Here is a 201,460-nt window from a genome sequence, read left to right as displayed (position 1 = left end):
TGCTGTTCGTGAGGTTGTTGTCGCTCGAAGAAGACAGGTAGATGCCGAAGTTGTTCGAGTTAGCGGTGTTGCTCATGAGGTTGTTGTCGCTCGAAGCAGACAGGGAGATGCCCCAGTCGCTGTTGTTACTGGCGGTGTTGTTCGTGAGCGTGTTGTCGCTCGAAGACTCCAGGTCGATGCCGTCGTCGTTGTTCGAGTCAGCGGTGTTGTTCGTGAGCGTGTTGTTGCTCGAAGAAGACAGCCGGATGCCGTAGTTGTTGTTACTGGCGGTATTGCTCGTGAGGTTGTTGTTGCTCGAAGAAGACAGGGAGATGCCGTCGTAGTTATTTGATACACTTACATTTTGTATATTTGAATCAGTAGTGTTCCACAAGAATATTCCATAATAATTTGTTGTTAAGTTAAGATCCGTTAGAGTGATATTTACTCCATTTATAATGTAAAATGTTCCTGCGTTTATCGAAGAGTTATAACTTTCATTTGAGGGATTTGTTACGTAATAGATTGGTTTCCCATCAACTAAATTAGTTGTATCTATTTGATTATCAAAATTAGACTCAGAACTACCCTCTAGCCTAAAATTATACGTATTCTCATTCATTGTGTTATTTGTAAGTATGCTGTAGCTCGAAAAATCCAGATAGATGCCGTATTGGCTGTTCGAATTAGCGGTGTTGTTCGTGAGTGTGTTGTCGATCGAAGAATCCAGCCAGATGCCGTAGTTGTTGTTCGAGTCAGCGGTGTTGTTCGTGAGGTTGTTGTTGTTGCACAAATAAAACAGGTAGATGCCGTAGGTGTTGTTCGATGCGATGTTGCTCGTGAGGTTGTTGTCGCTCGAAGAAGACAGGTAGATGCCGTAGCCGTTGTTGATGGCGGTGTTGTTCGTGAGGTTGTTGTTGTCGCTCGAAGAATACAGGCGGATGCCGCAGGTGTTGTTCGATGCAGTGTTGCTCGTGAGTGTATTGTCGCTCGACAAATACAGGCCGATGCCGTAGTTGTTGTTCGAGTCAGCGGTGTTGTTCGTGAGGTTGTTGTTGCTCGAAGACCACAGGTAGATGCCGTAGCCGTTGTTGATGGCGGTGTTGCTCGTGAGGTTGTTGTTGCTCGAAGACCATAGCCGGATGCCGTAGGTGTTGTCCGATGCGGTGTTGCTCGTGAGGTTGTTGTCGCTCGACAAATACAGGTAGATGCCTAAGTTGTTCGAGTCAGCGGTGTTGTTCGTGAGCGTGTTGTTGCTCGAAGACAACAGGTGGATGCCGTAGGCATTGTTCGATGCGGTGTTGTTCGTGAGCGTGTTGTTACTTGAAGAATCCAGGGAGATGCCGTAATCGTTATTTGTGACATCATTGTTGGATATGTTGCAGTAATTTGATGTTACGTAAATACCTGCCATAGCAGACCCCGTCGCCCCACTTACATTAAATCCTGAAATCTTTACATTATCCACACTCACATTAAATACATGATCATCGGGCGAATTCGCAATCATATTTACCACATCCGACCCTTCACCTTGTAGTGTGAGCTGTTCGTTCACGTCCACGTTGTCGTTGTAGGTGCCGTTGTAGACATATATTGTATCGCCAGCATTCGCGTTATTGATTGCTGCCTGTATCGGCACACCACTTTCATTAAATGCACCGCTGGCGTTCCACCAGCCTGTTGTATTAACGTAGATGTCGGGGGTGGCAGCTGATGCGGCAATTGGTGCGATTGCCAATGTCATTACAAGAAAAAGTATTATCGTGGTCAAGGTTGACAGGGTTTGTTGTTTGGTTGTAAGTGATTTCATATTAGACACTACCTATTTGAGAACTGACTATTAGATCATTTTTACAGTAATGTCATAATTGCTGTTGCAGATAATCAGTCACAATAAATTTTATTTATGGCATGACCATACTATGTATGCGTTAATTAAAATATACTTTATTGATGTATATAAAGTTATAGTATTTATTTTAAAAGTGCAATCTGGCATTTGAATTACAAATATATTACAGCGATAAATGCAAAATACAATGTGATTTCTGCCTGAGTGGTTGCTACACCCGCAAGACGTGCAGGGTACAGAAACCACAGAGGAAAAGCTGCTACAATCTCTGTGACCTGCATGCCTTGCGGGCATAGCAGGCACTCAACTCCGTAGGAGGTGAGTGTACTCTGTGGCCGGAAAGTTACAAAAAGCTGACTCGGTTTAGTATAAATAAGTAATACGCCCCACCGTCAACCGGCTGGCCGAAATCGGCGATGCGCAAACACCGGGATTTGTCCCGCAAGTTTCCCTGGAGGAGGGGCTGGCGGAGTTTGCGGGGGAGTGAGGCTAAAAAGGGAGTCTTCTTTCTTTTGGGAAGTGATTGACGGCATACATATATATCAAAATGGCTATATATCATGGCAATGACTTCTGCTTCCCAACCAGGTCCCATATTATTCAATGAAATAGAATGGGATAATCACAAATTCAAACTATCCGGGCCGCTTGAAATGGATATCAATTTTGTTGATGAGTTATGGGAAGGGGAAAACAGAGATCTGGATATATTCCTTGTAGCATCTGATATGGACGAGCTATTAGCCTCCTTCCGGGAAGAATTTTTTGTTCTATGGGAAGTCTATTCCAGAGAGCCGGATTCCAATCTTACCACAAAAGCACAGCAGATAAAAGAAAATCTTCTCAAACTTGTAACTGAAGTAGAGGTTGATGGTGTTACAGGTGGCTGTTTTTAAACCCCGGGATATTGAAAAGGCTCTTTTAGCAAAAGGATTTAAGGTTGAACAGACCCACCACGAATATTTCTGGTTCTATTATAATGGAAAAAGGACTCATATAAAGACCCGTATCAGCCACGGGAAAAAAGAATATGGACCAAACCTGATATCTGCCATTAAAAAGCAACTCAAATTACAATCAAAACAACAAATTGAAGATTTGCTCAATTGTCCAATGTCCGAAGAAGATTATATCGAGTTGTTACGGTCAAACGGTGAAGTGGATTAATATGCCCTCCAATGATAGGATAACGATCAGTCACGAAATTTGCGCAGGCAAACCTGTAATCAAAGGGACCAGGATATCGGTTGATTTTGTCATTGAACTTCTGGGAAATAACTGGACATACGATGATATTCTGGAAAATTATCCCCAACTTGATAAAGAAGATATCCTATCAAAGAGTTGATCGCCTGTCGATGAGAATGGGTACACTTTCATACATGTCCTCAGAAAAAGTGTATTGTTAAATCGTAATTGGCTTTAAGAGATCTTCTACGTCTATATGGGTCAACTCTTTTTTTAATTCATTTTGTTGTGAAGCCCGGTTTTTCAATCTCTGTTTGAAGTTTTGAATAAGGCGCTGTTTTTCTTGTGGTGTGGGATAATTACTCATTAAATATACCTCCTCTCATGAATCATAATAAATTTATGGGACCACAAGTCAATAATCCAATATTGAAATGGTTCTTATATATATTTTGAAAGGAAAACCACTCCGTCTGCAATGGATTCCATCAATAGAAATTTGTACCCAATGTGATTGAAGACATCATTATTACATCGATGAGCGGGAATCATCTCCTATATCCCCGGAAAAACCGGATTTACACACCCCTCTAATAATCGGACATGCCTGCACATACATAAATCCTCATCACCGGGGCTGGGTCAGGTCGGCTCATATCGTGGCCGACATCAGTGCTGCGAAAGCGCTGGGATTTGTCCCGCAAGTTTCCCTGGAGGAGGGGCTGGGGTGAGTTTGCGGGGGAGTGAGAGAGGTCATTTTGTCATATCATTATATAATCTTTCAAGCCCGGCTTTAAGGGCGGGCAATTCGTTTTCGAGCGTATCCCATACCAATTTATGCATCCAGTTCTTCCAGCAAACTTCGGATCACGGGCTTTGCTTGTGGAATATCTTCTTTCACACTGAGCCAGACAACCTCCAGATTAACTCCAAAATAAGCATGTATCAATTTGTCCCGGATTCCTGTCAGGTCTTTCCAGGGGATTGAGGGATACTTTTGTCTGACATCATCAGGGACATTCTTTGTTGCTTCACCAATTATCTCCAGGGCTCTGATAACGGCATATTGGGTCTTTCTGTCTTCGAGAAAATCTTCATATGTACAATCACTGACAAAATTCTCTGCCGCCTCCATGGCAGCATAGATGTCATTGACATAATCCCTGATGTCTCGAGTCATATATCACACTGCCCTGACTTCGTTAAGTATGTATTTTCCAATATTGGGTTTCAGTGAATCCTTCATGACCAGATCCACCTTGATTCCCAGGGTATCTGAGAGATAATTCTCCAGGTTAATGAATTGTAAAAGGGTGGGAGTCTTGCTGAATTCCACCAGGATATCGAGATCACTTTCCGCAGTTTGCTCTCCTCTTACATAGGAGCCAAACAGTCCAATATACTTGACGTTATATCGATCTTCCAGCTGCGGCAACATCTCCCGGAGTTTTTTTCGGTATATTTCAAGGTCTGGGTTGTATGACATAGCCTCTAAGAAAATTCCTCCAGGTTAATGTTGTTTGCAGGGTATAATTATTTTGTGTACAGCTGTAAAGCCAGGGCCTCTATTTTCCGCCTTCCTCGTCAATACACCTGCACCTCATCACGGGAAAGTTAACTCCTTCTCCCGGACAAATGCTTAATTAACATTCAAGCCCCTTGCAGTCAGGGGGGGGGGTAGTTGACAGCACCTTAGAATCGCCAATTTGAAATCACCGATTGTGCCTGATCCAACTGTGTTTTAAGACTCTCAATACCCTTCAACAGCCCCCACCATTCAAAATAGTCCTGAGAATCCCCGAGGTCCCCGTTTTCAAATTCTATATATAATCGGGACGACGGCATGTTGTACCTGTCTTCAAAAACAGCAATTTCTTTTTCTGCCAGGCGTATTTTTGCCCGCAGCAGAAGAATCTCCTTTTCCAGTGATTCTTTCACAACAGGTAATGCATCATCTGAGATTGCGACTTCCATAATAGGAAATATACGTACTCAAATTAAAGGTTTTGTGGCAGACAAGTAATACTGAAAACCAGGATAGTTTTTAATGAGGTTGCAAAAAATTGCAATCCTCTTTCCTTCAATTTTTTTGTGATAAAAACGCTGAATCAGTCTAATTTTTGAAAAAGAGCAATCACACTGGAATGTATCTCATCCCTTAATCATATCTGCCAGACCAATCAGAATCACTTTCTCTTCCTCTGCAATCTGCCGCATCCCGGGAGTAAAAACGGCCTGATTTATCTAATTGGGAAACTGAGACTATCACTGATAGGTTTATATAGGTATCACAATATAGTGATAGGTACAGATGAGTGCAGAAACTCCTGATTGGAACAACGTGCAGTCTCATATCCGCAAAGATCTGGATATTTCGCCACAATCCCTCCATACCGACATCACTACTTTAAGTGAAAATATTGCAGTGGATCTTCCCATCTATCCTGATCTAATTGTAGAAGAAAATGATGCTATCTATTTCATTGGAATAAAATCGAAAGCCACTGTAGACATTATTGCAAAATTGAATCTTCTTCGGGATTTCTGTCTCAAAAACACATTCCCAAAAGAAATACAATTGGTTATTGCCGCCAAATCCTTTCCTGAACGAGAAAAACTGCTCATGGACCAACTGGACATCACCATGGTAAAACTTCCCTGGTCCATTAAACTCACCACTGAAAAACATTCCAAACCCAGCAACCATCGAATAACTTCGGCCAAATCATGGAAAATAGTATCCCGCCTTTTGAAAGAAAAGAAAACCTCAATCCGGCAGCTGGCAATTCTTGAAGATATATCGTACGGCTGGGCACACAAAACAATCCAGGCACTTATTCAGCAGAATATTGTGAAAAAGGAAAACAACCGTGTAAGCATTTCTAATGTTGATAAACTGCTAAATGGTATTGCGTGGGAACGTCCTCTAAATAAACTTAAACGTTGCGAGATCCAGATCCCCTTCAGTGAATCGATGGATGCAGCAAGGGAAATTACCCGGGCTTTTTCGATGCAGCATAACATACCAGTTGGATTTACTTCATACACGGCAGCGGCTTTGTATACCGGTTATGGGGTACGCAATGATGCAGTTTACTTATACCTGAATGATGAGCATATAGATTATTTTAAAGAATTATTCGAATCCTCTTCGGCAAATAGTATAAAGGCGATAATCTATAGGCCTGACAGAGAAGTTTTCCAGAACACTCTGGAAAAAGAGGGTATCCGGATCGTATCTGCTTCCCGGACACTTCTGGACCTGGCAGGCATGGGATATTCTGCAATGGATATTACAAAAGCAATGGTTGCAAAATATGACCTCTTATGAAAGAATGAGTGGAATAATTAATTTTTCACTGGATGAATTACGTGTAATTACTAGATATCTACATGAAAGAGAGGATACCGATAACCCTACAACCGTGCTAATTGGCGGATGGGCAGTTGATTCATATAATCCCTGGTATGGCTCAGTAGATATCGATCTCATTACCAATAACAGTACACGAAATAGCCTAAATTACTATCTGCGAAAAGAGCGTGATTTTGTACCATACAGACTGCCCGGACAACCCCGGAGTGTAAAAAAAGTAACCAAAGCAGGGTCTGTAATTATTGATTTTGCAACAAGAGAAAAACCATTTCCTTTTGAAGGGAATGATGAGTATTTAGATTTCAGTATTCTTGACGGAAACACTGAAACCAGGGCAATTCGGGGTAACATCGAAATGGCAGTGCCCAACAGAGCAACGTTGATTGTTCTGAAATTAAAAGCTGTATGGGATCGAAATACTCGAATATCCCAAAGAAAAAGTTATGATGTCGAATGGGAATCCGGAAAACTTGCCAAAGACTATGCAGATATTCTTGCATTAATTGACCCCAACAATGGTGGGAATGATGTGGAAATCTCCGTCTTAGGTAAACTAATGAACACATATCCATTTCTAAAAGAATCTCTTGCATCAGTAGGTGAATCAGATGATGGAATCGAAAAATATGGCAGAATGCCAGAAAGCACCGCTAAAATGATTATTGGACAGATACTTTCTTTGATTTGATTAAGGTCATTTAATGGCTAAAATCACACTGGGATTTCCTTTTATGAAAAAATGTATCAGTGAAAGTTAGAGGAATCTGCAGAGCCCTTATCGCAGTATCTTTTCTGCCCATCCTTCTTAAAATAATAGTTGCCCCGGAAGATTGTAGAAGACAAATTCGCCATTCTACAACTCCCGGACTTTTGTTTTTGTGGCAGTTCTGATCACTTGCACAACAAATTCACTGTACAATATATGTAACCCGGACTGACATTGAAACCCTGGACTCTCCCGGCTCAATTGGTGTTGCCGGTTTTTCAGCAGCATCCATTGCCACACTCTCTTCATAATATGTTCTTGGCTGTGTACCATCGGATATCGATGATGATTTTACGCCTACGATCTCCACACCCAGATTATCAGCCAGTACTTCGGCTTTTGATGATGCATCGGCCACAGCTTCGGTGATCAGGTCCTCATGCAACTCTTTCTGTTTTTCATCAGATACACTAAAAGAAACTCCGCCGATCTGATTTGCTCCTGCAGAGGCCGACCTGTCAATCATCTCCCCGAGGATATCGAGGTTTGTGGTGGTAATCTGCACACTATTGGAAGCCGAATATCCTTCAATTGTCCGTGTCCCTTCTCCATAATTGTATTGAGGCCTCACAGAAACACGTGATGTCCGGATATCTTCCTCCTCCAGGCCGAGACCTTTAAGTTCCTCGATAACCGCATTCATGATAACTGCATTCTCCTGACTCGCTTCTTCTGCAGTGGGAGCCATGACCTCTGCACCAATGTTCAGGGTTGCAGTGTCAGGCACAACCATCATCTCCGCATTTCCATTCATCTGCAGAGTATTTTCTGAATCACTGTCAGATCCGCCGACCGATCCTGCATACAACGTCGCTGCCATTAGCACCAGAACTACTGAAAGTGCAATTATGATGTAATATGACTTTTCTTTATTATTTTCCTGGGACATTTAATCCTCTCCTTTGTTCATATACTAGATGTACCGCTAGGTATTAAAAAATTGGCTAAGGTTCGAATTCGTTCGAAGTTACATCAGAAGAGACAGGCAGAGAAAAGCCCTTCTCTGCTTAGGTATTTCAACTTTTAGAACAGGATTTTCATGTCTAGTTGACATTAACCGGCTTGTACATGAAAACAGGCACACTTATATAACAGAACTAATATTTTTGTGTCATCATTGGGTGAACGGGACCGGTCTAAAAACATTATGTACCCCAATACACCACAATCCCCTCTATCTTCTCCGGTCCCTTTCACAAGCTTATACCGCTCTTCTCCCAGTCCCATATCCTCTCTAATATCAGGTGTATGTTTATTACTGTGGTAGGTTTTCTACAGAGCGATTATGTCTGTGTCATATCTGCCAAACCAATCAGAATCACTCCTTCTTCCTCTGCAATCTCCCGCATCCGGGGAGTAAAACCTGCCCGGTTTATCAGGGCGAAATGTTCCTGGCCTTCTGGATACCAGTCCACAAAGCATCCCTTTCTTTCACATCTTAAGCGAGAAGTCCCCCTCCTCAAGCAGCCAACGGCTGCTAGGTGGGGGATGAAAGCGTTCCATATCGTATAAAAACGATAACGGATATTAACATTTTAATAGTTTTAATATATTTATAAGTTAGGGAATATTATATGCAATTAACGTTACCAATCCATATTAGACCCACTCCCGAGCAGGAATCTGTCCTGTGGGATATTTCTGAAAAATGTAGGCTTGTATATAATTTTGGATTGAGTGAACGTCGTGATGCATATAAAAACAAAATCAGAATCAGTTACGTTAAACAACAAAATGGATTGCCCGATCTCAAACAAAAATTTCCTGATTATAACTGGGTATATTCCAAAGTATTACAGGGAACTTTGAAGTGTCTTGATAGTGATTATAAGTCTTTCTTCACTCGCAGGAAGTCCCTTCCTCAAATTAACATGTCTTTGACACGTTAATTAGGGAGGGGTAGTTCACTAGATGTAAAAAGTGTGACTGTCAGCAAAAAAGGGCAAATTACCATTCCCAGCGCATACAGAAATTCCGGTATGAAGATAGGCGACAAAGCAGCTGTTTTTGTTTATGATGACCACATTGAGATTCGACCTTTGTCTTTCATCGAAGAAGGATTAAGTTGTGCTATCGCTTCCCAGGAATCCCTTTCAAAAGAATGGGACACTCCTGAAGAAGATGCTGCCTGGGATCATATGAAAGACTACCTGGGGAAGTAATCGATGATTTAGAAAGCAAATCTCAGTTATCATTCCCTTCCCCTTTACTGACAACAACAATACCAAACTCAGACCGGCGATCGCTGTTTCTGATCAGATGAGACGGGACATAATACTGTGCCAGATTACATCCAGAAAACCTGCAGACAATTGTGCTGTCTATGTTTCAGATAGCGATCTATCTGAAGGCTCACTTCGCCAGGGTAGCTGGGTTCGGGTGAACAAAATATTCACAATGGACTCCAGCAATGTCCTTAAAATAATTGGAAATGTTCATTTGTACAAACAAAAAGAAATTCAGAATAATTTATTGAAACTTTTCCTGTAAGTCTTTATCTTCCAGACCAATCAGAATCACTCCTTCTTCCTCTGTGACTTCCCGCATCCGGGGAGTAAAAACGGCCCAATCAACAAATTTACGGAACATGTTTATTATGATTGTGTTTCGTATTTTGATAATGGTACTGATGGTGAACCCCCCCCTTATGCAAAATGCTTCCTGTATCATCTCTTTTCCTAACGGACACAAGTCCACAGGCATTCGGATTAACTGCCATATTTGCTGTAGCACTGACCGCGGGTGCAGCGCTCATTATAAAAGGGAACGAGTGAAGTGTTCCAAATGCGGAAACACTTACACATCTTTAGCAATAATTTTATCAGCATACTCGCAAGCCACAGGTAGTCTTACTAAATTCCCGGTATAGGTCATGTACATCAGATAACCCCACAATACTATACTGACCAAACCTATCAGGGAAGATATCACTCCTCCTAGAACCGGGAGCATTGACACTATGGTGTTCAGTATGGAAAGACCCCCAAATACAACGATCGATTGTGCTGCATTGAATCTCACGGATTTGTTCTCTTTCTCGATTAAAAGAAAAATTATGCCGGTAATAAAACCCAGGAGATAGGTCAATACACCAGCTATATTTTCCTCAAGCCCGATACTTGTTTCACTCATTTTAACTCATCCTCTTTTATATTTTGAAAGAGTGGTCTAAAGAAAAAATAGTAAACCACCCTCAATTAAATATATGTGAATAGATTTCCCTTTAATTTTTTGGGTTTTGGGTGTAAATGTTGTGGAAATAATAGGGGGCTGAGGTGCAATAAATATTGAACACAAAACACGGGATTTCAGGTATATCCTGGAATATCAGAGGTGCTTGTCAGCCACCCAGACGAATGCTTAATTGACATTCAAGTCCCTTGCCACGAGGGAGGGGTGGTTGACATTTCGTCAACTGAGACAAATTGATCCTTTTCTTCCAGACGCTTGTACATCCGGTCCATGAATTCCTCCCTATCAATCAAATCCATCATGCGTGTAAGAATATCACTATAGGTCTCTCCTTTATGACCATAATTTTTCAGTCTGTCTCTTATTGCCTTTGTTGTGGGGATAGTCGTCGCTTGGTGAATGTGTTTGCTCATGTGTCCTAACTCCTATTATTCTATCCATATTTGTTTACGCCCGTTGTACTATTTATGGCTAGAGTACAAGTAGTATAAGTAAATTTTAGTGTTTATATTTAATTAATTATGCCTTATAATTGCACATAATATATGATGTATTCTTATTCTATCGATTATTAAGAAATGGATTCTCCATGTGATTTTGGATAGAAAAATACAACTTTTATTATGCCAATCAAGATACCCTTCTTTTTCAGTCCAGCGCCTCGCCACTTCTAAGCAGTAGGAAATTGATCTCTGAGCGGGACATTCCTTTTCTTTTGGCTTTCCTTTTTATGGATTTGACATATCTCTCTTCATCTTCAGGCTCAAGCATTCTCAAGAAATAACAGATCCATTTCAGATAGGCTCTCTTGCCAGGCAGCCAGGACCTGTTCTCTACACTTTTTATCACATAATCCAGCACAAATTCAAATTCACTGAATGTGAGGGGTCTCTTTTTGAATACTTCCGTCATAGTCGCGATAATCGATAACTCAAGGGGATGGGAGAAATAACTGATTTTATTCTCCAAGTGAAACATTATGTTGAACAATCTCATTTCAACGTCATTATCGGTCAGATCCTGGTCCTGCTTATAATAGTACTGAGCGATGGTATGTTCGAGTTTGCCAATGTGGAAAGTATATTCATCCGGCCTTTGTTTCGGGCCCATACTTTCTTTGATCTCTGCAGTATCCTCATCAAGCAAATCGGCCAATGAATTGTCTTTATCTATATTTTCATTCATGTTTTGTCCCCTTTAGCCATAATTTTAGACAAATAATGGATGAAAATTTAGTTGTAAAAAGCAATTCACATCTGGTGGTGCAATAACATTGAACACAAAACACGGTATTTCAGGTATATCGTGGAGTATCAGAGGTGCTTGTCAGCCACCCGGATGAATGCTTAATTGACATCCAAGCCCTTGTCGTAAGGATGTAGTTGACTCTTTGTGAGATATCACAGCAGTAACTTATCATGGTACAAAAATATCCACACATCTGAACTGATTTCAGGTAGCAACAGCCATCGTACCAGAACTTGTAGATGGCAACTTCATCTCATTTGCCCCGGTAATCGATAATTTTAATGGCAATTCACGATTTCGTTTAGAAACTTCCAATAATAGTTTAATATTGATAGATTCTTCTGAAACCTTGATATCTGCCTTGATATGTTTAAGATTCTTCATGTCATATTTGGAAATTCCAAATCTTTTGGCTGCATCAAGTATTTCAATCCCGACAATCGAATTGTCCATTCCAACATCCAGTAAAACACCATCAATTTCTATAGAGGACTTGTATTGGACTCCTTTTGAAAATGCAAAAAAACTATCGTTGAGTGAGTCATAATCCCAGTAGTCGCTCTTACTATTGATATTAATCACTTTTTTCATCTTCTCTCACTCTTCTGTTTGCACGCTGTTTGTATGAAGTAACCAATGAAATCTCAAATGGGTTTAATCGTTTAATGGATAAAACAATGATTAAGTCGTATACAATATCTATCGTATAATGTACTTTAAATTTTCCCTCATCTTGGATTAAGATGCCTACCGGTGTCTGATTTGCTATAACATCATATATATCGTCAATTTCACTAAAATAATAACTTAATCGTGCTTCCCACCGTTTAATGAAATGAGCAGTATAATGCAGTTGGGATTTGTCAATGTTTGCTAAACATTCTATGAAAGTATAGAGGTCCATTTGTGGCACGTATATCCTCGCAATTATTTTCTGCTTCCACACAATACAGATGCTGTTTGTCCGGACAGTACATATTCAGATAGCTTTTCATTCTCTGTACGATATCACAGCAATACTGGATTGTAAAACAAACGTTCTCTTCAATTCAGTTAAATTAAGCATTATGGGTATATTTGTTCACACGTTATTTATATTGCGTGAATGAAAATGGACATGATATCTATCTATATCTTGTCAGTATAATGATAATCGCCGCTTACCTACTATAAGCAATCCGATCCAGTTTCCTGGAAACCTCCGGCGTATAATAAACCTCCCCGCAGGTATCACACACATAGGCAGGTACTCTCAAAGAAACACTTTCGCTATCTGCTTTTTTGACTTCCACCTCGGTGTTTTTCTAAACCAATCTACCCTGGCAGAAGCTGCAACTGTCCGGTAACATATTGATTCATATCTTCTGGATTGCCCAAATAGTCTTTGTCTGGAAGGAAATTTCTGGCTAATATGCTAAAAGGATTGATTTTATATATTATTGTCTGCACAATAATTGTTGTGGCAATAAAAAGTGAGTTCATCAACAGGCAGGCAGAACTGGAGTACCTGGAAGCCGAATATGCAAAGGCAGATTTTCGCTTCATTTCAATAATAGGGCGCAGAAGACTTGGTAAAACCCGTCTGATTCGAGAATTCTTGGAAAACAAGCCTAATTCCAGTTTCCTGCTTATTCCCGAATTGAACGACTCACAGGCCCGGCTTGAAATCGCAATGAACCTGCATCAAAATTTCGGGCTCAGTTTTTTTGGAACACCCCACTGGGAAGATATTTTTGAACAATTGTTCCAGTATTCCCGCCAACACAGGATAATACTGGTGTTTGATGAATTCCAGCGTTTTCTGGGTATTAACAAGGACATCTTCTCTAAAATGCAAAGATACATCGATGAATACGGGTCGGATTCACAAATGTTCCTGCTGGTCTGCGGCTCATCCATAGGTATGATGCACAGCATCTTCGATCATGCCTCCCCCCTTTATGGACGCAGGACCGGTCAATTGATGTTTGAGGCACTGGATTTCTTTGCTCTTGACGAATGGTTTCCAGATTTTGATATCGAATCCAGAGTCAACATATATGCAATCTATGGAGGCACTCCCAAATATCTGGAAGAGGTGGAGTCTGGAGATATTGTTCAGGACATCAACCGCATACTGGACAAGACGAGTATTCTGTACAATGAGCCGGAAATTCTGTTGAAAACCGAAATCTCAGATAGCAATACCTATTTTTCCATACTGAAAAACATTGCACAGGGAATGACAAAGTCGTCTGAGATTGCCAGTAGTTCGGGGATTAAAAACACTTCTATCGATTATTATCTCAGTGTTTTGATCAATGACCTGGATCTTGTCAAAAAGGAAATACCTGTAACTGAATCCCGCAAATCCAAAAAGACCCTGTATCGGATGAAAGACAACTTTTTCCGGTTCTGGTTCAGGTTTGTCTATCCCAACCTCTCTGAAATTGAAATCGGCAATACGTCCGCTGTTGCAGACCATATTCTCTCTGAACTCAACAGGTTTGCTGGACATACTTTCGAGGACATAACCAAACAATTCCTGATCAAATTGAATAAACAGGACAAACTCAACTTCAAATTCAGTAAGATTGGCAAACAGTGGGGACGTTACCAGAAATCCAGAGGCAAAAACACCTATGAGATAGATCTTGTGGCTTTGAATGAGAACACCCGGCAAATTCTGTTCTGCGAATGTAAATGGCAAAACCGGCTGGTAGATGCCGGTGTCCTGCAATCCCTGATCGACAAATCCTGGCTTGTCGACTGGTATAACAGGGAGAGATCGGAATACTTCATGGTTGTTTCCAAATCCGGATTCACAGAACAGGGCCGGAAGTTTGCAGAAGAACACGATTTTATGCTTATTACACTGGAAGACATGCAGATCTGATTTAGCCCATTATAAACATGTTCTGGAAATTTATCGTTTATATACGACAAATTCCTCTAAATTTGTCGAATACAGTCGACAAAATTATAATATATGCAGGTCAATTCACATATAATGGATACACGGGTCAAACTCAAAAAGGCAATTGTCGAATGGCAGGAAAGCGAGCTTCCGCCGTTGCAGCAGAGAGGATGCAAAACTAACATAGATGCACCCCATATCAATGATATTATAGGTGTTCGCCGCTGCGGCAAGACCTACTATATGTACCAGTTAATCTCCGAATTGCTTGGACGAGGGGTACCCAAAACCAGTATTCTCTATTTCAACCTTGATGATGACAGACTCCAGCCTCTTAAAGGAGACGAGTTGGCATTATTGATAGACACTTTCAGGGAACTTTTCCCGGCTTCTGAAGAAGATGTATTGTACCTGTTTCTTGATGAGGTCCAGAACTTTCCGGGATGGGTTAGATGGATGAAGGGAGTTTATGATAGGCAGCAAAATGTCAAACTCATAATAAGTGCCTCCAGTGCATCCCTGCTTGCAAAGGATGTCTCATTTCGCCTGACAGGCAGACATCTGACCACCCGGATGTTTCCCTTCAGTTTCGCTGAATATCTTCGCAGCCAGAAAATAGATTTTGATATCGAGACATTGCCGTTCTCAAAAAAGAAAATCGAAATAAAAACTAAATTTAATGAATATGTAAATAAAGGCGGTTTTCCGGAAGTTATATTCTATCCCTCAATCGACCATAAAGAATTGTTACAATCCTATTTTGACGATATCATCTACCGGGATATCATTGGCAGACACAGGATTCGTAATACCCGCATATTCAACGAACTTGCACTTTTTTGCATATCAAATATCGCCAAACCCCATACCTATAACTCGCTGCGTAAATTGTTTGCCAGTTATACCTCCCTGAGTACCGATGCCCTGATCACCTACATCTCCTATCTTGAGGACGCTTTCCTGTTGTTTACTATCAATCATTATGACGCATCCCTCAAAAAGCAGATAAACAAGCCTAAGAAAATATACTGCATAGATCCGGGCTTGCTAAATGCAGTTTCATTCCGATTCTCCGATGATCTTGGCAGGCTGTATGAAAATATAGTTTTCATTCAACTTTTGAGAAGTGGCGAGGACATCTATTATTGGCAGGATCAAAAAGGATTGGAAGTAGATTTTATCACAAAACGGGGGTTACACCCCACAAGTTTGATCCAGGTAAGTATCGACATTTCTGATTCTGATACAAAGCAGAGGGAAATTCAGGGATTACTTTCGGCAATGGACCATTTTGGTTTTCAGGAAGGAACTATAATAACGGCTGATCTTTTTGATAGTGAAGATGTAAATGGCAAAATAATTAATTATGTCCCTCTGTGGTACTGGTTACTTGAAATGGATTCTTCTAAACACATTTGACCTTCAATGCCAAATCCTATTTGCCCTGTACCATCGCACAGCACCCACCATACATATCATGATCCCGAAAATTTCCGATACAAAAACCATCGATATGGCCGGGTCATAGCAATTGGAGAACACATGTAGCAGGTAATCCAGAAAACCGCCTGCCATCTCATCAGCCTGGAAACTCCAACCCAGAAACGGCCAGAACAACACTTCGGGAGTCTGCCACATCGAATCTTCCAGTAAATGTAAAACTGCTGCACCGGGCAGTATCAATAAGAAATCTGCTCGCCATTTCTGCCATATCAAAACAATGATGAGGCCAACCAGTATCCAGAAGATCAGGGTATGGGCAAAAATCCTGCCGCTTGCCAGGCTATCCGCCAGTAAAAACCGGCCCAGCGGCTTGTCGATTAGGTCTGGCAGCAGTGCTCCGATCGCCACAAATCCATAATTGACTTTGCCCTGCAACCTGGGCAACCATCGCTCTGCCAGATAGAAGGCAAGTATAGTTAATCCCACATGGCCAAACACAAACATTGGTTGCGGAATGATCAATAGATGTGTTAAAGATTACGGTTATTGTCTGATTTTCAATTTGTAATTTTATAGGACTTGTATCCCTCTCTCACTGTATTGAAAATTCGTTTCCCGGGTACAATGTTAATTATATATCTGCTGACCGAATAATATTTAAGCATTGTAACATTTGATTCTGCAATCAATTTGAGGGTACATATTGGCGGATATAAGAAAAATACCTGTTGACATACAAATTGTCGTAGGCCTGGTGCTCCTGACGGCAGTATTTATTCTCATTCCCCAACTCAGTGATTCGGCCATACGTACCGTTTTGGGCCTGCCCATGGTATTGTTCCTGCCGGGTTATGCTCTGATTGCCGCCCTGTTTCCCAAAAACGATGACCTGGATGGCATTGAACGTGTGGCTTTGAGTTTTGGTCTGAGTATTGCAGTGGTGCCTCTGATTGGCCTGGGATTGAACTACACACCCTGGGGTATCCGTCTGTTGCCTATACTGATCTCATTATCCATCTTCACAATCGGTATGTGTATCATAGCCGTGGTACGCCGATCCAATCTTTCTGAAGAAGAAGCATTTCATGTCCCCTTCAGGCAAACCTACGACTCCCTGCAGGACGAATTTCACTCCGAATCCCAGTCCAGGCTGGATAAGGCACTAACAATAATTCTGGTAATTTCGATTCTGGCCTCGGTAGTGACCCTGATCTATGTGGTAGTGACTCCGAAACAGGGCGAACAGTTCACCGAATTCTATATCCTGGGCTCAGGAGGAATGGCGGATGATTACCCGGTCAACTATACTCTCGGAGACAGTGGAAAGGTAATTCTCGGTGTGGTAAATCATGAATATGAGGATGTCAATTATACTATTGACATACAATTGGAGAATCAATCCCTGCAAACCATAAATGAAGTAAATCTTGAGCATAACCAGACCTGGGAGCAACCTGTCACGGTAGCGCCGCCGTTTAACGGCACGGACATGAAATTGCAGTTTTTGCTCTACAAGAATGGTAATTACACAGAATCCTACAGGGACCTGCATCTCTGGATCAATGTATCGGAGGATGTAAATGATTGAATCTCACCCTTTTAAAAATGGGGCTTTCCCGGACCTTTCAGATGTACAGTTTAACCGCAACTCAGCTGTAATACTGGTACCTGTACTGCTCATAATGCTGGCAGAACTGTTACTTTTTGCCGAAATGGATTATCTTTCCATCTGTATCCATGTGGCTTTACTTCTCGGCCTGCCCCTGGCATCCATCTATTTTAGCAAAAAAGAGATCACGATGGCTTTCCAGGCCCTGATGTTGCTGCCTCTGTTGCGCCTGGTAAATATCTCCATGCCAATCTTTTTCGATACGACCCTGTACGTCTTTGTATTCATTTATGCCCCGCTTATAATTCCTGTTTATCTGGTTGCAAAAGAACAGGATATCACGCTTTCTTTAAGAGGTTTTAAGGATGTAAACAGGATGTGGCTGGTTTATATCTTTCTGGCAATTCTTGTGGCGATTCTGATTGCCCAGGGAGAGTATGCAATCCTGGCGAGTAATTACCTGATCCCGGATCTGTCATTTATCAGTTTGCTCAAGATTTCCCTGGTAATGGTGTTTTTTGTGGGTTTTGTTGAGGAGTTGATTTTCAGGTACATCCTCCAGACCAGGCTTGCAGATACCTTTGGCGTCTGGCCGGGGCTAATTATGGCCAGTCTTTTGTTCGGTGTTATGCACTCGGGCTATGGTGCCCCTTTAGAAGTGCTTATGACGGCATTTGCAGGACTGATTCTGGGTTATATGTTCCTCAGAACGAAAAGTATCTCTTTTGTTTCTTTAACCCACGGATTTGTTAATGTATTCCTTTTTGGGGTATTCCCTCACCTGGGTCCCGGATTGGGTCTATTCTGATAGCTAACGATCAGCTGTTTATGGGATAAACTGCATTTTAAATCCAGCTCAGAATAATTCAAAATAAGTAAAAAATATGTGGAAAAAAGAATTGTAAAGGAAATTCACACAATCTCTGCTACCTTGAACACAACTATGGCGACAAAGGCAACGAGTAGAGGCATTATTCCCATATTGAGGGACGTGTTGAGTGTCCTGTTCCATTTACTGGACGCAGAAAGTATCTCTTTGGCTGACAATAATAGAATAAGGCCGATTACAGCCAGTACGCCGTATTCCGGCAATCCGATGCCCGTGGTCATTGAAATGGCACCTGCTGCGGAAGATATTGCACTGGTTGTTGAAATTACACTTGTAAGCATGATTATCCTCTGAATGTTCCTGCAATTAGATTATAATGTTACTATTAAAAGGTTTTGGATTTTTCCGGAAAGAATATGCAGGTAAAAAACCTGCATATCAATTCGTTTACAGTTTCCTCCTTCTCAAAAGGCCTGCTACTGCCAGCAATCCTGCAATGGCAAAGATTGCCTCAAATCCAGGTATTCCTTTATCTTCTTCCTGTGCAGTTACTGTGATCAGGTCTGTCTTCTCCACAACATCGACTCCACCTTCGCCCTCAACTGTCAGTACTACAGTGTAGGTGCCGGGTTCTTCATAGGTGTGGGTTGGGTTCTGTTCTGTTGATGTGCTGCCGTCACCGAATTCCCATTGCCAGGAGTCAGCATTATCTGCCTCTGCTGTAAAGGTGACTTCCAGGGGACTCTGTCCTTCTACAGGAGTTGCTGAAAATTCGGCTTCTATGTCTGCTGGTTCGGTAACCGGTTCAGCATCGGTATCTGCAACAATTGCGAAACTGGAAAAGCCAGGTGTTTGTGCAGTATAGTACACCCTGTCTTCATCTTCTCCTGTCATTGTGGTTGAAAGAGGTGTCCATTCTGTGGTGTACCTCAACAACCTGATGTTTGCGGCGTCCACATCATTTTCATCCAGCCAGTTTTTGTCCACACTGAAGGAAATTGTTACATTATCGATTACATCCTCATTAAGTCTTGAACCTATCCAGATGTTAATATTGCTGTACAGCAGACCTGAAGGCTTTGTATCAACCAGAGTGGATGTATCTTTGAGTACTTCGACCATGACACTGGTATAACCTGCATTGATCTGCGGTGTGAAGGTAATGTTTTCCACTGGTCCGCTGCCTTCAGCGAAACTGTAAGCTGCCTTTACATTCCTGCCAATGTACTTGCTGTCCACGCCTTTGGATTCAACATTTTCATAGGGTTCTGCACTTATAGCAGCTCCACTGCCACCATCAGCACTGGTCTTGGACTCTTCTTCTGTTGAGGTGTCCTCTGTGGGTGTTCCCATTGAATATGTCGAGAAGTGAGTTACTTTGGCCCAGACATAGTTCTCATCAGTATTTACACCTGTATCCAGGCAGAATTCTGGATTTCCAGGTTGCAAGATAACCCATTTATCGTTATCTTCATCGTACCAGTAGGGCTGGAGATCATTTTCTTCGATATCTCCAATTTCGTCTTCCTTATAACTCATGTTGATGAAAACATATTCCATGGAATCATTGACGTTTTCACTTTCATCGAATTTGAGGAATGATCCCGAAGACTGGAAATCAGGTTGTCCTACTCCTTTTGAAGGTGTTTTGGTCTTTTGAACCTTTATTGAACCTCCGACAATACTCTTGTTGTTTCCGATTGTTAGTTTGACTCCGGAGTTCTTGGCTTCGACTGAAGTTTCCTCGCCTCCAACTCCTGATATACTGCTATCCAGATCATCGGTACCTTCCACAAGGTCATCAGGAGTTATACCTTCAGGTTCATTTACCTCGTATTCGGTATCATCGACAATGATGGTTCCGTTGTAGATCAGGTTCGCCTTTATATATCCATCATTAATTTCCAGATTTTTGAGTTCGGAATCAATGACTGTGCTTTTGTTCACCACAGAATCCTTGATCTCGGAATTGGTGACATTAGAATCCACGATTAAGGAATTCTTGATCTCGGAGTTGGTGACATTAGAAATTTTTACAGTTGACTCATCGTCAATTTCACTGTTGCTTAGTTCATTTCCTTCAACTTCCACAACCCGTGTGATCAGTTTTACCGTATCAGTAGCGTTTGTGGATTCAACAGTTACATAGATTTTATGTTCACCTGGGGCTGTTGGCCAGTGGTCAAGAGTTACAACTTCCTTACTGTCAGCAGTTCCACTTGCATTCAGTTCCAGTGACTCGACAAGACTTACATTTTCACCTGTGGTTGTCAGATTGAACGTATCATTGGTATTACCGAGGTTGCTGACCGTGAGGAAGTAGGTAGCATTCTTTCCGGATTTTATGGCCTGCTTGTCCTCATCGGCTTCTATGGATACTCCATAAACATCTTCTGCCAGATAAAGAGCACTTGCAACAGACGTTTCATTCTTGTAAGTTTCACCCTTTACACTTACCAGAAGTGTGGCTTCAATAAGCCTGTCTGCACTACCTGTATTGTTGAAGGTGAAATCCACTTTTTCGGATTCTCCCACAGCCAGATCCGGAATTGTCGCCCTGTTCAGCACTGCGGTTGTGTTGGATGAATTCTCAGACACTTCCAGGTTGTAGGTGTGTGTCTGTGCACCGGTATTGATAATTTTTACCACATACTCTGCAGGTTCACCGTATGTCACTGTCTGGGTGGCAGGGGTTACTTTCATTGAAACGGCTTCTACAACTTCTATAAAGGCTGTCTTTTGAGCATCGGCATTTTCATCTGTATCTGAAACAACACTGACCGGTATGGTGTATGTGCCGGTTTCATTGATCCCTTCCACAGTCATCTGGGTATAGCCGACTTCTCCGGCAGCCAGGGTTATGGTTTCTGAATCAAGAGTGGCGTAGTCTGAAGTTGTTGAAAGGATGAAGGTATCTTCCACGTTACCTGTATTCCTGATCTTGAGAGTGTAGGATTTTGTATCCTTAATCTCCATTGTATTGGATACAGGGTCGATTGAAAGAGCCACTCCATAGCGATCTGTTTCTTCAACAACAAGATCAAGTTCGAGAGATGTGTTTTCATTGTTATCTCCTTCGGAACTGGCCTTAATTGTTGCAGTTACATTTGTCGAATTGGAAAGGGCCACTTCAAAAGTTGCTGTGTCCCCGGCTGCCAGATTGTTGATTGCATCACGCATTATCAGGTTATCATCATTGGTGGGATTGCTGAGTGTGAAGTTATCCTCTACATTACCCGTGTTCTTGAGGGTTAAGGTGTAGTTGACGGGTTCACCCGGTTTTGCTGTTGCACTGTAGGAATCAGCAGAGAGTGTCAATCCGTAATTATTGACCTTTGTGGTGGTTATGACACTGTCATATTCGGCAGACTCCTGGGATTGTGCCACCACCTTTACGTCGTAGGTTCCACCGTCTTTAGAGGATACATTCAAGAGTCTTGTTTCCGATTCACCGGAATCCAGAGGAACAGATGATGTGTTAAAGGATGCGTAATCTGCCTGTTGGTTCACTACACTGATGTCATAGGTATCATCTGTGTTACCATTGTTGGTGATGGTAATGGCATAGGTGGCATTCGTTCCTGCATCTACTGATTGATCGGTGGTATTGGAATTAACTGAGACTGCATAGATTGGCTTTGTATTTACCGTTGTAGCAAGACTCAGGGTTTCTGTAATGTATGGATTTTTAGAATCCTCCACCACGATATTGTGTACATATGTGTCATTATCATTACTGCTCACATTATATGTGATATGTGTGGATCCTCCTGGACTGAGGGTTACAGAATCATCCAGTAGATAATCTGTTACATCACCGCCAGCTTCTTTAGTTGCGGTCAAATTGTATGTATGCTGCTTATTACCGTTATTCTCAACAGTAATTATATAACTGGCATTCTGGCCGGTAACAACTGCTTTACTTGTGGAATCAACGCTGACATCCAGAGCATCGATTACTGTGGTCTTGGTGTTTATACTCTCAGTGTATTCAGAACCTTCTGCCATGACATTAATTGAATGTTCACCAATATCGGCACTGCTGACATTCATTTTAATGTGAGCACTTTCTCCCGCAGCCAGAGTAACTGAAGTTTCATTTAACTCTGCCTTGCTGCTGGATGTGCTGAGATTTATTGTATCCTCTATATTTCCGGTATTTGTCAGATTAACCAGATAACTTGCATTCTCATTCTGCTCTACGGTTTGGGATGTGGTATTAACCGTCATTTCAAAATCGTAGTTTGTCAGATTAACTTCTGATTGATCAAATGCAAGCAGATCGCTTCCGGATCTGGCAGTCGTAAACAGAATATAGTTGCCTGCAGACAAACCGGTGGTAGGTATATTCAGGGTTGTGGCATTGGAAACAGAAGTATTCTCTACCGCTGCGATATTTTCAATACCACTCATGTTTTTCAGGTCAGAACTGGTTGGGTTTGAAATGTCCAGGCCCACAAGGGATAATCCATCTACAAGAGGATTGCCGTTTAAAGATGCATTGAGCCCGTCTGAAGTTTCGTTGTATTGCATGAATACGTCTGCTTTGTATTCACTTTCCTTGACCAGGATTGCATCGTAGGTATATTGGGATTCATGTGCATTCAGGAGATTGAAATCAACGGCCACGTTGTCTTCATTGGCAGATACTGAAGTGGTTGAATCGTAATCCAGGACTGTGAAGGCAGTGGTGGAGAGGATCGTATTTTCATCAGCCAACTTGATAATTAATACATAATCTCCAGCAGAAAGAGAATCATAGTTTCCGCCGTCAATATTGCCAGAACTGTCAAGTGTATAAGGAACGGCTCCGGATTTCATTCTGTTAATTAAATCTGTAAAGCTGTTTGTATCTCCATTTTTGATATCGCTAAATATACCGGACAATTCTGAAATGTTTGTCTTCACAAGAGAGACTTCCACATCCTCGGTGCCAAAAGCAGTTAAACCATCAAAAGAGAATGATACATCATTTTTCCCTGTAGTGTTGACATACATTGGATGTGTTTCATATGGATAACTAATGGTGTGGTTGGTATAATTATCCAATTTCAATTCTACGGCTACATTATAACCTTCGACTGAAAAGTCAGATTTGTTGACACCATTGTAGGTAAAAGAAACTGGATTAGGCAATCTAAAATCTTCCCCGCCATTTAATTCTATCCAGTTTCCATTAGTAGTGGATGATGTATGATTTGCAAAAGTCAAATCCAAATTATAATTGCCACTTACTGTCACATTCATAATATACCCATCATTCGATTCCGCGCCTGCAACTCCGGAACCCAGCATTGCAGTTGAAGCCAATAATAAAAACAGTATCATTAGCCCGTTCTTTAACATTCTCATCAGCAGTTGCTCCTTTTATGTATAATTAGGTCTTAGGTTATGATTTGTAATACGTATCATTTCAATAGTTTTCAATTACTTGATTGTATATTAACAAATTTTAAAGTGATAAACCTTATCCTTGCGTTATTATATAATTATAGTATTGCAATTTTAAAAAGTGGCTGAAAAACCTGCACGGTACTGAAATTGCTTGGTTTTTCAATTTCAGGACTTTCTCATTTTCAGTATTATTATACCAACAATTCCTGTAATTATCAGAGCAAAAATCCATGCATTTGTGTAAATAGATTGATTGTCTGTTTCACCAGTTGGATTATTATCCGTAATATCGGAATTATTTATAGTTGAATTCTGGCTTTCGTTGGTGGAGTTTGTGTCATTAGTGGTATTATCGATAGTTTCCTGGTCAATTTTCCCGATAATTGCAAATGGAGAAAAATGAGGTGTAGAAGCCCTGTAATTTGTATACTCTTCATTCTTTGAAACTTGCTCTGTAGGCAATTTTGTCCATTCTTCTGCCTCTTCTTCATAATGCATCAGGACAATTGTGTCAGGATCAATATCATTGTTATGTATCCAGTCATTGTCTACCCTGAAATGAATGGTTGCAGAATTAATATTCTCCGGTACTGCAAAGCCGGTACTGCCGACCCAGATATTGAGATGTTTGTAGATTTTTCCAGAGGGCTCCTTCTTTACCATTACGGAAGTATCATCCAGAACTTCAACATTGACGGGTATATCCATTGCAGTTATTCGGGATGTGATGTTTACTGACCTGACCGGCATAGATGAATGAGAGAACTGATATTCCACCGGCATATCGCTGAATACTCTTTTTGTGATGGATTCTGATGCGTCCACATTTCCGTTTGCAACATCGGGTGTTGTGCCTCCTCCGCCTCCTGTATTACTGCTACTCTCGCTACTTCCACTGGAACTGCCGGAACCAATTGAACTTAAAGTTATAGTTTTGGTTTCCCCACCCACGGTAACACTGAAATCCCCTGCAGGAATACTGCTTGTGGAATAAGTTTCTTCAAACTGGCCATTTGTTATGTCCATTGTCTGGGTTGCATTAATTGTCAGGTCCACATTTGATTGGCCACTTGCAGCATTACCATCGATTTTGATATTGTAATTTCCGGAGGGTACGTTGGATTGGGATACTGTTGCCACACCTCCGGAAGCATCTGCACTCTTGGTAATCCAGAACAATATCTTTACCTGGACATTCAGATCCTGCACACCTTCAGCCTGTACTTTGAAACGATTATCTCCGCTTGGAATCTCCACTCCATTTATAGTATATTCATATTCTCCATTTGCTACATCTACGCTTTCGGTAAAAGCCACAGATGCATCTACAGAATCTCCAGAAGCCGTTCCACTAATTGTGATCTCATCTCCCACGGTCGGATTTGCAGGGGACACTTCAAAAGCAGAGGCTGTGGAGACTCCCAGTACCAGGGCGATAAACAGTAATAATATACACTTATGTAATCGTTTCAATGGTGACACCTTTTATTGATATACTATACTCTCTTTTTCTACTAACAGTTTATATTTGTGATGTACAAAAAACTATCGAATTTTTGTAATTCACAGACCAAACCCTAATATCAATTGGATGCATCAAACATAACAGAAAATGCTACCAGAGGATGCTGAAATGGATGTAAAAAAGGCCGTAATACCGGTGGCGGGGCTGGGGACCCGTTTCCTGCCGGTCACAAAATCAATGCCCAAAGAGATGCTGCCGATTATTGATACTCCTGTTATCCATTATGTGGTACAGGAAGCCATTGAATCCGGGATAGATGATATCATATTTGTAACCGGGCGTAACAAGCGGGCAATCGAGGATTATTTTGACGGCTGTCCTGAACTGGAGATGCATCTGCAGAATCGGGGCAAGTATGACATGCTGGAAATGGTGCAGGAGATTTCTTCAATGGTGGATATCCACTACATCCGCCAGAAGGAACCCAACGGGCTGGGGGATGCCATAATGACTGCTCGCAAACATGTCAGTGGCGACCCCTTTGCAGTGCTGCTGGGGGATGATATCATTGTCAATGAGAAACCCTGTACACGTCAGCTGATCGATGTCTTCCGCAAATACGGCCGCTCCACGATCGCGGTGGAGGAAGTGCCACAGGATAAGGTCAGCAGTTACGGGATAATAAGCGGCAGTCCTGTGGATGAATATCTCTACGCCCTGGATGACATCGTGGAAAAACCCTCTGTGGAGGAGGCTCCCTCCAATATCGGTGCCATCGGGCGTTACGTTTTCACTCCGGAGATCTTCGATTGCATAAAGCAGACCTCCAAAGGCGTGGGTGGCGAGATCCAGCTGACCGACGGGATCCGGTTGCTCAATGATTCACAGAAGGTGTATGCGCACCAGTTCACAGGCCAGCGTTATGATTCCGGCAACAAGGTGGAGTATGTGAAGGCTGTGCTGGATTTTGCCCTGAAGGATGAAGGGATGAGGGACGAGATCCTGGGGCATATGGAGAAGCTGGGCTGAAGGGGTTACTGATTTTATGGGGGTGTATTCCCCTGCAGCAAATCAGGATTGTTTTGCTAAAAGCCTCATATCCCCATTCCTCTTTTTTGAAATCAAAAGATAGGCTTCGCCAAGAAGTAGCAATCCAATGCACGCAGTTGTGATATTGATAATTACAGGATACTGCCCTCCAAATCCCTCAGTTGAGGTGTGCCTGGACAATATTCCCACTAAGCCCACACAATAACAAGGCCGTAGGCAACATCCCTGTTTTTCAGCATTGTCACGGCTCCTATAGGAAAGCCAAGAATGATTACAATAGATGCCCATGTGGGTTCAGGTAAACCAAAACCCTGCCAGTTCAGGCTGACAAGAAGAACAGTAGCGTTGGCAATGGTTGCCACAGTGATCCAGCCGAAGTATACGCTAAATGGCAATCCGATAAACAGTTTCTCTTTTGCAGAAAGTTGTTCTTTGTTAATCTTTTGATTTATCAGGATCAAACATACAAGGATTACGACATCAGCAGCAGAGATAATGGTATGATCTGATAGTGCCAGGCAAAAATCCAGGCGGCGTTGGCAATGGAGGAAATTGAGAAAAGAATTCCTATTTTACTTAACAGTCCATTTCTGACAGAATTTTCATTATCCTGAAAAACCCCAAGCTGGTATAGTGTATATCCAGCCAGCAGCAGATAGATGAGTCCCCAGATTGCAAAGGTCCAGCCTGTCGGGGCAAAGGGATTGGGATAGAAATCCGATATCTGGCCGGTAGTGAGCCCATTGATCGGGAGAGCATTGGCCAGTGCATTGGCAATGACCATTGCTGAGAAAGTTACCGTGGTGATTATTTTGATCATCAATGTTGGCTGATTTCGTTCCATCTTATTTTTCCTTTGCAAATGTTCCTGCAAATTAATTGATGTAAACCAGGAGGGATATTTGTATCGCTGTTTACACTTTCTTCCTTTCAATTGCCTGCCAGACATGTACTCCCCTGGACATGTAGACCAGACTTACCAGCAAGTAGATCTGGTGCCAGATAAAGGATGATATGAGATTGGATTTCCATTGCCCTGAAAGCAGTGCCAGGCCAAACAATATCCATACACCGATGCCCCAGAATAGATTAATTCCACCCAGCACAACCGACCAGAGTATCACTGCCAGGAAGAATGAAGCGGGGGCTATGAAGAACATAGTAAAGCGTAAAGGCAGCACAAACATCCCGAATTTTCCGTATTTTGGTGAGATCAGCCCGATATTGTGCATGGTGGCTTCCTGCAAGCGGGCCGAGCGTCTGAGTTTCTGGCGGCGCTGCTGACCCATGTCACTGGTGATATACTCAGAGAACCGGGCAGAGGATTCGTAGAGGCAGCGGTAACCATTGCGGATGATACGCAGCGCCATGCCAGCATCGGATGCTCCTTTTGTTTCGGGAATCGGAGAAAATGCTTTTTTCCTCAGCACAATGAGGGGCCCGTTGAAACAGTAGGTGGAATGCAGGCCACTTTCCCAGGAACACATCCTGCCGTAGACATCCCTGTAGGCTTTCTCGGAATGGGTGGTAAAGGAATCCCTGCGAGCGATGGGTTCCAGTTCCCCGCATACCGCTCCAATTTTCTCATCGCTGAGCAGCCGGCCCAGGGCGTGGTTTACCGCATCAGGCTCAAAGGTGACATCTGCATCCGTGGTCACCACAAAATCGGTAGTTGCCTCTCCTACTCCCATGTTCACCGAAGCATTGGTACCGCTACGTTTTTCCTTCACGATCACTTCGCCGGATAGGTCATACTTTTTAAAAGCCTCTGCCGCCAGCCCTACCGTATTGTCTGTGGACTGGTCATCCACTACAATCACATGGATGTTTTCTGCAGGATAATCCATTTCAACAATATTTTTGATACGATGCTCGATGACCTCACTTTCGTTGTAGGTGGGAATTACCACTGTGATCGGAGGTTGGGAATCAGGTGTGTGGATTTTTGAGTTTTGGGATCTAAGGATTGCCAGGATGTAAATAAGATATGTAATAACCGGGATGGCGGTGAATATTATTGCTGCGATGAGTAAGGAATTCATTGGTCTGGGTAGGGTGTGAATGGGATATAATTGTTTGGGATGTTAGTATATATTCAACTTTTAGAGCAGGAGTTTCCTTCCGTAATGTGTGTGGACATAGCGTGATCTTTGCAGGCCACAGGCAGTATTATTCTCTGGATCCCGGGCAGTTGCAGAAGTTGTCCGGACAGACACATCCTGTTATCGTGGATGGCAGGAATGTGGTGGAGTCAGATGCTTTCATTGATGCAGGGTTTGTGTATAAGGGGATTGGCAGAGGGGATAAGAACGGGCATAAGATGTTTGAGTAAATACAGATCGATATATATCTATTCTTTATAGGGACAACTATAATTATGAATAGATAAAGAATAATCTATGATAAAAGAACAGAGGAAGAAAAATGAGTGCATTTGCATTGAATATACCTGATGATGTTGTAGATGCGATTCATTTCCCCCCCGGGGATTTGGATCGGGAACTGCACAAAGAACTTTCTTTGGCATTGTATCAACGTGGTATACTTTCATCCGGTAAAGCCTGTGCTCTTGCCGGGATGACCCGATGGGAGTTCGAGGAAATTTTGGGGCGACATGGAATTTCCCGTCACTATACTGAACAAAATTTGGATGAAGATCTTGATTATGTCCGAAGCCATCAGTGATTCCTCCACTTTGATTCATTCTACAGGGATTGGTCGCCTGGAGTTATTGAAAGAATTTTATGACAGGATTCTCATTACGCCTGGTGTGTGGAAGGAGGTTGTTGAGGAGGGCCATGGCAGATCCGGTGCTCTTGAGGTGAGGAAAGCCCACAGTTTGGGTTGGGTGAAGATTATGGCACCTGCAAACGAGCCTGTGGTTCGATTGCTTTAGCGGGAATTACATGCCGGAGAGGCTGAAACTATTGCGCTGGCTATTGAGCAGCAACCTGATGTAGTTTTTCTGGATGAGTCCGAGGCAAGAAGAGTAGCGAACCTGTATGGATTGCGGATAACCGGAATTATTGGTATTTTGATGCGTGCGAAGTCTGAAGGCAGAATTATGTCTCTTCAGGATGAATTAGATAAACTTCGTAACGAGACAGGATTCTGGATTGACGATAAATTGTATAATCGGGTTTTACAATATACAGAGGAATAACATTATTAATGCAGCCATACCGGATCGGCTTTTCCTCAATGATTCAGATGACGCCCGGAATACGCCGGCTGAGTGCTGGACGGTGTGGATGCTGTGGTGATCTTTGCAGGCCACAGGCAGTATTATTCTCTGGAGCCCCGGCAGTTGCAGGAGTTGTCCGGACAGACACATCCTGTTATCGTGGATGGCAGGAATGTGGTGGAGCCGGATGCTTTTATCGATGCAGGGTTTGTGTAAGGGGATTGGTAGGGGAGATAAGAACGGGCATGAAGTGAAATGAAGTTATCTAAAGGATGGTATGAAAAATATTCCATCCTCTACCTTTCATTCCAATGAAACTTCATTCTCTGTACACAACACCACAGATACTCCTGATTCTGTAGCAATATTGCACAAACCCTCTATAATCCTGGAATATTCATCGGTATCGACCGCAATTCCCCTGCAAAGGCCTTTTTGGAGAATTTCGTCATCCACATAGATGCACTGGGTGCCCTGCATGGAAAGACGGTCATAATCCGATTTTGCCTTTTCCTTTTTGTCTCCGGGATATCTGATAACTTTGGATTTTACAGATTCACATGCCTTATCTGGAGAGACCTGCTTGTATTTGGATATCATGCCGGCGGCAACTGTCTGGTTGGTATGTGGATCGATAACAATGAACGAACCTGTAAGTCGGTTTTTGGAATAAAGATCTGCGTAAAGGGGCTTTTTAAGTTCAATCTTCACCTTCCCGATATCATTTACGCTCAGGAATTCGGCAGGTATTCTATGGATCTTTTCGAGATCGAATTTATAGCGTACTTCTGAAAAACTGCCCTTTACGGTTTTGGTGGTATGCTTGATTAAATAATCTTTGCCGGTTTGCATGGATTCTGTATCCATCCATACAACATTCGCTTCGATATTTCCCGTGATGGCAGGCAGGTTATTTTCCCTTGAAATCAGGTCTCCACGACTGATGTCTATGTCATCCTCAATACAGAGGGTTACTGCCATGGGGGCAAAGGCATAATCCAGGTCTCCGTCATAGGTAACAATTCTTGATATTTTACTGGTTCTTCCGGAGGGCAGGGCGATTACACGTTCGCCTTTACGAATTACTCCGGATGATATTGTGCCGCAATATCCCCTGAATTCGTTTCCACTCCAGTTGACATACTGGACCGGGAACCTGAAATCGATCAAGTTACGTCCGCCGGCTACATTCACATTTTCCAGATAATCAAGAAGAGGGGATCCCTGATACCAGGGCATATTGGTGCTACGTTCAATGACATTGTCACCTTTCAGGGCACTGAGGGGAATAAAAGAGATAGATTCGACAGACAGTTTTTCAGCGAATGCTTTATATTCTTCAACTATTTGTTCGAAAACCTCTTCTGAATAATCAACAAGATCCATTTTATTAATGGCTACCACAAAATGGCGGATACCCAGCAGGGAAGAAATAAATGTGTGTCTTCTGGTCTGTGTCACAATGCCCTTTTTGGCATCAATAAGAATCAGGGCAAGGGAGGCATTTGATGCTCCGGTGGCCATGTTTCTTGTATATTGCTCATGCCCCGGCGTATCTGCTATTATAAAACGTCTCTTGGGAGTTGAGTAGAAGCGATAGGCAACATCAATTGTAATTCCCTGCTCTCTCTCGGATTTCAGGCCATCGGTGATCAGTGAATAATCGATTTCCTGATTACGGTTGGTCTTTGAGTAATCCCTGATCGAACTTAACTGGTCCTCAAATATTGATTTTGAATCATACAGCAGGCGTCCGATAAGAGTGGATTTTCCATCATCCACGCTTCCTGCAGTGGTAATTCGTAACAGTTCGATATTTTGACTGTCTTCGATCAAGGCTTCAGGAGTCTTCAGAAATACCCCTCCATTTTTTTCTGCTCCATTGAACTGTCCTGATCATGATCAATGACCCGTGTTATCCGCTCGGAATGGCGTGCAACCATCATTTCTTCAATAATTTTTGGCATGGTGTCTGCCTCAGATCTTACCGCACCTGTGCAGTAATGGCATCCAAGGGTCCTGAAGCGACACATTACTTCCTTTGTCTCTTCCGGATTTTCATCCGTATAAACCGGGATGAGCTGGTCGTTCTTCTCGATAACCGGTCTCTTTTTTGCAAAGTAAAGGGGTACGACCTCGATATTTTCATGGTATATGTATGTCCAGATATCCAGTTCGGTCCAGTTTGAAAGGGGGAATACCCTTATGGATTCACCCGGATCGATCCTTGAATTAAAAATATTCCATAACTCCGGTTTCTGATTCTTTGGGTCCCATTGGCCATGTTTGTCACGGAATGAAAAAACCCTCTCTTTTGCCCGGGATTTTTCTTCATCCCTTCTGGCCCCCCCGAATGCAGCATCATAGCCGCCTTCTTTCAATGCATCCAGCAGGGCCTTTGTTTTCAGTTCGGCGCAACATTTGACTGTTCCCGCAGAAAGAGGATTTATCCCTTTTGACAGAGCTTCTTCATTCCTGTGGACTTTCAGGTCCAGGTCATGCTTTTTTGTGTAATAGTCCCTGAATTCATACATTTCCGGGAATTTGTAGCTGGTATCAATATGTAGCAAAGGGAAAGGTACTTTTTCCGGATAAAAAGCCTTGATTGCCAGATGAGCCATCACCGATGAATCTTTGCCAACAGAATATAGCATCACCGGATTTTCAAATTCTGCAGCAACTTCCCTGATTATTCCTATACTTTCGGCTTCAAGTGTCTTCAAGTTTGAGAGGTGGTAGGATTCTTCCTTTTCTTCCATGAGATGTCCTCAGATATGCCCTTTTTCTTCCAGATATTCAATAACTTTCCCTACAGATTCAGAGATATCCTCTTCTGCCGTATTGAGGACGATCTCCGGATTTTCAGGCTCTTCGTAGGGGTCAGTGATGCCAGTGAATTCCTTGATTTCGCCTTCAATTGCCTGTTTATAAAGACCTTTGACATCCCGGTTGATCAGGGTGTCCCTGTCACATTTAACGTAAACTTCAATGAAATTGTGGCATTTATGTCTTGCACGTTCTCGTAGAGATATATAGGGGGAAATGAATGATACAAGAGTTGCGACACCATTTTTTGACAGCAATTCAGCAACAAATGTCGCCCTTTTGATATTTTCATTCCTGTCTTCTTTTGAAAAACCCAGATCACTGCAAAGATCACTTCGGATAATGTCCCCATCAAGTCTCTGTACGGGCCCGATATTCCTTTTATTCAACTCTTCTTCAAGGGCAATCGCAATCGTAGTTTTACCTGCGCCCGACCATCCCGTAAACCATACTGTAAATCCTTCCTCTGGCATAGGTATCCTCCTTATATTTCAGGTATCTTTATTGAAGAAATATCTAACCCTTTGGCAAGTACTATAAAATAATTATTTAGTAATGATTCCTTGTTGTATTCAGGCTCTTCCATAGTTTTAAGGTCTACTAATCTGCATCCGGCTTCCTTTGCAACAATATGGCCCGCGGCGATATCCCATTCCATTGAACCCTGGAATCTTGGATATAAGTGAGCATGTCCCATGGCCACTTTGCAGAACTTAAGCGAAGATCCTGCAGGAACCGTTTCCCGGATATTGTTCATCCGGGCAAACTCTGCATCAAGACCTGTACTATGCTTTCTGCTGCCGGTAGCCGAAGTTCTCCTTTAGGTAGTTCATTTAAGGGTAGTTTCTTTGTTCCATTCCTGTCTTCCACATAGGAGCCGAAGTTTTCGGCTGCAAAAAATGTAGTTCCGGATGCCGGCACATAGATGACTCCCATTACAGGTCTTTTGTTTTTCACGTATGCAATATTTACTGTGAATTCGCCGTTGCGCTCGATAAATTCCTTTGTTCCATCCAGGGGGTCAACAAGGAAAAACTCAGAATAATCCTTTCTTATATCATATGCATCATAACATTCTTCTGAGATTATAGGGATGTTATACAATTCCTTGAGTTTTCCACAGATATATTCATTGGATTCTGTATCTGCCTTTGTGAGGGGTGATTCATCTTCCTTTATCTGGATGGATTGTTCCGGGTTATCATAGTAGTTCAAAATGATGTTACCGGCATCCCTGGATATTTCAATTAATTCTTCCAGCATTTTGGGAATAGTTTCTTTATTCATTGTTAAATAATCCTGAAGCAGTCGTTCTGTAATGAATTGATTAAATATGAATGAACACTTATTTTAAATATTATAAAATTATCCTTTGTGACATTGCAATCCAATTTACTGCTAATTTGATTAAATTGAAGAAATTAAGTAAACCAGAGGTACAAAATCAATGGGAAATGGTGGCACCAATCATGCGGTAGTATTATTCAGTTTGATCGTGCTGATTGGCATATTCCTGTTACCCTCTCCTGATGGTCTATCCCCGGAGGCAAAGAATGCGCTGGGTATCTTTCTTCTTGCCATAATTCTCTGGACTACCAATGCCCTCCCTCTGTCTGTGACCGGTCTTTTTGTAATCGTCCTCCTGCCCCTTCTGAATGTGATGAGCAGTAAGGCTGCCTTTGCCCTGTTCGGCAACAAGGCAGTCTTTTTTATTCTGGGTGCCTTTATACTGGCAGCGGCCATGATGAAGACCGGTCTGAGTAAAAGGGTAGCTCTTTTGATGCTTGGCAGGTTCGACAGGACTCCGCGCAGGCTGCTCTGCAGCATCATGTGTACATCCGCCCTTCTTTCCTTCATCATGCCGGAACACGCGGTGGCTGCGATCATGTTTCCTGTGGTAGGGTCCATTGCAGACAGTCTGGAGCTGGAACCCTTAAACAGTGAATACGGTATCCTGCTTTTCCTGTCGATGGCCTGGGGTACGATCATAGGCGGTGTGGGAACGCTGCTTGGAGGGGCACGCAACCCTCTTGCTATCGGGCTGCTGGAAGAAAGTGCCGGGATGAGCATTTCTTTTTTTGAATGGTGTGTGGCAGCAATTCCCATTGTTTTTGTGATGCTGGCAGCAGGTTTTGTGGTTCTGAACCTTTTTTTCCGTGTGGATGTGAAGGATGTGAAGGCTGCAAAGGATGTGCTTGGCAGGGAACTTGATAATATAGGCCAGATGAGTATCATAGAGAAGAGGACAGCTCTCATTATTACTCTGACAATTCTTGCCTGGATCTTTTTCGGTACAGATATGGGGCTGGCTGTAATAGCTATACTGGCTGCAGTTGCCCTTTTCTTGCTGGACATCCTGTCCTGGGATGATGTGGAATCCAATGTGAACTGGGGAATAATCCTGATGTATGGCGGGGCCATTGCAATGGGCTCAGCCCTGGCAAAAACAGGGGCTGCACTCTGGATCTCCAATCTGGTGCTGGCTAATGGTTACATGACACCCCTGCTTTTGTTGATTATTGTCAGTCTGGTATCAATCTTCCTGACAGAAGGAATAAGTAATTCGGCTGCAGTTGCAATTCTGCTGCCCATCGGTTTCAGTATAGGCGATGTACTGGGCATCAATCCCATCGCCATGGTCTACATGATAGCAATCCCCGCAGGCCTGGCTTTCATCCTGCCCATGGGAACACCTCCCAATGCCATTGCGTATTCGTCCGGCTATTATGAGATAAAGGAAGTAATCCTGCCCGGCCTGATCCTCAATTTCACTGCCTGGATAGTTTTCATAATAATGGCGCTTGTCTACTGGCCATTGGTAGGAATTAATATAACATGATTTCTTTATAGGATGAATGATATGGCAGAGATCAATACAGTGCTTGTGGCCTTTTCGGCAACCTCGATCCACCGCAATCTGGCAAAAGCAGCCCTTGACATGGCAGAAGAGCAGAATGCCAGACTTATCATACTGAATGTGCGCGACAAGAATATGGCTGAAAAGGTTGCCAGAGTTACAAAGGACCAGGGTTTCATGGGCAGGGCTGTGGTGGAGAAACTGGCGGCTGATATCAAGAGAGACAGGGATGAATTGATTGCCCAGAGGCTTAGCAGGGTGGAAGAAGAGGCTGGAAAGCGTGGGATTGAGTTTGAGACGGTGAAGGTGAAGGGTGATTTTGTGGAGCAGGTGATTGAGGCTGCGGGGATGTATGGTGCTGATGTTGTGATGGTTGCTTCCAGTTCCATTGTGAATGATATCGAAAAGAAAATAGACGCAGAAGTTTATTCATTTGAGTGACATTTTGCCGAACAATTCTATTTTTTAATAACTTGAAACCACAAAGTTTTTACTTTAATATTTCAATTCCCTTTAAATCCTGAGTCTCTATTATTCTGTCTAAGTGTTATTCTAATTAATTTGGTCCAACAATGAAAGAATACAAACTTTTTGCCCAGAGGATGGGATTGGTAGGGTTGACAAAATTTGTAAATCGATTCCAGGGAGTTATACTGCTGCCAATCCTTACAAAGAATATGTCTGTTGGAGATTACGGTATATGGGCACAGATCATGGTTACTATAGGAATAATTCCTGCTCTTATGAGCCTTGGTTTGTCCGAATCTATGGTGAGGTTCATGCCTTCTGTTAAAGGCAGAGATAAGTTACAGGACATGTTTTATTCTTTCTTATCCATCATAACTTTAACAGGGTTGTTTGCTTCCCTTATGATATACATTATGTCCGAGCAGGTCGCAGGTCTGCTCTTTGGTGGTAATGTAATGATTGTTGAGATACTTTCTCTGGTTGTGTTCTTTAAGACTTTACAGAAGTTTCTTTTAAATTATTTCAGGGCCACCCAGCAGATTAAGAAGCATTCCATGCTGACTGCAACCACGAATATTCTCCTTGTGTTGCTAGTTGCCTTTTTTGTATTGCAGGGTGAGGGAATAATGGGAGCAGCTAAAGGGTTGCTTTTGAACTCTGCTATCATGGTATTAATCACTCTGCTTCTCATAATGCCTAACCTTGGGTTGAAACTGCCTGAATTCAAAGGCCTTAAAGAGCACCTATCTTACGGCATACCTACAGAATCCAGCACCATGTCAAGATGGATTTTAAACTCCAGTGACCGTTATGTGATAAGTGGTTTTCTGGGTACTTCGGCCGTTGGTTACTATTCGCCGGGTTACACTTTGGGTAGTATCCTGCAAATGTTTGTGGCACCTCTCAATTTCATGTTGCCGATGATCCTTTCAAAACATTACGATGGGAATAATCTGGAGGAGGTCAAAAGGTATCTGAGTTATTCACTGAAATATTTCCTGGCCATTGCCATCCCTGCAGCATTCGGATTATCCCTTCTTTCAAGACAATTGCTGGAGATCCTCTCAACACCAGAAATAGCGGAGCAGGGTTATATTATCACGCCTTTTGTGGCACTGGGCGCACTGCTTTTCGGTATATTTTCTGTCTTTGAAAAGGTCGCTATGCTTGTGAAGAAGACAAAGGTTATTGGTACGATCTGGGTAATTGCAGCAGCACTGAACCTGGGTTTGAACATACTACTAATTCCTTATATTGGAATCATTGCAGCTGCAATGACAACTCTCCTGTCCTTCGCAATTGCTCTGGGATTCATAGTTCAATATTCTCTGAGATATTTGCAATTTGAGATAGACTTCTTTTTTATATTGAAAAGTGTATTTGCTTCTGTCTTGATGTCAGGGATCATTTTACTATGGAACCCTGATGGTGTAGTTATTACCCTTCTGTCAATAGGTGTTTGTGTAGTGTTCTACTTTGTGACTTTGATATTATTGAAAGGATTTAGCAGGAAAGAAATCGATTTTTTCAAAACATTCGTGTACTGAAATTAACAGATTGTTGGAAATAGTGAAGAAATTATCGTTTTCAAAATTAGCGATTCTTTTATATAATCATATTATTGTTTTTTAACGGAACATCTACTACAGTGATAAAATGCTCTATATTAGGTTAAGTTTGGGAGAAATAGGAGTTGTATGTAATGGATCAAAAAAACAAATTTAAAGTTCAAGATAATCAATATACATTTCCATATCATCATATATCTGCTTTAGATGAAAATTGTTACCCTCTCAGACATCGATTAGATTCACCAGCTTTTGGATATCTTTGTTATATATATCACATAAAAGAAATGGTTGAAAAATCAAATCCCACTTCTGTTTTGGATGTAGGATGTGGTGATGGAAGATTTATAAGCGAATTAAGTGATGATATTGAAAAGGTAGGTTGTGATCTCTCCTACAGAGCAATACAATTTGCAAAAGGATTCAACCCCCAATTTACATATTATAACGAAGATGTTAATAATTTAAATTCTGTGTTTGATGTAGTTACTTGTATTGAAACATTAGAACACGTGCCAGATTGTGATGTTGATAGTTTTATAAATGATTTAGCTAACAAAACAAAAAAATCAGGGAAAGTTATAATTTCCGTACCCACAACCGTCGTTCCTCTAAAAAATAAACACTATCGCCATTATAACATAGGTACTTTCAATAATGAACTTGAATCATCAAAAGCTCCGTTACAAATAAAAAAAATATCAATATATATCTAAAGACAGTCTACTTCATAAAATGGTAGATAAAATAATAGCATCTCCCCATGTTAACAAAAAATATATTAAAATTATGAAGAGGTTGGACGTTACTTATAATAAAAATGGAAAGGATGCTATCTTTTTCTGGATACCAAAAACTGCTGGCACCAGTATATATGATGTTCTTTCAAATCATGGATGTCACAAAATCAAAAAATCACAACATTTCCATAAATTTGATAATGGTGGTATAGTAACCTTTGGTCATGTGAATGTATTAACTCTTTTGGAAAACCACATCATATCTCCAGATTTTTTTTTCAAAATCATTCAAATTCGCTTTTGTTAGAAATCCTTGGGATCGGTTGGTTTCTTTGTACTTTTACTTCCTAAAAACAGGAAAACTGAGTAAAAAAATATTCATTTACAAAATTTGTGGAATATATATATCTAAATGGCATAGACCCAATTGGAATATATAATGTTAAGGATTTAGTCAGTGTCAGCCTCAAGTAGAGTGGATTACCAATGATAAAGATGAAATCATTGTTGATTTTGTAGGCAAATTTGAAAATCTAGATGAGGATTTTGATAAAATAAAACATTATCTTGGGGTTAAGGGTGAATTACCTGTAAAAAATAGAACTTCACACAAACATTATAGGAAATATTATAATAATGAAACAAAAAAAATTGTGGAATTAATTTATAAAAAAGACATAGAATATTTCAACTACCATTTTTAATATATTGATGATCATGAAGATATTAGTAACAGGTAATGCTGGATTCATAGGCTTTCATCTTGTAAAAAAATTAGTTAATTCTGGTCATGAAATCGTTGGACTTGACAACATCAACAATTATTATGATATAGATTTGAAATTTGGGCGACTTGAACAGACAGGAATAGATTCTAAAAACCTAGGATACAATAGGTTTGTCCAGAGCAACGAATATATGGATTACAGGTTTATAAAATTAAATATTGAAGACAGGGGTAACATAGAAAATCTTTTTGAAACGGAAGGATTTGATGTTGTGTGCCATCTTGCAGCACAGGCAGGAGTTAGATACAGCTTAAAAGATCCTCATACCTACATCCAAAGTAATATCGTTGGATTCATGAATATTCTTGAAGGATGTAGGCATAACAATATCAAACATCTGGTATATGCTAGCAGTTCAAGTGTCTATGGTCTCAACACAAAAATGCCATTTTCTACACAGGATAATGTGGATCACCCTGTAAGTTTATATGCTGCAAGCAAAAAATCTAATGAATTGATGGCACACACATACAGCCACTTATATGGAATACCCACTACAGGGCTTCGTTTTTTCACAGTATATGGTCCATGGGGACGCCCGGATATGGCTTATTTCAAATTTACAAAGGCCATAATTGAAGACAGGTCAATTGATGTGTACAACTATGGCAATATGGAAAGGGATTTTACCTATGTAGATGATGTTGTGGCTGGCATTATTAAAATTATAGGTAGTGAACCACCAGAAGGAAATAATGAATGGTACTCTGAAGAGCCGGTGCCATCCATTTCAAAGGCTCCATATAGAATCTATAACATTGGGAACAACCGTCCTGTAAACCTGATGGATTTTATAGGAGCAGTAGAAAAAGCTACAGGAAAAGAAGTAAAAAAAGAACTACAAGCCTATGCAACCAGGTGATGTTGTTTCTACCTGGGCAGATGTGGATGATTTGATGAAAGATTTTAACTATAGGCCAGATACTCCCATTGATGACGGGATTAAGAGGTTCGTGGATTGGTATAAGTTGCATTATAGGGTATAATTTATATCATATACTCAGAGAATAGTAATAATTTGTCAGTAGTCCTTTAGTGAGATCGATTAATATGATTATTAGCCATAAACATAAATTTATATTTATCAAAACAAAAAAAACAGCAGGTACAAGTATTGAAATTGCTCTGTCTAAATATTGTGGGCCTGATGATATAATAACTCCAATATCTCCAGAAGATGAGAAAATTCGACTTGAGTTAGGTTATCGTGGCCCTCAGAACTATATCATAAAAAACAAATTATATTATATGTGTGATGAAATTTCAGTGCTTAATAATCAATTAAAACCTTATTATAAATATTACAATCATGTTCCTGCAAGTTATATTAAAAACCATGTTTCGGAGGATGTCTGGAAAAATTATTTCAAATTTTGCTTTGAACGTAATCCATATGATAAAGCAATTAGTAGATATCATTGGAGTACTAGAAAAAAGAATATAAGTCCGGATATATCCGAATTTTTGTACCGCCTGCCTCCACTTGATAATTTTTCATACACCAAAACATTCAAAAATTATTGCTGGAGCAAAAAGCATCTTGCCGAAACACCTACACTTTTTGAATACTTGAAAAATCAACCAACTGGATTAATTTCGAATTGGTATATTTATACCATAAATGATGAAATAGCAGTTGATTTTGTAGGTAGATATGAGAATATGTCAGAATGCCTGCATTTTATTAAAGATAAAATTAGGATTTGTGATGAAATAAAGTTGCCTTTATCAAAGCATAAGTATCGGAAAAATAAATCACATTATTCCGAAATTCTAGACAAGCACTCACGTGCTAAAATTGAAAAAATATGTGCAAATGAAATATCTGTTCTATCTTATAATTGGAATAATTAATCAAGATTTATATCGATTGTCTGGTTATATAGTTCTATTATATTTTTTATCTCATCGCGCACTAATAATGATACTGTATTAATTTTAATAATAAGGTGAATTCATGGTTATGATTGAACGGCAAAAGATAAAAGTAATTTATGTAATGGGGGCTGGGCATAGTGGGTCCACTCTTTTGGATATTATTTTGGGGAATCATCCCGAAATCCAAAGTTGTGGTGAATTGAAATATAACAATTTTCTTAATAAATATCAGGAAAATTGTCTATGTACATGTGGTCAAAAAAGTCAAACCTGTCAGTTTTGTAACCAAGTAATTGATACCTGGAAATATAGGACTGGTATCAAAAATATAAAATCATATCAACGCCTTCAAAAAAAATATGAAGACACGAAAATCCCTTTCAACTTAAATTGGAGTAAAAGTGAAGATTTTAATCAATATTTATTTTATACTCTCGAATTTCTAAAATCACTAAGTTCATCGAGTGGGAAAAATATTATTGTTGATTCATCTAAAAATCCAACTCGTGCTTTTTATCTTTCTTTGATACCCGAAATTGAACTAATTTTAATTCATCTGATTAGAGATGGAAGAGGGGTAAGTTATTCTATCATGAAAAAAAATCCTGATGAGAAAAAAAGAATAAAAAGGTTGGTTTTTAACAAATCTACAAAGTGAACTTGTAAGCCATAGAATTAATGCTAAAAAAAATTAGGGTCCGATATGAAGATTTAATTTCCACTCCTGATATAGTCCTATCTAAAATTGGAAGAATGCTAAACCTTAACTTTTCAGACATATCTGATAAATTAATTAATGGTTCAGGGATACCAGTAAAAGGTCACATTTTGGCTGGAAACAGAATGAGATTTTCATCAGACAATGTTGTATTAAAACAGTCATTTGAATGGAAAGAACACCTTTCATATAAAGACCTTTTTTATTATTGGATTATCTCGTGGCCTCTAGCATTAAAATATAGGTATTACTAATAGACGTTTATATAAGTAGAAGTACTTGGGTAACATATGTAATTCAGCATGTGATTTTTGAGAAGTATACTTAAAAATGGAAAGGAATAATGTACAAACATGAATACAAGTCATAAAATAGCTCTCGTCTTACCATATTTAAAATCAAGAGGAACTGAACGTCAAGGATTAGCTATAGCTGAAAATTTGAGGGCAAAAGGCTGGTCAGTATCTATCATAGTAATAGAAGAAAAAGGAGACTATTTTGAAGTATTGAAACAAAATAATTTTGAATATTATATTGTGAACCCTAAAACACGTCAAAAATCAATTTACCTTTGGCGCAAAATATGGAACACTATAACATTTAAAACAATAAGAAAAGTGGTTCGCTACATAAAGCAAAATGAGATAGATTTAATTTATAGTAGGGCTTTTTTGGGAAATAAAATAACTATTCTATCAGCGTTTTTTTCTGGAATTCCAAGTGTAATTTTTATTAGTGGTCAAATTTTACCGGAACCCCAGATTCAACGCAATCCTTTCAATTATTGTTATAAAAAAATCAAAGCAAAATTTAATTTTGGATCTGCACCCTGGTTGATTTGCATATTGAGACTCAAGTCCAAAATTGTTTGTGTATCACATACAGGAGGTGAGCGTCTTAAAAAGAAACTCCCTTTATGTGATTCTAAAATAAAAATTGTTCAAAATGGTGTAAATATTGAAAAATTACAATCGTTGTCTACAAAACCAATTGATCTAAAAGGAATAAATTCAAATTCATTTAATATTTTATATTGTGGCAGTTTAGATGAATACCGAAAAGGGCTCGACATATTGTTGCTTGCTTATTCGAATTTCTTAAAAGAACCTAGAGATATTAGTAGTCAATTAATTATTGTAGGAACGGGGAAAGATGAAAATAAATTGAAAGAAAAAGTATTATCTCTTGGAATATCTGATTATGTCAATTTTGTTGGTGAACAGCATAATCCATATCCCTTTTTTAAAGTATCTTCAGTTTTTATACTTCCATCAAGACGTGAAGGTTTTCCCAATGTGCTTTTAGAAGCAATGGCTTTAAAACTTTCCTGCATATCTACCAATTGTGATACAGGTCCCTCTGAATTAATTTCAAATAAAGAAAATGGCATTCTCGTTCCTGTAGAAGATAGTGATAGTATAACAGAAGCATTGCATGAATTATATCTAAATTCGAATTTAAGGATATCTTTGGGAGAAAAGGCCTATCAAACAGTTTTAAATGATTTTCGCTTTGAGGATAAAGCTAAAAAAATAGAAGAAATATTCCAAAATTCAATTGAATACAAGAATATATAATTAGTAATATTTCACCCATCATTAATGTGTTAAAGTTGAAACGGAGCAAATAAATGCTGAGTGATGTCATAATCGCTGTATCTGACAGGATTTGCCACCTGCAGAATCCTGATGGTTCATTTCCGGCCGGCCACAATGGTCCCTATCATGACCCGGAAACACCAGTTCGAACCTCCGGGCACTGGTTAATGATCTTTGCGAAATGCTATGAGCTGACAGGAAATGCAATATATAGGGATAAGGTCTGCGAGATTGCAGGTTACCTGTCTTCCAAAAAGGCAAGACCACATGGTTTTTCGTTCCATCACCGCACCAAAAAAAGGTAAGGACAGCTGCAATGGGCTGATGGGACAGGCCTGGACCATTGAAGCCCTTGTCACAGCTGCAGAGGTTTTCGGTGATGAAAAATATAGGTCAGTTGCAGCAGATGTGTTCACTAAGCACCAGTTCAACCACAAATACGGTTTGTGGAACCGTCTTGAGATTGATGGTCGGGTTCTATCAATGGATGAGACATTCAATCACCAGTTGTGGTTTGCAGCCTGCGGCTCCCTGATAGGTGACGACCATCCTGAGGTCATGGATAGGGTGGGGCGTTTTATTGAATGCCTGCCGCAAAATCTCACAATCCTGGATGATGGGCTCATTCATCATCATATTGAGAGGTTAAGGGAAAACATCTCTATTGATGATTTACATGCAGGCCTTTTGTCCACCTTCCAGAAATTCAGGTATAGAAGTTTGATCAAAAAGGTTCCTCTCATCGGGATGGATCTGGATGACAGGATCAGGAAACAGAAGCACAAGTCCATAGGTTATCATTCATTCAATATGTATGCATTTGCCCTTTTGAAGAAGAACATGCCTTCCGGTGAATTCTGGGAGACTGAAAATTTCAGAAAGGCTGTTGATTATATGTTAAAAGATGAATATGTCTATGCATTGGAATCCAATAAATACGGATATCCCTATAATCCACCTGGATTTGAGGTCCCTTATTCGCTGTATATGTTAAAGCATATGGATGAGAATGATCTGGTGGACATTACCGACAGGTGGGTCAACAGACAGTTTAGGAAATGCTACAACCATGAAACCGGTATGCTGGATCGAAATACAGAAGACCCTGTCACCCATACCTCACGTATCTATGAATTGACCCGAATGCCCTCTGCTATATTACACAGAGTACAACTAAAGGATTGAAAATGCCACACTCTCCCCAAAAAAACGAGAATTCATTTATCTCCGTGATCATTCCGGTGTACAATGATCCATCAGGCCTAGAGGATACGCTGCAATCCCTGGTGGCACAGGAGTATCCGGGAAAATTTGAAATCATAGTTGCGGATAATGGTTCCACGGATAATACCCCGGACATTGCAGAAAAGTATTGTAACTATTCAGTAAAACTTGTTGTAGAGGATACTATCCAGAGTTCCTATGCTGCCCGCAACAGGGGACTTGAGATTGCTAAAGGCTCGATTATTGCCTTTATCGATTCCGATATGACAGTGGAAAAGGACTGGCTGCAAAACATAAGCCAATCCATGGCCGAACACAATGCGGATTACCTGGGTTGCAGGGTGGAGATCTATTCTGAAAGTAATTCCCTGTCAGCCCTGCACAATAAGCTGTCAGGGTTTCCCATGGATGAATATGTGTATAAAAGATATTTTGCACCTACATGTTGTCTTGTAGTCCGCAAAGAGATTTTTGAACATGTGGGTGTCTTTGACCCAAATTTGATATCCAGCGGGGATTATGAGTTCGGCAACCGTGTTTTTGATGCGGGCTACAACTTATATTATGATCCTGATATTGTCATGTATCACCCGGCAAGGACATCGCTGAAAATTTTGCTCAAAAAATCATTCCGGATTGGCCGGGGTTTCTATCAGTTATCTCACCGGTATCCCCAGATGTCCAGAAAAATGAACAAAAATGCAGCATCCTCTCTTTCCGGTTCAGATGATAATTCCTGGAGCCTGTTTACTTTCAGGAAAGATTCGTCTCTGTGGAATGCTTTGCCTGTTTGGAAAAAGGCGGGCATTTATCTCGTTGACATCTTGAATAAAGGCATGAAACCTTTTGGTTATGTCTATGAGAAATTCTTTTCCTGATTTCAGTCATCGGCTATCTTTCATCTTCTCAAAACTTTTAAATTGGATTGAACAATACAATTGCATCAATCATCTTATCAATCATTTCAAGAAGTGTGGGCTATGAGTATAGATTATCATGAAAAATTAAAATCTTCCATTTTACCCTTTACAGGAATTCTACTGTTTTTCCTGTTGGCACTGTACATAAGAACAATCCCTGCAGAAGGCGTATTCATATCTGAAAACTTCGTGCGTTTCGGGGGGAATGATCCCTGGTACCATCTGAGAAATGTGGAAAATATTCTGCATAATTTCCCCTCTATGCTCTGGTTTGATGCCTATACGCAATATCCTCATGGAACCGATCAGGTTTTTGCCCCTCTCTTTGACATGTTCCTTGCCAGTATTATATGGATAATTGGCATGGGAAATCCTTCCACTGAACTCACACATACAATCTGTGCTTATTACCCGGCCCTGCTTGGCTCCCTTGTTGTCATTCCCACATACTTTGTCGGCAAATGGGCCTTCAATGATCGTCGCATTGGGTTGCTCGCAGCCTTGCTTATTGCACTGGCTCCGGGGCAGTTCCTGTCACGTGCTATAATTGGTTTTAACGATCATCACATTGCAGAAGCCCTGCTCAGCACGGTTGTGGCAATGTTCTTAATTGGAGGACTAAGACGCAGTGAATCCAGTGATTTTACACTATCCCATCTCAGGGAGAAAGGCTTCTCACAAATCCGCCCATTTCTTCCCTATTTCCTGCTTACAGGGTTTTTCCTGGGTGCCTACACCCTTGCATGGAAAGGAGCCCTGTTCTTCAGTTTCATAATCGGCGTCTACATCACAGCCCAGCACATCATTGACCACATGCATGGCCGCTCCACGGAGTATCTGGCCATCGGTGGGATGGCAATCTTTGCGGTGGCACTTGTAATGGTACTGCTGGCTCCTGAAATAGGAAACACCAAATTCCGACAAATATTCGGGCTGACAGCAGGCCTTGTGGCATTTCCCCTTCTCTCTGTGATATCGTACTACATGAGGGAAAAACAACTCAACCGCTATTACTATCCACTCTCTGTAGCAGCTCTTTTCGGCGGAGGTATTCTGCTGGCCCGTGTAGTCTCCGAATCGGCCTATGCTCTGGTAACAAGCGTTTTCGGTTATTTCATGCGTACAGGCGGCGGCCTCACCATCGCCGAAGCCTCCCCTCTGATGGGAGGACAGTTCACCCTGCAACCCCTCTGGTATAATTTCGCTCTGGCAGGTATTCTCTCCTTCTTCGCCCTGGCAATCCTGGCCTACATTGCCATCTATCGCCGCAACAACCGGGAGCAGACCTTCCTGATCGTCTGGTCGGTAATGATCATCTGGGCCATGCTGCAGCAGAACCGCTTTGCCTACTACTACTCGGTCAATGCAGCCATCCTATCGGCTTATCTGGGAATCAAAGTGCTGGACCTGGCAGGCTGGAAAAATATCAAGAGTCCTTTTGCCGAAGCGACATCCAGTATAAGCGACTGGCTCAAACAGATCAAACCGGTACATGCAGTTGCTCTTGTACTGGTGGTGCTTGTACTGGCCTATCCGTCCTATGACCTTTCCATGCAGCAGAACCAGGGCACAGGTGGACCCAATGGCTACTGGATCGAGGCAACACAATGGATGAAATACAATACACCGGATCCCGGTCTGGATTACTATGAGAGTTATGAACAACCGCCTGAAGGTGAACTCTATCCCTATCCCGATGAAGCCTATGGAGTAATGTCCTGGTGGGATTACGGCCACTGGCTTGAAGTCATCGGCCACAGGATTCCCAACGCCAATCCCTTCCAGCAGGGTATAGGCGGCCGGCGGGGAAGTATGGAAGATGAGAATAAACCCGGTGCATCCACTTTCTTCACGGCCTCCTCTGAAGCAGAGGCTACAGCAGTACTGGAAGCCATCCATCCCGACCCCCACAAGGCAGGGGCACGTTACGTGGTCTCCGATGTGGAAATGGCCACCGGTAAATTCTATGCCATGGCTGCCTGGACTCTGGATACCGATAATTACTATGTGCAGGCCCAGACTGCCCAGGGTACCCAGACTGTACCCGGAGAGCGATATTTCAATACAATGGAAGCCCGGCTGCACATCTTTGATGGTGATGGTCTTGAGCAGTACCGTATGGTGCACGAAACCCCTGCTGCCAATACTGCAGAGACTGGCTACAAGCAGGTCTACAATGCCCTCTTTGGCGGCAATATTGAAGTGGTGAATACCGGTTATGTGAAGATCTTCGAGTATGTGGACGGTGCCACCATCACAGGACAGGCACCTGAAGGTGAAGAAGTAACCATCACAAATACCATCCGCACTACTACCGGCCGAACCTTTGAGTATTCCCAGTCCACCACAGCCACGGATGGTACCTATGAATTCGTGGTGCCCTACTCGACTGAAGGACCAATGACAGGCCAGACACAGTTCGATACCGCACCCACAGGTTCCTACAAGGTTTCCTTCGGGGATACCACCGAATCCGTGCGGGTAAGCGAATCGGCTGTTTTGAATGGTGGGGAAATAGAGGTCTGAGGCCTCTATTCTCCATTTCTCTACTTTTCCTGAATTCCTTTTTTTTGTTGGCGATATCAATTAATATAATAAAAACAAAACAATCAGATGCCTATGGCTTCACAAAACAATGTAATTGATACTTACAGGCACCAGCTTCACAAGATGTTGCCGGAGTTAAAGGAAAAATATAAGATCGCCTCTCTTGCTGTATTTGGTTCTTATGTCAGGGGAGAACAAACGAGTAGTAGTGACCTTGATATACTGGTGGAATTCAGTGAAACCCCGGGATTGCTTGAGTTCATCGAGCTTGAAAACTATCTTTCTGATACTTTGGGAATAAAAGTTGATCTTGTGCACAAAAAGGCTTTGAAGCCAAATATCGGGAAAAATATACTGAATGAGGCCATACCGGTATGAAGAATGAAAGTCAAGTCTGCCAGATTCTCCACTACATACAATAATATAGCAATATTCTGAATCAAATCTCCTATTGTAACTCTTTTCCATCAATAAACACCCTTATATGCCTACAAAGGCACCTTCAGACCATGAATGCAGGCACTAACAGAACGAATATCAAACTAGGGTTAAACGTAGGAATTGTTCTAAAACAGGACCAGAAGAGCGGCAAGATAACCAAAGGTATTGTGAAAAGAATTCTCACCAAATCCTCATCTCATCCCCACGGAATAAAAGTACAACTGGACGATGGTAGTGTCGGTAGGGTGAAGGAAATTTATTGATACTGGGTCATTTGTTGTATTTTTGATCTAATACAACAAAGCCAGGAATTCTTTTATTAATTTTGACTGTCAACGTTGGATTAAAGCAGCAAAAGTGCTATATAGTTATGGTTGCGTAGTTATTAATTATCAATTGATATCAATTGGGTATTGAATAATAAGAAGGGGGAGATTACTTATGAACACGACAGCACCGTTAAATAAACAAAGCCGTTCACCGACTTTGAATACCATCAAAATGGTAGAAGCAACCCTCCGGAATATGGATGAAAGCATAATATCTGTTGCCGAATTGAAAAGGAAATTGCCCAAACAGGTCAATCATAATACACTCACGACCATTCTGGAATATCTGGAAGAAAGCGATAAGATTGCAGTAAGTGTCAAAGGTATTACCTGGATACACAATGATCACCCCGGGCTCAACAAAGCGATATCTCGAGGCATTGAGCTATGAAAAAGGTTCGGATCGTCCTGATCGACAACGCAGCTGATAGTTATCATTGGTTGCAAGAGAAGGCATCCGACTCCAAAGTTGAAATGGCCATTGTGGAAGCAATCCGAAACAAAACCGATATTCTCAAGAGGGATGTACATTATGGATGACCTATAAGTAAAAAACTGATTCCGGGGACATATCTCAAAAATTATGGCATAACGAATCTATTCCGGCTGGAATTGCCTCATTTTTGGAGGTTGCTCTATACACTAAAAAAAGATCCAGACAGCAGTAATTCTATTCTTGTGATGATTGTAGACATTGTTGATCATGCCACCTATGACAAATTGTTTGGCTATCAGAAGAAATAAGGCGCACTTTGCATACAACTACAATTACGCATAATTCGCTATCTACATATAATAGATAAGAGGTATCCCTAAGCAGGTGAGAGGATTGGACAAAGTGATTAAAGGTAAAGCATGGATCTTCGGTGACGATGTGGACACCGATGTAATCATCCCGGGTAAATACCTGCGCACCACCGATATGCAGGTCTTTGCCGATCATGCCATGGAAGGCATCGACCCCGATTTTTCAAACAAAGTATCTCCCGGTGACATCATTGTCGGTGGCAACAATTTTGGCTGTGGCTCCTCCAGAGAACAGGCTCCCCTGGCGCTCAAACATGCAGGTGTGGGTTGTGTGGTTGCTAAATCCTTCGGACGTATCTTTTTCCGCAATTCCATTAATGTGGGCCTGCCTTTGATTGAGGCGGAAGTGGAATGTGAGGAGGGTGATGAGGTCGAAGTCAACCTCTCCGAAGGCACTGTGAAAGTGGCAGACAGGACTTACAGGGGCCAGCAGATCCCCGATTTCCTGCTGGAAATACTGAGTGACGGCGGGCTTGTGGAACACCGGAAAAAACAGCAGCAGGGCTAAATCCATGATATTCCCTCAAGAATACAAGCATGTGGGTGTAACCCATATTCATCCAGACGAGGATTCAAAAGAACCTATCTATTTTCTGACCCATTACATGCTTGTGGAGAAGTGCAATGGAAACAAATGGCTCTATCAGGTGGAACATAGTGGTGAAGGCCTGTTGCGTAAAGCCGAATCCGTGGAACTGCTGGCAAAACCTGCAAACATTGTCAGTTTCCAGGAGAAACTCAATATCAAGGATCGCTCTCTCCTGATTCAAAAGGCTGTAGAATTGTGTAAAAACAGTATAACCACGGTCATCTTTACGGGAATCGACAAACATGTGACCTTTGTCCATGAACCCGACCCCTCAGCAATACTGGAACTTGAAATCCTGGATATCGCTCCCCCCTATCCTTCCTGGCTGACCGATGTGATGCGCCGCCTAGAAACTTCGGGTATATTCGGCGATCTCACAATCACGTTCAAAGAAAACACGATTGATCTGACCCAATACAGTGGTCCTGATACGGTTTTCCCCTGCTCTTCCTCGGGTCTTGAAGGCAAATGCCTTGACACCGATGTGATCGAAAAACCCGGCTCTTTACTTGTGGGTTGTGAAATTTCCCGCTCTCTTTTCGAATCCCGTTTCCCGGGGCTGGAATATGAGTTTATCAGTCTCTGTCCCTTCACCAGTGATATAGTCAGACCCACAGGGCCCTTCATCGCTCGCTGTTGCCGGGCTGAGAATGCGGGCAGGTTACCATCAATGGTTTTCCTGGCGCAACCGTGCACTGGGGTGCCTCCGAATTTGATGTGGCAAATATGATCAGGGATCTTGTGGACAGGATAAGGACGGATAATGCATGAAACTGGCTGTAATTGAAGGGGATGGTGTGGGCAGGGAGGTAATTCCTGCGGCATTGCAGGTACTGGATTGCTTCGATCTGCAACTGGAAAAAATCTCTCTGGAACTGGGTTACGGTAAATGGGAAAAGGCCGGTAAGGCAATCACGGATGCAGATCTCGAAATCCTGAAAAACTGTGACTGCATCCTGTTCGGAGCGGTTACAACTCCGTCAGATCCCGACTATAAGAGTGTGCTGCTGACCATCCGCCGGGAACTGGACCTCTATGCCAATATTCGGCCTTTAAAACCCATAAAGGGAATAATAGGTGCCACAGACAGCACTGATTTTGATATCCTGGTGGTGCGGGAAAACACTGAAGGCTTGTATTCGTCAATTGAGGAAGTGGGCGAGAATGAAGCCTGGAGCAAGCGTATAATCACTCGCCGGGCTTGCGAGCGTATTGCACAAGTAGCCTGTGAATATGCCGCCAAACGAGACAATCATCTGACAATTGTCCACAAATCCAATGTGATCAAGGCGGATTCCCTGTTCCTGAATACCTGCAGGGACGTTGCCCAATCCTACGACGTAACTCATGACGCTATGCTGGTAGACGCCATGGCGTATGATATGGTGCGCTCTCCCGTAAAATATGATGTAGTGGTGGCTCCCAACCTCTACGGGGATATCCTGAGTGACCTCGGCGGGGCGCTTGTGGGAAGTCTGGGCTTGCTGGCCAGTGTCAATATTGGAAAAAAACAGGCTTTTTTTGAACCGGTACACGGCAGTGCTCCCGATATTGCAGGCAAGGGCATAGCCAATCCGATTGCAGCCGTGCTTTCAGTGGCCATGCTGCTTGACTGGCTGGATAGATCTCAAGAGGCCCAAATTGTCAGGGAAGCGGTGGAGGCTTCTGTTAATGCAAATATAAAGACTGCTGATCTGGGTGGCAACTCCACAACGGCAGAAGTAACAGAGTTTCTGGTACACTACGTACAATCCCATTCCTGATTTTCAGGTCACGCCCAGCAGGGAGGCAATTCCCTTCTCTGTTACCACGGCGCTTCCTCCGCCAATCCACATCATAATCACAAAATCAGTAGCTCCGACCAGAGGATGTCCTCCGTCTACAACCCGGATCATCAGAGCGGATATAATGGCATGGACCGCTATGATCAGAAGGACCAGGAGGGAAAGGGTCTCCAGGCTTCCCACATCCGTATGCAGGATCATCCCTATGCCGGTATCAACACCATCGGGTGATTGCATGGATGAAGTGAACATATCCTGCATAAGTTGACTTGAGGGTAGAGAATAGGTTTCTACAGAGCCCATAAAATACTATTATTTACAAATAATCCGCAATTGTGGCTGATCAGCTCTTAATCCGTGTACCCACACGTTCTCCTTCGACAGGCTCACTCTTTATTTTTTCCTGCATTACGACTTTGTAAATATCCCCTTCACTGGAACCATCCATAACGATTGTTTCAATATTGCATCTCTCGATTATTTTTGCAGCCAGGGGGTCGACAGGGGATTTTGAACCGGCTTTCATTTCGGTGGACATTACCACATCAAGCAGTTCTTTGGGACTCATCACATCAAATTTTATAGCATCAGGGGATGTTGTCGGGTCTTTTGAATATACGCCGTCCACAGAAGTTGCAATCACCATTAACTCAGCTCCCAGATACTCGGCAAGTACAGCGGACACCGTATCTGTGGTCTGTCCCGGGATAACCCCTCCCATTACAATGATCTTGCCGGAGGACAGTGCAAGTTCTGCATCCCTGTAACTCTGAGGTGGTTCTGGATAGGCATTTTTACCCAGGGCAGATATTAGAAGCTGGGCATTGAGGCGGGTAACATCGATCCCTATAAAATCACAGGTGACCTCATTAGCTCCGACCTGCCTGGCAGTTTCTATGTACTGGCGGGCGGCAACACCTCCGCCGGTCACTACTACCACGGAATGTTCTTTCGAAAGTTCTTCCAGCATGTCGGCGTATTTTGCGAACCTCTCTGGATCTAGGTCCCTGGCAAGAATGGATCCGCCTATTGATATTACTACTAGCATGAATGGTCCTCCGGATATTGTTCAAAAATATTATGTAAATATATTATATGTAAAATGAGGATGATGGAAGAATACAGCCTGTTTGTAAAAAAGATTTGTTGAGGCTGCATTTTCCTACCTTCATAAAAGGTATGCCTGATACAATCGCACTCTGTCCAAACCCGTGGCACCTGAAGAATAGGAAGTAGTTCTGTAATTTCTGATTACGTAATAGATTCCCTCTTCAGACATAGGATTGACCCGGCAAATTTGTTCAAAAAAGTAAAGAGAAAATGGAATAATTATTCCATTGTTATTGCTTCGGTTGGACAGACGTCCACACATACACCACAGTCTACACACTCTTCAGCGTCTACGACTGCAATGTTTTCATCGTTCATTGAGATTGCTTCAGAGGGACATTCGTCCACACATGCTCCGCAACCTACACATTCGTCAACATTGATTACTGCTACCATATCTATCGACTCTCCTGTTAATTTTTGATGTCTTAATAGACTTCATCCTATCATTAAATAACTAAAATAAAAAGTTATCGATTAGGATTTATGGCATCTGTTTTCACCCTTACTTCGAATGAGTACGGAACGATTGCAGAATCTTTTTAACTTAACAGACATATTTATTTTGGTGTAATATAATGATATTGTAAACACACTCTCAATTTGGATATATGATACAATGAAAGATGAAAAAGCAATTTCTCCTGTTGTCGGCATCATGTTAATGATTGCCATAACCATTGTTCTTGGAGTCACTCTGATCTTCTTTGCCACAGCCTTTGAAATGCAGGAGCCTGCACCATTTGTGGCACATTCAAGCGGGGAACTGGTGCGTGATGTGGACGGAGGTGATGACCAGAAAGTCTATCTCTATCATGAAGGGGGCGATTGTATTAATTTATCTGATATTGAAATTGTGGTGGATGCTACTGAAGTTTGTGGGGAACGTGTTAAATTAGTCAATCTTCCGGCGGAGCATGTGCCTTATGTTGGTGTGGCTCTTTCCTCCGAAAATATAGAAGGGAATGAAGATATATTCGACAAAAGTTCTGATGGAATTGCCGGAGCAATCAAAGAAATCGAATTTTCTACAGGCGAATTGCTTATGTTCCGTATTAACAGTGGGGAGAACGCATGTCCCCTGAAAAAAGGTGACCAGATAACTGTAAAAATCATACATACGCCTACCAACACAGTAATCATAGAAGAAACTCTGACCGCTTCCTGACACGCATAAAATTCCCATCCAATATCTTTTTAATAGGAGGAGCTTTAGGGAAAGCCATGAGCACCCCTGACAATTATATCCAGTACTTCCCCCTGGAGCAATGTTATCCCAACCAGAAGGACGCAATGGAGAAGATTCACCGCTCCCTGCTGGAAGAAAATCTGGTGCTTTTTGAAGGAGCCTGTGGGACCGGGAAGACCCTGAGTGCTCTGGTTCCTTCGCTGCATGTGGGAAAACAATTGGGCAAAACTGTGTTCATTGCCACGAATGTCCATCAACAGATGTTACAGTTCATAGATGAAGCCCGCCAGATTAAACGTACCCATGACATCAAGGTCCTGGTTTTCAAGGGTAAGATGGGCATGTGTCCCCTGAAACAGGGGTATGATGAATGCGAGGCCAAACGGGATAATACCTATGATCTCATGGAGATCGAAAAGGAAATCATTCTCAAAAAACAGGAATCAAAGGCTGCCTGGGACGAGTACAAATCCTCGGGAGAAGCAGCTCATGCTTCTCTGAGGGATGCTGTCGAGGAGGAGCGGGAAAAACTCGAGGAAAAAGCAAGTTCCCTGAGGAAACGTTCATGTGATCCTCTGTATGAGGTTTTAAGGGCAGAGGATGACAAATTCCAGAAGTGGCTGTTCCAGGATGTACGCGATCCCGAAGAGGTCAGTGATTACGCCGCTGAGAACGGCATGTGTGGATATGAACTTCTCAAGCGGGAATTGAAAAATGCCGACCTTGTCATAGCCAATTTTCATCATATCCTCAATGATATGATATTTTCCACAATGCTGCGCTGGATGGATAAAGAACCCGAAGATATCATTGCAATATTTGATGAAGCCCATAATATAGAAAATGCTGCCAGATCCCATTCATCCATTACTTTGACCGAACATACCATTGAAAGTGCCCTGGCTGAACTTAATGCCAATGAAAAAAGTGATCTTTTCACCTCCATGCCGGTAGAAGATGTGGAAGCCGTGCTCTCCATTCTCCTGGAAGTGGTCAGGGATACCTATGATAACCGTTTCAAGTTCGGGGAACGCCAGCGTGTGGGGCGCAACTGGTATGATATACGCATAAGTGACCCCTATGAAAGAAATGATGTGGTCCACGCCCGTTTCATGAGGCGGATGAAAGAAACCGGTTATGGGGAGGAAAAACAGGTACAGGAATTGCTCGGGATTGCTGCTGAAGTGGGGGGTTTACTGGATAATGCCTATCATGAACAGTACAAACAGGGCCAGACGCCTATCCTGAAAAGATCCCACCTAAACCCCACAGCAGAATTCTTCTCCCAGTATCTCAAACTCTGCAACAACGAGAATTATTATCCGGTACTCAATGTCCGCCGGGATCAGGGCGGGGAGATCTATGGCAGGCTGGAACTATTCACCTGTATCCCGAAAAACGTTACAGGTCCGCTGCTGGATTCGATCTACTCAGCAATCCTGATGTCTGCAACTCTGCGTCCCTTTGATATGATCAAAAGCACACTGGGTATCACACGGCAGACATGCGATTTAGCATACGGTCTGACTTTTCCTGAAGAACGCAGATTGACAATCGCAGTATCCGTGCCTCCCCAGTATTCAAGAATACGGGACGATCCCCAGAACCTGCAGATATTAGAACAGGTGCTACAGGACACCATTGAAAATGCCGGGGGCAATGTGATAATCTTTTTCCCGAATGCCTTTGAGGCAAAACGTTATTTCCGCAAATTCGATGGTGTGGTTGATGTCGAACTGTTCCTTGATGAAACCGGGGTATCTGCTCAGGATATACGCAAGCAATTCTTCCAGACCGGAGAGCAGGGAGGCAAAGCCGTCCTTTTCACCTATCTCTGGGGTACCCTCAGTGAAGGAGTGGATTACCGCAATGGCCGGGGTCGGGTTGTTGTGGTGGTCGGTGTAGGCTATTCAGCCCTGAATGACAGGATGCATGCGGTGGAATCTGCCTATGATCATGAATTCGGTTATGGTGCCGGCTGGGAATATGCGGTACAGGTTCCCACGATACGTAAGATCAGACAGGCCATGGGCAGAGTGGTACGTTCACCAACCGATTACGGTGTCAGGATACTGCTGGATGGCAGGTTCATGACGGATTCGGTTAAAAGACTGGGAAAATATTCGGTATACCCTTCATTTCCAGAAGATGAGAGAGCAGAATTCCTTGATGTGGAAGCCGGGAAAGTGAAATATTCCCTGCTCAATTTCTTTTCGGACATGGAAGAGCTGTCCTGACACATATATATATGATTGTGAATTAGTTCCAAGGTACTATGATCGAGATTACATCCCCTTCAAGGCTGCACCTCTCTCTGATTGACCTTAATGCTTCCCTGGGCCGGGTTGATGGGGGAGTGGGGGTTAGTCTGCAGTATCCCCACATACATCTTACTGCTGAAAAAAGTGATCATGTGGAGATTACCGGCAGTTCATTGCTGTACGACAAAGTGCAATCTGCAGTTTTTGCCCTGCTGCCTGAAGGAGAAGGGATCAGTATCTATCTTGATGAGGACATGCCTGCCCATGTAGGTCTGGGCTCGGGTACACAGGTGGCTTTGTGTACTGCGGCTGCGATCAACGAGCTTTTCGAACTGGGATTTTCTGTCAGACAGATGGCCCAAAAAGTGGGCCGGGGTGGTACTTCCGGCATTGGTGTGGCGGCTTTTGAGGAAGGAGGTTTCCTTGTGGATTGCGGACATAGTTTTTCTGATAAAGGCGCTTTTTCTCCCTCCTCTGCCAGTCCGGCCCCTCCCGCTCCTATAGTTTTCAGGCATGATTTTCCTGACTGGCCCATAGTGTTGGCCCTTCCTGACAGGCAGGGAGCACATGATGCACAGGAAGTCGATATTTTCAGGCAGGTCTGTCCTGTACCCCTGGAGGATGTACAGGCGATCTCCCACATTGTTCTGATGCAGATGATTCCGGCAGTTATTGAAAAAGATATTGAGAACTTCGCCAGTGCACTTGACAGCCTGCAGACACTGGGCTTCAAAAAGCAAGAGATATCCCTGCAGAGCCAGCAGGTGCAAGACGTAATTGAACAGATGAGACTGGCCGACACCCATGGTGTCGGGATGAGTTCCTTTGGGCCTGCAATATGTGGTTTTGTTGAAAATGAGACTCAGGGGAAACGTATTGTCCGACAAATGCAAAAATTCCTGGATGAGAATATAGGAGGCAAGGTTTTGCTTACAACTCCCAATAACACCGGTGCGGATATAAGGATGGATTAACCTTGAATGTGAAAACCTGGTTTGCAGATATTGAAATCAATGAAGATGGAAGTGTGGCTGACTGCAGTCCCTGTACTCAGGATGTGCAGCAGCTGGCAGAAAGATTGCTTGTCTTTCAGGCAGATCCCAAACAAATCCCGCCGGCAGGGTTTGATCCTGTTCAAAACGCTATTGAGTGTGGTTTCGTAGCAGGGGAAACTGAATATTATTCCCTGTTGCAGCAAGTATGTATTGCAGCCACACGGCTTAAGATAAAGAACTCTTATTCTCCGGATTTGCGAATTATCCATGCCGTGGAAGCGCTGGATGATATTGATGAGGCGGCCAACCTGCTGGCTGAGAGATTGGGTATATGGTACGGTGAACATTTCCCCGAAGCAGGCATGCTTACCGAAAACCTGGCTAAATTCGTAGCCGAAAACGGGCTCAGGCAGGATTTACAGCAGGATTCGCAGTTCCATGAGGCTGCCCGCTCGTCGGTGGGTATGGAAATGGATGCAGAGGACGGAGCTATCATAAAGGCTTTTGCAGCGGACCTCACTTCCCTGTATGAGAGGCGTCATGTGATAGAAGCCTATATTCACAAAAACATGGAACAACTCGCTCCCAATCTGGATGAGGTTGCAGGAGCCAATCTGGGTGCTCGATTGATCAGTATGGCCGGCGGATTGCAATCTCTCTCCCGCATGCCGTCAAGTACCATTCAGGTAATGGGTGCAAACCAGGCCTTATTCAAACATCTCAGAGGCAAGGCTACTTCTCCCAAACACGGTATTATTTTCAATCATCCTTTAATCAAGAATTCCCATCCCAAAATCCGGGGCAAAATGGCCCGCGCTCTTGCTTCAAGCCTGAGTATCGCAAGCAGGGTGGATGCTTTTTCCGGTCAGCTGAATCCTGCAATTAAAGAAAAACTGGATCGTAAGGTCCAATCCATCAAGGAGGGGAGCAAATGAAGGTCAAAACCTTCCATGAAAACATTTTCACGCTACAGCAGGGCAAGAAAAGGTTCCTTGCAACCAGAAATCTTTCTCCCGGATTTGAAGTGTACGGGGAACGCCTGGTGCAGGTTGAACAGGCGGAGTACCGTATCTGGGAGCCCAAAAGGAGTAAACTTGCGGCAATGCTGCTCAAAAAACTTCCCTCGCCCTTTACAAACACGTCGAAGGTGCTTTACCTGGGCTCGGCTACAGGTACCACTGTCAGTCATGTTTCGGATATTGTGCAGCAGGGAGTGGTCTATGCAGTGGAATTCTCCCCCCGTACAATGCGGGACATGTTGCCTATCTGCGAAGAAAGGCCAAATATAATCCCTCTGCTTGCCGATGCTTCCAAACCGCAGTCCTATGCAAATGTTGTGGAGCCTGTTGATGTTATATTTCAGGATGTGGCCCAGCCGGACCAGGCATCCATTGCCCTGTCCAATGTGCAGCACTTCCTCAAACCCGGCGGTTACCTGTTGATGAGCATCAAGGCCCGGAGTGTGGATTCAACTGCAAAACCCGATACGGTTTTTAAGCAGCAGCTCAAAACATTACTGGAGCAAGATAATTCAAAATTGGAACTTGTCAAGAAACAGAAACTTGCACCGTTCCATATCGATCATCTCGGGGTAGTTGTAAAAAAGACTGAATGAGGTTTGCAGATGGCAGATCAGGAGGAATTGAGACAGGGTCTGGGCAAATATTTCGGTGTCTGCCCATCGTATCATCATTCCAGGGCCTGCTTGTGTAAGAAATGTCCATCCTATCCGGGTGAAGGTTATATGTTTTGTGCGCGGGGTCCTGTATCCGGTGAGGCCAGGCAGGGATGTATGTGTAAGGACTGTTATGTCTATCATCAGTTTGCTCTTGAAGGGGATTATTTTTGCAGGCTGGAATGAATTGTGAGCAAAAATACAATTATGGTAACGCCCATCTGGAGGATTCCTACCTGATTCCTGTTTCTGAACTGGAATCCCGCTTGGATGAGGTACCTTCGGAGACTGCGATTCTTGTCTACTGTCGCAGTGGCAGACGCAGTGTGACCGCCTCGAATATTCTTCTGGATGCGGGTTACTGTGATGTTTATAATATGGAAGCCGGTTTTAATGAATGGCGCTCTGGTGGCTATCCTTACGAGGAATAAAACCCAATCTTTTTTACTCCTTCTCTCCTTTTCACATACATGTTGTATGATGAAATTGATTGGGGCAGCGTCTGGATCGAGCAGATGAAATTGCATAACGAGGCAGATGAACAGGTTCAACAGCCGGATCGTTGGGGTACCTATGAAAACGCCAAACGCTTCTGGCAATCCTCCCGCAAAAGTGGTAAACGGCTGGAAAAAACCCTTAAGGACATCAAGCACGACAGCGATTCCCGGATACTGGATATAGGTGCCGGTCCCGGTTCAATGGCAATTCCCCTGGCGCAAAGGGGGTCCCATGTAACTGCAGTGGAGCCTGCTGACGGGATGACAGAAGTCCTGAAGGAAAATATCGCTGATAACAATCTCGGCAATGTCACATGTATCCAGAAGAACTGGGAGGATGTGTCCCTGGAGGAACTGGGTTCTCCTTATGATGTGATTGTAGCGTCCTATTCCCTGCATGTGCCCGATATCAGGAAGGCTATTGAAAAGATCCAGCAGGTAAGCAGTGGCAAAGTTTACATCTACTGGTTTGCAGGTCCGACTTCCTGGGATAAGAATTATTCACGTATCTGGCCGCAGTTGCATGGCAGACAATATTATCCCTCTCCCAAATGTGATGTCCTCTACAATGTGCTCTATAGCATGGGGATCTATCCGGATATGGAAAATTTTGAGTTGACACATGATACCCGCTTTTCTTCCCTGGATGAGGCGGTACAGCACTACAAACCCCATTACAAGATTGCCACTAATGAGCAGGAACAGATACTGCGCTCCCATCTGGAAGAAATACTGGAAAAAGAAGGGGACGAGCTGGTTCAGGTAGGTCGCTCGTCAAGGGTAAAAATATCGTGGGATAATTCCCACTGATTTTTTCAATGCAAAAGTGCCTCATTCCGGTAAATACGAGGGAAACACCCAGCCGGTTGGCGGTGTCTATAACTTCATTGTCCCGGATGGAGCCACCAGGGGAGACAATATATTTGATATTGTTCTCGGCGGCATGGATGATGCTGTCATCGAAGGGGAAGAAGGCATCAGAGGCCAGGACAGATTCTGCGAAAATACTTTTGCAGTATTCCTCAAAGTCCATTTCGGGCTGTCCCCTGTCATAGATCTCTTTCAGGTTTTCCCTTGCCTTGGTTGCACATAATTTGCGGATGGAATCCACCCGGTTGGGCTGACCGGCACCCATTGCCAGCATCATGTAGCATCCATCCTCATATTCCCATGAAAGGTTTACTGCATTGGATTTGGTGCATTTGCAGGCTGCAATACAGAATTCGGACAGGCCCTTTTTCTCCTCGGGATAATCTGTGTTGGTGACGCATTCCCATTTCTCGTACAATCCGATATTGCGGGACTGTTTGAGCATTCCGCCTGCAATATACTTGTAGGTAAATTCCGCGTCAAAGGATTCATTGAGTGAAGGTAGTTCCAGCAGGCGCAGGTTTTTGCTCTTGTTCTTCAAAAAGTCCAGTGCATCGTGTTTGAATTCCGGAGCAATTATGATTTCCACGAACTTGCCCTTGAGGAATTTGGCGGATTCGAGATCCATCGGGACATTGGTGCATATGATACTTCCAAAGGCGGATATCGGATCACCGTCCCAGGCAGCCTGCAGGGCCTGCAGGAGTGTGTTGCCGGTTGCCAAACCACAGGGATTATTGTGTTTGACGATACATACTGCAGGTTTTTCGTGCCCCAATTCCTTGACAGTCTGGAGGGCGTTGTCCCCATCCACATAATTGTTGTAAGATAGTTCCTTGCCGTGCAGCTGGCGACAGTTTGCAAGGGCAGGGCCCTCTATTTCTGGCTGGGAGAAAAATAATGCTTCCTGATGCCAGTTCTCTCCATAACGCAGTTCTCTGCCGCCTGTGAAATTAAGCCGCAGGGTATCTTCTCCCAATAAGGTGCGGCTTAAGTATGTATCAATTGTACTGTCATAGTTTGCAGTATGGCGGAATGCCTTGACTGCCATTTTTTCCCGGCTTTCCTGTGAAACTACTCCGTTTGAGCGCAGTTCCTTGAGAATGTGTCCGTAATCTTTGGGGTCACTCAGCACTGTAACAGATTTGTAGTTCTTGGCAGCCGACCTGAGCATGGAGGGCCCGCCGATATCAATGTTCTCGATGGCTTCTTCCAGATTAACTCCTTCCCTGGATATGGTTATCTCGAAGGGATAGAGGTTTACGACCACCATGTCGATAAGTTCGATAGAAAGGTCTTCAGCGTCGCTGACGTGTTCCGGATTTTCCCGCAGGCAAAGCAGGCCACCATGTATCTTTGGGTGAAGTGTCTTAACCCTGCCTCCCATCATCTCGGGAAATCCGGTGATCTCTGATACGTCAATTGTTTCTATTCCTGCATCCCGGAGCATACGTGCCGTGCCTCCGGTTGAAATGATTTCTACATCAAGTTGTTTGAGCCCGCGTGCAAAATCCACGATTCCCGTTTTGTCGGAAACGCTCAGCAATGCCCTTTTTACCAAAAAATCACCAAGTCAGGTTGTAAGATATTACTAATAAAGGTTCTGGTCTCTTCTGGTTGTAGTAAATATTGGTGGCCATTACATCCAGATATGCATTTAAGAATTGGCCGGTTCTCAACAATTATTTTCTCTGCAGGTATCAATCTGAACCTCTTTGACCTACGTTCCGCGACTTTTTTAGAATTTACAACTTTTGCCAGGGATAGTCACATGTTAGCCTGCTTTTTTAGGTCTATTTCCAAGTTTTGCTGTATTTTGGAATGCTAATTAACCCAATGGTACAAAATTAGTGATTAATCCTACTAACTATTGCTCTCCAAAAACTTATAAGCTCTGGGCTGGTAAATTTATGTATAAAAGAAATTCAGTTTGGTACTTAGTGGGGTGTCATAATGCTTGGATTTACAATGTCTGAACTTCGTATGTTTTCATTGATTTTACAAATAGTAGCCTTATTGCTGATTGTTATAGGTTTTATTGCTTTGAAAAAAAGCACATCCATGAATGAAGGAATATCAAAACATGGGAAGATAATCAATGTTGGCTATTCTCTGGCAATAATATCTGTCTTGTATATGGCCTATTCTGCTTACCTTTTTATAATTGGCACAGGTTCAATCTCACCATCAGTTGTAGTGCATGGTTCACTGGGCACCATAGCATTGGTGCTAGGAGCTATATTTGTCACAAATAGGTGGAGCTGGAAGACTAAAAAATATATGAGAATTGAATTGGTTCTCTGGCTGGCTGTATTTTTGGGTGGAACTTATCTGTATCTTGTAATAAATGGTGTTATCTGAATCTTCATCCATAAAATTAGGTTCTTATTCAGAAAATTTCACCACAGGACAGACCTCGATACATTTGCCGCAGTGGGTGCACTTATCCCCTATATAGGCAATTTTGTTTTCAATCCAGATTGCATTGCGGTTACATTTGCCGATACATACCTTATCCTTCATATCCTAGGGCTCAGCGTATTGAGTTTTCCATGTACTTGCATCATATCCCATACGTTGTTGTGGATCAGGAAATCTGTCTCTTGAAAATCTAAAAACTAACACGTCCTTTTGGAGTGAAATTGTTGGAAGTAGCTATCGACTTTATATCTTTCAGGTTAATTAGTTTGGTTATATGGGATTTTGTCAGAAACCTAATTAATGTAAAACATCAGAGGCTGTACCTATTGATAATCGGTATCATTACTGAAACTGTTTAATTTTTATAGTATATTCTGCTTACCTTCTAGAAGAATGAATCTGGTGCAATGTATCAATTTTACTTTTAAGAGGTGCTATAATTAAAGATAAATTTGAGAAATTGGGTTTCTTTATTGAAAAACGACCTTTAATTATACTCCTTATTGCATTCTTATTCATTTTTGTTGCTTTTCAGGGAGCACAACAAATAGGTATGAGTACCGGTACAGAAACCTATGTCGATAAAGATACAAAAGTCTACCAGGATTATGAAAATCTTTATCTTCGTTATCTGGGTGCCCATTCGATAGTAATAATGATAGAAGATGAGGATATCAGGTCACCTGAAGTTTTAAAAGCTATTGACAGATTGGACCAACAGATTTCCGATATACCAGGAGTTGTTGAGACTTTACACATAGCAGATGCGGTCAAGAATGCAAACTACATAAAAACAGGAAACATGGTAATTCCTGAAAATCAAAAAGATATTGTAGTGCCTGAAAACGGGGAAACTGAACTTCTCCTTCCTGACAACACTCACACACTTTTCTTATACAAACATCCGGAAATACTGCTGATGTTAGACTCGAAAAAATTTTGCGTGAAACAGAAAAATCCGTTCTGTATGCAGATTTCCCACCGGCGACCTCTGTTGTGGTTACAGGGGAAGAGGCATTTTCAATTGAAATGAAAAATGCGATACGACAGGCAATGCCCCCTCTGATTGGTGCATCTGCCATTCTTATCATAATTGCCCTCTATATGACATTTGGGGGTGTAAGATGGCGGGTTTTACCGATATTTATTGTCGGTGTCGGAATTATTTACACATTTGGTGCTATGGGTTATATTGGCATTCCCATGACAATGGTGTCCATGGCTGCATTTCCAATTCTTATCGGTATGGGGATTGATTATACAATCCAGTTTCATAATCGGCTGGAAGAGGAACTGTCATCACAGGATTCAGAGAAGGATGCAGTTATAGAAACGGTCAAACATACTGCACCTGCCATATTGATAGCATATAGTATCAGTGCATTGGGCTTTGTATCCCTGTTAACATCTTCTGTTCCCATGATACGGGATTTTGGAAAAATGCTGTTTATTGGTACTTTTCTGTGCTATATAGCAGCTCAGTTTGTAGGGGTTCCTGTAATTCATATCTTAGCCAGAAAATATAAGAAAAAATCTTTTGGAAATTCTCCTTTTGATGATAAAACCAATACAAAACCTCAAAAGCCTACAATGATTGAACGTTTTCTTGATAAAACAACTGTATTTACGTTGAATCACCCGGTGCCGATACTTATAATTGCTGCAACGTTGTGTGTTTTTGGATTGTATGCAGACCAGTCTGTTCCTGTGCAAACAGATGAAAAAGAATTTGTGCCTCAGGATATGGAAGCTCTGATACATATAGATAATTTTTATAAAATAACTGAAAGAGGAGAAAGTGTATATCTGGTTATTCAAACCGGGGATAACACCAATCCTGAATTAATTAAATGGATGGATTCTTTCTCTGATTATATTGTTGATTCACGTAGCCATGTGTATGGATCCAGAAGCATTGTATCTGCTGTAAAATCTCTGAATTCAGGCTCAATACCGGATACAAATAGTGAAATTGCAAAAATCTATGATACTATCCCGCAAAATCAGAAGGCTTCATATTTACATGGAAATAATCTGCTCATGATGGAATTAAGTGTTAATAATGATCTGGATGGGGAAGGGTTGGGAAATCTTATCGGGCATCTAGAGGAAGATATTGCGTGGTATCAATCTCCTCCGGATACGGAAATTACAATTACCGGAAATAATGTGGTTTTTACTGCAATTATTGATGCGCTTACAACAGGCAGATTCGCAATGACACTTCTGGGAGTGTTTATGATTTTTATCGGATTACTTTTTGTATACAAGGACTGGTTGAAAGCTCTTGTACCTGTTGTAACCATGTTCATGGTAATCGGATGGGCAGGGGGAGCTATGTATTATTCCGGGCTTTCCTATAGTCCCATGACAGCTACCCTCGGGGCTATGATTCTTGGAATCGGGACGGAATATGCTATTCACATAATGGAAAGATACTATGAAGAAAAAGAGAAAGGTGCAACATCTTTTGAAGCTATGAGGGAAGCCAGTACAAAAATAGGATCAGCTATAGTTACATCCGGACTGACAACAGTTTTTGGATTCTCTGCTTTGATCGTTTCTCCTTTTTTGATCAATCAAAATTTCGGTATGATTACAGTACTGATCGTATTGCTTGCACTTGTATCCTCCTTTTTTGTGTTTCCGGCTACTATGATTTTGCTGGAAAATATTCGTGATAAAAGAAAAGGAAGTCTTGATTTATGAAAAAAGCCATTCATTTAATCCTTTTGATAATGATGTTTTCTATTTCCACAGGAGCCTCTGCTGAAATCACATCGATTCCCCCACACAACACAATAGATTACTATGAAGCTTCCGGGGTGCCGAATATACATGGCTCTTTACTTTCAAATCCTGAAGTTGAAAAAGGTGAAACCAGAATCATAGAAATCAATCTTGCAAATAAAGGAATAATTCAAGCTTTAAAGATCAATGTTGTTCCACAGGACCCACTGGATATTGAATTGGCCCAGAATGAAATGGAAAAAGAGAAAATGAGGACGGTGGCACATGGCGTCAAAGCAGAACTTGTATCCCCGAGTCCCTATATCTACATTAGACCTGAAACGAGTGTGTATACGATCAAGGCCTTAAAACCCGGTATGATTCTTGAGCATCCCTTAAGATATACAATTGATATCGATAATAATGCACCTGCAGGGAACTATTCCCTCAATCTACAGGTGTCTTATGAATATCAGAGCCAGGTTAGGACGGTTACAAATAACGAAATTCTGCAGGATACCACTGAGAGACCTTATATATCGTATTATAAGAATGCCAATACAAGTATAACTTTTCCCATAGAAATTGAAAAATCTCCAAACTTTGAAATCACAAATACCCGGGGCAACATTTCAGTCGATGACGGGGGTGTCATTAATATCGCCTATAGGAACATCGGCGAGAATGTGGCAGAGGATGCATCTGTAAAACTTACTGCTATGGATCCATTGGAGATTGAACATTCCATTGCCACACTTGGTGACGTTAAACCCAATGAAACTGTAACCGCCAGTTTCAAATTTTCAACGGGGAGAGGTGTAATTCCAAAGAATTATTCTATCTCAAGCAGTGTGAAATATTTTGACGATGAAAAAATCCAATATTCAAATATATTGGTTTCAAAAATAGAAGTAGTACCTTCTGATAAATGGATGAGCCTTTCTACTCTTGCATTGATAATAATTACCTCATTGATTATCTATTTGATAGTGGATACTGTCAAAAATAAAAGAAATAATAAGGGTGTATGAAATGATCGGTAGAAACATTGTATTACTGGCAATTGTATGTTTATTTATTGTTCTTTCCTCTTCAACAGCCATTGGAACATCCATTGGTTTTAATGTCTCAGAAATTGAAAACGATGACTCAATTTACTGGACCGTCTCTCCCCAAAGGTCTGAGAATTTCAATTTCGGGGATAATTTTTATACTACCTATGGCAGCCCTGACCTAAAAGCAAGTATACTGGGAAATAATGAATTTTCAAGTGGTCATATTTATGATTTGAATATAAATCTTGCAAATAAGGGTACAATTACCGGCTTTGAAATCAAAAACGAAGCAGACGACAATCTGGACCTAAAGCTCCAGTCAATAGAGAGAGGTTATGAAACAGAAAAGATTACAGCGATAGGTATTACTTCGATCCTCCTTTCACCACACTCGTTTATCGATGTAAAATCCGGTTCACAGGAATCAGGTACACTTCGTTCAGGTGAACAAACTCAATCCCTTCCTAAATTTATTGTGGATATAGCTGATGATGCACCGGCGGGGACCTATTCTCTTGTATTAAAGACAGTGTATGGCTATCAGGAAAACGTACAGGTGAGCGGTGATGAACTTACGGCTGACGGAAAGATCAAAGATGTCGAAATTGGGATGTGGTATGAAGCAAAAACCCAGAACCACACCATTCCCATAATTATCAAAAAGGAAGCAAATTTTGATGTAATCAATGTTACTTCTGATCTCAGGAGCGGTGAAGAAGGTATAATAAAAGTCACCTACAAAAATACAGGAAACCTTCCTGCAAAGGATGCTACTGCTAAAATAAGCGTATATACACCCTTCAGCACAACCGATGATCAAGCATTTCTCGGTGATATTGAATCCGGAGGTACTGCACAGGGGGTTTTCAGTTTGAATGTTGATGGAGGGGCAATATCCAAGAACCATTCCATAAATAGTGAGATTCGTTATGAGGATGACGAGGGCGAAACACAATTATCAGACACCATGAAAATTTCAGTTAAAACGTTGCCTGCAACTTCCCTGAAGGATAAGGTTCTCAGCAATACATGGATGTTAGTGATCCTTGGAATTCTGGTAGTTGTTTCAGGAGGATTATTAATATACAGGAAATCAATCAGGAAAGGAAATAAGACACTACCATGAATGCTGCTGTCCTTCTCATTAATGTTATGGCTCTGGCAGGTATTCTAGTTGCATTTATGGATGACCGGGAAAAAGCAATTCTCTCAATCAAAATTGCATTTAAGGGTTTCATGCAAATCCTGCCTGTGACATTGATCATACTGATTGTGATTGCTTTGTTCCTTGGTTTTGTTTCCCCTGAAAACTTATCCGGATTTATTGGGCAACAGTCAGGATTAGGCGGTATTTTGTTAATCGGGGTTGCGGGGGCTATTATGCATATTCCCGCAATACTTTCATTTCCTCTGGCCGCTTCTTTGCTCGAAAAAGGTATATCTTATACCGCAGTGGCCGCTTTGATCACGACTTTGACAATGATTGGTACGGTTACATTACCTCTGGAAATCCGGCAACTGGGCAAAAAATTTGCACTGCTTCGAAATGGAATAAGTTTTGTTATTGCCATTGTTATTGCTTTAATTGTGGGTGTGGCAATGGAGGCAACCTTATGGCAATAAGTTCCCAGATCAGCAATCAGCAGAACCTTAAAGATTGGATTTCTTTTGGAATTGTATTGTTGATTGCCTTTGTGTTTCTCAAAATATATCCTTCCAAAACCGGGAGTGTAATTGAATATTTCTGGCAATATACGATGGAAATGGTTCTAATTCTCCCGGCAGTTATGTTGATAATGGGGCTTTTTTCAGTATATGTTTCTAATAATATGATAGAGAAATATCTTGGCAAATATGCTGGAATAAAGGGTATGTTTCTATCATTTTTCCTGGGTTCTTTACCTACAGGTCCCTTGTATGTTGCTTTCCCTATAGCATCTCATCTGCTGGAAAAAGGGGCTCGTGTATCCAATGTCATAATCTTCCTCTCGGCGTGGGCATGCCTGAAGATTCCACAGGAACTGATGGAGTTTCAGTTTTTAGGCTGGAAATTTATGTTTTTGAGGTTATTTTTCACTGTAATTTTGGTAATCATAATGGCTAAAATAATTGAATATTTTTTTGAAATTACTGATGATAGGTTATAATATCAGCCTTTCAGTCCCCTACAAAATTCACAACAGGAAACACTAGGATAAATTTATCACAGTTTAGCATTCCTCACCGATATGGGCATTTTTTTGATCCTGATTGCATTGTGAGAACATTTGCCGATACATACTCTGCAAACCATACAGCCCAGAGCCCGGCTGATTGAGTTTTCCATGCTTTTTTTCAGATTAACCAGCTTGGTTATGCGGGATTCTGTCAGAAATTTCTATGGAATCTGTAGTAACCTGGCTGAATTAAGAAAACTTTATGTATCGTTATGTCCATCCGAACATATCGTTACATGTTATGAAAGTAAGACACTTTCTCCATAGAGGAACTCTCATGCATAAAAAATTCAGGTATATTCTATTGATATTTGTGATCTTGTTTGCGGTATGCACAAGTGCATGCGTAGATCAAGAGGAAGTTCCTGCGCAGGGCACAAGATCGATAACTGTTATGGCGGGAAGGACAGTTGCAATCCCGGCTGAGGTTGACAGGGCAGTTGCCACTTCTCCTCCTGCAACAATGCTAATCTACATGCTGGCTCCTGATAAATTAGCAGGCTGGAATTCTATGCCTCAGGAGTCGCAAACATATCTGAAACCTGAGTATCAGACCCTGCCTGTGATTGGCGGTTGGTTTGGTAAGCAGGATGGAAATTATGAAACCATAATATCCATGGGTCCCGATATCATCTTTGAAGGCTACAACAGTGGAGGGGATGTTAATTCTACCATCAATGAAAGACAGAAAAAATTCGGTACAATTCCGGTTGTGGGTATTGAATCGACAATTGATGCCATGGCATATGCAAAGTCAATCAAATTCATGGGCAATGTTCTCGGAGAAGAAGAGAGGGCAGGTCAATTGATCTCTTTTTACAAAAGAGCACTTAACAATGTCACTGTAAAGGTCTCACAAATACCTGAAGATGAAAGGAAACGGGTCTATTATGCAGAAGGCACGAATGGTCTGCTTACGGACCCGGAAGGTTCTCCGCACAGTCAGTTGATAGAGATATGTGGTGGTGTCAATGTAGCAGAATGTCCCATTGAACAGGGTTATGGAAGATCAGTGGTGTCCATCGAACAGGTATTGCAATGGGACCCCGAAGTTATCATCACAGGTGACCGAATTTTTTACAAAAATGTATATGAAGATCCTCTCTGGCAGGACATCACTGCGGTAAAAAACGATGAGGTATATCTTTTCCCGGATGCTCCTTTTTGCTGGTTTGACAGGCCACCGGGTGTTAACAGGATAATTGGTATTCCCTGGACAGCTAAAGTGCTCTACCCTCAAGAGTTCAACGATCTTGATCTCAGGGGCCATGTAAAGGAATTCTATTCAGAGTTCTATCATTATGAACTGTCGGAAGATGAGATCGATGAGTTATTGAACCCGGCTGCCGCAGCAAATTAAAATTTTATCGATAGTTTCAGACGGAGGTGCAATTAAATGACAGATGAAATAACTGGTCAAGTTGGGTTTCATGATGATTATGCCGAAAATTTCGAAGATGTTGCTGCCAATATCTTTGCTCCTATATATCCTGTTATTTCACAGCAGATAATCAACAGATGCCAGATCATGAGCGGGACATTCATAGATGTGGGCAGCGGACCTGCATCACTTGCGATAGCCCTCAGTAAGTTTGTCGATGGCAAGGTCTATGCAATGGATTTTTCTGAAAAAATGCTCGCTATAGCAAAGAAAAAGATTGAATCAAGGGATTTGAATGCAAATGTTACCCCTATTTTCGGTGACATTCATGATATGCCTTTTGACGATTGTTTTGCTGATCTGGTCGTAAGCCGCGGTTCTCTATTCTTCTGGCAGAACGTGCCCCAGGCTTTCAGGGAAATATATCGTGTGCTAAAACCCGGTGGTATGGCCTATATTGGAGGTGGTTTCGGCACAGCGGAACTTAAGTCAAAGATCACACAGGCCATGGAAAAAAGGGACCCTACATGGCCACAGTGTGTCGAAAAACGATTGAACAAGACCAATCTGGATTCTTTTAAAAAAGCACTGCATGTTGCGGAAATTGACCATTACAGGATAATAGATGATGAATCTGGTTTCTGGATATGTTTCAATAAGGTGGACTAACCTATGAAGTGCAACATATGTGAAATCGGCTGCGATCTTGCAGAGGGAAAGAGTGGCCAATGTCGTATGTATACCAACAAAAATGGTCAGATCACCGAGAGATTTCCAAACACCTACTTCACAATGTTTCCGGTTTCCATTGAGACCGTTCCCCTCCTTCATTTCTATCCGCAGGGTAAATTTCTGCAGGTTTGTACCATTGGCTGCAATTTCAAATGTGAAGGCTGCATCTCGGAGATCCTGGCATCCCGTCTTCTTTCAACTAATAAAAAAAAGTGGAATTAGCAATGAGAATGTTATCAATAAAGCCCTTGATGAAGACTGCATAGGGATTGTTTTTTGTCTCAATGATCCGGCTGTCTCCTATTTTACATTCCGCGACCTTGCTAAAAAGGCCAGGCAGAACAATCTTTTGATCGGTTGCTCCACTAACGGATATTTTACAGAAAACGCATTGAAAGAACTAATCCCTTTGATAGATTTCGTAAATATCGGTATAAAGGGTTATTCAGATGAAAGGTATATTTCGTGCGGTGCCAGAGGTTCGGGACCAGTTTTCAGGAATCTGAAATTACTCAAAGAAAGTGATGTTCATGTTGAGGTTTCTACCATTTACATCAAGGGTTCAGAGGATGAAGTCATAAATACTGCAAAATTTGTTTCCTCCCTTTCAAGGGATATACCGTTTCAGGTCATGAGGTTTGTACCTTTTGGAGATGCAGCCCCTCAGATCGAACCAACGATAAGGGAAAGTGAAGTGCTGTGTGACAAATTAAGCCAGCACTTAAATTATGTGTATCTTTTCAATTCTCCGGGTACCGATCATTTGAACACGGTATGTCCAGAATGCAGTAAAATCATTTTCCAGAGGGAGTTTTTTGGTCCCATGGGCTCCCGTACTTTATCCTACCTGCCGCAGGGGGGATGTGAGTGTTCGAATCCGGCCTTTTTCAGAGGAGAAGTAAGTGAAGTTTCTCATCATGAACCGGGATTTATGGGAGGATACAGGATAACCCGGGCGCTGGAGATGATCCATGCTATTCTTGTCTGCCTTGGGGTAAAAGATGATTATAAACTTGCAGAAATATGGGCCAATGTCATGGAAACAGGATATTTGGAGCAGCTTCATACCAGTTCTCAGGACCTTGACTCCTATTTTGATGTAATTGAACATTTTGCCGCCCTTGCAGACAGGAAAAAGGAAGGAATGGAACTTGTGGCTTATATGAGGGAGAAACTGGATTTCATACGGTCTGTGACAAATGACATTGAAAGGCCACGGGTCTATTATTGTATGGGATATCCCCTTTTTGCACTCAATGGGGAGCGAATTGAGAATAATCTTGTTGAAGCTGCAGGCGGGGAAAGTGTAAACAAGCTGATCGACAGGGAGGGAAAACCCGGGGTTGGTATTTCTCATAATGAATTTGCCGGGATGAACCCTGAGTTCATATTCATATCAGGCTTCCTTTCAACCCCGTTTCCGATTCATATGCCTATTGTAAAAAACATGGTCTATCTGCAGATGCCTTAAAAAACAGGAGGATATACGGTCTTCGTCCATTATGGGATTTCGGAAGTCCTAGATGGATATTGGGGCTGATGTACATAGCAAATAAGTTACATCCTGATGTTTTTAATTTTGATATTGATAAAGAAGCAAATCAGTTCTATAAAAGGTTCTATGGTGTGTCCTTTGATTCTTCAAGGCACAACAGGTCTTTTTACAGCGTTTCATCCAGGCAATGATCCCACTTTATCGAACCGATTTTAGGAAATGAGATATAAATGTCATATGATATTGGAAGAATCACAGGTTTGAAATTGGGGATTCATAAGAGAATCTCTGAGGGTAATACACAGATATTCCTCGCATTTTTCCTTATGATATTTCTCTTTGTACTTTCCCTTTTTATGGGAAGGTATTCAATTCCTCCACAAACTATAATGACTAGCATTATTTTCTGGCTTCTATCATTAGGAAATGTGGAGCCGTCAAATGTGGGTACTGTCATATTTCAGATACGTCTTCCAAGGATAATTGCAGCTATGCTTGTAGGGGCTGGATTATCTATATCCGGAGCTTCTTTTCAAGGCCTTTTCCGCAATCCGCTGGTATCTCCCTATATTTTAGGAGTGGCTTCAGGGGCTGGATTTGGTGCCTGCCTGGGTATCCTGATAAGTGAGAATATATTTGTTATCCAGTTAATGGCATTTTCTTTTGGAATACTTGCAGCTTTTCTAGCTTACAGCCTCAGTAAGTCCTGCAAAACAACGGCCACGCTGGTTCTTGTACTTTCAGGTATTATTGTAGGTGCAGTTTTCACTGCTTTGACCTCACTGGTAAAATATGTCGCAGATCCATATGATAAACTTCCTGAGATGGTATTCTGGCTCATGGGAAGTCTCTCATCTGTCAGGGTCGAGGATCTGATGTATGCTTCACCTGCAATTCTTGCCGGCATGCTTGTTCTTATTCTTATTGGATGGCGCATCAATGTCATCTCTTTGGGAGAGGAAGAAGCCAGGTCACTGGGTATAGATACTAAGAAAATGACAATACTGGTCGTTATTTGTGCTACTCTGGTCACTACTTCTGCAATTAGTATCAGCGGTATTATTGGATGGGTAGGCCTTGTCGTACCCCATATTGCACGGATGCTGGTTGGTCCAAGTTACAAAAAACTGTTGCCAATGTCAGTTTTCCTCGGTGCATCTTTTCTTTTGGTCGTAGATGATCTCGCAAGGACATTAATGAGCATAGAAATTCCTCTGGGAGTTCTTACGGCATTGATAGGAGCGCCATTTTTTGCTTATATTTTACAAAAAAAGAAGGTTGGTTGGTCATGATATTAAGGGTAGACAATGCTTCATATTCGTATGGTGGCAAGGAGAATGTATTTGAGGATATTTCCTTTTTTTTAAAAAAAGGGTGAGACTTTATGCATACTTGGTCCCAATGGGATTGGTAAATCAACACTGCTAAAATGCCTCGGCAATGTATTGAAATTAAGTGAAGGCAGCGTCTTTATTGAGGGAAAAGACATCTCTTCGATGAGCAGAACAGAGATTGCTCAAAAGATAGGTTACGTTCCCCAGTCAGATCAATCGGTATTTCCCTTTTCTATACTGGATTTTGTAATGCTTGGAAGAGCACCTCATCTTTCCTTCTTCTCCTCTCCTGGAAAAAAGGATCACAAGATAGCTGAGAATGCCATCAATAAAGTGGGGATATCTCATTTGAGGAACAGGCCTGTTACAGAAGTAAGTGGTGGCGAAAGACAGCTTGCTCTGATTGCAAGGGCTCTGGCACAGGAGCCGGAAATTTTGCTTCTGGATGAACCGACATCCCATTTGGATTTCGGGAACCAGGTACATGTTCTGAACCTTATTGAAAGACTAACATCTCAGGGCACTTCTGTAATTATGAGCACGCACTTTCCGGACCATGGTTTTATAGGCTCTAAGAATGTAGCGATAATGCTTGAGAATGATTTCATAGACCAGGGGACTGCTGAAGAAGTAATTACAAAAGAGAACATGGCTCTTGCATATGGTGTCGATGTAACCATCGATCATGTCAGTTCCATACAGAGAAATGTATGTCTTCCTCTTTAACTATGTCAGCTTTTTTCAGTCCCGTACAAATTTCACCACAGGGCAGACCTCTATACATTTGCCGCAGTGGGTGCACTTATCCCCTATATAGGCAATTTTGTTTTCAATCCGGATTGCGTTGTGAGGACATTTGCCGATACACACCCCGCAACCCGTACAGCCCAGAGCCCGACGTATGGAGTTTTCCGTATCCTTGAGGAGTTTCCCGGCATCGGCTTTGGAAGATGCCCTGACTCTTACTGAACCTGTGGCAAAGACCTGCGCTGTATCTTTTTTCCGGGTGATCATTGCTATCTCGTCTGTATATTTCACCTCACCGATAGCAAGCAACATGCCGCTTTTCCTTATTTTTTCCATGTCAAGAGCTGTGGAGAAACTTCCCTCAGCTGTCATTTCCCCGGTGGTGCAGGGGCGATGGCCCACACTGGAGGTAAATGTCAATTTTTCAGGGTCGTATTTGGTGGGAGCGGTATTAATTCCCAGTTCTTCGGCTATTTTTTTTTATGTTGGGGGGAGGGATTTCCATCGCCAGAACCCATAATCAGCCCACTGCTTGTCGATGCCGCTTTTCTCGGCATAGGCATACAAATGGTTCATCAGTTTTTCTTCGTAATGGGGATGGGTCTTTTTCAGGCGTTTCAAATCCCCCAGGGAAGAAGAGGGACACAGCCAGCATCCCATCCGGTCAAACCCTTTCTCATAGAGGGGGTTGTAGGGCAGTTCATTCATGAATATGTAGAGCCAGATGTGCAGGGCAGTCCAGTCTTGTATCGGTGAGGCTGCGGTCTGGTTGCCCACCCAGGGATTTTCCAGACACGATTACTACGGGCCCGGGTGGTGGATTCATATTTGCGCTGGCCTACAAAGGTCAGGCAGCCCTTCTCATAATTCTCCTTTATCAACCGGCTTAGGGGGCCTAGTTTGCATATTTTGCAGCACCACCGCATTTCCACTGCAGGTGGGCCGAATGCATCTATGGATTCCCAGAAGGCATCCCCCACACTTATGGATTTGACCTCTTTTGAATATAATTCTCCCACATGCCGGATGTTGTCCAGTGTTTCAGGGAATTCAAGCCCGGTATCGGCAAACATAATTTCATAATCTCTGACGCAATCATCCACAAGCTGGACCACTGCAAGACTGTCCTTGCCTCCGGAATAAGATACGGAGATAGGAAGATCCTCTTTTTCAACAGTTTTCTGGATAAAGGTGTGGGCTTCTGCAATTGACTCATCCATTATCGATTGGTTTGCCCGGATAACATCGCTCCAGCATGAAGGTTTTCTGTCATGGACTTTTGAAGGCGTATCCGCTTTCCACCGGGGTTTGACCGCAGTGCCTTTTTTGGCTTCCATCATTTCCCGGCCATCCATTCGTGCACGCCCGGTGGCAACGACTTCTCCGGCAGGGGTGATTATTATGACCTCATCCTCTTTCTGTATTCCAGGGTCCGCATCCAGTACTCCCGGAGCAAGCAGGTTTGCACCTTTGTGCAGGAATTTTTTCACATCTTCCTCGATGGTCACGTAACCTGTAAGGGTTTCTTTGCCTGCCAGAATCCGGCGGCCGGCTTCCAGGCGGGGCAGGAGCACCCATTCAAGTTTGCCGATCTCATAACGTATGCTTGCAATTACTTCGCCATCAACAATAATCTCATCCATGCGGTCTTCGTAGGGTGCCTTGTTGAGCAGCACTACCCTGTCCCTGTCAAGAAGCGGGTTGTTGAATTGTTGTTTTGATATCCGGTTTATGTGTTCGATATCGTGCAAAAAGCCGGTCTTATATCTCCCGGGGGTGTAACATTTACTTTAACACATTCATCCCCGCAGGCACACTTATTACCAAGAACCGGTACATTGCAGCTGTGGCACCATTGCAGCAGCAAATCTCCATGGAATACAGGTTGTGACATCTATGCTGGAAATCCTGTACTGGTTAAATAATATTGTGGTCGTTCTCAGAAGAACTTTGAAGCCAGGGAATTGCCCTGTGATTGGCACATCTGTTCGTATGAACAGTATCCACACAGTTTTCCCCTCTTTGCCTGTGGCATTTTTCCGTCTTTTATCTTTTCAATCCGTTTGAGGATATTAAGCACCTCCCTGCGCTCGGCTGGCCGTATTTTCACAGGTCTTACCTGACCCTGGGAGGCATAAAAAAGCACTGCGGAATTTACCGTTTGGTCGTATCTTTCTTCTGCAAGTATGGCATAGGCTGCCAGAGGTATCCGGTCATTTTTCCAAACACCCTGCTCCGGGGCATTACCGCTCTTTATTAGCAGAGGCATCTTCTGGTCATCGTGAAAGACGATTGCCGATGGTGCACCACTTAAGTTTAATTTATCCGAATGCATCAGGGGTTCGATTTCAACGGGTGTTATTAAATCAAGCATTTCTTCATCAGATTGGTTCTTTAAGTTGGCTGCTATTGCAGGCAACATTTCGTTTACATCTTCCACAGCATCTTTGAATTGGTTTTCATCAATGTCCTCCAATTCGTCAGAATAGATGGTCATTATTTCCTGTACTATTTCTTCGACCCGTGTTTGCAGCAGGGGGAGTATTTCCTGTTTTGATCTGGCAATCTCTGCACAGGAAAGAGCCAGTTCTTTTAGTAGCAAATGGCGGATGTAAGGTTTTTTAAAATCATCTACTATTGTTTCATTCCTGCTGGCAAAGTATACCTTTCGGGGGCATTTCGTGTAGAGGACTACTTCCGAAACATTGGAATTTGTTTCACAGAACATTGCACACATATTTAGAAGTTAACAAATTGCATAATATTTAAGTTAAATGAATATCCGGATGTCGGCAATAGACGAATCGACATTCGTTAAATATATATGCATGCTGGTATTGAGGTAATTGTAGCACATGACCGAAGATGCATCAAAGGAAAACTTACGTCACCGCCTGGCAGAAAAGATGGCTGGTGAGATCACTCTTTCGGATAAGCCCGGTGAGGCTCTGAAAAATGGAGACTCAATTTCGAGATCGCCCAGACTGATATATCGTCATATCTGGGTGTTTCGCCATCTGTGATAAGTGACTATGAAAGTGGAAGGCGAAAGTCTCCGGGAACCCTTATCGTCAGCAAGATTGTGGATGCTCTGATAAATATTGATTCAGAAAGCGGAGGCCACAAGATACACGCCTATGAAGGCATGCTGTACAGTGATCAGGTATCAAAAGCGGTCTATGCAACTTACGAATACACATATCCAATGCAGCTTGCAAAACTGGCCACTCTTATCGAGGCGGATGTGGCCAACCGGGGTGTGGAAAAACCCCTGTATGGTTTTACGGTGGTAGACAGTAAGAAAGCAATTCTGGAACTGTCTTCCCACGAATTCCAGAAACTTTATGGATGGAGCACAGAACGTGCCATGATATTCACAAAAGTGTCTACAGGGAAATCCCCTATGGTAGCAATTAGGGTCACAAACCTGAAACCCGCAGCAGTGGTTCTGCATGGCCTTAGTATCAGGGATGTGGATCCAATGGCCAAAAAAATGGCAGAAGTTGACAGGATCCCTTTGCTGGCAACGACTATGGACCTTGATGAATTGATCGAGGCATTAAAACACTACAGTCAATATCAGGTAATGGAATGATATTTATTTTTGATCAAAAGGTGATTTAAGCAATGAGCGTAGGGATTGTTTCATACGGTACATATATCCCCAAATTCAGGATAAAAGTGGAGGATATAGCAAAGGTATGGGGTGATAATGCAGATATACTCAGTGCAGGCCTCATGGTGAATGAAAAATCCGTCCCGGATCTGGACGAGGATACTGTAACAATTGCAGTAGAGGCTGCAAGGGCTGCAATTTGTCGCAGCAGTCTTGATCCTTCCAGAATCGAGGCAATATATACAGGATCTGAAAGTCATCCCTATGCGGTCAAACCCACCAGTACAATAGTGGCTGAAGCGGTGGAAGCGACCCCTGAGATGACTGCAGCGGACCTTGAATTTGCCTGTAAAGCAGGAAGCGCCGGTATGCAGGCATGCATGGGATTGGTGCAATCCGATATGGCAGATCTGGGGCTTGCAATAGGTTCGGACGTATCACAGGGTGCACCCGGGGATGCGCTGGAATATACCGCTGCTGCTGGCGGTGCGGCTTATATTATAGGCAACAAGGAAGAAGAAATGGTGGCAATTATCGAAGATACCTATTCTTTCACGACCGATACACCTGATTTCTGGAGGCGTGAAGGTATGCCTTATCCCGAACACGGCGGACGCTTCACCGGAGAACCCGGTTATTTCAAACACGTCCTGGGTGCCGCAAAAGGTCTGATGAATAAACTTGGCACTTCAGCTGAGGACTACGATTATGCAGTTTTCCATCAACCCAATGGTAAGTTCCCTTCCAGAGTGGCAAAAATGCTGGGATTCAGTAAGGAAAAAATTGCCCCCGGTCTTGTGGTCACAAGATTGGGTAATACTTATTCCGGTTCATGCCTGATGGGTATCGCAGCTACTCTTGATCAGGCACAGCCTGGAGACAGGATATTTGCCACAGCCTTTGGTTCAGGTGCAGGGGCAGATGCCTTCAGTTTCAGGGTAACGGACAAGATTGATAAGATAAGGGATAAAGCTCCCCGGGTAGAGGAATTGCTTGCAAATCCTGTCTACATGGATTATGCAATGTATGCAAAGCATAAAGGCAAGATAAGACGTGCATGAGGGGATAAAAATGAGAGACGTTGCAATTATCGGAAGTTATACTACCAAATTCGGTGAGATGTGGGAGCGCTCTTTCCGTGACATAGTTGTTGAGGCCGGAGTCGGAGCTCTTGGGGATGCCGGAGTTGGTGGAGAAAGTATCGACAGTATGTTTGTCGGTAATATGAGCGGCGGACAGTTTGTTGAACAGGAACACATCGGTGCCCTGATCGCTGATTATTCCGGCCTGGCAGCCGGTTTGCATGTACCTTCCACCCGTGTGGAGGCCGCCTGTGCTTCAGGGGGATTGGCCTTCAGGCAGGGAATACAGTCCGTTGCATCTGGTTACAATGATATTGTGGTAGCTGCAGGCGTTGAAAAAATGACAGACGTTTCTGCAGTTGGCGCTTCTTCAGCCCTTGCGGCAGCAGCTGACCGGGAGTGGGAGGGCATGATGGGTGCCACCTTCCCCGGTCTGTATGCCATGATAGCCCGCATGCATATGCAGCAATATGGAACAACCAGTGAACAGCTTGCACAGGTTGCTGTGAAAAATCACAAGAATGGTACCAATAATCCAATCGCCCAGTACAGGAATAATATCACAGTGGATAAAGTGCTTAATTCCATAATGGTCGCTGACCCCTTACACATCTTTGATTGCTCTCCGATTACTGACGGAGCAGCCGCTCTTGTGCTGGCTCCTGCCGAAGAAGCCCACAAATACACCGACACTCCGATATATATAAAAGGGTCCGGACAGGCAAGTGATACTATTGCCCTGCATGACCGCCGCGACATTACCACTCTTGATGCGAGTGTCTATGCTGCAAAACGAGCCTATGATATGGCAGGAATCGGGCCGGATGGTATCGATGTGGCAGAGGTGCATGATTGTTTCACCATCGCAGAAATATGTGCCATCGAAGATATTGGATTCGTAAAGAAAGGACAGGGCGGCAGATTTGTTGAAGAAGGCAATACAGCGATTGGCGGCAGGATCCCTGTAAACACTTCAGGTGGCTTGAAAGCATGTGGTCATCCAGTGGGTGCTACAGGCATCAAACAGGCTGCAGAAATTGTCAACCAGCTTCGCGGAGAGGCAGGGAAAAGACAGGTAGAAGGTGCAAAGATCGGACTGGCTCATAATGTAGGAGGGTCCGGTGCGACTGCACTTGTACATATATTAGGCAGGGAGAGGTGATTATAGATGTCTGTTGCAAGATTCTGGAGACAGCAGGTACAGCGATATAATCTCGTAGGTAACCATTGTAGAAACTGTGATGACTATTATTATCCTCCGAGGACTACCTGTCCGTTTTGCAGAAGGAACGGGGAGATGGAGGAATACAAGTTCAGCGGCAAAGGTGAACTTGTAACATATACGATAATCCATTCAGCAGCTGAAGGGTTTGAACACCAGACACCCTATGTGCTGGGTATTGTGAAACTGGAAGAAGGCCCACGTCTTACATCCCAGATCATAGCACAACCAGAGGATGTGAATATCGGTATGAAGGTAAGGCCTGTGTTCCGCAAGCTCGGTGAAAGCGGGGATAAGGGTATGCTCCATTACGGTACCAAATTTACACCGGCGTGATGAGATGCTTGAGGTAGAAGTAAAATCCCGTATCGACCTGTCTCATGCCCGTGGAGTTCTTGAGGGGCTTGATGCAAAATTCCTGGAGACAGAGGAGCATTTTGATATTTACTATAATGCTCCGCACCGGGATTTTGCAGAAACGGATGAAGCTTTGCGTATACGTTCTGTTAATGACAGGCAGGTCCTGACCTACAAGGGTAAAAAACTGGATGAAGTAACCAAAAGTCGTGAGGAAATCCAGACTCATGTGGAAGCCGAAGCCATGATACAGATATTGGAAAGACTTGGTTTCAAAGAAACTGCCAGGGTCCAGAAGATGAGGGATGTTTTCAAAATAGGCGACATCACCCTGTGTCTGGACGAGGTGGATTCCCTGGGTCAGTTCATCGAATTTGAGATAATCTCTGATGCTGATATGGAGGAAAGTAAAAAACGCATTTTTGCGATGATGGAAAATTTTGGCCTGAAACCTGAAGATTCCATCCGTAAATCCTATCTGGAACTGGTGATGGAGTAAACTCCATCATCCAATCCGGGTTCCATTCTTTGCTTCTTTTTCCGGTGCAAGCAGAATTGCACCGCCGTCTTCGTCCACTCCGGCAAGCACCATACCGAAAGATTTGACACCGCATAGCTTGGCGGGTTTGAGATTGGCCAGTACGATTACCTGTCTGTCCTTTACTTCTTCGGGGCTATGGGTCAGGGCAATTCCGGCAACTATCTGGCGTGGCGTTTCTTCTCCGATATCAACTTCCAGCCTGAGTAATTTGTCGGCCTTTTCGACCTTTTCAGCTTCGACAATGGTTCCTACACGCATATCGAGTTTACCAAAATCTTCGAAGGTGATTTCTTCGCTATCTGTCATTTTTTGTTCTCCTTTCTTGCGGTTTTGTTTTTCATTGGCTTCCTTGACACGCTGTGATGCAATGGCTTCCATCTTTTCGATGGTTTCATCCTCTATTTTCTTGAAGAGGATGGAGGGTTTGTTAAGGGGTGTACCCGATTCAACAGGCACTGTACCCTGACTGTAGAGTGCTGTGTGTACATCACTCTCCATACCGAGCTGTTTCCAGGCATTTCCGGCCTTTTCAGGGATCAGGGGTTCATAAAGCAGAGTAAGGGCTTTGCCGATCTGCATGCAGTTTTTGAGTACGCGGCCACATTCTTCTTTTTCTTCTTTTACCAGGTTCCAGGGTTCTCTGTACTGGAAATAGATATTTCCATAGGAAGCAAGGGTCATCACGCTGTCTGCATATTTCTTGAACTCATACTTTTCCATTGCCTCACTTGCTTCATCAATGGTATTCTGGATGGTTTCCATGACTTCATCATCCAGTTTTCCTTCCGGAATGGCCTTGAAGTTCTTGTAGGCAAAGAGCAATGTGCGGTAGAGGAAATTGCCGAAGACTCCTACAAGTTCGGTATTGGTTTTTTCCTGGAATACTTTCCAGGAGAAATTGAGTTCTTTTGTATGGGATGTGTAACTTGCCAGATAATAACGCAACAGGTCCTGGTGAAAACCCTGTTCCATGTAGTCATCACCGACCCATACAACGTAACCACGGCTTTTTGAGAACGTTTTGTTCTCTATCTTTACCATACCCGAGGCTACCACAGATGAGGCGGGTGAATAGTCAGCACCTTTGAGCATGGCAGGCAGGAATATACAGTGATGGTAGATTATGTCTCCACCGATGAAATGTACTATTTCACCATCATCCTTCCAGTATTTTTCCCAGCTGTTACCGGTTGCGTTTGCCCATTCTTCGGTGAAGGCGATATACCCTATGGGTGCATCCACCCATACATAGACGACCAGGTCATCACCCCCCGGGAACTTGACACCCCATTCGAGATTGCGGGTAATGCACCAGTCATCAAGTCCCTGTTTTACCCATCCTAAGGCGTAGTTGCGGGCATTGGATGTACCGTCAAGCTTGTCAAGATATTCGAGCAAATAATCATTGAACTGGGATAATTTGAAGAAGAAGTGTTCCTGTTCCTTATACTCGGCAACCCCGCCACAGATGGTACAGACGGGATTTTTGAGTTCTCCGGGTTCGAGGTGTTTTCCACATCCCTGATCACATTCATCACCCCGGGCACTTTCTGCGCAGTGCGGGCATTCTCCTTCCACATACCTGTCGGGGAGGAATCGATTACATCCGGCGCAATATGCAATTTCTATAGTTTTGGGGTATACGTAATCGTTTTCTATTAAACGGTTCACTATATCATGAGTGCGGTTATGGTTTGTTGGATCATCGGTTGTACCGAAGGCATCGAATTCGATACCCATTGACTTGAATGTCTCATCAAAATGGGTATGGTATTTCTTGATCAGGGCCTGGGGGGTAGTATTTTGTTCCTCTGCATTGAAGACGATGGGGGTGCCATGGGTATCCGAGCCACAAACAAATGTAACCTCATGGCCCATTTTTTTTAATGACCGTACAAATATGTCTGCAGGAATATAGGTCCTTAGATGACCGATGTGGGCCATTCCGTTGGCATAGGGTAATCCACAGGTCACAAGTATGGGTTTATCGGGTGAGAAGCGTGACATGTTATTTCTCCGTTTGTATCAATATTATTGGTGATAATGTGTTTGCAATGGGATGGGGTACAATTATAAAATACATTTCGCTCCCTGTCTTAATAGGGTAGGCGCGTCAGAAGGTATTTGAATATTCAGGGGAATATTTGCTTTTATATCGAGGAAAACAATGAACGAAAACGATCCCACCAATAATGATGAGGGCGAAAGTTTATCGGGCAATGAGCGGTTTCTTGCAGGCAGCGATAAATCCCTTTATACGGAATTAGAAGATGATTCGTATGAAGAGTCTGTGCAGGAACAGCCTGTATCCGGTTCGCCTCCTATTTCCCCTACCGATGAACCCGGCAAAGGCCGGATGGATGTTCCCCAGACACCGCCTGAAAAAAAAAGTAACGTTGGTAAGTATGCCGCCCTTATTGCGGTCCTGTTTTTGATAATCGGTTCGAGTTTTGCAATAATCTATTATTCAGCCGGAGGGGATTTTTATCCCGATAATGACAGGGTGGCTGTAATCTATATCCAGGGTACAATGCTAACCGGTTATGTCCCTTCAGGACTGGGGTATGCTACATCCGAGGATATCGGTTCCAGTATCCGGAAGGCAGTTGATGACGATAGCGTAAAAGCCATTGTGTTGCGGGTCAACAGTGGTGGTGGTTCTGGTGCTGCATCAGAAGAGATCAATACGGAAATAAGAAAAGCCCAGCAGGCAGGTGTGCCGGTTGTAACTTCCATGGGAGGTGTGGCTGCCAGTGCTGCCTATCATGTATCTTCAAGTACCGATCTGATAGTTGCAAATCGAAATACAATGACGGGTAGTATAGGAGTAATCTGGACCTTCCGTAATATGTCTGCTTATTATGAGGAGGAAGGCATCGATCATTATGTCGCTAAATCAGGTGAGTTCAAGGATATGGGCGGAACATGGCGCGGTTTAACCGACGAAGAGAAAGAGTATGCAGATCGTGTAATAATGGAAAGCTACAATCTTTTCGTGCAGGATGTGGCCCAGGGGCGCAATATGACGGTCAGTGAAGTGAAGGATATAGCAGACGGGCGTATCTACACAGGTGTCTCTGCCAAACGTATCGGGCTAATCGATGAGTACGGCAATTTGTATGATGCTATCGACAGGGCTGCTGATATGGGGGGAATTGAAGGAGAACCCACTATTTACTATGTGAACAAACCCTCTATCACAAACCTGTTATTTGGCTCGGAAGTACAGAATGATAACATGGTCGAGCATTTTGTGAATTACTATGAGAAATCTCCCTTTGGCAAACTTGCATATTGAAGGTGTATTGGATGACAGGAGCAGGCAGTAAATTGCGGTGTTTGTGCAGTTGCAGCTTTTAAGGATGATGAACTGAATTCCCTGCTTGGCCTTGACGGAAACAAACATTTCGTGGTTTACCTGGCTGCTGTGGGAAAACGGGATTGATTTATCCCATTTTTTCCAGTTTCCAGCCCAGGTGTTCTTTTATTATCACATAAGCCATCTGTGGGGGGAAAGCTCCCGCTTCGGTCACGATCAGGTCGATGTATTCTGATGGTGTGACATCAAAGGCAGGATTGCTTATTTTTACATCTGGCATGTCGCCAAGTTTGTCTTTGGAAATGACTTCTTCAGGGTCACGTTCCTCGATTTCCACCAGATTACCAAAAAGGGTAGAGGGGCTGAATTTGTAGGTCTCGGCTGCGGATATGAAGTTGACACGGGCTTCATGGGCTGCCAGGGCCAGCTGGGATGTACCGATCTTATTAACAAGAGCACCATTTACGGTTATTGAATCTGCACCCACAATGACAGTGTCCACATTTTTCATTGTATATCGCACTGCGGAATCTACGATGAGGGTTGTATCAATTCCGGCGTCACTGAGCTCTTTTATTGTGATGAACCCCTGTCTGCGGGGTCGGGACTCGGTTGCATAAACTTTTATTCTTTTTCCCTGGTTTTGGGCGGTTTTTATGATTGCAATGGCTGCGTGGGAATTACAGTGGGTCATGACGGTATCCCCGTCACGGAGGCGTTTTGCACCAATCTCCCCTATGTTATCAAGGGCGGTGTCTGCATTTCGGATAAATTCTGTGGCGTTATCCAGGATCTGGCTGCGTGCTTTTTCCACAGTTTCTGCATCATAACTGCCCGCCAGCATTACCGCATTGGGCAGGGAGACAGCTGTGGGCCGGGTTTCAATAAGAATGGATTTGGCTTTTTCTACTTTCGATACAAATTCTTCAAAGGACGAGGTTTCCAGCGTTTCCACATAATCCCGCAGTGCCTTAGCAGCTGCAGCGGCAATCCTGCCTGCCCCGCGAATCTCCATTGTCCGAATCTTTTCAGCCGTGTCGAGTAACTGCTGCATAGCTATTTGGATGGGATGTGGAAGGATTTATAGGTATTGTAATTCAGGTACAGTTTTAATAGTTTTTTCATGTTATCCGCAACTATAATATTTCACAGGATCAAATCGAATCAATCATGTCCGATGCACCGAATCACAACAATGATACTGAAGAATGCCTTTATGAAGAGGAAGTGGAAGAATTGATGGTCAGGACTTCCAGAAAGCAGGTTCGATCGGATTATCGGCGCAGTCTGGGCTCGGAAGCCAGCAGAAGGTACTGTGACATAAATAACAAGAAGAACTAAAAGGCTGGCAAAATTCCTTATATTGCAAATACATACTTTCCTGCATGCCATCCATGGAATCAATCAATCCATCAACCGGGGAACTGGTGGAATCCTTTTCGATGCACAGGTCGGAAGATGTCAGGGAAATCCTTGAGAACTCATATCAGTCATTTCTGGAGTGGAAATCCCTTGATGTTGATGTGCGGTGTGATTATCTGCGGCAGGTTGCGAAGGTTTTGCGCCAGCGCAAGCAGGAGTGTGCAGAACTGATCACCCGGGAGATGGGAAAACCCATCAAACAGTCGCTGGGCGAGATTGAAAAATGTGCCCTGACATTTGATTACTATGCTGACAGGACACCTTCTCTTATGGAGCCACGTGGGGAAGATACCGATGCAACCTCTTCCAGTGTATTCTTTGAACCGATGGGTCCGGTTCTGTGCATAAAACCCTGGAATTTTCCCTTCTGGCAGGTGCTCAGCGCGGCTTCCCATATTCTGGCCGGTGGCAATACTATCCTGCTCAAACATTCATCCAGTGTACCTGCATGTGCCCTGAAAATCGAAGAAATAATGCAGCAGGCCGGATTACCAAAAGGTGTATTCCAAACTCTCCTGATTGATGGCAAGACAGCTTCCTCCCTGATCTCCTCTGACAAAATTGCAGCTGTGTCCTTTACCGGAGGAACTGAAGCCGGGCGCCGGGTTGCTGTGGAGGCGGCTTCATTCCTGAAAAAATACGTGCTTGAACTCGGAGGTAGCGATCCTTTCGTTGTCCTTGAAGGAGCTGACGTACAAAAGGCTGCAAAGGCGGCGGTGGCTGCAAGGTTTATCAATACAGGCCAAACCTGTATTGCTGCCAAGCGTTTTGTCGTGGAAGAATCATTGATGGAGGAATTTAAAAGACACTTCATTGAGCACACACGTAGTATGAAAGTTGGTGATCCGCTGGAAGAGGATACAGACATCGGTCCTCTTGTCAGGGCAGAAGAAATGCACAGATTGGGTTCTCAGGTGGCAGACTCCATTGAAAAAGGCGCAAAGGTTGAACTTGACGGTGGACTGGTTGAAGGTGCAGGATTTTTCTATTCGCCGGTTGTGCTTTCCGGAATAACTGATAAAATGGATGTAATGCGTCAGGAAACGTTTGGCCCCGTTGCTCCTCTGATCTCCGTGAACGATGAAGCTGAAGCGATAAAGGTTGCAAATGCCACTCCCTACGGGCTGGGTGCAAGTATCTGGGGAGGTGATTCAGCTCACCTGCTGGAAATCGGAAAAAGGATTCAGGCGGGAGTTGTCGGGATAAACGGTTTCTTCAAACCGGAAGCATGCATGCCCTTTGGAGGTATGAAGCAAAGCGGGGTCGGCAGGGAGCTGTCTGATTTTGGCTTCTACGAATTCATGCACATCCGATCCCTGAAATCCTTCTAAACAAATCTCAGGTCAGAATTTCCATATCCAGGGTGTAAAATGCTTGAATCAGTCGGTGATTTCCACTCCGCCCCGTGTATCAAAGGCCAGGTATCCTTTAATGTTTGATGCTGCAGGTTTTGGTTGCGGGTAATACCACGCACCATCCTTCAGTGTGCTGTCTTCGAGAATAATATCGTAATAACTGGCCTTGCCTTTCCAGGGGCAGACAGTTACTGTATCGCTGTCTCTGAAATATTCCATATTGACCGATTCCGGCGGGAAATAATGATTTCCTTCCACTCTCTCGGTAACGTTACTATCTGCAAGTACGACTCCTTTATATTTTGCAACTGGCATATTAAATCCACTCCTCCTGGTAATATTGGATTAATTGATTTAAATAAATAATCATTGTGTAATGCAACAAGGGAAAAGATGAGACAAAACAGCCTCAAAACTCTCGTGGAAAAGGAAATCCCTGCAGACTTGATTGAATATATCCCTAATCGATTCGATGTGGTCGGTGACATTGCAATTGTCAGTATTCCTCCTGAACTGTGGGACTATTCTGAAATGATTGCAACAAAAGTTGTGTCTATGAGAGGTAATATCCGGACAGTTCTTAACAAAGTAAGCCGGGTCAAAGGCGATCATCGTGTTTCAGATTTTGATATTTTGCTGGGTGGCAGTACTGTAACTACACACGGAGAATTCAAATACCGTTATAGTTTGGACCTCTCGGAAGTATTTTTTAACCCCCGGCTGGGTTATGAGAGGCACAGGGTAACCTCCCTGGTTCTTCCCCGGGAAGATGTACTGGTTCCCTTTTGTGGGGTGGGTCCGTTTGTAATCCCTGCTGCTATAAGGGATGTACGTGTTTTTTGTATCGAAAAGAACCGGCATGCATGCCACTGGCTGGCCGAGAATATACGGTTGAATAACTTTAAGGGACATATCTATCCCATAAATGCGGATGCGGGGGATATTCCGGTTATTCTTGACATGAAGTTTGACAGACTCATAGTTCCTACTCCCTATGGGCAGGATCATTTCTTTTCTTTACTCTCCCCTCTTTTGAAAGAAGGCGGTATGATGCATTTCTATACTTTTCAGGTAGCAGAGGATATAGAAAAATCAAAACAAACCTTTCATGACGCAGGTTACGAAATAATTGGTGTGCGAAGGTGCGGGAATGTAGCATGTGGTGTCAGCAGATGGGTGTTTGACCTGAAAAAGAACTGGCTTGCAAAAAGGTAAGGTATAAGGATGGCTTCAAAGTAAGTTAAAATCGGTCTGTTATCATGTCACAAATGTCAATTCCAAAACCAACGATTGTATGCTCCAGAGTGGATGCTGCGAGTATGAACATAATGTCCCATCTTCTGGAAATGGATGAATGGGAAAAGCGATCCTTTGAGCCTCTTTATGAGGATATAACCAGTATATATGAATCCGGAAAGTTCCTGCTTGTAGAAGTTTCCATCCATCATATCTTTCAGGACGGCCTGGACGAAAAACTGGGAGAACTTGGATTTCTTCCTTCATGTTTCATTTTTGCTTCCAAACATAAAAAGTGATGATGGCCGTAAACTTCTTACCGCCCACTTTACAGGCAATCCTTCGGAGGCAAAATTCGGTGGCTATCCCGGAAAACTTTCCATTGCTTATTCTTCTGCCCTTAAACCTTTACTGATGCAGTTGCAGTCCTATTCTACAGGGATGGATTATGATGTGTCTATGGAATCCACACATCACGGCCCCACGGACCTGCAAATTCCTTCTATATATGCAGAGATTGGCAGTGGTCCCGCACAATGGGATGACAAAAGGGCCGCAGAAGCACTCTCCCGGGCCATACTTACCTTCAATCCCCGGAAGTTGCCAACAGCTCTGGGGTTTGGTGGTGGACATTATGCAGCCCGGCAATCAGAAATTGTTCTTAACAATAATGTGACCTTTGGTCATAATATTCCTTCCTACCAGCTGGAATTTGTTGATGAATCCCTTTTTACCCGGGCAGTGGATAAATCAGGTGCTGATTTTGTCTATATGGACAGAAAAGCCATTTCTTCTTCTGACAAAGAGCATCTGAATAATCTTGCCCGGCAAAATGGGCTGCTGGTTTTGAGGGAGAGTGATATTCAGCAGATTGGAAATATCCCCTGGACTATGTTCAAGAATGTTCTGGTACGCTCCAGGGATATAGAATCCACTACACCACCGTTATTTACAGATGTTCTCCGAAAAGTTCTGGAACATTCTTCACCTGATGTAGTCTCGGATCCAGTTGAGTTGGTCATAGATGAGAGATTGGTCCACTATACCTGGAAGAGTAATCCGGACGGTTTTCTGGATATGCTGCAGAAATTTCCGCTTGTATATCTGCAGAGGGACAACGGGACTTACAGGGGCTCTTTCCTGTTATTTGAAAAGAAAGATGCAGAAGACTTGCAGACTCAGATTATAGATGAATGCATTAAAATACTAAAAGAACATTATGAAATTGAGTATATTAGAGAGGACAATATATTGTATCTTACCTACCGGAAGTTCAATCCGATAAAAGCGGAGAGTATAGGTGTCCCCGGAGGACCTCTGTTTGGTAAACTTGCCAGGGGAATTCCTGTTGAGGTTGATGGAAATATTATCCATCCGGATATGGTTCATGAGACAATTACAAAAGATCTTGTCCTGAAAAATATGATTCGTTGAATTCATGATTATCTTTGTGCTCGTGGAGGAAATTGAGTATGAAATCCATTGTTGAAGAGGCATTAGCTCGCTCAGCAGACGAAAGACAAGTAAGTGCCGAAGAATCGGGACCGAAGGATGTCAATGCGGAGATCGAAGCGGTTTTGAAAGGTATGCATACCAATATTAAAGTTATTGGATGTGGCGGAGGAGGTTCGAACAGCGTCCAGAGGATGACAAATGAGGGGATTAAGGGAGCACAACTTGTAGCCCTCAATACTGATGCTCAACACCTCTTGAATGTTAGTTGTGATAATAAGATACTGATAGGCAAGAAAAAGACCCGTGGTCTGGGTGCTGGAAGTCTACCTCAAATTGGGGAGGATGCTGCACTTGAAAGTATTGATGAACTTACTGAAGTGGTCGATGGGACCGACATGGTATTCATCACAGCAGGGCTTGGTGGAGGTACCGGAACCGGTTCCGCAGCCGTTGTCGCAGAGGCTGCCAGGGATGCAGGTGCCCTTACAATCGCTGTTGTAACTCTGCCTTTTGCAGTAGAGGGAGAGGTGCGCCGTACCAATGCTGAAGCAGGACTGGAAAGACTCAGGGATGTTGCAGATACTGTAATTGTAGTACCCAATGACAAACTTCTGGAAGTGGTGCCACGTTTGCCTTTGCAGGCCGCATTCAAGGTTTCCGATGAAGTGTTAATGAGGGCTGTAAAGGGAATTACCGAACTGATTACCAAACCCGGTCTTGTTAACCTTGACTTTGCCGATGTACGTACCGTCATGCAGAACGGTGGCGTTGCCATGATCGGTCTGGGTGAGGCTGATGGTGATAGTAAGGCCAGTGAATCCGTACAGAAAGCATTACGCAGTCCGCTTCTTGATGTGGATATCTCCGGTGCAACATCTGCACTTGTCAATGTTGTCGGTGGTCAGGATATGACTGTTTCAGAAGCAGAAGGAGTAGTTCAGGAAGTATACAGCCGGATAGACCCCGGCGCAAGACTCATATGGGGTGCACAGGTCGATCCGGATCTGGAACACACAGTGCGCACAATGATAGTTGTGACTGGTGTCAAATCACCGCAAATATATGGCCCGGGCGGAGCAAAGAACGTTACAAGGAGATATGGAATAGACTTTGTGGGATGATTTCCTGCATTTTCTATTTTGGATATCATATTCCTCCAGTCGAAAGGTATTTTACATATAAGGTTATGTGAGTGGCGCTATAGTTTTATAGCATAATTTTACTTTAACTACTTCCATACCAATTATTCAACGTTTATCGGTTGTGGATATTTTGGCAGAGAACATATTAAAATCAGCAATGAACAATCGCAGTGTCAGCCAGATCCTGAAGTCCTATTACAGGGTGCTGAAACTTTCCAGAAAGCCTGCCCGGGAAGAGTTCCTCATGATCTCAAAAGTTACAGGTGCAGGGATTGTAGCAATCGGCTTTGTTGGCTTTGTGGTTTATATTTTGCTGACCGTATTGCCGACATGGGTGTAACTCTATGAGTGAAGATAGCGCTATATTCGTGATAAAGACGACTGCAAATCAAGAACGCTCAGTTGCCGGAATGCTGGCCAAAGTGGCCAAAAAGGACAATCTGGATATACGGGCTCTTCTTGCACCGGATGAGCTTAAGGGTTATGTACTTGTGGAATCTCCCAATTCAGGTGAGGTCGAACAGGCTATTCAGACAGTTCCCCACGCAAGGGCTGTTGTGAAGGGTCAATCGAGCATGGAAGAGATCATGCATTTTCTGACTCCCAAACCGACGGTCACAGGAATCACGGAAGGCGCGATCATAGAGGTTACTTCAGGTCCTTTCAAGGGAGAAAAAGCACGTGTCAAGCGTGTCGATGAAGGTCATGAAGAAATCACTGTCGAGCTTTTCGATGCTGTGGTACCTATCCCCATCACTATTCGTGGGGATACCGTGAGAATACTCCGCAAAGAAGAGGAGTAAAGCTAATTAAAAATAATTATTCAATCAAAATCAAAAGGTGATGATTTAATGTCAAGTGTTGTTGAAGCATTGGTTCCCGGCGGTAAAGCGAATCCGGGTCCACCACTGGGTCCGGCGCTCGGACCATTGGGTGTGAACATTAAGGAAGTTGTTGACACTATAAATGAAAAGACCAGTGATTACAATGGAATGCAGGTTCCTGTAAAGGTCATTGTGGGTGATGACAAAAGCGTGGAGATCGAAGTAGGTACTCCTCCAACAGCCGCCCTTGTCCTTCAGGAAGCCGGAATAGGCAAAGGTGCAGGTGAAGAAGGTAGCAGTGAAATTGTAGGAAATCTCAGTATCACTCAGCTTGCCAGGATAGCCCGTATGAAAAAGGACGACCTCCTTTCCTATGAAATGAAAGCAGGCATCAAGGAAATTCTCGGTACATGTGTGCCAATGGGAGTCACCGGTGAAGGAATGGATCCCCGGGATTGCCAGAAAGCAATTGATGAAGGTAAATTTGATGAGGCACTTGCCTCTGAAGCATGGTAACTCCATGCTTTTCATTTGACCGATAGGTTTAAAAATAATTGTCCTATATTGGTGAGCCCGTATAGATGACAATAAATCATTCCGTAGGAGGCCTTTGCGGCTGATGATCACTACGGGAGGTACAGTATGGTAGAAGAATCTATATTAAACACAGTCGAAAGGTTATTTGAGGAATCCCCACAGCGCAATTTTGCGGAAAGTGTGGAACTTGCCATCAATTTAAAAAACCTTGACATGAGCCAGCCCAAATATCGTGTGGATGAAGAAATTCTTCTCCCCAATGGCCTTGGCAAGGACCTTAAGATCGCTGTTTTTGCAAAGGGTGAAGTAGGCCTTCTGGCAAAAGAAGCGGGCTGTGACTATGTTTTCACCGAGGAAGATATTAATGACCTCGCAGATGACAAAAGTCGCGCACGTTCCATTGCTAATGAATGTGATTTCTTCATTGCCGAAGTGCAGTACATGCCACTTATCGGTAAAACCCTTGGTGCAATTCTCGGTCCCAGAGGTAAGATGCCTGTCCCACTTACGCCAGATAAAAAAGTGGCGGACATGATAAATTCCTCTAAGAATTCTATTCGCATTCGTTCCAAGGATAAACTCACTTTCCATGTTGCAGTGGGAAGAAGGGACATGGATGCAGAAAGAATAGCAGAGAACATTGAAATCATTGTGAACAGGGTTGAGTCTGTACTTGATAAAGGAAAACAGAATCTCAAGTCCATCTATGTTACAACCACAATGGGCAAATCTTTGAGGGTGGTATGATGGAAGAAGAGCTTCACCACAGTGAACATATCCCTCAATGGAAAAAACAGGAAATAGAGGATATAAAGGCTCTCATAGAAAAATATCCATTGTTTGGTATTGTAGGTGTGGGAGGTATCCCGGCCAAACAACTCCAGGCTATGAGACGTGAACTGAAAGATGTGGCAGTCCTCAAAGTATCCAGGAACTCTCTTGTCAGCAGGGCACTGGAAGGCTCCTCAAAAGATTGTTCTGAAATGATTGATTATCTTAATCAACAGTGTGCACTAATTTTCACCAATGAGAATCCTTTCAAACTCTATAAGTTGCTTGAGCAGAGCAAGACCCCTTCGCCAATAAAGGCAGGTGCGATTGCTCCTCAGGATATAAAGGTGGAAAAAGGTCCAACCAGTTTCCCGCCGGGTCCCATTCTCGGAGATCTCCAGAGTGCTGGAATCCCGGCATCAATCGATGGCGGTAAAGTTGTAGTCAGCGAAAACAAGGTTGTTACAGAAGAGGGTAATGTAGTATCCCAGAACCTTGCTTCAATGCTTGCAAGGCTTGAGATATTCCCTGTAGAAGTGGGACTTGACCTTCATGCAGTTTTCGAAGACGGTTCTATCTTTACTCCCGATGTACTGGCAGTTGATAATGATAAATACTTCTCCGATATTGCCGCAGCGTCCAGACAGGCGTTCAATCTGGCAGTCAATGTAGCATACCCAACAACCGCTACAATCAGTACTTTGATCTCCAAGGCATCTTCCGAAGCAATGAACCTTGGTATCAATGCAACAGTACTGGAACCAGAGATCATGGATTCCCTGCTTGGAAAAGCACATTCCCAGATGATTTCACTCGCAGCTGCTGTATCTGCAAACAATGAAGATGCAGTGGACGAGGATCTCAAATCCGTTCTGGGTGCAGCAGCACAAAGTGCAGCTGCAACAGTTGAGGAACAGCCTGCTGAGAAAGCAGCTGAGGAAGAAGTAGAAGAGGAAGAAGAGGATGCAGAAGAGGGCGGTATGGCCGGTCTTGGAGCACTTTTCGGATGAGATTTAAGATTAATTACAGGTGATTCACAATGGAATATATATATGCAGCACTTTTACTCCACAACGCTGGAAAAGATGTTACTGAAGATGCAGTAAAAGCTGTCCTTGAGGCAGCAGGTACCGATGTAGACGAAGCACGTGCAAAAGCTCTCATTGCAGCTCTTGAAGATGTAGACATCGAAGAAGCTATGAGCACCGCAGCAGTTGCAGCAGCCCCGGCAGCAGCACCGGCAGCAGCACCTGCTGAAGCTACAGAAGAGGCAGCGGAAGCTGAGGAAGAAGAGGAAGAAAAGGAATCAGAAGAGAGCGGCATGGCCGGTCTTGGTGCACTCTTTGGATAATTTTCTTACTTTGTCCGCCACGGCGGACACCTTTTTACTTTTTTAAAAAAACAGTCGATTTTATCTGTATTGACCAACAAGGTAGTGGTCAATGTCTCGTTTCTCAATTGTATCTGCCCTGCGTCCGATATGGCAAATGAAAATACGTAGGCGCCCCTATGTTCTGTCACACGGTATAACTTCCCGTTGCAATATGCAATGTCCTTTCTGTGAATACTGGAAAGAAGAAAAACCGGATATGTCATTTGAAGAGATTGCTCAAATGCTTGATGAGGCTGCAGATTTTGGTATAGGTGTCTACAATGCCTGGACAACGGAACCTCTGCTTCGAGAAGACCTTCCTGCTATCCTGGAACATGCTCATTCAAAAGGCATAATGACTTCTCTGGTAACCAACGGTCTGCTTCTGGAAAAACGCTTGCCGGAGCTTTCAAACCTTGATTTCCTTTCCATTTCCGTAGACGGGCTGGAAAGTTACAGGGAGATAAGGGGCATCGATATATCCCGCATCCTTCCCGGGATCAAGAAAAGTGTTGAAATAATGGAACGTCCTGTCCTGTTGAATTGTGTTATAAGCTCTAAAAACGTGGATGAACTAACCGATCTTGTGTACTTTGCAGCAGAGATTGGTGCCAGGATATCTTTTGAACCTCTGTATGAATTTGAAAATATCAAGGATGGTGTATGGGAGAACATGGAGGTCAAAGACCGTGAGGCATATCGCAGAGCTCTGGATTCACTGATAGAGATGAAATCACAGGGCTATCCGATTATTAATTCCCTTACCTATCTCAAAATGGTACGTGACAGAAAACCGTCTTTCAGATGCCACGCTCCTGATATTATCCTGAATGTGGGTTGTGACGGCATGGTGGAAACATGCAGGGTGCATCGCCAACCTCTTGCTGATATCAGGCAGGGTGTGGAAAATGCCTGGGGGGCAAGTAAAGCGAGCATGGCAAAAACCGTGAATGAATGCGATAAATGTCTTTTCTTCGGTTATGCTGAAAACAGCTTACTGTATGATTACAATCTGGAGGCGCTGCGTCATTATGAATGGATGTGATCATTTCTCTACCCAAATTTCCGGATGACCTGTAATATCCAGTCTTTGCGCAGCATTTCCACCATTGACAGCTATTTCCAGAAAGTCATGGCTGCCTGTAAGGACCAGCAATTCATTCTTCTGTACTTTACCATATGTCGGGGAATAAGACGCTACATTTCCCTGCACGAGTAACTTTTCTTCAGTTTTGCCGAAGTCTTCCAGCATCTTTGCCGGAATATTTGTTATTACATTTCCAAAACTGTCGATGTATAGGACTTTTCCATAAAGTTTATCCACAGCTGCATTGGCTTTTCCGAAACTAAGTTTTTCAAAGGTTTCTATGGGTTGGCCTATATCCTCTGCTTCATGGCCAGATGCCAGCAAACCGGCTGTAGGGGCGAATATATCCCTGCCATGGAAAGTATTGGATATCTTGTCCAGCATGGCTTTTTTTCCAATCTCGAAAACTTCAATATCGCCAATCCGTCGGGCAGCAGGGATAAGCAGTCCGTTATCCGGTCCAACAAAGTAATGATTTGCTGCGCGTACAATAATGGCTTTTCTGCTGGTACCCACTCCTGGGTCCACCACCGCCAGATGGATTGTACGTGAAGGGAAAAGTGTGTGGTGGTGTAAAGGGCAAAAGCCGCAGATAATATGTCTCCCTGTTTTATGTCATGTGTCAGGTCGATGAATGTCGGGTCCTCGCACATGTTCAGGATAACCGCTTTCATGGAGGCAGGATAGAGGTCCTTGAAATCTGTTGTAAGAGTAATGATTTTCATAACATTTTGTTTTGACAGGGAACTTATATGGATGTCGCCAGCGGGCTTTTTTTAAAAGATTTATATAGTAAATCATCTATGTATCGTCAATAAGCCGATGCTATTTAGTAAATCCTCATAAGATTGAAGGTACTATTATGGAAAGTTCTCAATTATTCTTGATTTTATTGGCAGTCTACTTAGCTGGACTGATCGGTATAGGCTGGTATTTTACCAAAAAACAAAACACAGTAACCGATTTCTGGCTTGCCGGCAGACGTATCGGGACGATTGGTGTAGGATTCTCCTCAGCAGCGTCCTGGTTGACGGCAGGAGGCCTGCTTGCAGTTATTGCATTCTTTATGCTGCAGGGAATGGGTTCGATATGGGGATTCGTGGCTCCCAACATTCTTGCTCTTCTGATAATTGCTATCTTTGTGAAGAAGATAAAGAATCTGCCCGCAATAACCCAGGCAGAATTACTTGAGCAACGTTACAGTGCGGCAATCAGGGCGCCGATAGGTATTATAATTACCATCGTCATGATCCTTTTTGCAGTGGCTGATATCAAAGGTTTTGCTCTGGTACTTGAGATATTCTATGGGTTTGATCCATTGTATGCAGCCCTGATTGTTGCTCTGGCAGTCTCTGTTTATGTGACTTTAGGTGGTCTCAGTGCGGTTGTCTGGACTGATGTAGTACAGTTCCTTTTCCTCTCTGTGTTCACGATAGTCATCGCAATTGTTGCTGTAGGAGCAGCTACAGGTGGTGCTGTTGATGCCCCTGCCAATGCAGGCGAGTTATTTTCCAATGTCTCTTCTGGCTGGTGGAACCCGCTGTCCGTTGGAATTCCGATGGTATTGATATTTTTGTTTGCAATCGTTCCCGGCTGGATCACCGAGCAGGATCCCTGGCAGAAAGTATGGGCTGCGCGTGATTCCAAATCCGCGCGTAATGGGCTGCTTCTGGGTTCCCTCCTGATAACAATTGTATTTGCAGGTTGTGCGGTAATTGCTATCGCTCTGAGTTCCATTTATCCGGAAATACCGGCTGCAGGTTTCCCTATGGGAATGGCTCAGGCAGAACCGGCATTGCTTGTTTTTGTGCTTGAAAACTTTTCCCCGCTCTTTATTGCCCTGAGTGCGATAGGTCTGGCTGCTGCTGCTATGTCCTGCACTGATACCTTTGCAACTTCCGGTGCATCCTGTGTGTCCCGTGATATCTATCAACGTTTCATTAAACCGGATGCCACCATGAAACAGATGCTTGCGATTAACAGGCTCAGTGTACTTTTCATAGTCCTTGCAGCTACTGTGGGTTCGTTTTTCATCACCAGTATCCTTGATGCTATTCATATAGCCACATATATTGCCAGTGCTTCCTACTTCTTCCCATTGATGGGAGGTCTTTACTGGAAGCGTGCTACCAAGGAAGGTGCCATGGCAGGCCTTATTGTAGGTGCAGTTGTCCAGATAAGCCTGATTGTGTATGATATTTACATGACAGCTCCAATGGCTCCTGCATATCTCCAGACGGTTCACCCGGTCCTGATGAACCACGGTGTTATTGCTGGTATGGGCCTTAGCGCAGTTGCCTTTTTCGGAGGATCCCTGCTTACGAAACCATCCAGTGCTGTCAATCTTGCTCCTTTCTTCAAGGAAGAGGCAAAGAACCTGGCAGCTGAAGCAGCGGTTACAGTTGAGGACGACGATCCCAAATTCCAGAAGTTCCTCAAGAGAATCGATGAGCAACTTGCCGGTGAGAGAGCACATCTGCATGTCAGGCTGGAAAGTTCGGCTTCCGTGAACTGGCACAGGTTTGTTGAATCCCTGCGGTCTTCCTATGTTGCCTGGGTAACTCCTACCGGTGTAGATTCAGTATATCGTCTTGTGCAGGCGGACATGCTTTCCTGCGTATCCATAACACGTGGTACCACAGATAAAGAGATCTGGTTTGCCTCGGAACCTCCTGCATCGGAAATGGGTGTTCAGAAGAAGGAACTCTATGTAGCCTATAACGAGGTTGCTGCAGCTCTTGAAAGTATGGGTGTTTTCCTTACGGTAGTCGAAGAATGAGTGAAGGGGCAATCCCTTCCTTTCTTGGACACCGATAACTTTTTTAAATAACCGATCGGTGGATTGTATAATGCAAAAACAAGTGGTAGTTCTATTTCTGATACTCACTTCAGCCATCTATCTTAGTGGTTGCATCGATGACATGATACCTGTTGATGAAACCGCTGAAACAACCAATGCATCGGAGTATACACTGGACCCGTTCATTGCTAATGATTCATGTGAGTGTGGAATTAATACGACTACTTTCTACCTTTTCCCCGATTCGCCTGTAAAAGCTGTTTATGTACTTGAGAATGTAGATCGTCTTGAGATAGTTCCCCTGGAAGATATTACAAATCCAGGTTCTGATGTCCTTTCAAACATTGTAATTGTGGCCAAACCGGGAGGAAATAACGGTAATCCCGCTGCAACAGTCAGACAGTTGTCTACCTCAGATACAACGGATTCAATAGACTATACCCTTTCTGAAGAATCCGAGTCCGGGCAGACTAAACAGGTAATTTCTTTCAATCAAAGTCTTACAGGGTTTGTGGCCTATACAATGGAAGTACCTATGGGACAGGATTTCATGTATGTGCCATCACACCTTTCCACTGTAAGGGTGGTCCTTCCAGAAGGGTATACAACAGGTAACCAGTTTATCGGGAAGGTTGAGCCAGCACCCGATTACAGGTACTTCGATGAACAGGGCAGGGAAGTACTTGTCTGGAATAATCTGCGTCAGAATACTTCTTCATCATTGTCTTCTCTGGCAAAAGGTTTCTTGCCTTCCGACGAAGAAGAGGAAGAAGAAATTAAGTTTAAGACTCTTCATCTCAAATTTTATTCAGAAGATGCACCCCGTAACCTGCTGATCGGTACATCAATACTTTGTGCAGGCGTGCTTCTGGTCATCGGGAATTTCCTGAGAAATCGTAGAAAACTGAATGAAACAATACGGATTGCAGAAGAAGGCTGGGAAAAGACAAAAAACGTTGAATGTCATATTACAAACTGCATTCCGTCGTATCCCATTGGGAATTTCTGTGCTGCGATAGAATGGGGTTTGAAAAAGTGGCTTATATGGGTAAAAACAACTTTTTTTGCCTTTATTTTTTGGGCAAGTTCCAGTGCGTCCTTTGCATCCATATGTTTTTTGATATGCAACACATCTGAATCCGGTACAATTGCATCGGCGATTAAAAGGTCTGGACTGTCAATCATTTCAAGACTTTTTTGTGGGATTTCCTTTTCGCAATCTCCCGTGAAGACCACTTTTTTACCATCTTCCTCTATAAGTACACCTACCGGATTGCTCACCGGCCTGTGCTTGACTTCAAAAAGAGTAATCCTAAGCCCGATAATTTCAAAGGTCTCATTGATTTTAACGTTGTTTCTCCTGGGTTTCAAAAAAGCCAGATATTCCAGGATGTAGTCAAGAGTTTCAGCAAGGCCGTATACATCTACTTTTCTTTGCACCCTGTGGAATTCCCCAAAACCGGTAAAATGATCATAATGGCCGTGGGTCCATATCACTCCGTCCACGTGCTTTATATTGTGTTCAAGCAATTGCTGGCGCAGGTCTGGCCCGGTGTCCAGCAAAATTTTCCCTTCCTTGGATTCTACAAGGATAGAACATCTGAGACGGTTGCTTTTCCCGCCCTTTTGTCCATCCTGGCAGGTGGGACAACTACAACCGATGACCGGTGTACCGGGAGCATCTCCTGTGCCCAGTAATGTCACTTTCACTTAAGACACCCTGTCATACTGCTGGAGGTACCTCTCGGATTTTATATGTGAACGACTGTTGAATGATTCCACCGCATCCAGAAGGTCCTTGTTATTGAGTTCCCGACGCTCTTCAAGCAGTGCATCCAGAACACCCTCCCGGATTACCACTCTTAAGTCGGACCCACTGTAACCTTCTGTAATTTCGGCAATCGATGCAGTGTCAAAGTCTCCCTTGATATGCCTTGTGACAATGTCAAGGATATTTTTCCTCATGTCGTAATCCGGAAGGGGGAATTCAAGTATTTCATCAAATCTCCTCCATGCAGCTGAATCCAGCATGTGAGGATGGTTGGTAGCAGCGATCAGGAGTACTCCGTCCCTTGTTAGGCTTATTTCATCTATTGCCTTGAGAAGGGTGTTGACAGCTCTTTTCAGGGCCGCATGTTCATCCGAGGTCCGGGTTTTTGCAATAAAATCGAATTCATCCACAAAAAGAATGCAGGGATTGAGTTTTTTTGCCAGTTCAAATACCCTGTCAATGTTCTTTGCTGTTTCACCAAGATACTGGTCTGTAATCATGGATAATTTAACTTCAACAAAAGGAATGGATAACATTTCGGATAGCGCTCTTGCAACTGATGTTTTCCCTGTACCCGGGGGACCAACCAGCAATACCTTGCCCACATCGTACAGCCCAATTTCCTTCAGGTAATCCCGAAACTTGATGGCTTTGACAATTTTGTCAACTTCGGATTCCTGTTTTTTTGTGAGGATTAGTTCGGACATGCCCTGCTGTATATCCTCCGGGGCCAGGAGCTGTGCCAGTTTGAGCATATCTTCCCCGCCTTCTTCCTCCATTACCTCGGCTTTGAGGGATTCTATCCATTCCCTGTCTACTTCCTTGGGTTTGGTGCTGTCACGTGCTTTACTGTAGCTGACTCCTTCTTTTTCAGCTTTCTCATAGTAATAGGCCAGTGCAGGGTTTTCTTCAATGCGACTGGAAGTGTCCTGTTTTTCGAACCAGCTAATGGCCATATCAAGAGAGGTTAATTTGATCTTGTAACCAACTTCATCGATTTCTACGAAGGGAAGACCCTTTAAGGCTTTTTTAGGTTCACTTTCTCCATACAGTTTATTCACGTCAGTGAGGGATACATGAATGGGTCGGGGTACTCCTTTGGCCTCTTTTTTCCAGTAGTGCTTCCTTATAGGTTTTGGAAGGTCGTTGACATCCAATTCTTGGTTCTGGTTGTATATCTGGGCCGTCAACAAAAGTTCTATTATATCAAGTGTATTGTCGGACATTTTGATACCTTACATCCAGGATTTTTATTTAGGGCTGGTTGAAAATGGTTTGTCTGAACCACCCTATTATGTATTTTCCCTAAATATAACTTATGCTACCCTGTTTGCATGTTTTCGTTCAGGCAAGTTTCAGGTATCCTTTGCCGGGAGTGTAGATATCTCCTGAATTTTTCAGTTTATCAAGGGTTTTTTCGATTTTTTCCCTCTCAAAACCTGCATCTTCAGCCATTTGGAATAGCTGTCTGATCTGAATTTTTTCCTGGTTCTCAAGAGCATTCATGATATATTTAGAAGGATTTGCAGATTTTTTTTGAGTAGGCGGACTTGGCTGGAGCTGATCAACGCTTGCATCTGATATCTGACTGACTTTTTTTGAATCGAATCCCTGTATCTGTGCCTGAAGAGCTGTTCGTGACGCTATTGCTTCATCGAGTATCTCTGTCCTGTGGAATTTCCTCAATTTACGAAACTGCAAGGTTGCACCACATCTCTGGCATTTTATGTTTTTTTGGCCCCGGTCTTCTACAACCTGGCATTGCAAGCGGCATTTGGTGCAGACAATTACGGCATAGGCTACCATGTAAACACTCCCTCATTTACCATAGCGGCGTTTCCTTTTCTGGAAATCCCTGATGATACGCAAAAAATCAATCCTTCTGAAATGGTTCCAGTTAATATCGGTGAAATACAGTTCTGAATAGACGGATTGCCATATAAGGAAATCTGAAAGATGTCTCCCCCCCGAGCGTATTATCAAATCCGGTTCTCCTTCTATTGTCAGATGGGATTCCAGGATATTTTCATCAATATCTTCCGGTTCTATGTTTCCTTTTTCTACATCACAGAGAATTGTCCTGACAGAAGAGGTAATCTCTTTTTTTCCTCCATATCCCAGTACAAAAATGATGCTGGGGTCTTTTCCGGGTTTTGTGAGTAATGTACTGCCGTCTTCTCCATATACGTCATAGCCTGTTTCAGGGGGTAGTTTGGCGCATATTCTTTCAATAACCTGTACCAATCTGTAAATCATCTTGCTTTTGAGATCGGCTTTTTCATCCAGAATATCCACATTAAAATAGATTTTCTTGATGCCAAACTCCTGGCACCAGTTTATGAATTGGAGTGTTTTTTGGCTACTATTCTTTTGGAGTAGATCTGTTTCAGGCAGGACTATTGCAAGGGAGGAAGGTGGATTTTGATGTTCCTGTTGTATTTTTTTCAGGAGATGTTTTTCGTACAATTTATGTAGCAATCCAAAGCCCTCCTTCTGAGATCTCATTTGGCGGTTGAGACTATCTTTATAACATCTCCGTCCTTGAGTTCGTATTTGTCTCCGAGTCTCATTCGGCTACGCCCGTCTACAGCATATAGGAAACGGTCCCCAATGTCGGTATGCACCTTGTATGCAAGTTCATGCGCAGTGGATCCTTTTTTGACCAGGTAGGCATCAGGAAGCATGCGACCTTTTTTGTCGGTCCAGTGCCCTTCATCTTCTACAGGGTAGACTACAATTAGGTCGAGCTGGTCAAAGACTGCCCTGTTGATGCATTCCTGTACTCCACATCCATGGGGTTTGCGGGATACCACGAAATTTTTAAGCTTTTCCAGTCCCTTTATCTGTTTTTCACTCAGGTCGCTTTCCTCTATGGCAAAGTCCTCATCACCTGGTTTGTAATCAATTGCTCCGGTACTGGCCGCATTTCGGATGGCCAATTCTGCGGCAGCACTTGTGGGTACGACTATCATCTCAAGTTTTTCAAGGTTGTCTACATTTTCCGGTGGGGCTACATCCAGTTTGTTCGCGGCGATGATGACAGGTTTGCTGAGCAGTCGGATGTACTCGCAGAGCTGGCACATATCTTCATCTTCCCATTTGATATATTCACGTTTGTCGAGCTGGCCTATTGCTATGTTCACATGTGCTTCACAGACCCCAGCTCCCATGAGCTGGTTTGCGATTGCTTCCTCTACCTTTAGATTCTCTGCTTTTATTTTGCGTGCCAGGCGTTCCCAGTTGCGACACAGGATACCTTTCATCCACATGGTTATTTCCCGGTTGAGGAAATCGATGTCTTCCAGGGGATCATGGCTGGCGATGTCGCCCGGATTTCCTTCTATATCTGTGGCTCCGGAGGCGTCAATTACGTGAATTATTGCCTGGGCTTGGCTCAGTTCGTCCAGAAAGGCATTTCCCAGCCCGCGGCCCTGATGGGCATCTGGCACAAGACCGGCCACATCGATGATCTCGATTGGTACAAAGCGTATCCCGTCTTCACAGTTACCACATCTCTTGTCCCGCTCGATGCACGGGCAGGTTGTGCGAACGTAGGTAATCCCGCGATTGGCATCAATGGTGGTGAAGGGGTAATTGGCTATATCCACCTCTGCCATGGTTGCGGCTTTGAAGAATGTTGATTTGCCTGCATTTGGCTTTCCTGCAAGGCCTATAGTCATTGTCATGCTCTATCAATCACATGCTTGATGGATTTAACTTTTGTTGGTGGTTTAACGCTTTACCACCAAACATTTATATTCGAGAAGATAATTAGGAAGCCAAGTCAATGAGTGTCCCGGTAGGGTAGCGGATATCCTTGGGGCCTGCGGAGCCTTAGACCTGAGTTCAAGTCTCAGTCGGGACGTACATTGTACTTTTCGGAGGCACTTTTTCCGTGTGGAGTTAATTAAAACCCCGCGGTGGTGCCTCTTATGAGTATCTTTTTTTGTTGTCATTTCTACTAATATTCTAATTAATAATTTTATAATTCTATATTTCTTGCTTGTCCTTATAACCAAAAATTGACGTTGGTTTTATTATTAGTTCTCACTTTATCGTTTGAAGGTTGTGGAAACATCTTACTTGCAGGGAATGTAGGACTAAGGTCTGATATCCATGCAGTTGTCCTTTAACTATTTTTATTTATTTTTAAATAGCAGTTTTTCATCCGCAGTTCTTAGTCTTTATATAGGAGCAGTCTGAATTTATTATATAGTATATCTATATTGCTATATATGAAGGAGGTTTGTATGTATATGAGAGGGAAGGTAATTTTAATTCTATTTATATCACTTTTTTGTCTCTCTGGTATTGCCTGTGCAACTGAAATGAACCATAGTTTTCTTGAAGGACCCTACGATAGTGGGCCTGAGGTGACGGAGGAATGTATCGGTTGCCATGAACCACAGGCAAAGGACATGCTCAATTCAACCCATTGGTTATGGACCAGTTGCGGTGATTGTGAATGTGGGGAGATAGAAGCTTATAAAGATATGGGTAAAAGAACGGTTATAAATAATTTCTGTGTGGCCATTGCGTCCAATGAACCACGATGTACTTCGTGTCATGCCGGTTATGGCTGGGAAGACGACACTTTTGATTTTAACAATGCATCAAACATCGATTGTCTGGTGTGCCATGATAATACAGGCACATATAAGAAGATTCCAACAGGCGCAGGTGCCGTGGACACTTCCGTTGATCTTGCAGAGGTCGCTCAAAGTGTAGGTTCTCCCACCAGGGATACATGTGGAGGTAACTGCCATTTCTATGGTGGGGGCGGAGATAATGTGAAACATGGTGACATGTCTTCTGCACTCAGTGAGCCATCTCCAGAATTAGATGTGCACATGGGCCTTCTGGATTTCAAATGCCAGAATTGCCATGAAACAAGCGACCATAATGTAGCCGGACGATTTGCCGGACTGCCAGATAGTGAATGTCGCGTGCAATGTTCCGACTGTCACGGCCAGACTCCTCATGCTGGTGAATATAAGGAACGTCTGGACGGCCACGTTGATGCAATCGCCTGCCAGACATGCCATATTCCTCAATATGCACGTGAAGTACCTACCAAGATGTACTGGGATTGGTCTCAGGCAGGACAGGATATTGATCCTGTACCAACGGATGAATATGGTAAAGCTACCTATCACAAGAAAAAGGGTTCCTTTGTTTGGGAAAAGAATGTGACACCAAGTTATGCCTGGTACAATGGGTCTTCAACTCTCTATAAGTTGGGAGATACAATCAACACTGATGGAGTGACTGTCATGAATGCGCCTCTGGGTTCAAGGGATGATGCAGATTCACAGATTTATCCCTTCAAGATTCACAGGGCAAAACAAATCAGTGACGCCGAGTATAACTACCTGATAGTACCTGATTTGTTTGGTGGCGAAAATTCCTATTGGGCCACATATGATTGGGATAAGGCCGCAGCTTCTGGAATGGAGTATGTAGATATGCCTTATAGTGGTGAATATGAATTCGTGGAAACATCCCTTTATGAGAGCATTAACCATGAGGTTCCACCAGCTGAGCACTCTCTTGATTGTAGTGATTGTCACCTCGAGACAAGTATGATGGATTTCGAAACTCTTGGTTATGAAGGAGATCCAATGCTTGTAGGAGAGCGTTTTTCTGAAGAGGTTGAAGATGTAAGGCAATCTGTGGAGCAGGAAGCACCCGAAGCTGGAGAAGAATCATCCGAAGGTGTGCCAGGGTTTGGCATTTTCCTGGGGATAGGCATGCTTCTTGTTGTAAGCATTCTCTGGGGTCGCCGCTGATTTGACCCCTCCCTTTTTATAGGATACTACTTTATCTGTGCCTGTTCACTGTAAATATCCTGCTCTTTTTCTCCTTCGTTCAAGCAACGTTTATATAGAAGTTCAATCATCTAGAATGAACAGGTTGAGAGTACATAGTGCTCTTTTCTTGATGCAATTTACTGGATCATAATTATATAAGGAGGTCAAATTTTGGCAGGACAGCCGATATACATTTTAGCAGATGGAAGTCAGGTAACAAGGGGCAGAGATGCCCAGAGCAATAACATTATGGCAGGCAAGGCAGTTGCTAACGCAGTCCGTACTACCCTTGGTCCCAAGGGCATGGACAAGATGCTTGTGGATTCAATGGGTGATGTGGTAATCACCAATGATGGCGCAACCATTCTCAAGGAAATGGACATTGAACACCCCACAGCCAAAATGATCGTTGAGGTGGCCAAGACCCAGGATGATGAAGTCGGAGACGGTACGACCACAGCAGCCGTACTGGCCGGTGAGTTCCTTTCCAAGGCAGAGGAACTTCTCAAAAAAGGTGTACACCCCACTATTATTGCATCAGGTTACAGGCAGGCATCCAAAAAGGCGATTGAAATCGTAAAAGATTCAAGTATAGATATTTCCCGTGATGATACTGAATCTCTCAAAAAAGTGGCAAATACCGCAATAACCGGCAAAGGTGCCGAATCTCACAAGGAAATGCTTTCAGAGCTTACCGTTGAAGCCGTATCTCTCATAGGAGAAGAAACGGATGATGGCTATGTTGCAGATGTAAGTGACATTAAGATAGAAAAACAGGCTGGCGAAAGTGTCGGTGAATCCAAGTTGGTAAAAGGTCTCGTCCTTGATAAATCCCGCACACATCCCAACATGCCCGAAAAGATCGAGGATGCAAAGATCCTTGTCCTCAGTATCCCGATTGAATTCAAAAAGACCGAAATGGATGCCGAGATCAAGATATCTTCCCCGGACCAGATGCAGATGTTTTTGGACCAGGAAGAAAAGATGGTCAAGCAGATGACCGACAAGATTCTGAATTCCGGTGCAAATGTTGTATTCTGCCAGAAGGGAATCGATGATCTTGCACAATACTACCTTGAAAAGGCTGGCGTCTATGCCGCCAAGAGGCTCAAAAAGAGCGATCTGGATCGTATCTGTGAAGCTACCGGTGCAACCAATATTCAGGATATCGATGAAATTGCTGCCGATGACCTGGGTTCTGCAGAACTTGTAGATGAACGTGATATAAAAGGCAACAAGATGACCTATGTCACAGGATGCAGGGAAAAGAAAGCTGTTTCAATAATCCTTCATGGTGGTACCCAGCACGTTGTAGATTCTCTCCAGCATGCAGTTGACGATGCTCTTCACGTAGTCGCTGTGGCTCTGGAAGACGGCAAGGTCGTCGTAGGTGGCGGAGCTTGTGAAGTAGAACTTTCCATGCGTCTTGGTGAATATGCATCTTCCCTCAGTGGCAGGGAACAGCTTGCAGTTGCCAAATTCGCAGAAGCATTTGAAGTAATTCCTGAGACCCTTGCTGAAAACTCTGGCTATGACCCAATAAACAAACTTGTTGAACTGCGTTCCAAGCACGAAGAAGGCAACAAGAGAATGGGGCTTAATGTATATACCGGTGAAATTGTTGACATGTGGGAAAACGATGTAATCGAACCACTCCGTGCCAAGACACAGGCAATTAACGCCGGAACAGAAGCAGCTGTCATGGTTCTTAGAATTGATGACGTTGTTGCAGCATCCCCTCACTCCAATCAGGCAGCACCTGAAATGCCTGATATGGACATGGATATGTAAGATAAGGTGGATTATACCACCTTCTATTTTTTTTAATGTGATTTATTTTCAGGGTAAAATTTAAAAACATTGTTAACCACTTATGGGATATGGTTAACAACAATCATTTATCAGATTCTCCTGTCAGGAAAATGGTCTATGCTGCCCTTTTTGCTTCCATGACTGCGGTAGGTGCTTACATCAGTATCCCGGTGGGGATGGTGCCTGTTACCCTGCAGACATTATTTGTAATTCTTGCAGGGGCGGTGTTGGGTGCTCGGTGGGGCATGCTGAGTATGTTCATCTATGTTTTGCTCGGGATTGTCGGTTTGCCTGTATTTTCAGGGGGCAGCTCCGGACTTGGTGTGCTGGCTGGTCCCACAGGGGGCTATATCATAGGGTTTATTCTGGCGGCTCTTGTAATTGGTTACCTCTTTGAGAATTTCCAGAACAGGTCCATTGCCGGTATGGTTGCCATATTCCTTGTCGGTATGATTGCTATCTACGTTCCCGGCTACTTCCAGCTGATGTATGTGGCATCCCTGGGGGTGCAGGAAACATTTGCATTAGGTGTTGCTCCCTTTATTCCGGGAGTTGCCATCAAGATTGCAGCGGCGACCATTATTTATCGCTATCTTAAGACGGAATCTTTGGTATGATAGAGATTAAGGATTTAAGTTTTGGTTTCAAGGAAAATCAACGTGCTCTTGACAGCATTAGTGTGTCGATTGACAGCGGTGAGTTCGTTGCTATAGTGGGTGGTAATGGTAGTGGTAAGTCTACCTTTGTCAGGCATATGAATGGTTTACTGCTGCCGGATGAAGGTATGGTGAAAGTGTGGAATATGGACACACGCACGATCTCCAATCTAACTGCTATACGCAGGAAAATTGGTATGGTTTTCCAGAACCCTCTCACCCAGTTCGTAGGTGCCACTGTAGAGGAAGATGTGGCGTTTGGTCTTGAAAACCTGGCCTGCCCTTCGTCATTAATCCGCAACAAAACGGATTATTCACTTGCAGAGCTGGGGATATCCCATCTGGCCGGCAAATCTCCTTTGCAACTAAGTGGAGGACAGATGCAACTTGCAGCCCTTGCAGGTGTCCTTGTCATGGAGCCTGAATGTGTGATATTTGACGAAGTAACATCCATGCTGGATCCTTTCTCAAAACAACAGGTGCTTGCAACAATTGCAAGACTTCATGAAAAGGGCAAGACGATAATAATGGTCACCCACAACCTGGAGGAAGTGCATCTGGCAGGAAGGGTTATAGCTTTTGAAAAGGGGAGAATTGTTTATGATGGCAAATCCTCTTTGTTTTTTGATTCCCCTGCTGTGTCAAACCCCGGTATTTCAATTCCTCCTCTTACTGAACTTGCCCTGTGGCTGCGGGAGAATGGTCTGAAGGAGATCGATGTTTCAAACCCTGATGTTAATACACTGGAGGAATCTATCTGGCAATTGAAGTCAAGAATTTGAATTTTTCATACGGGCAAAATATAGTCTTACAAAATGTATCCATGTGCATAAAACCCGGTGAAATCGTGGGCATGACGGGGCCTGTAGGTGCGGGTAAATCAACCTTGTTGCGTCTGCTTGTTGGTCTGCTAGAACCGGACAGTGGTATTGTGCAAATTGATGGTTATCCATCTCGTGCTAAAAAAGTAAAGGAAATGGTAGGTGTCCTGTTTCAGCATTCTTCCAGGCAACTCTTTGAAAAAACGGTTTATGATGATATTGCTTTTGGTCCTTCAAATTTTGGTTTTGATAGAAGGGATATTGAAAGACAGGTGAACAAGGCAGTAAATATAGTGGGTTTGGATAAATCCCTCCTTGAAGTATCTCCCTTCGGGATTAGTGGAGGGGAACAGAAACTGGTGTCTTTGGCAGGAATAATTGCCCAGTCTCCCAGATATATGGTGCTCGATGAACCTCTTGCAGGGCTTGATACAAAAGGAAAAACGCGCCTCCCTCATATTATACAGACCTTGCAGAATATGGGAGTAGGAATCATCGTTATTTCTCATCATCTTGATAAACTGCTTGAAGTAGCTCCGCGAATTATCTACCTGCGGGATGGAATAATTTGTTTTGATGGCCAAAGACAGCAGTACCTTTTGGATGATAGTCTTCCTCTACCGCCTATAACCGCTTTGATGAAGAGGCTGCATGCAAGAGGTTTACCAGTGAACCCGGCTACGTTTACAGTGGAAAGTGCAATCAAGCAATTGGAAAAATTAGAAATCGGAGATGTGGATGACGCCTGATTATTTTTTGAGTTTTGTTCCCGGAGATTCCTTCTTGCACAAGCTTGACCCCCGCACAAAACTAATAGCTACGATGCTGATCAGCATTTTGATCTTCAGGTTGCATCTTACAGGTCTGGTCCTGCTATTTGCATTATTCATGGTTTTGTACTATCTTTCGTCTGTGCGGATTGCACTGCTGCGAAACCTTCGTCCAATTGCCCCCTTCTTAATATTAATTTTTATATTCCAGCTATTTCTGATACCCGGGAATAGTTTCATGGATATGTATGGTTTTTCTGCTACATCAGCAGGCCTTTTTGAGGGCCTGAGGATTGTAGGGCGTTTTGTTCTTTTAATACAATTTGCCTCCCTGTTGACAGCTACGACTTCTCCTGCTCACATGACGGCGGGAATTGAAAGGCTACTTCGTCCTCTGCCGGGTAAGATCTTAGGAGTGACTTCGTTTGAAATTGCCACCATGATGTCCCTATCCATCCATTTGGTTCCTGTTTTGAACAGGTTTCTGAGAGAAGTGTATCAGGCACAGCTGTGCAGGGGTCTGGGAAGGCAAAAAAGGATTTCAGGATTGGTCTCACTGGCGATACCTTTGCTCAGGGGGGCCTTCAGGATGATGGATGATATAGCTATGGGAATGGAAAGCAGATGTTATCAGGGCAACTACAGGACATCCCTTTTTGAGTTAAAAATGGTAAAATATGACTGGATGGCCCTTATGTTGGTTTTTGTATTGTTGCTTGGCTTCTGGAATTTGAATATCACTCTTTTGCCCTCTTATCAGATATAATGCGGGCAATTCTTTCCTTAAATTCATCTACAACAATATCTGCATCATCCATATCTGGTTTATCTTCTGTCCAGTGATTGGATTTAAGGGGGATCGGTATGATTTTTTCCTTTTCTTTTTCGGAAACAGGTGATTTTTCCCACTAAAAATCCTCTTTTTTATTCATGCCCCGTCCCTCACTTTGTTAAATGGTTTGCAGCTTTATCTATATATAGACAAAGATTTATACATTTTGGCAGGTTATTTCTTCTTTTAAATATTTGGCTGCTTTTCTATACCTCTTATCTCTATTTTCGTTATCATGAGCCATTATTTAGAATGTTCACACCGATAGGATAATGCGGTATCTTTATGTAGCCGTGAATTTATGGAACCTTTTATAACTCAATTTAGCCGATTTGTACATATAAATTGCTAATATATTGGAGGTGTTCCGGCATGGTATACAGTTTGGGAATAGATGCTGGAGGAACTTATACTGATTCTGTTCTTCTGGATGATGACACTGATAGTATTCTTGATTCAAATAAAGCACTTACAACATATCCCGATCCTCTGGATGGGATAAAAAACTCAATTGATGGTCTCGACCAGGAAAAACTCAAGAAAGTAAAGATAGTTTCCGTATCAACAACCCTTTCTACAAACACGATCCTTGAAGGAACGGGTTTCCCCGTTGGTTTGTTTTTGATCGGAAATTATGATCTCAAGGAAAAACTTCCGACTCCTCATTATGTAAAAGTTGCCGGTGGTCATACCTATAATGGCGGAGAGAAAGAACCCCTGGATGAGGAAGCAGTCAGGGAATTTGCGGTGAAAATAAAGGACAAGGTTGCAGCTTTTGCAATCTCTTCCTTTTTCAGTATTCGTAACCCTGATCATGAAATCCGGGCCAAGCAGATAATCCGCGAGGCTACAGGTCTTCCAGTGGTATGCGCACACGAGCTTTCTCAGGATCTTGGTGCCTTTGAAAGAGCAACAACTGCCTTTTTCAATGCTCAGCTATTGCCCATCACAGAAAGATTCATGTCCACTGTGGAAAAGGATGTAACTTCCAGAGGAATCAGTCCGAAGATATTCATGCTCAAATGCGATGGCTCTGTTATAGGTATCAAAAGTGCACTGGAAAAGCCTATTGAATCTATTTTCTCGGGACCTGCGGGAAGTCTTGTAGGAGCTTCCTTTTTGACAGGAAACGATTCATGCGCAGTTATTGATGTGGGAGGTACAAGTACCGATATATCCGTTATAAAGGATGGCGTTCCTGAAATGAGTGAGATGGGAGCGGTTGTCGGTGGATGGAAGACCCGTGTCAAGGCTATTAAGATGGAAACCTCAGCAATGGGTGGTGACAGTCACATATGGGTAAAGGACGGTAAATTGAATATTGGACCGCGACGTGTAATTCCCCTTTGCAGGGCAGCGGATCTCTATCCTGATTTCCTGGAACTTCTCAAGATCAATCCCATGCCAACCAAAACTTTGATCGGCATGAATTTCCAGCCCACGACCTTTTTTACACGTACTGAATATGAAGCAATGGGCCTTAATGACCTGGAGCAGGAATTGCTTGATTCCGTCTCTAGTAGTCCTACTTCTCTGCGGGAGTTACGCAGTCGTATGGGCCGGTATCCCTCAACCCGGATTCTGGATAGTCTTATTCAGAAAAGGCTTGTGCAGTGTATTGGTTTTACTTCCACGGATGCTCTGCATGTACTTGGCGATTATACCGCCCGCAATGTGGAGGCAGCTGAGGTAGGTGCTGAATATCTGGGTTCCCTGTGTAAGAGAACCGGGGAGGAATTTGCCAGATATGTCAAGGAAACCTTTGCCAAGAATATGGCCTCAGACCTGATTTCCTTTTTCCTGGAAGGTATTCCAAGGGAGGAGATTCGTAAAATATTCGATATCGATTGTCCTACAAAGTTTAAGGTTGATATCCCGGTTGTTCTTATCGGTGGGCCCGTGGTTGCTTATAAGGATATACTTGGAAGTATTCTGGATGCCGAGATTATTGTTCCAAAATATTCAGATGTCGGTAATGCCACAGGTGCCCTAGCAGCCAAAGGTGTAAGGAGGGTTGATTTCCTTATAAGACCTGCTTCCATGGCAGCTCCTGATTGGGAATACTATGTATTTTCTGAAAAAGGGCGACAGAGTTTCTATGAATATAAAGATGCTATAAAATACGCCAGGGAAACAGGACAATCCATGGTCATGCAATACATGGAAGACGCCGGCTTGGACCCGGATCATGTGGAAATTGACGTCAAGAAGGATGAGATTGTGCCGGAAGGTTGGGATTTCCCAATGGAAACCAAAATCAGGATTATGGGAGTTGGTACCCGCCTGATAGACGAAGAGGCCTGAAAAGGTCTCTCTTTTTCTTCTTCAGAAGGTTGATATATTATTGGATACTACCCTTTTGTCGGGGGTATATCTATGCATTTTTGCAAAGATAAAAATGAGAAATTGAACAGGGAATGCTTTTTGGTCGCAATTCTTGTTTTGATCGTTATCTTCCTTTTGGGATTTGTAATATTTAAACTGGTGATCAAGCCTATGCTCGGTGGTTTCTGAGAGGTACACTCTCACTTGTTCATTTTTTCCCTTTCCAGGTTCAATACCCTGCGGATTACCAGTTTTTCTTTCCCAGGCCCGCATCGGGGTTTTCAGGATAGTTCTCCTTTACATATTCATAGAGTTCGGCAGACGTCATTTTTTCAAGTTTGTCCTTGAGTTTAAGCAATTCTTCCATCTTTCTCCTCCTGTCGTTTTTTTGTGAGAAATTCTAGTTTTTATATTTATTCCTTATGGTGTTTGCATTCCGGACAGAAATCATTATGAATTGCAAGTTACATGTAGGTATCATATAAACAGTATGAGGTTTAAAATCTATGAGTGAATCCAAATTCGAACCGTTGCCAAGTTCCTATTTATTTAACAGTTTGCTGGATAAAGATACTATAATCCTCGCTGCAAATCCGCGTATCTCTCTTGTTATGCGTGGGATTATGAAAGCAGCCAAAGATGCAGATGCTCCCCTGATGGTAGAACTCGCCCGTTCTGAATCCGATCTGGACGGTGGTTATTCAGGTATGACCCCTGCTGAATTTTCAAAACGGTGCAAAAAAACCGCCAATGAAGTTGGTCTGGATGTATGGTCTCTGCATGCCGATCATATTGGAATCAAGAAAGGCACTCCTGAGGATATTGAATCCACAAAGGAACTTGTAAGTGGGCAGATTGATGCGGGATATACCTCTTTTGCAATCGATGCATCCCATCTTTTCAATTTCCAGGGTGGCAATCTCCGGGAAGAACTCTCCCAGAACATTGATGCAACTACAGAGATCGCCCATCATATCCAGGATAAAATGGGTGGTCGTAAGTATGGGCTTGAAGTTGAGGTTGGTGAAATAGGCCGAGAGGATGAAAACGGCAGGGTACTTACCAAACCTGAAGAAGCAGTAACCTTCATCAAAGCGCTTAATGAAAACGGTGTATATCCACATGTGATCGCAATTGCAAACGGTAGTGCCCATGGGAACACCTATGATACAAATGGAAATCTCATCCAGCAGGTTTCAGTTGATATAGAACAGACTATTGCGGTTGCTGACGCCCTGAAAGAGAATGGCTTTAGTGTCAGGATCGCCCAGCACGGGATTACCGGTACTCCCAGGGAACTCATTTACGAGCATTTCCCACACGGGGATATACTGAAGGGCAATGTTGCCACATTTTTCCAGAATATTGTATGGGAAGTGTTCAGGATATATGAACCTGAGCTTTTCAGTGACATCCGGAAATGGACCATTGAGAATTTCCGCAGCAAAGCTGCTGAAAAGAGTGATAATGAGATATTCGGCAAATTCAGCAAGTATGCAGTAAGGCAGTTCTTTGACCGCATAGATGCTGTTGATGAGAACACAAGGCGTGCCATTGATGCAAAGGTCTATGCTGAAACCCTCATGTTCCTTGGGGCTTTCAAGGCTGAAGGTACTGCCCAGCAGGTCAGGGATTATATCAAATCCCTGTAATCTTTTTTAAAGCGTAATAATAAGTTGTTGTTTCTGGCTAAATTCCAGAATGGTATCAGCAATAGCTTCAGGTTCGACCATTTCGATGCCCGGTATCATTTCTTCATATTTGAGCCCTACAAGTGAAGAACCCAGTTTGCAACACATAAAGTTCACTCCCAGATTCATACATTCATCGATTTTCTGGTCGTATTCCAACGCTCCTGCTTTATCCTTCTTGGCAAGCATTACTCCCATTGGGCCAAAAAGGACTATATTTACATTCAGGCCCTGTTCACTGTAGTGCTTTGCAAACCTAAGGGTCTCCAGTGGACCGGTACTTTCGTAAATCATGCTTTTGAGCAGGATCAGGACATTTGTAACTTTGTGCATATTATCTCTCACAGGTATTGCTCCAGAACATCTTCTGCTGCTTTTGGGCCCACATTCTCAAGATGTACCGATTTCTTGGTAGTTTTTGCACCGGATACAATGGTTATTGAGGAGATGTTTATCTGGAATATATGACTGAGCTCTTGTATAAGCTGGTCGTTGGCTTTTCCTTTTTGTGCGGGTTCAGTTAATTTACCCTCAACCCTTTTGCGCCAGGTATTGTAACCTGAAGGAACTACCAGTTTGCTGGAGCCGGGATTAATTTCAAAATCAATTATACAACCATTCCCCTTTGTGTGTATGGCATCCCGGATTGGCATATTATTCCATCAATTATATTTTGTGGAGAACGATGCTGTATCCCGACGCACTAACTCCAGGATATCATCCTATGGAATATCCGCTGTCCATCCCGGTTACCCTCGTGACAGGCGTAATGTCACACCGTCTCCTTTTTGTAGCGTACTGAGGTTGTCTGTACACTCATCGAATGGCTTGTGCCATATTCTTGTGCAAGGACCTTACAATACGCAAATAGGAGTACCAGCATTCTCCGTTATATATCTGACGTCTGACAACCAATAGTTATAAACGTTATTATGAGAGATGAAATGTTCATGAAAATAGCGATACTGGGCGGCACGGGACATATTGGTAAAGGCTTTGCTCTGCGGTGGGGCAGTCTTCACGATATCATCATTGGCTCAAGAAATGCAGAAAGGGCGGCTTCAGCGGCAAATGAGTACAGGTGTAGGCTGGAAGATCTTGGAAAGAAAGCTTCCTTTGAAGGTGTAGATAATAAAACAGCTGCGCAAATGGCCGATGTCGTATTGCTTGCAATAAAGTATCGTCATGTTTCATCTGTTATTGAAACCATTACTCCCGTGCTTCATGACCAGATTGTGGTTTCTGTGGTTGTTCCTATGGAAAAGGACAGCTGTTACATCATTCCAGATGCAAAACATATGGAAGTTGATGTACGGGATTCTGCATACAATGCGGAATATTTCTGTTATACACAACCTGCTGGTGGGAGTGCCGCCGAGGAAATTGCACAACTTCTTCCCCAAAACATTCGACTGGTATCGGGTTTTCACAATGTTCCTGCCAAACATCTTGAAGATCTCTCTCTTGCACTGGATTATGATATTGCTGTTTGTGGGAATGATATGGCTTCAAAAGAAGTTGTCTGCAAACTCACAGATGATATACCAAATTTGCGACCATTGGATGCAGGTCCCTTACAGGCCTCTTCCATGATCGAATCCCTCACTCCCCTGCTGATAAACATAGCAGCCAGGAACAAAATGGATAGCCTGGGAGTGAAATTTGTATAAAGACTCCAGTAAGGGGAAGGTTCGGTTATTTTCAATTCCTTACAATTCCTTTTTCAGCCACCGTTGGTACAGTTTTGGTGTTAATTCTCAGTCTACGAACTTAATTCCGATGTCTCTTCTCTGATTTCTGACAGCTATATTTATGAGCAAAGGGGTGAGGGATTCCACCATTAAGGAGGTCTCACACGGACCTACATCTACCGGGTTCATATTCGGTATGGCTCTTACAAGATCGAAGACCACCTTCTTTGTATTCATATCGTTTCCGCAAACTCCTATATCATAATCAAGCCTGAGGTCCAGGTCTGCAAGTTTGGCGGCTGGTACATTGTGAAAGGCAGAGACAAGACTTACCCCCGGAGGTAACATTGCGGCAATTTCTTCTGCAGCACTGCCGGATGGTGGTTTGTTGTAACAGAAATAGTTTGTTTTATAATCTTCCCGCGCTTGGGTCTCTATTTCAATGGTCTCTCTGTCCGGAATCATATAACAGCTGTCTTTTTCCATGGGTACGACCACTGAAACCACAATCTGGTTTTTCAGCACAGGTTTGATCTGTTCAATTATTGATTCTACGTTGCTGTATCTGATTGCAAGAACCACAATCTCTGATTCAGCAGCAGCATTTTTATTGTCTGTTCCTTTTATGGATGATGCATCAAAACCATGCTTTTCCATTATTTCATTATATTCAGAAGCTTTTGTTTTTGCTCTTTCTTCATCTCTTGAACCTATAATGATATCGTGTATCTGGCCCCATCGCAGAGCAAATCCTTTTCCAATATTACCTGTGCCACCAAGAATTGCAATTCTCATAGACATTCTCCAGTTATGTAAAAACAGAATATGTAATAATCACTAAAAAATTGAAAAGACCCTGTAAAACGGGTCATTTCATTTAGGTATATCCAATCAGTGTGGTTAAATCCAGCCACGGTCTTTCATCGATGTAACCACGCGTTCGATGGCCACGACATATGCGGCTGTTCTCATATCTATTTCGTATCTCCGGGATGCCTCATAAACGGCATCGTATGCATCTGTCATCTTCTTGTCCAGACGTGTGTGTACCCTTTTTTCACTCCACTGGTACATATAGAAATTCTGCACCATTTCGAAATAGGAGACTGTTACTCCTCCTGCATTACACAGGAAGTCAGGGATCATGTGAACTCCCCTTTCATACAGGATTTCGTCAGCTGCAGGTGTTGTCGGACCATTGGCAAGTTCCGCGATAATTTTTGCCTGGATTTTGTCTGCATTCTTTTCCGTGATGACATGCTCCAGCGCTGCAGGTATCAGAATGTCCACGTCAAGTTCCAGCAGCTCTTCGTTTGAAACAGACATTGTGTCGGGCAGGTCCACTACAGAGCCCGTCTTAGTCTTGTGTTCAAACGCAGTGGTTGGATCGATACCGTTTTTATTCATGACACCGCCTTTACTGTCACTGATAGCTATGATTTTTGATCCGAACAACTCCTTTGCCAGATTTGCTGCATGGTATCCGGCATTTCCATATCCCTGGATTGCGACGGTTGCTTCTTCAAGGTTCATTCCCAGTTTCTCTGCAGCTTCTCGTATGGTGTAGATTCCACCTCTTGCAGTTGCATCTCCTCTGCCGAGTGAGCCTCCGATTGTCAATGGTTTGCCAGTGACAATTCCGGGTTGGTTTATTCCGCAGATCTTGGAGTATTCATCCATCATCCATGACATGATCTGGGGGTTGGTGTAGACATCAGGAGCAGGGATGTCCTTGCGGGGGCCAATTATGGGGGTAATACCTGCAATATATTGACGGCTGAGTCTTTCAAGTTCTGCATCTGACATATCTTTTGGATTACAGACAACTCCACCTTTTCCTCCTCCCAGGGGGATGTCCACAACAGCGCATTTCCAGGTCATCCATGCGGAAAGAGCCCTGACTGTGTCGATATCCTCTTCCGGATGGAAACGTATTCCTCCTTTTGTGGGACCTCTTGCATCATTATACTGTATCCTGAAGCCCTCAAACACTTTTGTAGAGCCATCATCCATGTGTACCGGAATTGAGATACGCATTTCTCTCATTGGATGTCTGAGCATTTCGTGTACATTCTCATCCAGTTTTAGGATTGATGCACATTTTGCTAACTGCTTGCGGGAATTTTCAAAGGGATTTTCAGTTGACATTTCCTGACCTCCTATATATTTCAAATTTTTATGTGGTTGTATACATTCATTATATAATAACTAATTACATACCAGTATCCGATATAAGTCGAAGTTTCTCACTTTCCCTTAATATCTTCTGTTTTGTCATTAGTTACTTCTATTGAGGTGATGAATGTGGATTTCTCATATTGGCAAAATTTTCCTATTTTATTCACTAGGTGATTGTCATCAGTAGCCAATTGCTTACCTACTTTATAATATTTAAAGTTTGCTCATATGCTGGGTTTGCCTCCAAAGTTTTCAACTTTTCGAGCAGTAGTCTCCTTCCGTAAGGTAGGGGTAGTTGACTTTGACCATAAAGTACACCCTCTGACTATAAAGGTGCATTTCGACTCTAAATTAAGGATATTTATAATCAAGCATAATCTTGATATCGGTATCTGTTTTTTTTTGTTTAGATGCGGGTGTATGGCAAAAGTAGGCGTGATGTTAACATATGCGTTAACATCATTCTTCGTAAAGAAAAATATCTTCAATTGAGCATTCGAAGAATCGTGCCATCTTGAACGCCAATTTTATACTTGGATCATATTTGCCACGTTCTATAGCATTGATGGTTTGCCTAGTCACCTCCATCTTATTGGCCAGATCTTCCTGAGTAATATCTTTCTTTGCTCTCCAGACTTTTAGTGTGTTCTTCATTCAATATCCATCCTGGAATTACATTTGTCTTTTGTAGCAGTAGTAAAATCCAGCATAGGACAACATCGTTATAGCAAACAATAGAGACACAATGGGGTATGCCTGGATATCGAATGCTGTAACTCCAAAAAATGCCATCAATACACCTTCGAGGATTATGAGTATCGTCAATGTTTTGTGACTGGCTTTCTCAGCAATATGAAATATCCTTTCATCTTCAACTACGGTTCCTTTTTTCTGGAGTCTGATGCTACGGATACTGATTACAATAAGTGCAACACCTGCACCTACGAATGCGCCACCAGTTCCACTTGGATTTATGATCCATCCTGGTTCAAGGATGTGAATTGCTACTCCGATCAAGGCTATTATGGCCCCTATAACTAACATGCCTATATCTTTGGTCTGCACGTAAATCACTATGTAAATAATACTTTACTTATTGTATATATAACCTTTCATTAAGGCATGTTTTTGCTACATAATGTATTGTATATTGTTCAAGCAGTTCAACATTGAAATTATTTTTATCCTTCAAAAAAGTTGCATACTTTATTTTCAGATGTAAACTTTTGATAGAAATGGGATTCTTTATTTTTGAGGATAAAGAAGAGTAAAACCGGCTATATTAGTACTATATCTTTTCCTACCAAAAACATGATATACAATATTAATCCTAAAAAACACATTCATATAGTTCGTACAAAGCTATTAAGGCGATTTAATGAACATTAAGAGCAAGGAAGACGTATACAACGCGATAGAGAACAATAATATCAAATTCATCAGACTACAATTCACCGATATACAGGGTGTGGTCAAAGATGTGGAAATTCCTGTGAGCCAGGTTAAAAAGCCCTCGAAACAGGCATTTCCTTTGACGGTTCGTCAATTGAAGGATTTGTGAGAATAGACGAATCCGATATGGTGCTTAGGCCCGATGTGAGGTCTTTTGCCCTGCTCCCCTGGGATCAGGGGAAGGGAGTGGTGGCCCGTATGGTTTGTGATATCTGCAAGCCTGATGGCTCTCCCTTTGAAGGGGATCCCAGGTATGTCCTGCGCAGGGTCCTGAAGGAGGCCCATGAAATGGGATTTTCTTTCAATGTGGGTCCTGAACTGGAATTTTTCCTCTTCCAGGTCGAAAACGGCAAGGCAACCACCAAGCCCCATGATTTCGGACGCTACTTTGAATTTGCACCTGCAGACCTTGCAGAGGATATACGCAGGGAGATTGTTCTCGGTTTGATCGATCTGGGCTTCAATATCGAGGCCGCCCATCACGAAGTTGCTTTCGGCCAGCATGAGATCGATTTCAAGTATGACGACGCTCTCTCTACTGCTGACAATGTGGTTACCTTCAGGTACGTAACCCGTACGATAGCAAAACTCAATGGCCTGCATGCCACTTTCATGCCCAAACCCCTTACTTCGGAAAACGGTTCAGGAATGCATGTCAACCTTTCTCTTTCCAAGGATGGCAAGAATGCTTTCTATGATCCACAGGATGAGGAAGAAGTGGACCAAATGGCCTATCATTTCATCGGCGGGGTCCTGGAACACATCAAAGGTATCACTGCAATTTCCAATCCATTGATCAATTCATATAAACGTCTGGTGCCGGGTTATGAAGCACCGGTGTACATTACCTGGTCCGGCCCGAACCGCAGTTCCCTTGTCAGGATTCCTGCCGCCAGAGGCCAGAGTACCCGTGTGGAACTGAGAAGTCCCGATCCCTCCTGTAATCCCTATCTGACCTTTGCAGCAATCCTGGCTGCAGGTTTGAAAGGTATCAAAGAGGAGATCGATCCAGGTGAAGGCACCGATGTGAATATTTATGATCTCACTCCCAAGGGTCTTGCAGACAGGAATATCGAAACCCTGCCCCCGACCCTGCTGGATGCAGCCAATCATCTGGCAAAGGACGAGTTCCTCAGGGATGCATTGGGTGCGCATGTGCATGAGAACCTGCTGCGGATTGCCTATGCCGAGTGGGATGCCTACAAATTACAGGTGCATGACTGGGAAACCAAACGCTATCTCAATGCAGTATAATATATAAGATAAATTAATATATTCATGATATCATAAAGCATATCATGATCAAAAAGCTGCAGGATTTTGCCAGAAAAGATGATGCGGTCATAGAGGTTTTCAGTGAGATACTGCTGACCGGCATCATTGTAATTGCAATCGCTGCAGCCGCTGCTTTTGTTTTATCTTCTCTTGACGGGCCCGATAATGTCAGGGTGGACATCGACCACTGGGCCGATGAGGATACCAATACCCTCTATTTCCGCCACAGCGGAGGGGAAACTGTTAATGTGGATGACCTTGAACTTGTGGTCTATGTGAATGGTTCCTATGAGACCCTGAACTCTTCGCAGTTCAATTACTCTTCAAATGAATGGGCTCTGGGGGATGTAATAGAGGTCAATACTTCTTCACAGTTAAATTACGATATCGACGAAGATAATGTTCCTTCCAAACTGGTACATACCGCTTCCAGTCTGGTAATCTATGATGCCTATGGGTCCATAGGGGATAGTGGAGCTGATGATGGTGGTAACGGTGGAGATGATGGTGGAGGCGATCCTCTTCCTGACGGTGACGTGGCTTATGATGATGCCAATGGAAATGGACAATATGACAACGGGGAAACTACATACGAAGAAGATGATTTAATATCTTTTAGTAACACGAGTGTTGATCTTGTAATAGAAACTGAATATATTAATCAAGAAGGTACAGATATAAATATAGAAGCTAACAGTATTAAGCTGGGTGCCAATATAACCACTGATAAAAAGATTGATCTTAAATCTGAAGAAGATTTGTATATTGTTGGTGCAACAATTGATGCTAAGGAAGATATTAAAATAGATGCAAAACAGGTCTACTTAACGCTACGAATGCCAATATAACCAGCACTGATAAAAAGATTGAACTTAAATCTAATGGAGATATGTATATTAATGGGGCAACAATTGATGCTGGTACAGAGATTACTGCAAATTTAAATCAGGAAAATTATACCTTATTCGTTGATGGGGTGGAAATTATTGATGAAGATGATACTTTGATATATGAACCGATTGGTGAAGAAAATGTAGATGGCGATCCTTCATATGGAGAAGTTGAGGCCAAATAACAATAAATTCATTCATTATCTCCATCCCCCGTCACAATTATAATCTCTGATTAAGAATTCCCAGTCATGACCGACGTAATGCTGCTCTGGGATACTCCCATTCTTTTTGAAAAGCTGTTCAAGGAACACGGCTACGAATGCCTGCGGGTGGACGGCAACTCACTGGGCACTCCGTTTTTACCTGCGTCAAAATGTCTGATGGTGCCCACCGGTTTTGCCAATCCGGCCTATACGAAGGTGGCGAAAGGTATTGAGAATAAGGGACGCAAGATAGCCGATTTTGTGAAAAAAGGCGGTGTGCTTGTGGTATTCGGGGCCTGTATGCCGGAATATGAATATGACTGGTTGCCCTTTGAACTGTCCTATGTGGAAGAGCATATGCAATCCTCGCTGGAGGTTGTGGATGATTCTATGCCCTGTATTATTGCAGAGCCGCAGGAGCCTGTGGAATGCGATGGTTACTTTTCACGGGCCGATGGGGAAGTAATTCTAAAAGATGAGCAGGGCCGGGCTGTGATGGTGAAAAAAGAGTTCGGCGAGGGCCTGATCATTGCCACAACTGTCCATGAATTCCCGTCTGCGGATTTTCTGGGATGTGCTGTGGATCAGGGAAAGAGTACCAGATTGTAATTACTGGTAGTTTCCCTGCCTCAATTTTTCAATTTCTTCCTGTGCATCATCCAGTTTGAGGACGAACAATCCCTTGCAGGGTTTGACGTACTGGAAATAAATGGAACTGCCCTTGACGCCTATGGGTATGGTCTTGCCGCCTTTGAGCATCACTCCTGCCAGACTGTAGCCACCCGGGACGTGGTAAACCTCGTCACAGTTTTCGCGAATAAATTCCTCACTTTTCTTGACGGATGCGCCCTTTAGCAAGATCTCATAGGGAAGGTCACTGATACATGCCATGTTGATCATTCAATAATTAGGTCTTTTACACGGATACCTTTTTCCGTAATCCTGCCCACAATTTTCCCGTCGACTATTTCTGCAACTTTTGTAGCCTCATGTGGCGGGACAATAAGCAAAAAGCCCATGCCCATATTGAAAGTGCGATACATCTCCAGTTCCTCGACATTGCCTTGCTTCTGGAGGAAACGGAAAATCTGTGGTGGCTCGATGGGGTCTGTCAAATCAAATCCCAGTTCGCTTACCCTGCGCAACTTCAGCAGTCCGCTGCCGGTGATGTGTGCCAGGCCGTGTACCTCGCACTTACGGATTGCATCGAGCACTTCCATGTAAATCCGTGTGGGGGTGAGCAGTTCCTCGCCGATGGTGCGGGAGCTGTCATAGGGCAGAGGATCATGATAGGAATATTCAGAATTCTCAATGATCTTTCTCACAAGGGTATAGCCGTTGCTGTGGACTCCGCTGCTGGGTACGCCCACAAGCACGTCGCCTTCTGCGACCTTCTCTCCTGTAATAATGGCATCCTTGTCCACCTTTCCCAGGCATGTGCCTGCAAGGTCAAACCCCTTCACGATCTCGGGGAGGGTTGCGGTCTCTCCGCCCAAAATGGACATCCGGGAGATCTCGGCTCCCTTTGCAAGCCCTAAGCCTATCTGCCGTGCGAATTCATCAGAATGTTTCTCGATTGCCAGGTAATCCACAAAACTGACCGGTTCGGCACCAATGGCGATCAGGTCATTGACATTCATGGCAATACAGTCAATTCCAACGGTGTCCCATTTTTTCATCTCATTGGCAATCAGTACCTTGGACCCCACGCCATCAGTAGCCATTGCAAGGGCAAAATCGCCAAAATCCATCAGGCCGGCGTAATGCCCGATGCTTGTCATCGGGGCTCCCAGGCCTTCCCTGGCGTATGTCATGCCGCCGGTAAGGTTGCCTATGGTGGATTCTTCCTGGTAGATATCAACTCCTGAATCGGCGTAGGTAAGTTTTTTGTCCATTGTATCCCTCTGTCTTTATGCTCCGAGTTCAAACTCATGATTTAACAGGCGTACTGCTTCTTCGGCTTCACCGGAGCTGACCACGAATGAAATATTGTGCTGGGAAGATCCCTGGCTTATCATTATCACATTTATCTTCTCTGTACCCAGTGTATTAAAAACCCTGCCTGCCACACCGGGGATACCATCCATTCCGGCGCCGACAACAGCCACCACACAGATGTCCCGATCACAAGCCACGTCCCCTATTACATCCTGGTTCATTTCTGATTTCAGGGCAGCTACCGCATCTTCCAGATGCCCCTCATCCACAACGAATGACATGTTTGCTTCCGAGGAACTCTGGCTGATCATTCGAATATTTACTCCCGCATTGGCGAGTATGGAAAATACCCTGGCAGCTGTACCGATTGCACCCACCATCCCGGCCCCTGAGATGTTTATTGTGGCTACTGACTGTATCAGGGTCACGGCTTTTACTACATCCTTGCGCAGTCGCTGGTCTGAAACAATTAATGTTCCTTCAAAATCAGGATCAAATGTATTTTTCACCCGCACGGGTATTCCATGCTTGATCGCAGGTTCAATTGTACGGGGATGGAGTACCTTAGCACCGAAATAGGACAGTTCCATTGCTTCAATATAGGATATCTGGGGTATAGGACGTGCATCGGGCACAATTCGGGGGTCACTGGTCATTATGCCGTGAACCTCTTTCCATAACCAGATCTCGTCTGCTTCGATAGCAGCTCCTATAATCGAAGCAGTGAAATCAGAGCCACTGCGTCCCAGGGTTGTAATGATTCCCTCTTCATTCTCTGCGATAAAACCGGTAACTATAGGAACACATGTTGCAACGACCCTTTTTAGGATGTTGCCAACATTTTCATAGGTTTTTTCGAAAGGTCTGGCACAACCATATTTACTATTGGTTACAATTCCTGCCTCTCCACCGGTAAATGAACTGGAATTAATTCCCTGGCTTTGCACAGCTCCGCTAACAACAGGAGCTGCAAGTCTTTCCCCATAGGAGGATATGTAATCTGTGGAACGCGGGGAGAGTTCTCCCAGATAGCAGATGCCAATGAGTGCCTTTTCGAGTTCATCGATAAGAGCATCGATCGTGCGGATTGTTTCATCGGCAATCCTGGCATCATCGATGCAATCTCAATTGCATCGTAGTGTTTTTTTGCAAGGTCTGCCATAAATTCCTTTACCCGGGAAACCTTGCCTTTATGGGACGCATCAATACCTATTTCCATCAGCCCATCGGTGACTCCACCAAGAGCCGAGGTCACTGCCACGATTTCGTGGCCCTGTTCCCTGTAGTCTTTCAGTAATTCTGCGACATGGCCAATCTTATCCCCATTTTCAATGGATGTCCCGCCGAATTTCATTACATATCTCATATTAGTATCACGTTATTGGATGATTTGTGAATTCTGGCTGTTATAGGGAAGAAGCGCATATAAATATTGTCACCTCTTCCTGCACCACATCCATGCTCCCAGAAGTATGAATATAGCAAAAAATGTGCCCGGTGCGGGAACCTTTTCCAAAGCAGTGGCAGTTTCATTGATTTTATCGGCAGCATTTTCAGCAGCAGAGGTTATATTCTGTGCTTTATCAATAATATCTTGTCCCTGTTCTCCATTCTCTCTTTCTCCCTGCGTTTGCCCCACTTTTAATATAGCAGATTCAGTGACTACTGCCCCGTCGGAAGTAACTGCCTTTACTTCTATATTGTATTCACCGTTGGATAATTCTTCTATGGCTGCAGGATAGGTACCTTCACCCAGGTTCTCTCTTGTGTCAGTGAGATCTCCTTCCAGATACACTTCCACAGTGTCTGCATCGCCATTTAAAGTGTAGTGTATGATGATTTGTTCATTTTCTGGATTCTTTGCTGGAACATCGATCTCGATTTGTGCTCCTGGTCCTATGTCTACATCGGTCCTCTGGGCTACATTTTCCAGAAATACAACGTCACGATCTTCACCTTCAAATATGCTTCCGACTTTTCCCATAAAAATTGTCATTACCCGGTCGCCGTTTGTACGGGTATAAGCAAAAACATCTCCATCCTCCATATTTTCTTCTGCTTTTACTACATTGCCGTTTTTCCTGAGTGCAATAGTAACAGTATTTTCGTCAAGATTGGAGGCTTCAATGGTGTAATCTTCTTTGAGGTCCACTTCCGACCCGATATCCAAAGAGGTGGTTTGATCCAATACCAAATATTTATCGAGGTCAATCTCCGGGTCACGATATTGTTTAATCAGGATTTCAGAGGATGTTTCTCCATTTTCTTTTTCGGTACCCTGCAGGCTGAAATTGAATAACAGGTAATCAGTTTCTTCATCGTCTTCTTCCTCTATTGTCCTCAGGTATCTGAAAGGATTATTCTCTTTGACAAAACCCCCCTCAACCTTTTTTCCATTCAGGTAGAGCTTGAGCCAGAGTTCCCCATTGTCACTGTTCACATCGACAATGTCCGCTGTGTATCCCTGTTCCAATTCGATTTCATCTCCGATTGAAACTATGGTTTCAGCATGTTGGATTTGTTCCTCCATTTCTTCTGCAGCACTGGCAAAACCACAGAAGATTGTGAATACACAAATGACGCCAATTGCAAAACGTATATATTTCATTAGTCCTCACCCTCGTATGCTTATATTTTTAATTTTCTTATGAATAATTGGCAGTTTTGTATTTAAAAAGATGGCAGGTGTTTGTATGAAACATATTGTATTAATCGGTGACGGAATGGCAGATTATCCTATTAAAGAACTTGGAGCCAAAACTGTATTAGAAGCTGCGGATACTCCTAACATGGACCGTATGGCGCTGGAGGGAATAAATGGTCTGGCTACCAATGTTCCGGATGGGATGCCCGCAGGCAGCGATGTGGCGAATATGTCCGTTCTGGGTTATGATCCTGCCAAATATTATTCGGGACGCGCTCCCTTAGAAGCAGCAAGTATGGGAATTGAGCTGGATAAAAATGATGTTGCTTTTCGTTGTAACCTGATAACAATTGAAAATGGCAATATACTGGATCACAGTGCCGGTCATATTTCCACCGAAGAAGCAAGTCAACTCATGCAGGCAATTGAGGATGAACTAGGTGGCGACATCCATTTTTATCCGGGGATCAGCTATCGCCATCTTATGGTTGCACAATTTGGTGCGGATGCTATCTGTACTCCTCCTCATGATGTGGTTGAGAACCCTGCTTCAGATCACATGCCAAGGGGAGATTCAGCAGAAAAACTGGAAGAATTGATCAGGGCATCCTGGGATATTCTTTCCGAGCATCCTGTGAATAAAAAACGCATTGAAGAAGGAAAGAGACCTGCCAATTCCATATGGTTCTGGGGTCAGGGCTATTCTCCTTCGATGCCTTCTTTTGAAGAAATGTACGGATTAAAAGCAGCTGTAATATCTGCAGTGGATCTTATCAAGGGTCTGGGTATCTGTGAAGGAATGGATGTAATTGAAGTTCCCGGTGCTACAGGATATCTTGATACAAATTATGTGGGTAAGGCAGAATATGCCCTTGAATCCCTGAAGGACCATGACATTGTTTTTGTTCACGTGGAAGCTCCGGATGAAGCGGGACATATGGGTAGTCTGGAAGCCAAGATACAGGCAGTCGAGGATTTTGATTCTAAAGTTGTTGGGACCATCCTTGAAGGAATAGATAAGATGTCAGAAAAGTGTAACGTACTTGTCCTTCCCGATCATCCTACGCCAATTGCAGTAAGAACCCATACACCTGATCCGGTGCCCTTTGTGATCTATCCATCATTCAATCAGGATGCTGATATTGTCAAAACCTACTCAGAAGATGCAGCAACAGATGGTGTACTTTCAACTGTCAAAGGTTGCGACCTGATACATACCATGCTTTCCCTTTGAATAACCACAATATTTTTATAGAAGTACAAACACAATAATTGCTTGTTATTCCCACAAAAGGAATAACAGGAGTGGTATAATATGAAAAGAGGATTAATACGCAGGGGAAATTCACCTTCAGTAAGTAGATGGGATCCATTCGATGAGATAAAACATACACAGGATTACCTAAACGACCTTTTCAGGGAATTCTTACCCTCGGTACAGTGGAAGGGTGGTGAAACTCTGGCTCCTCTGGTGGATGTCCAGGAGAAGGATGATTCCGTAGTAGTAACTACAGATCTTCCTGGAGTCAATAAGAAGGATGTGGACATCCGTGTATCCGAGGGCATGATTGAGATCAGTGCAACATGCAAAAAGGAAGAAGAGAAAGAGGAAGAAGGATACTCCCAGAAAGAGCGCAGGTATTCAAGTTTCTCTAGGGCAGTCTCTTTGCCGGCTTCTGTGACTGAGGAAGGCGCCACGGCCAAACTTGAGGAAGGGGTGCTGACGGTCACATTACCAAAAACCAAAGAAGCTGAAAAACCGAAGATCTCAATCGAATAAATTAGTTAAATGTGATATTACCTCTCTGCAGGTTGCAGGGAGGTTTAATTTTTTGCGGCATCAGTTAAGTTCTGTCCTCATACTTTGCTCGGTGGGGGTAACTCTCATCATCGCCGCAGGTTAATATATAGGGCTAGTATTATTTATGAGCTGCTGTATTTTCCTGTGGAGTTGAAAAAAGGTGAGGATGGAAGCCTTTACTGTTGATGATATACCTCTGGTAAAACCCGGTGACGACATTGCGGCTATGATATGTGAGCGTGCCGCTCTGGAAGATGGCGATGTGCTGGTTATTGCTTCTACCATCATTGCAAAAGCCGAAAATGAACTGTTTTCCCTTGAAGATATTACGCCCTCTGCCTGTGCAATCGGGATTGGCAAAAGGGATGATAAAGACCCACGGCTTGTGCAGGCGGTACTGGATAGGTGCAGTGAGTGTTTTGTCGAATCACCTGTAATGCTTGTGCAATCCGACAGAGCACATGTATGTATCAATGCGGGAGTGGATGATTCCAATGTAGAGAACGATTTACTTGCCGATCTCCCCCAGGATGCGGATGCCAGTGCCAGAAGTATAGGTCAGAGAGTTGAAGAAATTACAGGTTGCAGGGTTGCTGTTGTGGTAACTGATACCAATGGCAGGGCTTTCAGACTGGGCCAGACAGGTGTTGCAATAGGGCTGTATCACGCTACACCCATTTATTACTGGAGAGGTAAAAAGGATCTTTTCGGTTATGAAATGCAGATCAGTGAAGAAGCGGTTGCCGATGAAGTGGCAGCTGCTGCAAACCTGCTGATGGGTGAAGGGAGTGGAGGTAATCCGGTGGTTGTTGTACGGGGCATACCCCTGTTTACCGAAGAAAAAACATCTGCCCGCCAGCTTTACCGGCCGGACAATATGGATCTCATTAAGAAGGCTTTACGCATCTTCAAGGAGTCTTGATACAGGCAGGTTTATTATCTCCACTCCTGCATCATTAAAGAAATCCAGAGCATCAGTATCCGGATATGATGTCAGGTAAACTACCCGTTTTATCCGGGAATTGATTATCATTTTAGTACACAGAATACAGGGTTGGTGTGTACAGTAGAGAGTTGCCCCTTCTATTCCAGCTCCGTGCAGGGCTGCCTGGATTATGGCATTCTGTTCGGCATGCACTGCCCGGCATTTCTCATGACGTGTTCCTGATTCGATATTGTTCTTTTGCCGGATACATCCTATATCCAGGCAGTGTTCCATATTACTAGGGGCGCCATTGTAACCGGTGGAAAGGATTTGCTTATCCCGCACGATGACCGCTCCTACCCGGTTGCGAAGGCATGTGGATCTTTTGGCTATTACGGTAGCTATTTCAAGAAAATATTCGTCAACAGATGGTCTGTATGGCATGCCTGCAGAGTTGGTGTGGGGATGTATATATTAGTTATGTAATAGCCCTTTTCCGATCATTCTGTTTTCAGGAGCCTTCACCAAAAAGCAATAACACAAGAAAATAGTATATATTACTTCATAGTATGGAAAAGTGTAATTTGACTTCTGAGTCTATGTTATCGGAGCATACAATTTATGGCGCTGTTTATTGATAAACTTGAAAACTTTATTAAAAGCCATAATGAGAGGCAACTTGTAACTATACCGCTTGCGGTGTTTGCAATAGCCTTACTGATTATGGTATTTGTGTATTCCACATCCGGGTCCCCTGTGAACCTGGGTATGGAATTTAAGGGCGGAACAATGATTTCCTTCCAGACAGACGACCCTATAGAAAAACTGGAGGCCGATTATTCAGCTTATTCTCTGGCCGATGTACGTAAAACCGGACAAAGGGCAGTACTCCAGTTTGGTCCAATGGAGAATGACGAACAGCTGGAACTTGAAAAGAAAATAACATCTGCATATTCCTTCGTAGAGATCCGGCAGGTAGGCGCTGTCTACGGCAAAGATTTGCAGGTACAGGCCCTCCAGGCTGTAGTTCTGTCCTTTATAGGCATGGCGATAGTAGTTTTCCTTATCTTCCGCAGCACCATACCCTCCTTAGCAGTGGTCCTTTCTGCATTTTCCGATATCAGTATAGCCGCTGCATTCATGAATATCACAGGAATTGAACTATCCCTTGGTACAGTTGCAGCTTTATTGATGCTTATTGGTTACTCTGTTGACAGTGATATTTTACTCACAACCCGTGTACTCAAACGACGTGGATCTGCAAATGAAAAAATATCCCTTGCAATGCATACAGGTATTACGATGACCACCACGACCCTTGCAGCTCTGGTGGTTATGTATATTGTTTCCACATATTCTTATGTCCTGACCTCAACTGTCTCACAGATAAACCTCTTATCTGACATTTCCATTGTACTAATATTCGGTCTACTTGCTGACCTGATGAATACTTGGTTGTTGAATACGGGTATCCTCAGGTGGTATGTGAATAAGAACCCCAAGGGGGTGAAGACATGAGTGAAGAAAAACCAAAGAGTCTGTTAAGTGATTGGCGTGTACGTATATTCATAATAGCCCTTCTGCTTTCTCTAGTTGCAATCCAGCCCTGGTATTCGACAGATGAAGGTTTTGATACCAACCTTGATTATGGACTTGATCTTGAAGGGGGTTCCTGGTTACAGGTAAGCCTGCAGGGTGCTGTAATACAGGCCAATGTTGACTCTGGAATGACTGCAAGTGCTCTTGTCGAAAATATTGTTGGCTCTCCGGTTGAAGTCGTGAATGTCATACCACCCTCTGAAGGGCAATCCACAACGACTATTTCCCTAAAAACACAAGCTTCAGTAACCCAATCCCAGCTAAATCAACTGGGTCTGAGTGATTCTTCAGTAAGTAGAGAAGGCAATCTTTCAGAAATTACTCTTTATACAACAGAACAACAACTGATAGCCACATATCTCTCTGAGGAACTCAATGCCGAGGTAATTCCCTATGCAGTTCCCGGCGGTGTGGAATATGAAATCAGGACCAAAGCAGAACAGGAAAATGTTGAAAATTTATTATCTGATGTTGGCGGTTTTCTGCTGACCGATGAAAACGGTGACAAACTCTATCGTGAGGGTGTGCGCACAGAGACACGGGACCTTACCAAAGAAATTCTCAGTGAAAAACTCAATGCCCTTGGTCTGAAGGATATACCGGTACGTACGGTGGGTGATGAATACATACTGATGGATTTTGCAGGTATCGATCTTACAACTGCCAAGGAGATTGCCCAAAAACCTGGTAAATTTGAAATACGGATGCAAACCGAAGGCAACAATACCAAACATGTGCTCTACGGTGACGATATTTCCAGTGTGGGTGTCCCCTCCCGTCATGATGGACAGTGGTACACTCCATTTAAGCTGACCCTTGATGGGGCAAATGCTCTCCAAGAAGCTGCAATAGAGGCAGGTGCAGTAAACGATCCCAACTCTCACTGGCTTTACATGTATCTTGATGATGAGGAAGTATACGGTGCTCCGCTGAGCCCTTCAGCTGCATCTCGTATAAGGACGAACCCAATTTATTCCTGGGAAGCTTCCACAGGTGCGGATAATGAAAGTAAGGCACAGGCCGAACAACTCCAGATACACTTGCGTGCGGGAGCCCTGCCGGTCAATGTGAAACTCATGGGTTCCGGACAGGTCGATGCATCGCTGGGAGATCAGTTCAAGATGCAAGCGATTATTGCAGGATTGCTTTCTATGCTTGCAGTTGCCGGTGTGGTCTTCAGGCGTTATGGTAAAAAACAGATTCTTGTGCCTATGGTGGCCACTTCTGTTAGTGAAGTACTCATGATCCTAGGTTTTGCTGCAGCTGTGGGATGGCAACTTGACCTTCCAAGCATTGCCGGTATAATAGCAGTGATAGGTACGGGTATTGATCACCTTGTGATAATTACTGACGAGGTGCTTTATGAGGGTAAATTACCACCAACAAAAGTTTACCTTTCAAGGATTGCCCGGGCTTTCAGCATAATCTTTGCAGCAGCTGCAACCACGATCATTGCAATGTCGCCGCTGGTTGTCATGGGCTTTGGGGCCCTGAAAGGTTTTGCCATAACTACCATTGTCGGTGTATTGATCGGTGTACTTATTGCCCGTCCGGTATACGGTAAGGTGATAAAGGAAGTGCTTCAGGAAAAAGGAGAGGGGCAATGAAAGATCTCTGGACATTGAAATACAGGCCACAGGACCTGGGTGATTTTGTAGGCAATGAAAAGGCAATATCAATAATGCAACATCTGGTATCTGCCGGGAAATTGCCACACCTTGTAGTCCACGGGCCTGCAGGAAGTGGAAAAGCCTCCGCTGTATTTGCCCTTGCAAGAGGCATCTATGGTGATACTTTTGAGCACAACTTCACCTATTTCAATGCCTCAGATTTTTTTGACCAGGGTAAACGTTATCTTGTAAGGGACAAGCGATTTGTGCGTTTTCTGGGGACGGATGATCCCAAAAAGATCAGGTCAAGTGTTATTTCGATATTTAAGGAGCTGGTAAATGAATATGCCAGCATGGGTTCAATTGATGCGGATTATAAGATTATCTTTGTCGATAGTGCGGAATCCCTCAATGAAAGTGCCCAGCATGCCCTGCGCCGGATCATGGAACGCTACAGTCGCACCTGCAGGTTCATCTTTTCCACATCCCAGCCCTCAAGACTCATCTCTCCTCTGCGCTCCCGCGGTTTGGAATTATTTTTCACCTACGTGTCAGATGATGAACTCGTAGGTTTCCTTGGCAGTGTTGCTGATCGTGAGGCTCTTGCTTATGACCCGGAGGCTCTTGGAGGTCTTGCACGTCATTGTAAAGGCAACGTGGACTGTGCTCTGCGACTTTTCCAGTCTGCCGCTCTCCAATACCCCGGTGAAAAACTATCTGCAGATATAATTTTTGAAGTAGTAATGGAAGATGTACCCGCGGGTATTTCTTCCCTTCAGGAAGCTATCTCAGCTGCGGATTTTCCCCAGGCACGTAAGGCGATTGATAAAATGCTTATTGAAGACGGCATGTCCGGAGTGGAAATTGTCAGGCATTTGTATCGGGTTGTGGGTGATGCCGGTGAATCTCCTGAAATCCTGGCCCAAATCCTGTTGAAGATTGCTGATGCCGATCTGAATGTCAGGAGTGCCGCTAACGACAGGATACATCTTGAACGACTGGTCACGGAGATGGCCAATGTCTGATGAGAGTGATTTTGCTCAAGCCTGCAGGAAACTTGTTGAGCTGGTTCTTGAAGATTTAACATTGGATAAGGTGCAGTTCAACAGGGAAAAATTGAACATAAGCAGGCAATATGGCCTGTCAACGCTTCCTCGTAATTCCGATGTCATAGCCGCTGCTTCTGATAGTGAAAAGGAGTTTGTGCGCAGCCGGCTGCGGCGTAAACCTGTAAGGACAATATCCGGTGTGGCCGTTATAGCGGTTATGACATCTCCCGCCCCCTGTCCTCACGGTGTCTGTGTGCCCTGCCCCGGTGGGCCTGCATCTGCTTTTGAGTCTCCTCAGAGTTATATGGGAAGGGAGCCTGCCGCCATGAGGGGCATACAGTATGAGTATGACCCCTACAGGATAGTGCACGCACGCCTGAAACAGTTGCAGGAAATCGGGCACGAAGTCGATAAGGCAGAACTTATTGTCATGGGAGGTACGTTTACATCCCGAAATCTGGATTATCAGGAATGGTTTACCAAACGTTGTCTTGAGGCGATGAATGATTTTAAGGGGCAGCAATGGCGGGATAATGTCCATAATGTTTACGGCTATATTCCTATTGAAGATGTACAGGAGGCCAATGAAAGTTCTGCGGTTCGCAACATAGGTATAACATATGAGACACGCCCCGACTGGACATCTCCAGTGGAAGTGGATAGGCTTCTGGATTTTGGTGCTACAAAAGTGGAAATCGGGGTGCAAAGTGTATACGATTTTGTACTTTCAAGGATGCGCCGGGGCCATACAGTTGCCGACACCGCTGAGGCTAACCGTATATTGCGCGATAGTGGCCTGAAAGTTGGGTTCCATATGATGCCCCGGCTGCCTGGTTCGGATAATGAGCGGGACCTGCGGGGATTTAAAAAACTGTTCAGTGATTCGCGCTTCATGCCGGATTTCCTGAAGATTTATCCCACCCTTGTAACCGAAGGTACAGAGCTTGAAAAAATGTGGAGGGCAGGCAAGTACGATCCCCTTTATGATGATGAGGCGGTGGAACTGCTTGCTGATATAAAATCAATGCTTCCAAAGTGGGTGCGGCTGCAACGTATCCAGCGGGACATTCCTGCACAGCAGATATTAGCCGGTGTGAAAAAGAGTAATATTCGCCAGCTTGCAGGCCAGCGACTTATGCAAAAAGGTGGCAAATGCAATTGTATACGTTGCAGGGAAGTTGGTCATAATATCCTGAAAGAAAGACCACCTTCAATAAAAGATATTGAATTTATGGTGCAATCCTATTCTTCCTGCGGTGGGCAGGAACATTTCCTCTCGTTTGAGGATGTAAGTCAGGACATTTTGATTGGATTTTTAAGATTGAGGTTTCCGAACAAGCCACATCGGCCTGAACTTGATGATTCGGCTCTTGTACGGGAATTACATGTTTATGGTTCAATGGTTGTTGTGGGTGGGTCTGCAAAGGACCACGACTGGCAGCACAGAGGTTATGGTCTCAGGTTGATTTCTGAGGCTGAGAAAATGGCAAAAGATGCAGGTTTTGAAAAACTCAGTATTATCAGCGGGATCGGAGTGCGTGAATATTATCGGAAACTGGGGTATGTACTGGAAGGTCCATATATGGTAAAATATCTTTAACTCTTTCCATGGATACTGTACTTTTTTATAGTTTTACGGGAATACAGTATTACTGTAATACCAGAATACAATTTATGGTGGCCATATGGTTTCAGAAGTTGAAATGAACAATATTCTTGTAGCTTTGAATGAAATCAACGATAAGCTCGACAGGCTGTTATTCCAGCAGGATTCTTCTTCTCATGTTTCGCAGGAAGACGAGTTAAATGAGCTCGATGTAATGACTCTTCTTTCCCTGCCGGATCATTTGCGCACTACAGCTACCGTTTTATTTGAAATGGGAACCGCAACTGCTGCACAGCTATCAGAAAAAACATCTAAGGAAAGAGCAGTTGAAAGCAATTATCTCAATCAGCTTGTACGTATGGGTCATGTACATAAGCACAGAGATGGCAGGAAAGTCTTTTTTACAGTTCAATCCATTTAACATATGTATGTCAAAGTAGAGAAAAAATTATATTAATCACTTTGATTAATATTCACCAGAACAATTAATGTATACTACATCTTCATTGTGAAAATTGGACTTTTATACTCTAAGGTAAAAGGTATTCCCATCAGGAATTTGTACCTTTGTTACGAGATGGTTTATTTAATTAAATAATTAATATGTAGGCAAATCAAATGAAAGATACGTTTACAATTGCAGTCCACTCTCCACGTGGGGGGACGGGAAAAACAAGTGTTGCCATCAATCTTGCATGTGCTTATGCAAAAGAAGGTAAGGATGTATGTTTGCTTGATATGGACCTGAAATCTCCCAGCACATTCAATGGCATGTTCCCTCCCTCGGGTAAGTGGATAAATGATATCCTTGATTACAAGAAAAACATACGGGAAGTAATAGTGGACGGTTCAGAAAGTATTAATTCAGAGGGCCGTTTCTATGTAGGTTATTCAAATCCCGACATATCCGCTATCAGGGAATTTTCTTCAAAAGACCGGAAATGGCAATCAGATGCGCTCAAAGCCTTGATTCAATCCAAAAAGCATCTCCAACAAGAAGGTTTTGACGTTGTAATTATGGATACAAGTCCCGGGGTGGATTTTACATCGGCCAATGTGGTGGCAGGCAGTGATTATGTCCTGATGGTTATAAAACCCAATGAATATTGCCTCACAAATATAAAGCAGGCAATTGATGGAATATATACTCCCCTGGGCAAAAAATGTGGGATTGTGGAGAACATGTGTCTTAATGGACAATCATTGCAAATGGGTGAAAAATATGGAGTACCTGTGCTTTCTTCTATTCCGTGCATGTGTGAAGTATCCACACAGGGCCTATCGAAAATATTTACTGTTGAAGACCCTTCCCATCCTTTTTCCAGTGCTATTGGTAGGCTGAAGGTCAGTATCGGTGATTAATTCATTTTTCTTTTTCAATTATGTCTTTCACTTCACTATTGATATAATCCATTACATCTTTGACATTGTGTTCTTCTCTTTCGTCCAGTACACTGGCATTTGCTTTCAGCAGGTTTATCCAAACGATGAAAGCGTAGAATATAAGAGCTGATATAGTCGCAATTAATATCCTTTCAAGCGGGTAAATAAATATTACCTCTTTATACATACTGCTTCCAAGGTCGAAAATAAAGAGTGCTGACAGGCTTCCTGCAAGATGGTCTGTGGAGACGGCAAGTAGTGAACATGCAAAAAGGTACAGATATCCTTTGTTTTTGGAAAAAAAGGATATTTTGTTTTCTATTCTGGTAAAAGTAAGGAAAAATACAATAGACAATATGTGTAACCAGGGATAATAAAAAACCTCTCTGCCTACCCCTGTTGCGAACCAGGCTGCGATTAATAGGCACGGGAGAATGACTGCTTTCTTTTTATTCCCCGCGATTGCCAGTCCCGCCACAAGGGAGGCACTTGCAAGGAATAGAGGGCTTATGAGATAGAATGGGTTATTGAGCAGCATATCAACATGCACTATACGATAGACTGAAATAGCTGCTAGGGATACAATGGCCCCATATACCGGGCCAAGAAGCAGTCCGTTCAGTGTGCCGAAAACCAGTGTGGAACTAATTTTCACATTTTCCATTCCTAAAACGCCATGTATGTCAGGAAGCCAGATGGCAAAGTATGTTGCAACAAAAGCGATCAACAGATGCATTTTTTTTATCTTTTTGTCGCCCGATATCATTAAATAAGTTTTCTGCGGCACATATCACTATCAGTTGCCCAAAAAATAAATAATTATGTATATACGGTTTGAGTTCATTTCATCAGAAATCATATATACGTTCATTCCAATCTAGCAGCTGATCGAGTATGATGTTAATTGGAGAAGCACTTATTGGCGAGGAACCCGAACTCGCACATATTGATCTTATGATCGGTGATAAGGAAGGACCTGTTGGGCAGGCCTTTGCTACCGGTATGACTCAGTTATCCGCAGGACATACTCCCCTGCTTTCTGTGATCAGGCCGAACCTACCCACAAAACCTTCCACACTCATCGTTCCCAAGGTAACGGTAAAGAATATGGACCAGGCATCCCAGATATTTGGTCCTGCACAGGCAGCGGTTTCAAAAGCGGTTGCCGATGCCGTGGAAGAAGGAATTGTACCCAAAGAAAAAGCAGACGATCTTGTGATCGTGGCAAGTGTATTCATACACCCTCAGGCATTGGATTACAATCGCATCTACAGGTATAATTACGGTGCGGCCAAACTTGCACTGAAAAGGGCAATGGAGAATTTCCCTGCCGTAGACACTGTACTGGATGAAAAGGACAAGGCTTCCCATGCAGTTATGGGATTCAAGGTTTCCAGGCTATGGGACCCTCCATACCTGCAGGTAGCACTGGATAATCCGAATCTGGAAGCAGTGCTCAATGTTGTAAGACAACTGCCAAAGAGTGACCATCTCATCCTTGAAGCAGGAACTCCTCTGATCAAACGTTACGGTGTGGATGTAATCACCAAACTGCGTGAAGTCAAACCTGATGCTTTCATCGTGGCTGACCTGAAGACACTGGATACCGGTAATCTTGAGGCACGTATGGTGGCAGATGCCACAGCTGATGCAATTGTGGTTTCCGCCCTTGCACCGGTGCCAACTCTTGAAAAGGCAATCGCAGAGGCCCACAAGACAGGAATCTATGCGGTAATGGACACACTCAACCATCCAGATCCAATGGATGTGCTCAAGAAACTCAATGAGCTTCCTGATGTTGTGGAACTTCACCGTGCTATCGATGTAGAGGATACCGCTTATGCCTGGGGTAGCATTGAGGCTATCAAGGAACTGTCCCCTAAGATTCTTGTGGCAGTTGCCGGAGGTGTGCGTGTGCATACGATCCCTGATGCTCTCAAGGCAGGTGCGGATGTCCTTGTTGTCGGACGTGCAATTACCAATTCCAAGGATATACGCCAGTCTGCAGAGCAGTTTGTCGAAGGCCTGAACAAGCCCGAGATAGACCAGTTCAGGGTAATGACTGATTTCTGAGGAGATTCCCATGGACTCGCCCCTGATAGTTGTGAACTTCAAAACCTATTCACAGGGTACAGGTGAGGCAGCAGTAAAAATTGCTGCTGCCTGCAGGGATGTAGCCGCAGATGCGGGAGTGACCATTGGGGTTGCTCCCCAGCTTTGTGACATCTACAGGGTTTCTTCACAGGTGGATGTACCTGTCTATGCCCAGCATGTGGATGGTGTTTCCCCGGGTAGCAATACCGGCCATGTAATGGCCTCCTGTGTACAACAGGCAGGGGCGGTGGGATCTCTTATCAACCATTCCGAATGCAGGCTCAACTTGGCAGATATTGAAGCATCTGTGCGTGCAGCCCAGGCCGAAGGCCTGACCACGATTGTGTGTACCAATAATATTCCCACAACAGCAGCAGCTGCAGCCCTGGCTCCGGAATATGTTGCGGTGGAACCTCCCGAACTCATTGGTACGGGTGTACCGGTTTCCCAGGCTGATCCGGATGTAGTGAGGGGCTCGGTTGAAGCTGTAAAAAGAATAAATCCTGATGTTCAGGTTTTGTGTGGGGCGGGTATTTCCCGGGGAGAAGACCTCACCGCCGCAATGGATCTTGGTTCTGTAGGCGTTTTGCTTGCATCAGGTATAGTAAAGGCAGAAGATCCCAGGTCAGCCCTGGAAGATCTTGTCAGCCAACTTTAAAAACCCAGTTGCCACCATGCAATAAACATAAGCAAGGTGGCTATTCCTAATTTTAATCCCATTGAAAGTTCTATGTTGAAATGCCTGATAATCATATTTGATATCCCGATAGGTGGCGGGGATATGAGAAGGGCTGCAATAAATAGGGCAATGCCTGGAATATAGTTATTATCAACAATGATTAGGTATAATCCCAGGAGTCCGAGATATATGCCCAGCCCAGCGACCAGAACCAGTCCCATTTTGTAAAACCTGAGATATTCGGTAATATCTTTGCCGAAAGCAGCTTTCACTCCGCTTTTTTGTGTTTGTTTTTTCAACCTATCACCCTGCACTATCTTCGATTGGATATGTGGCTGCTGACATAAATAATTGCTTTACTTGCGCAGGCTACAACCCATGCCTTCCAATAATTCTTCCATTTCTCTGTGTATTTCACAGGCATCCAGATCGCCGCGTATGTTCAAACGGAAGGTTGCGCTAGGGCCCTTTTTGTGCAGATATGTATCGATCGTTTCGACCTTCACTCCATCTATGCGACAATCCAGGATTTGTTGTATCGTAAAAGGTCTGGCTGAATGAGGAATGAAAACAGAGATGTCGCGCAGGGTTGGTTTGAGTTTATTTTCTTTCCAGCGATTCAGTTCATCTGCTGACAGGATTCTTATGTTACCTATTTTTAGCTGCAGTTCCTTTTTTCCCTCTTCAAGGGTTACACTATTTGAAGTAACTTTTTTCACAATTCCAACATGTATCTTTCTGGAATATATGTGCAAAAGTCCTTTTTCATGACCTGTGGAGTGTACAAGTTCCTCGAATTCGGCTACCTTGCTGTTTATGAGTTTGTCCGAGCGACGGAAAGCAGAGGCTGTGTCGCCAAAATGTAGGGCTGCTGCTTTCATTTCTTCACAGAATTGCCCTGTGTCATGGGAACGTACCATTGAAGAAAAATGTCTGCATTGATCTATAAACACGTCATGTACGTGGATAACTTCAGGATTCTCCATCTGGATGAGGGCATAAAGTTCGGGGTTTTGCCCCAGGATACGCCCCACAAAGTCCAGCATTATATCATATACAGGACTCATGAAACGCCGGGAGCCTTTCACATCAAAATCCAGCTTTTGCATGGTTGCGCCAATGGTAATGTAGGCAAAATGGGTGAGTCCCTGAACAATGGATACAAAGTGATCATGTTCATCGGGAGTTATAACTTCTATACTCGCCTCTTCTTCACTTAATAGGTTGAATATATGGTCAAACCATTGATCACACCTGCCTTCTACGGGGGTGAGGATAAAAGTCTGACCCTGCAGGGAGGGAATAGAAGGCCCAAACATTGGATGGGTACCCAGAAATTCTACATTTTCAGGAACATATTTTTTCATGGCCTCAACAGGTTTTTTCTTCAACGATGTCAGGTCCATTAGCAAACTTCCCTTTTTCATTTTAGGAGCAGTCTGTGCTATAATGGTTGATGTTATGTTGATTGGTACTGAAATTATCACAATGTCACATGTAGGAATAACAGTGTCAGGCTCGGCTGTAAAATGCACACCGAGTTTTTCGGCAACTTCCATTTTTCCGCTGCGGCCACTGAGCCATACTTCATAACCACGTTTTTTGAAAAAGGTTGCAAACCACTGGCCCATTTCCCCCGTACCACCAATAATGAGTATTTTCAATCCAGGCCCTCCTGTACTGCCTTGCGCATGATTTCAACCGGTGGCTTTTGACCTGTCCATATCCTAAAAGCCTCAGCACCCTGGTGGACAAGCATTGCAACCCCGCCGATCGGTTTGGCACCCGCAAGCTCTGCTTGATGCAGCAGTTTTGTCTGCAGGGGATTGTAAACTATGTCAAAAACAGCCAAATCCGGATGCAGGATTTCCCGACTGGCAATGGTTGCATCAATATGAGGATGCATTCCCACGGACGTGGCATTGATCAGTATATCACTGTCTTGCAGCAGTTCCTTTAGGTCCTCCAGTCCTGCATGACTACAACCGACATCCTCTGCAAGAACTTCTGCCTTTTCAGGGGTACGGTTTGCAATTGTTACACAAGCTCCCTTTTCTGCGAAATGAAAGGCAATTGCACGGGCAGCACCCCCCGCACCGACAAGAACTACGTTAGAGGATTTTATTCCCACTCCTGCTTCCCGCAGAGCCATTTCAGCTCCCAGTCCATCAGTGTTGTGTCCCCGTATCCCATCATCATTGAATGATATGGTGTTGACAGCCCCTATCCTGCGGGCCAGTGAATCGGGGTTTGTAAATTCTAATGCTTTTTCTTTATGGGGCACAGTGATATTGAGGCCGCCAAAACCCATTGCCTGTGCTCCCAGGATAGCGTCTTTGAGATTTTTTTGCCTGACCCTGAATGCATGGTATTCGCAATCCATTCCCAGTTTACTGAACGCTGCATTGTGCATTGCCGGGGAGAGGGAATGTTCGATTGGGTCTCCCAGTACACCAAATACTTGTTTCATACGATAGTCTCCAGAGCCATTTTAAGCTGGTCTATTCTGATCTGTCCCGGAGCGACCGGTTTTTCCACACAGCCATAGGTCAGTAATGAACCGTACCTGCAGGCAACAACCCTGCTGTGACGTCCCAGTTCCCCCATAGCAATAACACAAACTTCTCCCTTTGCCTGCAATGCAGCATGGAAAAGCTCCAGTATATCTTCGGGTTTTTGAGGCATGACGGCGAGTTTGGCTATATCGGCTCCCTTATCCGTGCATTCGTTGAGGATAGCAACCATCTCTTTTAGAGGAGGTGTGGTCTCAAAGAAATGAGAGGACATTATTGCCTTTGTCCCCTGTGATTTTGCCTCCTCTACCAAACGGTTTCGAAGGCAATCGGGACTTTTGCGTTCGATATCGATCATATCCACGTAAGGAATCAGGTCTTCCAGCAGGGTTATTCTTTGCTCTTCTTGTCCCTGCCAGTTGCCGCCTTCGGAATGTACACGATTGGTTGCAATACGGGGTAATTCGCCCTGCGAATCCAGCAAGTCGAATAATTTCTTTGCCTGCAAAGCCTCTTTTATCTCAAGCAAATCCAGTCTGATTTCCAGAATATCCGCACCAAGCAATTTGGCGATGCGTGCCTGTAAAAGAGGGTCGCTGTCAATGGATGCGACAATTTTTACATCTTTTCCGGCGACAAAATCTGTCATGTTCATTTCTCTATGATGGTTTCCTGGACTTTCATCCCGAAATGCCTGCCAGTATCTTCCATATGCACCAGGACCTCGTCTCCTTCCTTCAGAGAGGCTATGGATACCGGTTTTCCCTTGGTTGAAACCAGTTTTATTGTTTCTGCGTTCTGGAGGATATTTTTCACTGTATTGCCGTCTTTGGATTGGGCTTCCACAAGCATCAGGGGGCGACGTTCGATCTTGACCCTCCCCACAATTCCCTTACGTTGCTGGCCTTCTGTATTTACAATAGTTACTTCGTCTCCTGCTTCCAGCTCGGATAGGTATCTTGTTTTGTCACCGATCTTAACATAAGCATGAACTGCTCCGGCATTAATCCTGAATGGTCTGGATGCTACATAGGGACTTTCTTCGGATTCAGAATGCACAAGGAACATTCCGGCAGATTTGGATCCCACAAGCATACCTTCCCCTCTTTCCATCAGGTTACAGGTATCCACGCAAACCCTGTCACCCATTCCCACAGGTTCTATTTTGGTGATAGTGGCAGGTACAAGGTCAACTCCCTCTACACCTGCTTCTTCTGCAAGTTTTACGGTTTTATTCAGGGTGTCGGGATTTGCGGTATCCAGCAGGACGCCATCGGACCCATGCTCCATAGTCTCCAGCGCAAGTTTTGCCTCCTCAGGGTCTCTGACACCGGATATTATATTCACTTCCTTGTCCTGAAGTTGTGCTATGAGGTTTTCCAGAGGGATGACCTTCCAGTCCGTGCCGATAGCGATCAGGTAGTCACATTCAGTCCCTATTGCAGCGGCAAATTTCTCATATTTTTTGTCCTGGATTACAACCAGGGCAGCGATACTCTTTCTCTGGCGTCTCAATGTTGCCAGATTTTCAAAGTCCCGGGAGTTACTCATATCCACAGGTAATGGAAGTGTCCCGTCGCCTTCCCCTCCGCGACCGATAACTATTATGTCTGCGGCAGTATCCGCATTATCGGTAAATGCAGCAATCTTGATGTCTCCTAGCTCTTTTGCTTTATCTACATCCTCTGCCTCTACCAGAACACAGTCGGCACCTGATTCCAGGCCGCCTGTTATTCGTTCTTTCTTTTCTTCCCAGTCGCCTTCATCGGCACGTATCCATACCTGCTTTTTCATTTTGTATCCTCACTGAAGTTGCTTGAGGGCTTCATCCACTGTTTTATTCTTGTGTGCGATCTCTGTGATCGCCTGGGTCATCCGGGTGGGGCTTGGGTGTTGGAACACATTCCTGCCAATGGCAACACCACGGGCACCCGCATCCATTGCTTCACGAATCATTTCCAGGAATTCCCTGTCAGTGTTAGTCTTTGGCCCACCTGCAATTACTACGGGTACAGGGCAGCCTTCTACAACCCTGGAGAAACTTTCAATGTCTCCGGTGTAGACAGTCTTGATCACGTCAGCTCCAAGTTCAGCTCCTACACGTGCAGCGTGGGCTACCATCTGCGGATCCCTCGGGTTTGTGACCTTTCTGCCCCGGGGGTACATCATAGCAATCAGGGGTATACCCCAGTAGTCACACTGTCTTCCTATGTGACCCAGTATCTTAAGTTGTTCGGATTCGGTTTCCGATCCCACATTGATGTGTACGGATACGGCATCTGCTCCCATGCGGGATGCCTCCTCTACAGTACAGACAAGCACTTTGTCATTGGGGTCGGGTCCCAGTGAAGTTGATGCACTCATATGGAGTATGAGTCCTACATCATGGCCATATCCTCTATGACCGTGGAGGATCATGCCTTTTTGCATAAGGACGGCATTGGCTCCTCCTTCGGCAACACTGTTTATGGAATCTGCTATGTTGATCAATCCCTTTATTGGTCCATCTGTGATTCCGTGGTCCATAGGTATGATAACCATATTCCTGCTGTCTCTGTCCATTATTCTTTCAATTCGAATTTGTTTTCCTATTTCTGGCATATTACCCCTCCGTAATTATCATGTTAGTATGTGACATGGTATCACTCAACTCTATTTATAATTTTCCCTTATAATTTTCTATAAGCGTTTGAGTATATAAAGAAAGTTGATACTTTGCCGGAATAAGCTTATATATGCAGTTCTCCTTCTGGCAGATATGGAAGAGTTGAGAATCCTTGTAATCAATAATCACGGACAATTCTGTCACCTTATTCACAGGACCGTAAGGGATCTTGATATGGATACAAGTATTGTACCCAACACAACTTCGGTTGAGAAGATTCTTGCCGAAAAACCGGACGGGCTGATTTTTAGTGGCGGTCCTTCCCTGGAAAGAGGGGGTCTCTATGAGCAATATGCAAAAGAACTGGATATTCCTATACTTGGTATATGCCTGGGTCACCAGCTTATAGCACATGCCTATGGAGGGTCCACAGGAGCCGGCAGCCATGGCGGATATGCTGCCGTGGATGTAGAGGTTGTGGAGGAGAATGATATTCTCAAAGGCCTTGGTCCCCGCATTTCGACTTGGGCTTCACATGGAGATGAGGTTACAGAACTACCCCCGGGTTTCCTAAAACTTGCCCGCTCTGATATATGCGCTATCGAAGCGATGAAACATCCAGACAAACCGCTGTACGGTATCCAGTGGCACCCTGAGGTTGCACATACGGACAAAGGCGAGGAATTATTCATGAATTTCTTCGATGTTTGTGCAAATTATAATAAGTAAAGGTCCCGCCAGGTCTTTACTTATTTTCATAAGTCTTCTGTAGCAGCAGGGCATCCTCTTCTAGATTTGGACTCTCACAAATCACAAGTCCCTGCACCCCGAAGTCATTTAATGCCTGCATGAGTTCTGAATAATTCAGGTCTGATTCCTCGAGCACAAGATGGTTCTTTTCTCCTTTGTCGGTATACTCGATTCCCGAAATATGCATGTGCATATTTTTCAGGCCTTCCTTGCCCAGGTATTCCTCGACCATTTCCAGCACTGCACTGAATTCTGCATAACTATTTTCCTGACCCTTTGAGCGGGCGTGCAAATGGGCAAAATCGATGCATGGCATGACTCCTTCAATACCTGCTGAAATGGCAAGGGTTTCTTCCAGATTGCCAAACTGGCTGGGCTTACCCGTGGTTTCCGGGCGCAGGGTCGCATCTATTCCCTCATCTTCAAGTTGGCCTGCAAGTTTTTCCAGCAGAGTCTCCACTTTTGAAAAAACGGTGTTCCCACTTTGTTCATGGTAGTAGGCCGGATGGAAGACTATTGAGCTGGCTCCACAGATAGTGCCTATGTAGGCAGAATCATAGATGCGTTTGATGCTGGCCTGGATTTTTTCCTCTTCTTTTGAATTCAGGTTTATGTAGTAGGGTGCATGTACACTCAGGGCAATCCCTGTTTTGCGGGCTGTATCTGCAATTTTTTCCGCAGTGGGTTCTTTCATCCGTACTCCTCTTACAAATTCCAGTTCCATGCAACCCAGCCCGAGCTCTTTTACCCGTCGGATGCCACCTTCGCTTCCCCTGCCTTTGGCACTAAGAGGTGTGCCGGCAGTTCCGAAAAGGAGAGGCAATTCAGATCATCCCCAACTTATCCTTGAGTTCTTCGAGTTTTTCAGGTGAAAATCCCTCAAGAACGCTGAAAAAAGAATCCATATCCTCATCTTCCAGCCCCCTGACATCCTCTTTTCCCTCAATTGCAAGGTCTGCCAGGTATTCCAAATCTTCCCGTTTCAGTTTTTCCAGTCGATTGCGGAAATCTTCTCCTGATTCGGCAAAACGATGGGAAATCGGCCTGAGGATAAACGGATAGGGATGTCCCATCTGTGAAATATTGTTTCCGCCGGCTTCGGGGGCAAGTTTGTTAAAAATATCCATGTCTCTGTCTGTAAATTCTCGTCCCATGCAGGAAAATAAGGTATTTTTCCTTTAAAACTTTCCTCTCAGGTGGCCATGTATATCTATTTCGCCATTTGATATCCGGGTTGATGATATGGGTTTTTCATCCTCTGCCATGACATAGCCAATTTTGACAATTTCAAGTTGCTCTCTTCCATCCTCCCTGCGGAGTTTGTTTATTTTTTCAGCAACATCATATGTTTCCGGGGAAACCACAATATATCTGTAGTCACCACTGACGGTGGTGCCAAAAGGATCTTCCAGTTTTTCGATCTGGTAATTTTTATCAGGAATGTTAAGGCTGGCAATATAATCTTCAAGCTGGTTGAGACGGGTGGCATAGGAGGGTATTTTCCTGTCTTTTTTCTCTGCCATCGAGTCGGATGTTAGGCCGATGTCAAGTAAATCTCCCGCCGCGATTTCAAAAGCCCTGCGAAGAAGTTTACGATGACCATCATGGAGGTATTCGAAGGTGCCTCCCACAGCAGTTTTTGGCATGGTTTGTGTGAGGTTTTCCCGGTTGATAAATATTTGTAAATATTAGTTGCATACGCAACAATTATATAACTCCAATTTCATCCCCCGGCTATGAATCAGGACGAACATGTGCACAGTTTGGGAGCAATGATTGCCTGCCTTCACCGGCATAACCTGCGTTACCTTTCGCAGGAACTGGAAATATATGGGATAGGCGGCGGTCAATTCAGGTTTTTGCTTGCTCTGTATCATGTTGACGGGATTCGTCCGGAAGAATTATCCCGCATGCTGATGGTCAACCGGGCCACTGCCACAAGGGCGCTGAAAAGACTTGAGGAAGCGGGTTATGTGCAGAGGGCCCCGGATCCAAAAGATCGGCGTGCATTGGTGGTAAACCTTACAGAGGAAGGTCATCGTATGCATCGTTTTATCCGCCAGCTTTCGCAAAAAAGAAGTGAAAGTATGCTTGCTGGTTTTTCAGAAGAGGAAAAAACCCTATTCAGAAATTTGCTGGAGAGGGCCATTTCCAATTGTGTGAGGGCGTGTAAGTGAAGGAGCAGAGCCGTGCCCTCGGGGCGGAAAGTGTCGGCAAACTGCTCTTCAGGCTTTCAGCCCCTGCCACTGTGGGTATGGTTGTTATGGGACTGTACAATATAGTGGATACTATTTTTGTCGGTCGTGCCCTTGGAGGGGAAAGTGTCCAGGGTATTGGTGGTATTGCTGTCAGTTTCCCTGTAATAATGATAGCAATGGCTGTTTCCCTGGCAATCGGCCTGGGTGGTTCTTCCATTATTTCCCGCCGACTGGGTGGCGATGATCTGGAAGGTGCGGAACGTACCTTTGGTAATATGGTCGGTCTGTCTCTTTCGCTGGGATTTCTGGTCTTTATCTTCGGTTCAATTTTTATTGTGCCCATTCTCAAAGCCTTCGGAGCAACACCGACAATATTGCCTTTTGCCCGGGATTATTTACAAATTATACTTTATGGTACTCCTTTAATCACATTTGCCCAGGCTATCAATAATGTGGTGAGGTCTGAAGGCAATGCCAAAGTCGCTATGTATACAATGCTTATAGGGGCCGGACTTAATATCTTACTTGATCCCATCCTGATATTTGGTCTTGACATGGGTATCAGGGGGGCTGCAGCTGCAACTGTCATCTCCCAGTTTGCCACAACAATATTTCTGATACATTATTTTCTGTCGGGTAAAAGTAGCCTGCAGTTCCATGCGGGTTTTATGAGACCGGATAAGGGCATAATCAGAGAAATGGTTGCAATCGGAGCATCCCCTTTTGCACGCAATTCTTCCACTAGTGCTATAGTGGTTGTTGTGAATAATATTCTGGCATTGTATGGTGGGGATGTCTCGATTGCAATTTATGGTATCTTTAACCGCATGCTTATGTTTTCCTTTATGCCGATGATAGGGCTGCTGCAGGGTATGCAGCCGATAATTGGATTTAATTATGGGGCACATAAATTCGAGAGGGTAACAGATACATTGCGTATCTCCGTGATAATCTCATCTGTGATTGCAGTGGCGGGTTTTTTAATGTTGTTCTTTTTCGCATCTTATCTTTTTTCGATTTTCACAACGGATGCAACTCTTATAAAGGAAGGTACAGATGCTACGAAGATCATGGTCCTTGCGGTCCCCCTGCTTGGTATCCAGTTTGTGAGTGGTGGTATGTATCAGGCACTGGGTAAGGCACGGCCTTCTTTCATTCTTTCAACAGCCAGGCAGGTGTTTTTGCTTCCCCTTGTAATTGTTTTGCCCTGGTTTTTTGGTACTACCGGAGTGTGGATGGCGTTCCCGGTTTCGGATCTTCTGGCAGTTCTGCTTGCAGTGTATATGTTCATGAAAGAATACAGGTTACTTGAAAGGAGATTATCGGGTTCCTGAATACTTTCAATTCGCTTTGACTACATATAAATACGTTCAGCAGGATAGCATCATAAGTACAGTGTACAAGAGGGAAAACCAGTGCACCTAAAGGAGTATCAGATATGAGTGAAATTTTGCTTGAAGAACTTGATCATGTAGGGCCGGCAACAGCCCAGAAATTGAATGATGCGGGGTATAACAGTGTGGAAGCAGTTGCAGTTGCTTCCCCCTCCGAACTTGTGGCAACTGCCGAGATTGGTGAATCCACAGCTGCCAAAATCATAAGTGCTGCGCGCAGTGCAGCTGATATCGGTGGTTTTGAAACAGGAGATTTTGTGATGCAGAGGCGCATGGAAGTGGGTAAACTCCGCACGGGTTGCGAAGAATTCGATGAATTGATGGGTGGTGGGATAGAGACCCAATCAATCACCGAAATGTATGGGGAATTTGGTTCGGGTAAGACCCAGATAGCTCATCAACTGGCGGTTAATACGCAGTTGCCAAGGGAAATGGGCGGACTTGACGGTTCAGTCATAATTATAGACACAGAGAATACGTTCCGTCCTGAACGTATTGAACATATGGTTGCAGGTCTTTCGCAAAAATTTGAACAGGATTTTGACCCTGCCGAGTTCTTGAAGAATATACATGTGGCAAGGGCTTACAATTCTAACCACCAGATCCTTCTGGTCGATGCAGCAATGGAAATGGCCAACAATCTCAAAAATACGGATAAACCGGTCAGGCTGGTTATTGTGGATTCCCTTACAGCTCACTTCAGGGCCGAGTATGTGGGCAGGGGGACACTGGCTGACAGGCAGCAAAAACTGAACAAACATCTGCATGACCTCCAACGTTTTGGTGATCTCAACAATGCATCGGTGATAGTTACCAATCAGGTAATGTCAAAACCGGATGCATTCTTTGGTGATCCAACCCGTCCGATTGGCGGCCATATCCTGGGACATACTGCCACATTCAGACTCTATATACGCAAATCCAAAGGTGATAAAAGGATTGTGAAACTCGTGGATTCACCTTGCCTGCCTGATGGAGAAGCGGTTGCGTGTATTACCACCGATGGTCTCTGTGATGCCTGAGAAAAATTATATTATCAAACAATCGTATTGCAATATAATGAAATTCAAAGCACTTGCAATAGATATTGACGGTACGATCACCTATAGTGATCGCCGTCTTCATTTTTTGGCAGCAGAACATCTGAGGGATCTGGGTATTCCGGTAGTTCTTGCCACGGGAAATGTACTCTGCTATGCTGCAGCAACTTCTAAGCTTATAGGCCTTGGAGGTAAAGTTATTTCTGAAAACGGTGGTGTCATATCCACAGGATTCGATACTAAACCTCATATTTCTGAAAGTATGGAGGAATGTGAAAAAGCGTTTTCCTATCTTTCCAGTCATTTTGATCTGATTAGGCTTGATGGTGACCTGAGAAAAACCGAAATAGCCTTGCGGCGCAATGTCAATGCAGATGATTTACAGACAAGTCTTGAAGGGGCAGGATTTTCTATAGAAGTTATTGACACACAATTTGCCCTGCATATAAAGAGCAAAAAGGTCAATAAAGGCACAGGACTTGAAAAAATGGCTTCACTGACCGGTCTGGATGTTTCTGATTTTATTGCAATCGGCGACTCCGTAAATGACCGGGAAATGCTTGAGCTAGCAGGTTACGGAATAGCGGTAGCCAATGCTGACCCCGGCCTTAAATTGATTGCAGACACTGTGACCTCCACGTCCTTTGGGGAAGGTACCGTGGAGGCTCTTGAGATATTACGTCGAAAAAGTTTCTTTTAACTTATTAAGCGAGAAGTCTCCCTCCTCAAATTAATGTGACAAAGTCACATTAATTAGGAGGGGGTAGTTCACTCCAGACTGGTGGCTATCTGTTTATCCACAACAATATAATCCTTGATCGAACGCACGGCTTTGAAGGGTATCTTCAAAAACTGTCCGTCGGTAACATATTTAGATGTGTCAAGCCCGATATCTGGTTTGACCATCAGGTCTTCAAGTTTGCCGGTTTTGACTTCCATTACTATATTGTCGAGTATACCAATTTCTGTTCCGTCTGTTGTCATGACCTGTTTGTTGGATAGGTTTTTTGCAAATACCTTTGGCATTTTCATAACCTCCTTTTCAAATATATCCTGTAAATGATCCTGCGTCTGTCTTGCGGATAGATCCGCCCTTTAATTTTTCTTGAACCCGGTTGTAGAAGTCTATCATGTCCTCATTGACCGTTGGTTTTACTTTTTCCATAGCTGAAAGGAAATGTCTTTTGCTTACCTTTTCATTATCGAAATTTTCTCTCAGGGATAACATTGCTGCTTCCCTGCATATGGACTCTATATCTGATCCAACATATCCTTCAGTCATTGTGGCAAGTTCCTTTATGTCAACATCACTATCCAGGGGTATACCCATTGTGTGAATCTGGAATGTTCTTTCCCTGCCATCTGCGGGGGCGGCTCCTACCATTACAAGCCTGTCAAATCTTCCTGATCGCAGTAATGCCGGATCAATAAGGTCAGGCCTGTTGGTGGCCGCAATGACAACCACCTCATTCAGGGGTTCAAGTCCATCCATCTCGGTAAGCATCTGATTGACAACCTGTTCGGAAACCCGGCTGCCTCCATCACTGCCACCCTGTCTTGTCGAAGAGATAGCATCGATTTCATCAAAGAATATTATGCAGGGTGCAACCTGTCGTGCTTTTTTGAAAGTATCACGAATTGCTTTTTCAGATTCCCCCATGTATTTGGACAATATCTGGGGGCCTTTGACACTGATGAAATTGGCATTAGTTTCGTTTGCCACAGCTTTGGCAAGCAGGGTTTTGCCTGTTCCCGGAGGGCCATATAAAAGTATTCCGGTGGGAGGTTTTATTCCCATCTGGCTGATTTTATCGGGCCATTTAAGCGGCCATTCGACTGCTTCGCTGATATCCTGCCTGGCCAGGTCCAGCCCGCCAACATCATCCCAGCCCACAGATGGTATTTCTACCATAACTTCCCTCATTGCCGAGGGTTCAATTTCTTTCAGGGCTTCCTCGAAGTCATCGGGGGTGACTTCCAGTTTATCGAGTATTTCCTGTGGAATTTCCTCTTCGTCGAGAAAATTGATGTCAGGAAGCAATCTCCTGAGTGCCCTCATGGAGGCTTCCTGTACAAGGGCTAACAGGTCGGCTCCCACAAAACCCTGGGTATATTCTGCCAGGTGCTCAAAAAATTCTTCATCGATATTTTCGTTAAGTGGCATTCCACGAGTGTGGATCTGAAGTGTTTCGAGCCTGTCTTCACTATCCGGAACACCTATTTCGATTTCCCTGTCAAATCTGCCAGGGCGGCGCAGGGCCGGGTCAATAGAATCAAGCCTGTTTGTGGCTGCAATTACAACTACCTGTTTACGTTCATCCATTCCATCCATCAGGGTGAGAAGCTGGGCTACAACCCTTCTTTCTACTTCTCCGGTAACATCTTCCCTTTTTGGGGCAATGGAATCTACTTCGTCAATAAATATTATTGAAGGTGCATTCTCCGCAGCTTCATCAAATATTTTTCGCAGCCTTTCCTCACTTTCCCCATAATATTTTCCCATTATTTCCGGGCCGGCAATATTGATGAAATAGGCGTTAGATTCGCTGGCAACTGCTCTTGCTATCAGGGTTTTCCCTGTGCCGGGTGGTCCGTAGAGAATAACACCCTTTGGTGGGTCTATATTAAGACGCAGGAAAAGCTCGTGATGTTTCAACGGAAGTTCTATCATTTCACGTACCCGTTGAATTTCGGTTCTAAGCCCGCCGATATCCTCGTAGTTGATACCTCTGGCAGCTCCCTCATAACCCACTACAGGTTTCTGCTGGAGCTGGATCTCAGTATTTTCATTGATGATAAGTATGCCATCAGATGGCTCGGTTTCAACAGCTATTAGAGGAATGGCCTGACTACCCGGGGTCGTTTGCCCCATGGAACTGATTATAGGAATAATGTCACCTTTTACAAGGGGACGTTTCAGGATATTATGCTTGATCACGGCACTTGTGTTGTCACCAAACTCCATGACAATTCCCTCTGGAGGTGCAAGGAGTACTTTTTCTGCGGGTATTGGCTCTGCCTTACTAAGTGTTATCCTCTCACCAATCCCCACTTCTGCATTCTGTCGTGTATAACCATCTATACGGGCAATTCCCTGTCCCCAATCCTGCCTGTCAGCACGCCATACCTTTGCCGTAGTTTGGCGCTTTCCTTCGATTAGGACAATGTCTCCGGGGGAAATCTGCAGGCTCAGGAGGGTACTCGGATCAAGTCGTATTATACCCCTGCCAAAATCGATAGGATGCGCTTTCTCCACTTTTATCTGTAACTCTTCCATTTAGTTCATCCCGAAAATATGTTGTACTGATATGTCTATCTTATTAAATTCCCAAATGATATATATTTATGGTACTGCCCCTGTTTTTCCTTCTTGCAAAGGTTTGATATAGGTGAAGTGTATTTATTAATTTGTGCCTTCTAGAAAGGCTAACTTAAATAAGGATGTGTATTAGTTTGTTCGAACGTGTTGAATCAAGTGCTCCGGTAGAATCTGGAGAAACCTACGATGTTGTGATTGAAGATATTGCCAAGAAAGGCGACGGAATTGCTCGTATTGACGGTTTTGTCATTTTTGTGCCCGAAACAGAAGTGGGCGATGAACTTTCAATTAAGGTAACCAAAGTCCTTTCGAAATTCGCTTTTGGAGAAGTAGTCTGAAAATTCTATTTCACAAACCGGCAGGCAACTGCCTGTCATCTATTTTTCACCTTGTCTTTATCAAAGTAATGTTTCAGGTTTGCCTTTTTTGCAAACCAATAAAGTTGCATATTTTATTCCATAAAAAAGTACAGGCATGAGCCTGCTTGTAGTTCACTTTTCTTCCCAGACAGCTATGATCTTGTCGATGGCTATATGGGTGTATTTGTTGTCCTTATTTATTGTAAGCACACCGTCTGCGCAGGCCTCCACGGTCCCTTTAAAGGTATCTGGTCCGCCACAATAGATATCAAGTTCGGTTCCAAGGTAATGTTCCACTATGAAAGATTGCATGAATTTCCCTCCATTTTAATAATTAACCTATGTTTTGAACGTTAATATTTTTTGCGGGTTAAAGGCGATTTCTTCCCTAAATTGTTGGTTGTCCTGTTCTCACTTGAAATATGGACTTTATGGCCAGCTACTTAAAATATATATATAAGTCTTCGCATATTGAAAACCGGTAGGTCGGATATGTATTCTTTCATCCAGCTTTTGCTCTCTGAGATTATATCCAGCTTCAGCGGGCAATGGTTATCTCAATATATAATGACAATAGTAATGATTCCATTATTATTTCTTATGGTTACTGTTGGGTATGTTTTTTTTGTGCCTGTCGAAAACAGACGTCCTGAATTCAGCAGTATGAAAGGATTTTTCTATTTTGTGGTGGATGTTGCTATTTATGCCATCCCCCTGCTAATTGTTTTTGCACTTGTGCATATGCAAACAACTGCTGCCACATTACTTGGAATCCCGGCAAACCAGAATTATGCTCGTTACATCATGATAATGGAAGGTGATGCAGTAAGCCTGCTCCAGGAAATTGCTACTCCTCTGCTAACTTATGTAAGCGGTTTTTTTTACCTTTTAATGTTTCCTTTTTTAATGGTATTTACTTTCCTGCTTCTGGTTTATCTGCAAAGGCACAAAGCCATTCAGGAATTTGTGGTGGCTTTCATCCTGATTTACATGCTGGCATTTCCGTTCTACGTATTGTTCCCTGTCCATGTGACCGGTTATACCCTTTCTGGTGTCAGTCCGCTTCTTTACAATCTGAGTCCTTTCATAGCCGAAGGTGTTCGTATTGTGGATCCCAAACTCAATAATTGTTTCCCGAGTCTCCATGCGGCTCTTTCTGTAATGGCTATGATTATTGTCCTGCATAATGTAAAATCCCGCAGATATCAGGCTTTTGCAGTTGTTACCACGGCAACAATTCTTTTCACAATTCTCTATCTGGGGATTCACTGGCTGAGTGATCTTATAGGAGGTACATTGCTTGCTATTGTATGTTGTATGATTGCCTTTCGCTACAGTGAGCATTTATTTGCCTTTTATCGCTGGCTTGTCGCCATGATAGCCTGGAAATTAAAAGGTCCGGCACTGCCCTGTGTGGGGTGTAACAGGCGTATAAATTTTGATTCGGTTATGCAATGTGATTATTGTGGTACTGAATATAACATCAAAGGTCGTATGGGTTCTGTGTTAAAGCGCTTCAGGAAGCGCTTTTCTCCCTAAGGGGATTATTTTAGAAGTTCGTCAACTTCAACGGTATCCTTGAGTATCTTGAAGCTCACAAAGCCTCCGACAAGTAGATTCAGGTAGAATGTCAGTGCCCTCCATGCCACCACAACGATTCCCAGCATATAAGTGGGCACGAAAACTGAAAACAGTGTGGTTGCCCCAATCTCCGCCACTCCGCTGGAACCAGGTGTAGCGGGTATGATTATAACAATCATCAGCAGAACCTGGGCTGCATAAACAATGACTGGTGAAGGATACTGGTTTAGACCCATCAGAAGTACGGGCAACATGGAAAATTCAATGAACCAGAATGCAAATGTGCATAATATTCCTGCGATTAACCCCAGTCTCCCCTCTTTCAGGAAAAAGAAAATACTGTAATGGAACTCTTCAAGTTCCGTATCAACTTTTTCAGATATATTGCAGAATATGTGTTTTTTATCGTCTCCAAAGAGTCTGCTGCATTTATTTATTATCCACTGGAGAAATCTGCGTGTGTAGTGGGGCTTCCAGATTGCATATAGAAGTATTGCAAGTATGAAAAATAAGAATAATTGACCAAACATAAGTAGACTGTCAAGTTTGCCGCCTCCAAGTACTTCTCCAAAGAGGGATAGCGCAAAGGGTGCTGCTGTCAGTATTATTATAGCATCCAGTACCCTTTCGCCAAGCACGACTGCAGTAGCACTTCCTACAGGCATCCGGTCACTCTGAAGCAGATGTATCCGTAAGGGCTCTCCTCCTACAGATGAAGGGGTCATTGCTGCGAGGAACGAGCTGGATATAACAATTTCAAATGCCTTTTTGATTTCAAGGTGGTACCCCAGGGCTCCAGCCATTATTTTAGTCCGGATCCCCCACATAGCAAATCCCAGTAAATGAATGCCAGCAGCTGCAACAAGGTAAAGTGGGCGGATATTGTGAAGACTCTCCGTAGTTTTAGGATCGATTGTGTAAACGAATACTCCTATTATTGTTACAATACTGATTATTGAAGAAACAGCAAGCCATTTTGCGAACTTATTCATCCTTTGCACCTGATATTTTTTGCTGGATGCCATGCTGGTAACGATTTTATGGAATCAGCATGCAGAGGCTATTCTCTAGATGTATATCAGACATTTATAATCTTTGGTATGCCATATCTTCGAGTATTTTTCTCAGCTTTTCAGGTCCATTTATTTCATCGGCAAGTTTTTTCATCTGTTCTGTTTTATCCCTGTATTTGCCGTTTACGGCTTCTCTGACAGATTCAAGTATTTCAGAAGCTGAAGCCTTGTAATCCATCTGCTTTCCACATCCTTTAGCTTCAAGTCCCTCTGCATTATTTTGCTGTTCGCTATGCCCCCTGTCAGGGAATGACAACATTGGCACACCATAGGCAAGAGCCTCCATCATCGTTGTATGGCCACCAGGGGCAATTGCCAGGTCGCAGCTTTTAAGATATGGGAACTGGTCGGGAATAAATGGTAGAAGTTCTGCATTATCAGGAAGTGGGGGTAGTTCTTCTTTATCAAGACCCGGGCCTGAGAGTAGTGTATATTTGATAGTGCTATCCATACTGGCAGCTTCGATTATTCTGCGAAAAATAGGTGCCCTGTAACCAAAACCACCTATGAGGGAAAGGACATGAGGTCTGGGCAGATCCTGTGCTATTACATCTCCATAATTTCTGGCAGGTAGAGGTCCAGTGTATTCCACTTTTGAAGTAGATTCATCTTCAAAGTTGAGATTCAGAGCACAGATTGTATTTGGTTGTGGATAATCGGGTATGATTGTCCTATCCACGCGTTTGAAAATTCCGTTGTAGAATTCTTTTGCAATTTTCCCCAGGCCCTGGAACAAATAATTCTCCTGAAAGAATATTTCCATATTGGATTGATTAACCATCAATGCAACAGGTATCTTTCTTCTCAGGGCTGCTATAGTTCCAAGGTAATAACTGTCCGAAAGAATTACATCCGGTTTTTCTTCATCAACAAGACTTTGAACATTGAACAGGCCGGGTACCTGTCCCAACTTGATACTTTCCTTTATGGATTTTCCCAGGTTAAGAGAACCTTTCTCTCCCACAAGTCGAATTTCGGGAGGGATCTCTTTTACATTCATTCCATGCTCGGCCAGAAACTGTGCGGAATAGCCATAAGCACCACAGGTCACTTCATGTCCTGCTCTGGATAATTCCCTGCCGGCTGCAAGGCACCTGCCTGTATGGCCAAGCCCTTCTCCGCAAACAAATATGAGTATCTTGAGTGACATATTTATGGATTATTCTTTTTTACTGATATATGCTCAATTAATGTTATTCTTCACAATTTTTCCGCAGGTGGTGTTGTATTGAGTTTGACATACTTGACACCTTTCAGGGAAATGAGATTTTCGTCAAGTTTCTTTATTTTCTCCCCGTCCCCGTCAAAGATTATGATTTCCATACAGTTATCAGGGTCAAGGTGTATGTGGATTGAAGTTTTAATAAGGTCTGTGTAACCATGTTGTGCATCTGCAATGGCATTGGACAAACCCCTTTTTGTATGATCATAGATCAGGGTTATAGTACCAACTCTCCTGCCACTGATATCGCCCATCCATTCATGGTAATTTATATAACTTCGAATAGCATCCCTTATTCCTTCAGACCGGGATGAGTAACCACGCTGCTCTATAATGGAATCAAACTTTTCCAGCAGGTTATTGGGCAGGGAAACTCCGATTCGCATAAGTTCTTGTTCCATGTTATCACCTTTATTTCAATAGTCTTGCGTATTAATAATATTTTGTGTTACTTTAGATTACTATGTATTATACCATGTGTAAACGGTGTGATAGATTTATATTGGATTTTGTGTATCTACTATGGAAGGAGATTGCATGATGTCTGATATCCAGATCAAGGAAGAACTATACTCAGGAAAGGCCAAGACCATCTATACAACGAATGATCCGGAAGTACTTGTATCCCATTTCAGGGACAGTCTTACCGCTTTTGATGGCAAGAAGAAAAGTGAAGCTGAGAAAAAGGGATATTATAATGCCCAGATATCTCGCAAGTTGTTCGAGATGCTTGAGGATGAGGGTATAAATACCCATTATCTTGGGATGTTTGACGATGAACGGATGCTTGTCGAAAAAGTGGAAATTATTCCTATTGAGGTGATTCCACGCAACATAGCTGCAGGTTCTATCACCCGGAAATATCCTTTCAATGAAGGGGACGAATTCAAAGAAGCCGTGCTTGTAATGGATTATAAGAGCGATGAATATGGGGATCCCATGCTGAACGAGGACATAGCCCTTGCCCTTGGGATAGCCACAAGTGAGGATATTGCAAAGATCCGTGAACTTGCCCTGAATATTAATTCCATTCTAAAAACGTACATGGAAAACCAGGGCCTTTTACTCGTTGACTTCAAACTTGAGTTTGGTTGGGCAAACGGTGAAATTGTGCTTGCCGACGAAATATCCTGTGATACCTGTCGTTTTTGGGATGCGGATACCCGTGAATCCCTGGATAAGGATGTATTCAGGTTTAACAAGGGTAATGTCTCCGGCACCTATGAAAAATTGGCGCGCCGCCTTGTCCCCGAAATATTTGAAAATTGAACTGTAAATATCATTGCTGGCAGGCTGCTGGATGCATTTTCCAGTCCTGTTTGCTGTAAGCGGTTGTCTTCATCAATTCAGTCAAGTGACAGGCACCGCTGCATCCTCTTTCTTTTTCTAACCCTTTTTATTGCTGCATACCGGCTGTGGATGCTTATGACAAAAACCTTGAGAGCGTTGTTTGCTCCTTTACATAAGGCAGAAGCTCTGATTTTTCTCTCCACTGGTAGAAAGGCGTATTGATACGTGTCTTCATATCCATCAGTGCTTCTTCCAGAGTTTCAAAGTATCCGGCTCTGTTGAAAGAGCATTGCGTGCTGCTTCTCTGACAACCCATACTCCCAGGGGTGCCCAGTAATCAGGAGTAATCTCCCTGATTGCAAATACTGCAGCCTGCTTTCTTATGCTCTCAAGTTTTTCCAGAACCGGCAGACGGGCTGCATAATAGCCTCCTGCCAGGGGTGAGTATCCTTTCTTTCCTGAAGTTCCTTCCATGTCCTGCCCAATCCAGGCTTTGTCTGCAGACCACACCGTACGTGCCATCCACAACTCCAACAATTCAAAAGAATAACTCCTGGGTATCAACAGTATTTCGAAATGGTTCCCATGGCTACCTCCGCTGTATAGTTGTATGTCCTTTATTTCGGGGTAATCCAGTAAACCTTTTGACAGTTCTTTGCCCACCATATCATCTGTGGCGGTAATTGCCCAGCGTGTGGGGACAAGTTTTCTTTCCTGTCCGAGCAAACCGATGGAAAGAAGTCGGGTTATATGTTCACAGCCAATATCATGGCCATAAAGCTCCAGGGCAGCATCAGTCGCCTTTACATCGGTATCATAACTCAGGTAGTCAACTTTATCAGGAACTTTCGGATTTTCTGCGATATCAAAACGTTCCATTTTTCCGGCCGGCCCCATCGGTGTGAGTATCCCATCGAATTTTTGGGCAGGCTTTAAAGGTTTGCTGAGCAATACTTCTGTATCCACAGGCTTGCGGGAAAGTGCCATTTCCTGGGCTTTTTCTATCAGGCGGCTTTTTTCAAATTGTTTTACTTTGACAGTGGTGTTAGCCCGTACCAGCTGGCACCTTTTTTGTATGATATCGTCAATTCCCATGCCAAGTAGTGCATGAGGGTCCTCCAGTTGTGCAGCGTCCTCACTTTCCAGTAAAGGAGGTATCATGGGTCCGGCACTGACCTCGGGATAGCCATACCTACCAACAAATACAGCAGGAGGAGATGCTCCAAAAATAGTTTTTTCCCCTTGCTTTTGAGGGGAATATTTAGCGGCGTCCCTGAACTTTTCAAGTATGGGGCACCGCGCTCTTCCACAAAGTCCCTTCCCTTTACATTCAATACACCGGTTTTTCAATCATCTTCACCGCACAGGATACAATATCCTACTTCTGGTGCATTCTTGTAAAGCCAGCCGGACTTCTGGACGTGTTTGCATACTTCACACATACGTTTTACTTTTTGCTTGGGGGTTAGGCCATCCTTTGCAAGGCAGAAGGCAAATTTACGGATTTCTTCATTTGTATTTTCAGAAAATCCTACTTCTGCACCTCTTTTCTCGCTGACGTACTGGGATACGGCGGCTCTTGACAGGCCCAATAGGTTGGCCACCTGTTGCTGTGTGCACTTATGTTCATTCATAAGTTCACGTGCAAGTACGGCTCTGATGGCTGGCAATACCCTTTGCACCATTATTTCACAGGTAGGTTTCATTTAATGGTATCCTCTATGTTGGTTTTATTCAGATGACACTAATCCCTCTCTTTACTGCAGGATAAGGTTCTATAAGTAACTGAAAAGGCCGGCTCAAAAAAGATTTTGTGTTTCTTCCTTTTGCCGGGACAGATGTTTTTCGGATTTCTGTCATTTAATTAGTCATTGAAAAAAGTTTTAATTCTTGATCTGATCGGGAGAAAACCCTTTCTGGACCAGAACGTCTTTCATCCTTCCAAGATGATTGCCCTGCAACTCCACGGCATTGCCACGTACTGTACCACCGCAGGCGAATTTTGATTTGAGGTATGTTGAAAGTTCATGAAGGTCAATTTCATTGGCATCAAAACCTTCTACTACTGTAACTTCTTTTCCATACCTTCGCCTGTTTACCTTTACGGTTATTCTCTGTTGCTCTTTGGCCACTTCTTCGCAGATACACAATTCTTTTGGCAATCCGCAAACAGAGCACATTTCTGAACTCATCTTCTGGTTTTTCCTCCGAAAATTTAGTATTATGTTGTCTGTATAATTTATATACAGACAAATAGAAGTTAAATGCGATGCTATTAAAAGTTAATGGTAAAATGATTGCAAGAGACGTTGACATGGCCGATACATTACTGAAAAGAACAATTGGTCTGATGTTCAGGATGAATATCCCACAGGATTATGCTATGTTTTTTTCTATAAACAAACCGTGCAAGTTTTCCATACATATGCTTTTTGTCCCCTTCTCCCTGGATGTTTTTTTCCTTGATTCGAATTATCGTATAACACAAATTGAATCACTTCGCCCATGGCTGGGTTTTGCCCGCGCAAAAAATGCAACCCGATATATGGTTGAAATGCCTGCAGGTTCCGTGGAGAAACATGGACTTGAGGTAGGGCAGCAGATGTCCCTGGAAAACACCCATACATAAGAAATGTTTATTTACATGCCCTATTTATGGGTACATCATTCCAATTTAATGAGGTTCTCACATGCTACCTGAAGATGACCTGAAGATCATTGTAGAAAAAATGGGACGGCAGCCGAATAATGTGGAGCAGGGTTGTTTTCTCAATCTCTGGAGTGAACATTGCTCCTATCGCTCCAGTGCCCCACTGCTTAAGAGTTTTACAACTACCGGTGACCGTGTAATCATAGGTCCTGGTGATGATGCTGCAATTGTGCGGTTTGGTGATGGCTGGGTACTTGCCCTGGGTATGGAAAGCCATAATCATCCGTCCTATGTAGATCCCTACAATGGCTCGGCTACAGGTGTGGGGGGCATTGTCCGTGATATCATCTCCATGGGTGCCCGGCCAATTGCCCTTATGGATCCGCTCTATTTCGGCCCCCTGAACACTCCTAAGAATCTGTATCTGTTTGAGCATATTATAGAAGGCATTGGGGGGTATGGTAACTGTATAGGTGTGCCGGTTGTTAGGGGTGAGGCATTTTTTGATGAACGTTACAGCGGCAATCCTCTGGTGAATGTTGTATGTGTGGGGCTTGCCCGTCAAGATCAGCTCGTAACTGCCACGGCACAAAAGGCAGGTAATAAGATCGTACTTATTGGCTCTACTACCGGACGTGATGGCCTGGGTGGTGCCTCTTTTGCTTCCAGGGATCTGTCCGAAAGCGCCGAGGCAGAGGACCGGCCCAGTATCCAGATAGGTGACCCTTTTACTGAAAAACTTCTTATTGAACTCTCTCTTGAAGCGGTTGCAGAAGGTGTCGTAAAATCCTGCCGTGACCTAGGAGCTGCCGGCCTTGCAGGTGCTTCTTCAGAAATGGCTTCCAAAGGTGATCTGGGTATTCATATACATGCAGATCGTGTTCCACAGCGAGAGGCAGGAATGAATGCCTTTGAGATTATGATCGCAGAATCCCAGGAGCGTATCCTTTTCGAGGTGGAACCTGAAAATGTGGACTATATGCTCCAGCTTGCCGAAAAATATGATCTCAACGGGGCTGTCATTGGCGAATTGACCGAGAGAACTTACTTTACAGTTGAATTTGAGGGTAATACTGAGACGGATATTCCCATTCATTTATTAACAGAAGGTGCACCCACGTTTGAGCGTCCCTCCACGCCCTTTACAGTCAAAAAAGATCCTGTGCCGGCTGCAACAGGGGACCTGAAACAGGCAGTTCTTGCTGTACTTGCATCCCACAATGTGGCTTCAAAGGACTGGATATACCGCCAGTATGATCATGAGGTCCAGATACGGACAGTAGCCAAGCCCGGAGAAGATTCTGCTATCCAGCGGATTATCGGTGAAAAGGGGATTGCTTTGTCATGTGGTTGCAATCCCAGACATACCTATCTTGACCCTTACGAAGGAGGGAAGGGAACCCTTGCTGAAAATGCAATGAACCTTGCTGTAAAGGGCGGCCGTGGCCTGGCCCTGGTAGATTGCCTGAACTTCGGCAATCCTGAAAAGCCTGATATCTACTGGCAATTCAAGTTCACCATAAATGGACTGGCTGATGCGGCACGTGACCTTTCTATTCCGGTGGTAGGAGGTAATGTTTCCCTGTACAACGAAAGTGAGGAACATCATACTGCAATCCTGCCAACTCCTGCAATAGGTGTTGTGGGGGAAGTTGAGGATGTTTCCGCGGTCCCATCTTCTCAATTTACAGGGACGGGCCAGTCTGTTATCCTTGTAGGAACCACAAAAGCAGAACTGGGTGGTTCAGAATACTATAATGTAAGGGGTAGTCCAAATGCAGGGAATGTCCCGCAAGTGCCGGCTGATATGGCGGCAATAGTTGAGTCTCTGATTACAACAATCAGGGCGGGTAAAGTCGCTGCTTCTCACGATGTTTCACAGGGTGGACTTGCAGCTGCACTTTGTGAGATGTGTGGGAATGTGGGTGTAGAAGTGGATCTCTCTGAGATTGCGGGGGATATGTCAGCAGAAGAACTTCTCTTTTCCGAATCCCATGGCAGGGCTCTCCTTGCAACAGATAAGCCGGATGCCGTCTCTGCACAGCTTGGCAATATCCCACACGTTGTAATCGGTACTACCGGTGGTAACAGTGTAAAGATTACAGTAAGCAATGAGCACATTGAAGTAGATCTGGATGAGATTAAGGATGCCCGTGCTTCATTAACCAGATTGATGATGGAATAAAATCAGGCCAGGGTGGTTATCTGTTCAACGGTTTCCACCAGGGCATCGACTTCTTCTTCGGTGTTATACAGGGCAAAGGATGCCCGCACCGTTCCTTCCAGTTTCATGAAATCAATCCCCGGCATGGCACAGTGGTAACCGCTGCGCAGGCATATCTGCCGGGTTTCATCCAGTATCATTGCCACATCATGGGGATTAAGTCCCCGGACATTGAAAGGTACGACTGCACCCCTGTCTTGCGGGCCGTATACTTCCACTCCTTCTATTTGTGCAAGCCTGCGTGCGGCACTTTGTGCCAGTTGCCTTTCATGTTTCTCGATGTCGCTGACACCTATTTCCTGGACATATTTCACAGCCCTGCCCAGCCCGATTCCTCCCGGGATGTTGGGTGTGCCGGCTTCAAACCTGGTAGGTGTTTCTTCCAGTTCATAGCCTGTGGTGGTAACTGATCTTACTGCTCCTCCTCCTACATTGAGGGGTTTGATTGACTCCGGTTCTTTAATGTATGTCACACCGGTTCCCTGGGGGCCCAGCAAGCCTTTATGTCCCGGGACAACGAAAAAATCACAATCCATTTTTTTGAGGTTCACCGGCATGTGCCCTGCGGATTGGGAACCATCTATCAGGCAGAGACTTTCGTGGTCCCGGGCAAGCTTGCAGATGCCTTGTACATCCTGTATGGAACCAAAGGAATTGGATATGTGGGTAATTGCAACAAGGCGTGTGGAAGGGCGGATGTGCTGCTCCAGGGCTTCCACAGAAATATGCCCTTCACTATCTGGCTCCATGATGGTAAGTTCGACTCCCCTTTCCCTGAGTTCCATCCAGGGGAGCAGGTCTGAGTGATGTTCAACCAGGGTGGTTACTATATGGTCTCCTTCTTGCCAGTCTATGCCCTGGGCTATCAGATTAAGGCCTTCGGTTGCATTCTTGGTAAAAATGGTATTTTCTGCCGGGCAGTTCAGCAAATCAGCTATCGTTTCTCTGGCATCTTCAAAATGATCAGTGGTCTGGCGGGCCAGGTGATGGGCTCCCCTGCCGTGGTTTGCCGCATACTTGAAGAAATAGTCTTCCATGGCCCTTACCGCTTGCACCGGGGTCTGGGTGGTGGCGGCATTGTCCAGATAAATGTTATCCTTTAATACAGGAAAATCCGCACGTATATTTTCGACGTCATACATGCAGGCATGTTATTGATAAAGGGTAAAATAGGTTTTGCAGGTTATTTGGCCTGCATCCCGCCTACCATAAAGTGGTAGAGTTCCTCATCATCTTCATTGAGTTTGCCTTCTGTACGTCCTCCGACTACTGAATAGCATTTTCCCTTCTTTTCTTCACATCTCAAAATATCATGTTTTTTCATTATAGTTGTCATATGGTATAACCTCCTGTCTTCTTCAATTTCAATACTCTGCTGCCATACATGACCCCTCAAGCATCAGCAGCATATTAGAATATTAAACAACTTTCTAGGTGTTCTTTCTATATATATTTATTTGTTAATCGTTATTGGTCGGGTTATGAAAATACATTACATTGGTGATATAAGTCTCACTTTTTCTTACATTTACCAATAAATTGGCTTAATTGCAACGTAATCAGCCCTTGTGCTATTTATTATCGTAAGGATTATTAGCGATGCAGGAGACTTCCCTTCCATGCCTATAATAAACATTGATCCTTCTGTAAAGTATGCGGGAGATAGCCAGAGGGTGCTGGATGGTGAAGCAACCCTGGAAAAGGCCAGTGCCGGCCTAGATACAATTGGTGTGACCCGTATTGCCAATATTACTGATCTTGATCGGCTGGGAATCCCTGTGTTTTCAGGCATCCGTCCCACAGCTGCTGATGGTGCCATCTCCGTTTATTCCGGTAAAGGAGTGAACCAGCAGCAGGCCCGCATCTCCACGATTATGGAATGCTACGAACGCTGTCTTGCAGAGCGCAACGGGGTGAATGCAGACATTGACGAAAACGTAGCTGCTGATGAATTCATGGCTACAATGGAAGAAGCTGGTGTCCAGCATGGCCTGATTCATCCTGAAGAATTCCTGATGCCGCAACCCCTTGATTCTTCTTCATTGATCGAATGGACAGAAGGTTTTGACCTGCTTTCAGGAAAAGAGGTATATGTGCCTTCCAATGCTGTTTATCATCCCTATGATGCTCCGGGTATGTCTGCACATCTTTTCCGCAGCAATACCAATGGACTTGCCTCGGGTAATGTGATGGAAGAAGCCATCCTGCACGGTTTGCTGGAAGTAATTGAAAGGGATGCTCTGAGTATGGCCGAGTTCAACCGCAATCCGGGAATGGAACTTGTGCTAACTGAGGAAGACGGCCAGGCCTACGAAATGCTCAAAGCCTTCAGGGATAGTGGTGTGGATATTCGTCTCTGGGGTTTGCTACATGACACTCCTGTCACAACAGTGGTCGCTGCTACGGATGATGTACAGCTGAAAGATCCAGCCCTACTGGTCATGGGGGCGGGTTCTCATCTAAGACCAGAGATTGCTGTTATGCGTGCTATTACTGAGGCTGCACAGTCCCGTCTTGTCCAGATCCACGGGGCACGTGAAGATACAACCCGGGAAGACCTGGTACGTAAGATTGGCTATGAACGTATGAGAAGGATGAACGTTTACTGGTATGAGGAAGGTGTGGATAAGATATCCCTGGCATATATGCAGGACATTTCCTCCCCGACACCCGCAGGAAACATCAATACCGTTCTGTCCCATCTGGAAAAGATTGCTCGCAATGTTATTGTTGTGGATTTGAGCCGCAGTTCTATCAATATACCTGTAGTCAGGGTAGTAATTCCCGGCTTTGAGCAATACACCCTTGATCGTGAAAGGGTTGGTAAAAGGATTCGTCTGGTAGGCAAAAGAAAAGGTCCTGAAAGGGAAAAACCCTGGAAACGCAGGCCAAAAGTATGAAAACAATCGTTTTTGCCGGCACCAGTATAGGCCTAGAAGAAGCAGGAAAACTCAGTGGGGCCACCGTCCACAGCCCTGTTAAACGCGGAGATGTTACACAGGCTGTAAAACAGGGTTATGACTTGATCGGCATCATTGATGGTATTTTTTCCACAGGGCTGCAGTCGGTCACAGGGAAATACTGGAGTCCCTGCGCAAAAATATAACAATTGTCGGTGGGTGTAGCATGGGAGCTTTGCGTGCATCCGAAATGGATCGCCACGGGATGATAGGTGTGGGTAAAATCTATGAATGGTACCGCGATGGTGTTATTGAAGATGACGATGAGGTGGCGGTTGCCACAAACCCTGATACCTATGAGTCCATTTCTGCTCCGCTTGTGAATATCCGGTGTACCTTCCTCTCTGCTATGGATGAGGGAATTATTACGTCTGTTCAGGAAGCTCTCCTGCTGGACATTGCAAAAGCTACCCATTATTCTCTAAGGAGCTATTACGGCATAATAAAAAGTGCCCGGGACAAAGGAATGCTGGATGAACAGACGGCCGTGTGTTTACTTGGTTTTTGTCGTGACACTGAAGTGGATATCAAAAGAAAAGATGCTCTGGCGGTCCTTTCCAGAATAAAGGAGTTGAATCTTTAAATTTTATACGTCACAGTGGGGGTGCTCTATTTTGCCACACACTCCCATTGTAGGATGGCCCATGGTACTGCATATGGTATCGATAGCCTGAAGGGAAACAAAGCTTTCAAAACGGCTTACCTCTCTGCAGGCTTCTTCAGGTGAGAGGCCATAGTTTTTGAGCATAAGGCTCAATATTCTGTGTCTGCGAATCAGAAAAGCAGCATATTCCTTCCCTTTTTCTGTAAGTTTCACACCACGATAAGGTACATGGTTGACGTATCCCTCCTCTGCAAGTTCGTTGATTGTTTTGGTTGTTGTAGAGGGATCTACTTTAAGGTGGGCTGAAAGTTCATTGGTGCGTACGTTTTCTTTTCTCTGGTGAATATATTTGAGATATTCTATTTTACGCGGGGAAAGCTCAAGCCCTGTTATCTTTTCCATGGTTGGAGTTTAATTGAACTACTCCACGCTTACGCATGGAGATTCCTACGAGTTGTTATGTCATTCATTGGATGTATTTTGGATACATCAAATGTCAATAACCCTGTTTGTCGTAGATTATGAGCAAAATGCTCATAGCCTGTCCAAGTGGCATAATTGGATAGGGTTGCATAAATGTTAATATAACTATAAATAACTTATGCAATTATATTATTATAACACGGCTTTCATCCCCTACCTTACGGAAGGGGGCTTCTCGCCTGTTGAGTTAAAAATATATTTAAGTCTTATGAGGTTTTGCTCAGAAAACAGGTTTAACATCTGCATATGCCCATACAACAAGCCCGATAATTCCCACAAGAGATAACAGTATCAATGTCATACGGGCTCTTTTTTCAAGTTCCAAAGCACCTGCAATCCGGATGTAGGTGATCTTGTTGAGTGTGCTCACAATACCGGCAAAAACTGCGGTCTCAGCAGCCACGATGTATGAAATTTCTCCCTTCACTGCAAGGCTTGCCATGGAAGCTGTTACTGCCGAGCTGCTGGCCACACCTCCCAGCGCAGTTACATATGTTCCGTATGTTCCCGCGTATTCGTTGGCAAAAGTTGCAAAAACCTGTAATATCAGAAAGATTGCTCCAAAACGCAGTGCAGGCTTCAGGGCAAAGGGTGAACCAATGTCAAGAGTTTCTTCCATTTTCTTTGATAGGTTCTTGTTTTTCCAAAAAATCCCTATTACTACCAGTATCATCAATAATTGCGGAGGTAACATATTCAGGGTAGTCTTGCCTGAATTATCTACAATCAGGGCAATTACCAGGTTACTGATGAACATAGAAAGGTTGGATAAAAGGACGCCGATGTAAAAGGCATTTACAAGTCCGGCTTTTTCCTTTGCTATTGATGCCAGGGCAGCAGTAGTGGCTTCACTGCTCACGAATCCTCCCAACAATCCAGAATAGGGTATACCTCCTCCTGCTCCAAAGCGTTTGAGGGAAATGTAACTGATAAATCCAATGAACATCACAAGTACGACAATAAGGATTGTGGCTTTAAGATCCACAATACCCCATAGTTCTTCATCAGGTACGAGGGGATACAGGACGAAAGCCACGGCAAGGAACTGAAGGCTGTTCAGGATATCTTCATTGGAAAGGTTCTGGGCAAAAGAATGGAGGGGGCGTTTTTCAATAGTCAGGAAAGTTATTGCAACTCCACCGGCAATAGCAAACAGGTAATTACCATTTGCTACCAGTATTCCCAGCAGGAAGGTGCAGAATAAAGACAGGGCACTTGTCATGCCCAGTTTGCCTCGCATTGTGTAGGTACGGTATATCAGGGCAATACTACATGCTATTATCAAAAAGGCTGCAGCAACTATAATATCATTGCCGATTGTTTTTCCTGCAATTGTTGCCAGCATGCCTGTGACAGCAGCCAGGGAATATGTACGCACACCTGCAAAAACCGGATGTTCTGCTCTTCGATGTTCTCTTTCTATCCCGATGATTATACCTATCATCAGAGACAGGATGAGTTTTTGCAAAAAATCAAATAAAAAAAGGATCAAGACCGACGGTGGGTATAATTTCCATCACTCCACCTCCGGATTGGTAAAGTCTTTAAGTTCCTTTATTTAAGGATATCTTCTTCAACTTCTTTCCTGCCTGCTTCCAGTTCATCTCCCTGCTCATCATCGTATTCAAGCAGCATGGTCTGGAATTCCCCCACATGGGTTTTTTCTTCCTTTGCAATGTCTAGCAGCACTGCCCGGATCTCCTCGCTGGAAGCAAGTTCGGCCATCTGTTCATAGAGGTTGATAGCATCAAGTTCGGCTATAATGCCAGCCCTTAAGATTTCCTTATCTATGTTCTCATCCTCTACAGCATCAAGGTCAATTGGTATTTTTGATAACATACGTATCCTCCCATCAAACATTATAGAAATCTTAGGATATATTTCTTGTCATATTGCCATATGTCTACGGAGTATCCCGCATAGATGTATGCAAATCTATCCGGATATTTGCGTCTGATTTCATCCAGGTGGGATGTGCAGTGCCCGGCTGCTATGTATGAAAGTTTGCCCAATGTGTCCATGTCATTGAAGTCGTGTAGTCCTCCGAGTACACCTGTGACATTACCCATTTTTGCAGCGTTATCGATTATTTTCCCCAGTCCCGGATGGGCACATCCGGTTATAATATACAATTCATCTTCAGATTGCAGGATAAGGGATTGTTCTTTTATGCGGCTTCCCAGTTGACCGGTGGTAAAAACTCCCTTGCAGACCTGCCGGGATTTTGTGACTTCTATAAGATGGGCATATCTGGCTATTTCCTTTTTGAGATTTGGGGAGAATGCCCTGGGTACATACACTTCCAGGGCATCTGAATTATGTAATATTGCAGACAATCCTCCTATATGATCCCAGTGCTGGTGAGATAGGATAAGTATGTCTATGTCAGAGGGTTTCACGCCCACATTTTGAAGGTTTTCCAGCAGGGCGGGTCCGTTCCAACCCGTATCAAAAAGAAGCGTAGTGTCTCCCTGTCGAATCAGGCAGGCAAATCCCCATCCTGCATGGAAACCCTCGGCTGCATTATTATCATAAACAACGGTAAGTTCCATATTCAATCTTCCATATTGAATTTTTTACGCAGGTAATATCCGGAATAGATTGCACCTGCAGGATTATGTGCAAGCACCCGATCCTTGACAATCAGGGTGGTTACCGGGGATTCACTGTGGCGGGTAAATATAATGTCATGGCCCATACAGAGGCCGACGATGATATTGAGCTCGGTTTGTTTTTTGGCAAGTAAGAGGGCCTGTCCCTTCGGGTTACAGGTAACCTCGAATTGATCCGGCTGGATCTTTTCAAGTTCATACTTTTCCTTCGGGATACCACAGACCTTGCAGCAGGTGGAATAAACCTTAAAATCCTTTTCCAGGATTCGGGTGATAGTTGCGGCTTCACTCGCCAGCCCGATACAAAAAGCAATTCCCAGTTTTTGGTAACCCATTTGTCTGGCAAACAGGATAAGTTCTTCCAGCCGGGTTTTTTGCATATAGTATTGCCCTTCGATAGCAGCTGCAACCTGCATACAGTCGAGGTCTTCACCGGTATATTCGATATCTTCTGCAACACCGCTGCAATCTTTCCCGTTGCGGCATTCCTTCTCCTGACAGGTTGCACATTTCATGATTGCATCTCTTCTTTTACTTCTTCCCATACTTCTATGACGCATTTTGCAAAAGAATTGTCGGTATATTCCACAATTGTTTTTCCCTGTACCATTGCCTCGGTAGGGGTTGTATCATAAGGGATTTTGCCTGCAATTTTAATCCCTTTCTGGGTGCAGAAAGTTTCTATTTCTTTTCTTTTGCTGTCGTTTATATCGGATTTGTTTATGCAAACCAGAGATGGTATATCGAAGTGTTCTGCCACTTCTATCACTCTTTTAAGATCATGGATTCCGGCTACAGTGGGTTCGGTGACTACAAGGGCAATGTCCACACCCGCAAGAGCTGCAATTACCGAGCAACCGGTACCTGGCGGTCCGTCTATGATTATTGTATCTGAATTGTTCTCCTTAGCTACCCTTTCTGCAATTTCCCTGACAAGTGTGACAAGTTTTCCTCCGGCTTCTTCCCCTATTCCGAGTTTGGCATGAACAAGCGGTCCGAACCGGGTTTTAGATTCATAGGCTTCCCCGCACTTATTATATTCCATTGTCACCGCATCGGCAGGGCAGACATACTCGCATACTCCACAACCTTCACATATGTACGGATCGATTTTGAAACCTTCCTTTATTGCCCCGAATCTGCAATGGTCAACACATAGCCCACATCCTGTGCACTGTTCAGGGTGTATGATTGCGGTAGGTAATGCGGTAAAATCATGGGTTTTTATTATTTCAGGTTGCAGCAGCAGGTGCATATTTGCAGCATCGACATCACAGTCTGCAATGGTGGCATTTTCCGCAAGAGCTGCAAAGGCTGAGGTGAGGGTGGTTTTGCCGGTGCCTCCTTTGCCACTGATTACTGTGAGTTGTTTCATCTAACAGCCTCCTTTATAGTTTCAAACATCTGCAGGAATTTTTCTTTCCACTGCGGCATTGTTTCAACAAAAGGTATGCCTTCTGAATAAGCTTCAGCTATTCTGCGGTCATAGGGAATTTCCATTATTACTGGTAAACCGGCTTGCTGGCAATATTCTTCAACACCTCCATCCCCTACTCCTGCACGGTTGATTATCACTCCCGCAGGAATTTTCATTTCCCGGACAACTTCCGCTGCTAGTTTCAGATCATTGAGTCCAAAAGGTGTGGGTTCGGTAACAAGGATGCAATAGTCAGTATCTTCAACTGTTGTGATCATAGGACATGCGGTGCCCGGGGGAGCGTCCATTATTACTGTATTTTCGCCTGCATAGTTCTTGAGTTCTTTTATCAGGGGTGATGCCATTGCTTCTCCTATATTCAGAAGTCCTGTATGGAACTGTCCTGAAAAGGATCTCTCTATGTTCCCTATGTTGCGTCCTGTTTCACTGATAGCATCATTGGGACAGACGAGGCTACAGCCTCCACAGCCATGACAGAGATCGGAAAAAACCATCACTTTTTGTGGTAGTGCTGCAAGCGCATTGTAATTGCAAAAATCAGCACATTTGCCGCAATGCTCGCATTTTTGCTCATCTATCACAGGAACTGGTATAGTAACCTCTTTTACTTTTTCAAGATCATTGTGTAAAAACAGATTGGAATTTGGCTCCTCCACATCACAGTCAAGGAGGCTGGTTTTTGGAACAGAAAGGAAGAAATTAACAGCAACTGTTGTTTTTCCAGTTCCTCCTTTCCCGCTTGCCACAGTTATTTTCATAGTTATTCACTTCAGTTTTTCAGGATTTCTTTGATAAAAGTTCCCTGGCCGATTTTGTCCATAATATTGCCTAACCTTTCTTTACCGGGATCTGTGCGGTATTTTATGAATGCTCTAGCTATATCATTGATCGTCTCTATGATTTCTTCCTCGTCACAGAATGATTTGATCAATACTCCCTCTGTAGGACGGCGTGCACCGTTACCTCCTATCCATAAAGAGTAACCGCGTTTATCTTCCAGGGCAGCTTCATGGGGGCATCCTCTGACACACCATCCACAATTTCCACAAAGATCCCGGTTTATAACTGCCTTTTTGCCCTCAATGGATATGGCATTAAACTTGCAAAGTTCGGTACATCTTCCACAGCCTGTGCACTTTGTTTCATCGATAACCGGTCTGAGCTGGCCCATTATGCCGATGTCATGCTCTCTTACACGGACACAGCTATTCGGACAACCGGCAATCCCCACTTTCATTTTATGGGGTGTCAATTTTTGAGCAAAATGCATTGTTAGCTTGTTGGCCAGTTCCTTTGTACTCACAAGCCCTTCGGGACAATAATCCATTCCCGGGCATGCTGTAGCATATCCCATTCCGATTGTCTTCAATCCTTCAGCGTATATTTCTGCCATAAGATCATCGATGTTTTCCCCCGGGACACCCTGGATTTCGATACTTTTCCTTGTAGTCATTTCCAGTGTACCGTCTCCATATTTTTCGGCAAGTTTGGCAACTTTTTCCAGATATTTGTATGTGGTAATTCCGGAATCGGTTTTTATCTTGACAAAGTTTGTTCCTTTTGCTTCGGGTCTTACTCCCGGATAGTCACGAACCCAGTAGTAGCTGACTTTTTCCTCTGAATTGAGACGTTTGTCAAGTTCATGACGGAACTTTCTCATTTTGAATTGTGCCAGTTCTTTTGTCATTTCAATATCTACTTCATTTGAAATCTCAATATAACCCGCTTCATTTGCATCATTAAGCAATTTTAATCCTTTGGCATTGCGGGCTATCAATGTAGTCCACCCCTTTGACGACCCGGAGCTTCCTGCAGAAATATCAGCGACCTTTGATACTGCGTCCCTGCAGATCTTACAGCCATCCCAAACACAATCTTGAAGGTCCTTCAGGGAGATCTCAATATTTTTCTCATCCGTGGTTATAATCATTTCATCAAGTTGAATGGAATATTTTTTAATATCGTTAAGTTTGATTCCCTGTTTTTCCAGGAAATCGGATAGTTTGTGATAATTGAAATTTTCCATGCAAAATAGGCCAATCGTGTATTCAATAGTAGGATTATTGGCAAATTCTCCATCCATTCCTTTTTCTACAGGGTGCACGTTAAGCCCGTTGAAATATTGCATTCTACGGACGCCATAGGTTTGACATGGAGTTCCTACGACTGCTACTTTGTTGAAATTATCTTTTTCATTTCTGAGAGTAGATAATAATGGGACGGTTGAATATTTTGCTCCCTGAGATGTTGTTATTTCTTCCCTCTTTCCAATTATGTTTGCTGCAGGTTTGGCAAAACCAGCTGTTGTTATGGCTCCGTCTATAAGTCCCTTATCCATACAATATGCAATAAGGGATGAGACAGCGCCTCCATCCTGTCCTTTTTCTGCGAGAGCCTCATCTGTTGCTCTTGCGGAAACTATTTTTTCGTATTGTCCCAATACACTGGGAGGTTTTGCCTTGAAATTGAAAGTATTAAGTGCTATCCGGGAAGCATCGGTCATTACCCGCTGACATACATCTTTGCATGCTCCCTCGCCATTCCTGTAGCATTCATCTTTAAGATATGGTCCGTTTTCATCAAAACGTATAAGATCATACGGACAAACAGCAGCACATGCCCCACAAAGGGTACACATGCCTGTATCTACAATAGCATCTTTCAGGAACCATTTATTTTCTACCATATAATCACATCAGTGTTCGTGGTCATGTCCACTGCAGGAGTTGTTTGCACCAGCTTGCTCGAGCCTGTCACTTTTCCAGTCCTCGATGGCATCATTGACGCTTCCCTGTGCCCCTACAAAAACTTTGATGCCGAACTGTTCGAACAACTGTACGGCTTTCCACCCTAGACTTCCACAGAGCATGGTTTCAACTCTTTCATTTGCGAGTAATTCAGGAGGCAATCCAACGCCACCCATATGCTCACTGGTATTCTCCAGAACATCTACCTTGCCAGTCTCACTGTCGTATATTGTGTAATAAGGGACTCTACCAAAGTGCTGCCCTACAGGTGAATCTATTCCACTATTTTCGGTTGCCGGTATACATACTTTCATTTTCTTCCCCCTCTGCCCTGTCCGCGACCCATGCCTGCATGTGCCTTGGCAGTTGGACCGGATACCTTTTCCAGAGTACCTTTATTATACTGTTCAACTGCTTCTTTTACTGATACGCCGGAAGTAGTTACGACTTCTATTCCTGCTGTGGAAAGGACTTCGTAGGCATTAGGTCCCACATTGCCGGTGATCAAAACATCTGCCTGCATTTTTGCGACGTCCTGGGCAGCTTGTATGCCGGCACCCCCGGTAGCACCCGCTGCAGTGTTTTCCTTTGTTTCAAATTCTCCGGTTTCGGTATTTGTTATTATGAAATAAGGTGCTCTACCAAAACGGGGCTCAATATCAAAATCGGGTTCATTGCCTTTTGATGTTATGCAGATTTTCATTGTTATTCCTCTTATTTACTATATTTAGCACATAAAGGAGGAATTATATATAACTTTCTCAAAACGATATTATAGAAAACCTCTTATGCTGCATATAATAAGCTAATAATATCTTATGGAATAATGTAATAAAAAAATATTGCAGTAAGCATTCCTGGTCTGTAAAAAGCCAAACAAATATAGGAGTTATGAAAAAAGAGAGAAAAAGACTGGACTTAGTATGTCCAGTTCTTTGCTGCTTCGATCATTGCCTGAAGGTTCTGGGTAGGAGTCTTGCTCACAATACCGCAACCCGGTGCGAGAAGCTGTACTCCTGCATCGAGAACGTTCTTGGATTCTTCCTTTACACCTTCGACATTGTCTTCGCCCTGGTTCCAGAGGACACTTACAGGGTCGAGGTTACCTAATATGAGGGCCTTGTCCACATTCTCAACTGCTGCTGCAGGGTCGACATTCTGGTCTACACTGATTGCGTCTACGCCGCAGGTTTCCATGATTGCAAGTCCGTTTGTTGTGTCTCCGCAGATGTGGAGGATGGATGGTATACCTTTTTCGTGGAGTGCTTCAACAATCTTCTGGTGGAACGGAACTACGAAAGTCTTGTAGAAGTCAGCACCAATAAGCTGGTAGCTGGCTGTTGGATCAATGATTGCAAAGGTGTCGGCACCGTTCTCGACCTGCTTGAGGGCGTACTGTGTGCAGAACTCAGTGGTGAATTCCATGAGTTTGAGGCCAAATTCCTGGTCGGTCATGATGTTCATGAACCAGGAGTCACCGTTAAGGTGCTGTGCGAGGGAGAATGGTCCGATCATACTGCCGATGATTGGAAGTTCGTCACCGTATTTGTCTGCGAGGATCTTGACTGCCTTGGATACATTTCCGATCCTGCCATCTTCAACGTTATATCCTTCGAATTGCTCGACGTCTTCGATCTTGCTGACAATGTGGCTGATTACGGATGGCTGCTGTTCCTTGGTACTTGGCTTGATTCCGCATCCGAAAAATTCTGCTTCTGCTGTGATGTCGAAAGGAACACGTATTGCTTCAAATCCTACAACTGTGTGTCCTGCTTCTGCCAATGCTGCCATTTTTACAGGGTCTTCATGAGCTTCTGGCCAGTAAGCATCTACTGCATCCATCTGTTCGACTGTTCCTGTCTGGGTGGCACAGATAGCAGGCATCCTGTCTACTTCTTTACCTGCAAATACGCGTGCTAATCTCTCTTTGGGTGTATATTCAACCATAACCTTTACTCCTTAAAACTTATTTTTATTCTAAAAGGTAATCTGGCTACGCATTTAGCATATATATATCTTTTCATGTTCAATTTTCATGAAAAAGCGCTATCAATATGCCTGTTTTTATCGCAGGGGTTCTCTTTCCCTTACATTACCGCATAAAGCATTGAAGCCACGCCAATCATCAGAGGTTCCATTACCAGATCGATTTCGTTTCTTTCCCCAATGTCTTCAGGTAAACCACAGGGGATTCCCGGTGTGGACACGAGGCATCTTTCTGCCACCATGCCTTCAGAGATCGTGTTGGGGTTTGGTGTAGCCTCCAGGACCATGGAGAACTTGTGTTCTTCTTCGGGATCATAGGGTATGATGCCCAGTTCTCTGCGGGCCTTTTCCATAGTTTCCCGGTCGGGGTCATAGGCATACACATCGAAATCCCTTTTTACGAGATGTTGTGCTCCGGCATAACCAACTCTTCCCAGGCCGATTACAAGTATATCTTTTGAGTCGGCATATTTGTAACGGGAGGCGATTTCAGCATAAACCACTCCGGTGCATACATGATTGGTTGCAATTTTGCCGTTTCTCATATTATGTGCAATAAAAATGTGGTCATCTGCCATCAGTATTATGTCGGCATCACTGGAAACAGCTTCATAGTACCCGGTAACGTCAGGGTGCTCGGTTACAGCACCATCAAGGCCGAAATATTCGGTTATCGTAAGCAGGGATGACGAAAAATTGGTAATGATACCGTTGCCGGAAGTCATGGGCACAATACCTACCTTTTCTCCGTCAAGAGTTGTGCCGTATATTTGTTTGCATATGTCAGCAATGTCCATTCCGGTTGCTTTTTTGATAGTATTGTTATTGCACTCAAGCTGTTTTGTAAGTCCTTCTAGGTCTTGTGGTGTAAGTAGTGCCATATTAATCCTCCTTTTATTGCTTCATATCGGATTTGATGAGTTGAATTGCTTTTTTTCTTTTATCACACATTTCATGCCGGGTCGTGCCACTGGATATCAGGGTATAGATTGGTCTTTTCCCCTTACATTTGAATATTTCCAACCCGTTTGATTCATGGAATAGCCGGTAGTCATCACCGCCTGAAAGCATATGTTCTCCAACAGGGATAAGTTTCCCATCAGATACCATCAGGTGTTCATAGTTACATTGTTTGCCAACAGAAAGAGGATTATTTTCCTTTATTTTTCCTGCAAAAGTTCCCATTAGCCATTCGAGCAGGTTTACACCAACACTGTGATATACTACGGTAGGTGTCTGGCTGGGAAACCGTGCATCAATCTCAATAACACGGATTCCTTCAGGGGATAGTATTGCTTCCACATCCATGATTCCTTTAAGGCACAGATTGCTGGCCAGCAGGTATGCGATTTCCCTGAAATTTGCATCTGTCTCCATCGGGGTGACCCTGTGGCAATCATGTTCCCGGTCAATATGGACCTGTGTCTGGTGACCGATCATGAAATTCCTCCCGTCACCCACGACTTCCAGTGAAACTACCGGTCCGGGTACATATTCTTCAATGACCATCGAATCATCAATGTTTGCCATTTCACTGTCGTTGTCAATTATGCGTGCCCCTTTGCTGCTGCTCATACATGGGGGTTTTACAAAATAAGGTGGATTTTTGGGTTTTTCTGAAGGAATGGGTATATCGATCGATTTGAAATATTCCCTTGAAAGCCTTTTGTCCATACTGGTATGAAAGGCGGCAAAATCGAAAAGAAGAGGGCAATATAGTTCTGATTCTATTTTTTTCAAAAAGAGAAGGGTATCAAGGTTTTCATTTGTCGGAATTATGGCATCTGAGTGGCGGGATAATTCTATGAGCCTTTCTGGTCTTTCTGTAATATCGAAGCAAAAATGCTCATCCACACTATTACGTATCAGAGGCTGGTTTTTCCTGTCGATCAGATGTACCTGTATCCCGGATTTCCTGGCAAGATAAGCAACCTCGAAGCCCTGTAGCTTGCCCCCAATCAGACATATCGTTTTCATTCTACCTTCCCAGTATCTGATTGAACTCTTCCTGCTTTCCCGGTTCCATTCCCATGCTCTGAAGTTTTTCCACCACACTCCATGCATCACGGTTGCGTTCTGTCAGTTCCCTGTCATAGTTAACTACGCCTTCCAGTGTAGATCCGGAAGGAATGATGGATGTCACAACGTTTGCTCCCGCATTCAGCCGGTAAACCATACCTTCCATGCCTTCAAGGTCAAGGGAAGCAGGGATCAACCTGTCCGGGAACATGAGTCTTAGAATAGATATGATTTTTAGTTCTGATTTGCTGCTTCCGGGCTCTCGGCTTGCCAGGGGTGTGCCTTCCTGAGGTACAAATGTCATTACACGTACCATATTGGTATTTGATTTACGCAGGCCTTTGAGGGATATCAGGGTTGATTCGGCTTCAGATTCAATTCCGGTAAGGATTCCGTCTTCTACACAGTAACCAATTTCTTTTGCATTCTGGCGGCAGTTTATTCTCTGATCGCATACCTGGCCTACCCTGAGCTTGTTGTATAATTTTTGGTCATATGTTTCCTGGTAAAGTGCCAGGAAATCGGCCCCGTTATCATACATTTGCTTGAGGGTATCTTTTCCCACTACACCCGGGGAGATCATTATTGGAAGGCCAAGTTTGTCCTTTACTTTCCGCACAGCACTGACCAGTCTTTCAGGATGATCGTGATAATAAGGATCCTCTCCCATTGTTAGGTCTATCATGTGGACAGGATCATTTTCAAGTGCCTCGCAGACCTTTTCGATCTCATCGGGGGTGAGCCTGTAGCGGTGGATATTGTTCTTACAGTTATAATAGCAAAACGAACACTGATTCTTACAGTATGTTGAAAAATACACGAAACTGTACAGGAACACCTTATTTCCAAAAAAGTTATCACGGACCATGCGTGCCACATGGAACAACTTCTGCATCTCTTCTTCATCCTCTATGGCCAGCAGGTCTCTTATCTCCTGGTCCCTGAGCTGGTATCCTTCATTTATTGAGGATGCAAATTTGTCCAGCTGTCCATTGTCCATGTTTTCAAACAAATTATTCACCTGAGATTGGTTGTAATTCCGTTATAGTATGATATAGACCTGCTTGAACGCTTGATGTTTGTGTATTTGTGCTTTACCTTGAGTAATCTTTCAAGTCCCATTCCTGCACCCATCCAGGGTTTGTTCACTCCCCAGTCGAGGTCCTGTGGAATGGGTCCCACAACTGCTGAAGATATTTCCATATCTCCGTGCATTATGTCAATGGTATCTCCATACACCATGCAATTATCCGAGATTACTTCGTAATCGATGTTCAGATATTTGAGCAGGTCATCAATAATTTTCAGCAGATTTTCTCTTGTGCATCCCGAGCCCATCTGACAAAAATTAATCATTGTAAACTCTTCAAGATGTTCTTTGCCATCGGATTCCTTCCTGTAGCAGGTGCCTATCTCGAATATCTTGAGGGGGTCGGGCATTATGTTATCAAAATTGTGCAGGTAATTGTATAATCCTGGGGCAAGCATGGGCCGCAGGCATGTATTCTCATCCACCCGGAATATCTGCCTGTAGAGAGGATCTTCTTCAGTGATTCCCATTCTTTCAATGAATTTAGCCGGGATCATGACTGAAGTGCGTACTTCCATGAAACCCTTTTCTATTAAAAAGAGGGAAATATCCCTTTCAAGCTGGGCCAGCTGATGTCTGCGATCCTTCTCATACATCTGGCGCAGATCTTGCTTTCTCTTTTTGACAAGTTCTGTCTCCAGCTCCTTGAAGGGGGGGAGTTCTTTTACTGAACTAAGGTCATCTGCAGGGCTAAGCAGCGTTGTAATTCTTTTTTTCTGGGCAGGTGTGTAATCCGGTTTTACAGGCTTTTCTTTTTTTGCCTCTTTTGCAGCAGGCGGCATTTCATTTGCCTTGCTGGATACAGATTTCACCACTGCTGCCTTTTGAGGTTTGCTCTTTTTTGTTTTTGGAGCGGTGACGACACGTGCCTGGCTTCCCCTGCCGAAATCTTTTGTGACAAAACGAGTAATACGCTCATCGGAAAGTTTGCAGTTTTTGCATGCTTTGCGATATTTATTGTTGCGTAGCGCCCTTGCAGAGCGACTTCTTCTGGAATTACGTACTGTAAAGCGGCTTCCGCAGTCAGTAGTGATATGAATATGGTTCCTCGACACCTCGAAGTTCTTTACACCATGAAGTAACCCGTTCCTTGAGAGCCACACTCCGTTGGTGTCTATAAGTAAATCTAGTGGTTTCCTTTCCATAGGGGATTGCTCCGGCTATAGAGGCGACTTTTGACATCTACATTTGCTGAGGCATCTAATTTTGCAACATATCCAGACCGTCACTTTCTATTTTACTGGCGGAAACCCCGGGAATCTAACCCGGCTGAATGGATCTAGAGTCCATTTGATCTACCTGATCAGGTTTCCACAGGATAGTCTGCTTTATTTCTTTGAATTTGTATTTAACTTTATGGGTGTGTGATGGGGAATAACAGTTTTCTATCATAAATTATATTAATTATAAGTTCGCTGCTAAAAATTGCTTTATATAACTTCATGCATCTTGAAAAACACCAATTAAAGCCCGGCAGATGATAAACTTATGCTCCCTTTCAAAGAAAATATACTTGAGTTAATTCCTTCAACCCATGGCGGACTTATCCGAAAGACTTCACAGCAGTATTCCACTCCTCTGTCCGATATAGTGGATTTAAGTGCCAGTTTAAATCCTCTGGGCAGTCCTTTTGATAATCCTGAATGGGGTATGGACCTGCAGGAATTGTTTGCCACTTCCTTTGAAAGAATGGGTCAATATCCTGATAATCGCTATCTTGAATACAGAACTGCAGCTGCCTTTTTTGTAGGAGGGGGCGCAGATGCTGTAAACCTTGTCCCCGGTAATGGTTCATCAGAAATTATCAGGCTTGTTGCCGGCTGTATTCTCAACGAGGGGGATGAGGTAATGATTCCCCAGCCTACCTTTGCTGAATATGAGCAACAATGCAGGGTGGCCGGTGCAAAGATTGTATATTATCCGGTAGAATCCCTGCTTTCCATTTCAGAGGATGCACTGGAATCGGCACGCATTCTTTTTGTGTGCAATCCCAACAACCCTACCGGTAAGTTGCTTGCAAGGGAAGATATCCTGCGCCTTGCAGGGCTTTGTGCAGAAACAGATACTCTGCTTTTTGTTGATGAAGCTTTTATTGAACTGTCCGATATATCAAGTACCGTTGTTGATGTTGCCATCTCCAATGATCATGTTTTCGTAATGAGGTCACTTACCAAATCATTTGCACTGCCGGGTATACGTATGGGATTTGGTGTTGCATCTGAGGCAATGGCTGAAAAATTGAATACGGCCCGTCTGCCCTGGAATATGGGCTCTCTTGCTGAAGAGGTGGGGTGTGCCCTAATGAGTATGGAAGGCGGTATGGAATCAACATACCTGAATGTGTCCCGCCAGAAGATAACAGAATACAGGGATTATCTTATAGATCGGCTGAGTGATATCTACGGTTTCCATCCTCATTCAAGTTCTGTAAATTATATACTTGTGGATATCTCCGAGCTCCTAATGGATTCTGTAGAACTCACGAAAAGACTTGCAAGACATGGTGTACTTATAAGGGATTGCAGTTCTTTCCCGCTGATGGAAAACGATTTTATCCGTCTTGCCGTGCGGCCTCCTGAAGAAACGGATATACTGATCCATACTATCGGAGAGGTCCTTACTGAATCCGGTAAGGATTATGCTGAGGAAAAACTGAAAGAAACCATAAAAGGCGCCTCCTCCGGCTGTTCTTCAAGCCGCAATACCTGTGAATACTATCCCTGTCATTTCGAAGGTCAGGACTGTACTTTTTGTTTCTGTCCCTTCTACCCATGTGAAGATACGCGCACGGGGGGCAAATGGATAGATAGCACTACAGGTAGCAGGGTCTGGAGCTGTGAAGATTGTGTGCTTGTCCACAATTCGGATGTTGTACACAGGATGCTTAACATTCTCATGGAAGATGGGGGTACTGAAATCAGCCTCAAAAAAGCCTGGGATGAAGTGATAGATGTCAGTTTGTAATTTATACGATTTTTAATTATCAATCCGCAGTCGGTTTATCCGGGATCGTGAAGGTAAATGTACTTCCCTTACCAACCTCACTTTTCAGTCCGACCTGTCCGCCGTGCATTTCCACGAGTTCCCTGACAAGGGAAGTCCCAGTCCGGTGCCCTTATGTTCACTGGATTTGGAGGATTTGGCCTGCTGGAAAGGTTCAAAAATTGTAGCCTGCTCGCTCTCGGGTATGCCTATGCCGGTGTCCGAGACTGCAACTTTCAATTTATCCTTTTCTTGATTGGCAATAATTGTAATTGTTCCTTTATCCGGGGTGAACTTGGCTGCATTGCTCAGCAGGTTGTACATAATCTGTTTGAACTTTTTCCTGTCGGCATAAACCCTGATATCTTCAGAAGGTAACTCCATTTGCAGGCCTATATTCTTTTTGGACGTGAGAGGTTTGATGAGTATGCTGATTTCATCCAATGCTTCATGCAGCTCAAAACTACTGTATTCAAGTTGTTCTTGTCCGGCCTCGATCTTTGAAATATCGAGAATATCATTTATCAGACTTAGCAGGTGATTGCCGCTTTTGGCAATGTTGGACACATATTTCTTCTGGTTATCATTGAGCTCACCTTTTACTTCTTTTGACAGGATATCGGAAAATCCAATGATTGAATTTAAAGGAGTTCTCAATTCATGGCTCATGTTTGCCAGAAATTCACTTTTGGCCTGGTTCCCTTCTTCTGCAGTCTTTTTTGCTTCGATGGCATTTTCTTCGGCATTTTTGCGTTCTGAGATATCCTGAAACATTTCCAGAATGTATATATCCCCTTTTATGGAAATTTCCTGTGCATTTTTCAATATGGGTTTTTTTATTCCATTTTTGCACTTTATTGTGGTATCCATTCCCCTGAATCCTTCCTGTCCCTCTCCCCATATGGGGCATTTTTTGAGGTGGATCCCTTGGGGCAAACGATGTCACATAGTTGTCCGACGAGTTCTTCCCTTTTATAACCTGTAATCTCACATGTACGGTAGTTTACATCTTTTATGATGTAATCCTGATCTATCATCAGGATGCCACCGGGCATGTTTTCATGTATCGTCTTTAACTTTTCTTCAGCTTCGGCTTTTTGTGTAATGTCATTTCCGATGGCAAGAAGGCCGGTTACTTCTCCTTCATCATCTTTTAATGCCGTGTCGTACCAATCGACAATGACTTCATTGCCTTCTTTTGTGACAATAGGGTTGACATTGCCTTCATTGGGATGGCCGGCAATCGCCTTTTTGAATACAGACCTGGTCCTCTCCTTTTCTTTTTCAGGTATGAATCTGGAAATCCAATCTTCTCCCTTTACTTCCTTAAGTTCGTAGCCGGAGAGTTTTTCCATATGGGGATTGTAATATACTATCTTTCCCTGCCTGTCAAGAACAGCCACAATCACTCTGGCAGTGCCGATTAGGCCTGTTAAAAGGTCGATTTCTTTAAGCAAACTGCCTTCATTCTGTTTTTCTTCAGTGATGTCCCTTATTTTCCCCAGATATCCGTATATTCTGGATTTTTCTGTAAAAAGAGGTGATATTTTTATCTGGCAATAAAAAGTACTTCCATCCTTGCGCTTCCTGATCCCTTCAAACTCATGAGGCTCTCCTGAATAGAGGTTTGAGAACATTTCTTTTTTCTGTTCCGAGGTCAGCTCTTGCTCATGGAGGATTGTTATTGGTTTGCCTTTTATTTCAGGCAAGGTCCATCCGAACATCTCTTCTGCAGTTCGGTTTACAAAATTAATGGTAAAATCAGGATTAGTATATATTATGGCATCTGTGGACTGCTGGATCATATCCTCAAATATTTTTGATTTGCTCACGGGCGCATTAAATTCTAAATTATCCACATTAACCACATTGCACTTTATAGTATTTTAAATATTTTTATAATGTTTATTTGCATAAACATGCGAGTTATGGTAGGTAAGGTAACTCTTTTTATTTATTCTTTGTGTATATTTTATTGATGTGATACAGCAATTGACGTTGCATGTCTGTTCTCTTCACAAAAGATACCAGTCATTATCGTTTTCTGAACACTCGGGGTCAATTCCCACAACCCTTCTTTCAATCCCCAGTTTGTCGGTGATTGCATCAGAGAGGTCCTGGAGATAGCCTTTCTGGCTCAGACTGCCGTAAATGAATCTCTTATTGGGGCGGATGTGCTCCTCCATTGTTTTTTGCCTGGGGGCAATATCTACTTCAATATCCGTCTTCTCAAGACCCTTGAGCATTGCCTTCCTGAAGTCGCCTGTGCAGTAGGCTATCCTGTGGCTATAGTTGTCACGGGTCTTCTCGAGATATGTTGCAAGTCTTTTGCTTTCCATACTTATAAAATCCCGCTTGATCTTTGCCACATTGCATTTTCCCATCATGAATTTATAATCTGTAAAAGGGTATTCATTATCAATTTCCCGGGGAGTTACACCACAGGTTCCAAAAACTACTATATGGACATCTTCGGGCTTTAGCAGATCAAAAATGATCCTGTCATACATCCTGTGGGATGGACTCGTATGATAGGGTTTCCTCATAGAACAGGGGACGAATATGCAGAATTTGCGTGTAGGTGCCTCATATTCATTGAGGACCCATTCATTGGCACGTATCATGTCCGGATGATAGATTAATCGCTCTGTATCAAGTGGTTCATCGGACCTTTCGTTTTCTGGTATTATAGTGGGCACTTGACTACCGTTGCTGAAAAACTATATATATAATTAACGATTTGATTGTTATGGTTTTGTACAATCTGTGCAACTTTGTTTATAGGGCTCCAGGTGAGTTTTAAAATGACGGGTTCAATTTCGGAAATGCTGAAAGCGAATTGTGAATGTGATGATGTTGCCAAATGTATTCTAGGCCTAAAAGACCTGGATCTAAAGGCTTATAAAATTCTGCTTTCCAATGGCCCTCTGACAGCTGAAAAACTCGGGAAGCATCTGGGCCGTGAACGCAGTACAGCTTATCGTTCTCTCCAGAACCTGATCTCCTGTGGACTTGTTTACAGGGAAACACATACCATTGATGTAGGTGGCTATTTTTATGAATATGTGGCTGTAAATCCTGCAGAGGTCAGACGAATGCTTCAGGAAAGTGTTGACCAGTGGTATGATAAAGTAAGCCATCTTATTAATAAAATTGATAAGGAACTTGTAGGGGACGAAATGTCATAATCATCCACATATATGGAATAATTTCATTTTTGACAAGCAATTGCCCTTTCCTGATATGTCCAAAGTTGCCGGGTGAATCAGGCAATACCGCGAGTTTTTCTTTGCTATTTTGATTTTTCGTTCCTGTGTTTTGCATGATGGCCCACTCATTTATTTATACGAAGAACTGTTTGGCAACAGTGGCTATTGCCTCTGGTATTTGGTGTAAACTATGAAATTCGGGAAAAGTCATCTCCTGCTGCTTTGTATCACTGCCTTTTTTGCCATGGCAGGAGGTGCAATTCTTGCTCCTGTTTTGCCTGATATGGTGGCGCCTCTAAATACAACATCCCGTGAGATAGGGCTTGTTATTTCAGTCTATACCATCTCCACCGCAATTTTCACTCTCATAATTGGCCATTTTGTAGACCGGCTGGATCGGAAAAAAGTACTGGTGCCCTGCCTTTTGATATATGGTTTAATGGGCCTGGCAAGTTTTTTTGCCACTAATTTGCAAACCCTCCTGATTCTGAGACTTTTGCAGGGTGCGGGGGTGGCCGGAATGATGTCTCTTGCAATGTTGATTATCGGAGAAGCTTATTCTGGTAGTGAACGTTTACACGCAATGGGTCGGGTCAGTACGACGATAGCGATTGGTATAATTGCGGCTCCTCTTATTGGAGGGGGTCTGGCAATTGCCGGCTGGAATTATCCATTCCTGTTCTATGCTCTTTCCCTGCCCTTTGCAGTAATTATGTTCTTCCATCTGCCCGAAACAAGGCCCCATAATCTGGAAATCAATAAAAGAGGGTTACTGGATGCATTTGGTGCAATGAGGGATTTCCGTGTGGCCTACACAATATTTCTGGTGTTTGTGACATTTTTCCTGCTGTATTCAGTGGTAGTTTATGTGCCGTTTATGCTTAAGGAATATTTCGGATATACTGCAGATAAATCCGGAATTGTGCTAGCTTTTCAGGGAATTGCAGTTATTATTGTGGCTTCAAATGTACGTAAGATAGCTGCAAGGTTTGAGATGATTTCAATGATAGGTATTGGCTTTTTCCTTGTAAGTATTGCTATATTGTTGCTGACACAGGTGGACTCTGTACTCCCTGTCATTGCCCTTATGTTCCTTTTTGGCTGCGGGTATGGCCTTTCCCAGACAGTCATAGACGGGATGATCGTTCACATATCCCCTCCTCAGGTAAGAGGGGGCGTACTTTCCATTCATAATTCCACAAAATATGTGGGAATGAGTTTGTCTCCTGCCCTGATGGGGATGGTTTATTTTTATTTTGGACTGCAGACTGTTTTCTTGCTTGCAGGTTTATTGGCTTTGTTTGCTGGGATTTCTGTTTATATGGTGAAGGGATGGTTTGTTAATGTCTGAATTTAGTTTGGTTCGACAGTACAAACGGATATGAACTCGTTATATTTATCAATTCAGTGGGTTATTTATTAGGTTGATTAGCTCTGGATTTTGCACTATCTTTTTGGGGAATATTAATGGAGGCCGATACAGCACAGAAGAAACTGGCAGTACTTATCGATGCTGATAATGCACAACCTTCCATCGTGGAGGGACTTTTTTCGGAAATAGCCAAATACGGGATTGCAAGCGTAAAACGGATTTACGGTGACTGGACACGTCCCAACCTTAAAAATTGGAAGGATAGCCTCCTGGAACACTCCATCCAGCCGATACAGCAATTCAGCTATACTTACGGGAAAAATGCTACCGATAGTTCCCTTATTATCGATGCGATGGACCTGCTATATTCCGAGCCTCTGGATGGTTTCTGTATTGTTTCTAGTGACAGTGATTTCACACGCCTTTCATCCCGGATCAGGGAATCAGGTCGCAAGGTATACGGTTTCGGAGAAATCAAGACTCCAAAACCCTTTATTGCGGCTTGTGACAAGTTCATATATACGGAAAACCTGCGTAAAGAAGAAGATGTAGTAGGCACAGTATCTGAGTCACCAATGCAGGCCCCGGGAAAATGGGACACCAACCGCCTCAAAGGTGACAGCAAGCTAGTTAAAATGCTAAGGGATGCTGTGGAAGATTCAGCTGAAGAAAGTGGCTGGGCTTTCCTGGGCAATGTGGGCAGTAATCTTGTGCAGAAACAGCCGGATTTTGATCCTCGTAACTATGGTTACAAAAAAATGTGGGATATTTCCCGGGCAATAGATCTTTTTGATATCGATGAAGTCCGGGCGGATAATTCCAGCAATAACCGGTTGATTTACGTGAAGGATAAGAAAAGCGATGGGAAGTGATTTTCCTTCACAATTGCTTTACGGAATGGGCTTTATATGTTTGATATGAAAGTCTCGATTCTCTCAAGAGCTTCTTTGATGTTTTCCCTGGAGGCCGCATAGGCACATCTGAGATATCCATTTCCTGCACTGCCGAATACATCTCCTGGTATGGTAACCACCTGTTGCTGTTCAAGTAGTCTTTCGGCAAATTGTTCCGATGTCAGGCCTGTGGACGCAACTGATGGGAATGCGTAAAAAGCCCCGCCCGGGTTGAAGCATTTCAGGCCTATATCATTGAATCCTTTGACAATAAGTCTGCGCCGCCGGTTATATTCATTGACCATTTTCTCCACTTCTTCTTCACCATTCTTGAGGGCCTCTATCGCTCCTACCTGTGCGGTTATGGGGGCACAAAGCATGCTATACTGGTGTATGCGCATCATGGCTGCTAAAACCGGTGCAGGGGCAAGTGCATAGGCCATTCTAAAACCGGTCATCGAATATGCCTTGGAAAACCCGTTGAGGACTATGGTGCGTTGCCTCATGCCATCAAGGGAGGCAAAACATGTATGCTGTGCGTCATAGGTCATCCTTTCATAGACTTCATCCGAGATGACCATTATATCATGTTCTTCCACAATGTCTGCGATGGGTTCCAGTTCCTTTTTATCCATCACGGCCCCGGTGGGATTGTTTGGATAATTGAGCAGGATGGCTTTGGTTTTTGGAGTGATTGCTTTTTTCAGGTTTTCGGAGGTAAGTTTGAATTTGTCTTCCCTGCATGTTTGTACGGGAACAGGGTTTCCACCTGCAAAAATGATTGCAGGTGCATAGGCAACGTAAGAGGGATCCACAATTATGATCTCGTCACCCGGGTCGGTGATAGCACGCACCGCCAGGTCCAGTGCCTCACTTACTCCCGATGTCACCAGTATTTCGGATGTAGGATCATAGTATAATCCTTGCTTCTGGGTATAAGTCCTGGATATTTCGTCCCTGAGTTCTACAAGTCCATAGTTGGATGTATAGGACGTTTCTCCCTGTTCCAGTGAATGAATGCAGGCTTCCCGGATGTGCCAGGGAGTAATATAATCGGGCTCTCCAACTCCGAGGGATATAATGTCTTCATTGTCGGAGACCATGTCAAAAAAGCGGCGGATCCCTGAAGGGGGTACCCTGTCCAGATAACTGGCTACAAAGCGTGAAGTGTCTGTCAGTTCTCATACCTCCTTTAGGGGGAAACCGGCAGACGTTTTACATGTTCGGGCTCTTCCATAATCAACCCGTCTTCTTTGTAGGTCTTAAGTACGAAATGGGTGGCGGTATTATGCACCTGTTCCAGAGTGGCTATTTTCTCTGCAACGAAAAAAGCGACCTGCTTCATGGATTTGCCACGGACTGTGAGGGCTATGTCATGTTCTCCTGAAAGCAGTCTGACAGAACGCACTTCGGGGAAACGGTATAATCTCTCTGCGATGGCCTGGTATCCCTGTTTGCGTTCCAGTGTTACCTTCAGTTCAATGATTGCATAGACATAGTCTTCCCCGGCAAGTTCCCAGTCAATCACTGTTTTATATTTGCGGATTATCTTTGCTTTTTCAAGCTGATGGATTCGCTTCTGGACTTCTTCCGGAGTCATGTCAACAAGGGCGGAGATATCTTCATGGCTTGCCCTGGCATCATTTTCCAGGATCTCCAATATATCCCTTGTTTGTCTGTCCATGCTCTTTGAGCCACCTGTATTTTTGTTTATTTTGTAAGAATTGCGTTGACAACGCCATCCTGGCCAGGACGACTGGTGATCCTGGCATCTCCAAGTTCGGTCTTGATGATGCTGCCCTTTGTGAGTATGTTACGCCTGACGTAGTGCTCGTTGGCTTCGTTATCGGTAACATTCTCTATTGTAACTACTGCTGTCTTTCCGGTCGAGGGATCGGTGACATTGGCAATTTTTTCCTGAAGGAGTTTTACTTTGTGGGAGCCGCCCCTGGTCTTTACGGATTTCCTTCTTGTTTCTGCGACATGTGTTTCTGCAGGTTCACTGCCGATTTCGTATTTCCTCTTTCCGCGTGCTGTTTTTCTCTTGGCAGCTGTGGCCGTTCTCTTTGATCTTCCCTGGGATATCATGATTGGAACCTCTGTTTTGTGATTTAAGTATAATACTAAGCTTTGCTATTAGGAGAGTTCATTAATTGTAATATTGTATATGAACCTTTCGAATATATACTTCTCACGAGTTTGGATAATCATAAATAAGGCTTTTACTTATGATGTTTATTATGCTTCGTGTAGTGTTCCTTGGTACCGGGGGAGCTCTCCCAACTGTAAACAGGAATCCCTCTTCTATTCTGGTCAACAGGGATGGGGAGTTGCTCCTTTTTGATTGTGGGGAGGGTACCCAGCAGCAAATGATGCGGGCCAGGACTGGCATGATGTCCCTCTTTTCTATATTCATAACACATTTCCATGCAGATCATGTGCTGGGGATTCCCGGCCTTTTGCAAACTCTTTCTTTCCACGGCAGGGATGCTCCACTGACTATATACGGTCCTGCCTGGGTGGAACAATTTGTAAAACTGGTAGCACTACTTGGCTACTGCCGATTGAATTTTGAGGTCAAAGCAGTACCTCTCGAAGCCGGGGACACTGTTCACCGGGAAGGTTATGTGATTAATGCCATTGAAAGTGAGCACAGTGTTCCTTCTCTTGCATATGCTCTTGTGGAAAATGAACGGCCGGGCAGATTTGACCGCCGTCGTGCTGAAGAGCTGGGTGTACCTGTAGGCCCACTATTTTCCCGTCTCCAGAAAGGTGAATCGGTGGAAGTAAATGGCAGGATGGTCCACCCCAATGAAGTGATAGGTCCCTGCCGCAGGGGGCGTAAACTCATCTATACTGGTGATACCCGTCCATGTGAGGCAATTATTAAAGCAAGTAAAAAAGCGGATGTATTAATTCATGATGGAACACTTGCACAGGAAAAAGCGGATTGGGCCCGTGAATCATTGCATTCGACAGCAAAAGAGGCTGCAGACGTGGCACAAAAAGCAGAGGTAAAGCGGCTCATCCTGACCCATATCAGTTCAAGATATACTGACGATTCTTCAGTACTTCTGGAGGAGGCAAAAGAAGTTTTCGAAAATACCTGTGTGGCAGATGACCTGATGGAATTTGAAGTTCCCTATAGGGAATAATGGACAGAAATCCTGTGCTTTTAAATGAAGGTCCAATCGATTTTCTCATCATTTTTGTCGTAAAGGGTAACTTCGGCCTGCATCTCTTCCATCTGGCTGGGTAATTCCCTGACTCCCAGGTATAGGGTATCCCCGGGTTTCAAATCCCTTTTTGGATCAGTGCGGGCAAAATAAACATTCCCTCCACTTTTTATCTCTTTGACCATTACTCCTTTCCATTTCAGGTTGTTTATTATGTTGACAACTTTGCACTCGAACCTGTCTGATTCTTCTATTTCTGTCATTTTGTCACCTCTTCTCAGGCATAAAGGTGGGTATTGGTTTCTTTTTTCTGCAACCCGGACGCAGTTTTTTCAAAATAATGTGCTTCAACTTTTTCCATGTCGTCTATTATTGCATGGTGAAGGGCACTTTTGAGGACTTTTTCCACAATGTCTCTTCCTGAAAGGCCGTTGGTCAGTTTTGCAAGCTCGCCCAGGTTAGCTTCAGCTTTTATGGGGAATGTCTGTAGATTGAGTTCGATTATTTCTTTTCTTTCCTCTTTGCCGGGAAGTACAAACTCGATCTCCTCTTCAAAACGGCTCCTTACTGCCCCGTCGAGTACTGCTGTCCTGTTTGTGGCACAGATTGTGCATACTCCTTCTCTCTGGCTGATGCCGTCCATTTCTGTGAGCAGGGCGTTAACGATCTCGGCTACATCGCCCCTGAGTTCCTGGTATCGCCTGTCAAGGGCAATGGCATCCAGTTCGTCTATGAAAATGATGCTGGGTGCAAGTTCGCCTGCTCTTTCATACAGCTGATGTATCTGGCGGGAGCCTTCTCCTACAAATTCTCCTATAAGTTGTGTGGCTTTGACCGGGAGGAATGCCACATCAGTTTTATTTGCAAGGGCTTTTGCGACCATGGTCTTTCCTGTACCTGCTGGTCCATGGAACAGGATGTTACGGGGTGCCCACTTGCCAAATCTTTCGGGCTCTTCCAGATATCTCTCGATGAGCTTGCATTTGCGTTTTGCTTTAACCTGTCCGACGATATCATCAAATTCAATTTCCACGGGATATTCAATATCCGTTTTTTCTTTCTCTTCCTGATTTACTACGATTGTTGTGGACTGGCCTATTATTGTAGCTTCGGGTCTTACTTCCTGGATTCTGTATGCAAAATCAGGGAACATTCGGTGATCAAAGAGGTAATCGTTTTTTCGGGCAATGTAACCATTCCATTGCATTCTTGCATAACATTCGAAAAGTTCGGGTTCTTCGATGCGTGGATATTCTTCAATAATTCCACAGAGGGGATAACCAATAGGTTGCAAAATTACAATTTCTGCAGTAGCTTCTTTTGCCTCGATTGCTTCCTGGGGTATTTTTTTCAGACTGGGACGTTGTGCGGATCTTGCCATATTTTCTCCTTTAGGTCATATGGGTCGTGTTGCAGTATTAAAGTTTATCCATAAGATTTTCCTGTAAAATTAAAATTAGGGCCATATGAAAACTATGATGGAGTCGCTCTTTCCGATGTAATTAACCAGTATTGGGATGTATTTCTTTTGATGGGTATCACAATAGTTACTCGTAATCATCTTCTCGAAATAATAAAACATCTTGATTCAAATAGACGTCATGGTGGTTCTGTTAGCAACGATTAATTTGATTTAGGGGGCTATACGAATTAATTTTGGTGATTCGTATGCCTATTACTATATATATGTGAAAACATACTCTACAATAGCTTTACAATTTAAGTTTGTGATCAAACCAGTCAGGTATTTTCCGGGAATAGGCAGCTATATCGATAATTATCAAATCATATTTAGAGGTACTAAGAATGGCCACAATTCTGGTAGTTGAAGACAATCCAATGAACATGGAACTTACAGTGGATTTGCTTGAGTCTTATGGGTATGAAGTAATGCAGGCAGAAGACGGTCCACAGGCTCTTGAAGTTGCAGAGAAAAATATTTTAGATCTCATCTTACTTGACATGCAGCTGCCCAAAATGGATGGGCTTGATGTTCTGGAAAAATTCAAAGAGATTGAAAATACAAAAGATACGCCTGTGGTTGCATTGACAGCACATGCAATGAGGGGCGATGATAAGAAATTTATTAATGCAGGATGTGCGGGTTATATATCCAAACCAATCGACATACATGACTTCCAACAAACCATCTCATCTTATGTCGAGAATTGATTGTAATCATTCCGGGACTTCAGCGATGGAATAAAAATACATTTACAAGGGTTTTACTCTTGCATTCATTACAATACAACTTCTTCTAATCTCTTTTCAATAGGCATCTGGCACTTTTTGTCAGGGATATTTCAATATTTTTCATACTCTCGGGTCTTGTTTTTCCTATATCCCAATAGTTTTAATATCTATGTGGCCTATCAAATGAGAGAATTAGCAGCATTTGAGGCAGGATAATGGAACTTGATGAAAGAATTATTACCCGAGCGATAGTTGAAGAATTTACCAATGTTTTTCTGGACTATACTGATGTTGATGTGGCCCTGGTAGGCGGGGGTCCTGCAAACCTCGTTGCTGCCCGTTATCTTGCAGAAGCAGGACTAAAGACTGTACTTTTTGAAAAGAAACTCTCTGTAGGAGGCGGTATGTGGGGCGGTGGCATGATGTTTCCGCGGATTGTGGTCCAGGAAGAAGCGCGCAGGATTCTTGATGATTTTGATGTGCCATATCATGAATATGAAGAAGGTTACTATGTGGCAAACTCGGTTGGTACTGTAGGTAAACTCATAAGTGCAGCGGTTTCTGCAGGAGTCGAAATATTCAATCTGGTAAGTTTTGAAGATGTTATGATACGGGATAACGATGAGGTATGCGGGCTTGTTATTAACTGGACAGCAGTTGAAATAGGCCGGCTTCATGTAGACCCCCTCACAATCCGTTCTCGCCTGGTACTTGACGGAACCGGCCATGAGGCTACTGTCTGCAATACTGTGCAGCGCAAGATCCCCGGAGCTTTTGGTGGCAAGGAGGTAGTGGGTGAAAAACCAATGTGGGCTGATATTGGTGAGCGTCTTGTAATGGAAAATACCCGGGAGGTTTATCCTGGTTTGATAGTTACAGGTATGGCTGCCAATGCTGTTGCAGGTTCTCCCCGGATGGGTCCGGTTTTTGGAGGAATGCTTCTCTCAGGTGAAAAGGCAGCACAGCTTGCAATTTCCCGTCTGAAAGATTGATATGGAGAAAAGTTTATCTTATTGAGCAGAAGAATCCTTCTTTGAGGGAGGGGGGAATGAATGCTTTTCCCCTGCTTTAACATAATGTTTAAATAGTATTGACACTAGCATAGTCCATCACCTTCGGAACGAGGGAAAGGGCTTGTGGACTTGTGAACAATAGTTCAAAGTATGAAGCAAGAAGCACCATGCGTAAGCGTGGGGTAGTTCACTTAAGAGAAATACATATATAAAATGTTCTCGCGTAGGGCATTATTAACTGTGCCGGGGTAGGGTAGCGGTTATCCTGTAGCCCTGTGGAGGCTACGATCTGAGTTCGATTCTCGGTCCCGGCCCCATTTCTTTAATTTTCGCAGGAAAACTTTTTTAATGGTTTTTAAAAGCATTAATTGTTTATTTCGAATTCAGGATAGATTTCAGAATTATCCATTAACTCTTCGTAAGCATCGTGCCTGGGGCTTATTATTACAATATGGGCTGGTGGATGTATTTTCCTCAGTTTGTTTATCGCAGAGCCGGCATTATTTTCCAGACCCACAAGTGCTGCAAACTTACAATTTGAACGCAAGGGTACTCCCACGACCTTTACAAGAAGAGTATCTGCATAGTTTGGTTCGATACGTTTTGGACAGGAGCTGAACTTCATGCTCCCGTATTGCTGCAAATCGTGCAGCGCAATCCTGACTTTGTTTTTGTCTTCTCCCCTGATTACCGCAAAGGATTTCATACAAACCCCCCGTTGAAGGCTTTGTAATTAATTAAATCATACAACTATATCAATTTTTGTATCGTTTCAGGAAAGGTGGGGAATTATTTCCCCATTTCACGGGAGCGTTTTGCAGAAGCCATCACTGCATCTGTGAAAGCCGCCCTTACTCCGTTTTTCTCAAGTGCATGAACACCATGAATGGTTGTCCCTGCAGGAGAGGTCACCATGTCCTTGAGCTCTGCTGGATGTTTTTTTGTTTCAAGGACCATCTTTGCTGCGCCTAGTACTGTCTGGGCTGCTAGTTTTTGTGCACTTTCCCTGTCAAGTCCTTCAAGCACACCACCATCCGCCAGGCCTCGATTATGGGGAAAATATATGCGGGGCCGCTCCCGGAAACTCCTGTAACTGCATCCATGAGATGTTCAGGAACTAGGGCAGCAGAACCCATGCTTGAAAATATTTCCATTGCAACTTCAGCATCCTCTGCGGATGCGTTTTTCCCCGCACTGACTGCAGAGGCCGCTTCACCGACGGTTGCGGCAATGTTTGGCATCACACGAATTACTCTTGTATCTTCATGCAATTCCTCTTCAATAGTGGATGCAGGAACCCCTGCTGCAATTGAAATTATGAGTTTGTTTTCGTTTATATGGTCTGCAAAACCTCTCAGTGCATTGCGCAGTATCTGGGGCTTGACCGCAAGAATGATGAGGTCTGAATTATCCACTGTATCAAAATTGTCTGTTGATACGTTAATTCCAAGTTCACTTTTAAGTGCCTGCAGTGCAGGTTCATAAACATCGCTGGCATAGATATTTGCGGGTTTTGCTTTTCCTGCACGTATTATGCCTCTAAGAAGGCTTTGCCCCATCTTGCCGGTCCCTATTATACCGACTTTCTTATTTTCGAGGTGCATCATATCACTTCATTTTTTCTTGATGGTTACTATATCGCCAAGAGTAGTGCCCCTGTTCAGGGTATTTGTATCCCAGTCGTCTTCTCCCACTTTCTCGGTGAGTTCGATATCAAGGGCATGTTCAATCTTTGTACGTACCGAATCTTCAGGTACGATGTCTCCCTTCTCGATCTTTTTGATCAGGGATGCTTTTTCCTTTATCTTGGAAGCAAGTTCTTCCTGGGTAAGGCCCTTTGCTTCCCTGGCCTCTCTTATGGTTTGTTCGTATTCGTCTATGAGTTCTTCTGTAGGAGCAGTTACCGGGTTCTTTTTGGGTTTTGAACTCTTTTTGATCCCCTGCCGCACAGGAGCATTCTTTCTGGATACCGGTTTCCGGGTGCTTACTGATGTTCCGTATTGTGAACATCGGTTGCAGGCGTTGAGTTCGCTTCCCTCGACATTTATCTTAAAAGGCTCCCCTTTTATCTCTGCACCACATATTTCACACTGCATAAAAAATCATCTCTTACATGGAAGCTGCCATGCCTCTTTTCGAAGTGCTATATACCTATGGACTTAAATATTATTCGGAGCTATATGAACGAAACCAGTGATGATACGGTAAATCAGGGGAATTACGGATTTAAAAATATGTCCGAAGCAGAATATGATTATATAGGTTCTGAAGGAGACGAAGACTTTTCAAAGTACCTTCTGGACAGGATGAAACAACTTGAATCCCGCAACAGCAAACTTAAAGAGCAGTGCGACCAGATTGAATCTGAAAAAAAGAATGTTGAATCCCAGAAAGTGAAGTATGAGCGAGAAGTTCGCAAACTTCGCTCTGAGATTAACAAACTTAAGACTGTTCCTTTGATCGTGGCAAATATTATTGATGTCATTGATTCCAATAAAGTATTGATACGCAGCAGTTCCGGGCCCCAGTTCATGGTAGGGGTTTCCCAGTATATAGATGAGTCCAAATTGGTTGCCGGTGTCAGGGTTGCCCTGAACCAGCAGACCCTATCCATAGTGGATGTTCTTCCCTCGACAGAAGAACCGGAAGTTTCAGCAATGGAAGTCCTGGAATCCCAGGATATAAGCTATGAAGATATCGGTGGATTGGATAATCAGATCCAGGATATTATCGAATGTGTCGAACTACCTCTCATTAAACCCGAATCTTTTGAACGTGTAGGTGTGGAACCTCCTAAAGGTGTGCTCCTGCACGGACCGCCGGGCACCGGTAAAACAATGATGGCAAAAGCGGTAGCCCATCGTACTGACGCAACTTTTATCCGTGTTGTGGGCTCGGAACTTGTGCAAAAGTACATTGGTGAAGGTTCCCGGTTGGTCAGGGAAGTTTTCGATATGGCAAGAAAGAAAGCTCCCAGCATTATTTTCATAGATGAGCTCGATGCCATTGCAGCAACCCGGCTGAGTGACACCAACGGTGCTGACAGGGAAGTGCAGCGCACTCTCATGCAACTTCTCGCAGAGATGGATGGGTTTGAGAATCGGGGTGATATTCGCATAATTGCAGCCACCAACAGGGTGGATATCCTGGATCCTGCCATAATCCGTCCGGGTCGTTTTGATAGGATGGTCGAGGTTCAGATGCCGGATAAAGAAGCCCGTAGTTTGATCCTCAGAATTCATTCCAGAGGGCTTTCCCTTGCCCGGGATGTGGACTTTGATAAACTTGCCAGCCTTACAGAAAATACAAGTGGTGCGGATCTGCATGCACTGACTACCGAGGCCGGTATGTTTGCTGTGCGCAATGATCGTGATAGTGTGACAATGACTGACTTTATGGATGCCATCGATAAGGTCTTAAAGCCCCGGCAACCTCAGGTAAATGAGCATCCGGGTGCAATGTTTGTTTAAAAGGGGGTATACCCTTTTCTCTTTTTCATATAAAACCGGAAATAAGGATCCTGGGTATTGATGATTCAGCTCTGGTAAGTGACCGTATACTTGTGGTAGGGACTTTTTTCAGAGGGGGTATGTGGCTTGATGGAGTGTTATCCACCTACATTACCAGGGATGGTATGGATGCTACCGATTCATTAATAAGGATGATATCAGCCAGCAAACACAGGAATCAGGCTCGTGTGATAATGCTGGATGGAGTCACATACGGGGGTTTCAATCCGATTGACATTGTGTGCTTAAATGAATCCACAGGAATGGGTGTGATTGTGCTGATGCGCTCGCTGCCTGATTTTGAGAATATAAAAAATGCTCTCTATCACCTGGAATACCCGGATGAAAGGTTTGCGATAATAAAAAAGGCAGGCAGGATATCCCGGGTGGTAACTTCTCACTCCCCTACGCCGGTTTACATCCAGTGTGCAGGTATCGATGAAATTTCCGCCACCCGGATAGTCCAGTTAAGTGCCACACATAGCAATATCCCTGAACCTTTGAGGGTTGCACATCTCATTGCCACCGGTATTATTTGTGGTGAATCCCGCGGCAAACCCTGATGTTTAATCCTGGATTGAATCCAGTACTATCTTTTCTCCTCTTTCCAGCAGTTCTTTTGCCTTTTGCTCTGTTTTAGCTTCGGCGAAGACCCTGACAATTGGTTCGGTGCCGGAAGGGCGTATAAGTAGCCACCCGTCTTCATACCATATCTTGAAACCATCAGTGGTATCAATCTCAATTCCCTCTCCCTGTACACGGCTGGCTACGTTTTCAAGTGTCTTTTTAAGATCGCCACATTTCACCTTTGTTTTGGCATTGTGGTATTCTGGAACATTTGCAGCCATCTGTGAAGGTTTCACTCCCGCTGCCATTATGTCAAGTAATTTGGCACAGGCCATGGCTCCATCCCTGCAATGCTGGTGTTCGGGGAAAATAAGCCCTCCATTCCCCTCACCGCCAAAAACAGCGTCTATTTCCATCATTCTGCGTGCTACATTAATGGATCCAACAGCTGTCCAGTGAAGTTCCACGTCTGCTTTTTCTGCAATGTCCAGCATGCGCCGGGATGAACTTACCGGTGTCACGATTGGGCCCTTTTTACCGGAGGTCACATATTTTGCCATCATGGAAAGCAGTATTTCTTCATCAATGAATGTACCATTTTCATCAAAGAAGACTGCCCTGTCTGCATCACCATCCTGGGCAACTCCCAGGTCAGCATCGTAGTTTTTGACAATATCCCTGAGTTCTCCCAGTACATCGGGTGTTGGCTCGGGATTCCTCCAGGGGAAAGTGCCATCCGGCTGGGCATTGATCGTTATGACCTCACATCCCAGTTTGCGCAATAAGAGGGGTAGTGTGAGAGAACCTGCGCCACATCCTGTATCTATGGCCACCCGGAATCGCTTTGCACTGATTTCTGTGGAATTGACCGATGAAATTATTCCATTGATGTAGTAATCATTGGCATTATAATCCCTGTTCAGTTCACCTGTCAGGTTCCAGTCAGCAGAGTGGAATTCGCCGCTATAGTAGATATTTTCGACCTTTTTCTCCCCTTCCCTGGAAAACTCGGTACCATCTGCGTCTATAAGTTTTATGCCGTTGTATTCCCGGGGGTTGTGGGATGCAGTAATAACAATCCCTGCATCTGCATGGTCGCGCACATAATACTGGACAGACGGGGTTGGGCAGGTCCCAATGTCGATAACTTTTATACCCGCTGAAAGTAAACCGGATATTGCAGCTGCTTTTAGCATCTCTCCTGAAATACGCGTATCTCTTCCGATTGCTACGGTCTTATCTACTCCCAGATAGGTCCCCAGACTTCTGGCAAGGTCTATTGCAAATTTAGGTGTAATGAATTCATTAGCTATTCCACGTACTCCATTGGTTCCGAACAGGCCCATTTGTAAACTCTCCTACTTGCTATACTAGATGCCACTTTACTATTTTAGGTTTATCTGGGGGTGGTCTATCACCAAGAATTATATTTAATGACTTCCAATCTATGGATCATGCTAATGAAAGATGAAGGCAGGCTTGTAATCTGGCCGGCTTCCATAGATCGTTCCAAAAGCAGGAATGAAGGAAGAATTATATCTCGGAAAAGTTCAGTAAAGGAGCCGAATCTGGAAGAGATGGAAAAGGCAGCTGCATCCCTGGATCTTAATCCAGAGGTCCAAAAAGACAAAGCTTATCCACGTTCCTGGTGGGAGAAAAGCGGACGCATCATGGTGGATAAGAATGAATCCAGAAGTACCACGTCAAGGAAGATCTCTAAAACGATTAAAAAATATAGACAGGGCTGAATGCCCTTTTTCTTTATAATGGATTACATTTTATGGCCAGGTACCATAACTGGCACTTAATAGAATAACAGCAGCTCCACAAAGCAATCCAAAGACTATAACTGCTTTTGGGTCCAGGTGGATTGCCCTTTTGTCCTCTTCATAGTATCTCATAAGACCGGCAGAAGACATCAATCCGTTGTCACTCTGTTTCTTTTTTCCCATATTCTTCCATCTCTTTCCTTTTGTTTACTTGTACCCTGATTGTATTTTATACTTTGAACTACTTCACGCTTACGCATGGAGATTCCTACGAGTTGTTATATCATTCATAGGATGTATTTGGGATACATCAAATGTCAATAACCCTGTTTGTCGTAGATTATGAGCAAAATGTTCATAGCCTGTCCAGGTGGCATAATTGGATAGGTAACGTATCATGATATTGATAGCACTATTTCTATCTCTATCAATAACGTTACCACAATCACATGTCATATCACGTCTATATAATGGCATATCATGTTGTTTTCCACAAACATAACATGTTTTTGACGTATATCTTTCATCAATTTTAACTACTTGTTTACCTATAAGTTCTGCTTTATAGGTGAGAAATTCGATGAAACGTGATAGATAACCATTGCTTTGTGTAGAACGATATAAATAACTTATGCAATTGTGTTATTATACCACGGCTTTCATCCCTTACCTTACGGAAAGGGATTTCTCGCCTATTGAGTTAAAAGTTT

At 43.6% G+C, this 201,460-nt stretch carries 224 protein-coding genes, 2 tRNA genes and 10 pseudogenes; 131 read left to right on the top strand and 105 right to left on the bottom strand.

Annotation, left to right across the window (positions count from 1 at the left end):
* Positions 1-1,792, bottom strand: a 1,792-nt coding sequence (locus C9889_RS10075) for a right-handed parallel beta-helix repeat-containing protein (RefSeq protein ID WP_191985821.1), incomplete at its 3' end; no start/stop codon positions are given.
* 602 nt (positions 1,793-2,394) lie between these two features.
* On the opposite strand from C9889_RS10075, the gene C9889_RS05350 reads away from it, so the two are divergent.
* Genes C9889_RS05350 through C9889_RS05340 form a run of 3 tightly spaced genes read left to right on the top strand, consistent with a single transcriptional unit; the run spans position 2,395 to position 3,182 of the window.
* Entirely contained in the window at positions 2,395-2,730 is a 336-nt protein-coding gene (locus tag C9889_RS05350) for a hypothetical protein (RefSeq protein ID WP_129597766.1), read from the top strand.
* The gene (locus C9889_RS05345; RefSeq protein ID WP_129597764.1) at positions 2,717-3,001 is read left to right on the top strand and encodes a type II toxin-antitoxin system HicA family toxin; all 285 of its coding nucleotides are present in this window, start codon (positions 2,717-2,719) and stop codon (positions 2,999-3,001) included. Before C9889_RS05350 ends, C9889_RS05345 begins: the two co-directional genes overlap by 14 nt.
* 1 nt (position 3,002) lies before the next feature.
* Entirely contained in the window at positions 3,003-3,182 is a 180-nt protein-coding gene (locus C9889_RS05340) for a DUF433 domain-containing protein (RefSeq protein WP_129597762.1), read from the top strand.
* A 57-nt stretch (positions 3,183-3,239) separates the two neighbouring features.
* On the opposite strand, the gene C9889_RS10070 is transcribed toward C9889_RS05340, so the two are convergent.
* From C9889_RS10070 to C9889_RS05325, 4 genes are all read right to left on the bottom strand, one after another.
* Complete coding sequence (locus C9889_RS10070; RefSeq protein WP_164999291.1) at positions 3,240-3,389, bottom strand: hypothetical protein; 150 nt, start codon at positions 3,387-3,389, stop codon at positions 3,240-3,242.
* Positions 3,390-3,857: 468 nt separating this feature from the next.
* Entirely contained in the window at positions 3,858-4,202 is a 345-nt protein-coding gene (locus C9889_RS05335) for a HepT-like ribonuclease domain-containing protein (protein ID WP_164999290.1), read from the bottom strand.
* A gap of 3 nt (positions 4,203-4,205) precedes the next feature.
* On the bottom strand, positions 4,206-4,508 hold the full coding sequence (locus C9889_RS05330; protein WP_129597761.1) for a nucleotidyltransferase family protein: 303 nt from the start codon (positions 4,506-4,508) through the stop codon (positions 4,206-4,208).
* 206 nt (positions 4,509-4,714) lie between these two features.
* On the bottom strand, positions 4,715-4,996 hold the full coding sequence (locus C9889_RS05325) for a hypothetical protein (RefSeq protein ID WP_129597759.1): 282 nt from the start codon (positions 4,994-4,996) through the stop codon (positions 4,715-4,717).
* 337 nt (positions 4,997-5,333) lie between these two features.
* On the opposite strand from C9889_RS05325, the gene C9889_RS05320 reads away from it, so the two are divergent.
* Positions 5,334-6,353, top strand: coding sequence for a hypothetical protein (locus C9889_RS05320; RefSeq protein WP_129597757.1), 1,020 nt, complete (start codon positions 5,334-5,336; stop codon positions 6,351-6,353).
* Positions 6,354-6,357: 4 nt separating this feature from the next.
* Positions 6,358-7,086, top strand: coding sequence for a nucleotidyl transferase AbiEii/AbiGii toxin family protein (locus C9889_RS05315; RefSeq protein ID WP_225420000.1), 729 nt, complete (start codon positions 6,358-6,360; stop codon positions 7,084-7,086).
* Positions 7,087-7,306: 220 nt separating this feature from the next.
* On the opposite strand, the gene C9889_RS05310 is transcribed toward C9889_RS05315, so the two are convergent.
* Both C9889_RS05310 and C9889_RS10750 read right to left on the bottom strand, forming a co-directional pair.
* Complete coding sequence (locus tag C9889_RS05310) at positions 7,307-8,053, bottom strand: SIMPL domain-containing protein (RefSeq protein WP_129597753.1); 747 nt, start codon at positions 8,051-8,053, stop codon at positions 7,307-7,309.
* Positions 8,054-8,447: 394 nt separating this feature from the next.
* Complete coding sequence (locus tag C9889_RS10750) at positions 8,448-8,579, bottom strand: hypothetical protein (protein ID WP_263853976.1); 132 nt, start codon at positions 8,577-8,579, stop codon at positions 8,448-8,450.
* Positions 8,580-8,738: 159 nt separating this feature from the next.
* Here C9889_RS10750 and C9889_RS05305 point away from each other — a divergent pair, with 159 nt between their 5' ends.
* Genes C9889_RS05305 through C9889_RS11445 form a run of 3 tightly spaced genes read left to right on the top strand, consistent with a single transcriptional unit; the run spans position 8,739 to position 9,654 of the window.
* Positions 8,739-9,053 carry a helix-turn-helix domain-containing protein gene (locus C9889_RS05305; protein WP_225419999.1) on the top strand — a complete coding sequence of 105 codons (315 nt, stop codon included), beginning with the start codon at positions 8,739-8,741 and terminating at the stop codon, positions 9,051-9,053.
* A 33-nt stretch (positions 9,054-9,086) separates the two neighbouring features.
* Positions 9,087-9,326 (top strand): AbrB/MazE/SpoVT family DNA-binding domain-containing protein, encoded by a 240-nt coding sequence (locus C9889_RS05300; protein ID WP_129597751.1) that lies wholly within the window; start codon positions 9,087-9,089, stop codon positions 9,324-9,326.
* Positions 9,327-9,345: 19 nt separating this feature from the next.
* Positions 9,346-9,654 (top strand): type II toxin-antitoxin system PemK/MazF family toxin, encoded by a 309-nt coding sequence (locus C9889_RS11445; protein WP_129599435.1) that lies wholly within the window; start codon positions 9,346-9,348, stop codon positions 9,652-9,654.
* 306 nt (positions 9,655-9,960) lie between these two features.
* Here C9889_RS11445 and C9889_RS05290 read toward each other — a convergent pair whose 3' ends face one another.
* The 5 genes from C9889_RS05290 to C9889_RS11440 form a co-directional block, all read right to left on the bottom strand.
* Complete coding sequence (locus C9889_RS05290) at positions 9,961-10,296, bottom strand: DUF4870 domain-containing protein (protein WP_129597749.1); 336 nt, start codon at positions 10,294-10,296, stop codon at positions 9,961-9,963.
* Positions 10,297-10,535: 239 nt separating this feature from the next.
* Positions 10,536-10,769, bottom strand: coding sequence for a hypothetical protein (locus C9889_RS05285; protein WP_191985820.1), 234 nt, complete (start codon positions 10,767-10,769; stop codon positions 10,536-10,538).
* 235 nt (positions 10,770-11,004) lie between these two features.
* Entirely contained in the window at positions 11,005-11,541 is a 537-nt protein-coding gene (locus C9889_RS05280; RefSeq protein ID WP_129597747.1) for a hypothetical protein, read from the bottom strand.
* A 267-nt stretch (positions 11,542-11,808) separates the two neighbouring features.
* A complete protein-coding gene (locus tag C9889_RS05275) occupies positions 11,809-12,195 on the bottom strand; it encodes a DUF2283 domain-containing protein (protein ID WP_129597745.1) in 387 nt (128 codons plus the stop codon).
* A gap of 569 nt (positions 12,196-12,764) precedes the next feature.
* On the bottom strand, positions 12,765-12,896 hold the full coding sequence (locus tag C9889_RS11440; RefSeq protein ID WP_129597743.1) for a YgiT-type zinc finger protein: 132 nt from the start codon (positions 12,894-12,896) through the stop codon (positions 12,765-12,767).
* Positions 12,897-13,063: 167 nt separating this feature from the next.
* Here C9889_RS11440 and C9889_RS05265 point away from each other — a divergent pair, with 167 nt between their 5' ends.
* Positions 13,064-14,479: an ATP-binding protein gene (locus C9889_RS05265; protein ID WP_164999288.1), complete on the top strand. Its 1,416-nt coding sequence runs from the start codon at positions 13,064-13,066 to the stop codon at positions 14,477-14,479.
* Between the two features lie 114 nt (positions 14,480-14,593).
* On the top strand, positions 14,594-15,919 hold the full coding sequence (locus C9889_RS05260; protein WP_164999287.1) for an ATP-binding protein: 1,326 nt from the start codon (positions 14,594-14,596) through the stop codon (positions 15,917-15,919).
* Between the two features lie 3 nt (positions 15,920-15,922).
* On the opposite strand, the gene C9889_RS05255 is transcribed toward C9889_RS05260, so the two are convergent.
* Entirely contained in the window at positions 15,923-16,447 is a 525-nt protein-coding gene (locus tag C9889_RS05255; protein WP_129597737.1) for a metal-dependent hydrolase, read from the bottom strand.
* Positions 16,448-16,646: 199 nt separating this feature from the next.
* Between C9889_RS05255 and C9889_RS05250 the strand changes: the two genes are divergently transcribed.
* Together C9889_RS05250 and C9889_RS05245 are read left to right on the top strand one after the other, a co-directional pair.
* Entirely contained in the window at positions 16,647-17,531 is an 885-nt protein-coding gene (locus tag C9889_RS05250; RefSeq protein WP_129597735.1) for a DUF1616 domain-containing protein, read from the top strand.
* Positions 17,524-18,360 carry a CPBP family intramembrane glutamic endopeptidase gene (locus C9889_RS05245; protein WP_129597733.1) on the top strand — a complete coding sequence of 279 codons (837 nt, stop codon included), beginning with the start codon at positions 17,524-17,526 and terminating at the stop codon, positions 18,358-18,360. Before C9889_RS05250 ends, C9889_RS05245 begins: the two co-directional genes overlap by 8 nt.
* A gap of 104 nt (positions 18,361-18,464) precedes the next feature.
* On the opposite strand, the gene C9889_RS05240 is transcribed toward C9889_RS05245, so the two are convergent.
* The 3 genes from C9889_RS05240 to C9889_RS05230 form a co-directional block, all read right to left on the bottom strand.
* Positions 18,465-18,722 carry a hypothetical protein gene (locus tag C9889_RS05240; protein ID WP_013036596.1) on the bottom strand — a complete coding sequence of 86 codons (258 nt, stop codon included), beginning with the start codon at positions 18,720-18,722 and terminating at the stop codon, positions 18,465-18,467.
* A 106-nt stretch (positions 18,723-18,828) separates the two neighbouring features.
* Positions 18,829-23,733 carry a TIGR04279 domain-containing protein gene (locus C9889_RS05235; RefSeq protein WP_129597731.1) on the bottom strand — a complete coding sequence of 1,635 codons (4,905 nt, stop codon included), beginning with the start codon at positions 23,731-23,733 and terminating at the stop codon, positions 18,829-18,831.
* A gap of 207 nt (positions 23,734-23,940) precedes the next feature.
* Positions 23,941-25,248, bottom strand: a complete 1,308-nt coding sequence (locus tag C9889_RS05230) for a PGF-pre-PGF domain-containing protein (RefSeq protein ID WP_129597729.1) — start codon at positions 25,246-25,248, stop codon at positions 23,941-23,943.
* A 160-nt stretch (positions 25,249-25,408) separates the two neighbouring features.
* Here C9889_RS05230 and galU point away from each other — a divergent pair, with 160 nt between their 5' ends.
* Entirely contained in the window at positions 25,409-26,269 is an 861-nt protein-coding gene (galU, locus tag C9889_RS05225; RefSeq protein WP_129599429.1) for a UTP--glucose-1-phosphate uridylyltransferase GalU, read from the top strand.
* 209 nt (positions 26,270-26,478) lie between these two features.
* Here galU and C9889_RS10390 read toward each other — a convergent pair whose 3' ends face one another.
* The 3 genes from C9889_RS10390 to C9889_RS05215 form a co-directional block, all read right to left on the bottom strand.
* Positions 26,479-26,751: a hypothetical protein gene (locus C9889_RS10390; RefSeq protein ID WP_225419998.1), complete on the bottom strand. Its 273-nt coding sequence runs from the start codon at positions 26,749-26,751 to the stop codon at positions 26,479-26,481.
* An 11-nt stretch (positions 26,752-26,762) separates the two neighbouring features.
* Positions 26,763-27,134: a tryptophan-rich sensory protein gene (locus tag C9889_RS10385; RefSeq protein WP_225419997.1), complete on the bottom strand. Its 372-nt coding sequence runs from the start codon at positions 27,132-27,134 to the stop codon at positions 26,763-26,765.
* Positions 27,135-27,204: 70 nt separating this feature from the next.
* Positions 27,205-28,332, bottom strand: coding sequence for a glycosyltransferase (locus C9889_RS05215; RefSeq protein ID WP_129597727.1), 1,128 nt, complete (start codon positions 28,330-28,332; stop codon positions 27,205-27,207).
* A gap of 86 nt (positions 28,333-28,418) precedes the next feature.
* Between C9889_RS05215 and C9889_RS05210 the strand changes: the two genes are divergently transcribed.
* The 5 genes from C9889_RS05210 to C9889_RS05190 all read left to right on the top strand — a co-directional run bounded on the left by C9889_RS05210 (position 28,419) and on the right by C9889_RS05190 (position 29,690).
* Positions 28,419-28,622 carry a hypothetical protein gene (locus tag C9889_RS05210; protein ID WP_129597725.1) on the top strand — a complete coding sequence of 68 codons (204 nt, stop codon included), beginning with the start codon at positions 28,419-28,421 and terminating at the stop codon, positions 28,620-28,622.
* Between the two features lie 92 nt (positions 28,623-28,714).
* Positions 28,715-28,975 (top strand): UPF0175 family protein, encoded by a 261-nt coding sequence (locus C9889_RS05205; protein WP_129597723.1) that lies wholly within the window; start codon positions 28,715-28,717, stop codon positions 28,973-28,975.
* Positions 28,956-29,186 carry a hypothetical protein gene (locus C9889_RS05200; protein WP_129597722.1) on the top strand — a complete coding sequence of 77 codons (231 nt, stop codon included), beginning with the start codon at positions 28,956-28,958 and terminating at the stop codon, positions 29,184-29,186. Before C9889_RS05205 ends, C9889_RS05200 begins: the two co-directional genes overlap by 20 nt.
* Positions 29,187-29,297: 111 nt before the next feature.
* A complete protein-coding gene (locus C9889_RS11435; protein WP_225419996.1) occupies positions 29,298-29,453 on the top strand; it encodes a DUF3368 domain-containing protein in 156 nt (51 codons plus the stop codon).
* A gap of 72 nt (positions 29,454-29,525) precedes the next feature.
* The gene (locus C9889_RS05190; RefSeq protein ID WP_191985819.1) at positions 29,526-29,690 is read left to right on the top strand and encodes a hypothetical protein; all 165 of its coding nucleotides are present in this window, start codon (positions 29,526-29,528) and stop codon (positions 29,688-29,690) included.
* A gap of 87 nt (positions 29,691-29,777) precedes the next feature.
* Here the strand turns inward: C9889_RS05190 and cysN are convergent, their stop codons facing one another.
* From cysN to C9889_RS05165, 5 genes are read right to left on the bottom strand one after another with little or no spacing between them, the layout of a single operon-like run.
* Positions 29,778-31,310: a sulfate adenylyltransferase subunit CysN gene (gene cysN, locus C9889_RS05185; protein ID WP_225419995.1), complete on the bottom strand. Its 1,533-nt coding sequence runs from the start codon at positions 31,308-31,310 to the stop codon at positions 29,778-29,780.
* Positions 31,311-31,324: 14 nt separating this feature from the next.
* On the bottom strand, positions 31,325-32,233 hold the full coding sequence (gene cysD, locus C9889_RS05180) for a sulfate adenylyltransferase subunit CysD (protein WP_129597716.1): 909 nt from the start codon (positions 32,231-32,233) through the stop codon (positions 31,325-31,327).
* Positions 32,234-32,242: 9 nt separating this feature from the next.
* On the bottom strand, positions 32,243-32,773 hold the full coding sequence (gene cysC, locus C9889_RS05175) for an adenylyl-sulfate kinase (RefSeq protein ID WP_129597714.1): 531 nt from the start codon (positions 32,771-32,773) through the stop codon (positions 32,243-32,245).
* Between the two features lie 11 nt (positions 32,774-32,784).
* Entirely contained in the window at positions 32,785-33,057 is a 273-nt protein-coding gene (locus tag C9889_RS05170) for an inositol monophosphatase family protein (RefSeq protein ID WP_129597712.1), read from the bottom strand.
* On the bottom strand, positions 33,054-33,587 hold the full coding sequence (locus tag C9889_RS05165) for a 3'(2'),5'-bisphosphate nucleotidase CysQ family protein (protein WP_129597710.1): 534 nt from the start codon (positions 33,585-33,587) through the stop codon (positions 33,054-33,056). The genes C9889_RS05170 and C9889_RS05165 overlap by 4 nt, the downstream gene beginning before the upstream one ends.
* A 160-nt stretch (positions 33,588-33,747) precedes the next feature.
* Between C9889_RS05165 and C9889_RS05160 the strand changes: the two genes are divergently transcribed.
* The 23 genes from C9889_RS05160 to C9889_RS05050 all read left to right on the top strand — a co-directional run bounded on the left by C9889_RS05160 (position 33,748) and on the right by C9889_RS05050 (position 51,535).
* Positions 33,748-35,139, top strand: coding sequence for an SLC13 family permease (locus C9889_RS05160; RefSeq protein ID WP_129597708.1), 1,392 nt, complete (start codon positions 33,748-33,750; stop codon positions 35,137-35,139).
* Between the two features lie 12 nt (positions 35,140-35,151).
* Complete coding sequence (locus tag C9889_RS05155; RefSeq protein WP_129597707.1) at positions 35,152-35,598, top strand: universal stress protein; 447 nt, start codon at positions 35,152-35,154, stop codon at positions 35,596-35,598.
* A 131-nt stretch (positions 35,599-35,729) separates the two neighbouring features.
* On the top strand, positions 35,730-37,172 hold the full coding sequence (locus C9889_RS05150; RefSeq protein WP_129597704.1) for an oligosaccharide flippase family protein: 1,443 nt from the start codon (positions 35,730-35,732) through the stop codon (positions 37,170-37,172).
* Positions 37,173-37,327: 155 nt separating this feature from the next.
* Entirely contained in the window at positions 37,328-37,909 is a 582-nt protein-coding gene (locus C9889_RS05145) for a class I SAM-dependent methyltransferase (RefSeq protein ID WP_129597702.1), read from the top strand.
* A 19-nt stretch (positions 37,910-37,928) separates the two neighbouring features.
* Positions 37,929-38,240 carry a hypothetical protein gene (locus tag C9889_RS05140; RefSeq protein ID WP_129597700.1) on the top strand — a complete coding sequence of 104 codons (312 nt, stop codon included), beginning with the start codon at positions 37,929-37,931 and terminating at the stop codon, positions 38,238-38,240.
* Positions 38,203-38,373: a sulfotransferase family 2 domain-containing protein gene (locus C9889_RS11430; protein WP_129599426.1), complete on the top strand. Its 171-nt coding sequence runs from the start codon at positions 38,203-38,205 to the stop codon at positions 38,371-38,373. The genes C9889_RS05140 and C9889_RS11430 overlap by 38 nt, the downstream gene beginning before the upstream one ends.
* A gap of 39 nt (positions 38,374-38,412) precedes the next feature.
* Complete coding sequence (locus C9889_RS11425) at positions 38,413-38,637, top strand: sulfotransferase family 2 domain-containing protein (protein WP_129599423.1); 225 nt, start codon at positions 38,413-38,415, stop codon at positions 38,635-38,637.
* A 13-nt stretch (positions 38,638-38,650) separates the two neighbouring features.
* The gene (locus tag C9889_RS05125) at positions 38,651-39,583 is read left to right on the top strand and encodes an NAD-dependent epimerase/dehydratase family protein (RefSeq protein WP_225419994.1); all 933 of its coding nucleotides are present in this window, start codon (positions 38,651-38,653) and stop codon (positions 39,581-39,583) included.
* 188 nt (positions 39,584-39,771) lie between these two features.
* Positions 39,772-40,575 carry a sulfotransferase family 2 domain-containing protein gene (locus C9889_RS05120; protein WP_129597698.1) on the top strand — a complete coding sequence of 268 codons (804 nt, stop codon included), beginning with the start codon at positions 39,772-39,774 and terminating at the stop codon, positions 40,573-40,575.
* A gap of 103 nt (positions 40,576-40,678) precedes the next feature.
* A complete protein-coding gene (locus C9889_RS05115; protein ID WP_129597696.1) occupies positions 40,679-41,257 on the top strand; it encodes a hypothetical protein in 579 nt (192 codons plus the stop codon).
* Between the two features lie 20 nt (positions 41,258-41,277).
* The gene (locus C9889_RS05110; RefSeq protein WP_129597694.1) at positions 41,278-41,571 is read left to right on the top strand and encodes a hypothetical protein; all 294 of its coding nucleotides are present in this window, start codon (positions 41,278-41,280) and stop codon (positions 41,569-41,571) included.
* Between the two features lie 99 nt (positions 41,572-41,670).
* Positions 41,671-42,894, top strand: a complete 1,224-nt coding sequence (locus tag C9889_RS05105) for a glycosyltransferase (RefSeq protein ID WP_129597692.1) — start codon at positions 41,671-41,673, stop codon at positions 42,892-42,894.
* 53 nt (positions 42,895-42,947) lie between these two features.
* Positions 42,948-43,220 (top strand): hypothetical protein, encoded by a 273-nt coding sequence (locus C9889_RS05100; protein ID WP_129597690.1) that lies wholly within the window; start codon positions 42,948-42,950, stop codon positions 43,218-43,220.
* A 19-nt stretch (positions 43,221-43,239) separates the two neighbouring features.
* Positions 43,240-44,100, top strand: a complete 861-nt coding sequence (locus tag C9889_RS05095) for a hypothetical protein (protein WP_129597688.1) — start codon at positions 43,240-43,242, stop codon at positions 44,098-44,100.
* A gap of 2 nt (positions 44,101-44,102) precedes the next feature.
* Positions 44,103-45,017: a glycosyltransferase gene (locus tag C9889_RS05090; RefSeq protein WP_129597686.1), complete on the top strand. Its 915-nt coding sequence runs from the start codon at positions 44,103-44,105 to the stop codon at positions 45,015-45,017.
* Between the two features lie 102 nt (positions 45,018-45,119).
* Complete coding sequence (locus C9889_RS05085; RefSeq protein WP_129597684.1) at positions 45,120-47,585, top strand: oligosaccharyl transferase, archaeosortase A system-associated; 2,466 nt, start codon at positions 45,120-45,122, stop codon at positions 47,583-47,585.
* A gap of 93 nt (positions 47,586-47,678) precedes the next feature.
* Complete coding sequence (locus C9889_RS05080; protein WP_129599421.1) at positions 47,679-47,984, top strand: nucleotidyltransferase family protein; 306 nt, start codon at positions 47,679-47,681, stop codon at positions 47,982-47,984.
* A 131-nt stretch (positions 47,985-48,115) separates the two neighbouring features.
* Positions 48,116-48,310, top strand: a complete 195-nt coding sequence (locus tag C9889_RS05075; RefSeq protein ID WP_129597682.1) for a YwbE family protein — start codon at positions 48,116-48,118, stop codon at positions 48,308-48,310.
* Positions 48,311-48,488: 178 nt separating this feature from the next.
* The gene (locus C9889_RS05070) at positions 48,489-48,767 is read left to right on the top strand and encodes a hypothetical protein (protein WP_129597680.1); all 279 of its coding nucleotides are present in this window, start codon (positions 48,489-48,491) and stop codon (positions 48,765-48,767) included.
* Positions 48,764-48,916 carry a hypothetical protein gene (locus C9889_RS10380; RefSeq protein ID WP_225419993.1) on the top strand — a complete coding sequence of 51 codons (153 nt, stop codon included), beginning with the start codon at positions 48,764-48,766 and terminating at the stop codon, positions 48,914-48,916. The genes C9889_RS05070 and C9889_RS10380 overlap by 4 nt, the downstream gene beginning before the upstream one ends.
* 298 nt (positions 48,917-49,214) lie before the next feature.
* A complete protein-coding gene (locus C9889_RS05060; RefSeq protein WP_129599418.1) occupies positions 49,215-49,691 on the top strand; it encodes a 3-isopropylmalate dehydratase small subunit in 477 nt (158 codons plus the stop codon).
* A gap of 4 nt (positions 49,692-49,695) precedes the next feature.
* Positions 49,696-50,502 (top strand): DUF7714 family protein, encoded by an 807-nt coding sequence (locus C9889_RS05055; protein ID WP_318531527.1) that lies wholly within the window; start codon positions 49,696-49,698, stop codon positions 50,500-50,502.
* A gap of 37 nt (positions 50,503-50,539) precedes the next feature.
* The gene (locus C9889_RS05050; protein WP_129597678.1) at positions 50,540-51,535 is read left to right on the top strand and encodes an isocitrate/isopropylmalate dehydrogenase family protein; all 996 of its coding nucleotides are present in this window, start codon (positions 50,540-50,542) and stop codon (positions 51,533-51,535) included.
* Positions 51,536-51,538: 3 nt separating this feature from the next.
* On the opposite strand, the gene C9889_RS05045 is transcribed toward C9889_RS05050, so the two are convergent.
* The 3 genes from C9889_RS05045 to C9889_RS05035 form a co-directional block, all read right to left on the bottom strand.
* The gene (locus C9889_RS05045) at positions 51,539-51,859 is read right to left on the bottom strand and encodes a hypothetical protein (protein ID WP_129597676.1); all 321 of its coding nucleotides are present in this window, start codon (positions 51,857-51,859) and stop codon (positions 51,539-51,541) included.
* A gap of 40 nt (positions 51,860-51,899) precedes the next feature.
* Entirely contained in the window at positions 51,900-52,604 is a 705-nt protein-coding gene (gene pyrH, locus C9889_RS05040; RefSeq protein ID WP_129597674.1) for a UMP kinase, read from the bottom strand.
* 281 nt (positions 52,605-52,885) lie between these two features.
* A complete protein-coding gene (locus C9889_RS05035) occupies positions 52,886-53,062 on the bottom strand; it encodes a 4Fe-4S binding protein (RefSeq protein WP_013036610.1) in 177 nt (58 codons plus the stop codon).
* Positions 53,063-53,285: 223 nt separating this feature from the next.
* Between C9889_RS05035 and C9889_RS05030 the strand changes: the two genes are divergently transcribed.
* From C9889_RS05030 to C9889_RS10375, 8 genes and pseudogenes are all read left to right on the top strand, one after another.
* Positions 53,286-53,834, top strand: a complete 549-nt coding sequence (locus tag C9889_RS05030) for a type IV pilin (RefSeq protein ID WP_129597672.1) — start codon at positions 53,286-53,288, stop codon at positions 53,832-53,834.
* Positions 53,835-53,890: 56 nt separating this feature from the next.
* Positions 53,891-56,092, top strand: coding sequence for an ATP-dependent DNA helicase (locus C9889_RS05025; RefSeq protein WP_129597670.1), 2,202 nt, complete (start codon positions 53,891-53,893; stop codon positions 56,090-56,092).
* A gap of 38 nt (positions 56,093-56,130) precedes the next feature.
* Entirely contained in the window at positions 56,131-57,090 is a 960-nt protein-coding gene (locus C9889_RS05020; RefSeq protein WP_129597668.1) for a beta-ribofuranosylaminobenzene 5'-phosphate synthase, read from the top strand.
* Positions 57,091-57,098: 8 nt separating this feature from the next.
* A complete protein-coding gene (locus C9889_RS05015) occupies positions 57,099-58,046 on the top strand; it encodes an NOP5/NOP56 family protein (RefSeq protein WP_225420100.1) in 948 nt (315 codons plus the stop codon).
* The gene (locus tag C9889_RS05010) at positions 58,043-58,726 is read left to right on the top strand and encodes a fibrillarin-like rRNA/tRNA 2'-O-methyltransferase (protein WP_129597664.1); all 684 of its coding nucleotides are present in this window, start codon (positions 58,043-58,045) and stop codon (positions 58,724-58,726) included. Before C9889_RS05015 ends, C9889_RS05010 begins: the two co-directional genes overlap by 4 nt.
* Positions 58,727-58,735: 9 nt before the next feature.
* Complete coding sequence (locus C9889_RS05005) at positions 58,736-58,972, top strand: DUF2769 domain-containing protein (protein ID WP_129597662.1); 237 nt, start codon at positions 58,736-58,738, stop codon at positions 58,970-58,972.
* The gene (locus C9889_RS05000) at positions 58,957-59,217 is read left to right on the top strand and encodes a rhodanese-like domain-containing protein (protein WP_164999285.1); all 261 of its coding nucleotides are present in this window, start codon (positions 58,957-58,959) and stop codon (positions 59,215-59,217) included. Before C9889_RS05005 ends, C9889_RS05000 begins: the two co-directional genes overlap by 16 nt.
* Positions 59,218-59,256: 39 nt before the next feature.
* Positions 59,257-59,733: pseudogene (locus C9889_RS10375) on the top strand (class I SAM-dependent methyltransferase); the annotation flags it as partial.
* A 238-nt stretch (positions 59,734-59,971) separates the two neighbouring features.
* Here the strand turns inward: C9889_RS10375 and purH are convergent.
* Positions 59,972-61,714 (bottom strand): bifunctional phosphoribosylaminoimidazolecarboxamide formyltransferase/IMP cyclohydrolase, encoded by a 1,743-nt coding sequence (purH, locus tag C9889_RS04990; protein ID WP_225419992.1) that lies wholly within the window; start codon positions 61,712-61,714, stop codon positions 59,972-59,974.
* A gap of 392 nt (positions 61,715-62,106) precedes the next feature.
* On the opposite strand from purH, the gene C9889_RS04985 reads away from it, so the two are divergent.
* On the top strand, positions 62,107-62,514 hold the full coding sequence (locus C9889_RS04985; protein ID WP_129597656.1) for a hypothetical protein: 408 nt from the start codon (positions 62,107-62,109) through the stop codon (positions 62,512-62,514).
* 24 nt (positions 62,515-62,538) lie between these two features.
* Here the strand turns inward: C9889_RS04985 and C9889_RS04980 are convergent, their stop codons facing one another.
* Positions 62,539-62,676: a 4Fe-4S binding protein gene (locus C9889_RS04980; RefSeq protein ID WP_129597654.1), complete on the bottom strand. Its 138-nt coding sequence runs from the start codon at positions 62,674-62,676 to the stop codon at positions 62,539-62,541.
* Positions 62,677-63,127: 451 nt separating this feature from the next.
* Here C9889_RS04980 and C9889_RS10370 point away from each other — a divergent pair, with 451 nt between their 5' ends.
* From C9889_RS10370 to C9889_RS04930, 11 genes are all read left to right on the top strand, one after another.
* On the top strand, positions 63,128-63,607 hold the full coding sequence (locus C9889_RS10370) for a hypothetical protein (protein ID WP_225419991.1): 480 nt from the start codon (positions 63,128-63,130) through the stop codon (positions 63,605-63,607).
* Positions 63,511-65,283, top strand: a complete 1,773-nt coding sequence (locus tag C9889_RS04975; RefSeq protein ID WP_225420099.1) for a hydrophobe/amphiphile efflux-3 (HAE3) family transporter — start codon at positions 63,511-63,513, stop codon at positions 65,281-65,283. The genes C9889_RS10370 and C9889_RS04975 overlap by 97 nt, the downstream gene beginning before the upstream one ends.
* Complete coding sequence (locus C9889_RS04970) at positions 65,280-66,335, top strand: COG1361 S-layer family protein (RefSeq protein WP_129597652.1); 1,056 nt, start codon at positions 65,280-65,282, stop codon at positions 66,333-66,335. Before C9889_RS04975 ends, C9889_RS04970 begins: the two co-directional genes overlap by 4 nt.
* Position 66,336: 1 nt before the next feature.
* Positions 66,337-67,485, top strand: coding sequence for a COG1361 S-layer family protein (locus C9889_RS04965; RefSeq protein WP_129597650.1), 1,149 nt, complete (start codon positions 66,337-66,339; stop codon positions 67,483-67,485).
* On the top strand, positions 67,482-67,982 hold the full coding sequence (locus C9889_RS04960; protein ID WP_129597648.1) for a permease: 501 nt from the start codon (positions 67,482-67,484) through the stop codon (positions 67,980-67,982). Before C9889_RS04965 ends, C9889_RS04960 begins: the two co-directional genes overlap by 4 nt.
* Positions 67,973-68,506, top strand: a complete 534-nt coding sequence (locus C9889_RS04955) for a permease (protein ID WP_129597646.1) — start codon at positions 67,973-67,975, stop codon at positions 68,504-68,506. The genes C9889_RS04960 and C9889_RS04955 overlap by 10 nt, the downstream gene beginning before the upstream one ends.
* A 346-nt stretch (positions 68,507-68,852) precedes the next feature.
* On the top strand, positions 68,853-69,935 hold the full coding sequence (locus C9889_RS04950; RefSeq protein WP_129597644.1) for an ABC transporter substrate-binding protein: 1,083 nt from the start codon (positions 68,853-68,855) through the stop codon (positions 69,933-69,935).
* 36 nt (positions 69,936-69,971) lie between these two features.
* The gene (locus tag C9889_RS04945; protein WP_129597642.1) at positions 69,972-70,625 is read left to right on the top strand and encodes a class I SAM-dependent methyltransferase; all 654 of its coding nucleotides are present in this window, start codon (positions 69,972-69,974) and stop codon (positions 70,623-70,625) included.
* 199 nt (positions 70,626-70,824) lie between these two features.
* The gene (locus tag C9889_RS04940; RefSeq protein WP_225419990.1) at positions 70,825-72,159 is read left to right on the top strand and encodes a radical SAM protein; all 1,335 of its coding nucleotides are present in this window, start codon (positions 70,825-70,827) and stop codon (positions 72,157-72,159) included.
* 254 nt (positions 72,160-72,413) lie between these two features.
* Positions 72,414-73,475 (top strand): FecCD family ABC transporter permease, encoded by a 1,062-nt coding sequence (locus tag C9889_RS04935; RefSeq protein ID WP_129597640.1) that lies wholly within the window; start codon positions 72,414-72,416, stop codon positions 73,473-73,475.
* A gap of 96 nt (positions 73,476-73,571) precedes the next feature.
* A complete protein-coding gene (locus tag C9889_RS04930) occupies positions 73,572-74,243 on the top strand; it encodes an ABC transporter ATP-binding protein (RefSeq protein ID WP_225420098.1) in 672 nt (223 codons plus the stop codon).
* Positions 74,244-74,258: 15 nt separating this feature from the next.
* On the opposite strand, the gene C9889_RS11175 is transcribed toward C9889_RS04930, so the two are convergent.
* The 4 genes from C9889_RS11175 to cas4 form a co-directional block, all read right to left on the bottom strand.
* Positions 74,259-74,636, bottom strand: a complete 378-nt coding sequence (locus C9889_RS11175) for a 4Fe-4S binding protein (protein WP_318531526.1) — start codon at positions 74,634-74,636, stop codon at positions 74,259-74,261.
* 108 nt (positions 74,637-74,744) lie between these two features.
* On the bottom strand, positions 74,745-75,041 hold the full coding sequence (locus tag C9889_RS11170) for a phosphoadenosine phosphosulfate reductase domain-containing protein (RefSeq protein WP_394342231.1): 297 nt from the start codon (positions 75,039-75,041) through the stop codon (positions 74,745-74,747).
* Positions 74,969-76,015: a phosphoadenosine phosphosulfate reductase domain-containing protein gene (locus tag C9889_RS11165; RefSeq protein WP_318531524.1), complete on the bottom strand. Its 1,047-nt coding sequence runs from the start codon at positions 76,013-76,015 to the stop codon at positions 74,969-74,971. The genes C9889_RS11170 and C9889_RS11165 overlap by 73 nt, the downstream gene beginning before the upstream one ends.
* Positions 76,016-76,203: 188 nt before the next feature.
* The gene (gene cas4, locus C9889_RS04920) at positions 76,204-76,992 is read right to left on the bottom strand and encodes a CRISPR-associated protein Cas4 (RefSeq protein WP_164999284.1); all 789 of its coding nucleotides are present in this window, start codon (positions 76,990-76,992) and stop codon (positions 76,204-76,206) included.
* Between the two features lie 127 nt (positions 76,993-77,119).
* On the opposite strand from cas4, the pseudogene C9889_RS04915 reads away from it, so the two are divergent.
* The 5 genes and pseudogenes from C9889_RS04915 (at position 77,120) to cyaB (ending at position 81,040) form a co-directional block, all read left to right on the top strand.
* Positions 77,120-77,859, top strand: a pseudogene (locus tag C9889_RS04915) (helix-turn-helix domain-containing protein).
* Positions 77,860-77,891: 32 nt separating this feature from the next.
* Positions 77,892-78,941 (top strand): hydroxymethylglutaryl-CoA synthase, encoded by a 1,050-nt coding sequence (locus tag C9889_RS04910; protein WP_129597636.1) that lies wholly within the window; start codon positions 77,892-77,894, stop codon positions 78,939-78,941.
* Between the two features lie 10 nt (positions 78,942-78,951).
* Positions 78,952-80,124: a thiolase domain-containing protein gene (locus tag C9889_RS04905; protein WP_129597634.1), complete on the top strand. Its 1,173-nt coding sequence runs from the start codon at positions 78,952-78,954 to the stop codon at positions 80,122-80,124.
* A gap of 6 nt (positions 80,125-80,130) precedes the next feature.
* Positions 80,131-80,520: a Zn-ribbon domain-containing OB-fold protein gene (locus C9889_RS04900; RefSeq protein ID WP_129597632.1), complete on the top strand. Its 390-nt coding sequence runs from the start codon at positions 80,131-80,133 to the stop codon at positions 80,518-80,520.
* 4 nt (positions 80,521-80,524) lie between these two features.
* Complete coding sequence (gene cyaB, locus C9889_RS04895; protein ID WP_129597630.1) at positions 80,525-81,040, top strand: class IV adenylate cyclase; 516 nt, start codon at positions 80,525-80,527, stop codon at positions 81,038-81,040.
* 6 nt (positions 81,041-81,046) lie between these two features.
* Here cyaB and metG read toward each other — a convergent pair whose 3' ends face one another.
* Positions 81,047-83,089, bottom strand: coding sequence for a methionine--tRNA ligase (gene metG, locus C9889_RS04890; RefSeq protein ID WP_129597628.1), 2,043 nt, complete (start codon positions 83,087-83,089; stop codon positions 81,047-81,049).
* 160 nt (positions 83,090-83,249) lie between these two features.
* On the opposite strand from metG, the gene sppA reads away from it, so the two are divergent.
* Positions 83,250-84,380 (top strand): signal peptide peptidase SppA, encoded by a 1,131-nt coding sequence (gene sppA, locus C9889_RS04885; RefSeq protein WP_129597626.1) that lies wholly within the window; start codon positions 83,250-83,252, stop codon positions 84,378-84,380.
* Between the two features lie 148 nt (positions 84,381-84,528).
* Here the strand turns inward: sppA and C9889_RS04875 are convergent, their stop codons facing one another.
* The gene (locus tag C9889_RS04875; protein WP_129597624.1) at positions 84,529-85,455 is read right to left on the bottom strand and encodes a ribose 1,5-bisphosphate isomerase; all 927 of its coding nucleotides are present in this window, start codon (positions 85,453-85,455) and stop codon (positions 84,529-84,531) included.
* A gap of 116 nt (positions 85,456-85,571) precedes the next feature.
* On the opposite strand from C9889_RS04875, the gene C9889_RS10065 reads away from it, so the two are divergent.
* Positions 85,572-85,742: a hypothetical protein gene (locus C9889_RS10065; protein ID WP_164999283.1), complete on the top strand. Its 171-nt coding sequence runs from the start codon at positions 85,572-85,574 to the stop codon at positions 85,740-85,742.
* A 44-nt stretch (positions 85,743-85,786) separates the two neighbouring features.
* Complete coding sequence (locus tag C9889_RS04870) at positions 85,787-87,154, top strand: aldehyde dehydrogenase family protein (protein WP_129597622.1); 1,368 nt, start codon at positions 85,787-85,789, stop codon at positions 87,152-87,154.
* A 48-nt stretch (positions 87,155-87,202) separates the two neighbouring features.
* On the opposite strand, the gene C9889_RS04865 is transcribed toward C9889_RS04870, so the two are convergent.
* Positions 87,203-87,493 (bottom strand): DUF427 domain-containing protein, encoded by a 291-nt coding sequence (locus C9889_RS04865; RefSeq protein WP_129597620.1) that lies wholly within the window; start codon positions 87,491-87,493, stop codon positions 87,203-87,205.
* Between the two features lie 78 nt (positions 87,494-87,571).
* On the opposite strand from C9889_RS04865, the gene C9889_RS04860 reads away from it, so the two are divergent.
* The 11 genes from C9889_RS04860 to C9889_RS04810 all read left to right on the top strand — a co-directional run bounded on the left by C9889_RS04860 (position 87,572) and on the right by C9889_RS04810 (position 95,560).
* On the top strand, positions 87,572-88,393 hold the full coding sequence (locus tag C9889_RS04860) for a class I SAM-dependent methyltransferase (RefSeq protein ID WP_129597618.1): 822 nt from the start codon (positions 87,572-87,574) through the stop codon (positions 88,391-88,393).
* Between the two features lie 44 nt (positions 88,394-88,437).
* Positions 88,438-88,713: a hypothetical protein gene (locus tag C9889_RS04855; protein ID WP_164999282.1), complete on the top strand. Its 276-nt coding sequence runs from the start codon at positions 88,438-88,440 to the stop codon at positions 88,711-88,713.
* On the top strand, positions 88,691-89,848 hold the full coding sequence (locus C9889_RS04850; RefSeq protein WP_164999281.1) for a D-aminoacyl-tRNA deacylase: 1,158 nt from the start codon (positions 88,691-88,693) through the stop codon (positions 89,846-89,848). Before C9889_RS04855 ends, C9889_RS04850 begins: the two co-directional genes overlap by 23 nt.
* Before the next feature lie 38 nt (positions 89,849-89,886).
* Complete coding sequence (gene ftsZ / locus C9889_RS04845) at positions 89,887-90,990, top strand: cell division protein FtsZ (RefSeq protein ID WP_129597612.1); 1,104 nt, start codon at positions 89,887-89,889, stop codon at positions 90,988-90,990.
* Between the two features lie 163 nt (positions 90,991-91,153).
* The gene (locus tag C9889_RS04840; protein WP_394342249.1) at positions 91,154-91,351 is read left to right on the top strand and encodes a protein translocase SEC61 complex subunit gamma; all 198 of its coding nucleotides are present in this window, start codon (positions 91,154-91,156) and stop codon (positions 91,349-91,351) included.
* Positions 91,352-91,355: 4 nt separating this feature from the next.
* Positions 91,356-91,814, top strand: a complete 459-nt coding sequence (locus C9889_RS04835; protein ID WP_129597608.1) for a transcription elongation factor Spt5 — start codon at positions 91,356-91,358, stop codon at positions 91,812-91,814.
* 48 nt (positions 91,815-91,862) lie between these two features.
* Complete coding sequence (locus C9889_RS04830; protein ID WP_129597606.1) at positions 91,863-92,351, top strand: 50S ribosomal protein L11; 489 nt, start codon at positions 91,863-91,865, stop codon at positions 92,349-92,351.
* Positions 92,352-92,477: 126 nt separating this feature from the next.
* Positions 92,478-93,119 carry a 50S ribosomal protein L1 gene (locus tag C9889_RS04825; protein ID WP_129597604.1) on the top strand — a complete coding sequence of 214 codons (642 nt, stop codon included), beginning with the start codon at positions 92,478-92,480 and terminating at the stop codon, positions 93,117-93,119.
* Positions 93,119-94,153, top strand: a complete 1,035-nt coding sequence (locus C9889_RS04820) for a 50S ribosomal protein L10 (protein ID WP_129599416.1) — start codon at positions 93,119-93,121, stop codon at positions 94,151-94,153. The genes C9889_RS04825 and C9889_RS04820 overlap by 1 nt, the downstream gene beginning before the upstream one ends.
* 29 nt (positions 94,154-94,182) lie before the next feature.
* On the top strand, positions 94,183-94,494 hold the full coding sequence (gene rpl12p / locus C9889_RS04815) for a 50S ribosomal protein P1 (protein WP_129597602.1): 312 nt from the start codon (positions 94,183-94,185) through the stop codon (positions 94,492-94,494).
* Positions 94,495-94,585: 91 nt separating this feature from the next.
* Complete coding sequence (locus C9889_RS04810) at positions 94,586-95,560, top strand: radical SAM protein (RefSeq protein ID WP_129597600.1); 975 nt, start codon at positions 94,586-94,588, stop codon at positions 95,558-95,560.
* Here C9889_RS04810 and C9889_RS11160 read toward each other — a convergent pair whose 3' ends face one another.
* Together C9889_RS11160 and C9889_RS11155 are read right to left on the bottom strand one after the other, a co-directional pair.
* Entirely contained in the window at positions 95,561-95,767 is a 207-nt protein-coding gene (locus tag C9889_RS11160) for an SAM hydroxide adenosyltransferase (RefSeq protein ID WP_318531589.1), read from the bottom strand.
* Positions 95,768-95,950: 183 nt separating this feature from the next.
* A pseudogene (locus C9889_RS11155) lies at positions 95,951-96,276 on the bottom strand (SAM-dependent chlorinase/fluorinase); the annotation flags it as partial.
* A gap of 188 nt (positions 96,277-96,464) precedes the next feature.
* Between C9889_RS11155 and C9889_RS04800 the strand changes: the two are divergent.
* Together C9889_RS04800 and C9889_RS10365 are read left to right on the top strand one after the other, a co-directional pair.
* Positions 96,465-98,381, top strand: coding sequence for a sodium:solute symporter family protein (locus C9889_RS04800; RefSeq protein WP_129597598.1), 1,917 nt, complete (start codon positions 96,465-96,467; stop codon positions 98,379-98,381).
* A gap of 70 nt (positions 98,382-98,451) precedes the next feature.
* Positions 98,452-99,099, top strand: a pseudogene (locus tag C9889_RS10365) (DUF5803 family protein); the annotation flags it as partial.
* Positions 99,100-99,365: 266 nt separating this feature from the next.
* Here C9889_RS10365 and C9889_RS04795 read toward each other — a convergent pair.
* From C9889_RS04795 to C9889_RS04775, 5 genes are all read right to left on the bottom strand, one after another.
* Positions 99,366-100,112 carry an MBL fold metallo-hydrolase gene (locus tag C9889_RS04795; protein ID WP_129597596.1) on the bottom strand — a complete coding sequence of 249 codons (747 nt, stop codon included), beginning with the start codon at positions 100,110-100,112 and terminating at the stop codon, positions 99,366-99,368.
* Positions 100,113-101,399, bottom strand: coding sequence for an ATP-binding protein (locus C9889_RS04790; RefSeq protein ID WP_129597594.1), 1,287 nt, complete (start codon positions 101,397-101,399; stop codon positions 100,113-100,115). It lies immediately after the preceding gene.
* Between the two features lie 118 nt (positions 101,400-101,517).
* Entirely contained in the window at positions 101,518-101,979 is a 462-nt protein-coding gene (locus tag C9889_RS04785) for a DUF5817 domain-containing protein (RefSeq protein WP_129597592.1), read from the bottom strand.
* A 12-nt stretch (positions 101,980-101,991) separates the two neighbouring features.
* Complete coding sequence (locus tag C9889_RS04780; protein ID WP_164999280.1) at positions 101,992-102,651, bottom strand: undecaprenyl diphosphate synthase family protein; 660 nt, start codon at positions 102,649-102,651, stop codon at positions 101,992-101,994.
* Between the two features lie 23 nt (positions 102,652-102,674).
* Positions 102,675-103,859 (bottom strand): redox-regulated ATPase YchF, encoded by a 1,185-nt coding sequence (locus C9889_RS04775; protein WP_129597588.1) that lies wholly within the window; start codon positions 103,857-103,859, stop codon positions 102,675-102,677.
* Between the two features lie 107 nt (positions 103,860-103,966).
* Here C9889_RS04775 and C9889_RS04770 point away from each other — a divergent pair.
* The 8 genes and pseudogenes from C9889_RS04770 (at position 103,967) to C9889_RS04735 (ending at position 113,178) form a co-directional block, all read left to right on the top strand.
* Positions 103,967-104,038: transfer RNA gene (locus C9889_RS04770), tRNA-Arg, on the top strand.
* 463 nt (positions 104,039-104,501) lie between these two features.
* A complete protein-coding gene (locus C9889_RS04765) occupies positions 104,502-105,962 on the top strand; it encodes a tetrathionate reductase family octaheme c-type cytochrome (protein ID WP_225419989.1) in 1,461 nt (486 codons plus the stop codon).
* 192 nt (positions 105,963-106,154) lie between these two features.
* Positions 106,155-107,774: a thermosome subunit alpha gene (gene thsA / locus C9889_RS04760; RefSeq protein ID WP_129597586.1), complete on the top strand. Its 1,620-nt coding sequence runs from the start codon at positions 106,155-106,157 to the stop codon at positions 107,772-107,774.
* An 89-nt stretch (positions 107,775-107,863) separates the two neighbouring features.
* Positions 107,864-108,412 (top strand): biotin transporter BioY, encoded by a 549-nt coding sequence (locus C9889_RS04755; protein WP_129597584.1) that lies wholly within the window; start codon positions 107,864-107,866, stop codon positions 108,410-108,412.
* Positions 108,409-109,233, top strand: coding sequence for an ATP-binding cassette domain-containing protein (locus C9889_RS04750; protein WP_129597582.1), 825 nt, complete (start codon positions 108,409-108,411; stop codon positions 109,231-109,233). The genes C9889_RS04755 and C9889_RS04750 overlap by 4 nt, the downstream gene beginning before the upstream one ends.
* A 38-nt stretch (positions 109,234-109,271) precedes the next feature.
* Positions 109,272-110,021 (top strand): annotated as a pseudogene (locus tag C9889_RS04745) (ATP-binding cassette domain-containing protein); the annotation flags it as partial.
* 34 nt (positions 110,022-110,055) lie between these two features.
* Positions 110,056-110,808 (top strand): energy-coupling factor transporter transmembrane component T family protein, encoded by a 753-nt coding sequence (locus C9889_RS04740; protein WP_164999279.1) that lies wholly within the window; start codon positions 110,056-110,058, stop codon positions 110,806-110,808.
* A gap of 438 nt (positions 110,809-111,246) precedes the next feature.
* A complete protein-coding gene (locus C9889_RS04735; protein WP_129597577.1) occupies positions 111,247-113,178 on the top strand; it encodes a hydantoinase/oxoprolinase family protein in 1,932 nt (643 codons plus the stop codon).
* 265 nt (positions 113,179-113,443) lie between these two features.
* Here the strand turns inward: C9889_RS04735 and C9889_RS10745 are convergent, their stop codons facing one another.
* Positions 113,444-113,566: a hypothetical protein gene (locus C9889_RS10745; protein WP_263853973.1), complete on the bottom strand. Its 123-nt coding sequence runs from the start codon at positions 113,564-113,566 to the stop codon at positions 113,444-113,446.
* Positions 113,567-113,705: 139 nt separating this feature from the next.
* On the opposite strand from C9889_RS10745, the gene C9889_RS04730 reads away from it, so the two are divergent.
* Positions 113,706-114,851, top strand: coding sequence for a class II fructose-bisphosphate aldolase (locus C9889_RS04730; protein ID WP_129597575.1), 1,146 nt, complete (start codon positions 113,706-113,708; stop codon positions 114,849-114,851).
* 6 nt (positions 114,852-114,857) lie between these two features.
* Here C9889_RS04730 and C9889_RS04725 read toward each other — a convergent pair whose 3' ends face one another.
* Positions 114,858-115,223 carry a DsrE/DsrF/DrsH-like family protein gene (locus tag C9889_RS04725; protein WP_072359584.1) on the bottom strand — a complete coding sequence of 122 codons (366 nt, stop codon included), beginning with the start codon at positions 115,221-115,223 and terminating at the stop codon, positions 114,858-114,860.
* An 8-nt stretch (positions 115,224-115,231) separates the two neighbouring features.
* Positions 115,232-115,543: a DUF167 domain-containing protein gene (locus C9889_RS04720; RefSeq protein ID WP_129597573.1), complete on the bottom strand. Its 312-nt coding sequence runs from the start codon at positions 115,541-115,543 to the stop codon at positions 115,232-115,234.
* Between the two features lie 297 nt (positions 115,544-115,840).
* Here C9889_RS04720 and C9889_RS04715 point away from each other — a divergent pair, with 297 nt between their 5' ends.
* Positions 115,841-116,560, top strand: coding sequence for an NAD(P)-binding domain-containing protein (locus tag C9889_RS04715; protein ID WP_225419987.1), 720 nt, complete (start codon positions 115,841-115,843; stop codon positions 116,558-116,560).
* Between the two features lie 87 nt (positions 116,561-116,647).
* Here C9889_RS04715 and C9889_RS04710 read toward each other — a convergent pair whose 3' ends face one another.
* The 4 genes from C9889_RS04710 to C9889_RS04695 all read right to left on the bottom strand — a co-directional run bounded on the left by C9889_RS04710 (position 116,648) and on the right by C9889_RS04695 (position 119,803).
* Entirely contained in the window at positions 116,648-117,376 is a 729-nt protein-coding gene (locus tag C9889_RS04710) for an NAD(P)-binding domain-containing protein (RefSeq protein WP_129597569.1), read from the bottom strand.
* A gap of 105 nt (positions 117,377-117,481) precedes the next feature.
* A complete protein-coding gene (locus C9889_RS04705) occupies positions 117,482-118,729 on the bottom strand; it encodes a Glu/Leu/Phe/Val family dehydrogenase (RefSeq protein ID WP_129597567.1) in 1,248 nt (415 codons plus the stop codon).
* A 489-nt stretch (positions 118,730-119,218) separates the two neighbouring features.
* Positions 119,219-119,413: a helix-turn-helix transcriptional regulator gene (locus C9889_RS04700; protein WP_129597565.1), complete on the bottom strand. Its 195-nt coding sequence runs from the start codon at positions 119,411-119,413 to the stop codon at positions 119,219-119,221.
* Between the two features lie 18 nt (positions 119,414-119,431).
* Entirely contained in the window at positions 119,432-119,803 is a 372-nt protein-coding gene (locus tag C9889_RS04695; protein ID WP_225419986.1) for a DUF2178 domain-containing protein, read from the bottom strand.
* Between the two features lie 334 nt (positions 119,804-120,137).
* Between C9889_RS04695 and glnA the strand changes: the two are divergent.
* From glnA to C9889_RS04675, 4 genes and pseudogenes are all read left to right on the top strand, one after another.
* A pseudogene (gene glnA / locus C9889_RS04690) lies at positions 120,138-121,465 on the top strand (type I glutamate--ammonia ligase).
* 44 nt (positions 121,466-121,509) lie between these two features.
* Entirely contained in the window at positions 121,510-122,334 is an 825-nt protein-coding gene (locus C9889_RS04685) for a type IV pilin N-terminal domain-containing protein (RefSeq protein WP_129597561.1), read from the top strand.
* A gap of 41 nt (positions 122,335-122,375) precedes the next feature.
* Entirely contained in the window at positions 122,376-122,561 is a 186-nt protein-coding gene (locus C9889_RS04680; protein ID WP_129597559.1) for a hypothetical protein, read from the top strand.
* A gap of 66 nt (positions 122,562-122,627) precedes the next feature.
* Entirely contained in the window at positions 122,628-123,191 is a 564-nt protein-coding gene (locus C9889_RS04675; RefSeq protein WP_129597557.1) for a hypothetical protein, read from the top strand.
* Here the strand turns inward: C9889_RS04675 and C9889_RS04670 are convergent, their stop codons facing one another.
* The 4 genes and pseudogenes from C9889_RS04670 to C9889_RS04655 form a co-directional block, all read right to left on the bottom strand.
* The gene (locus C9889_RS04670; RefSeq protein ID WP_129597555.1) at positions 123,192-123,482 is read right to left on the bottom strand and encodes a DUF1894 domain-containing protein; all 291 of its coding nucleotides are present in this window, start codon (positions 123,480-123,482) and stop codon (positions 123,192-123,194) included. It abuts the gene before it with no gap.
* The gene (gene purM / locus C9889_RS04665; RefSeq protein ID WP_129597553.1) at positions 123,479-124,477 is read right to left on the bottom strand and encodes a phosphoribosylformylglycinamidine cyclo-ligase; all 999 of its coding nucleotides are present in this window, start codon (positions 124,475-124,477) and stop codon (positions 123,479-123,481) included. Before purM ends, C9889_RS04670 begins: the two co-directional genes overlap by 4 nt.
* 15 nt (positions 124,478-124,492) lie before the next feature.
* Positions 124,493-125,886, bottom strand: a pseudogene (locus tag C9889_RS04660) (aspartate kinase).
* A 69-nt stretch (positions 125,887-125,955) separates the two neighbouring features.
* The gene (locus C9889_RS04655; protein WP_129597551.1) at positions 125,956-127,128 is read right to left on the bottom strand and encodes an S-layer protein domain-containing protein; all 1,173 of its coding nucleotides are present in this window, start codon (positions 127,126-127,128) and stop codon (positions 125,956-125,958) included.
* Positions 127,129-127,213: 85 nt separating this feature from the next.
* Between C9889_RS04655 and C9889_RS04650 the strand changes: the two genes are divergently transcribed.
* From C9889_RS04650 to C9889_RS04640, 3 genes are all read left to right on the top strand, one after another.
* Complete coding sequence (locus tag C9889_RS04650; protein ID WP_129597549.1) at positions 127,214-128,398, top strand: cofactor-independent phosphoglycerate mutase; 1,185 nt, start codon at positions 127,214-127,216, stop codon at positions 128,396-128,398.
* 81 nt (positions 128,399-128,479) lie between these two features.
* The gene (locus tag C9889_RS04645) at positions 128,480-128,944 is read left to right on the top strand and encodes an Hsp20/alpha crystallin family protein (RefSeq protein WP_129597547.1); all 465 of its coding nucleotides are present in this window, start codon (positions 128,480-128,482) and stop codon (positions 128,942-128,944) included.
* A 181-nt stretch (positions 128,945-129,125) separates the two neighbouring features.
* Complete coding sequence (locus C9889_RS04640; protein ID WP_164999278.1) at positions 129,126-129,887, top strand: coenzyme F420-0:L-glutamate ligase; 762 nt, start codon at positions 129,126-129,128, stop codon at positions 129,885-129,887.
* Here C9889_RS04640 and C9889_RS04635 read toward each other — a convergent pair.
* The gene (locus C9889_RS04635) at positions 129,864-130,334 is read right to left on the bottom strand and encodes a deoxycytidylate deaminase (protein WP_072358683.1); all 471 of its coding nucleotides are present in this window, start codon (positions 130,332-130,334) and stop codon (positions 129,864-129,866) included. The two genes, C9889_RS04640 and C9889_RS04635, sit on opposite strands and share 24 nt — an antisense overlap.
* Positions 130,335-130,511: 177 nt before the next feature.
* Here C9889_RS04635 and C9889_RS04630 point away from each other — a divergent pair, with 177 nt between their 5' ends.
* From C9889_RS04630 to C9889_RS04605, 6 genes are all read left to right on the top strand, one after another.
* Positions 130,512-131,408, top strand: coding sequence for a protein translocase subunit SecF (locus tag C9889_RS04630; RefSeq protein ID WP_129597543.1), 897 nt, complete (start codon positions 130,512-130,514; stop codon positions 131,406-131,408).
* Positions 131,405-133,096, top strand: a complete 1,692-nt coding sequence (locus C9889_RS04625) for a preprotein translocase subunit SecD (protein ID WP_129597541.1) — start codon at positions 131,405-131,407, stop codon at positions 133,094-133,096. Before C9889_RS04630 ends, C9889_RS04625 begins: the two co-directional genes overlap by 4 nt.
* The gene (locus C9889_RS04620; protein ID WP_129597539.1) at positions 133,093-134,124 is read left to right on the top strand and encodes an AAA family ATPase; all 1,032 of its coding nucleotides are present in this window, start codon (positions 133,093-133,095) and stop codon (positions 134,122-134,124) included. The genes C9889_RS04625 and C9889_RS04620 overlap by 4 nt, the downstream gene beginning before the upstream one ends.
* Complete coding sequence (locus C9889_RS04615) at positions 134,117-135,748, top strand: tRNA uridine(34) 5-carboxymethylaminomethyl modification radical SAM/GNAT enzyme Elp3 (RefSeq protein WP_129597538.1); 1,632 nt, start codon at positions 134,117-134,119, stop codon at positions 135,746-135,748. Before C9889_RS04620 ends, C9889_RS04615 begins: the two co-directional genes overlap by 8 nt.
* 85 nt (positions 135,749-135,833) lie before the next feature.
* Positions 135,834-136,175: a transcriptional regulator gene (locus C9889_RS04610; RefSeq protein ID WP_129597536.1), complete on the top strand. Its 342-nt coding sequence runs from the start codon at positions 135,834-135,836 to the stop codon at positions 136,173-136,175.
* Positions 136,176-136,372: 197 nt separating this feature from the next.
* On the top strand, positions 136,373-137,116 hold the full coding sequence (locus C9889_RS04605; protein ID WP_129597534.1) for a ParA family protein: 744 nt from the start codon (positions 136,373-136,375) through the stop codon (positions 137,114-137,116).
* A gap of 1 nt (position 137,117) precedes the next feature.
* Here C9889_RS04605 and C9889_RS04600 read toward each other — a convergent pair whose 3' ends face one another.
* Positions 137,118-137,903, bottom strand: coding sequence for a hypothetical protein (locus C9889_RS04600; protein WP_129597532.1), 786 nt, complete (start codon positions 137,901-137,903; stop codon positions 137,118-137,120).
* Positions 137,904-138,031: 128 nt separating this feature from the next.
* Between C9889_RS04600 and C9889_RS04595 the strand changes: the two genes are divergently transcribed.
* Both C9889_RS04595 and tpiA read left to right on the top strand, forming a co-directional pair.
* On the top strand, positions 138,032-139,210 hold the full coding sequence (locus C9889_RS04595; RefSeq protein ID WP_129597530.1) for a bifunctional 5,6,7,8-tetrahydromethanopterin hydro-lyase/3-hexulose-6-phosphate synthase: 1,179 nt from the start codon (positions 138,032-138,034) through the stop codon (positions 139,208-139,210).
* Positions 139,211-139,220: 10 nt separating this feature from the next.
* Positions 139,221-139,889 (top strand): triose-phosphate isomerase, encoded by a 669-nt coding sequence (tpiA, locus tag C9889_RS04590; RefSeq protein WP_129597528.1) that lies wholly within the window; start codon positions 139,221-139,223, stop codon positions 139,887-139,889.
* Here the strand turns inward: tpiA and C9889_RS04585 are convergent.
* From C9889_RS04585 to C9889_RS04560, 6 genes are read right to left on the bottom strand one after another with little or no spacing between them, the layout of a single operon-like run.
* Positions 139,886-140,209 (bottom strand): hypothetical protein, encoded by a 324-nt coding sequence (locus C9889_RS04585; RefSeq protein WP_129597526.1) that lies wholly within the window; start codon positions 140,207-140,209, stop codon positions 139,886-139,888. The genes tpiA and C9889_RS04585 overlap by 4 nt on opposite strands.
* A 57-nt stretch (positions 140,210-140,266) precedes the next feature.
* Positions 140,267-141,574 (bottom strand): prephenate dehydrogenase, encoded by a 1,308-nt coding sequence (locus C9889_RS04580; RefSeq protein WP_129597524.1) that lies wholly within the window; start codon positions 141,572-141,574, stop codon positions 140,267-140,269.
* Positions 141,571-142,380 (bottom strand): shikimate dehydrogenase, encoded by an 810-nt coding sequence (locus C9889_RS04575; protein WP_129597522.1) that lies wholly within the window; start codon positions 142,378-142,380, stop codon positions 141,571-141,573. The genes C9889_RS04580 and C9889_RS04575 overlap by 4 nt, the downstream gene beginning before the upstream one ends.
* Positions 142,377-143,072, bottom strand: coding sequence for a type I 3-dehydroquinate dehydratase (gene aroD / locus C9889_RS04570; protein WP_164999277.1), 696 nt, complete (start codon positions 143,070-143,072; stop codon positions 142,377-142,379). The genes C9889_RS04575 and aroD overlap by 4 nt, the downstream gene beginning before the upstream one ends.
* Positions 143,073-143,074: 2 nt before the next feature.
* The gene (locus tag C9889_RS04565) at positions 143,075-144,217 is read right to left on the bottom strand and encodes a 3-dehydroquinate synthase II (protein WP_129597518.1); all 1,143 of its coding nucleotides are present in this window, start codon (positions 144,215-144,217) and stop codon (positions 143,075-143,077) included.
* Between the two features lie 9 nt (positions 144,218-144,226).
* Positions 144,227-145,024: a 2-amino-3,7-dideoxy-D-threo-hept-6-ulosonate synthase gene (locus C9889_RS04560; protein ID WP_129597516.1), complete on the bottom strand. Its 798-nt coding sequence runs from the start codon at positions 145,022-145,024 to the stop codon at positions 144,227-144,229.
* A gap of 157 nt (positions 145,025-145,181) precedes the next feature.
* Here C9889_RS04560 and C9889_RS04555 point away from each other — a divergent pair, with 157 nt between their 5' ends.
* Positions 145,182-145,757, top strand: a complete 576-nt coding sequence (locus C9889_RS04555; RefSeq protein ID WP_129597514.1) for a GMP synthase subunit A — start codon at positions 145,182-145,184, stop codon at positions 145,755-145,757.
* A gap of 16 nt (positions 145,758-145,773) precedes the next feature.
* On the opposite strand, the gene C9889_RS04550 is transcribed toward C9889_RS04555, so the two are convergent.
* From C9889_RS04550 to C9889_RS04540, 3 genes are read right to left on the bottom strand one after another with little or no spacing between them, the layout of a single operon-like run.
* Positions 145,774-146,601: a TIM barrel protein gene (locus tag C9889_RS04550; protein ID WP_129597512.1), complete on the bottom strand. Its 828-nt coding sequence runs from the start codon at positions 146,599-146,601 to the stop codon at positions 145,774-145,776.
* A 1-nt stretch (position 146,602) separates the two neighbouring features.
* On the bottom strand, positions 146,603-146,932 hold the full coding sequence (locus C9889_RS04545) for a hypothetical protein (protein WP_129597511.1): 330 nt from the start codon (positions 146,930-146,932) through the stop codon (positions 146,603-146,605).
* 24 nt (positions 146,933-146,956) lie between these two features.
* The gene (locus C9889_RS04540) at positions 146,957-147,424 is read right to left on the bottom strand and encodes a phosphopantetheine adenylyltransferase (protein WP_129597509.1); all 468 of its coding nucleotides are present in this window, start codon (positions 147,422-147,424) and stop codon (positions 146,957-146,959) included.
* A gap of 90 nt (positions 147,425-147,514) precedes the next feature.
* Between C9889_RS04540 and C9889_RS04535 the strand changes: the two genes are divergently transcribed.
* The 4 genes from C9889_RS04535 (at position 147,515) to C9889_RS04520 (ending at position 151,110) form a co-directional block, all read left to right on the top strand.
* Positions 147,515-147,955 (top strand): MarR family winged helix-turn-helix transcriptional regulator, encoded by a 441-nt coding sequence (locus C9889_RS04535; protein WP_129597507.1) that lies wholly within the window; start codon positions 147,515-147,517, stop codon positions 147,953-147,955.
* Complete coding sequence (locus C9889_RS04530; RefSeq protein ID WP_129597505.1) at positions 147,952-149,310, top strand: MATE family efflux transporter; 1,359 nt, start codon at positions 147,952-147,954, stop codon at positions 149,308-149,310. Before C9889_RS04535 ends, C9889_RS04530 begins: the two co-directional genes overlap by 4 nt.
* A gap of 104 nt (positions 149,311-149,414) precedes the next feature.
* Positions 149,415-150,392, top strand: coding sequence for a DNA repair and recombination protein RadA (gene radA, locus C9889_RS04525; protein WP_129597502.1), 978 nt, complete (start codon positions 149,415-149,417; stop codon positions 150,390-150,392).
* A gap of 37 nt (positions 150,393-150,429) precedes the next feature.
* Complete coding sequence (locus tag C9889_RS04520) at positions 150,430-151,110, top strand: phosphoglycolate phosphatase (RefSeq protein WP_129597500.1); 681 nt, start codon at positions 150,430-150,432, stop codon at positions 151,108-151,110.
* Positions 151,111-151,178: 68 nt separating this feature from the next.
* Here the strand turns inward: C9889_RS04520 and C9889_RS04515 are convergent, their stop codons facing one another.
* On the bottom strand, positions 151,179-151,436 hold the full coding sequence (locus tag C9889_RS04515) for a PRC-barrel domain-containing protein (RefSeq protein WP_129597498.1): 258 nt from the start codon (positions 151,434-151,436) through the stop codon (positions 151,179-151,181).
* A gap of 16 nt (positions 151,437-151,452) precedes the next feature.
* Positions 151,453-153,687 carry a CDC48 family AAA ATPase gene (locus tag C9889_RS04510; RefSeq protein ID WP_129597497.1) on the bottom strand — a complete coding sequence of 745 codons (2,235 nt, stop codon included), beginning with the start codon at positions 153,685-153,687 and terminating at the stop codon, positions 151,453-151,455.
* Between the two features lie 176 nt (positions 153,688-153,863).
* On the opposite strand from C9889_RS04510, the gene C9889_RS04505 reads away from it, so the two are divergent.
* On the top strand, positions 153,864-154,067 hold the full coding sequence (locus C9889_RS04505) for a TRAM domain-containing protein (protein WP_013036727.1): 204 nt from the start codon (positions 153,864-153,866) through the stop codon (positions 154,065-154,067).
* Positions 154,068-154,220: 153 nt separating this feature from the next.
* On the opposite strand, the gene C9889_RS04500 is transcribed toward C9889_RS04505, so the two are convergent.
* Positions 154,221-154,400, bottom strand: a complete 180-nt coding sequence (locus C9889_RS04500; RefSeq protein WP_013036728.1) for an MM0924 family protein — start codon at positions 154,398-154,400, stop codon at positions 154,221-154,223.
* 288 nt (positions 154,401-154,688) lie between these two features.
* Between C9889_RS04500 and C9889_RS04495 the strand changes: the two genes are divergently transcribed.
* A complete protein-coding gene (locus C9889_RS04495; protein WP_164999276.1) occupies positions 154,689-155,627 on the top strand; it encodes a phosphatase PAP2 family protein in 939 nt (312 codons plus the stop codon).
* A 5-nt stretch (positions 155,628-155,632) separates the two neighbouring features.
* Here the strand turns inward: C9889_RS04495 and C9889_RS04490 are convergent, their stop codons facing one another.
* From C9889_RS04490 to nikR, 3 genes are all read right to left on the bottom strand, one after another.
* Positions 155,633-156,661, bottom strand: a complete 1,029-nt coding sequence (locus tag C9889_RS04490; RefSeq protein WP_129597493.1) for a lysylphosphatidylglycerol synthase transmembrane domain-containing protein — start codon at positions 156,659-156,661, stop codon at positions 155,633-155,635.
* A gap of 94 nt (positions 156,662-156,755) precedes the next feature.
* Positions 156,756-157,892 carry a UDP-N-acetylglucosamine--N-acetylmuramyl-(pentapeptide) pyrophosphoryl-undecaprenol N-acetylglucosamine transferase gene (locus tag C9889_RS04485; RefSeq protein WP_129597491.1) on the bottom strand — a complete coding sequence of 379 codons (1,137 nt, stop codon included), beginning with the start codon at positions 157,890-157,892 and terminating at the stop codon, positions 156,756-156,758.
* 50 nt (positions 157,893-157,942) lie between these two features.
* Positions 157,943-158,365 carry a nickel-responsive transcriptional regulator NikR gene (gene nikR / locus C9889_RS04480; protein ID WP_129597489.1) on the bottom strand — a complete coding sequence of 141 codons (423 nt, stop codon included), beginning with the start codon at positions 158,363-158,365 and terminating at the stop codon, positions 157,943-157,945.
* Between the two features lie 136 nt (positions 158,366-158,501).
* Here nikR and purC point away from each other — a divergent pair, with 136 nt between their 5' ends.
* A complete protein-coding gene (gene purC, locus C9889_RS04475; protein WP_129597487.1) occupies positions 158,502-159,233 on the top strand; it encodes a phosphoribosylaminoimidazolesuccinocarboxamide synthase in 732 nt (243 codons plus the stop codon).
* A 154-nt stretch (positions 159,234-159,387) separates the two neighbouring features.
* On the opposite strand, the pseudogene C9889_RS04470 reads toward purC, so the two are convergent.
* From C9889_RS04470 to yciH, 3 genes and pseudogenes are all read right to left on the bottom strand, one after another.
* A pseudogene (locus tag C9889_RS04470) lies at positions 159,388-160,604 on the bottom strand (Nre family DNA repair protein).
* Positions 160,601-160,960 carry a transcriptional regulator gene (locus tag C9889_RS04465; protein ID WP_129597485.1) on the bottom strand — a complete coding sequence of 120 codons (360 nt, stop codon included), beginning with the start codon at positions 160,958-160,960 and terminating at the stop codon, positions 160,601-160,603. Before C9889_RS04465 ends, C9889_RS04470 begins: the two are co-directional and overlap by 4 nt.
* Before the next feature lie 177 nt (positions 160,961-161,137).
* Positions 161,138-161,446 carry a stress response translation initiation inhibitor YciH gene (gene yciH / locus C9889_RS04460; protein WP_013036737.1) on the bottom strand — a complete coding sequence of 103 codons (309 nt, stop codon included), beginning with the start codon at positions 161,444-161,446 and terminating at the stop codon, positions 161,138-161,140.
* 77 nt (positions 161,447-161,523) lie between these two features.
* Between yciH and C9889_RS04455 the strand changes: the two genes are divergently transcribed.
* Both C9889_RS04455 and purL read left to right on the top strand, forming a co-directional pair.
* Positions 161,524-161,883, top strand: a complete 360-nt coding sequence (locus C9889_RS04455) for a DUF192 domain-containing protein (protein ID WP_129597483.1) — start codon at positions 161,524-161,526, stop codon at positions 161,881-161,883.
* Positions 161,884-161,944: 61 nt separating this feature from the next.
* Positions 161,945-164,089 (top strand): phosphoribosylformylglycinamidine synthase subunit PurL, encoded by a 2,145-nt coding sequence (gene purL / locus C9889_RS04450; RefSeq protein WP_129597481.1) that lies wholly within the window; start codon positions 161,945-161,947, stop codon positions 164,087-164,089.
* Between the two features lie 2 nt (positions 164,090-164,091).
* On the opposite strand, the gene C9889_RS04445 is transcribed toward purL, so the two are convergent.
* Both C9889_RS04445 and C9889_RS10060 read right to left on the bottom strand, forming a co-directional pair.
* The gene (locus C9889_RS04445) at positions 164,092-165,270 is read right to left on the bottom strand and encodes a cysteine desulfurase (RefSeq protein WP_129597479.1); all 1,179 of its coding nucleotides are present in this window, start codon (positions 165,268-165,270) and stop codon (positions 164,092-164,094) included.
* Positions 165,271-165,311: 41 nt separating this feature from the next.
* A complete protein-coding gene (locus C9889_RS10060) occupies positions 165,312-165,464 on the bottom strand; it encodes a hypothetical protein (RefSeq protein WP_164999275.1) in 153 nt (50 codons plus the stop codon).
* 283 nt (positions 165,465-165,747) lie between these two features.
* Here C9889_RS10060 and C9889_RS04440 point away from each other — a divergent pair, with 283 nt between their 5' ends.
* The 3 genes from C9889_RS04440 to C9889_RS04435 are packed head-to-tail and all read left to right on the top strand — an operon-like array spanning position 165,748 to position 167,671.
* Positions 165,748-167,028, top strand: coding sequence for a YcaO-related McrA-glycine thioamidation protein (locus C9889_RS04440; protein ID WP_129597477.1), 1,281 nt, complete (start codon positions 165,748-165,750; stop codon positions 167,026-167,028).
* Positions 167,025-167,234, top strand: coding sequence for a hypothetical protein (locus C9889_RS11145; protein ID WP_318531522.1), 210 nt, complete (start codon positions 167,025-167,027; stop codon positions 167,232-167,234). The genes C9889_RS04440 and C9889_RS11145 overlap by 4 nt, the downstream gene beginning before the upstream one ends.
* Positions 167,207-167,671, top strand: a complete 465-nt coding sequence (locus tag C9889_RS04435) for a TfuA-like protein (RefSeq protein ID WP_318531587.1) — start codon at positions 167,207-167,209, stop codon at positions 167,669-167,671. Before C9889_RS11145 ends, C9889_RS04435 begins: the two co-directional genes overlap by 28 nt.
* A 3-nt stretch (positions 167,672-167,674) precedes the next feature.
* Here the strand turns inward: C9889_RS04435 and C9889_RS04430 are convergent, their stop codons facing one another.
* The 15 genes from C9889_RS04430 to pylS form a co-directional block, all read right to left on the bottom strand.
* Positions 167,675-168,094, bottom strand: coding sequence for a metal-dependent transcriptional regulator (locus C9889_RS04430; RefSeq protein ID WP_129597475.1), 420 nt, complete (start codon positions 168,092-168,094; stop codon positions 167,675-167,677).
* Positions 168,095-168,395: 301 nt separating this feature from the next.
* The gene (locus C9889_RS04420; protein ID WP_225419985.1) at positions 168,396-169,619 is read right to left on the bottom strand and encodes an MgtC/SapB family protein; all 1,224 of its coding nucleotides are present in this window, start codon (positions 169,617-169,619) and stop codon (positions 168,396-168,398) included.
* Between the two features lie 110 nt (positions 169,620-169,729).
* Positions 169,730-170,014, bottom strand: a complete 285-nt coding sequence (locus C9889_RS04415; protein ID WP_129597473.1) for a ferritin family protein — start codon at positions 170,012-170,014, stop codon at positions 169,730-169,732.
* A 20-nt stretch (positions 170,015-170,034) separates the two neighbouring features.
* Positions 170,035-170,727, bottom strand: coding sequence for an MBL fold metallo-hydrolase (locus C9889_RS04410; RefSeq protein WP_129597472.1), 693 nt, complete (start codon positions 170,725-170,727; stop codon positions 170,035-170,037).
* Between the two features lie 2 nt (positions 170,728-170,729).
* Entirely contained in the window at positions 170,730-171,302 is a 573-nt protein-coding gene (locus tag C9889_RS04405) for a DUF1847 domain-containing protein (RefSeq protein ID WP_129597470.1), read from the bottom strand.
* Complete coding sequence (locus C9889_RS04400; RefSeq protein WP_129597468.1) at positions 171,299-172,162, bottom strand: ATP-binding protein; 864 nt, start codon at positions 172,160-172,162, stop codon at positions 171,299-171,301. Before C9889_RS04400 ends, C9889_RS04405 begins: the two co-directional genes overlap by 4 nt.
* Positions 172,159-172,983 (bottom strand): ATP-binding protein, encoded by an 825-nt coding sequence (locus C9889_RS04395; protein WP_129597467.1) that lies wholly within the window; start codon positions 172,981-172,983, stop codon positions 172,159-172,161. The genes C9889_RS04400 and C9889_RS04395 overlap by 4 nt, the downstream gene beginning before the upstream one ends.
* Before the next feature lie 11 nt (positions 172,984-172,994).
* Positions 172,995-174,911 (bottom strand): Coenzyme F420 hydrogenase/dehydrogenase, beta subunit C-terminal domain, encoded by a 1,917-nt coding sequence (locus C9889_RS04390; protein WP_129597465.1) that lies wholly within the window; start codon positions 174,909-174,911, stop codon positions 172,995-172,997.
* A gap of 9 nt (positions 174,912-174,920) precedes the next feature.
* Positions 174,921-175,286 (bottom strand): NifB/NifX family molybdenum-iron cluster-binding protein, encoded by a 366-nt coding sequence (locus tag C9889_RS04385; protein ID WP_129597463.1) that lies wholly within the window; start codon positions 175,284-175,286, stop codon positions 174,921-174,923.
* Entirely contained in the window at positions 175,283-175,675 is a 393-nt protein-coding gene (locus tag C9889_RS04380; RefSeq protein WP_129597461.1) for a NifB/NifX family molybdenum-iron cluster-binding protein, read from the bottom strand. The genes C9889_RS04385 and C9889_RS04380 overlap by 4 nt, the downstream gene beginning before the upstream one ends.
* A gap of 215 nt (positions 175,676-175,890) precedes the next feature.
* The gene (mtbA, locus tag C9889_RS04375; RefSeq protein WP_129597459.1) at positions 175,891-176,919 is read right to left on the bottom strand and encodes a methylcobamide:CoM methyltransferase MtbA; all 1,029 of its coding nucleotides are present in this window, start codon (positions 176,917-176,919) and stop codon (positions 175,891-175,893) included.
* Between the two features lie 140 nt (positions 176,920-177,059).
* Entirely contained in the window at positions 177,060-177,839 is a 780-nt protein-coding gene (pylD, locus tag C9889_RS04370; protein ID WP_129597457.1) for a 3-methylornithyl-N6-L-lysine dehydrogenase PylD, read from the bottom strand.
* 13 nt (positions 177,840-177,852) lie between these two features.
* On the bottom strand, positions 177,853-178,935 hold the full coding sequence (gene pylC / locus C9889_RS04365; protein WP_129597455.1) for a 3-methylornithine--L-lysine ligase PylC: 1,083 nt from the start codon (positions 178,933-178,935) through the stop codon (positions 177,853-177,855).
* Position 178,936: 1 nt separating this feature from the next.
* A complete protein-coding gene (gene pylB, locus C9889_RS04360; RefSeq protein WP_394342230.1) occupies positions 178,937-179,989 on the bottom strand; it encodes a methylornithine synthase PylB in 1,053 nt (350 codons plus the stop codon).
* Between the two features lie 5 nt (positions 179,990-179,994).
* Entirely contained in the window at positions 179,995-181,212 is a 1,218-nt protein-coding gene (gene pylS / locus C9889_RS04355) for a pyrrolysine--tRNA(Pyl) ligase (protein ID WP_129597454.1), read from the bottom strand.
* Positions 181,213-181,555: 343 nt separating this feature from the next.
* On the opposite strand from pylS, the gene C9889_RS04350 reads away from it, so the two are divergent.
* The gene (locus C9889_RS04350; protein WP_129597452.1) at positions 181,556-183,031 is read left to right on the top strand and encodes an aminotransferase class I/II-fold pyridoxal phosphate-dependent enzyme; all 1,476 of its coding nucleotides are present in this window, start codon (positions 181,556-181,558) and stop codon (positions 183,029-183,031) included.
* Positions 183,032-183,050: 19 nt separating this feature from the next.
* Here the strand turns inward: C9889_RS04350 and C9889_RS04340 are convergent.
* The 3 genes and pseudogenes from C9889_RS04340 to C9889_RS04330 all read right to left on the bottom strand — a co-directional run bounded on the left by C9889_RS04340 (position 183,051) and on the right by C9889_RS04330 (position 185,748).
* Positions 183,051-183,823 (bottom strand): annotated as a pseudogene (locus C9889_RS04340) (sensor histidine kinase).
* A gap of 80 nt (positions 183,824-183,903) precedes the next feature.
* Entirely contained in the window at positions 183,904-184,908 is a 1,005-nt protein-coding gene (locus C9889_RS04335; protein WP_164999274.1) for a PAS domain-containing protein, read from the bottom strand.
* A 156-nt stretch (positions 184,909-185,064) separates the two neighbouring features.
* Positions 185,065-185,748 (bottom strand): DUF5591 domain-containing protein, encoded by a 684-nt coding sequence (locus C9889_RS04330; protein ID WP_129597444.1) that lies wholly within the window; start codon positions 185,746-185,748, stop codon positions 185,065-185,067.
* 105 nt (positions 185,749-185,853) lie between these two features.
* On the opposite strand from C9889_RS04330, the gene C9889_RS04325 reads away from it, so the two are divergent.
* The 3 genes from C9889_RS04325 (at position 185,854) to C9889_RS04315 (ending at position 188,502) form a co-directional block, all read left to right on the top strand.
* Entirely contained in the window at positions 185,854-186,237 is a 384-nt protein-coding gene (locus tag C9889_RS04325) for a helix-turn-helix domain-containing protein (RefSeq protein WP_129597442.1), read from the top strand.
* 211 nt (positions 186,238-186,448) lie between these two features.
* The gene (locus tag C9889_RS04320) at positions 186,449-187,609 is read left to right on the top strand and encodes an MFS transporter (protein ID WP_129597440.1); all 1,161 of its coding nucleotides are present in this window, start codon (positions 186,449-186,451) and stop codon (positions 187,607-187,609) included.
* 116 nt (positions 187,610-187,725) lie between these two features.
* Positions 187,726-188,502, top strand: coding sequence for an NYN domain-containing protein (locus tag C9889_RS04315; protein ID WP_129597438.1), 777 nt, complete (start codon positions 187,726-187,728; stop codon positions 188,500-188,502).
* Positions 188,503-188,534: 32 nt separating this feature from the next.
* Here C9889_RS04315 and C9889_RS04310 read toward each other — a convergent pair whose 3' ends face one another.
* The 3 genes from C9889_RS04310 to C9889_RS04300 form a co-directional block, all read right to left on the bottom strand.
* On the bottom strand, positions 188,535-189,626 hold the full coding sequence (locus tag C9889_RS04310; protein ID WP_225419984.1) for an aminotransferase class I/II-fold pyridoxal phosphate-dependent enzyme: 1,092 nt from the start codon (positions 189,624-189,626) through the stop codon (positions 188,535-188,537).
* A gap of 89 nt (positions 189,627-189,715) precedes the next feature.
* Complete coding sequence (locus C9889_RS04305; RefSeq protein ID WP_129597434.1) at positions 189,716-190,207, bottom strand: Lrp/AsnC family transcriptional regulator; 492 nt, start codon at positions 190,205-190,207, stop codon at positions 189,716-189,718.
* 26 nt (positions 190,208-190,233) lie between these two features.
* Positions 190,234-190,611 carry a 30S ribosomal protein S8e gene (locus tag C9889_RS04300; RefSeq protein WP_129597432.1) on the bottom strand — a complete coding sequence of 126 codons (378 nt, stop codon included), beginning with the start codon at positions 190,609-190,611 and terminating at the stop codon, positions 190,234-190,236.
* Between the two features lie 152 nt (positions 190,612-190,763).
* Between C9889_RS04300 and C9889_RS04295 the strand changes: the two genes are divergently transcribed.
* A complete protein-coding gene (locus tag C9889_RS04295) occupies positions 190,764-191,678 on the top strand; it encodes a ribonuclease Z (protein WP_129597430.1) in 915 nt (304 codons plus the stop codon).
* A 20-nt stretch (positions 191,679-191,698) separates the two neighbouring features.
* On the opposite strand, the gene C9889_RS04290 is transcribed toward C9889_RS04295, so the two are convergent.
* Positions 191,699-191,962 carry a hypothetical protein gene (locus tag C9889_RS04290; RefSeq protein WP_128754357.1) on the bottom strand — a complete coding sequence of 88 codons (264 nt, stop codon included), beginning with the start codon at positions 191,960-191,962 and terminating at the stop codon, positions 191,699-191,701.
* A gap of 14 nt (positions 191,963-191,976) precedes the next feature.
* Complete coding sequence (locus C9889_RS04285; protein WP_129597428.1) at positions 191,977-193,080, bottom strand: AAA family ATPase; 1,104 nt, start codon at positions 193,078-193,080, stop codon at positions 191,977-191,979.
* Positions 193,081-193,505: 425 nt separating this feature from the next.
* Between C9889_RS04285 and C9889_RS04280 the strand changes: the two genes are divergently transcribed.
* The 3 genes from C9889_RS04280 (at position 193,506) to C9889_RS04270 (ending at position 195,222) form a co-directional block, all read left to right on the top strand.
* Positions 193,506-193,871: a response regulator gene (locus C9889_RS04280; RefSeq protein WP_129597426.1), complete on the top strand. Its 366-nt coding sequence runs from the start codon at positions 193,506-193,508 to the stop codon at positions 193,869-193,871.
* A gap of 236 nt (positions 193,872-194,107) precedes the next feature.
* Positions 194,108-194,884, top strand: coding sequence for a sulfide-dependent adenosine diphosphate thiazole synthase (locus tag C9889_RS04275; protein ID WP_129597424.1), 777 nt, complete (start codon positions 194,108-194,110; stop codon positions 194,882-194,884).
* A 263-nt stretch (positions 194,885-195,147) separates the two neighbouring features.
* A tRNA-His gene (locus C9889_RS04270) sits at positions 195,148-195,222 on the top strand.
* A 47-nt stretch (positions 195,223-195,269) separates the two neighbouring features.
* Here the strand turns inward: C9889_RS04270 and C9889_RS04265 are convergent.
* From C9889_RS04265 to C9889_RS04255, 3 genes and pseudogenes are all read right to left on the bottom strand, one after another.
* Positions 195,270-195,611 (bottom strand): DUF356 domain-containing protein, encoded by a 342-nt coding sequence (locus tag C9889_RS04265; RefSeq protein WP_013036774.1) that lies wholly within the window; start codon positions 195,609-195,611, stop codon positions 195,270-195,272.
* A gap of 83 nt (positions 195,612-195,694) precedes the next feature.
* Positions 195,695-196,509: pseudogene (gene proC / locus C9889_RS04260) on the bottom strand (pyrroline-5-carboxylate reductase).
* Between the two features lie 9 nt (positions 196,510-196,518).
* Positions 196,519-197,001, bottom strand: coding sequence for a multiprotein bridging factor aMBF1 (locus C9889_RS04255; RefSeq protein ID WP_129597421.1), 483 nt, complete (start codon positions 196,999-197,001; stop codon positions 196,519-196,521).
* An 84-nt stretch (positions 197,002-197,085) separates the two neighbouring features.
* On the opposite strand from C9889_RS04255, the gene C9889_RS04250 reads away from it, so the two are divergent.
* Together C9889_RS04250 and C9889_RS04245 are read left to right on the top strand one after the other, a co-directional pair.
* Positions 197,086-198,375 carry a proteasome-activating nucleotidase gene (locus C9889_RS04250; protein ID WP_129597419.1) on the top strand — a complete coding sequence of 430 codons (1,290 nt, stop codon included), beginning with the start codon at positions 197,086-197,088 and terminating at the stop codon, positions 198,373-198,375.
* Positions 198,376-198,383: 8 nt separating this feature from the next.
* Entirely contained in the window at positions 198,384-198,977 is a 594-nt protein-coding gene (locus C9889_RS04245; RefSeq protein WP_129597417.1) for an endonuclease dU, read from the top strand.
* Between the two features lie 3 nt (positions 198,978-198,980).
* Here C9889_RS04245 and glmM read toward each other — a convergent pair whose 3' ends face one another.
* Entirely contained in the window at positions 198,981-200,327 is a 1,347-nt protein-coding gene (gene glmM / locus C9889_RS04240) for a phosphoglucosamine mutase (RefSeq protein ID WP_129597415.1), read from the bottom strand.
* Between the two features lie 114 nt (positions 200,328-200,441).
* Here glmM and C9889_RS04235 point away from each other — a divergent pair, with 114 nt between their 5' ends.
* A complete protein-coding gene (locus C9889_RS04235; RefSeq protein ID WP_129599407.1) occupies positions 200,442-200,729 on the top strand; it encodes a signal recognition particle protein Srp19 in 288 nt (95 codons plus the stop codon).
* Positions 200,730-200,759: 30 nt separating this feature from the next.
* On the opposite strand, the gene C9889_RS04230 is transcribed toward C9889_RS04235, so the two are convergent.
* On the bottom strand, positions 200,760-200,933 hold the full coding sequence (locus tag C9889_RS04230) for a preprotein translocase subunit Sec61beta (RefSeq protein WP_123136418.1): 174 nt from the start codon (positions 200,931-200,933) through the stop codon (positions 200,760-200,762).
* Between the two features lie 69 nt (positions 200,934-201,002).
* Positions 201,003-201,332, bottom strand: a complete 330-nt coding sequence (locus C9889_RS04225) for a zinc ribbon domain-containing protein (RefSeq protein ID WP_225420097.1) — start codon at positions 201,330-201,332, stop codon at positions 201,003-201,005.
* Positions 201,333-201,460: the final 128 nt, after the last annotated feature.

The sequence above is a fragment of the Methanohalophilus profundi genome (assembly GCF_004137855.1).
Classification (GTDB): Archaea; Halobacteriota; Methanosarcinia; order Methanosarcinales; family Methanosarcinaceae; genus Methanohalophilus; species Methanohalophilus profundi.
Note: the sequence above shows the minus strand (reverse complement) of the source record. Positions and strands in the feature narration are given on the sequence as shown.

Bases quoted from the DNA above. Each gene is read 5' to 3' on its own strand.
- C9889_RS05145 (WP_129597702.1), top strand. From the start codon at position 37,328: ATGGATCAAAAAAACAAATTTAAAGTTCAAGATAATCAATATACATTT.
- C9889_RS04980 (WP_129597654.1), bottom strand. From the start codon at position 62,676: ATGAAGGATAAGGTATGTATCGGCAAATGTAACCGCAATGCAATCTGG.
- C9889_RS05200 (WP_129597722.1), top strand. From the start codon at position 28,956: ATGTCCGAAGCCATCAGTGATTCCTCCACTTTGATTCATTCTACAGGG.
- C9889_RS05140 (WP_129597700.1), top strand. From the start codon at position 37,929: ATGGTAGATAAAATAATAGCATCTCCCCATGTTAACAAAAAATATATT.
- C9889_RS05055 (WP_318531527.1), top strand. From the start codon at position 49,696: ATGATATTCCCTCAAGAATACAAGCATGTGGGTGTAACCCATATTCAT.
- C9889_RS05340 (WP_129597762.1), top strand. From the start codon at position 3,003: ATGCCCTCCAATGATAGGATAACGATCAGTCACGAAATTTGCGCAGGC.
- C9889_RS05125 (WP_225419994.1), top strand. From the start codon at position 38,651: ATGAAGATATTAGTAACAGGTAATGCTGGATTCATAGGCTTTCATCTT.
- C9889_RS04875 (WP_129597624.1), bottom strand. From the start codon at position 85,455: ATGCAGCAGTTACTCGACACGGCTGAAAAGATTCGGACAATGGAGATT.
- C9889_RS04650 (WP_129597549.1), top strand. From the start codon at position 127,214: ATGAAACATATTGTATTAATCGGTGACGGAATGGCAGATTATCCTATT.
- C9889_RS05275 (WP_129597745.1), bottom strand. From the start codon at position 12,195: ATGAAAAAAGTGATTAATATCAATAGTAAGAGCGACTACTGGGATTAT.
- C9889_RS04380 (WP_129597461.1), bottom strand. From the start codon at position 175,675: ATGAAAATCTGCATAACATCAAAAGGCAATGAACCCGATTTTGATATT.
- C9889_RS04510 (WP_129597497.1), bottom strand. From the start codon at position 153,687: ATGGAAGAGTTACAGATAAAAGTGGAGAAAGCGCATCCTATCGATTTT.
- C9889_RS04630 (WP_129597543.1), top strand. From the start codon at position 130,512: ATGGCGCTGTTTATTGATAAACTTGAAAACTTTATTAAAAGCCATAAT.
- C9889_RS10370 (WP_225419991.1), top strand. From the start codon at position 63,128: ATGAGTACCGGTACAGAAACCTATGTCGATAAAGATACAAAAGTCTAC.
- C9889_RS05115 (WP_129597696.1), top strand. From the start codon at position 40,679: ATGGTTATGATTGAACGGCAAAAGATAAAAGTAATTTATGTAATGGGG.
- C9889_RS04485 (WP_129597491.1), bottom strand. From the start codon at position 157,892: ATGTCACTCAAGATACTCATATTTGTTTGCGGAGAAGGGCTTGGCCAT.
- C9889_RS04855 (WP_164999282.1), top strand. From the start codon at position 88,438: ATGTCACAAATGTCAATTCCAAAACCAACGATTGTATGCTCCAGAGTG.
- C9889_RS05170 (WP_129597712.1), bottom strand. From the start codon at position 33,057: ATGAACAATATCCGGGAAACGGTTCCTGCAGGATCTTCGCTTAAGTTC.
- C9889_RS04705 (WP_129597567.1), bottom strand. From the start codon at position 118,729: ATGTCAACTGAAAATCCCTTTGAAAATTCCCGCAAGCAGTTAGCAAAA.
- C9889_RS04600 (WP_129597532.1), bottom strand. From the start codon at position 137,903: ATGATATCGGGCGACAAAAAGATAAAAAAAATGCATCTGTTGATCGCT.
- ftsZ (WP_129597612.1), top strand. From the start codon at position 89,887: ATGAAATCCATTGTTGAAGAGGCATTAGCTCGCTCAGCAGACGAAAGA.
- C9889_RS04750 (WP_129597582.1), top strand. From the start codon at position 108,409: ATGATAGAGATTAAGGATTTAAGTTTTGGTTTCAAGGAAAATCAACGT.
- C9889_RS04955 (WP_129597646.1), top strand. From the start codon at position 67,973: ATGGCAATAAGTTCCCAGATCAGCAATCAGCAGAACCTTAAAGATTGG.
- C9889_RS04465 (WP_129597485.1), bottom strand. From the start codon at position 160,960: ATGAAACCTACCTGTGAAATAATGGTGCAAAGGGTATTGCCAGCCATC.
- C9889_RS05350 (WP_129597766.1), top strand. From the start codon at position 2,395: ATGGCAATGACTTCTGCTTCCCAACCAGGTCCCATATTATTCAATGAA.
- purC (WP_129597487.1), top strand. From the start codon at position 158,502: ATGATGTCTGATATCCAGATCAAGGAAGAACTATACTCAGGAAAGGCC.
- C9889_RS04565 (WP_129597518.1), bottom strand. From the start codon at position 144,217: ATGAAAAAGCAGGTATGGATACGTGCCGATGAAGGCGACTGGGAAGAA.
- C9889_RS05070 (WP_129597680.1), top strand. From the start codon at position 48,489: ATGAACACGACAGCACCGTTAAATAAACAAAGCCGTTCACCGACTTTG.
- sppA (WP_129597626.1), top strand. From the start codon at position 83,250: ATGAACGAAAACGATCCCACCAATAATGATGAGGGCGAAAGTTTATCG.
- mtbA (WP_129597459.1), bottom strand. From the start codon at position 176,919: ATGGTTGAATATACACCCAAAGAGAGATTAGCACGCGTATTTGCAGGT.
- C9889_RS04830 (WP_129597606.1), top strand. From the start codon at position 91,863: ATGTCAAGTGTTGTTGAAGCATTGGTTCCCGGCGGTAAAGCGAATCCG.
- C9889_RS05085 (WP_129597684.1), top strand. From the start codon at position 45,120: ATGAGTATAGATTATCATGAAAAATTAAAATCTTCCATTTTACCCTTT.
- C9889_RS04710 (WP_129597569.1), bottom strand. From the start codon at position 117,376: ATGAGAATTGCAATTCTTGGTGGCACAGGTAATATTGGAAAAGGATTT.
- C9889_RS05155 (WP_129597707.1), top strand. From the start codon at position 35,152: ATGAATGATATGGCAGAGATCAATACAGTGCTTGTGGCCTTTTCGGCA.
- C9889_RS11145 (WP_318531522.1), top strand. From the start codon at position 167,025: ATGAAAACAATCGTTTTTGCCGGCACCAGTATAGGCCTAGAAGAAGCA.
- C9889_RS04560 (WP_129597516.1), bottom strand. From the start codon at position 145,024: ATGCCAGAAATAGGAAAACAAATTCGAATTGAAAGAATAATGGACAGA.
- C9889_RS05315 (WP_225420000.1), top strand. From the start codon at position 6,358: ATGAGTGGAATAATTAATTTTTCACTGGATGAATTACGTGTAATTACT.
- C9889_RS05245 (WP_129597733.1), top strand. From the start codon at position 17,524: ATGATTGAATCTCACCCTTTTAAAAATGGGGCTTTCCCGGACCTTTCA.
- C9889_RS04825 (WP_129597604.1), top strand. From the start codon at position 92,478: ATGGTAGAAGAATCTATATTAAACACAGTCGAAAGGTTATTTGAGGAA.
- C9889_RS04305 (WP_129597434.1), bottom strand. From the start codon at position 190,207: ATGGACAGACAAACAAGGGATATATTGGAGATCCTGGAAAATGATGCC.
- C9889_RS04320 (WP_129597440.1), top strand. From the start codon at position 186,449: ATGAAATTCGGGAAAAGTCATCTCCTGCTGCTTTGTATCACTGCCTTT.
- C9889_RS04280 (WP_129597426.1), top strand. From the start codon at position 193,506: ATGGCCACAATTCTGGTAGTTGAAGACAATCCAATGAACATGGAACTT.
- C9889_RS05255 (WP_129597737.1), bottom strand. From the start codon at position 16,447: ATGTTTGTGTTTGGCCATGTGGGATTAACTATACTTGCCTTCTATCTG.
- yciH (WP_013036737.1), bottom strand. From the start codon at position 161,446: ATGAGTTCAGAAATGTGCTCTGTTTGCGGATTGCCAAAAGAATTGTGT.
- C9889_RS05165 (WP_129597710.1), bottom strand. From the start codon at position 33,587: ATGAATAAAGAAACTATTCCCAAAATGCTGGAAGAATTAATTGAAATA.
- C9889_RS04820 (WP_129599416.1), top strand. From the start codon at position 93,119: ATGGAAGAAGAGCTTCACCACAGTGAACATATCCCTCAATGGAAAAAA.
- C9889_RS04430 (WP_129597475.1), bottom strand. From the start codon at position 168,094: ATGGAAAAGATAACAGGGCTTGAGCTTTCCCCGCGTAAAATAGAATAT.
- C9889_RS04610 (WP_129597536.1), top strand. From the start codon at position 135,834: ATGGTTTCAGAAGTTGAAATGAACAATATTCTTGTAGCTTTGAATGAA.
- C9889_RS05105 (WP_129597692.1), top strand. From the start codon at position 41,671: ATGAATACAAGTCATAAAATAGCTCTCGTCTTACCATATTTAAAATCA.
- C9889_RS04835 (WP_129597608.1), top strand. From the start codon at position 91,356: ATGAGTGAAGATAGCGCTATATTCGTGATAAAGACGACTGCAAATCAA.
- cas4 (WP_164999284.1), bottom strand. From the start codon at position 76,992: ATGTTCTGTGAAACAAATTCCAATGTTTCGGAAGTAGTCCTCTACACG.
- C9889_RS04735 (WP_129597577.1), top strand. From the start codon at position 111,247: ATGGTATACAGTTTGGGAATAGATGCTGGAGGAACTTATACTGATTCT.
- C9889_RS04350 (WP_129597452.1), top strand. From the start codon at position 181,556: ATGCTCCCTTTCAAAGAAAATATACTTGAGTTAATTCCTTCAACCCAT.
- C9889_RS04870 (WP_129597622.1), top strand. From the start codon at position 85,787: ATGCCATCCATGGAATCAATCAATCCATCAACCGGGGAACTGGTGGAA.
- C9889_RS04620 (WP_129597539.1), top strand. From the start codon at position 133,093: ATGAAAGATCTCTGGACATTGAAATACAGGCCACAGGACCTGGGTGAT.
- C9889_RS05240 (WP_013036596.1), bottom strand. From the start codon at position 18,722: ATGCTTACAAGTGTAATTTCAACAACCAGTGCAATATCTTCCGCAGCA.
- C9889_RS04500 (WP_013036728.1), bottom strand. From the start codon at position 154,400: ATGCAATCTTTCATAGTGGAACATTACCTTGGAACCGAACTTGATATC.
- pylD (WP_129597457.1), bottom strand. From the start codon at position 177,839: ATGGCACTACTTACACCACAAGACCTAGAAGGACTTACAAAACAGCTT.
- pyrH (WP_129597674.1), bottom strand. From the start codon at position 52,604: ATGCTAGTAGTAATATCAATAGGCGGATCCATTCTTGCCAGGGACCTA.
- C9889_RS04720 (WP_129597573.1), bottom strand. From the start codon at position 115,543: ATGCCAATCCGGGATGCCATACACACAAAGGGGAATGGTTGTATAATT.
- C9889_RS05005 (WP_129597662.1), top strand. From the start codon at position 58,736: ATGGCAGATCAGGAGGAATTGAGACAGGGTCTGGGCAAATATTTCGGT.
- C9889_RS04670 (WP_129597555.1), bottom strand. From the start codon at position 123,482: ATGATCAACATGGCATGTATCAGTGACCTTCCCTATGAGATCTTGCTA.
- C9889_RS05020 (WP_129597668.1), top strand. From the start codon at position 56,131: ATGATCGAGATTACATCCCCTTCAAGGCTGCACCTCTCTCTGATTGAC.
- C9889_RS05120 (WP_129597698.1), top strand. From the start codon at position 39,772: ATGATTATTAGCCATAAACATAAATTTATATTTATCAAAACAAAAAAA.
- purL (WP_129597481.1), top strand. From the start codon at position 161,945: ATGCTACCTGAAGATGACCTGAAGATCATTGTAGAAAAAATGGGACGG.
- C9889_RS04685 (WP_129597561.1), top strand. From the start codon at position 121,510: ATGATCAAAAAGCTGCAGGATTTTGCCAGAAAAGATGATGCGGTCATA.
- C9889_RS05260 (WP_164999287.1), top strand. From the start codon at position 14,594: ATGGATACACGGGTCAAACTCAAAAAGGCAATTGTCGAATGGCAGGAA.
- C9889_RS04390 (WP_129597465.1), bottom strand. From the start codon at position 174,911: ATGGTAGAAAATAAATGGTTCCTGAAAGATGCTATTGTAGATACAGGC.
- C9889_RS04290 (WP_128754357.1), bottom strand. From the start codon at position 191,962: ATGACAGAAATAGAAGAATCAGACAGGTTCGAGTGCAAAGTTGTCAAC.
- C9889_RS05110 (WP_129597694.1), top strand. From the start codon at position 41,278: ATGCTAAAAAAAATTAGGGTCCGATATGAAGATTTAATTTCCACTCCT.
- C9889_RS04400 (WP_129597468.1), bottom strand. From the start codon at position 172,162: ATGAAACAACTCACAGTAATCAGTGGCAAAGGAGGCACCGGCAAAACC.
- C9889_RS04455 (WP_129597483.1), top strand. From the start codon at position 161,524: ATGCTATTAAAAGTTAATGGTAAAATGATTGCAAGAGACGTTGACATG.
- metG (WP_129597628.1), bottom strand. From the start codon at position 83,089: ATGTCACGCTTCTCACCCGATAAACCCATACTTGTGACCTGTGGATTA.
- C9889_RS04755 (WP_129597584.1), top strand. From the start codon at position 107,864: ATGGTTAACAACAATCATTTATCAGATTCTCCTGTCAGGAAAATGGTC.
- C9889_RS04445 (WP_129597479.1), bottom strand. From the start codon at position 165,270: ATGTATGACGTCGAAAATATACGTGCGGATTTTCCTGTATTAAAGGAT.
- C9889_RS04985 (WP_129597656.1), top strand. From the start codon at position 62,107: ATGCTTGGATTTACAATGTCTGAACTTCGTATGTTTTCATTGATTTTA.
- C9889_RS04910 (WP_129597636.1), top strand. From the start codon at position 77,892: ATGAGCGTAGGGATTGTTTCATACGGTACATATATCCCCAAATTCAGG.
- glmM (WP_129597415.1), bottom strand. From the start codon at position 200,327: ATGGGCCTGTTCGGAACCAATGGAGTACGTGGAATAGCTAATGAATTC.
- C9889_RS04405 (WP_129597470.1), bottom strand. From the start codon at position 171,302: ATGAAATGTGCAACCTGTCAGGAGAAGGAATGCCGCAACGGGAAAGAT.
- C9889_RS04310 (WP_225419984.1), bottom strand. From the start codon at position 189,626: ATGGTCTCCGACAATGAAGACATTATATCCCTCGGAGTTGGAGAGCCC.
- C9889_RS05290 (WP_129597749.1), bottom strand. From the start codon at position 10,296: ATGAGTGAAACAAGTATCGGGCTTGAGGAAAATATAGCTGGTGTATTG.
- C9889_RS04285 (WP_129597428.1), bottom strand. From the start codon at position 193,080: ATGGCAAGATCCGCACAACGTCCCAGTCTGAAAAAAATACCCCAGGAA.
- radA (WP_129597502.1), top strand. From the start codon at position 149,415: ATGAGTGAAATTTTGCTTGAAGAACTTGATCATGTAGGGCCGGCAACA.
- C9889_RS04615 (WP_129597538.1), top strand. From the start codon at position 134,117: ATGTCTGATGAGAGTGATTTTGCTCAAGCCTGCAGGAAACTTGTTGAG.
- C9889_RS04315 (WP_129597438.1), top strand. From the start codon at position 187,726: ATGGAGGCCGATACAGCACAGAAGAAACTGGCAGTACTTATCGATGCT.
- C9889_RS04725 (WP_072359584.1), bottom strand. From the start codon at position 115,223: ATGCACAAAGTTACAAATGTCCTGATCCTGCTCAAAAGCATGATTTAC.
- C9889_RS04535 (WP_129597507.1), top strand. From the start codon at position 147,515: ATGAATCAGGACGAACATGTGCACAGTTTGGGAGCAATGATTGCCTGC.
- C9889_RS05100 (WP_129597690.1), top strand. From the start codon at position 42,948: ATGCTGAGTGATGTCATAATCGCTGTATCTGACAGGATTTGCCACCTG.
- C9889_RS04515 (WP_129597498.1), bottom strand. From the start codon at position 151,436: ATGCCAAAGGTATTTGCAAAAAACCTATCCAACAAACAGGTCATGACA.
- C9889_RS11160 (WP_318531589.1), bottom strand. From the start codon at position 95,767: ATGCTGGAAGACTTCGGCAAAACTGAAGAAAAGTTACTCGTGCAGGGA.
- C9889_RS04655 (WP_129597551.1), bottom strand. From the start codon at position 127,128: ATGAAATATATACGTTTTGCAATTGGCGTCATTTGTGTATTCACAATC.
- C9889_RS04675 (WP_129597557.1), top strand. From the start codon at position 122,628: ATGACCGACGTAATGCTGCTCTGGGATACTCCCATTCTTTTTGAAAAG.
- C9889_RS04860 (WP_129597618.1), top strand. From the start codon at position 87,572: ATGAGACAAAACAGCCTCAAAACTCTCGTGGAAAAGGAAATCCCTGCA.
- C9889_RS04410 (WP_129597472.1), bottom strand. From the start codon at position 170,727: ATGGAACTTACCGTTGTTTATGATAATAATGCAGCCGAGGGTTTCCAT.
- C9889_RS04865 (WP_129597620.1), bottom strand. From the start codon at position 87,493: ATGCCAGTTGCAAAATATAAAGGAGTCGTACTTGCAGATAGTAACGTT.
- C9889_RS05030 (WP_129597672.1), top strand. From the start codon at position 53,286: ATGAAAGATGAAAAAGCAATTTCTCCTGTTGTCGGCATCATGTTAATG.
- C9889_RS05205 (WP_129597723.1), top strand. From the start codon at position 28,715: ATGAGTGCATTTGCATTGAATATACCTGATGATGTTGTAGATGCGATT.
- C9889_RS05035 (WP_013036610.1), bottom strand. From the start codon at position 53,062: ATGGTAGCAGTAATCAATGTTGACGAATGTGTAGGTTGCGGAGCATGT.
- C9889_RS04700 (WP_129597565.1), bottom strand. From the start codon at position 119,413: ATGAAGAACACACTAAAAGTCTGGAGAGCAAAGAAAGATATTACTCAG.
- C9889_RS05330 (WP_129597761.1), bottom strand. From the start codon at position 4,508: ATGTCATACAACCCAGACCTTGAAATATACCGAAAAAAACTCCGGGAG.
- C9889_RS04555 (WP_129597514.1), top strand. From the start codon at position 145,182: ATGGAAGAGTTGAGAATCCTTGTAATCAATAATCACGGACAATTCTGT.
- C9889_RS04800 (WP_129597598.1), top strand. From the start codon at position 96,465: ATGGAAAGTTCTCAATTATTCTTGATTTTATTGGCAGTCTACTTAGCT.
- C9889_RS04520 (WP_129597500.1), top strand. From the start codon at position 150,430: ATGAAATTCAAAGCACTTGCAATAGATATTGACGGTACGATCACCTAT.
- C9889_RS05235 (WP_129597731.1), bottom strand. From the start codon at position 23,733: ATGAGAATGTTAAAGAACGGGCTAATGATACTGTTTTTATTATTGGCT.
- C9889_RS04495 (WP_164999276.1), top strand. From the start codon at position 154,689: ATGGTTACTGTTGGGTATGTTTTTTTTGTGCCTGTCGAAAACAGACGT.
- C9889_RS10065 (WP_164999283.1), top strand. From the start codon at position 85,572: ATGTCCGATGCACCGAATCACAACAATGATACTGAAGAATGCCTTTAT.
- cysD (WP_129597716.1), bottom strand. From the start codon at position 32,233: ATGGAAGAAAAGGAAGAATCCTACCACCTCTCAAACTTGAAGACACTT.
- purM (WP_129597553.1), bottom strand. From the start codon at position 124,477: ATGGACAAAAAACTTACCTACGCCGATTCAGGAGTTGATATCTACCAG.
- cyaB (WP_129597630.1), top strand. From the start codon at position 80,525: ATGCTTGAGGTAGAAGTAAAATCCCGTATCGACCTGTCTCATGCCCGT.
- C9889_RS04415 (WP_129597473.1), bottom strand. From the start codon at position 170,014: ATGTTATCAAAAATACCAATTGACCTTGATGCTGTAGAGGATGAGAAC.
- C9889_RS11175 (WP_318531526.1), bottom strand. From the start codon at position 74,636: ATGACAGCTGAGGGAAGTTTCTCCACAGCTCTTGACATGGAAAAAATA.
- C9889_RS05305 (WP_225419999.1), top strand. From the start codon at position 8,739: ATGCAATTAACGTTACCAATCCATATTAGACCCACTCCCGAGCAGGAA.
- C9889_RS05010 (WP_129597664.1), top strand. From the start codon at position 58,043: ATGAAGGTCAAAACCTTCCATGAAAACATTTTCACGCTACAGCAGGGC.
- rpl12p (WP_129597602.1), top strand. From the start codon at position 94,183: ATGGAATATATATATGCAGCACTTTTACTCCACAACGCTGGAAAAGAT.
- aroD (WP_164999277.1), bottom strand. From the start codon at position 143,072: ATGACAGATTTTGTCGCCGGAAAAGATGTAAAAATTGTCGCATCCATT.
- C9889_RS05075 (WP_129597682.1), top strand. From the start codon at position 48,116: ATGAATGCAGGCACTAACAGAACGAATATCAAACTAGGGTTAAACGTA.
- C9889_RS04775 (WP_129597588.1), bottom strand. From the start codon at position 103,859: ATGACAATGACTATAGGCCTTGCAGGAAAGCCAAATGCAGGCAAATCA.
- C9889_RS05285 (WP_191985820.1), bottom strand. From the start codon at position 10,769: ATGAGCAAACACATTCACCAAGCGACGACTATCCCCACAACAAAGGCA.
- C9889_RS04945 (WP_129597642.1), top strand. From the start codon at position 69,972: ATGACAGATGAAATAACTGGTCAAGTTGGGTTTCATGATGATTATGCC.
- C9889_RS05335 (WP_164999290.1), bottom strand. From the start codon at position 4,202: ATGACTCGAGACATCAGGGATTATGTCAATGACATCTATGCTGCCATG.
- C9889_RS05160 (WP_129597708.1), top strand. From the start codon at position 33,748: ATGGGAAATGGTGGCACCAATCATGCGGTAGTATTATTCAGTTTGATC.
- C9889_RS04625 (WP_129597541.1), top strand. From the start codon at position 131,405: ATGAGTGAAGAAAAACCAAAGAGTCTGTTAAGTGATTGGCGTGTACGT.
- C9889_RS04730 (WP_129597575.1), top strand. From the start codon at position 113,706: ATGAGTGAATCCAAATTCGAACCGTTGCCAAGTTCCTATTTATTTAAC.
- C9889_RS04575 (WP_129597522.1), bottom strand. From the start codon at position 142,380: ATGAAACAAGTATTTGGTGTACTGGGAGACCCAATCGAACATTCCCTC.
- C9889_RS04265 (WP_013036774.1), bottom strand. From the start codon at position 195,611: ATGAAATCCTTTGCGGTAATCAGGGGAGAAGACAAAAACAAAGTCAGG.
- C9889_RS04295 (WP_129597430.1), top strand. From the start codon at position 190,764: ATGCTTCGTGTAGTGTTCCTTGGTACCGGGGGAGCTCTCCCAACTGTA.
- C9889_RS04490 (WP_129597493.1), bottom strand. From the start codon at position 156,661: ATGAATAAGTTCGCAAAATGGCTTGCTGTTTCTTCAATAATCAGTATT.
- C9889_RS04420 (WP_225419985.1), bottom strand. From the start codon at position 169,619: ATGATAGGTATAATCATCGGGATAGAAAGAGAACATCGAAGAGCAGAA.
- pylS (WP_129597454.1), bottom strand. From the start codon at position 181,212: ATGGAAAGGAAACCACTAGATTTACTTATAGACACCAACGGAGTGTGG.
- C9889_RS04275 (WP_129597424.1), top strand. From the start codon at position 194,108: ATGGAACTTGATGAAAGAATTATTACCCGAGCGATAGTTGAAGAATTT.
- C9889_RS04645 (WP_129597547.1), top strand. From the start codon at position 128,480: ATGAAAAGAGGATTAATACGCAGGGGAAATTCACCTTCAGTAAGTAGA.
- C9889_RS04325 (WP_129597442.1), top strand. From the start codon at position 185,854: ATGACGGGTTCAATTTCGGAAATGCTGAAAGCGAATTGTGAATGTGAT.
- C9889_RS04595 (WP_129597530.1), top strand. From the start codon at position 138,032: ATGATGTTAATTGGAGAAGCACTTATTGGCGAGGAACCCGAACTCGCA.
- C9889_RS04810 (WP_129597600.1), top strand. From the start codon at position 94,586: ATGTCTCGTTTCTCAATTGTATCTGCCCTGCGTCCGATATGGCAAATG.
- C9889_RS10070 (WP_164999291.1), bottom strand. From the start codon at position 3,389: ATGAGTAATTATCCCACACCACAAGAAAAACAGCGCCTTATTCAAAAC.
- C9889_RS05325 (WP_129597759.1), bottom strand. From the start codon at position 4,996: ATGGAAGTCGCAATCTCAGATGATGCATTACCTGTTGTGAAAGAATCA.
- C9889_RS04605 (WP_129597534.1), top strand. From the start codon at position 136,373: ATGAAAGATACGTTTACAATTGCAGTCCACTCTCCACGTGGGGGGACG.
- C9889_RS04440 (WP_129597477.1), top strand. From the start codon at position 165,748: ATGCCTATAATAAACATTGATCCTTCTGTAAAGTATGCGGGAGATAGC.
- C9889_RS04395 (WP_129597467.1), bottom strand. From the start codon at position 172,983: ATGAAAATAACTGTGGCAAGCGGGAAAGGAGGAACTGGAAAAACAACA.
- C9889_RS05095 (WP_129597688.1), top strand. From the start codon at position 43,240: ATGGGACAGGCCTGGACCATTGAAGCCCTTGTCACAGCTGCAGAGGTT.
- nikR (WP_129597489.1), bottom strand. From the start codon at position 158,365: ATGGAACAAGAACTTATGCGAATCGGAGTTTCCCTGCCCAATAACCTG.
- C9889_RS04950 (WP_129597644.1), top strand. From the start codon at position 68,853: ATGCATAAAAAATTCAGGTATATTCTATTGATATTTGTGATCTTGTTT.
- C9889_RS04970 (WP_129597652.1), top strand. From the start codon at position 65,280: ATGAAAAAAGCCATTCATTTAATCCTTTTGATAATGATGTTTTCTATT.
- C9889_RS04765 (WP_225419989.1), top strand. From the start codon at position 104,502: ATGAACCATAGTTTTCTTGAAGGACCCTACGATAGTGGGCCTGAGGTG.
- cysC (WP_129597714.1), bottom strand. From the start codon at position 32,773: ATGCCAGAGGAAGGATTTACAGTATGGTTTACGGGATGGTCGGGCGCA.
- C9889_RS10745 (WP_263853973.1), bottom strand. From the start codon at position 113,566: ATGGAAGAATTGCTTAAACTCAAGGACAAACTTGAAAAAATGACGTCT.
- C9889_RS04540 (WP_129597509.1), bottom strand. From the start codon at position 147,424: ATGCCAAAAACTGCTGTGGGAGGCACCTTCGAATACCTCCATGATGGT.
- C9889_RS04385 (WP_129597463.1), bottom strand. From the start codon at position 175,286: ATGAAAGTATGTATACCGGCAACCGAAAATAGTGGAATAGATTCACCT.
- C9889_RS04255 (WP_129597421.1), bottom strand. From the start codon at position 197,001: ATGCAGTGTGAAATATGTGGTGCAGAGATAAAAGGGGAGCCTTTTAAG.
- C9889_RS05050 (WP_129597678.1), top strand. From the start codon at position 50,540: ATGAAACTGGCTGTAATTGAAGGGGATGGTGTGGGCAGGGAGGTAATT.
- C9889_RS10385 (WP_225419997.1), bottom strand. From the start codon at position 27,134: ATGGAACGAAATCAGCCAACATTGATGATCAAAATAATCACCACGGTA.
- C9889_RS04300 (WP_129597432.1), bottom strand. From the start codon at position 190,611: ATGATATCCCAGGGAAGATCAAAGAGAACGGCCACAGCTGCCAAGAGA.
- C9889_RS04715 (WP_225419987.1), top strand. From the start codon at position 115,841: ATGAAAATAGCGATACTGGGCGGCACGGGACATATTGGTAAAGGCTTT.
- C9889_RS05150 (WP_129597704.1), top strand. From the start codon at position 35,730: ATGAAAGAATACAAACTTTTTGCCCAGAGGATGGGATTGGTAGGGTTG.
- C9889_RS04250 (WP_129597419.1), top strand. From the start codon at position 197,086: ATGAACGAAACCAGTGATGATACGGTAAATCAGGGGAATTACGGATTT.
- C9889_RS04680 (WP_129597559.1), top strand. From the start codon at position 122,376: ATGTATATTAATGGGGCAACAATTGATGCTGGTACAGAGATTACTGCA.
- C9889_RS04235 (WP_129599407.1), top strand. From the start codon at position 200,442: ATGAAAGATGAAGGCAGGCTTGTAATCTGGCCGGCTTCCATAGATCGT.
- C9889_RS04905 (WP_129597634.1), top strand. From the start codon at position 78,952: ATGAGAGACGTTGCAATTATCGGAAGTTATACTACCAAATTCGGTGAG.
- C9889_RS04965 (WP_129597650.1), top strand. From the start codon at position 66,337: ATGATCGGTAGAAACATTGTATTACTGGCAATTGTATGTTTATTTATT.
- C9889_RS05310 (WP_129597753.1), bottom strand. From the start codon at position 8,053: ATGTCCCAGGAAAATAATAAAGAAAAGTCATATTACATCATAATTGCA.
- C9889_RS04695 (WP_225419986.1), bottom strand. From the start codon at position 119,803: ATGTTAGTTATAGGGGCCATAATAGCCTTGATCGGAGTAGCAATTCAC.
- C9889_RS05320 (WP_129597757.1), top strand. From the start codon at position 5,334: ATGAGTGCAGAAACTCCTGATTGGAACAACGTGCAGTCTCATATCCGC.
- C9889_RS05045 (WP_129597676.1), bottom strand. From the start codon at position 51,859: ATGGGCTCTGTAGAAACCTATTCTCTACCCTCAAGTCAACTTATGCAG.
- C9889_RS10380 (WP_225419993.1), top strand. From the start codon at position 48,764: ATGAAAAAGGTTCGGATCGTCCTGATCGACAACGCAGCTGATAGTTAT.
- C9889_RS04785 (WP_129597592.1), bottom strand. From the start codon at position 101,979: ATGGTAGCCTATGCCGTAATTGTCTGCACCAAATGCCGCTTGCAATGC.
- C9889_RS04230 (WP_123136418.1), bottom strand. From the start codon at position 200,933: ATGGGAAAAAAGAAACAGAGTGACAACGGATTGATGTCTTCTGCCGGT.
- C9889_RS04790 (WP_129597594.1), bottom strand. From the start codon at position 101,399: ATGTCCGACAATACACTTGATATAATAGAACTTTTGTTGACGGCCCAG.
- galU (WP_129599429.1), top strand. From the start codon at position 25,409: ATGGATGTAAAAAAGGCCGTAATACCGGTGGCGGGGCTGGGGACCCGT.
- C9889_RS05090 (WP_129597686.1), top strand. From the start codon at position 44,103: ATGCCACACTCTCCCCAAAAAAACGAGAATTCATTTATCTCCGTGATC.
- tpiA (WP_129597528.1), top strand. From the start codon at position 139,221: ATGGACTCGCCCCTGATAGTTGTGAACTTCAAAACCTATTCACAGGGT.
- C9889_RS10060 (WP_164999275.1), bottom strand. From the start codon at position 165,464: ATGACAACTATAATGAAAAAACATGATATTTTGAGATGTGAAGAAAAG.
- C9889_RS04960 (WP_129597648.1), top strand. From the start codon at position 67,482: ATGAATGCTGCTGTCCTTCTCATTAATGTTATGGCTCTGGCAGGTATT.
- C9889_RS04900 (WP_129597632.1), top strand. From the start codon at position 80,131: ATGTCTGTTGCAAGATTCTGGAGACAGCAGGTACAGCGATATAATCTC.
- C9889_RS05215 (WP_129597727.1), bottom strand. From the start codon at position 28,332: ATGAATTCCTTACTCATCGCAGCAATAATATTCACCGCCATCCCGGTT.
- C9889_RS04935 (WP_129597640.1), top strand. From the start codon at position 72,414: ATGTCATATGATATTGGAAGAATCACAGGTTTGAAATTGGGGATTCAT.
- C9889_RS05025 (WP_129597670.1), top strand. From the start codon at position 53,891: ATGAGCACCCCTGACAATTATATCCAGTACTTCCCCCTGGAGCAATGT.
- C9889_RS05280 (WP_129597747.1), bottom strand. From the start codon at position 11,541: ATGAATGAAAATATAGATAAAGACAATTCATTGGCCGATTTGCTTGAT.
- pylC (WP_129597455.1), bottom strand. From the start codon at position 178,935: ATGAAAACGATATGTCTGATTGGGGGCAAGCTACAGGGCTTCGAGGTT.
- C9889_RS04545 (WP_129597511.1), bottom strand. From the start codon at position 146,932: ATGGGACGAGAATTTACAGACAGAGACATGGATATTTTTAACAAACTT.
- C9889_RS05080 (WP_129599421.1), top strand. From the start codon at position 47,679: ATGGCTTCACAAAACAATGTAATTGATACTTACAGGCACCAGCTTCAC.
- C9889_RS04635 (WP_072358683.1), bottom strand. From the start codon at position 130,334: ATGCCATACAGACCATCTGTTGACGAATATTTTCTTGAAATAGCTACC.